Genomic DNA, 227,017 nt, shown 5'->3' on the forward strand with positions numbered 1-227,017 from the left:
CTGGTAAGCCCGGCGGTTTGAAGCTCTTCTGATGCTTGCAATGTATCAAATGCAACCTAGCCCATAGCGGATCCTCCTGTACTAAGCCAAGTGTAAGCGATCTGACCGCCAATCTGCAAAATTTTACCCGTTAGCCCTCTGATAACCACATCCGTTTAACTATGGAGAAATCGTTATGTCTAACTTAGTTGTCATTGAAAATACCGTCGTCCGTCAGGATGCTTTCGGGCGTTACTGCCTGAATGATTTACATCGCGCAGCCGTTGCACAAGGTAAAGCGACAGGATCGCAACGACCTTCAAATTTTTTACGTACTGAAGGGATCGCGGCATTTGTTCAATCTTTGAGCAATGCTCAAAAAAGAGCTTCGGTTAATGTCATTAAAGGTGGCCTTGAGTCAGGAACATGGGCAGATGAATTAGTGGCCATCCGCTATGCGGCATGGATAGAACCTGAATTTGAGGTTCAGGTATATGAGCAATTCCGTGATTCTGTAAAGTCCAGCAATGGCGTACTGGTAGAAAAAGTCCAAGCGGGATTGGCCTTGCTCGCTTTCTACAAGCAAGAGCTGCGCATAGCGCCTTCCGCAATGCTGGGAGCAATGAAAAAGCTGCAATCTTCCCTCGGCATGCCGGATATCCTGCCTGCCTACGCTGTAGATGCCCCGGAGGGCAGCGTAACCGGGTCAAGTGAAGTCACGCATTCCTTGACTGAATTGCTAATGCTGCACGGCAAGCCCTACACCGCACAGTCTGGTTTCAAGCGCCTGCAATTGCTCGGACTCACTGAGCGCAAGTCACGTCCCAGCAGCAAGCATCCCGACAAAGAGAAACTGTTCTGGTCGCTAACAGAGAAAGGCTTGCAGTTCGGAAAGAACCTGACCGACCCGAATAACCCGCGCCAGACACAGCCACACTTCTACGACAGCCTGTTTCCACGTCTCTTAGGCGTCATGATGAACGGTGTAGCGGCATAAACAACCTCGGAGAGACTTAATGTACAAAATAACGGCAACGATCAAAAAGCCCGGCGGGATGGATGTTCAGTGGCTACGGTTCTCTGAGGTGGAACTCACCATGTCAGAATGCGAAAAACTGCTCTTTAAGCCTAAGGAGGCAGGTAAGTCGTTCGGCGATAAGGTGAAACTGGAGGATTTCCGCTGCGTCAGGGTGAAAAACAGGGATACGTGGTAAATAGCACAATAAACCATCCCATTGACGCAAGGAGAACCCATGCGCTCGAAAAATGGCAACAGGCGAACGTTAACCAGTTCCTGCAACGCCACTAATCACTAATCCCGCCCCGGGATCGCGCCGGGGTTCTACAACGGTTTTTACTGACATATTTCGGTACAATAGTCACCCGAGAAAAGCGACACAGGTAAACACCATGAAGCATATTCAACCAAAACTGGCATGGAAAAACCGCATGATTACCTATTATTCAACAAAGCCTTTACAAATCTGAAAGGAAACCCCTTTAACTGGTCAGTAATTGATCTCTTGGGAATGTATAACAGTGCTAATGAACAAATTATACCCGACTTGGTTATTCCTGTGCTGAAAAAACAGTTGAAGGAGCAAGAAGGGTCTTAACGGGTGGTCATATGAGAGTGGGAATTACGGGCTTTCAACCCGAGAGACTTACCCAAATCAGGGAAGCTCGTGGGTTATCAAAAATCAACCTTGGTCGCCTGGTTGAGCGTTCCCCTTCAACAATAACAAAGTGGGAGAATGGTAACCATGCTCCTGATGCTGAAGCTTTGTCTATTTTAGCGGCTGCACTAAATTGCCCTATCAGTTGGTTTGTTAAGCCGACCATTCTAAAAGAAGAGACTCCTGTTTTTTTTAGAACATTGGCCAATACTGCCAAGGATTTATGCAGTGCATCAGAAGTTTACATGGGATGGCTACAGGAAATTTCATTGCAATTACAACAATATCTTGATTTTCCAAGTGTAAATCTCCCCCATTTGGATGTGACAGATTATCGGGCTATAGATGATTCAGTTATTGAAATTATGGCATCAAAATGCCGCAAGGCTTGGGGGCTAGGTATTGCTCCTGTATCAGACTTGCTTTTAGTAATAGAAAATGCGGGTGTCATATGCTCTAGATTTGAGCAAGGCAGTGTCATGATGGACGGTTATTCTCAATGGAGTAATAAAGAAAATAGACCGTACATAATATTAGCGACAGATAAAAATAATTATTACCGTAGTCGATTTGATGCCGCGCATGAACTAGGTCATATTGTATTGCACCGTTATATCAATCGGTTGGATGTTGTTAATTTTAAAGTTATCGAAGAACAGGCAAATAAGTTTGCTGCATATTTTATGTTACCAGAAGAAGCATTTTCAACAGAATTACCCCCTTTCCCGACGCTTGAGAACTTCGTTTCCTTAAAGGCTCGATGGGGCATGTCTGCTCAAGCAATGATATTAAGGGCAAGAGATTTGGAAGTCATTTCTCCATTAGAGTATCAGCGTCTGTATAAAAGTATATCTGCACGTGGATGGAGAAAAGGGGAACCATTGGATGATTTAAAATTACCCGAAGTTGTGAGACTTTTCCCTCGTTGTGTAAAACTGCTCTTTGAGTCATCAACGCTTACAAAGGCGAGTTTGCTTGAAATTCTTGGTCTTTCAAAAACTGACGCTGAAGACCTGTGTTCTTTACCTCGGGGTTATTTATCCGAAGGTTCCGTTCTTAATTTTGAATCAAGAATTAAATTGAAAAAAAGCCCAGCAGATGATGATTTCAGGATTTCTGAAAATGTTATTAATTTGTTTGGAATGAATAAAGCTATTATTGAATAATAGGTGATCATGCTGTTATGACACGCCTGTTTGGGATTAAAATGCTGATCGCTCCGGGATGCATCACCACGCTCTGGATTTAACATACTGATTTTACGTCAAGGGAATCCGCAGCCTTTATGGCTACGCAGCATAATATCTATTTATTCAACAAAGCCATTTGAGGTATCATATGCGTTTTAACACCCCACTTCGCTATCCTGGCGGCAAAGGCAAGCTTTCAAATTTCATGCTTCGGATTATTGAAGATAATAAGCTTTCGCCTATACATTATGCAGAGCCATATGCTGGAGGGGCTGGTTTAGCGCTGAAGCTTTTACATTTAAATGTAGCTGAAAAAATCATTCTTAATGATATTAATATTTCTGTTTATGCCTTTTGGCACAGTGTATTAAATAATGCAGACCACCTGTGTGCTTTAATTGAAGGAACTGAAGTCACAATGAATGAGTGGTTCAAACAGAAAGAAATAATTAATAATCCCAAAGGCCATGATATGCTAACAATTGGTTTTTCTTACTTTTTTCTTAATAGAACAAATCGTTCTGGAATATTAAAAGGCGGTGTGATTGGTGGTAAAAATCAAGAAGGGCAATGGAAGCTTGATGCTCGCTATAACAAAAGTGAGTTAATTTCCCGGATAAAGAAAATATCAAAAAACCGTGAAAGAATAGACTTGTATAACATGGATGCAATTGATTTCATAAAAAAATAGTTGTTCAATTGCCGAAGAAATCATTAACATATTTAGACCCGCCATATTACATAAAAGGTAAGGGATTATATATCAACCATTATGAACATGGTGACCATGTTAATGTTGCAAAAGTAGTACAGAATGATATTAAAACACCATGGATTGTTTCTTACGATAATACTCCTGAGATCCAAGGTATGTATAAGGCATCATCATTAGTGTATGGAATAAACTACAGTGCTCAAGATCGATATAAGGGCTCAGAAGTGATGTTCTTCAGTAAACGATTGAAGGTCTTTAAAACCGATGATCCAACTAAGGTAAAAGCACCTGCCATTAAAAATGCTATGAGCTAGACGACTACACCCGGACAGAGGAAGCGCCGTAAAAGAGCCGCAGTATATTCACTTTTTAATAAATTATTTATAATCAATAAGATAAAAAATTTCGGTCGCAGGTTCGAATCCTGCACAACCCACCATAAACCACCTCTTCAGAGCGTGATCCAGTGGGGGGCATTCATCATGACGGCGGCTTTGTTGAATAATAGGGAATAATGCTGTTGTGACACGCCAGTTTTGGTAGAAAATGCTTGTCCCCTCAGGTGTACAGTTTTCTCATGAGGCCTAACTGCATGATTTTGCGTTGCGAGGATCCGTCGTTTCACTGGACTGCCAGCATAAAATCTATTTATTCAACAAAGCCCCATTAACCACTAATCCCGCCCCGGTAACGTGCCGGGGTTCCATTATCGTTTTAACCAACGAGGTATATCTGTATGCAAAATTTGACCATTGCACAAACAGTAACCATGTCCAGCCGTGAGATTGCGGAGCTGACCGATAAGAAACATTTCCACGTATTGAGAGACATCGAGTCAATGCTCGTTGACCTGGGCGAAGACCCGGAGGGGTATGCCCATTTTTGGATACACCCCCAAAACGGCCAACAATACCGGGAATTCTTACTCGATCGCGACCATACCGAATGCCTGCTTACCGGCTATAGCGCTGTTCACCGTATGCGCGTTATCAAACGCTGGCATGACCTAGAAAAACTGGCGGCTACACCTGCCTTGCCGGAAAACTACATCTCTGCGCTGGAAGCCCTGCTGGAATCGAAAAGGAGTGAAGCTGCACTGGCATTGGTCAACAAAGAGCAGGAAGCAGAACTCCACGACCTCAAGAGCCTGTTCAAGGAGGGCATGACCCCGACCCAGTTCTGTAAAATGCTCAATGGTGTTAACACCCAGAAAGTGAACCACTGGTTAGCAGACCGTAACTGGCTCTACAACGAAAGCCAATCCGGTACCCGTTGGCGGGCAACATCCTACGCTCGCGACAGATACCTGACTGAGCACCAGCATCTGATTGGCGTTCACGGTGCCAACGACTTCATTAAATACCAGCCAGTATTGCTGCATAAAGGTGCTGAACGCCTCTACGTCCTTTACCGCCGTGGCAAAGTGCCCATGAAACTCAACTGGAACGGCGATTTTACCCACCAGAAGCACGTCAGCCTTGCATCGTGAGAGGAGCAACGAATGAAACCTAAAATACCTAACAGGATAAAGGAGCGGGAGAAGCTATTTAAACGCTTATACCGTGAAGGACTTATTCATGCAAGACGCATACGACGAACCGGTTATTTATCAATGCGGCTTTCTCACTACTGGCGCATGTTATCCAAAGATAACGGTCAGAGTTGGAAAACCATGAGTCACGCGACATACGACACCCAAATAGCAATATAAAAACAGGAGCACCCCATGAATTATGCATTCGCGGGTCATGCTGCCCTCATGGGGAGCTATCACCCGCAAGAAACCCACCTGGATAAATGGGTTAAATGGCTGCGAAACGGATACCGAAAGCTTATCGCTATCCTCGAACAGCAAGGCAAGCCTCTACGACCTGCCCCAGCACCTTAATCAAGGCTGTTACAGCCTGAAATCCCCTTCACCCCCGCATTTCTTCGATTGGTCATTCCCCCGCCTGCCCGCCGTCATGACGAACGGCGCAGTGGCTTAATTTTAGCAGAGGTCAATTATGGCATACATCACCTTATCCGAGTGGAATCGGCGGCAACCCCGCCCGCGTTGTATGGAAACCGTCAGGCGATTGGTCAGGAGCGGAATGATTTTTCCCGCACCGATACGAGATGGGCGCGAGTATCTGGTTGAGGAAAACGCCTGCAAGCTCACCCAGAACAAAAACATTGGCCCATCCAGCGCCCTTCACCCCACCCTGTTATCGAGGATAAGACATGGCACGCCGGAGAAACCATAAGAACCGCGATTTGCCGCCAAACCTGCAACCGCCCAATGGCGGCTATTTTTGCTACCGTGACCCGCGCACCGGAAAAGAATATGGCCTGGGCCGCCATCGACAGGAGGCCATTACACAAGCCATCGCCGCTAATATGGCGATTTATGGCTCATCAAAACCGTCACCGCTCGTTGACCGCATCAACGGCACACAGGCGACCACAGTTAGCGAATGGACTGAACGCTATCTGACGATACTCGAAGGACGGAAACTCAAGCCGACAACGATGAGCGAGTACCATAAATACCTGAAGGCCGTTAATGCCCATTTAGGGGAATTTGCTCTTCAGAAAGTAGAAACCAAAGACATTGCCTCGTTCCTTAATCAGTGGGTAAACGCAGGAAAACCGACAATGGCAAACCGCATCAGAACATTGCTGCTTGACTTGTTTCGTGAGGCCATTGCTGAAGGGGTCACCAAAAGCAATCCGGCCGAAGCTACGCGCAACCAGCGTGTAGACATTCGACGCGAGCGCATAACGTTGGACGATTGGAAGGCTATCCGTAAAGCAGCAGATAAATTACCCGCATGGGTTGGCCCCTGCCTTGACCTGGCTCTACTCACAGGACAACGCCTAAGCGATGTTCAGGGCATGTGCTGGAGTGATTACCGGGATGGACGTCTTTACGTCAGACAAGAAAAAACAGGCATGATGTTGGCCATCGCGGAAACAACCCGCCTTGAATGTCTGAATCTTTCCCTTTTAGATGTGCTTCAGCAATTAAGAATATTAAATAATGGTAAATCTCACATTGTGGCGGATGAAAAACACAGTGTTCTCGCTAAGAGAACATTATCTGAAGCATTTATGAAAGCGCGTCGTGGATCAGGTTTGAAATGGGAAGGCACTGCTCCCTCTTTTCATGAAATCAGAAGTTTGTCAGCTCGCTTATATACTGAAGAGAAAGGGAAAGACTACGCACAAAAACTATTAGGGCATAAATCAGCAACCATGACCGACAAGTACCGGGATGTACGTGGCTCAGAGTGGACAGAGGTGTAATTATTTCGATCGAATTTCGAGTAATTTCGATCGATTAATTGTAACGAACTGAATAAAAAGGATAATATTTCTCCGCCGATGTTGGCGCAACAGACGATTGAAACGCGCATGCCGGTGAACGCGGTTTACTACCGCAACACCAAGCTGACGGCGCGTATCAGCTGTTTTCTCGATTTTCTCAGCGAGAAGATGGCGCACCAGCTGCTTTAGGTAGCGTTCAGGCGAATACGCGGGTCAAATGTTCGCGGTATTCAGCCAGATAGCGATCCACCTCTGGTTGCTTGATCACATCATTGCAGATAAAGGTCGGCAGCGGTGACAGACCGATAAACTGGTTGGCTTTGTGGAACGGCAGGTAAACGCCATCAACACCAACACCGTGAAAGAACTGATCGGGATCGGTAAAGGCTTCCAACGGCGCGTTCCAGGTCAGGGACAGAATATAATTCCACCCTTGCAGCAGACCGCCGGAGCCGTATTTTTTGCTGGCGTCTGAGCGGGTGCGGCCATCGCTGGCATACAGCGAGCCGTGACCGTGAGTAAACACTTCATCGACGTATTTCTTCAGGATCCACGGCACGTCCATCCACCATCTCGGCATTTGATAAATGACGGTGTCTGCCCACAAAAAGCGCTGTACCTCTTCGTCCAAGTTGTAGCCCTGATCGACGTTGGTCACCTGTACGTTATGGCCCTGTTCGCTGAGCAAGGTGGCGGCAAAATCCGCGAGCGTGTTGTTCAATTGGCCCTTGGAGTGACCAAAGGATTTGCTGGCGTTGATCAGCAGAATGTTTTGCATGGTGACGATGATCCTGATTGCTTAAAGTAAGGCAGTGTAGTGCGCAGGCTTAGGATGAAAAACGGGGGTAATGACACAACACTCTTGACTGGTAGTCAATAAAACAGGGGTTTTATGCGTCGAGGGTCGAGCAACCAATAAGTAAAAAAGGCAGGAAAACCAATGTATCAGCTTTCCTGCCCTGAAGAGGCGTGTTCGATGTTTATCTCATTTCACGCAATAAACGTAACGATTAGAAATCCACGCTCACGCCCAGTTGGAAGGTGCGTCCCGGTGCAATCGACAGCTGCTGATCGTAATAGTGTGCGTTATTGGGGTCGGCATTGGTCGGGGCTTCAATGTTGCGGCTGTTTTGGTAATCCCAATATTTACGGTCAGTCAGGTTGTAAATACCGCCGTTGACGCGCACGTTTTTGGTAATACGGTAGTACGCGGTCAAATCCACCAAACCATAGCCCGGCACGCGCATAAAGGTGTAATTGTCGGAGCCAAGCACATTACCGTTGCCCACGCGTTTACGGCCTGCGGCGTAATCAGCGGTTTTTCCTTTGGTAAAGGTGGTGATCAACGCAGCGCCATATGTGTTGCTCGGATCGTCATAGGCCAGCCCAACCACGGCTTTTTGTGGCGTGACGGTATCGAGATTGACGTAGCGGTCACCGGAGGCGCCGGATTTCGAGGCACCTTGGGTATAGCCGTAAGCCAGACGGGCGCTGAACCCTTTGGCCTGTTCAAACCAGGTGCCCAGTTCGAAACGTGCACTCAGCTCGCCACCGTAGATATAGGCTTTATTGCGGTTTTCGGTGAGATAGAGGGTACTGATGGTGTTTGGCAGATTGACAAACAGGTCGGGATTTCTTGCACGGCGATAGTAGCCATTGGCGATAAAGTTTTTGTAATCGTTATAGAACGCGGCTGCGCTAAGCGTTACCCCGTCTACAATACGGCCTTTCAGCCCCAGCTCATAGTTATCGCTAGTTTCGGTTTTCAGATTAGGATCGCCGATCGTGGCATAATAGCTTGAGGTGCCCATATAACCCAAGGACCAGGCACCATACAGTTGCCCGGCGTTCGGGAACTGAGCGCCGCGCTTATACTGAACATAGGCCAGCAGATCCTGTTTCAGATTGTACTGGAAGGTCAGCGCAGGCAAGATCTGGCTGTCAGGGTTGGTGCCGTACATATTGGCAGTGTTATTTGCCGTTACGTTGCCATTAGTATTGGTAAACAGGTTATCGGTATTTTCTGGCTTGGCGTGTTGCCAAGCGAAACGCACCGCAGGGATCACTGAGAAATCGCGCCCAGCCACATCCCAAGTCATCTTATCCTGCACAAAAGCACCAGCATTAATGATTTTGCTGTCTGCTTGAGGGCGGCCCAATTGAATAGGTAGCCCATCTGCCACAATGTTTTGTGCTGTCAGCGGTCTTTCGGATTCAGACTGGCGAATGTTTACACCATAGCTAAGTCGATGATTACGAGACTCTTTGGTCGCTTTGCTTTCCAGCCCAAGGGTGTTGGTATCGTAGCCGCTCCACACCTGAGTCGGTGACGCAGCATTGCTGATGGTGTAGTCGTGGGCTTCGGTTTTGCTAAAGAACAGTTTGCTGTTCAGGCTGTCGAACAGCAACCCGTCAGCTGGCGTATACAGATCGGCAACGCTCACGCCCCAACGGCGCGTTTTGCTGTCCTGAAATGAGGTGCTGCCATCACGAGAAGAACTGCCAGAGGCGCTGACATTCCAGGTGGGAAAGTTGCTGTGATTAAACTTCTCGTAATACTTCACCGTGCCGGTTAGCTGGTGCAGGTCGGTTGCCTGCCAGATTCCAGAGGCCAGCACGGCGTTGGAGTGCCAGTTGGCCGGATTGCTGTCGATGGTAGCATCACGGTGGTTTTCGGTTTCATTACCGTCGCGGCGGCTGTAGACCACCACGCCGCGCAGGGTGTCGTCACCGCCAGCGGCGGTAATCCCGTTGTGGAAACTGCGATCTGCGGAGTCATACCCGGCCTGATAGCCAAAATAGCTGTGTTTATCGCTGCTGAGGAAGTTATCCGGCGATTTGGGCATAAATGAAACCGAGCCGCCCAAGGCATTATTGCTGTTAGACACGTCGGTAGCGCCGGAGGCGATATCAACCGAGCCGTACAGGTAGGGATCGAGGTAATCACCGCGGCCGATGCCGGTGCTGCCTGCCTGCACGCGACCGCTCGGCGTGGAAGTACCGCGATCGGTTCCTGCGGGAAGTTCAACGCCATCGATATCGATAGAAACGCGGTTGTTTTCCAGCCCGCGAATGTTGTAGCCGCTGTAGCCACCACGATCGTAGCTGCTTTTGCCTGCGGTAGCCCCGGCGCTGACGCCCGGTGCGCTCACTAGCGGCTGATAGCGCATGATATTGCTGAAGGTATTACCACCTTCTTTCAAGAGGTCGTTGGCTGTCAGGGTGGTTTTCGTGCCCGCTTCTCGCTCCACGCGGGGAGAAAGTACCGTCATGGTGTCTTGGGACTCTTTCTGGGCAGTATCCGATTTGCCCTGCGCGCTTTGCGCCGCATTGGCACCAAATGCCAAGCCGGACAGGACGCCGGTCAGCAAAATGTTATTCATATTCTTATGATTTAACATGATAGAGCTCTTGGGTTCGCGATGGTTTGGGTTCGTAAAAATGGCGGTGCCGATATTGTCATCGGTGCGGTAGGATGCCGTGTATAGCTAAATGACAATCATTAGCAGATAGCAAATATAATCATTATCATCACGATTGCGGAATTAAGATTTCTTAATGCCGGAACTCAACGACGATTGATGAAGTGTTAAGGGAGGAAGACACCTGAGGTTTGTGACAGTGGCTGGCAAGATGCTGTACTATCTGCGCATACATTACCGCGTGCGTTGCGGGAATTAAGCCTTTTTAGATGACCTGTTTTAGCATGATTATTGAGTCACCGCGTAAGGATTATCGATGAGTGAGATAACTCATGACGGCGCAGAACGTCTTGCGCTGCACACGTTTACAGAAAATGCGTACCTGAACTACTCCATGTACGTCATCATGGACAGGGCGCTGCCTTTTATTGGTGACGGCCTTAAGCCGGTGCAACGCCGCATCGTGTATGCGATGTCGGAACTGGGATTGAGCGCCAGCGCCAAGTTTAAAAAATCCGCCCGTACCGTGGGGGACGTGCTCGGGAAATACCATCCGCACGGTGACAGCGCCTGCTATGAAGCAATGGTGCTAATGGCGCAGCCTTTCTCTTACCGCTATCCGCTGGTGGACGGCCAAGGGAACTGGGGGGCTCCGGACGATCCGAAATCCTTTGCGGCGATGCGTTATACCGAATCGCGCCTTTCCAAATACGCCGAAGTGCTGCTGGGCGAGTTGGGGCAAGGCACTGTCGAGTACCAGCCCAACTTTGACGGCACCTTGCAGGAGCCGAAAATGTTGCCTGCGCGTTTGCCCAACATTTTACTTAACGGCACCACTGGCATCGCGGTCGGGATGGCGACGGATATCCCACCGCATAACGTGCGTGAAGTGGCGGCTGCCGCCGTTGCGCTGTTGGAAAAACCGGAATCATCGCTCGACGATCTGTTGCTGTTCGTCCAGGGGCCGGATTTCCCTACGGAAGCTGAAATCATCACGCCGCGTGATGAGCTGCGGCGCGTCTATGAGCAGGGGCGTGGTTCCGTGCGGATGCGTGCTCTGTGGAAGAAAGAAGACGGCGAAGTGGTGATCACCGCGCTGCCGCATCAGGTCTCGGGGGCGAAAGTGTTAGAGCAGATCGCCAGCCAAATGCGGGCGAAAAAGCTGCCGATGATCGATGATTTACGCGATGAATCGGATCATGAAAATCTGACGCGTCTGGTGCTGGTGCCGCGATCTAATCGGATCGACCTCGATCAGGTAATGAATCACCTGTTTGCCACCACCGATCTGGAAAAAAGCTACCGCATCAACATGAACATGATCGGTCTGGATAACCGTCCCGCTGTGAAAGGGCTGGTGGAGATCCTGAGCAAATGGCTGGTGTTCCGCCGTGATACGGTGCGCCGCCGCCTGAACTACCGTCTTGAAAAAGTGCTCAAGCGTTTGCACATTCTGGAAGGTTTGTTGATTGCGTTCCTGAACATTGATGACGTTATCCATATCATCCGCACCGAGGATGAGCCCAAAGCGGAACTGATGTGCCGCTATGGCCTGAGTGATACCCAGGCTGAAGCCATTCTGGAATTAAAATTGCGGCATTTGGCGCGCCTGGAAGAGATGAAAATCCGTGGCGAGCAACACGATTTGGAAAAAGAGCGCGATCAGCTTCAGGCGCTGCTGGCATCAGAACGTAACCTTAACAATCTGCTGAAAAAAGAGATTCAGTCGGATGCTGAATTGTATGGCGACGATCGCTGTTCGCCGCTGCATGAGCGTGCGGAAGCCAAGGCCATGAGTGAGCACGATTTCGTACCGTCTGAACCGGTCACAATCGTATTGTCAGAAATGGGCTGGGTGCGTAGCGCGAAAGGGCATGATATCGATCCTTCCGGGTTGAGCTTTAAAGCGGGCGATAGCTTCCGCGCCGCCGCGCGCGGCAAGAGTAACCAGCCGGTGGTGTTTATCGACTCCACGGGACGTAGCTATGCGCTCGATCCGATCACGTTGCCGTCGGCGCGCGGTCAGGGTGAACCGCTGACGGGCAAACTGACACCGCCGCCGGGTGCCAGTATTGAGCATGTGCTGATGGCCGCGGATGAACAACGCCTGTTGATGGCGTCCGATGCTGGCTACGGGTTTGTTTGTACGTTCAACGATCTGGTGGCGCGCAACCGTGCCGGTAAGGCGATGATCACGCTGCCGGACAACGCCAAAGCGCTGGTACCGATCGTGATAGAGCGTGAAGATGACCTGCTGATGGCGGTCACTGCTGCGGGTCGCGTGTTGGTGTTCCCGCTGTCCGATCTGCCCCAGCTGTCGAAAGGCAAAGGCAACAAGATCATCTCCATCTCCTCGGCGGATTTCGCGGAAGGCAAGGATCGCTTGGCTCTCCTGTTGGTGGTGTGGCCGCAAGCGACGGTGAAACTGTATTCCGGTAAGCGCAAAATTGTGGTGCGTGCAAGCGAACATCACGGTGAGCGGGGCCGTAAGGGCACCTTGTTGCGTGGGCTGCAACACATTGACCGCATTGAGGTTGATGCGCCTCCAGCGCCAAAGGATGACAGCGAGGAGTAATGCGTTGCCTGATATCACCCGATGGCGGTATCAGGCATCTCCCCCTTTGTTACCTAGCCGATGGTGCGGGTACCACGGCAAAGGATTACCCGTGTGTTTTATGCCGAAGTCGCTATACTAGCGGCGGCGGTTGGCTTATGAGGTCGTTATGTTATTCATTATCCGTTTTGTGGTAGTGGTGATTTTTTCCATTCTGATTTGCCTGTTCGGTACAATTTACTGCCTGTTTAGCCCGAAGAATCCGCGCCACGTGGCGACCTTTGGTCATGCATTTGGGCGGCTCTCTACCCTGTTTGGTCTAAAAGTAGAAGTCAGAGTGCCTGCGGATGTGGGAAACTATGGCAACTGCATTTACATTGCCAACCATCAGAACAACTACGATATGGTGACGGCGGCAAATGCGGTGCAGCCTGGCACGGTTACGGTCGGTAAAAAAAGCCTGGTGTGGATCCCGTTCTTTGGTCCGCTCTACTGGCTGGCAGGTAACTTGCTGATTGACAGAGAAAACTGTGCCAAGGCGCACGGCACTATTGCGCAAGTCGTTCAACACATCAAAGAGCGCAATATTTCTGTCTGGATGTTTCCAGAAGGCACGCGCAGCCGTGGTCGTGGGCTAATGCCGTTCAAGACCGGAGCGTTCCATGCCGCGATTAGTGCAGGCGTACCGATTGTGCCGATTTGTGTGACCGATACGCATAATAAAGTCAAACTGAACCGGTGGAATAACGGTCATGTTATCGTTGAAATGCTCCCACCGATTGATGCCTCTGCATACGGTAAAGAGCAGGTGCGAGAGCTGGCCGCGCATTGTCATGATGTGATGGCAGCGCGTTTGGTTGAACTGAATGCTGAAGTGGCTGAGCGGGAGAAAGCGGCGAAGCGTTAATGTTTTTTACGCCCTCTGCGTTGGCGGGCGTACACGGTTGGTTAGCAAGATTACGGAGTTTTTATGTCACTTAGCCGCCGTCAGTTTATTCAGGCATCGGGGCTTATGGCGTGTGCAAGCGGACTACCTGCGACGGCGCAGACAAAGGGTAAGCAAAATGCGCTACCCATCCCGCCGCTGTTGGAATCTCGCCGTGGGCAGCCGCTTTTTTTGACCATGCAACGCGCGCACTGGGCGTTTTCCGGTGACCGTAAAACCTCGGTGTGGGGCGTTAACGGACGCTACCTCGGCCCGACGGTAAAAGTGTTCAGCGGCGATGATGTCAAACTGATCTACGGCAACCGCCTGAATGAACCGGTCTCCATAACCGTCAGCGGCTTGCAGGTGCCAGGCCCGTTGATGGGCGGCGCTGGGCGAATGATCTCCCCGGCGACCGACTGGGCTCCCGTGCTGCCGATTTGGCAGGCAGCGGCTACCTGCTGGTATCACGCCAATACGCCGAATCGTATGGCACCGCACGTTTATCAGGGACTGGCCGGACTTTGGCTGGTAGAAGACAGCACCAGCAAGAGCCTGCCTATTCCGAATCACTACGGCGTGGATGATTTTCCTCTGATTATTCAGGATAAACGCTTGGATAACTTTGGCGTTCCGGTCTACAACCCGCCCAGTAGCGGAGGCTTCGTTGGTGATACGTTGCTGGTAAACGGTGTGCAAGAACCGTTTGTCGAAGTCTCACGCGGTTGGGTGCGTCTGCGTTTGCTGAATGCGTCGAATGCGCGCCGTTACGTGATGCGACTGAGCGACGGCCGTCCGATGTACCTTATCGCCAGCGATTTGGGTTTTTTACCGCTGCCGTTGGCGCTGAATCAGGTTTCCCTTGCGCCGGGTGAACGTCGTGAAATTCTGATTGATATGTCCCAGGGCGGTGAAGTGACCTTGACGGCAGGCGATGCGGCAACGTTGATGGAACGACTGCGTGGCTTGTTTGAGCCCTCCAGCATCCTGGTGTCAACGCAGATACTGACGTTAAAACCCACCGGTTTGCTGCCACTGGTGACGAACAATCTTCCCGCCCGTTTGCTGACGGATATTGTGCTGCCTGCCAATATTAGTCGGACGCAGGAGTTCCGTCTGGGTGATAGCCTGCCGGGGATTAACGGTGCGATGTGGGATATGACGCACACGGATGTTCAAACGCAGGAAGGAGGCTGTGAACGCTGGATCGTTCACGCCGGTTCACCACAGCCGTTCCACATTCAGGGCGCGATGTTTTTGGTGCGCAGCATCAACGGGGCGGCTCCTGCTGCCGATCAAAGTGGCTGGAAAGACACGGTGTGGGTGGACGGCGATGCTGAACTGTTGGTTTATTTCACCCAATCGTCATCGGCATCATTCCCGTTCCTCTACTACAGCCACACGCTGGAGATGGCGGATCGTGGTTCCACCGGACAGTTGGTGGTGCAGTAAAATGGCACTATAAGGGGGCGTAGACCCCTGCGGTTGCTGACAAACAGCCCAATGCTCACCGTCATTCCCGCGCAGACGAAACACGTTTCTTCTCACAGAGATCCCCGGCTTTCGCCGAGGATGACGAGGGGGAAAGTGACTTTGCCAGTCGTCTAAGGCATAGGTATAGCCAAGCGACATTATTTTGATAACAATTAGCTGTATTTTTTTGCCACATATCAGGGCATTAGCTGTAATCATTTTTAAGTCGGTTGGCTATATTTATGCGCATAGACGGCAAAGGAGCCGGTGACCGGTTACATATAGAGCATTTCACCAATTGAGCGCATGATAAAGAAAACGAATATCCCGGCGACGATATAGGCCAGCAGCACAGAAGGGCCAGCCCACTTCAATGCTCTCGCCGCGCCCATAAACAACCCAACACCAATCGTTCCACCAAGCGCGATCAACTCAATATGTCGCGCCTCAAGCCCACGGTGGAGCTTGCCTTGCGTTTCCTCGTTTGCCATAGATCCTCAGTCTTAAATGTTGTGTTTTGCTCCCGGTTTCATACCGGGTTTTATCGTGCCCATCCCGCTATTGAGCGGGTTCGCACATTTTAGGCAGCATATCCTTCTGCATTTTTACCTGATTAGCAAATAGTCATTTAAAATCAAATGAGAATAACAATTTTGTTTTAAGAGCCAATCGTCATAACCAATACCGATGGCTCAGCAGAGGGTCACACCGTTACAGGCGCCCGCTGAAGTAGTAAGCGAGGAATTTTAATAGCTTAATCTGACGCGTAATCCGGCTGGGTTGGCTCAACAACCGGTAGAGCCACTCCAACCCCATATGCTGCCACGCCAGAGGCGCGCGTTTTACGTGCCCGGTGAAGACGTCATAAGTGCCACCCACGCCCATATAAAGCGCCTGCGGATGGCAACGGCGGCAATCACGCATCAATATCTCCTGGCGAGGGGAACCCATCGCCACCGTAACGATGCGCGCCCCGCTGGCGCGCACCCGTTCAAACACCTCATCGCGCTGTTCCGGTGGGAAATAACCATCCTGACTGCCAACAATATTCACCTGCCATTGGGTCCGCAGTTTCTCTTCCGTTTGATGCAGTATCGCCGGTTTTCCGCCCAACAAAAAAACCGGGGTGCCTTCCGCACCGGCTTTTTGCATCAGCGCTTCCCACAAATCAGCACCGGCGACACGCGTCACCTGCGCCTGAGGATATTTACGCCTGATGGCGCGCACAATACTGATGCCATCGGCATACTTGTATTCGGCCTCGGCAATCAAATCCCACAGCGGCTTATCCTGCTCGGCCGCCAACACTTTCTCGGCGTTGATTGCCACTAACGTGCCAGTTTTTACCTCTCCCTCAGCGAAAAGGTACGCCAGACAGGCAGCATGGTCCGAAAATCCGTGCAGCGGGATATTGCGAATGCGATAAAGCGGGACAGAAGCGGGATTTTCCATGAGGGTTCCTTATGGCGTATCCGGAGTGTGGGGGGGCAAGGTCACTGATGCCGTATGCGAACGCGTCCAACGCTGACGAATCAGGCCCGCACGTTCAAACAGCCAATACAGCAGCTTCGACACCAGCACGCACAGCCCAAACACCAGGATAAAAAACACCACGCGCGACACAAAAGCATCGCCGCCTTCTCGCACCAACACTATCAGGTTAAAGATGGCCCCAAAGCAGAAACTTTGCAGCACCGCTGCGCTGTAGCGATTCTGGCTGAGACGACCCGATTCATACAGGGCATCAAACCGCTTGACGATGAGGCCGACCACTATGGCACCGAGCGGAATAAACAATACGCCACCCATCACCACCAGCGATCCCAGCAACGTAGGCGAAATCGCCAACCCGGAGTGATTATTGAGCACTTCCCAAGTGAAGTAATTAGCGCTATTAAGCACCAGATTGGGACGAGCGGGCCACAGCCAGGACGGAATAAAGACATAAAAATCACGCACGATGGGAGCTAGCCCCTGAAATTCGATGTCACCATAGTGTTGCCACAGCAGCGCCAAATTTTCCCACGGCGAGAAGGTATCGCGTGTCAGATAAAGGAAGGTGTAAAACGCTTCCGCACCACTTACGTCCAGACTGTAGCGTTTTAATGCCAGCCAGAACATGGCGGTCACGCCCACCGCCCCCGCCGCGACCAGCATCCATAGAGTGATCCAACCGCGCTGGATGCCGATAAACAAGAACAAGGCAAAAGCGATAATGATATTCGCCCGCGTACCACCGACAATCAGGTAGGTCAGTATTCCGAACCCGACGGTGCCCACCAGAAACAGCAGCCAGGCACGGCGCGTTTGGTGCAGAAAATAGACCACCAGCATGGCGGGGATAAAAAAATAGAAGAAGCGCTTCAGGGCAACGCCCGAGACCTCACTGGAAAAAATCTGACTATAGGTGCGCAGTTTGAATAGCAAAAAACCATTATTGATAAAGAAGATAGCCACTGTCACCACGGCCACCAGCGCCAGCAATAGCCATGTCAGGTGCGTTTCGACACGATTCATCATGAGCCAGGGTTCGCCGGGCGGTCGGCGTTGCGCCCGCAGACGGGTTTTATAAGCCACGTAATAGATGGCGTAAAACGCGGTTGCCGACAGCAGCGCCTGAAGTAAATAGGTCGCGGGCACCACTGCTACATTGAATCTGAACGCCAGCAGGCATGTAAAGGGAAAACCGAAATAGAATGTCAGCAGAAACAGTATTGAGAACAGTACGTTAAAGTTAAATCGTACTCGGCGAAACTCCTGCCAGGTCAAAAAAATAATAAAACTGACGGCAAACAGATACACCACGACCAAGCCGCCGAACTCACCCTGTGTCATGGTTTCGTCTCCGCCGCCAACGTCAAGGCATCGAGCCATCCTCGCTGGTAGTTAGGCTGGAAGAACGCGATGCGGCGCTGATCCACGCTGGAGATCTGACGTTGCACTTCACGCACCACAGCTTCCGTCAACGTATCGCCGTAAAACAGCACAGGTAAATGCTGCTCGGCCAGATCCTGCCAGAAGGGATTCTTCCGGCTGATGACAAAGGGCACCCCGCACTGAATCAGCAGGCAAAGCGTACCTATGCCTTGCTGGCGCGGGAAGATAAATACGCCGAGATCGCAACTGCGCAACAGGTTCAGGTAATCATCGAACGCCAGCTGTTCACGCAGCAACTGAAACTGCTTCGTGCCAAACAGCGTTTCACCTTCCTGCGCCACCTGATTGATGTAGTCTTCATTGTTTGCGGGATATCCCATGGGGACAATCACCCGCACCTGCGGCCCCAGTTGCTGATGAATAGCACGCAGCATTTCGATATGCCGATTGCTCTTATCACCGGAATTACCCACCAGCACCGTCATCGGTCCAGCCAGCGGTTTGGTCACGGTCTCTTCCGTCAGCGCCGGGTTCATTTTGGTGGGGAAATAAAGTAAGGAGGCAGGTACATCCGCATGCCGCTGCCGATAAAAATCCAGATCGCCACGCGTAGCAAAGACATGACCGATACGCCCCTGTGCCATGCGACGCAGCAGGTAAAACAGGCGATGCTTCCACTGCGTGGCCTCTTCATACAAATCCGCGCCCCACACGTGCCAATAGGCCTGTGCCGGTTTGATACGCCGACCCAACAGCGCCAGCCAAATCCACGGATTAAACTGTCCGTGGAAAAAGAACCGCGTCTGTCGGTCGGCCCGCGCCCGCGTCACCACCGCCTGCGCCAGCGCACGTTTATCGGCATAGCAGGTTAACGTCAACCCAGGAAAAGCCTGCTGCAAGCCCTCATCACCAGATACCACCATAAAATGCGTGACCACGGGCACAGGGAGTTGTGTTGCCAGCACGTCATGGAAGAAGCGCAGCAGCGTCTGGTTATGATGTGGGATATCCGATCCCAGCACGTGAATCAGTGTCGTCATGGTCGCCTACGGTAAATAAGAAAAACACAACAGCACAGGAAAAAGTAAACCACATAGGTCAACATATAGGCTTGCGTGGCCCCCAATGCGCCGTGGCGCGGAATCAAGCACTGGGAGAAACCACTCAGCAACAGAAACTGGCTCAATTCCGCCAGCAGATAAAAGCGCAGCGCCGCTTTGGCAATCACCAGATAACCAAAGACATAGGCCCCCACTTTCATCACATCGCCCACCAGTTGCCAGGCGAAGAGATCGCGCATCGGCACAAACTGCGGGGAAAACAGCAGCCAGATAGCCACATCGCGCAGTGACCAAATAGCGAGACTGACAGCAGCCACCGCAGGGATAACAAACCGCAACGCACGGCCGATCTCTCGCGCAATCGCCGGTTTTTCCTGCAATCGCGCCAGCGTCGGCAGCAAATAAACCGAAAACGCGGCGGTGATAAATTGCAGGTAAGCATCGGATATCGAGCTCACTCCCTGCCACAAGCCGACCGCATCCCACCCGGCATGCGCCGCGAGCACGTTACGCATCATGATATAGGCAACGGGTACCATTACCGCCGTCATCACCGCCATCAGGGTAAATTTCCCTAACTGCGTGGCGAACGCACGATCCCATACCGGACGCAAATGCTGCCAACGCAAAGGGGTACGCCGCCACAGCAACACACCGGCGGGCAGCGCGATCAATGCCGGTACCAGCGCCAACCCCACCAGCGCACCGGCGTAGCCCCCCAGCAAAAAGCAGGCAACAAACGCCACCAACCCAATCAGGCTGCCCCCGACAATCGCCAGCGCATTGCCCTGTGCGTCCCGATACCCTTTCAGGATAGCCAAAAAGAAGTTGGCACAGGCAATGCCCATTTGCAGCAACGCCAGCAGACGAATCACGTCACGATAGCGATCGTCGCCAAACAACACCGTGGCTATCGGCCCGGCTGCCAGCACAAAGAGGAGCGCTAACGCCGATGAAAAGAGCGCAATAAGTGTCGCTGACGTCCCCAACACCTGTTGCAACGGCTCAGGCTGCTGCTGGTGCGCCACCAGCATGATCACACCATTAAATATTCCCGCGCCTGACAGCACGCCCAACACTGTGATCAGTTGGCGGTAATTCCCCGCCAGCCCCACGCCGCTCGGGCCGAAGGCCACTGCCAGCAATTTGATAACCACCAGGCCAATGGCGATTTTGACCAGCGTCGAACCCGCCGTCCATAAGGACGCTTTTGCCAATGACATATAGCCAAGCGACATTATTTTGATAACAATTAGCTGTATTTTTTTGCCACATATCATGGCATTGGCTGTAATCATTTTTAAGTCGGTTGGCTATATCAGGAAAAGAAGCTCAGGATGGTGTTGATCACCGTACGCTGATTCACATCTGAGAGATTATAAAACAGCGGCAACCGGACGAGTCGCTCGCTTTCCCGTGTGGTATAACGATCTTCACCGGAAAAACGCCCGAAGCGCAGCCCCGCAGGCGAAGTATGCAGCGGAATATAGTGAAACACTGTCAGGATGTCTGCATCCTTCATGTCGTGAATAAACGTGGCGCGATCGTCAATATCGCGCAGCTTGAGGTAAAACAGGTGCGCATTGTGCTGGCAGTGTGCCGGCAGCATGGGCAGCGTGACGCGCCCGGCCTCTGCCAACGGGCGGAAGGCATCATAATAGTTATGCCACAGGCGCAAACGTCGTTCGTTGATGCGCCCGGCTGCTTCCAACTGCCCCCACAGGTAGGCAGCCTGAATATCTGCCATCAGGTAGCTAGAACCAATATCGCGCCAGGTATATTTATCGGCCTGACCGCGAAAGAACTGGCTGCGGTTGGTGCCTTTCTCGCGGATGATTTCCGCACGCTCAACCAACGCGGGGTCGTTGATCAGTGTGGCACCGCCTTCTCCGCCGGACGTGTAGTTTTTGGTTTCGTGAAAACTGAAGCAGCCAATATGACCCATCGCCCCCAACGGACGCCCTTTGTAGCGCGCCATCACCCCTTGCGCGGCATCCTCCACCACCCATAGATCGTACTTTTCCGCCAGCGCCATAATGGCGTCCATCTCGCACGCCACACCGGCATAGTGCACTGGCACGATGGCACGGGTTTTGTCGGTAATCGCCGCTTCAATTTTGCTTTCATCGATGTTCAGCGTATCCGGGCGTACATCGACATACACGATGGTTGCTCCACGCAACACAAAGGCATTGGCGGTAGAAACGAAAGTGTAACTGGGCATGATCACTTCATCCCCCGGCTGAATATCCAGCAGGATGGCCGCCATTTCCAGCGATGCGGTACAGGAGGGGGTCAATAACACCTTCTTGCTGCCAGAATAGTGCTCCAGCCATTTCTGGCAGCGGCGAGTAAAACCGCCGTCACCACACAGCTTGCCGCTGCTCATGGTGGCCTGCATATAGTCCAGTTCGGTACCCACAACCGGGGGAGCATTAAAGGGAATCATGCGGTCTCCTGTAAAACCAATGCGCCGTGTCATGAATCTGCGCGCCAGCGTGTTGATAAAGGCGCAGCGCGCACGTATTACCCAACTGCGTAGCCACCCACAAGTGCGCCACGTGCTGCTGTTGGCACCAGTGCCTTGCCAGTGCCATAAGCAGCACGCCCACCCCACCAGAAGTGCCCGGCCACGCGGCCAGAAGGCCGATGCGCGCCTGGTCCGTCTGCGTTTGGCGCAGTGTCACCCAACCAAGCGGCGCGCCCTGCGCGTCGTGTGCAATCAGGCAAACATCGTCAAAGGTGCCACGTACCGCGTTTTCCACCCATTGCGCATAAAAACGCCCGCTGTCTGCAGCGTGATACCAAGGTGTGCGAAACCGATTCTGCGAAAAAACGCGCGAAGCGGCATCACGCAGCAGCGCAATATCTGCGGTATCCGCCACGCGCCAGGCCGGAAGCACCACCTCGACAGAATCGATGGGCAGGCAAAAATCCACTTCGCTCTCTGCCAGTTGGAAACCTCCGACAGAGAGCGCATCGATCGTCGCCAGATCGCTGGCAGCGACCTTGGCTTGCACCACGGCATACGCGGTCAACGCCTCAGATGTTAGCACTGGCGCATCATCACTGAACGACAGGCGCGCGCTGGGGAGGGCGAAAAAATCGCTTTCCCACACTAACGGCATCAGATGCGCGCGGATCGTGGCTGTCATCGCCTCTCCTATAATGGCCTGCACGCAGCTGTTACTGACACACGGGCACGACAAACGTGTCGATTATGCGTCCAGCCCCAACCGTTCTCCGGTATAGGATCCATCCTGCACACTGCGCCACCAGGCTTCGTTATTCAGATACCACAACACCGTTTTACGCATGCCGGTTTCAAACGTTTCCTGTGGTTTCCACCCCAGCTCCCGCGCCATTTTGCTGGCATCGATGGCATAACGCATGTCATGTCCGGGTCGATCAGTCACGTAAGTAATTAAATCGCGATAATGGGTTACACCCGCCGGTTTTTGCGGTGCCAGTTCTTCCAGCAGATCGCACAGGGTATGCACCACGTCGAGGTTTTTACGCTCGTTATGGCCGCCGATATTGTAGGTTTCCCCGATTTCACCCGCCGTCACCACGCGGTAAAGCGCACGCGCATGATCTTCAACAAACAGCCAGTCACGGATCTGCGCACCGTTGCCATACACGGGCAGCGGCTTACCGGATACTGCGTTGAGGATCATCAGCGGAATCAATTTTTCCGGGAAGTGGTAAGGACCGTAGTTATTGGAGCAGTTGGTGATGATCGTCGGCAGCCCATAGGTGCGCATCCAAGCACTCACCAGATGGTCGCTGGAGGCTTTGGATGCGGAATAAGGGCTGCTGGGCGCATACGGCGTTGTTTCAGTAAACAGATCGTCCGTACCATGCAGATCGCCAAACACCTCATCGGTGGAAATATGATGGAAACGGAAAGCCGCTTTTTTCTCACCATCCAGCGCGTTCCAGTAGTGGCGCGCCGCTTCCAGCATCTGATAGGTACCGACGATATTGGTTTCAATAAACGCCGCCGGACCATCAATCGAGCGGTCAACGTGACTTTCCGCCGCCAGATGCATCACCAAATCCGGCTGATACGTGGCAAATACCTGATCCAACGCGGGACGATCACAGATATCAACCTGCTCGAACGCAAAACGATCGCTGGCTGCCACCGGCGCCAATGATGCCAGATTACCGGCATATGTCAGCTTATCGACCACCACGACGCTGTCTTGCGTTTCCGTTACCAGATAGCGTACCAGCGCGGAGCCAATAAACCCTGCACCGCCTGTCACCAAAATACGTTTCAACACCATACTCCTTTCGTGTCTACAATCCACTGTTGTTTTATCTTTTCAGGTTCTATCGCGCGGAATGCACGGTGATCGACCAGCATCACCACCACATCCGCCTCACGCAACGCCGTCGGCAATTCCGTCAACGTAACCAACCCGGTCAAACGTGGCGGCAACGCAGTCACATTCGGCTCCACGGCAAGTGTCGTGCCGCTGTGCCACTGCGCAATCATTTCGGTAATCCCGACCGCCGGGCTTTCGCGCAAATCGTCAATATCCTGCTTAAACGCCAGCCCAAAACAGGCGATGGTCACGTCACTGGCGCGTTTGCCGCTCTGCACCAGACAATCCGCTACTGCCATTTTAACGCGATCGACCACCCACAACGGCTTACCGTCGTTCACCAACCGCGCCGTGTGTATCAAACGCGCCTGCTGCGGATTTTGCGCCACGATAAACCACGGATCTACCGCGATGCAATGACCGCCAACGCCGGGGCCGGGCTGAAGGATATTCACACGCGGGTGACGATTCGCCAGACGAATCAATTCCCATACGTTGATACCCTGTTCAGCGCAAATCAGTGACAGCTCGTTGGCAAAGGCGATATTCACGTCACGGAAGCTGTTTTCCGTCAGTTTACACATCTCAGCCGTGCGCGCGTCGGTTTCAACGCACTCACCTTCGAGAAAAATCTTGTACAACGCGCTGGCGTGCACGGCACAGGCTGGCGTCATGCCGCCAATCACCCGGTCATTTTTCACAAGTTCCATCACGACCTGCCCAGGCAATACCCGCTCCGGGCAGTAAGCGATGTGAATATCGGCATCGTCCCCGGCGTGCTGAGGGAAGGTCAGATCGGGCCGGGTGTCAGCCAGCCACGCCGCCATCTGCTCCGTCGCGCCAACGGGACAGGTGGATTCAAGCACCACCAGCGCGCCGGGTTGCAGCACCGGTGCAATCGCCGCTGCCGCAGCCTGTACATAGCTCAAATCCGGTTCGTGCCCCTCTTTAAACGGCGTCGGCACAGCGATCAGAAAGGCATCGGCCGCCTCGGGTTTGTGCGTTGCCGTCAAATAACCGTTTTCCATAGCGGCCTTAACCATGGCCCCCAGATCGGGTTCAACGATATGAATCTCACCACGATTGATGGTTTCCACCGCGTGGCGATTAACGTCCACGCCAATCACCTGTTTTTTCCGTGAAGCAAACGCGGCGGCGGTCGGAAGACCGATATAGCCCAGCCCAACCACCACTATTTTATTGATTGTCATTGCGTTAGTTGTCATGGTGTTGCTCATTGTCGTGTAACTAAAGGGTTCTTCAGTGCAGCAATAATACGCTGACAGGCGGTGCCGTCACCGAACGGGTTATGCGCCCGGCTCATGGCCTGATACGCTGCATTGTCGGTCAGCAGTTGCGACACCGCGTCCAGAATCGTCACCACCTCTGTGCCAACCAACCGCACCGTTCCCGCGTCCACGGCCTCTGGCCGCTCTGTTGTCTCACGCATCACCAGCACGGGCACGCCCAGCGAAGGGGCCTCCTCCTGAATACCGCCAGAATCGGTTAAAATCAGGTACGACCGGTTCATCAGGTAAACAAACGGCAAGTACTCCTGCGGCGCGATCAGAAACACGTTATCAATGCCGCTTAAAATACGATTTACCGGCTCACGCACATTCGGGTTCAGGTGCACGGGATACAGAATCTGCGCCTCCGGGTGGCGACGGGCAATGCTCGCCAACGCCGTGCAAATACGCTCGAAACCACCGCCAAAGTTTTCACGGCGATGCCCAGTGACCAGAATCAGTTTTTTATTCGCATCCAGAAAACCGTAGTGGGTATCTAGGGAGTGGCGCAATGTTTCATCGCCAAGAATACGATCGCGCATCCAGAACAGCGCATCGATAACCGTATTTCCCGTCACCAGGATCTGTCGGTCGCCGAGGTTTTCCCGCAGCAGGTTATCACGCGCCCGCTCGGTTGGCGCAAAGTGATACATCGCCAAATGGCCGGTCAGCTTACGATTGGCCTCTTCAGGCCATGGCGAATAGAGATTACCCGTGCGCAACCCGGCCTCCACATGAGCGACGGGAATACGCTGATACAGCGCCGCAAGGCTGGCGGCCAGCGTGGTGGTAGTATCACCATGCACCAGCACCAGATCGGGTTTGAACGCCATCAATACCGGTTCCAGTCCTTCCAGAATGCGGTAAGTGACCTCACTCAGCCCCTGGCCCGGCTGCATAATGTTCAAATCATAATCCGGCGTAATAGCAAATAAACGCAGCACTTGATCCAGCATCTCCCGGTGCTGGGCTGTTACGCATATTTTCGATTCAAAGGCTTCATCTTGAGCCAGGGCATAAACCAGAGGGGCCATTTTGATAGCTTCTGGACGGGTGCCGAAAATAGTCAACACTTTCACTATGAATCTCTTTCATCAGGTTAGGGGCTGCCCTTTCAGGCGGCATAAACGGTCAATCCATCCGCCGCTGAGGTTTACAGCGAACCAATGCAATGCCCACCCCGGTTAATGCACCGATAGCGCCCCACATCACCATCAAGAACAGGCGACGCGGACTGTCTCGCTTCACCGGCTCCTCCGGCGTGCGCAGATAACGGTAGGTCTGCAATGCCGCATCAAGTGTTGGCTCAACGCTTAACGTCGCCAACATGGCGCGATTTTGGTTATAATCGATGTCGAAGCGCGGCCCACTGGCCTGCAAGGATTCCAATTGCGCCTGCAACATCGGACTCCCCAACAGGAAAAGTTCTGAAGGCGGCAATTCTTCCTCGGGGGTATCGGTCTGGCTGCGGCTTATCCCCTGCTGTTGCGCAATTTTTAGCGCCATCTTCACGCTATTCAGGTCGCGATCGAAAATCGCCTGCGCGACCGCTTCCTGACGCTGAATCTGCGACTGTAAAAAGACCTTACGTGCCGCCCAGGCGCCTTTCAGCTCACCGTTAAGGTGCAGTGCGGCGCGCAGACTGGCAAATTCGATATAGTCGCGCAACAGGCGATTGGCGGCAGGCGCGTTGTCCACCGTCAAGCGCACGCTGTCGAAGGTCTTTTTACCGTCATCACGCGGGGTAAACTGGATGTCGGCGATCAGATCGTCCAGCAAGGCCGCATCCGCTTTGGCATCACCTTCCTGATGCGATTTATAGTAGTCGCTCTGTAGCCAGAAATCGCGCCGGGTATCATACGCGGCAACCTGCATGACAAACTCGTCGTAAACCTTGGCTGACACCGACAGCGCTTCGGGCGGCAGCGACGCAAACGCTTTGGCATCCAGATTACGTAAGAACTGCTGTTGCGGATAATAACCGCCCAGCCGCGTAACGCCAGGCCGGTCCGTTATTGCCATGGCGCTCCACTCTTGGCGAGCAAGATAGGAATACCCTAACGCCACCAGCGCGAAAGCCAGCGCTACGCCGGCAATCCAGAATTTTCCTCTCCACAACGCACCACACAGGCCACGAATGTCCAGTTCATTCTCAATACCTGCCCTCCCCGTCGTCACGCGGTAATGTGCTTCGCCAGAGGTTCCGTTAGTAGGGTTTTCGTGTTTCATTACTTCCCCAAAGTGGTGTGGTTTCAAGTTGAGTGTCGATGATTGTCGTTACGGTGCGCTCGACGCTTGATGCGTTTCAGAAAGCGCGCCACGCGCCATGCCCGTTTCAGGCAATAGTCACAAAGCCCAAAGGCCAGTAAAAACAGCACCAACATGGCCCATTCAGGAATGAAAGAGAAATACTCTCCGGCCATGCCGATACCCGCCAACAGTACCGCGGCCATGGTGATCAACACAAAAGCCTGATGCGGTGTAAATCCGGCGCGCATCAATATAGCTAAACGACTTAATTTTGATTACATTATTTAAATGAGCTATTCAATTGATTTTAGACGTAAAGTGATATCTACACGGGAAGAAGAAGGGTTGAGTATCCGAGAAACAGCGAAGCAATTTCGGATTGGCCCTGCCTCTGTATAGCCAAGCGACATTATTTTGATAACAATTAGCTGTATTTTTTGCCACATATCAGGGCATTGGCTGTAATCATTTTTAAGTCGGTTGGCTATATCGCGTTGGATTAATCAAATAGCGTCAAAAGCATCGACCACGCGTCAGCGAAAGATCGATAAATCCGAGTTGATAAAAGATGTTGAACCATATCCAGATGCTTACCAAAAAGAACGTGCAGAGCGTTTTGGCGTTTGTCAGAAGGCCATTTGGCCAGCTCTTAAAAAGCTGGGATTGACCTATAAAAAAACGCTACGTCATCCGAAAGCCGACGAAAGCGCCCGGCAAGCATTTCAACAAAAAATACAACAGTATGAAAAAAAAGGCAAACCTATTGTTTTTATTGATGAAAGTGGTTTTCCACACGATACCCCACGGACTCACGCCTATTCCCCAAAAGGTCAACGGTGTTTTGGCCTGAAGAACGGGTGAGCCAAGGGAAGAACAAATGTTATCGGCGCTTTATTAGGCACCACGCTGTTTGCTATCGGATTATTTGATATCAATATTAACAGCGATGTTTTCTATTCCTGGGTCACACAAGTCCTTATCCCAGTACTCCCTAAAAACAGGGTAATCGTGATGGACAATGCAACTTTTCACAAAAAACATAATATTCAACAAGTCATCATCGATGCAGGGTATATGGTGGAGTATTTGCCTACATATTCGCCAGATCTTAACCCCATTGAGCATAAATGGGCACAAGCAAAAAGCAAAAAAAGAGAGAGTGGTTGCGATACAGAGATTTTGTTCTCAGTCCATATGGTGTAATCAAAATTAAGTCGCTTGGCTATGACGCGCAACCTGCTGGTGTGGGTAAGAAGGAGGTTGCACAGTCTGCTGTGGAAACAGTGGAAGAAAGGGCGGACTCGTTATAGCCAAGCGACATTATTTTGATAACAATTAGCTGTATTTTTTTGCCACATATCAGGGCATTGGCTGTAATCATTTTTAAGTCGTTTAGCTATAAGCCACGAACACCAGTACCAGCGTCAGGCCATTGTTATCCGCTTCGTAAAACTGCTTGCAGCGATCCGCTGAGTAGAGATCGGCTAACTGCAATCCCGTCTCTTCTTTCGCTTCACGTCGCGCCGTTTGCCACGTGCTCTCACCGGCTTCAATACCACCAGCTATTTGGCACCACTGCCCTAGCTGGGTGTGGCCGTTGCGGCGCAGCAGCAGGACTTGATAGCCAGCCTGCGCCGGGCGCAGTACATAAAGCGCTATGGAAAAGCAGCGGATCGGAATCTCATGTCGCATAACGCACTCTCTTCCCTGTTTTGTTTAGCGCTGCGCTTCGCCGCCCAACGCCTCAACCAGATTGGTCGTTAGCGCGGAAAGCTCGCTGGTCATCAGAATAAAATCGGCATCAAAGCGTTGAGCCACATCGTCCCTGTCGATATCGTCGTTCTGCTCACGCAGCGTGTCGGCGAACTTCAGCCGTTTCAGCGTGCCATCTTCTGCCAGTATCAGTTGGATGCGCTCCTGCCAGTCGAGGGCAAGTTTGGTTACTACTTTACCTTTTTCGATATGCACGGCGATTTCATCACTTACCAGATCTTGCTTCTTACAGCGGATCACACCGCTGTCTTCCAAAATCGCTTTCAATTCGGCTTCGTCTTGCAGGGTGAAACCGGCTGGCACATCGCCAGAGCGCACCCATTCGGTCAGGGTAAGTTCAATAGGGTTTTCCAGCGCCAAGGGCACCACGGGCAGTGAGCCCAAGGTTTTGCGCAACAGTGCCAGCGTATCTTCGGCTTTCTTAGCGCTGGCAGCATCAAGCATAATCAACTGATTAACGGTATCAATCCATAGCCACACCTGGCTGAAACGGCTGAAGGCGCGCGGCAGCAGCGTATGCAGCACTTCATCCTTCAGGGTGTCTTTTTCGGTTTTTTTCAGTTTGCGGTGTTGTTCGGCTTCCAGTTTGTCGATTTTGGCCTGGAACGCCTGCTTGATCACCGGAGACGGCAACATCTTTTCTTCTTTGCGTGCGCAGAGCAGCAATTGGCCGTTAACTCTGTGGGTCAGTGCATCACTGTGTGCGCCCATCGGGGATACCCAACCGGTGCGAGAGAGATCCTGGCTCCCACAGGGGGTAAAGGCGAACTCACCTAACTGTTTTTCTAACGCATCAGTAGAAAGGGTGATATCGCGGTTCAGGCGATAAATAATAACATTTTTAAACCACAACATGGTGTTATCCTTGGCGGTGCGTGCGCGGCACGCGGATGAAAAGGGGAGGGACGCATCATAGCGGATTTGGCGTGCAAGTGCAGCGCGTAATGGTGGTTACGTATACACTGGAATAAAGTTATAGCCAACCGACTTAAAAATGATTACAGCCAATGCCCTGATATGTGGCAAAAAAATACAGCTAATTGTTATCAAAATAATGTCGCTTGGCTATACCTTGTGCTAGGTGAGTGAAAATTTTGATATTTATTCATGCATTATGGGAATTTTCTGAGGAGGCGCTGCGCGTATTGGAATTGATTTGGGTGGAACCAAAACGGAGGTCATCGCACTGGGGGATCGCGGCGAAACGCTGTTCCGCCATCGTCTGCCGACGCCCCGTGATGACTTCAGGGAACGTTGAACATCATTGCTACGCTGGTTAACGAAGCCGAAAAGGCAACGGGCATGACTGGGAGCGTCGGCGTGGGGATTCTAGGCACCCTGTCACCGCTGTCCCACCACGTAAAAAACGCCAATTCGGTGTGGTTGAACGATCAGCCGTTGGATAACGATCTCTCCGCACTGTTGCAGCGTCCGGTGCGCCTCGCCAATGACGCCAACTGTCTGGCGGTGTCTGAAGCGGTGGACGGTGCCGGACTTGATGTCGTGTTTGCCATTATTATCGGTACCGGCTGTGGTGCGGGCATTGCGCTCAACGGACGAGCGCATGCCGGACGCAACGGCATCGCTGGCGAATGGGGGCATAACCCATTGCCTTGGCAAAATGAGCAAGAACGCCAGTTTGCGCAGGCTGTGCCTTGCTATTGTGGTCAACGCGGATGCATTGAAACCTTTATTTCCGGCACCGGTTTCGCTGCCGACTATCGCCATGTCACGAGCCATGCCTGTAACGGGGAAACCATTGTTTCATTGGCACGTCAGGGAGATAGCGCCGCAGAACAAGCACTGCAACGCTATGAGTAACGTCTGGCCAAATCCATCGCACACGTGATCAATTTAGTGGATCCGGACGTCGTGGTGTTGGGGGCGGGATGAGCAATGTCCCGCATTTTTATAGCCAAGCGACATTATTTTGATAACAATTAGCTGTATTTTTTTGCCACATATCAGGGCATTGGCTGTAATCATTTTTAAGTCGGTTGGCTATAGCTGCTTTCACTGAAGGTCGGATCCCACTGGCTTTGCAGCACCTGCATCACTGCCTGCTGGATGAACCTGTCCATTACCGTCGGGATTCCCAGTTGTCGGGTTCCTCCCCCGGGTTTCGGTATGTCCACCCTGCGGACGGGCTGAGGTTTGTATCTGCCAGCCAGCAGGTTACTCCGCAGTTCCGGCCACTGGCGTTTCAGATGGTCGGGGAGTTCGCTCACGCTTATTCCGTCCACACCCGGCGCGCCTTTGTTGGCTTTTACTCTTTTCAGCGCCTGCTTCAGATTTTCTTGGTTGAGGATAACCTCCATGAGACTATCCCCGGACGACGGGCTTTCCCGCTCCGGTTATGTCTGGACGGTTTCAGCCCCTGATGGGGCAGGAGTCGGGGCTTCACCCCTTCTGCTCTCATCGGGGTCGCATTGCGTTTTCTGCTGCATGACCGTTCAGAACCTCCGGCGATACTCGCCACTCATCACTGTTCGGGCCTTCAGGTTTCCCCTACGCCCTCTGCTGACTTCTGCATAGCGATCAGCGCACCTCACGATGAGCTCAGTCCTGAATGCAGGACGCTATGCAGACCTCCCGGGGTAAGCCCGACCCCCTTCACCACACACCTGCCTGATTTACTCACTCGACCCTTGATGGTTATGGCCTTCGCGATCATATGCTCGCTCTGCCGATCGGATGAGCCTTGTATCAGGTTTCTGTTCGTCAGGTCATGGCTTTGCTCCACGCTTCCTTCAGACCCCACCTCGCGATGACGCCCTTGCACTTCGCTAGTCCTTCGCCACCATCAGGCTGTACAGGGGACTTTCACCCCCAAGCTGTCGGGCATGCCCGGCACACACAAAAAAGGGCACCCGTAGGTGCCCTCTTGAAAAGGAATGCAACCAGCAGCGCGTTATTTGCTGCTCTTGTCCTGCAACTGTTCCACGCTTTCCATTTGCGGCAAGCCTGTCGTCGCAGAGGAGGACAGCAACCCTGTTTCGACGTAGTTGAACAGTTTTTCTCGCGTATCAATGAGATCTAGGTTACGCATCGTCAACTGACCAATACGGTCATCCGGTGAGAACACCGAGTCGCCTTTTTCCATCGTCAGACGTTCCGGCTTGTAGGTCAGGTTATCCGACACTGTATTCAGGATGGAATAGTCATTACCGCGACGCAGTTCCAGCGTCACTTCACCGGTAACCGCACTGGCCACCCAGCGTTGCAACCCATCACGCAGCATCAGTGCTTGCGGATCGAACCAACGCCCCTGATACAGCAGACGGCCCAGCTGACGACCGTGCGCATGGTATTGCTCAATGGTATCTTCATTATGAATACCGGTAACCAAACGCTCGTAGGCAATGTGCAGCAGCGCCATGCCGGGGGCTTCATAGATGCCACGGCTCTTCGCTTCGATAATACGGTTTTCAATCTGATCGCTCATGCCTAAACCGTGACGACCACCAATGCGGTTGGCTTCCAGCATCAGTTCCACATCATCGGCAAAAGTTTTGCCATTCAGCGCCACCGGATAGCCGCGTTCAAAACGTACCGTGATTTCTTCTGCCGCAATCTTGACGTTCTCATCCCAGAACTTGACGCCTATGATCGGGTTAACGATCTTCACGCTGGAGTTCAGGAATTCCAAATCTTTCGCTTCGTGCGTTGCGCCCAGCATGTTGGAGTCGGTCGAGTAGGCCTTTTCTGCGGACATCTTATAGTTGAAGCCAGACTGCACCATAAACTCGGACATCTCCTGACGGCCGCCCAGTTCATCAATAAAATCCGTATCCAGCCACGGCTTATAGATTTTCAGTTCAGCATTGGTCAGCAGACCGTAGCGGTAGAAACGCTCGATATCGTTACCTTTATAAGTACTGCCGTCACCCCAGATATTCACGCCATCTTCTTTCATGGCCGCGACCAGCATGGTGCCGGTTACCGCACGGCCCAGAGGGGTAGTGTTAAAGTAGGTCAGGCCACCCGTGGTGTTATGGAAAGCACCGCACTGAATCGCGGCAATGCCTTCCGCAACCAGCTGCTTGCGGCAGTCAATAAGACGGGCATTTTCTGCGCCATACTCCATTGCGCGACGAGGGATCTCTTCATAGTCATCCTCATCCGGTTGTCCCAGGTTTGCGGTGTAAGCATAAGGAACCGCCCCTTTTTTACGCATCCACAGCAACGCTGCACTGGTATCCAGGCCTCCGGAGAACGCAATGCCAATACGCTGACCTGCCGGAAGGTGCTTGAGAATCGTCGTCATAAAATAAATCCCTGCTCGATAGACTTATGGAGAGAAGCTTAACAGCCACACCACGATATGTTACGCCATGCATTGATGAGAAAAAATCAGATCGTTATACGCGTGGCGGCACGAGCATGTACCGATACTGTTTGCCACCCAACATGTGAATATTTATGCAAAATAAATGAGTTATAATTTAAGCATCTTTTTGCCGCGACAGGAAGAGCCCAGTGATGATTTCTGCAAAAAACCGGCTTTGTTGAATAAACATATTTTATGCTGCACCCCCGGTGAAATGACAGATCCTCGCAACGCAAAATCATGCAGTTAGGCCTCATAAGAAAACTGTAAACCTGAGGTGACAAGCATTTTCTATCAAAACTGGCTGGCAAAACAGCATGACTCACTATTATTCAACAAAGCCCAAAAAACCGTCAATGTCGCTAAGGCACCTTTGGGTGTAACGGTATCTATGGATTTCTAGCACAGAGAATATGCAATGAAGAACAGCTCAGAGAGGAAACAAACTCAGCAGGCAATTATACCTCCATTTCACTGTCAATCCAGCGGCTAAAATCGATTTACGCGACGGGGAAAAAATAATAAAATAGTGTTTCATTTAAAGGACAACTCTTTGTTATTCTCGGCGAACTATGGTTTCCCTTGCCTATAGCCAAGCGACTTAATTTTGATTACACCATATGGACTGAGAACAAAATCTCTGTATCGCAACCACTCTCTTTTTTTGCTTGTGCCCATTTATGCTCAATGGGGTTAAGATCTGGCGAATATGTAGGCAAATACTCCACCATATACCCTGCATCGATGATGACTTGTTGAATATTATGTTTTTTGTGAAAAGTTGCATTGTCCATCACGATTACCCTGTTTTTAGGGAGTACTGGGATAAGGACTTGTGTGACCCAGGAATAGAAAACATCGCTGTTAATATTGATATCAAATAATCCGATAGCAAACAGCGTTGTGCCTAATAACGCGCCGATAACATTTGTTCTTCCCTTGGCTCCCCAGTTCTTCAGCCCAAAACACCGTTGACCTTTTGGGGAATAGCCGTGAGTCCGTGGGGTATCATCTGGAAAACCACTTTCATCAATAAAAACAATAGGTTTACCTTCTTTTTCATACTGTTGTTTTTTTTGTTGAAATGCTTGCCGGGCGAGTTATGCTCATTTCTGGTGTACGGGGTTTCGGGGAGGGTGGCCTATCCTGCTGATTGATTTCGTGGATGATTTCAACAACAGAAAGATGATACCCCATGAAAAAGTCTACCCTACAGGTCTTCGCAGAACCAGATATTGCCGGTGATCCCTTGCATGAACTCATTCGTAATGGTGCTAGGCAACTGATAGCTGCCGCCGTTGAGGTTGAGCTCGAAGCCATGCTGCAACAACATGGACATGGACGACGGGCGTCATGCTGTCGTTCGTAACGGCTATTTGCCACAACGAACCATACAGACGGGTATTGGGGATGTTGAAATTAAAGTGCCTAAGGTCATAGGTATCTACACATCTTTTGCAATATCTGCTATTACGTTGCTGCATGATCTCAACTTATCCATTGGCGGGATTGATGCCCGCCTTAACCGGCGTTATCAGCGTCTGGTTAAGCAACACATGACTCCCCCAGCACCATTGGCGTCAGCCGTTAAAGACCTTGCCTGCGCGCAGAAAACAACATTCGCCACTACTCAGGCCGGTTGGCGTTTTTTTAATAATGAACGTATTAGCTTCACTCAGCTCAATGAACCGATTATTTCGCTGGCTCTCCGGCAGGTTGCACTTAGCCCGCATCCATACGCTCTCGTCGTTCACGACTGGTCTCATTTACAGTTTCGTACCCACAATAGGAAAGAAGAACGTTTGAAAATGACGCATGGTGGCGACGTCGGTTATGAACTACAAACCCGCCTACTGCTTGATGCTGCAAATGGTTTACCAATAGCGCCCCTGTCCCAAACTCTATAGCCAAGCGACATTATTTTGATAATAATTAGCTGTATTTTTTTGCCACATATCAGGGCATTGGCTGTAATCATTTTTAAGTCGGTTGGCTATAACCGATAGGGCGGGTTGTCGTTCAACGCTAACCGAGGGCTTGTCTGAGAGTCTGACTCATATGGATGCTTTGACGGCTGATATCGCCCGCGTTGAGTCTCTTGCTACCGGGAAGAAGTTAGTTCATCTCATTGACCGTGAAGGTGACTCTATCGGGCATATGCGCACATTAAGCTCCCAGGGAATATGTTGGATTATCCGGGGAAAGGAAGGGCATCGGGCCGAGTGGGGCGGTGACACCCGTAAAATTGGTGAAATTGCAGAAGATCTGCCATTTATCGCAAACGGACAGGTTGGCTGGAAAGGGAAAAAAGCCAATATGGAGATCGGGGAAACATCCGTGATCATAACGCGAACAACAAAACCGAAGCGGAAAGACAAGAACACCGGACGGCGAGTGAAAGTTCAGCCAGGCGTAGCTCTGACACTCAGATTAGTTGTGGTTCGCCTTACCGATACTCACGGTAAATTTATCGGACGCTGGACGCTGCTCACAAACGTTAGCAACGAGATCACCAGCGCGGAAGTCGCTCGCTGGTATTACTGGCGCTGGGGTATTGAATCCTTTTTTAAGCTGCTGAAAGGTGCCGGTCATGATGTAGAAAAATGGCTTCAGCGCAGTGCTGGTGCCCTGCTACGCAGGTTATTGATAGCTAGCATGGCATGTGTGCTGGTATGGCGGCTGCAACGCGCTGAAGGAGACGACAATGCGGCAGCCCGTCAGTTAATTTGCCGATTATCCGGACAACAACAAAAACGAGGGCGTAAAGAAAGCGCCCCAGCGCTGCTTGCCGGACTATCCATCCTGCTAAATACCTTGACGTTATTAGCAGACTATACCCAATAAACCTCAAGATGCAGGTTTGAGCACCTGAAAACAATCGTGAATTCTGGACGTCAGCGAGTCCGCTATTTCTGGTAGCGTATTGGTGAAAAAATTGAATATTGCATCCCGAAAATCGCGGGTGTTTTCAAAATAGCGATTATTCCGTGTATGCTCATTCATCACTTTCCACAGGCGTTCTATCGCGTTCAGATTCGGACTGTAAGGCGGTAAATAGTGAAGCTCTATGTTCACGACAAAGGCCCAATCCTTAATCAATTGGGTTCGGTGATAACCCGCACCGTCCAGTATTACATGGATTCTCTGTCGGTAATCAGGGTAACGTTTGCGTATCTCAATGAAAAAACGAGCAATGTTGTAGTCATTAATTGTTTTGTAATCGTGAATAACCGTACCGCCGATATCGCTCAGATTCAGCGCACCCAGTATATTCAGACGGGTTCGACTTCCCGTTGTTTTAACTGACTTTTTATGCCCTTTTCGTATCCATCCATAACTGAGCTTTGTGGCTTGTGTCGGATGAACCGCATCGATAAACAGAATCGCCTCATTGCCGGCTGTTTTCTTTAAATTCTCATAATATTCAATGAAATGCTTCTGATTTTCTTCACTGAATTTATGGGGTACGCCCGCCGGTTTTTTGTAGGAGAAACCATGACGGTGCAACCACTTGTTCATGCCGGGAATACTGAATCGGATAGCCCAGCGATGTTCGACATAAGCCACGATGTCGTGGGTATGATGGAAGAGATGTTGAGATAACTAGCTGATTAAGAGCGCAGTCTTTTCAGCACAAAGCCGACTTGCAGACCCACCGTTTTCAGGTTTAAGTTTGCGAGTGTTGACGTAATCGTTGATATGTTGGTTTACCGTCGTTTCGTGCAGACGCAGAGCTTGCGCAATCATCGCAGAGCTCCAGCCTTCGGAGGCCAGCAGGACGGCTTTGATGCGATCACAAACACGCTTATCACGACTGGTGTTATGAAGGTGTTCGAGTTCGGCTTTTTGCTTGTCGGTAATAAATATCTTCATAGTGGGTGAGCATGATCTTCTTACCGCGTAAAATCAAGCATCTTCAATGATCACGGGTATATACCCCGGAAGAACTTGCCCACTTCGCTATGGTGGTTTTTAACCCTTTATGATGTGTAGATACCTATGGCTTCAGGCGCTGGAGACGTTCGGTGGGACATGGGATCACCGCTATCCGCAGATAAGCCGGAGCTGGCAGTCAAACTGGGCCAACCTGTCGACATTCTTCTCGTACCCGCAGGAACTTCGCAAGGTAATCTACACGACGAACGCTATAGAATCACTGAACAGCGTGCTCCGGCATGCAATCAAGAAACGCAAGGTGTTCCCGACTGATGACTCGGTGAAGAAGGTCGTATGGCTGGCAATCCAGGCGGCATCACAGAAATGGACGATGCCCTTACAGGACTGCCGTAGGCAATGAGTCGCTTTATTATCGAGTTCGGTGACCGCCTTGACGGTCACTTCTGAGGAAAGGCATTTACACAAAATCTTAAACAGGCTCGCTCCTATCCCTATTCGGAGAAGTAACAACCAGGCACATTACTGTGCCGGTGTTGCCTGTGCCGCCTCCTCCGATGGCGCGGCTCAAGCAGCCTCCACCGCGACAGGAGGTGTCATGATTTTACTGTACACCTCATATAACGCCTTGGTGTTTACTTCCGGCTCACCCTTTTGCTGTTTGAGCATCAGCGTGGTTTCCTGAGAAAGCTGCTGGTGCAGTTCCTGATTCAGCAAAGGTAGCGTCAGTTCAGAGAGATAGACCTGACGCAACTTCTGATATTGTTCCGGTGCAATATCCACCACGCCGTTACGCTGTGAGCGCAAGCGCTGCTGCATCAACACATCGGTACTGGTGCGGGCGTAGGTCGCAAACAGTTTGCTGAGCTCGTCGCTCTTACGCGCGATCAGCGCATCAAACTCTTGCTGCGTTAACCCCTTGTCACGCAAGCTCATCAGCTCTTTTGCCAGGAAGGTCAACGTGGCCTCGGCGTTCTCGCTGTTGGGACTGTCCAGATGGATGCCACACTGCGCACGGGTATAGTATACATCGCAGTTAACGCGCACGCTGGTTTCTTTAAGCCCACTCTTTTCCAATGCCTGCTGCACATGCCAGAACAGCGCTTCGCGCGCTAAATCACTGTGCCAGTAGTGGGTAAGCGCCTGCGATTCGTGGATAGGATGCCAAGACATATCCCAGATCAGCGAGAGCGTATCGCGCTTCGCCTTATCAAGCATAAAACCAATCGGCTCCGCAGGCAGCGGCGAGAGCGTCGGCATCGGAGCCGGCGCGGCGCGTTTACCTTCCAGCGAGACAAACGCTTTACTGATAAGCTCGTTTATCTGGCGAGTTTCTACATGCCCCACCACGTACAGCGTCATCGCATCAGGGGTATACCAAGCTTTGTAAAACTGCGACATCATTTCAGCCGTTGGACGCGCTTTGACATTCTGTGCCGGATCGTGTGCCAGCAGAGACGATCCTTTCAAGCGATAACGCCACGTGGGATCCTGCTGATCGGCGGGAACACTCACCACCTGATCGGGGATGCGTAACGCGTTAGCGATACTGCCATCATCAATCTTGATGCTCCCTGCCGTTTCTGCCAGCCAATTCAGTGCATCTTTAAGCAATTCAGGCCGATTATTGGGCAAACTGAGGTTGTAGGAGGTGTAGTCATACGAGACAAACGCGGGCGGCAGCGGCTTCGCGCCGTTAGTCTCCGGTATCAGCAACGAGGGAAGCTGTACGACAGGTAAATTATCGCCCGGCGTCAGCGCCAAACGAGAAATAAGGTGCGCAAAGCCCGGCTGCTGAGCACTCTCAGCGAGAGAACCTGCGTTAACCACTAAACGTAATTCAATCCGATCCCCAGGACGCTGCGGTGTGGTCAGTAACTGCCACGTAAAACCATTATCCAGCTTTCCCTGCTGCCAAGCAGGATCGGGTTGTAGTGTTTCAGCTTGCACGCTGCCACCAGCCAACGCCAGCAACACTCCACCAACTAAGAACCCTATTTTGGTGCCCTGCATGTGAACCCCGACTTAACTGACTATCCAACACAGTAAAAGATGATTGTGACAATAAGGCCTGTACACTCTCTCACCGCCCAATACGCCTATCCCTTTCAGGATGCGCCAGCGGAGGTATTACGGGGAAATCAGAGCGATCTGTTTACCCTTACGTTAGACCGCACACTTTTGCCTATGTCACTCAATACGATGAAATAATTTTGGAAATAAAGAGACGAAATGATGACCAATAAGCGGTTTTTGATCGTTATTCCCCCGATACAGACCGTGCACAACGCGATTGCCTAGCCGCAACCTTATGAAAAATTCCCCGTGATGGCAAGGCGCAATCACGGGGAATCATGAGAAGCGAGGACGGGGATAGCCCGTTATCACTGCGCCAACGGGAGTTGGCGCAGGGTAAAACCCATTTATGAAAGTACGGTTGGTGCAGACGTATCGTCTTTTTTATGCCCAGAGAGCTCGCTTTCCAGCTGCTTCTCATCCAGCTCACCCACCCACTTGGCAACCACGATCGTCGCGACACCGTTGCCGACCAAGTTGGTCAGGGCACGCGCTTCTGACATAAAGCGGTCAATACCTAGGATCAACGCCAAACCAGCCACCGGCAGATGCCCCACCGTAGAAATGGTCGCTGCCAGCACGATAAACCCACTACCGGTGACGCCAGCGGCACCTTTCGAGGAGAGCAACAACACCACCAGCAACGTAATCTGGTGCCAGATATCCATATGACTATTGGTAGCCTGCGCAATAAACACCGCCGCCATGGTCAAGTAGATGGAGGTGCCATCCAAGTTGAAGGAGTAGCCGGTAGGAATCACCAGACCCACCACCGATTTTTTACACCCCACTTTTTCTATCTTGTTCAGCATGCGCGGCAGCACGGATTCTGACGAGGAGGTCCCCAGCACAATCAGCAGCTCTTCACGGATGTAGCGGATAAATTTGAAAATGCTGAATCCGGTAGAGCGGGCGATGCTGCCCAGCACTAGAAAAACAAACAGCAGGCACGTGATATAGAAGCAGATGATCAACTGTCCCAACTGCACCAGTGAGCCAACACCGTATTTACCAATGGTGAACGCCATCGCGCCGAATGCGCCGATCGGTGCCAAACGCATGATCATATTGATCACGCCAAAAATGGTGTGTGAGAAGCTGTCAATCACGTTGAAAATGACGCGTCCTTTCTCACCCAAGCGATGCAGTGCGAAGCCAAACATCACCGCAAACAGCAACACCTGCAAAATGTTACCACTGGCGAAAGCACCCACCACGCTTGCAGGAATCACATCCATCAGAAACGCGACCACACCCTGCTGTTGCGCCTGTTGGGTGTAGACCGCCACCGCAGAGGCATCCAGTGTGGAGGCATCGACATTCATGCCCGCACCCGGTTGCATGATATTCACCACCAGCAGACCGATAATCAGTGCCACAGTGCTGACAATTTCAAAGTAAAGCAGCGCGACAGCGCCAGTACGGCCTACCGACCTCATACTTTCCATACCGGCAATACCGGTCACTACGGTACAGAAGATGACGGGGGCAATCACCATCTTGATCAGTTTAACAAATCCATCGCCCAGTGGTTTCATTTGCGCACCCAGATCTGGGTAGAAATGTGCTAGTAGGATTCCTATCGTAATCGCTGTAAGAACCTGAAAATAAAGGTTTTTAAAAATAGACACTTTCATATACTTATCCTATGGTAGGGAAACACATAGGGTCGCAAACGACGCCTCTGTGACTGCGGCGAAAAGTAACATCGCGGTAACAGAGTGGAAATGTTTTATAACTTTAGTTTGTGAACATCAGGTTAAAAATAAGAGCTGAATCACATCAACTAGAATGCAAAAAACAAACATGCAAGCAATTTTTTTGAAACATATAACGATAATGCAATCAGTCAATTCTGGGTAAATATTGAAAAAAACCAATAAGATACAATGAAATATTAAAATACCTTTAATTTATAAGGTTAATTTTTAGTGTTATCAGATGGTAACAGGAATGAGCGCGACTATCGCTACGGTTTGGGGGGCGGTGTCATAGCATCCGCGTTAGATTGCGTGGCGTCATCCGCTATCTGCTGCGCTAACCGCTGCTGATTGAGGTTATAGCTGGCTTTGTTGAATAATAGTGAGTCATGCTGTTTTGCCAGCCAGTTCTGGTAGAAAATGCTTGTCACCTCAGGTTTACAGTTTTCTTATGAGGCCTAACTGCATGATTTTGCGTTGCGAGGATCTGTCGTTTCACCGGGGGTGCAGCATAAAATATGTTTATTCAACAAAGCCGTTATAGCTGCGCACCAACGCCCCCAGTTCATCATCCTGATGATGTTTTGGCGGCGTCAGACGATGTTGCAATATAACCAAGCGACTTAATTTTGATTACACCATATGGACTGAGAACAAAATCTCTGTATCGCAACCACTCTCTCTTTTTTTGCTTGTGCCCATTTATGCTCAATTGGGTTAAGATCTAGCGAATATGTAGGCAAATACTCCACCATATACCCTGCATCGATGATGACTTGTTGAATATTATGTTTTTTGTGAAAAGTTGCATTGTCCATCACGATTACCCTGTTTTTAGGGAGTACTGGGATAAGGACTTGTGTGACCCAAGAATAGAAAACATCGCTGTTAATATTGATATCAAATAATCCGATAGCAAACAGCGTTGTGCCTAATAAAGGAGCCTGTTTAAGATTTTGTGTAAATGCCTTTCCTCAGAAGTGACCGTCAAGGCGGTCACCGAACTCGATAATAACGCGACTCATTGCCATACGCCAGTCCTGTAAGGGCATCGTCCATTTCTGTGATGCCCCTTGGATTGCCAGCCATACAACCTTCTTCACCGAGTCATCAGTCGGGAACACCTTGCGTTTCTTGATTGCATGCCGGAGCACGCTGTTCAGTGATTCTATAGCGTTCGTCGTGTAGATTACCTTGCGAAGTTCCTGCGGGTACGAGAAGAATGTCGACAGGTTGGCCCAGTTTGACTGCCAGCTCCGGCTTATCTGCGGATAGCGGTGATCCCATGTCCCACCGAACGTCTCCAGCGCCTGAAGCGAGGCCTCTTCGCTTGGAGCCTGATACACTGCTTTGAGGTCGCGTCTTACCGCCTTATCGTCCTTCCAGGAAACGAAGCGCAGACTGTTGCGCACCATGTGCACGATGCACAGCTGGATGCGGGCTTCCGGGTAGATCGTGTTAATGGCATCCGGGAACCCTTTCAGGCCGTCCACACAGGCAATGAGGATGTCGGTCAGGCCACGGTTTTTCAGTTCTGTCAGCACGTTCAGCCAGAACTTTGCGCCTTCATTTTCGGCCAGCCACATCCCCAGTAGCTCTTTCTGGCCTTCGATATTGATACCCAGCGCCAGGAACACAGACTTATTGATAACGCGGCTGTCCTGCCGGACTTTCAGAATGATACAGTCAAGGTAAACAATGGGATAAACCGCATCCAGGGGGCGATTTTGCCATTCAACAACCTGCTCCATAACGGCATCGGTGACCTTCGATACCAGGGCGGGTGAGACATCCGCGTCATACAGTTCTTTGAACGCAGCGGCAATTTCGCGGGTGGTCATCCCTTTGGCATACAACGATAAAATCTGGTTATCCATCCGGGTGAGCCGGGTCTGGTTCTTCTTCACCAGCTGCGGTTCAAAGGAACCATCACGATCACGTGGTGTACGCAGTTCTAGCGGACCATCGCCGGTGGTAACAGTCTTTGTGGAGTAGCCATTGCGCGTGTTAGTTCCAGATTTGGACTGGGGCTTCTCATGCCCGAGGTGATGGGTCATTTCAGCATTAAGGGCAGCTTCAACGCAGATCTTTTTCAGCAGGCGATCAAACTGGTTGAGAGCGTCAGGGGTTTTGAGATTTTTGGCCAGCTCGTTAGCCAGAGCCTGTAACTGTTTTTCGTCCATAAAGTAACCTGCTTTTGATGTTGGATTGAACATATCAAAATCAGGCAATTACATTACACAATCTCGTGTACAGGCTCTAATAACGCCGATAACATTTGTTCTTCCCTTGGCTCCCCAGTTCTTCAGGTCAAAACACCGTTGACCTTTTGGGGAATAGTCATGAGTCCGTGGGGTATCGTGTGGAAAACCACTTTCATCAATAAAAACAATAGGTTTACCTTCTTTTTCATACTGTTGTATTTTTTGTTGAAATGCTTGCCGGGCGCTTTCGTCGGCTTTCGGATGACGTAGAGCTTTTTTTATAGGTCAATCCCAGCTTTTTAAGAGCTTGCCAAATGGCCTTCTGACAAACGCCAAAATGCTCTGCACGTTCTTTTTGGTAAGCATCTGGATATGGTTCAACATCTTTTATCAACTCGGATTTATCGATCTTTCGCTGAGGCGTGGTCGATGCTTTTGACGCTATAGCCAACCGACTTAAAAATGATTACAGCCAATGCCCTGATATGTGGCAAAAAAATACAGCTAATTGTTATCAAAATAATGTCGCTTGGCTATATTTGATTAATCCAACGCGATACAGAGGCAGGGCCAATCCGAAATTGCTTCGCTGTTTCTCGGATACTCAACCCTTCTTCTTCTTCACGTGTAGATATCACTTTACGTCTAAAATCAATTGAATAGCTCATTTAAATAATGCAATCAAAATTAAGTCGTTTAGCTATATCGGGTTTAAGAATTCCGGTGCTGGTCAAAGTTTTTAGGGTTCAGTAACATGCTCCCTAAATCTTTCATTTCATTTGTAGCGAAACGACAGTGGCACAACGAGATTACGTCAGCCGTGGGCGCTCAGGCGCACGACGAAAAAAGACAACCATTCGAAGAGGTGGCTCTTCGTCGGGCGTCTCTAACTTCATGATAATGCTGGCCGTTGCCGTTCTGGTGACCTTCGCGGGCGGACTCTATTTTATCGCCAACAACAAGCCTGCTGAGTCGCCCGTGCTACCGCGCAGCGCCACCAACAACGGCAATGGTCTGCCACCGAAGCCGGAAGAGCGCTGGCGTTATATTAAAGAACTGGAGAATCGTCAGCTGGGCGTTCCTGAGCCAACGGCACCCAATTCCGGTGGAGAAATCAAATCACCGGTCCAACTCACGCAAGAACAACGCCAACTGCTAGAACAGATGCAGGCGGATATGCGCCGTGCGCCGACGCAGCTGTCAGAAGTGCCTTATAACGATCAAACGCCGGTGCCTCGCTCCCAGGTCACCATCACTGCGCCTAAAACCGTGGTGGTACCGCCGGTAGCAACCACACCGACGGTGACGCAGACGCCCGTGAGTACACGTGCGCCCGTCACTGCCCCCGCGACACAAACTGCTACACCTAAGCAGGAAACGCCAAAACAGGTGGAAATTGCGAAGCAGCCGGAAGCGCCCAAACCAGAAAAAGCACAGCGCTGGATGGTACAGTGTGGTTCGTTTAAAACGCTGGAACCGGCAGAATCAGTGCGCGCACAGTTGGCTTTTGCCGGTATCGAAAGCCGCATCGCCAGCAGTGGCGGCTGGAATCGCATCACGTTAGGGCCGTATAAAGATCGTGCCACCGCCGACAAAATGTTATCGCGCCTGAAAGACGCTGGCGCAGCAAACTGCATTCCTCTCGCTGCCGGGGGTTGAAAACTCCTAAGCGCTCCCCCATCTACAACATTAATATGCCCCACAGCACTGTGGGGTTCTTTTTCCTTATCTAGCGGGGATCGACGCGTGACAACTATAGTAAGTGTACGTCGCAACGGCCACGTGGTGATTGGCGGCGACGGCCAAGCCACATTGGGAAACACGGTCATGAAGGGCAACGTGCTCAAAGTACGTCGCCTGTACAACGACAACGTGATCGCGGGCTTTGCGGGCGGCACCGCTGACGCCTTTACGCTGTTCGAGCTGTTTGAACGCAAGCTGGAACTGCATCAAGGCCACCTGGTCAAGGCCGCCGTGGAATTGGCAAAAGACTGGCGCACCGACCGTATGCTACGCCGTCTGGAGGCACTGCTGGCCGTCGCAGACGAAAACGCGTCGCTTATCATCACCGGTAACGGCGATGTAATTCAACCGGAAAACGATTTGATTGCTATCGGTTCTGGCGGCCCGTATGCGCAAGCCGCAGCCAGAGCGCTGCTGGAGAACACCGAGCTCAGCGCGCGCGAGATTGTTGAAAAATCGCTGGGTATCGCAGGCGATATCTGCATCTACACCAATCAGTTCCACACGATTGAAGAATTAGCCTCCAAGGCGTAAGGAATGACATCATGTCTGAAATGACCCCGCGCGAAATCGTTAGCGAGCTCGACAGCTACATCATCGGTCAGCACAAGGCCAAACGTGCGGTGGCAATCGCATTGCGTAACCGCTGGCGCCGTATGCAGCTTTCCGACGCGTTACGCCATGAAGTGACCCCCAAGAACATCCTGATGATCGGGCCGACCGGCGTCGGTAAAACTGAGATTGCCCGTCGTCTGTCCAAACTGGCCAACGCCCCATTTATCAAAGTGGAAGCCACTAAATTCACTGAAGTCGGCTATGTTGGTAAAGAAGTGGACTCCATCATCCGCGATCTGACGGATGCGGCCATCAAAATGATGCGCCAGCAATCGCTGGAAAAAAACCGCTTCCGCGCTGAAGAGATGGCCGAAGAACGCATTCTGGATGCGCTGATTCCCCCGGCAAAAAATAACTGGGGTCAACCGGAAGAGCCGCAAGAACCATCCGCGGCGCGTCAGGCTTTCCGCAAAAAATTGCGTGAAGGGCAGTTATATGACAAAGAAATTGAAATCAATCTGGCAGCAACCCCGATGGGCGTTGAAATCATGGCCCCTCCTGGCATGGAAGAGATGACCAATCAGTTGCAGTCCATGTTCCAGAATCTGGCGGGTCAAAAGCAGAAAGCGCATAAGATGAAAATCAAAGATGCCTTCAAGCTGCTGATTGAAGAAGAAGCCGCCAAACTGGTAAACCCAGAAGAGCTGAAACAGCAGGCTATCGAGTCCGTTGAGCAACACGGTATCGTGTTTATCGATGAGATCGATAAAATCTGCAAACGCGGGGAAACCTCCGGCCCGGACGTCTCTCGTGAAGGGGTACAGCGCGATCTGCTGCCGCTGGTGGAAGGCTGTACGGTCTCCACCAAACACGGCATGGTGAAAACCGATCACATCCTGTTTATCGCCTCCGGTGCGTTCCAGGTCTCCAGCCCGTCGGATCTGATCCCCGAGCTGCAAGGGCGTTTACCTATCCGCGTTGAGCTGCAAGCGCTGACCACGGAAGATTTCGAACGTATCCTGACGGAACCAAGCGCATCACTGACGGAACAGTACAAAGCGTTGCTGGCGACGGAAGGTGTGGATATCGTCTTCAGGACGGACGGCATTCGCCGGATTGCCGAAGCGGCTTGGCAGGTCAACGAGCGCACCGAGAACATCGGCGCACGTCGTCTGCACACTGTTTTGGAGCGTTTGATCGAAGAGATCTCTTACGATGCCAGCGAGATGAGCGGACAAACTGTTACCGTGGACGCAGAATACGTGCGTAGTCATCTTGACGAGCTCGTAGCAGATGAAGATCTGAGCCGTTTTATCTTATAATCCCTACAATTCGGATTGTCCTGTTGCGCAAACGCTCTGTTTGGCAAATGATGGGAGGCTGATGCCTCCCATTTGCGTTTCTGGCCAGCGCTCATGGACTGGACTTCTCATTAACACATGCATGCGACAGACATTGCATTGAAAAAACGAAACGTATCATGACCTTATCAACCCAAAGCAGCAAAACCAAAGCCTGGCTGGACAGCTTGCGTCCGAAAACGCTTCCATTGGCGTTTGCGTCCATTGTGACGGGCTCCGCCATTACCAGCTGGCATAACAATTTTAAACCTAGTATCGCTCTGCTGGCGCTACTGACCGCCGGACTGCTGCAAATCCTCTCCAATCTGGCGAACGATTACGGTGATGCGGTAAAAGGCAGTGATACCGAAACCCGTATTGGGCCTTTGCGCGGCATCCAAACTGGCGTTATCTCGCCGTCGCAGCTGCGCATGGCACTGATCGTCACCGTGGCGCTGACCATCGTATCTGGGCTGTCGCTGGTCATCATGGCGTGCGAAAAACCGTCGGATATCATCGGCTTTCTGATCCTCGGGGTGCTGGCGATGGTCGCCGCCATTACCTATACCGTGGGCAACAAACCCTACGGTTATATGGGACTGGGGGACATATCTGTCATGGTTTTCTTTGGCTGGCTCAGCGTCGCAGGCTCCTATTACCTGCAAACCGGCCATTTTGACAGCATCGTTATGCTGCCCGCCACCGCCTGTGGCCTGCTCGCTACTGCGGTGCTGAACATCAACAATTTGCGCGATATCGACAACGATCGTCTCAGCGGTAAAAACACGCTGGCCGTTCGCCTCGGAGCGCAGCGTGCCCGGTGCTACCATTCCCTGCTGTTGCTGACCGCGCCGCTGTGCTTGGCCCTGTTTGCCATGTTTTATCTGCACACGCTGGCTGGCTGGCTGTTTATCCTGACCCTGCCGCTACTGCTCAAGCAGGCAGCCTATGTGCGCCGTGAAATCAGTCCGTTCAGCATGCGCCCCATGCTGGAAAAAACCGTCAAGGGCGCGCTGCTGACCAATTTGCTGTTTGCCGTGGGTGTGATGCTCAGCTAAGCGGCGAGTATTTACTGATACGCATCAAGTTAACATTTGATGATTTTGCCAACACTTGCCTTTAAGGCATATACTCAGGATCCCGGCGGCAAACTGGCGTAAATCCGATGAAATACGATACTTCCGAGCTGTGCGATATCTATCACGAAGAGGTGAACGTTGTTGAACCTCTGTTTTCCAACTTTGGAGGGCGCACTTCCTTTGGTGGCAAAATCACCACGGTGAAATGCTTTGAGGATAACGGCATCCTCTACGATGTGCTGGAAGAGAGCGGCGTAGGTCGTGTACTTCTGGTGGATGGCGGCGGTTCTGTGCGTCGTGCGTTAATCGATGCTGAACTGGCCCGTCTGGCGACACAAAACGCTTGGGAAGGCATCGTGGTCTACGGTGCGGTGCGCCAGGTGGACGATCTGGAAGAGTTGGATATCGGCATTCAGGCCATGGCCGCTATTCCGGTGGGTGCCGCCAGCGAAGGAGTTGGCGAAAGCGATATTCGCGTCAATTTCGGCGGCGTGACCTTTTTCTCCGGCGATCATCTGTATGCCGACAATACCGGCATTATCCTGTCGGAAGATCCACTGGATATCGAATAGTTCGGCAGTAACATATTGATAAAAAAGGGCGCACTGCGCCCTTTTTTGACTTTTGCATTTCTCGCTTAGACTTCTTCCATCTTGCCCAACAGCGCGCGCAGGCGTTCCTGCCAGACAATCTGTTCTTCTTTCAAGTGTTCGTTTTCACGCACCAGCGTTTCACGGGACTCAGCGGCCTGTTGCACTTCCTGGCTCAGCTGACCGTTCTTTTCCTTCAGCTCTTCGATTTCCATTTGCAATAATGTAATGGTATCAATCGCTTGCTGAACTTTGGCTTCCAGTTTCTCAAACACTTCAAATGACATTCTTCAACCCCTTTTAATTGCAAGGCACCAATGAGGCGTACTATCTCCCCTTCCCATGCCAATCCCGCTTCACATACGCTCACTATCACGCTTGCGTTGAGGATGGCACTCCACCAGCACGTCTCTTTCGTTCAGTGTATCGGTAAATTGTATGGGGCTGTCAGGGCGCTGTCTAGCAGCCATCCACTCTGATGGGAGTCTTGATCGTTTTTTTAACCGCAACAATCAATGCAAACTGAAATTACGTGCTTTCTTGCGTAATAATTTGCACGCTACCCTTCTGTCCACTCGCGCTCATGTTAACAACGTTAACGCCGTCATTAACATAAAACGGGCGTAAGTAACCGTACAGCAGCGCTTTGATAGGCGAATACGCTCATTTTTATGACGAACAACACACATTTTGATTTCGATATTTCTCGTTTTCGAATACTAACGATAAATTCACATCCTCCACACATTTATACAGGGTCGCTCTATGTCAGCGGCCTGAACATTACTCTGTAGCCCCGTAAACAGGAAACCATTATGAGTCAATCGAGAGTGCCAACCTTAAAAGGGCAATGTATCGCCGAGTTTCTCGGCACCGGTCTGCTAATCTTCTTTGGAGTAGGTTGCGTGGCAGCATTAAAACTTGCCGGTGCCAGCTTCGGTCAATGGGAAATCAGCGCCGTCTGGGGTTTAGGCGTCGCCATGGCGGTCTACCTGACTGCTGCTATTTCCGGTGCCCACCTTAACCCTGCAGTTACCATCGCCCTGTGGCTGTTTGCCTGCTTCGACGCACGCAAGGTGATTCCTTACATCATTGCGCAGGTAGCAGGTGCCTTCTGCGCCGCCGCGTTGGTGTACGGTCTTTATCACAATTTGTTCGCAGATTTTGAACAGACTCACAACATCGTGCGCGGTAGTGTGGAAAGTTTAAATCTGGCGGGCACGTTCTCGACATATCCACACCCGCAGATTTCCGTATTCCAGGCCTTTGTGGTGGAAATGGTCATCACCGCCGTACTGATGTGTTTGATTCTGGCGCTCACCGACGATGGCAACGGCGTGCCACGCGGTCCGTTAGCGCCGCTGCTGATCGGTATCCTGATCGCAGTAATTGGTGCCTCCATGGGTCCGTTGACTGGGTTTGCGTTAAACCCCGCACGTGACTTCGGTCCGAAGCTGTTTGCCTATCTGGCAGGCTGGGGACAAGTGGCCTTCACCGGCGCGCGTGATATTCCGTATTTCCTCGTGCCGATTTTCGGACCAATCATTGGGGCATGCTTGGGCGCTTTCGGCTACCACGCCCTGATTGGCCGTAATTTGCCTTGCGATGTCTGCGAAGTAGAAGACAAAGAAACGCAGCGCACTGAAGCACGCTAAGCGACGCCCACGGCATACGCTTTTTTACCCACTACACAACAGGATTAGAACCTATGACACCAGAAAAAAAATACATTGTCGCGCTGGATCAGGGTACTACCAGCTCCCGCGCCGTCATACTCGATCATGATGCCAACATCATCGCCATCTCCCAGCGCGAATTCCCCCAGATTTACCCCAAAGCAGGCTGGGTTGAACACGACCCAATGGAAATCTGGGCAACGCAAAGCGCCACGCTGGTTGAAGTGCTGGCCAAAGCCGATATCAGCTCTGATGAAGTCGCCGGTATCGGTATCACCAACCAGCGTGAAACCACGGTGGTGTGGGAAAAAGAGACGGGCAAACCGGTTTACAACGCGATCGTATGGCAGTGTCGCCGTACCGCTGATATTTGTGAAACCCTGAAAAAACAAGGCCTGGAAGATTATATCCGTACCAACACCGGTCTGGTGGTTGACCCTTACTTCTCCGGCACCAAGGTGAAGTGGATTCTGGACAACGTGGAAGGGGCTCGCGAGCGCGCCAAACGTGGTGAACTGCTGTTCGGCACGATTGATACCTGGCTGATTTGGAAAATGACACAAGGCCGCGTACAAGTCACCGATTACACCAACGCCTCGCGTACCATGCTGTTCAATATCAAGACGCTGGACTGGGACGACCGCATGCTGGAAGCGCTGGATATTCCACGCGTTATGCTGCCGCAAGTGCGTCCTTCTTCCGAAGTCTACGGTCAAACCAACATCGGCGGTAAAGGCGGCACGCGTATTCCTATCGCCGGTATTGCAGGCGACCAGCAAGCAGCGCTTTACGGCCAGCTTTGCGTTCAGCCGGGTATGGCGAAAAACACCTACGGTACTGGTTGCTTCCTGCTGATGAACACCGGTAAAGAGCCGGTGAAATCTCAGCATGGCCTGCTGACCACCATCGCCTGTGGCCCACGTGGCGAAGTGAACTATGCGCTGGAAGGTTCGGTGTTCGTGGGTGGAGCCTCTATTCAATGGCTGCGTGATGAGCTGAAACTGATCGGTGAATCCATGGACTCAGAATACTTCGCCACCAAGGTGAAAGATTCCAACGGCGTCTACGTGGTTCCTGCCTTTACCGGGCTGGGCGCACCGTATTGGGACCCGTACGCCCGTGGTGCCATCTTCGGCCTGACGCGCGGCGTGAACTCCAACCACATCATCCGCGCTACGCTGGAATCCATTGCGTATCAAACGCGTGACGTACTGGATGCCATGCAGGCGGATTCAGGCACACGTCTGCAATCACTGTGCGTTGACGGCGGTGCGGTTGCCAACAACTTCCTGATGCAGTTCCAGTCAGATATCCTCGGCATCCGCGTAGAACGCCCTGAAGTGCGCGAATCTACCGCACTGGGTGCCGCGTTCTTGGCAGGTCTGGCTACCGGGTTCTGGAATGATTTGGATGAAGTGGAGAGCAAGGCAACGATTGAACGTGAATTCCGCCCCAGCATTGAAACCGTGGAGCGTAACTATCGTTACAGCGGCTGGAAGAAAGCCGTGGCACGTGCTCAAGCGTGGGAAGATCACGAATAATTCCCGTAGGGAAAACTGCAAGGGCACAGCGATAGCGGCGCCCTTTTTTATTAACCGGCAACGGGTAATCGCTCAGGCGTCAGCGTATTGATGCAGCGCTGTATAGCCAACCGACTTAAAAATGATTACAGCCAATGCCCTGATATGTGGCAAAAAAATACAGCTAATTGTTATCAAAATAATGTCGCTTGGCTATAAAAAACTCTACGTCATCCGAAAGCCGACGAAAGCGCCCGGCAAGCATTTCAACAAAAAATACAACAGTATGAAAAAGAAGGTAAACCTATTGTTTTTATTGATGAAAGTGGTTTTCCACACGATACCCCACGGACTCATGACTATTCCCCAAAAGGTCAACGGTGTTTTGACCTGAAGAACTGGGGAGCCAAGGGAAGAACAAATGTTATCGGCGTTATTAGAGCCTGTACACGAGATTGTGTAATTGCCTGATTTTGATATGTTCAATCCAACATCAAAAGCAGGTTACTTTATGGACGAAAAACAGTTACAGGCTCTGGCTAACGAGCTGGCCAAAAATCTCAAAACCCCTGACGCTCTCAACCAGTTTGATCGCCTGCTGAAAAAGATCTGCGTTGAAGCTGCCCTTAATGCTGAAATGACCCATCACCTCGGGCATGAGAAGCACAGTCCAAATCTGGAACTAACACGCGCAATGGCTACTCCACAAAGACTGTTACCACCGGCGATGGTCCGCTGGAACTGCGTACACCACGTGATCGTGATGGTTCCTTTGAACCGCAGCTGGTGAAGAAGAACCAGACCCGGCTCACCGGGATGGATAACCAGATTTTATCGTTGTATGCCAAAGGGATGACCACCCGCGAAATTGCCGCTGCGTTCAAAGAACTGTATGACACGGATGTCTCACCCGCCCTGGTATCGAAGGTCACCGATGCCGTTATGGAGCAGGTTGTTGAATGGCAAAATCGCCCCCTGTATGCGGTTTATCCCATTGTTTACCTTGACTGTATCGTTCTGAAAGTCCGGCAGGACAACCGCGTTATCAATAAGTCTGTGTTCCTGGCGCTGGGTATCAATATCGAAGGCCAGAAAGAGCTACTGGGGATGTGGCTGGCCGAAAATGAAGGCGCAAAGTTCTGGCTGAACGTGCTGACAGAACTGAAAAACCGTGGCCTGACCGACATCCTCATTGCCTGTGTGGACGGCCTGAAAGGGTTCCCGGATGCCATCAACACGGTCTACCCGGAAGCCCGCATCCAGTTGTGCATCATGCACATGGTGCGCAACAGTCTGCGCTTCGTTGCCTGGAAGGACTATAAGGCGGTAAACACGCGACCTCAAAGCAGTGTATCAGACTCCAACCGAAGAGGCCGCGCTTCAGGCCATAGGTATCTACACATCTTTTGCAATATCTGCTATTACGTTGCTGCATGATCTCAACTTATCCATCGGCGGGATTGATGCCCGCCTTAACCGGCGTTATCAGCGTCTGGTTAAGCAACACATGACTCCCGCAGCACCATTGGTGTCAGCCGTTAAAGACCTTGCCTGCGCGCAGAAAACAACATTCGCCACTACTCAGGCCGGTTGGCGTTTTTTTAATAATGAACGTATTAGCTTCAGTCAGCTCAATGAACCGATTATTTCGCTGGCTCTCCGGCAGGTTGCACTTAGCCCGCATCCATACGCTCCCGTCGTTCACGACTGGTCTCATTTACAGTTTCGTACCCACAATGGGAAAGAAGAACGTTTGAAAATGACGCATGGTGGCGACGTCGGTTATGAACTACAAACCCGCCTACTGCTTGATGCTGCAAATGGTTTACCAATAGCGCCCCTGTCTCAAACTCTAACCGATAGGGCGAGTTGTCGTTCAACGCTAACCGAGGACTTGTCTGAGAGTCTGACTCATATGGATGCTTTGACGGCTGATATCGCCCGCGTTGAGTCTCTTGATACCGGGAAGAAGTTAGTTCATCTCATTGACCGTGAAGGTGACTCTATCGGGCATATGCGCACATTAAGCTCCCAGGGAATATGTTGGCTTATCCGGGGAAAGGAAGGGCATCGGGCCGAGTGGGGCGGTGACACCCGTAAAATTGGTGAAATTGCAGACGATCTGCCATTTATCGCAAACGGACAGGTTGGCTGGAAAGGGAAAAAAGCCAATATGGAGATCGGGGAAACATCCGTGATCGTAACGCGAACAGCAAAACCGAAGCGGAAAGACAAGAGCACCGGACGGCGAGTGAAAGTTCAGCCAGGCGCAGCTCTGACACTCAGATTAGTTGTGGTTCGCCTTACCGATACTCACGGTAAATTTATCGGACGCTGGACGCTGCTCACAAAAGTTAGCAACGAGATCACCAGCGCGGAAGTCGCTCGCTGGTATTACTGGCGCTGGGGTATTGAATCCTTTTTTAAGCTGCTGAAAGGTGCCGGTCATGATGTAGAAAAATGGCTTGAGCGCAGTGCTGGTGCCCTGCTACGCAGGTTATTGATAGCTAGCATGGCATGTGTGCTGGTATGGCGGCTGCAACGCGCTGAAGGAGACGACAATGCGGCAGCCCGTCAGTTAATTTGCTGATTATCCGGACAACAACAAAAACGAGGGCGTAAAGAAAGCGCCCCAGCGCTGCTTGCCGGACTATCCATCCAGCTAAATACCTTGACGTTATTAGCAGACTATACCCCGGAAGAACTTGCCCACTTAGCTATGGTGGTTTTTAACCCTTTATGATGTGTAGATACCTATGGCTTCAGGCGCTGGAGACGTTCGGTGGGACATGGGATCACCACTATCCGCAGATAAGCCGGAGCTGGCAGTCAAACTGGGCCAACCTGTCGACATTCTTCTCGTACCCCCAAGAACTTCGCAAGGTAATCTACACGACGAACGCTATAGAATCACTGAACAGCGTGCTCCGGCATGCAATCAAGAAACGCAAGGTGTTCCCGACTGATGACTCGGTGAAGAAGGTCGTATGGCTGGCAATCCAGGCGGCATCACAGAAATGGACGATGCCCTTACAGGACTGCCGTAGGCAATGAGTCGCTTTATTATCGAGTTCGGTGACCGCCTTGACGGTCACTTCTGAGGAAAGGCATTTACACAAAATCTTAAACAGGCTCGCGATGTTTTCTATTCTTGGGTCACACAAGTCCTTATCCCAGTACTCCCTAAAAACAGGGTAATCGTGATGGACAATGCAACTTTTCACAAAAAACATAATATTCAACAAGTCATCATCGATGCAGGGTATATGGTGGAGTATTTGCCTACATATAGCCAACCGACTTAAAAATGATTACAGCCAATGCCCTGATATGTGGCAAAAAATATAGTTAATTGTTATCAAAATAATGTCGCTTGGCTATATTCGCCAGATCTTAACCCAATTGAGCATAAATGGGCACAAGCAAAAAGCAAAAAAAGAGAGTGGTTGCGATACAGAGATTTTGTTCTCAGTCCATATGGTGTAATCAAAATTAAGTCGCTTGGCTATAATAAACGGCATCAAAGTGCACTGTCGGCAATTCCAGATCGGGTGAGAACTCGTTGACCATCACCATCGGCGGCAGGTTGTGCTGCTCCTCTTTGCTGGCGCTAAACGGCAGATTGGCCCCGAGCAGCAACATGCCATCAATCTGCTTGGTGATAATCAAATCCACGAAGGACTTTTCTTTGTGATGCTGGTGAGCGCAATCGCCAATCAGTACCAGATAACCTTGTTTTGCGGCGGTTTCTTCGATACCACGCGGGACATCGGTAAAAAAGGGATCGGAAATATCTGGCACAATCGCGAGCAGCGTGCGTGACTCGCTGCGTTTTACGTGACGGGCAAGCGCATGCGGCGCGTAACCAGCGGTGAGCACGGCTTGTTCAACCCGCTTACGCGTTTGGCTCGAGACCTTCTCCGGGTTCATTAACGTTCGGGAAACCGTGGCGGTCGATACACCCGCGACCTCTGCCACGTCTTTCATCGTCGCCGGCGTGGTGTCATTTTTATAGTCCAACGCGGTTCTCCTTGCATCGTATGCGATTGGCAAACAGGACGGCGGCACGCTCGCCGCCCGATTTTTTTGCCCGACAGGCTTATACCACCCATTTTGCTAAGGATACTGTTTCTCTGCCTACGCTTAACAGATGGCGCGCAAGTTTTGCTGCTCAGATTGCATAAAAGATGTGACGGATGTCGTTTTTTCGGCACCGTTCGCATTTTTTCGCGGTGCGTTAACGACGGCGATCAGTTATCGGTGGGGTCGACATCCAACACCCATTTCACTTTTCGCGCTTCGGGCAGTAGCGGGATAAGCGGCAGTGAGGCTTTAACAACACGCTGAAGCGTGGCGCGGGAAGGGTGCTGCAACAGCAATTGCCAGCGAAAGCGCCCGGCGCGTTTGGGTTGCAATGCGGGAAACGGGCCGAGCAGCCAGAGCGCGTCATCCTTGAGCGGGCTGCTTTCCAACAGGTTGCGCAGTTGCTGGAGGAAAAGCGGCGCATGCTGATTATCGTGATCGTCGGCGCGGAACAGAATGTGGCTGGTGTAGGGGGGTAGAAACACGCTCTGGCGTTCTTTCAGCGTCTGACTGGCGAAGGCGTCGTAGCCCTTTTGTAGCAGCAATTGCAGTAACGGATGGTCAGGGTGATGGGTTTGCAGCACCACTTCACCGCTCTTCCCAGCGCGTCCGGCACGTCCGGAAACCTGCGTATAGAGCTGGGCAAAACGTTCTGTTGCACGAAAATCGGCAGAAAACAGCGAGCTATCGACATCCAGCAGCGCCACCAGCGTGACATCCGGGAAATGGTGCCCTTTTGCCAGCATCTGCGTTCCGATAAGAATGCGCGCATCTCCTTGACGCACCTGCGCCAGCTGCTGTTCCAGCATGCCTTTGCGGCTGGTGGTGTCGCGATCGATACGGGTAATTGGCACATCGGTGAACAGGGAGGTCAGCGATGCCTCCAGCTGCTCGGTGCCCAAACCAACTGGCACCAGATGCGTTGAACCGCAGTGCAGACACTGCTGCGGCACCGGACGCTGGCTGTCACAATGGTGGCAACGGAGCTGACGCTGCTGCTGGTGATAGGTGTAATAGTGCTCGCAGCGCTGGCATTCCGCGATCCAACCGCATTCGTGGCACATCAGCACCGGCGAAAAACCCCGGCGATTAAGAAACAGGATAACCTGATTGTTGTGTTCCAAATGGTGGCGAATGCGGGTAATCAGCGGCTGTGACAGGCCGCTGGTGAGCGGTAATCCTTTGACATCGAGGATATGCTGGCGCGCAGATTGTGCATTGCCCGCACGCTTGCGTAGCGTGAGCTGACGGTATTTGCCGTTCTGCACGTTATAGAGCGTTTCCAGCGCCGGCGTGGCGGAGCCGAGCACGATGGGAATATTTTCCTCTCTGGCGCGGAACACCGCCAAATCACGCGCGTGATAGCGCCATCCTTCGTGCTGTTTATATGAGCCGTCGTGCTCTTCATCGATGATGATCATTCCCAGGCGAGCAAACGGGGTAAACAGCGCAGAGCGGGTGCCGATAACAATCGCGGATTCTCCGCTGCGTGCGCGCAGCCAAACCGCCAGACGTTCGCTGTCGTTCAGTCCCGAGTGCAGAACATCCACTGGCGCGATGAAGCGTGCGCGGAAACGGGCAATGGTCTGTGGCGTCAAGCCGATCTCGGGCACCAGCATCAGTGCCTGATTGCCTTGTGATAACACGTTTTCCAGCGCGCTCAGGTACACCTCGGTTTTTCCGGAGCCAGTGATCCCGGCCAGTAGCCAGGCGGTAAAATGGCTGTCTTCGCTGCGAATAGCGCCCACTGCGGTCGCCTGCTCGGTATTGAGGCGCAGTCGTTCATCATGGGTGATGGGCTGATGATGCCAGTCTTGCACCTCAGCGTCGATGGCCTTGAGATCGCACAACCCTTTGGTGCGCAGTGCCTGCAATGCGGTCTCCGTCAGACCGGATTCATTCACCTGATGGCGGTACAGCGCACCTTGTATCAGGGCTGCCAGCGCCTGCTGCTGTTTGCGGGCTCGCGCCAGCGTGGCGAGCGGTGTGGCTTTACCTTGTTCGGTGGCGAACCATTGCCAGAGCGGAGCGCGATGGGCCGGTTTGCCCTGTCGCAGCAAAATCGGTAAGGCGTGGAACAGTACCTCACCTATAGGATAGTGATAGTAGCCCACGGCCCAGAGAAGAATGCGCCACAGGCTGTCAGGGAAAAGAGGCTGCGCATCGAGCACGTCGTGAATGGATTTGAGCTGTTCTACCGGAAGTTCGCTGCGATCGCTGCACGCAACGACAATACCAATTGCCTTGCGGTTGCCAAAAGGCACGCTGACGCGCACGCCCGGCAATGGCGTCATGCCTGCGGGCAGCAGGTAATCGAATGTGCGTGCCAGCGGCACGGGCAATGCGACCTGAACGATGGGCATGCTTTCTCCGGCTGATAACTCTGGCGCTCTGCTGTTTTCCCTGCACAGCGCAGCCCGACGGTACGATGTGTTACCGCTCCGCGGACGTCATGGGGGCTTGCGCCGCCAGTGTACAGGTTGCAGACTAAAATGTGTTACCTGATTGCATCGGCTTGCTAATTTCTGTATGATTCGCCACCTTATATACGACTTTGCTATGCGTGGTGTAATGACCGGCGCGATGGCGAAGCGTATACTGATCGTAGAAAGTCAATGTACAGTACTGTGCTTACAGTGCTTAACTTCGTGTGGTGTCTGGCGAAACAGGGCTGGATAGCGACACGGCCTTAACAGAGGTTTGCCATGAAAAAAGGTATTCACCCGAATTATGTAGCGATTACTGCAACGTGTTCTTGCGGTAACGTTATCAAAACCCATTCTACCGTGGGTCACGATCTGAACCTGGACGTTTGTGGCGAATGCCACCCGTTCTATACCGGTAAACAACGCGTTGTTGACACCGGTGGTCGTGTTGAGCGCTTCAACAAGCGTTTCAGCGTGCCGGGCAGCAAAAAATAAGCGTCTGTGCGTAAACAACAAAGGCACCCTCGGGTGCCTTTATTGTTTCTATCGCCAGAGCGGTATACCACCCGATCAACAGATCAATATTCCCACGTATCCGGGTCAATCCCCATCTCACGCATGATCGCCTTGGCCACCTCAGGGATTTCATCGCTGCGCTCTTTACGCAAATCGTGGTCATCCGGTAGTGGCTGGCCGGTAAATGCGTGCAGAAACGCTTCGCACAATAATTCACTGTTGGTTGCATGGCGCAGGTTATTGACCTGACGTCGGGTGCGCTCATCAGTCAGGATTTTCAGCACGTTAAGCGGAATCGAGACCGTGATCTTTTTAACTTGCTCGCTCTTTTTACCGTGTTCAGCGTAAGGGCTGACATACTCGCCGTTCCACTCAGCCATGGAATACCTTAAAAATATAGTCGTCAGGAAGATAAAACCGTCATGATATGAGGGTAATTCTAACGGGATTTTCGTCAATGCTCAATCTATACGCAAAGAAGTCTAGATGTATTGACGTCCGTTGAGCTTGGGATTATAGCCAAGCGACTTAATTTTGATTACACCATATGGACTGAGAACAAAATCTCTGTATCGCAACGGCTTTTTTAATAATAGTGAGTCATGCTGTTTTGCCAGCCAGTTTTGGTAGAAAATGCTTGCAACCTCAGGTTTACAGTTTTCTTATGAGGCCTAACTGCATGATTTTGCGTTGCGAGGATCTGTCGTTTCACCGGGGGTGCAGCATAAAATATGTTTATTCAACAAAGCCTATCGCAACCACTCTCTCTTTTTTTGCTTTTTGCTTGTGCCCATTTATGCTCAATGGGGTTAAGATCTGGCGAATATGTAGGCAAATACTCCACCATATACCCTGCATCGATGATGACTTGTTGAATATTATGTTTTTTGTGAAAAGTTGCATTGTCCATCACGATTACCCTGTTTTTAGGGAGTACTGGGATAAGGACTTGTGTGACCCAGGAATAGAAAACATCGCTGTTAATATTGATATCAAATAATCCGATAGCAAACAGCGTTGTGCCTAATAAAGCGCCGATAACATTTGTTCTTCCCTTGGCTCCCCCGTTCTTCAGGCCAAAACACCGTTGACCTTTTGGGGAATAGCCGTGAGTCCGTGGGGTATCGTGTGGAAAACCACTTTCATCAATAAAAACAATGGGTTTACCTTCTTTTTCATACTGTTGTATTTTTTGTTGAAATGCTTGCCGGGCGCTTTCGTCGGCTTTCGGATGACGTAGCGTTTTTTTATAGGTCAATCCCAGCTTTTTAAGAGCTTGCCAAATGGCCTTCTGACAAACGCCAAAACGCTCTGCACGTTCTTTTTGGTAAGCATCTGGATATGGTTCAACATCTTTTATCAACTCGGATTTATCGCTCTTTCGCTGACGCGTGGTCGATGCTTTTGACGCTATTTGATTAATCCAACGCGATACAGAGGCAGGGCCAATCCGAAATTGCTTCGCTGTTTCTCGGATACTCAACCCTTCTTCTTCCCGTGTAGATATCACTTTACGTCTAAAATCAATTGAATAGCTCATTTAAATAATGTAATCAAAATTAAGTTGTTTAGCTATACTCTTGAGAGCCTATACCCTGCCGCCAGTTAGGAAAATGACCATGACGCGTAAACAAGCAACGATCGCTGTTCGTAGCGGACTTAATGATGATGAACAATACGGCTGTGTAGTTCCGCCGATTCATCTCTCCAGCACCTACAACCTCACCGGTTTCAACCAGCCAAGAGCCCATGATTACTCGCGTCGCGATAACCCGACGCATGATGTGGTGCAGCGTGCGTTGACGGAATTGGAAGGCGGGGCTGGATCAGTAATGACCAGCAGCGGCATGTCAGCCATTTTGCTGGTGTGCACTGTGTTTCTGCGTCCGGGTGATTTGTTGGTTGCGCCTCATGATTGTTATGGCGGTAGCTACCGTTTGTTTGACAGCCTCAGTAAGCGCGGTGCATTTCGCGTAAAATTTGTCGATCAGGGGGATTCGGCCGCGCTGGCAGCGGCACTGGAAGAGAAACCCAAACTGGTGCTGGTGGAAAGCCCCAGCAACCCGTTGCTGCGTGTGGTGGATATCGCCACCATTTGTCAGGCAGCGCGTGATGCGGGTGCGGTCAGCGTGGTGGACAACACCTTCCTGAGCCCGGCGTTGCAATGTCCGTTGGCATTGGGGGCGGATTTGCTGGTTCACTCCTGCACCAAGTATAGCCAAGCGACGTTATTTTGATAACAATTAGCTGTATTTTTTTGCCACATATCAGGGCATTGGCTGTAATCATTTTTAAGTCGGTTGGCTATATCTCAATGGCCACTCCGATGTGGTGGCTGGCACGGTGATTGCCAACGATCCGGCGGTGGTGACGGAACTTGCTTGGTGGGCGAACAATATTGGTGTGACGGGGGCGGCGTTTGACAGTTATAGCCAACCGACTTAAAAATGATTACAGCCAATGCCCTGATATGTGGCAAAAAAATACAGCTAATTGTTATCAAAATAACGTCGCTTGGCTATATCTGCTGCTGTGCGGATTGCATACCTTGGGCCCTCGTATGGCCGCTGCGCAGAAAAATGCGCTGCAACTGATTGATTACCTGAAAACGCAGCCGCTGGTGAAAAAGCTTTATCACCCTTCGCTGCCGAACAATCCCGGTCATGAGATTGCACGTCGTCAGCAGTCCGGTTTCGGTACCATGTTGAGCTTTGAACTGAACGGTGATGAAGACACCCTGCGCCGTTTCCTAGGGGAGTTGGAACTGTTTACACTGGCAGAATCGCTGGGCGGCATGGAAAGCCTGATTTCTCATGCAGCCACCATGACCCATGCGTGCATGGCACCGGAAGCGCGTGCGGCAGCAGGTATCTCCGAAACTCTGCTGCGTATTTCGGTCGGCATTGAAGACGGTGACGATCTGGTTGCAGATCTGGATCGAGCATTTCGGGTGGCAACTGAGGGAGCAGCATGAGTGCGTTAGGCGTATCAGCTGCGGTTTCTGGCCGCCAACTGCATAAATTTGGCGGCAGCAGTCTGGCAGATGTGAAGTGTTATCAACGTGTCGCGGGGATTATGGCCGAGTATAGCAGCCCCGGCGATTTGATGGTGGTGTCAGCCGCTGGCGGCACAACCAACCAACTGATTAGCTGGTTGAAACTGAGCCAGAGTGATCGTCTGTCTGCCCATCAGGTGCAGCAGGCGCTGCGTCGTTACCAAAGCGATTTGATTGCCGGTTTGCTGCCTGCGGATGCCGCAGAGCGGTTGACCACTCTTTTTATCCGCGATCTGGAGCGTCTGTCGGCGCTGCTAGATGGTGGCGTGACCGATGCGGTTTATGCCGAAGTAGTGGGGCACGGTGAAATTTGGTCTGCGCACCTGATGGCGGCGGTACTGAACTTGAGCAACATCGATGCCAACTGGCTGGACGCCCGCGACTTTTTACGCGCTGAACGGGCTGCACAGCCGCAGGTGGACGAAGGTCGCTCCTGGCCGCTGCTGCAACAGTTGTTGACGCAGCATGCGGGGCAAAGGCTGGTGGTGACCGGTTTTATCAGCCGCAACGAAGCCGGTGAAACGGTCTTGCTGGGGCGCAACGGCAGTGACTATTCGGCGACGCAAATTGGTGCGCTGGCGGGCGTGGAGCGTGTGACCATTTGGAGCGATGTGGCCGGTGTTTACAGTGCCGATCCCCGTAAGGTGAAAGATGCCTGTTTGCTGCCTCTGCTGCGCCTTGATGAGGCCAGCGAACTGGCGCGTCTGGCAGCGCCGGTGCTGCATGCACGCACCTTGCAGCCAGTGTCAGCAAGCGATATCGATCTGCAATTACGTTGCAGTTACAACCCGGAACAAGGCTCTACGCGCATTGAACGCGTGTTAGCGTCGGGCACGGGGGCGAAGATTGTCACCAGCCACGATGACGTTTGTCTGATCGACGTGCAGATACCTACACAGCATGATTTTGCGCGCGTGCACAAAGAGATCGAACAATACGTTAGCCGTGCGCAAGTGCGTCCTCTAGCGATTGGCGTGCACGCCGATCGCAATCTGGTGCAGTTGTGTTACACCTCGGAAGTGGTGGACAGCGCCTGGCATGCATTGGAACAGGCCGGATTGCCCGTGACGTTCACGCTGCGTGAAGGATCAGCGCTGGTGGCCATGGTTGGGGCCGGCGTGTGCCGTAACCCGCTGCACAGCCACCGTTTTTATCAGCAGTTAAAAGATCAGCCCATCGAGTTTTTTTGGCAGTCCGACGATGGCATTAGCCTGGTAGCGGTACTGCGCGTGGGCCCGACGGAGCATTTGATTCGTGGTTTGCATCAGTCGTTATTCCGTGCAGAAAAACGAATCGGGTTGGTACTGTTCGGCAAGGGCAATATTGGCTCCCGCTGGCTGGAGCTGTTTGCGCACGAGCAGGCGCTGATTTCGGCGCGTACCGGCTTTGAGTTTGTGCTGGCGGGCGTAGTAGACAGCACGCGTAGCCTGCTGAACTACGACGGTCTGGAAGCCACTCGCGTGCTGGCCTTCTTTGATGATGAAGCGCAGGAGCGTGATGGGGAAGATCTCTTCCTGTGGATGCGTGCTCATCCCTACGATGACCTAGTGGTGTTGGATGTGACCGCCAGTGAAGCGGTATCAGATCTCTATCTCGATTTCGCCAGCTACGGTTTTCACGTGATCAGCGCCAATAAGATTGTGGGGGCATCCAGTGGCGATCGTTATCGCCAGATCCGCGATGCCTTTGCCAAAACCGGACGTCACTGGCTGTATAACGCTACGGTGGGTGCAGGGCTGCCGGTGAACTATGCGGTGCACGATCTGCGCGACAGCGGTGACAGCATTTTAGCCATCAGCGGCATCTTCTCCGGCACTTTGTCGTGGCTGTTCCTGCAATTTGATGGCAGCGTACCGTTCACCGAACTGGTGGATCAGGCCTGGCAACAGGGGCTGACGGAGCCGGACCCGCGCGTCGATCTTTCCGGGCAGGACGTAATGCGCAAACTGGTGATTTTAGTGCGCGAAGCGGGTTATGACATCGAACCCAATCAGGTGCGGGTGGAATCACTGGCGCCTGCGGGCAGTGAAGCGGGGTCGATCGATCAGTTTTTTGAAAATGGCGATTCGCTCAACGAGCAGATGGTACAGCGTCTGGAAGCGGCGCAGGAAATGGGGTTGGTGCTGCGTCACGTAGCGCGTTTCGATGTTAGCGGCAAAGCGCGTGTGGGCGTGGAAGCGGTGCGACCGGATCATCCGCTGGCTTCCCTGCTGCCGTGTGACAACGTCTTCGCGATCGAAAGCCGATGGTATCGCGACAACCCGCTGGTGATTCGCGGGCCGGGTGCCGGGCGCGATGTAACGGCCGGGGCGATTCAGTCGGATCTCAACCGATTGGCGCAATTGCTGTAGTAAACGCCTCTGAAACAGGGCGGCCTTTGGCCGCTCAGATTGATGACAAAACCATGTTGCCCCTCATCATCCTCGGCGAAAGCCGGGGATCTCTGTGAGAAGAAACGCGTTTCACCTGCAAGAGATTCCTGTCTGCGCGGAAATGACCGTTTTAGATATGTTTATTAGCTATAGCCAAGCGACATTATTTTGATAACAATTAGCTGTATTTTTTTGCCACATATTAGGGCATTGGCTGTAATCATTTTTAAGTCGGTTGTCTATACCTCAGTGGCCCTCTCCGCTGAGGTGCTTTACTTGTCACTGAAATGTCATGGCGTTAACACGTCGTTGACATCATTACCCCGGACAATCGCCTGCATCGAAAGGTTTGTTTGGGGGCACAGGTGTGCAAAATAGAAGGTCTTCTTCCGCTGCGCTATAGCCAAGCGACTTAATTTTGATTACACCATATGGACTGAGAACAAAATCTCTGTATCGCAACCACTCTCTCTTTTTTTGCTTTTTGCTTGTGCCCATTTATGCTCAATGGGGTTAAGATCTGGCGAATATGTAGGCAAATACTCCACCATATATAGCCAACCGACTTAAAAATGATTACAGCCAATGCCCTAATATGTGGCAAAAAAATACAGCTAATTGTTATCAAAATAATGTCGCTTGGCTATATTTAAGCTGCTCCAGTCTGCTCAGAAAAGCTGGAACCGACTAAGAGGATTTGACCTGCTGACCCTAGTTGTAAGCAACGTCCAATTTAAGGATGGAGAACAGATTCACGAAGCATCGGAGCGGAACGTAGCCTGATCGCCATACACCAGATTTGCTAATAACTCTTTCTATTCCTAGGTCACACAAGTCCTTATCCCAGTACTCCCTAAAAACAGGGTAATCGTGATGGACAATGCAACTTTTCACAAAAAACATAATATTCAACAAGTCATCATCGATGCAGGGTATATGCTGGAGTATTTGCCTACATATTCGCCAGATCTTAACCCCATTGAGCATAAATGGGCACAAGCAAAAAGCAAAAAAAGAGAGAGTGGTTGCGATACAGAGATTTTGTTCTCAGTCCATATGGTGTAATCAAAATTAAGTCGCTTTGCTATATCATCCACATGCGCTCAGGCGTGTGCGTCATACACCCCTGCAACAGCACCTGTGCGCCTCTGAGCGGCGCTACAACCTGCGTCATGTGTTTGCTTGCGACCAGGATCTCTCTGGGCTGCGGGTGGCGCTGGTGGATAACGTGGTGACCACCGGCAATACGGTGACAGAGATCTGCCGCGTTTTACAGGCACAGGGGGTCGCGCATATTCAGGTGTGGTGCCTGTACCGCACGCTGCTCGATGCGTGAGCGCCTTTGTTGCCATAAATGGCATTTACCGTGAATGAATTGGAGTTATAGCAAACCGACTTAAAAATGATTACAACAGATACCCTGATATGCGGCAAAAAAGCATAGCTGGCTGTTATCAAAATAATGTCGGTTGGCTATAACGCCACGATGGGCGTATTATGACCGATAAGCGTAGTCAACTATTGAGTTAACCCACTATGATCCGTATTACCGACTCTGCACAAGACCACTTTGTCAAACTGCTGGTAAAACAAGAAGAAGGCACACAAATTCGCGTCTTCGTTATCAATCCGGGCACGCCTAACGCTGAGTGTGGCGTTTCCTATTGTCCGCCGGATGCGGTGGAAGCTTCCGACACTGAACTGAAGTTCGAGAAACTTTCCGCCTACGTGGATGAACTGAGTGCACCTTACTTGGAAGATGCTGAAATCGACTTCGTTACCGATCAGTTGGGCTCTCAACTGACGCTGAAAGCGCCTAACGCAAAAATGCGCAAAGTGGGTGACGATGCGCCGTTGATGGAACGCGTGGAGTATGTGCTGCAATCCCAGATCAACCCTCAGTTGGCCGGGCACGGTGGTAGTATAACGCTGATGGAAATCACCGATGATGGCTTGGCTATCCTGCAATTCGGCGGCGGTTGCAACGGCTGTTCAATGGTCGATTACACGCTGAAAGAAGGGATAGAGAAAGAGCTGCTAGAGAAATTCCCTGAGCTGAAAGGCGTGCGCGATTTGACAGAGCACCAGCGCGGCGAACATTCATACTATTGATCCACTGATCGCCATACTCCCCACGTCCCCGTGGGGAGCAAACCTCAACCCATCAACGCTCACTGGCTCCACTCGCCGTTTCAGGCGGCAACGCCAAACCACGTCGTAGATCGAGATCGCGAATCAAACGTTCTAGGTGACGATCGCTGAATATTGATGTCACCGTTCTGCTTATAGCTAAACGACTTAATTTTGATTACATTATTTAAATGAGCTATTCAATTGATTTTAGACGTAAAGTGATATCTACACGGGAAGAAGAAGGGTTGAGTATCCGAGAAACAGCGAAGCAATTTCGGATTAGCCCTGCCTCTGTATCGCGTTGGATTAATCAAATAGCGTCAAAAGCATCGACCACGCGTCAGCGAAAGAGCGATAAATCCGAGTTGATAAAAGATGTTGAACCATATCCAGATGCTTACCAAAAAGAACGTGCAGAGCGTTTTGGCGTTTGTCAGAAGGCCATTTGGCAAGCTCTTAAAAAGCTGGAATTGACCTATATAGCCAACCGACTTAAAAATGATTACAGCCAATGCCCTGATATGTGGCAAAAAAATACAGCTAATTGTTATCAAAATAATGTCGCTTGGCTATAAAAAAACTCTACATCATCCGAAAACCGACGAAAGCGCCCGGCAAGCATTTCAACAAAAAATACAACAGTATGAAAAAGAAGGTAAACCCATTGTTTTTATTGATGAAAGTGGTTTTCCACACGATACCCCACGGACTCACGGCTATTCCCCAAAAGGTCAACGGTGTTTTGGCCTGAAGAACTGGGGAGCCAAGGGAAAAACAAATGTTATCGGCGCGTTATTAGGCACAACGCTGTTTGCTATCGGATTATTTGATATCAATATTAACAGCGATGTTTTCTATTCCTGGGTCACACAAGTCCTTATCCCAGTACTCCCTAAAAACAGGGTAATCGTGATGGACAATGCAACTTTTCACAAAAAACATAATATTCAACAAGTCATCATCGATGCAGGGTATATGGTGGAGTATTTGCCTACATATTCGCCAGATCTTAACCCAATTGAGCATAAATGGGCACAAGCAAAAAGCAAAAAAAGAGAGAGTGGTTGCGATACAGAGATTTTGTTCTCAGTCCATATGGTGTAATCAAAATTAAGTCGGTTGGCTATATAACATTCTCGGGAACGTTTGCAGATTGTTCGCCAAAGCACCGATAAGTGTCAATAAGCCCTCCGAGGCTTTTAACCGGTTATGTGATGAACATCCCTAGTTGGGCAGAAAAGCAGGAAAGCGTAATGCGAAAATAACACGATGAAAGATGGGTAAAATCAACACGTTCAGTGCTAATGGCGCAGGTTGCAACACGAAAAAAACCCGGCCGCGCCTAGCGCTCCGGGTTTGTAACGGTGAGGACACGCCTCACGGGCATACGCCGAAAATCAATGGCAACCGCAGCCGCCATGACCACCGCAGCCGCCTTTACCGTGTCCGTGTTCGTGACCACCACAGCAACCTTCACCGTGCTCATGATGATGATCGTGCTCGCCGTGTACGTGACCGTGTGCGATCTCTTCTTCCGTGGCTTCACGGATAGCAACCACTTCGACGTTGAACTTCAGGTTTTGACCTGCCAGCATGTGGTTACCGTCAACCACTACGTGGTCATCTTCCACTTCAGTGATTTCAACCGGTACCTGACCCTGATCGGTATCAGCCAGGAAACGCATGCCCACTTGCAGCTCATCAACACCCATGAAGACGTCTTTCAGTACGCGCTGCACCAGGTTTTCATCGTATTCGCCGTAGGAGTCGTTAGAGCCGACAGCAACGTCAAACTTGTCACCCACTTCGCGGCCTTCAAGCGCTTTTTCTAGGCCAGAAATCAGGGAACCGTGACCGTGCAGGTAGTCCAACGTCGCGCTCACCGGAGACTCATCAACCAATACACCATCTTCTGTACGTACCTGGTAGGCCAAGCTGACCACCAGATTTTTTGCAACTTTCATGACATCTCCTACCGTTGGAAATCAAAACTGGCGCAAATTGTAGCTGAAAAAAATCCCCATGTACCGTCTGGGATAAAAAAATGACCCACCAATCAATCAGGATGAAAAATGCCGATGATATGCTCGCCCTGCCGCTCTGGCGCAGCTGGAGGCGGATCTGACTGGCTCTGACGATAGCCACACTTGACGCAGGTGACCACATCTACATGATCTTCCTGCCCTACGGCCAGCGTATCCTGTGCCTGACACTGAGGACACACGGCACCCGCGATAAACCGTTTACGTTGCATCTTGCCTTCCTCGCTGCATGCGACACATGCTATTCGTACTCATCCCAGTCATCCAGACGACGGCGCTCGTGCTGCATTTCGCGTTGGAAAATGTCTTCCAACTCCCGCCGCGCTTCTTTGACGCGCGAAACCTGCGCCACATCGGCATCCCCCTGACGTATCGGCATCAATTCACGCAGCATGCGCATATCCAAGCGCCGAAAATGCTGCTGTGCCCGATAAGCCTGATGAGGATGCATCCCCACCGACGTCAACGTTTTACGCCCCAGTTCCAGCGCACTCGAAAAGGTTTCACGCGCGAAATGTTTGACACCAGACTGCAATAATTCATGGGCTTCAACACGTCCGCGCGCGCGCGCCAGAATTTCCAGATTGGGAAAATGCTTTTGGCACAGGTGCACGATGGCCATGGTGTCTTCCGGCTCATTACAGGTGATCACAATCGCGCTCGCCTGTTCAGCACCGGCCGCCCGCAGCAGTTCCAATTCAGTGGCATCACCGTAGTACACTTTGTAACCATAGCTGCGCATCAGGCTGACGGCGCTGATATCACGTTCCAATACCGTGATGCGCATTTTGTTCGCCATCAGCAAACGCCCGATCACCTGCCCAAAACGCCCAAACCCGACAATGATCACCTGCGGCTCGTCATCTTGCACATAATGCTTTTCGTCATGCTCCTTCGTAGCGTTATAACGATGCGCCAGAATGCGGTCTATCCCCTGCATCAGCAGCGGCTTGGTCATCATGGAGAGGGTTACCGTGACCAGTAGCAACGGAAGCTGTTCACCCTGTAGCACCTTGTGCGCCGCTGCCGCAGAAAACAGCACAAACGCAAACTCCCCGCCCTGACTCAGCACCCCGGCGAACTGAAGCCGTTCAGAGCGCCGCATCCGGTTCACGCGCGCCAATACGTACAGCACGATGCCCTTCACCGTGACCAGAAGGAATACGCCCAGCAACACTTCGTCGATGTGGGTAAACAACACCCCCAGATCGAGTGCCATGCCCACGGAGATAAAAAACAGTCCGAGCAGCAATCCCTTAAAAGGCTCGATGGAAATTTCCAGCTCGTGGCGATACTCACTTTCCGCCAACAACACGCCTGCGATAAAGGTGCCCAACGCCATGGAGAAACCCAACGCATCCATAAAGACCGCAGATCCAAGCACCAGCAGCAGCGCCGCGGCGGTAAACACTTCACGCACGCCGGAGGCGGCTATAAACCGGAATAGCGGACGCACCAGATAGCGTCCACCTATCAACATGCCGATAAAGGCCGCGACCTTGATGGCAACGTCTTTCCAGTCGGTCACTTCGCCCTGCACTCCGGCCAGCACTGGCACCAACGCCAGAGCGGGGATGACCGCCAAGTCCTGAAACAGCAGTACCGCGAACCCCAACTGGCCGGATTCGCTGCGGTTCATTCCCTTCTCGCGCATCAGCTGCAGCGCCATCGCGGTGGAAGACATCGCCAACCCAACGCCACCAATCAGCGCTGATTGCCAGGAAAAGCAGGTCAGGTAAAGTAAGCCGCCAAGGACCGCCGCGCTGAACCCAACCTGAGCGGCACCAATCCCGAAGATGGATCGCCGTAATGTCCATAACTTTTGCGGATTCAGCTCCAGCCCAATGATAAACATCAGGAACACCACGCCAAGCTCAGAGAAATGCAGGATAGCGTCAACGTCGCGGATAAAGCCCAGCCCCCAAGGACCAATGGCGATACCTGCAATCAAATACCCCAATACCGCACCAATGCCCAATCGGCTAGCGATAGGTACCATCAGTACAGCGACAAACAGAAACAGAATGCCCGCACTCAGCAGGGGGGAACTCTCCATCACTCACCCTCCATTTTGGGTAACGGGGAAGCCAGCCATTCGCTATACGCCTCGGCGTAGCTTGCCAGCACATCGACGGGCAACCTGCGCGCCCAATAAACCATCAGCGGCGGTAGCCAATGCATACGACACATGGCCGCCGTCATTTCAAACGGACGCAGCACCTCTTCCATACTGAAGCGGTTATTACCTTCCAAGTGATAGCTCTCTTCCGACTCACCCGTGGTGATTACCGAACGCCAATATTTGCCCGCCAATGCATTACCACCGATACCATTGGCAAACCCACGCGACAGCACGCGGTCAAACCACTCCTTTAGCAGCGCCGGGCAACTGTAAGTATAGAGTGGGTGCTGAAACACAATCACCTGATGTTCGCGTAGCAGCTGTTGCTCGTAGTGAATATCAACAAAAAAGTCCGGATAGTGAGCGTACAGATCGTGTACGGTAACATGGGCTAACTGGTGCGCCGGTTGTAGCAAAACCCGGTTGGCTATCGAGTCTTGCGATTCTGGATGGGCATACAGCAGCAAAATCTTCGGTGGCTGCGACATCATTCCCCTCCAAAGCGTCGTCATGAGCGCGGTTTTCCGCTACCATGCTGCGCGATAACGATACGACAAACAGGACGTTCGCGGTCCCAAGATAACCGTGATAATTTAACATACTCTGAACATGTGACGCTTTATGATTGTTTTCTCCACTTTGCAAATTCGGCGCGGCGTGCGTGTCTTGCTTGATAACGCCACCGCCACCATCAATCCAGGCCAGAAGGTTGGATTGGTCGGTAAAAACGGCTGCGGCAAGTCCACGCTACTCTCGTTGCTAAAAGGCGAGATCGGTGCCGATGGCGGCAGCGCCACGTTTCCGAGTAACTGGGCACTGGCTTGGGTCAATCAGGAAACGCCCGCGCTGGATGTGCCCACCATTGACTATGTTATTGACGGCGATCGTGAATTTCGCCAGTTAGAAGCTGAACTTCAACACGCCAACGACATTAAAGATGGTAACGCCATCGCCCGTGCACACGGCAAACTGGATGCGATTCAAGCTTGGAGTATTCCGGCGCGCGCCGCCAGCCTGCTCGATGGCCTTGGCTTTACCCAGGCCCAATTGCAGCAGCCAGTACGTGATTTTTCCGGCGGATGGCGTATGCGCCTTAATCTGGCCCAGGCGCTGATTTGCCGCTCCGACCTGTTACTGCTCGACGAACCGACCAACCACCTCGATCTGGACGCGGTGATCTGGCTGGAGAAATGGCTGAAAAGCTATCCGGGAACACTGGTGCTGATCTCCCACGATCGCGACTTCCTCGATCCTATCGTCAACAAGATCCTGCACATCGAGCAGGAGACGCTGTTCGAATACACCGGGAACTACTCCTCGTTCGAACGCCAGCGCGCTACGTGTTTAGCGCAGCAGCAGGCGTTGTATGAGCATCAGCAAGAGCGCGTGGCGCACTTGCAACACTATATCGATCGCTTTCGCGCACAGGCTACCAAAGCCAAGCAGGCTCAAAGCCGGATTAAAATGCTGGAGCGCATGGAGCTTATTGCCCCGGCACACGTCGATAACCCGTTCCGTTTCAGTTTCCGTGCGCCAGAGTCGCTGCCGAACCCGTTGCTACGCATGGAGAAGGTGAGCGCAGGCTACGGTGACAAACTGATTCTGGAATCCATCAAGCTCAATCTGGTGCCGGGTTCACGCATTGGCCTGCTGGGGCACAATGGTGCCGGTAAATCGACGCTGATCAAGTTGCTAACGGGCGAACTGGCCCCGTTGCACGGCGAAATCGGGCTGGCGAAGGGCGTTAAGCTCGGCTATTTCGCCCAGCATCAGCTTGAGTTTCTGCGTGCTGATGAATCCCCGCTGCAACATCTGGTCCGTTTGGCGGAGCGGGAAACCGAGCAGCAGCTGCGCGATTACCTAGGCGGCTTCGGTTTTCAGGGCGACAAAGTGACGGAAGTGACCGAGCGTTTCTCAGGCGGTGAAAAAGCCCGTTTGGTGCTGGCATTGATCGTGTGGGAGCGCCCTAACCTGCTGTTGCTCGATGAACCGACCAACCATCTCGATCTGGACATGCGTCAGGCACTGACAGAAGCGTTGATCGATTTCGAAGGCGCGCTGGTGGTGATCTCCCACTATCGACATCTGATCCGATCCACCACGGACGATCTCTATCTGGTACACGATCGCAAAGTGGAGCCGTTTGATGGCGACCTAGAGGATTACCAGCAATGGCTAACGGACGTGCAGCGCCAAAACAGCGCCGCTGAATCCGTCGAGAAACCCGCCTCAACCAACAACGCACAGGCACGTAAAGATCAAAAGCGGCGCGAAGCGGAGCTGCGCACCCAAACCCAACCGCTGCGTAAAAAGATTACTCAGTATGAGCAGCAGATGGAGAAACTCTCCGATGCGTTGGCAAAAGTCGAAGCGCGTTTATCGGACAGCGAACTGTACGACCAAAGTCGCAAAGCCGAACTGACGGAATGCCTGCAACAGCAGGCCAAACTCAAAAGCGAACAGGAAGAGGCAGAGATGGCTTGGCTGGACGCGCAAGAGCAGCTAGAACAGATGCTGAATGAGGGGTAGTCAGGCCCCTGAAAGGGGATATCTGTTAGCACAGTGCATATTTCGTGCGCGTTAACAGGCTCTGATTCCTGCTACCTCTGTAACCGCGCCCGACACGAGGCGCTCAATCGCCGCCACCTCGTGGCTCCAGGCTTTACGCGAGGAATCACGCCGCTACGCGGTCTCTTCGGCGTTCGTATCCGCATCTCGGACCACCAGCGACGCGCTCCCGGCGCGGCGCTGGTTTTCGCAGCATCCATGCCGCTCATCCGGCGGACACGCCCACCTCAGCGCGATTTTTTACGCGATTAACGACAAAAACTAAAAGACAAAATCAGATCATCAGTGCCAGATCAGCAGTACACAGGCCGCGGTAAGCACGCCCATCGAGACGTTAAAAATCACCCATGCTTTGCGGCTACGCAATAAACGGCCAATCGCCGTGCCGAAACCCAGCCAGATAACGCCTGAAACCAGATTAACCAACACAATGCCAAAACTTATCAGCAGCACCGAATGGTTATAGCCGCTGCCCGCCAGACTGAAACTTGCGACTGAACACAGCGCCATTAGCCAGGCTTTGGGATTTAGAAACTGAAGCAGCCAGCCTTGATACAGTCGCAGCGGCTGCTGCGGCGGCGGTGCACTGGCCTCCAGCCGTTCGTAGGCCGCCGTGGCAATTTTCCACGCCAGCCACAGCAGGTAGAGACTGCCGAGTACTTTAAGTATTAGGTGCAACGAGTGATATAGCAGGATCATGCCGCCCACGCCAAATGCCACCAGCAGTAAAATGCTCTGCATGCCGAGCATGATACCCACCATCAGCCACAGCGATCGCATAAAGCCGAAGTTGGCACCGGAGGTCGTCAGCAGCATGTTATAGCCAAGCGACATTATTTTGATAACAATTAGCTGTATTTTTTTTCCACATATCAGGGCATTGGTTGTAATCATTTTTAAGTCGTTTTGCTATATTCGGGCTAGGCGTGATCACCGCCACCCAGAGAAAAGTCAACATCGATAAAAATAAGCCCTGTTCCACGTTTTGACTGCCCCTTGTCCCCACCGTTACGGTATGATTTATTGACCTGACTGAACGTTAGCCTGCCTGTTACACTGCAATGCTCGCCGAGCGGCGCAAGCAGGTTAGCGCAGTGTGATGAATATCGCACAATTATTTCCCGAGGTCGTTTCGATTCCCATGTTGTCCTCAACATTTCGCCCGTTACGCGGGGCTGATAACCCGCATATACAAACGCTGTTGCCGCGCTTGATTCGCCGCCGTGCCCGTTTGCAGCCGGTGTGGCAACAACTCGATCTGCCTGACGGCGATTTTGTTGATCTGGCCTGGAGCGAAGCGCCTCAAGGCGCGCGCTATAAACCCCGCGTGGTGCTATTTCACGGTCGGGAAGACAGCTTTCACAGTCCCTATGCGCACGGTTTGTTACAAGCGTGCCGTGAGCAAGGCTGGCTGACGGTGATCATGCATTTTCGCGGCTGTAGCGGCCGCCCCAACCGTCTGAATCGTATCTATAGCCAAACGACTTAAAAATGATTACAACCAATGCCCTGATATGTGGAAAAAAAATACAGCTAATTGTTATCAAAATAATGTCGCTTTGCTATACCATTCTGGTGAAACCGATGATGGCAGCTATCTGCTGCGCTGGATGCAGGATACTCTAGGCGAAGCACCGACTGCTGCCATCGGCATTTCTCTGGGCGGCAATATGCTGGCTTGCCTGCTGGCTAAACGGGAAGAAGCCCGGTTGCTCTCAGCTGCGGCGATAGTCTCCTCACCGTTTCATCTCGACGCCTGTAGCCGCAGGATAGAAAAGGGATTTTCCCTTATTTATCAGCGCCATCTTGTCGGACAGTTAAAGCAGAATGCCCTGCGTAAGCTGGCATGCTACCCGGGTTCGTTACCGATTATCCCGGCACAGTTGCGACGTATAAAGGGATTGCGTGAGTTTGATGATGCGATCACTGCCCGTATTCATGGTTTTCAGGATGCTGCCGACTACTACCATCAGTACAGTGCACTGGCGTTGCTGCCCACCATTCGCACGCCGACGCTGATCATCCATGCGCAGGACGATCCTTTTATGACACCCGAGGTGATCCCGGACATCAGCCACCTGCCCGACACCATCGAATACCAGCTGACAGCGCACGGCGGGCACGTCGGGTTTGTCGGTGGTACATTACTGAAACCGGAAATGTGGCTGGAACAACGCATTCCGACCTAGTTCACGCGCTTTCTATCGGCGGACACCGCAGAGGCAACAGCATGATGATTCCCTGGCAGCAGCTTGATAGCGATACGCTGCAAAATATTATTGAATCTTTTGTATTACGTGAAGGCACTGATTACGGCGAGCAGGAGCGTTCACTGGAGGAAAAAGTCAGGGATATTCGTCGCCAGCTTGCCTCGGGCGACGTGGTGCTGGTGTGGTCAGAGCTGCATGAAACGCTGAATATCATGCCGCGCACCCAGCTAAACGAAAATACGCCGTAACGTGATAAATAGTCGTTTCCTGACGTGCGGGGGGTCGTCTTGCGTCACCGGGTCTGTTATACAGTGAGAGCAATGTTAGTCAAACGCCTAATCCGACGGAGTGCAACCGCATGTCGCAACAACACCCGATCATTGCCGTTACCGACTCCAGTGGAGCAGGCACCACCACGACCAGCCTCGAGTTCAGGAAGATCTTCCAGCAGTTGCAGATAAAAGCCGCTTCACTGGAAGGCGATAGCTTTCACCGTTATACCCGGCCAGAAATGGACATGGCGATTCGCAAAGCGAAAGATTTGGGCCGCCATATCAGCTATTTCGGCCCAGAGGCCAACGATTTCAGCCTGCTTGAACAGGCGTTTATCGAATATGGCCGCAACGGTACCGGAAAAACACGCAAATACCTGCACACTTACGATGAGGCGATCCCCTACAATCAAGTGCCCGGCACCTTTACGCCGTGGGAGCCGATGCAGCATCCTACCGATATGCTGTTTTATGAGGGTCTGCACGGCGCGGTGGTCACCGACCAGTACGATGTTGCCCAGCACGTTGACCTACTGGTCGGCGTGGTCCCCATCGTCAATCTGGAATGGATTCAAAAGCTGGTTCGCGATATCAATGAACGCGGTCACTCACGTGAAGCCGTGATGGATTCGGTGGTGCGTTCCATGGAGGATTACATCACCTATATCACGCCGCAGTTTTCTCGCACCCATATCAACTTCCAGCGCGTACCGACGATCGATACCTCAAACCCCTTTGCAGCCAAGGCGATCCCTTCGTTGGACGAGAGCTTTGTGGTGATCCATTTCCAGGGCGTCGAGCATATTGACTATCCCTACCTACTGGCCATGCTGCAAGGCTCGTTTATTTCACACATCAATACGCTGGTGGTACCGGGGGGAAAATGGGACTCGCCATGGAACTGATCATGGCACCGTTGGTAAAACGGCTGGCAGAAGGGCGTAGCGCGGGCTGAGATAAAACACACAGCCCGCCAGAAAACTATGCGACAGCGATACCGCCCGTTCAACCACTTTATCCGTCAACCCCACGCCCGTGACGACAAAATGCAGGTTAATATGGGTAAACAGACGCGGCGCTTCTTCACGACGCGTCGAGGATAATTTGACTTCACACCCGGTAATCGTATTGCGACCCTTTTGCAAAATGGACACCACATCAATGGCGCTACAGCCTCCTGCCGCCATCAACACCATCTCCATCGGACTGGCAGCTTTATCACCAGCATTGCCATCCATTAGGATCTGATGCCCGGATGACGACTCACCGAGAAAGGTCAGATCTTCTGACCCATTTTACGCGCGCTTGCATCCACAACTCCTCAAATTTATAGCTAAGCGACATTATTTTGATAACAGCCAGCTATGCTTTTTTTGCTGCATATCAGGGCATTGGCTGTAATCATTTTTAAGTCGGTTGGCTATATTTGAAAATTACTCACTGTTATATATAAAAACCGCCGATAACTAGAGCTTAATCATGCTGAAGCGAGACAACACGAGACAGGCTCGTCAAGCTGTGTTACAAACAGGAATAGAATCCGTTCCTTCAGTTTTATACTGACGGTAAGAACGGTTCGTGACGTCACCATACAGAGGCCAGTATATTCCCTGATGTCAGTCCGCCAACACGGAATTTTTACTACTAGCACGTTAATACGCCGTACAGGGAACTCTGAACCCTGTAATTTGCGCAGTGAATTACAACAGAGGATAACAGCGAATGGTTCTCGGCAAACCGCAGACAGACCTGACTCTTGAATGGTTCCTTTCTCATTGTCATATTCACAAGTATCCATCAAAGAGCACGCTGATTCACCAAGGTGAAAAGGCAGAAACGCTTTACTACATCGTGAAAGGCTCAGTGGCTGTGCTGATCAAGGATGAAGAAGGCAAGGAAATGATCCTCTCCTACCTCAACCAAGGGGATTTTATTGGGGAACTGGGCCTGTTCGAAGAGGGCCAAGAACGCAGTGCATGGGTACGGGCAAAAACTGCCTGTGAAGTCGCTGAAATCTCCTATAAAAAATTCCGTCAGTTGATCCAAGTCAACCCGGATATTCTGATGCGTCTTTCCTCACAGATGGCGCGTCGCCTCCAGGTGACCTCTCAGAAAGTGGGCAACCTGGCCTTCTTGGATGTCACGGGCCGCATTGCGCAGACGCTGTTGAACCTGGCGAAGCAACCCGATGCCATGACGCACCCAGATGGGATGCAAATCAAGATCACGCGTCAGGAAATTGGTCAGATTGTTGGCTGTTCTCGCGAAACGGTAGGCCGTATTCTGAAAATGCTGGAAGATCAGAATCTGATCTCTGCACACGGCAAAACCATCGTGGTGTACGGCACACGCTGATATCACCAGCGCCGTTTAGACAAAAGCACGTTGCGCAGCGTGCTTTTTGACCCGGCGAGCTACGCCGCTTTTACTACCGCTTCCACCGCCCGCGCGAACCGCGCCATGCCCTGATCGATATCTTCCAGATCAATCACCAGCGACGGCACAAAACGCATCACGTTAGGTCCCGCGACCAGCACCATCACGCCTTGCTCTGCGGCAGCGGCAAGGAACTTGCCCGCCTGACCGTGCCATTTTGGCTTCAGTTCTGCACCAATCAGCAGGCCCATACCGCGAATCTGCTCAAAAATACCGTGCTCTTCATTAATTGCCTGAAGAATCGAAACGAAACGCTCGTGGCGCGCTTGTACACCGGAAAGCACCTGCGGAGTGTTGATGGTGTCCAATGCTGCTTCAGCCACCGCACAAGCCAGCGGGTTACCGCCGTAAGTAGTGCCGTGTACACCGACGGTCATCACAGAGGCGACTTCTTCAGTGGTCAGCATGGCGCTGATGGGAAAACCGCCGCCCAACGCTTTCGCCGTAGTGAGAATATCCGGCGCCACGCCATAGTGCATGTAGGTAAACAACTTGCCAGAACGCCCCATGCCGCTTTGCACTTCATCAAACACCAGCAGAGCGTGATGCTGATCGCACAGCTCACGCACGCCTTTGAGGAATTCCGGCGTGGCCGGTGTAATGCCACCCTCGCCCTGAATCGGCTCCAGCACCACGGCGCAGGTGTGGTCATCCATCACCGCTTTTACTGCGGCCAGATCGTTGAACGGCACGTGTACGATATCGGCCGGTTTTGGTCCGAGGCCATCGGCGTATTTCGCCTGCCCACTTACAGAAACAGTGAACAAAGTACGGCCGTGAAACGCATTGTAGAACGCAATGATTTTGGTTTTATACGGGCTGTGGCGTTTAATCGCATAGTGACGAGCCAGCTTGAAAGCCGCTTCGTTAGCTTCCGCACCAGAGTTAACAAAGAACACGCGCTCGGCAAAGGTGGCGTCGATCAGTTTGCTGGCCAGACGCAACGCTGGCTCATTGGTGAAGATATTGCTGGTGTGCCACAGCGTTTCACCCTGCTGCTTTAACGCCGCCACCAGCGCCGGGTGGCAATGACCCAATGCCGTTACCGCAACCCCACCGGCAAAGTCGATATACTCGCGCCCCTGCTGATCCCATACGCGGCTACCTTTGCCTTTAACCGGCACAAATTGCGCCGGTGCGTATACGGGTAGAATCACTTTGTCATGCGTCGCCCGCGTTACCGCCTTTGAATCTGTTGTCATTTGCTTCCGTCCACACTGCTTAAAGTGAAAACACAATCATAAAATATGCATAAAAAATCAATACACAAGGTTATAAAATAGCGCGTTATGACAGTCCGTTTTATCGCAACCGATGCTGATATAGCCAACCGACTTAAAAATGATTACAGCCAATGCCCTGATATGCGGCAAAAAAGCATAGCTGGCTGTTATCAAAATAATGTCGGTTGGCTATAACCTCAGGTATTAAGGAAGTTCTGCAACAATTGATGCCCCTGCTCACTCAGAATACTCTCAGGATGAAACTGCACCCCTTCTAACGGCAAGGTACGGTGGCGTATTCCCATGATTTCATCACGCTCACCTTCACGCTCTGTCCAGGCCGTGACGTCAAACTCGACGGGCAAAGAAGCGGGATCGATCACCAGAGAGTGGTAGCGCGTCACCGTTAATGGCAGCGCCAACCCGCTAAAAACGCCGCTCCCGGTGTGCTGTATTACGGAGGTTTTTCCATGCATCACCTGGCGCGCCCGCACCACGCGCGCACCAAATGCCTGCCCCATCGCCTGATGGCCGAGACACACACCCAGAATGGGCAGTTTGCCTGCAAAATGGCGAATCGCTGCCAGAGAAATACCCGCGTCATCCGGTGCGCAAGGACCGGGGGAGATCACCAGATGCGTAGGGGCCAGCGCTTCAATGTCCGCCAACGTCAGGGCGTCGTTGCGTTTAACCAACACCTCTGCGCCCAGCTCACAAAAGTACTGGTAGAGGTTGTAGGTGAAGGAGTCGTAGTTGTCGATAAGTAGTAGCATGGGGCAAGCTTACGCGAAAAAGAGATGCTGTAGGCTACTGTGCTTGTAGGTGCTTAGGCAATGAATAACTTTTTATTATTATTTTTCAAAGTATTATATAAAAAACAAAAAAAGGACACCTCAGTGTCCGGTTTGCAAGTGTAGTGTGAAATGCGATGTTCTAAACCATCGGCCTGACATATAGATAAACGACTTAATTTTGATCACATTATTTAAATGAGCTATTCAATTGATTTTAGACGTAAAGTGATATCTACACGGGAAGAAGAAGGGTTGAGTATCCGAGAAACAGCGAAGCAATTTCGGATTGGCCCTGCCTCTGTATCGCGTTGGATTAATCAAATAGCGTCAAAAGCATCGACCACGCGTCAGCGAAAGAGCGATAAATCCGAGTTGATAAAAGATGTTGAACCATATCCAGATGCTTACCAAAAAGAACGTGCAGAGCGTTTTGGCGTTTGTCAGAAGGCCATTTGGCAAGCTCTTAAAAAGCTGGGATTGACCTATAAAAAAACGCTACGTCATCCGAAAGCCGACGAAAGCGCCCGGCAAGCATTTCAACAAAAAATACAACAGTATGAAAAAGAAGGCAAACCTATTGTTTTTATTGATGAAAGTGGTTTTCCACACGATACCCCACGGACTCACGGCTATTCCCCAAAAGGTCAACGGTGTTTTGGCCTGAAGAACGGGGGAGCCAAGGGAAGAACAAATGTTATCGGCGCTTTATTAGGCACAACGCTGTTTGCTATCGGATTATTTGATATCAATATTAACAGCGATGTTTTCTATTCCTGGGTCACACAAGTCCTTATCCCAGTACTCCCTAAAAACAGGGTAATCGTGATGGACAATGCAACTTTTCACAAAAAACATAATATTCAACAAGTCATCATCGATGCAGGGTATATGGAGGAGTATTTGCCTACATATTCGCCAGATTTTAACCCCATTGAGCATAAATGGGCACAAGCAAAAAGCAAAAAAAGAGAGAGTGGTTGCGATACAGAGATTTTGTTCTCAGTCCATATGGTGTAATCAAAATTAAGTCGCTTGGCTATATCTACACATCATAAAGGGTTAAAAACCACCATAGCGAAGTGGGCAAGTTCTTCCGGGGTATAGTCTGCTAATAACGTCAAGGTATTTAGCAGGATGGATAGTCCGGCAAGCAGCGCTGGGGCGCTTTCTTTACGCCCTCGTTTTTGTTGTCGTCCGGATAATCGGCAAATTAACTGACGGGCTGCCGCATTGTCGTCTCCTTCAGCGCGTTGCAGCCGCCATACCAGCACACATGCCATGCTAGCTATCAATAACCTGCGTAGCAGGGCACCAGCACTGCGCTGAAGCCATTTTTCTACATCATGACCGGCACCTTTCAGCAGCTTAAAAAAGGATTCAATACCCCAGCGCCAGTAATACCAGCGAGCGACTTCCGCGCTGGTGATCTCGTTGCTAACGTTTGTGAGCAGCGTCCAGCGTCCGATAAATTGTATTAGTCGCGACTAGATCTGACACTGGACCTTGAAAGGTTGAGAGTTACCGGTTTTGATATGGGTGTCTAATCCTTAAACAAAACGCGAGGTAACTCTCATGCTTCATACTAACAATCCCATTATCAAACACAAAGCCGGCCTGCTCAATCTCGCCGAAGAACTCGGTAACGTATCAAAAGCCTGCAAGAGCATGGGCGTGTCACGCGATACATTTTACCGTTATCAGGAACTGGCTGCTGAAGGCGCCATTGATGCGCTGGTTAACCAGAACCGCCGGGTTCCGAACCTGAAGAACCGCGCCGACGAAGCCACTGAACGCACGGTTGTTGATTATGCTATTGAGTTCCCGCCCCATGGGCAGCACCGGACCTGTAATGAGCTGTGTAAAAAAGGCGTGTTTATCTCCGGCAGCGGCGTGCGCTCCATCTGGCAACGACACGACCTGGAGAACTTCCGTAAACGCCTGAAGGCGCTTGAGGAAAAGGTCGCCAGAGAAGGCATTGTCCTTACCGACGCTCAAATCGCAGCCCTGGAGAAGAAGGCGCACGATGATGAGGCCTGCGGTGAAATCGAGACGGCACATCCCGGGTATCTGGGCTCACAGGACACCTTCTACGTGGGCAATCTGAAGGGGGTGGGCCGTATCTACCAGCAGACGTTCGTGGATACGTACTCGAAAGTGGCACACTGCAAGCTGTATACGAATAAAACACCGCTCACCGCCGCCGACCTGCTCAATGATCGCGTACTCCCGTTCTACGAGGCTCAGGGACTGCCGGTGCTGAGAATACTGACCGACAGGGATACGGAGTACTGTGGTAAAGTGGAGCAGCATGATTATCAGCTTTATCTGGCTATCAACGATATCGAGCATACGAAAACGAAGGCGATGTCTCCGCAGACGAACGGCATCTGCGAGCGCTTCCATAAAACCATTTTGCAGGATTTTTATCAGGTTACGTTCCGCAAGAAGTTATATGGAGACCTGGAAAGCCTGCAGGTAGATCTGGACAACTGGTTGTGGCATTACAATGTAGATCTGGACAACTGGTTGTGGCATTACAATAATGAGCGAACTCATCAGGGAAAAATGTGCTGCGGGCGTACGCCGATGGCCACTTTACTCGATGGAAAACGGATCTGGGCAGAAAAGAATCTGAACCAGATGTAATCTGACAGACACCCACCTGTATAAATAATCGGTAACTGTCGGATCTGGTCTGAGCTAGTACACTTTATGGCAGGAGATAGGCATGTTGAACGCGCTTAAAACACGGACGCTGCGTAATGCGGCAGTTCTGGTGGCGCTGACGTTGGCGTATCAGGCTAACGCCAACGCGGTGACCGAGATCCCTTTCTGGCATTCGATGGAAGGCGAACTGGGAAAAACGGTGGATTCACTGGCAACGCGTTTTAACCAATCGCACCCCGATCTCAAAATTGTGCCGGTTTACAAAGGCAACTATGAGCAGAGCCTAGCGGCAGGGATTGCGGCTTACCGCACCGGTAACGCGCCCGCCATCCTTCAGGTGTATGAAGTGGGTACCGCCACGATGATGGCGAGCAAGGCGATAAAACCGGTGTATCAGGTATTTAAAGATGCTGGGATCGACTTTGATGAGAGCGTGTTTGTGCCGACCATCTCCGGTTACTACGCCGACGCGAAAACGGGACACCCGCTATCACAACCGTTCAACAGCTCAACCCCGCTGCTTTACTACAACAAAGATGCCTTCAAAAAAGCCGGGCTGGACCCTGAACAATCACCGAAAACCTGGCAGCAAATGGCAGAGTATACGGCCAAGCTGCGCGCGGCAGGCATGAAGTGCGGCTACGCCAGCGGTTGGCAGGGTTGGATCCAGATTGAAAACTTCAGCGCTTGGCATGCTTTGTCGATTGCCAGCAAAAATAACGGCTTCGACGGCACGGATGCGGTACTGGAATTCAACAAGCCGACGCAAATCAAGCATATCCAACTGTTGCAGGACATGAACAAAAAAGGGGACTTCACTTACTACGGCCGCAAGGATGAGTCGACCGAGAAGTTCTACAACGGCGATTGTGCCATTACCACCGCGTCTTCCGGTTCGTTGGCTAACATCCACGCTCACGCCAACTTCAACTATGGCGTAGGAATGATGCCGCATGACGCTGAGGTGCCGAATGCGCCACAGAACGCCATTATCGGCGGTGCCAGCCTGTGGGTGATGGGCGGTAAAGACGATGCCACTTACAAAGGCGTTGCACAGTTTATGCAATTCCTGACGCAGCCGGAAATGGCCGCCGAATGGCACCAGAAAACCGGCTATCTGCCGATCACCACCGCCGCGTATGAGTTGACCAAGCAGCAGGGTTTCTATGAGAAGAACCCCGCTGCGGACATTGCGACGCGTCAGATGCTGAACAAGCCGCCGTTGGCTTTCACCAAAGGGCTGCGTTTAGGCAATATGCCGCAGATCCGTACCGTCGTGGATGAAGAGCTGGAAAGTGTCTGGACCGGTAAGAAAACGCCGCAGCAAGCGTTGGATACGGCGGTTGAGCGCGGCAACGTGTTGTTGCGTCGCTTCGAGCAGTCCACTAAGTAAGGTTACAGGCACTTTCTTGTCATTCCAGCCTGCGCGGGAATGACGGAGGGCGACAGATGTCGCTTTGTTTTCCCCTTCTTTGATTGAGTATGTGGCATGACCTCATCCCGCCCTGTCTTTGGCCGTAGCTGGTTACCTTATGCGTTAGTGTTTCCCCAACTGGCTATCACGGTGATTTTCTTTATCTGGCCCGCTGGTCAGGCATTGTTGTATTCCACGCAGCGTATTGATCCCTTTGGTCTCTCCAGCGAGTTTGTCGGTCTGGAAAACTTCCGCCATCTGATGAGCGACAGTTACTATCTGGACGCGTTCTATACCACCATGGTGTTCAGTTCGTTGGTAACCGTGTGCGGTATGGGCGTGTCGTTACTGCTGGCGGCGTTGGTGGATTATGTGTTGCGCTGCCGCCGCCTTTACCAAACCCTGTTTATTCTGCCTTACGCGGTGGCTCCGGTGGTGGCAGCAGCTCTGTGGATGTTTTTATTCAGCCCCGGCGGATTAATCACGTATGGCTTAAGCCTGTGGGGTTATGACTGGAATCACGCCACCCACAGTGGCCAGGCGATGTTTCTGGTGGTGCTGGCGTCCATCTGGAAGCAGATAAGCTATAACTTTCTGTTTTTCTTGGCCGCGTTGCAGTCCATTTCTCGCTCTCTGGTGGAGGCCGCGGCCATTGACGGTGCAGGTCCAGTGCGCCGTTTCTTCAATTTGGTGCTGCCGCTGATTTCTCCGGTTAGCTTCTTTCTGCTGGTAGTCAATCTGGTTTATGCCTTTTTCGACACCTTTCCCATTATCGATGCCGCCACGGCGGGCGGGCCGATGCAGGCTACGACCACCCTGATCTTCAAAATTTACCGTGAAGGGTTTGCCGGTCTGGATCTTTCCAGCTCTGCGGCGCAGTCGGTGGTGTTGATGCTGCTGGTGGTTGGCTTGACGGTCCTTCAGTTCCGCTTTGTGGAACGCAAGGTCAATTACTAAGGGGCGCACCGATGATCGAAAATCGTCGCGGGCTGGATATCTTCAGCCATTTGATGCTGATAGTCGGCGTACTCGCCATTCTGTTTCCGCTCTATGTCGCCGTGGTGGCTGCAACGCTAGACAATCAGGCGGTATTTCAAACGCCGATGACGCTGCTCCCCGGTACCCAACTGTGGGATAACTTGGTGTATGTCTGGCACCACGGTGCTGGTTCGAACAACGCGCCGTTCGGCAAGATGCTGTTCAATAGCGCCGTGATGGCGTTAGCCATTACCTTCGGCAAAATTACCGTATCCATTCTCTCTGCTTACGCCATTGTCTACTTTCGTTTCCCGTGCCGCTCGCTGTTCTTCTGGATGATTTTTTTGACGCTGATGCTGCCCGTGGAAGTGCGTATCTTCCCGACGGTGGAAGTGATTGCCCATTTGAACATGACGGACAGCATGACCGGTTTGACGCTGCCGCTGATGGCCTCGGCTACCGCCACCTTTCTGTTTCGGCAGTTTTTTATGACGCTGCCGGATGAACTGATGGAGGCAGCGCGCATTGATGGTGCCAGCCCGATGCGTTTCTTTTTCGATATGGTGTTGCCGCTCTCGCGTACCAATCTGGCGGCGCTGTTTGTGATTACCTTTATTTACGGCTGGAACCAGTATCTCTGGCCGCTGCTGATCGTCAACGACGTCAACCTTGGCACCGCGGTGGCTGGGTTGAAAAGCATGATCGCCTCTGGCGATGTCGCCACCAAGTGGAACCACGTGATGGCGGCGATGTTGATGACGTTGTTGCCGCCGCTGTTGGTGGTGCTGTTGATGCAGCGCTGGTTTGTGCGTGGTCTGGTGGATAGTGAGAAATAAGACGATATGGCAGGTTTAAAACTTCAGGCCGTCACCAAATCCTATGACGGTAAAACACAGGTAATTCAGCCCATCGATCTGGATGTGGCGGACGGTGAGTTTGTGGTAATGGTGGGGCCTTCTGGCTGTGGTAAATCTACCCTGCTGCGCATGGTGGCCGGATTGGAACGCACTACCAGCGGGGATATTTATATCGATGGCGAACGGGTGACCGAGCGGGAACCGAAAGATCGTGGTATCGCCATGGTGTTCCAGAACTATGCGCTGTACCCGCACATGAGCGTCTATGAAAACATGGCTTATGGACTGAAAATCCGCGGCTTTGGTAAAGCGCAAATCCGCCAGCGTGTTGAAGATGCTGCGCGTATTCTCGAACTTCTGCCGCTGTTGCAGCGTAAACCGCGCGAGCTTTCCGGCGGGCAGCGTCAGCGTGTCGCCATGGGCCGTGCTATCGTGCGCGAGCCCGCGGTATTTTTGTTCGATGAGCCGCTCTCCAACCTGGATGCTAAACTGCGTGTGCAGATGCGTCTTGAGCTCCAGCAACTGCATCAGCGGTTACGCACCACCAGCCTGTATGTCACGCACGATCAGGTGGAAGCCATGACGCTGGCAGAGCGCGTGATTGTGATGAACAAAGGGATTGCCGAACAGATTGGGCCGCCGACGGAAATTTATCGCCGTCCTGCCTCGCTGTTCGTCGCCAGTTTCATCGGCTCCCCTGCCATGAATCTGTGGGCCGGGCGCATCAGCGATGACGGCACACAGTTTATGTTCAGCGCGGAGTTCGTCTTACCGCTACCAGTGGCAAAACCCGCATGGGGCGGTCGGGCATTGACGTTGGGCGTCAGACCGGAGCATATTCAGTTGACCACGCGTGAGGCGGGTGGCATACCGCTATTGCTGACCACCCTTGAACTGCTGGGCGCGGATAACCTGGCGCACGGTGCATGGAGGGAACAGCGGGTAGTGGTGCGCCTTTCCCACGAACAGTGTCCGGAACGCGGCGACACCTTGTGGCTGACTCTGCCAGCGCAGGCGTGGCATTTCTTTGATACTGAAAGCGGATTGCGGGTGGAATAATGGAAAAACAGTGGCCTTATCCGGCAATTGTCGCCCATCGCGGCGGCGGCTCATTGGCACCGGAAAATACGCTGGCCGCCATTGATGTGGGGGCGCAGCACGGGCATAAAATGATCGAGTTTGATGCCAAGCTCTCTCAGGATGGCGAAATCTTTTTGCTACATGATTATACGCTGGAGAGAACCACGAACGGCTGGGGCGTGGCGGGTGATTTGCCCTGGGATAAACTGGTGGGTTTGGATGCGGGTGGGTGGTACAACCAACAATTTGTTGGTGAGCGCTTACCCCTGTTATCTGACGTGGCGGCGCGCTGCAAGCAGTATGACTTAGCGGCCAACATCGAGATCAAACCGAGTACCGGACAAGAAACCCTCACCGGTCGCATCGTCGCGCAGGCGGTGGCACAGCTTTGGCGCGATCACCCGATTGAGCCGCTGCTCTCTTCTTTCTCTGTTGAAGCACTGGCTGCCGCACAGCAGGCGGTGCCAGCGCTGCCGCGCGGGCTGTTGCTGGATGAGTGGGAAGAGGACTGGCTGCGTCTGACGCGCGATCTCGGCTGCGTCTCCATTCACCTCAACCATGAACTGCTGGATGCGCAACGGGTGGCGCTGCTGAAAGCGTCTGGGCTACGCATTTTGGTTTATACCGTGAACGCACCAGCGCGTGCGCGTGATTTGCTGGCCTGGGGCGTTGACTGCATCTGTACAGACCGGATAGATTTAATCGGCGCGGAGTTTTTCGCCGGCTAAATCCGCCCATATCCCCTGAGCGATGCTCAGGGGAAATAATAATTCGTCTAACAAGCCGGTGATTGCGCGCCTTTCCGTATGTGCGAGATTGCCTGATGTGTTCAGACTTGTTAGTGGGCGCTTACATTATTCAGGCTATCTAGCGCTGCTGAGTGAGGCATTGAAGGATTACCCTATGCCCCCTTTGTACTCTCCTTTTGGCACTAGGTGGTGATTTCACTACCGCTGTTTGTATTGATTATTCTTGGCTACAGCCTGATCCGGTTTGCCAAATGGCCTACCGCGTTCACCGATGGCGTCAGCCGCTTTGTCTTCTCTGTCGCCCTGCCTGCCATGCTGTTCCGCATGATGAGTGATTTCTCCAAACGACCCCCGGTGGATGCCCGATTGCTGATCACGTTTTTCGGCAGTTGCCTGATCGTGTTCGTGATTGGCCGTATCGTTGCCCGCAAGGTGTTTGATTTAGACGGCGTCTCCGGCTCGGTCTTTACGCTGAGCGGTATAGCTAAGCGACTTAATTTTGATTACACCATATGGACTGAGAACAAAATCTCTGTATCGCAACCACTCTCTCTTTTTTTGCTTTTTGCTTGTGCCCATTTATGCTCAATGGGGTTAAGATCTGGCGAATATGTAGGCAAATACTTCAGCATATGCCCTGCATCGATGATGACTTGTTGAATATTATGTTTTTTGTGAAAAGTTGCATTGTCCATCACGATTACCCTGTTTTTAGGGGGTACTGGGATAAGGACTTGTGTGACCCAGGAATAGAAAACATCGCTGTTAATATTGATATCAAATAATCCGATAGCAAACAGCGTTGTGCCTAATAAAGCGCCGATAACATTTGTTCTTCCCTTGGCTCCCCCGTTCTTCAGCCCAAAACACCGTTGACCTTTTGGGGAATAGCCGTGAGTCCGTGGGGTATCGTGTGGAAAACCACTTTCATCAATAAAAACAATAGGTTTACCTTCTTTTTCATACTGTTGTATTTTTTGTTGAAATGCTTGCCGGGCGCTTTCGTCGGCTTTCGGATGACGTAGCGTTTTTTTATAGGTCAATCCCAACTTTTTAAGAGCTTGCCAAATGGCCTTCTGACAAACGCCAAAACGCTCTGCACGTTCTTTTTGGTGAGCATCTGGATATGGTTCAACATCTTTTATCAACTCGGATTTATCGCTCTTTCGCTGACGCGTGGTCGATGCTTTTGACTCTATTTGGCTTTGTTGAATAAATAGATTTTATGCTGGCAGCCCAGCGAAACGACGGATCCTCGCAACGTAAAATCATGCAGTTAGGCCTCATGAGAAAAGTGTACACCTGAAATGACAAGCATTTTCAACCAAAACTGGCATGGAAAAACAGCATGATTACCTATTATTCAACAAAGCCACTCTATTTGATTAATCCAACGCGATACAGAGGCAGGGCCAATCCGAAATTGCTTCGCTGTGTCTCGGATACTCAACCCTTCTTCTTCCCGTGTAGATATCACTTTACGTCTAAAATCAATTGAATAGCTCATTTAAATAATGTAATCAAAATTAAGTCGTTTAGCTATACAGGGGGCGGGGGCGAGAGTTCGCCTTTGGCAAAGTGAGGGGCACCTATAGGCAGTGGCCGTGGTGTGTCTGGTGCGGCCTGCGCTATCCAAGAGCTCCCTAACAACAGGGCAAGCAAAAGAGTAGGGTGCGGGCGCGTCATATTCATAAAATACCTTTCTCGCTGACTGAGTGTAAGCCCTATCAAAGCTGCTCTTGCTGGAGGCGCGCAATGTGTTTTACCCAGTTTTATGCTGCGATAACACTTCACTTACACTCCTGTCATTTTGCGATCGTCTGGCAATGAGAGGCGCATAAGCCTTTTCCCGAGCCTTTTCCTGAGCCTTTTCCTGTGTCATTGAGAACCCTGTGCTGTGGCGTTATACTGCGCGCCTCAAAGAAGCCGTGAACAGGCTGCGAATAAGCCGCGTAGCGCTGTGGTGTCGCCCTTTTTTAAAACGAGTGATGTGTATGATGAAACATACTGTGGACGTCATGATTGCCGAAGCGAACGTTCGCGCGCGCGTGAGCGCATTAGGTCAGGAAATCAGCCAGCACTATCGTGGCAGTGACAGCGATCTGGTGTTAGTCGGGCTGCTGTGCGGTTCGTTTATTTTCATGGCCGATTTATGCCGGGCTATCGATGTCTCCCACGAAGTGGACTTTATGACGGCATCCAGTTACGGCAGCGGTACCAGTTCTACGCGAGACGTCAAGATCCTCAAAGATCTGGATGAAGACATCCGTGGTAAACACGTGCTGATCGTGGAAGACATCATCGATTCCGGAAACACCCTGAGCAAAGTACGCGAAATTCTGCATCTGCGTGAGCCTGCGTCGCTGGCTATCTGTACGCTGCTGGATAAGCCGGAGCGCCGGGAAGTTGACGTGAAAGTGGAGTGGGTCGGTTTTTCTATTCCTGACGAATTTGTGGTGGGATACGGCATCGACTACGCACAGCACTATCGGCATTTGCCTTATATTGGCAAGGTGATTCCGCAGGAATAAGATCCTATCCCATTAGGGCTATTTTACTTGCCATTTTGGTCCTAGGCAGTGCTCGAAATCCTCACGTACTCCGTGTACGCTCCGGTTTCTGCACGCTGTCCGTGACTAAACTGGCTGCGCCAATTTCGCCTACTGGGATAGGCTCTACGTGGTCGCGCCAGATAGAGGGGCACATAAGGTGCCCCTGTAAAATTAGATCAGGGAAGAGATGGCGCGGCGATAGCGCTGTTCCAGCGTTTCGCGGCTAGTAGCGGTAACTTCCAGATCGCTTAACAAACCGTCCTTGATGCCATACACCCAGCCGTGAATCGTGACCTTTTGGCCTCGCTTCCAGGCGGATTGCATGATGGTGGAATGGCCTAGGTTGTAGACTTGTTCTACCACATTGATTTCACACAGTTTGTTAAAGCGTTCTTCGGGCGGCAATTCTCCCAACAGCGAGCTATGCTTGTACCACAAATCACGGATGTGCAGCAGCCAGTTGTTGATAAGCCCCAATTCAGGGTTTTCTACCGCCGCCTGCACGCCGCCGCAACCGTAATGCCCACAAATGATGATGTGTTCGACTTCGAGCACTTCAACGGCATACTGCACTACGGAAAGGCAGTTTAAATCGGTATGGATAACCAGGTTTGCCACATTGCGGTGAACGAACACTTTGCCGGGCGCAAGGCTGGTCAGGCTTTCAGCAGGTACGCGACTGTCAGAGCAGCCAATCCACAAAAAACGGGGTTTTTGTGCCAACGCCAGACGTTCAAAGTAACCCGGATCTTCTTCAACCATGGTGTTGGACCAACGCTGGTTGTTGGCGATGAGCGTTTCAATATCTTTCATGAAAGTAAATGGCCTGTGACAAAAAAAGGGCAGTGAAAGGTAATATAAGGCAAGCGTGAATGTTTTAAAATCGAAACTGAGTCACTCATTGATAATAGGGCTAGGCTGTGTCCCTTAATTGCGTAACCGGCGGTAAAACAAGCGGATGCAGCCCAGTTTCACCATTGCTAGATAGTTTCTTGCCATTTTTTCATAACGTGTGGCAATCCGTCGATATTCCTTTAAACGGCCAAAACACCTTTCCACAACGTTGCGACGGCGATAAGCATCACGATCAAGTTGCGAGCGTCCATCTGAAGCCCGTTTTTCATTTGATTTTCGGGGAATAACCATTTTTATCCCTCTTTTTTCAAGTTGTTACGTAGTGCATTCCCAGAGTAGGCTTTGTCAGCCAGTACTGCATGGCCACGACGCTTCATGCTGCCGTTCTGGCGTTGCACGCCAATTCCGTCCAGGAGTCGTAACGCAAACAGGCTTTCGTGACCCTGCCCAGCACTCAGTACGATGTTTAGCGGGATGCCGCTTCCGTCAGTCGCCATGTGGATTTTGGTGCCATAACCACCTCGTGAGGAGTTATGCTCATTTCTGGTGTACGGGGTTTCGGGGAGGCTGGCGTATCCTGCTGATTGATTTCGTGGATGATTTCAACAAGAGAGAGATGATATAGCTAAACGACTTAATTTTGATTATATTATTTAAATGAGCTATTCAATTGATTTTAGACGTAAAGTGATATCTACACGGGAAGAAGAAGGGTTGAGTATCCGAGAAACAGCGAAGCAATTTCGGATTGGCCCTGCCTCTGTATCGCGTTGGATTAATCAAATAGAGTGGCTTTGTTGAATAATAGGTAATCATGCTGTTTTTCCATGCCAGTTTTGGTTGAAAATGCTTGTCATCTCAGGTGTACACTTTTCTCATGAGGCCTAACTGCATGATTTTACGTTGCGAGGATCCGTCGTTTCGCTGGGCTGCCAGCATAAAATCTATTTATTCAACAAAGCCAAATAGAGTCAAAAGCATCGACCACGCGTCAGCGAAAGAGCGATAAATCCGAGTTGATAAAAGATGTTGAACCATATCCAGATGCTCACCAAAAAGAACGTGCAGAGCGTTTTGGCGTTTGTCAGAAGGCCATTTGGCAAGCTCTTAAAAAGCTGGGATTGACCTATAAAAAAACGCTACGTCATCCGAAAGTCGACGAAAGCGCCCGGCAAGCATTTCAACAAAAAATACAACAGTATGAAAAAGAAGGTAAACCTATTGTTTTTATTGATGAAAGTGGTTTTCCACACGATACCCCACGGACTCACGGCTATTCCCCAAAAGGTCAACGGTGTTTTTGCCTGAAGAACTGGCGAAAATGAAATCCAGCGCCATTCTGATCAACATCGGTCGCGGTGCGGGGTGGATGAGGCCGCATTAGTCGAGGCCCTCAGCAACGGTACTATCCATGCTGCCGGCCTAGATGTGTTTGTTCAGGAACCGTTGCCGGTTGACTCCCCACTGCTGAAGCTACCCAATGTCGTTGCGTTGCCGCATATCGGTTCTGCCACTCACGAAACTCGTTACGGCATGGCCGCCTGCGCGGTTGATAATCTGATCGCAGCGCTCACTGGCGACGTTAAAGAAAACTGCGTCAATCCGCAGGTGCTTAAATAGCCTGTTACGCGCCAACCCAGTTCTGTTGGCGCGCTTATTACCCTTTAAGGTACTGTTTCACCGAGCCCACGGCCCGGCAGTGTCTTGCAAAAGTTACCGTTGACTGGCGGTGCCGCCGTCGGGAAAACATCATCAGGCGTCACGTATACCCGGCTGGTCGCGACAAAGCCGTCCTTGAACGTCGCTTCCACAAAGGTCGCCTGCCAGCCAGTATGCTGTGAATTCAACGCCAGGTTTACCGGCCCGTTACTGGGAAGCGTCACCGTGGTGCCCTGGTAGTGAACATCACAGGCATAGCGGAAATCCCGTGCTTCAGGGTTATTTGCCGTCCAGCGTTTCACTGTGACAGGTTTTTCAGAAAAAGTGACACTCAGCGCATCGTCTTTGAGTGTGGCAGTGAGTTGCGGCAACGGCTTATTTTTCAGAAACCGATTTACAAAGGTAATCAAGGTGCGCTCAACGTATTTTAAAATACCGTTATGGTTGGTATTGGGAACCACACGCAGAGATTTCTCTCCCGGCAGCGCGTCATAATAAAAGCGTGCGTTATCAGTGGCATAAAAATCATCACCGCTGGCATTGACGATATATTTTGCTTTATTGAATTGTGCAGACTGGCCCGCTGCTAAATATTGCATTGGATCTTCAATTTTCATCAACGCCTGAAATTCCGGGGTATTGATGGTTTTGTCTACGCCCTGCTGATAGTAGGGATAAAAAGCGATGGGCCAATTGCCACCGTAAGAGCGATACATATGCGTTAGCGCAGTGCGCGTATCCAGCAGGTCGATAACAAACGGCACGACAGCATCAACATCAGGATCAGTAATAAAGGTCAACCAGGATGTCCAACCCCGTTTGGATGCGCCAGTCACAATAAACCGAGTAATACCCTGTGCTTTTAATTCTTGCTTCGCCACTCTAATCGCCTGTGACACCGCAGTCGCCATAGGAATATGCACGGAAGCCCGCGTTCTTAGCGACGGATTATCCATGAATAATGACCAACTGCGTGCAACATTATCATCCTCTTTCAACGGCTTATTATCCGCACCGTAAGTAAGATATTGATTCGGTATATTGCTTACAGAGATAACAACCGCTTTGGTTGTGCGGGCAATAGAGGCCAGCATATCCGGGCTGAATTCGTTATGCACATTGGCTTTGATAATACCGTTTGGGTAATTGATGTCGTTGTTAACAACCATCAGCGCATGCTGTGATTTAATCGGGTGGGCAGGGAGATAGATATCAACGTTGTGTTGCCATTGCGCAGGTTGCACCAATCCGCCGGGTGACCAAGATTGAGAAATCATGCGGTATTTCTTCACTCTGACGTCAGCCTGAATATCATCACCCTCGTAATGATAATCCATCGGCATAGCCGCCAAATCTTCACGATAACACGAGATGACCCGCGTTAAATCGGTGTCCTTATCATCATGGCATCCCATTTCCAATGCGTTGGCTTGAGATAAAAACCCCATAAAAAATAAGAAAAAAATAAAAGTGAGGTTATCAATCTTCATGTATTTTCCTTATTAAGGAACTGAGGCTTGATAGTGTATCCGTACGATATTAAATGAACGAGTAAGTAGAATGCGTATTTTTAATTTCCAGCAGTTTACTTCACCTTTGTATACCCAATAAACCTCAAGATGCAGGTTTGAGCACCTGAAAACAATCGTGAATTCTGGACGTCAGCGAGTCCGCTATTTCTGGTAGCGTATTGGTGAAAAAATTGAATATTGCATCCCGAAAATCGCGGGTGTTTTCAAAATAGCGATTATTCCGTGTATGCTCATTCATCACTTTCCACAGGCGTTCTATCGCGTTCAGATTCGGACTGTAAGGCGGTAAATAGTGAAGCTCTATGTTCACGACAAAGGCCCAATCCTTAATCAATTGGGCTCGGTGATAACCCGCACCGTCCAGTATTACATGGATTCTCTGTCGGTAATCAGGGTAACGTTTGCGTATCTCAATGAAAAAACGAGCAATGTTGTAGTCATTAATTGTTTTGTAATCGTGAATAACCGTACCGCCGATATCGCTCAGATTCAGCGCACCCAGTATATTCAGACGGGTTCGACTTCCCGTTGTTTTAACTGACTTTTTATGCCCTTTTCGTATCCATCCATAACTGAGCTTTGTGGCTTGTGTCGGATGAACCGCATCGATAAACAGAATCGGCTCATTGCCGGCTGTTTTCTTTAAATTCTCATAATATTCAATGAAATGCTTCTGATTTTCTTCACTGAATTTATGGGGGACGCCCGCCGGTTTTTTGTAGGAGAAACCATGACGGTGCAACCACTTGTTCATGCCGGGAATACTGAATCGGATAGCCCAGCGATGTTCGACATAAGCCACGATGTCGTGGGTATGATGGAAGAGATGTTGAGATAAATAGCTGATTAAGAGCGCAGTTTTTTCAGCACAAAGCCGACTTGCAGACCCACCGTTTTCAGGTTTAAGTTTGCGAGTGTTGACGTAATCGTTGATATGTTGGTTTACCGTCGTTTCGTGCAGACGCAGAGCTTGCGCAATCATCGCAGAGCTCCAGCCTTCGGAGGCCAGCAGGACGGCTTTGATGCGATCACAAACACGCTTATCACGACTGGTGTCATGAAGGTGTTCGAGTTCGGCTTTTTGGTTGTCGGTAATAAATATCTTCATAGTGGATGAGCATGATCTTCTTACCGCGTAAAATCAAGCATCTTCAATGATCACGGGTATATTTAAACTATTAAATCGATTTAGTAAGTAAAATAACGATCATTCAACTGCCGTTTACTCTATTTGTTCTAGGTTAATCATACGATTTGATGGGGCGAGAAAAATACCCTGACCAATTGTTTTCTCGCCTTTTTTTCTGCTGCTGATGTATCCGCTTTACAAAATATCCTTATTACCGAATTAGAATGACAATCAAGAGAATAAGATATTGGTAGTCGGGGTGATGAAGGAAGAATAACGAAACACCGCTCCTCCGCACTGCATTGGGTGGAAAAAACGAATTCCGTTTTAATCTTCTAGCGTGGTGTTTTTGTATCTGCAAACAATAGCAGGTTAGTTAAGCTCCTCATCATTATCAGTATAGCTAAACGACTTAATTTTGATTACATTATTTAAATGAGCTATTCAATTGATTTTAGACGTAAAGTGATATCTACACGGGAAGAAGGAGGGTTGAGTATCCGAGAAACAGCGAAGCAATTTCGGATTGGCCCTGCCTCTGTATCGCGTTGGATTAATCAAATATAGCCAACCGACTTAAAAATGATTATAGCCAATGCCCTGATATGTGGCAAAAAAATACAGATAATTGTTATCAAAATAATGTCGCTTGGCTATAGAGTCAAAAGCATCGACCACGCGTCAGCGAAAGATCGATGAATCCGAGTTGATAAAAGATGTTGAACAATATCCAGATGCTGGCTTTGTTGAATAAACATATTTTATGCTGCACCCCCGGTGGAACGACAGATCCTCGCAACGCAAAATCATGCAGTTAGGCCTCATAAGAAAACTGTAAACCTGAGGTGACAAGAATTTTCTACCAAAACTGGCTGGCAAAACAGCATGACTCACTATTATTTAACAAAGCCCCAGATGCTTACCAAAAAGAACGTGCAGAGCGTTTTGGCGTTTGTCAGAAGGCCATTTGGCAAGCTCTTAAAAAGCTGGGATTGACCTATAAAAAAAACTCTATGTCATCCGAAAGCCGACGAAAGCGCCCGGCAAGCATTTCAACAAAAAATGCAACAGTATGAAAAAAAGCAAACCTATTGTTTTTATTGATGAAAGTGGTTTTCCACACGATACCCCACGGACTCACGGCTATTCCCCAAAAGGTCAACGGTGTTTTGGCCTGAAGAACGGGGGAGCCAAGGGAAGAACAAATGTTATCGGCGCGTTATTAGGCACAATGCTGTTTGCTATCGGATTATTTGATATCAATATTAACAGCGATGTTTTCTATTCCTGGGTCACACAAGTCCTTATCGCAGTACTCCCTAAAAACAGGGTAATCGTGATGGACAATGCAACTTTTCACAAAAAACATAATATTCAACAAGTCATCATCGATGCAGGGTATATGGTGGAGTATTTGCCTACATATTCGCCAGATCTTAACCCCATTGAGCATAAATGGGCACAAGCAAAAAAAGAGAGAGTGGTTGCGATACAGAGATTTTGTTCTCAGTCCATATGGTGTAATCAAAATTAAGTCGCTTGGCTATATCAGCGCCATGTATGCCATCTTTGTTTCCATTGCTTTGGCGGCAAGCGTACCGCCGATGCTGACCGTGCTGGCGTTTGGTATCTTCAGTAACCTGTTCATGTCCACCACACACTACTCAAGCGGTCCGGCACCGATCCTGTTTGGATGTGGTTATATGCCGCTGTCAACTTGGTGGAAAATTGGCTTCTTTATCGGTCGTGATTCCTATCTGGTTGGGTATTGGCGGCATGTGGTGGAAGGTATTGGGATTCTGGTAATCCCCATCAGACTGCGATTTTTGTTGCCCCGTAACGCGGGGCAATAACGCAGGACGATAAATACGGAAAAACAGGTTAAGATAACGATATCCAAGGTGATTCCGGAGCAAGACATGAGCAGGACAAAAGCACCGATGAAGCTGGGAACATCCGTTTTTCTGATGGTCTCTGTCGTGCTGGGCGCAGTGTTGCTGGTGGTCTATGCTCTGCTGTTTTTCCGCATTAACCAACTCTCCGAAGACAGCCTGCGCGACAAGGCGTTTGCCATTGCGCGCACCTTTGCCGCTTCCCCGGTAGTGATTGATGAGCTGCAAGGATTGGGTAACCCCGAAGCGCTGCAGCGTGCCGCCGAGACCATCACGCACCGCAATCAGCTGCTGTTTGTCACCGTGACCGACATGGACACGGTGCGACATACCCACCCGGAACGGGAGCGTATTGGTGAACATTTTGCCGGGCGCGACATTTATCCTGCGCTGTTTGGGCTAGAAAATACCTCGATTAACCGTGGTACGCTGGACCCGGCGCTGCGGGTGTTTACACCGGTTTTTAATAATGATGGCAAGCAGGTCGGCGTTGTGGCGCTAGGCATTGCGCTGACCAGCGTGCAGAAAGTGATCAGTGAAAACCGCTGGATGATCCCTTGGGCGCTGCTGGCCGGGGCGTTGGTTGGCGGACTCGGCACGCTGGTGCTGGTGAAAATCCACGAGCGCATCATGCTTGGGTTTGAACCCTATGAGATTTCCAATCTGTTTGAGCAGCGCAACGCCATGCTGAAACAGATCAAGGAAGGGGTGATTGCCGTGGATGACAGCGGCCGTATTACGGTGATTAACGATGAAGCGCGCAGGCTGTTCCGACAAGGCAATATGGCGGCCAATGCGTCGGCAGAAACCATCAGCGAGCAGTGGATGGAGCACCTTCGACTCAGACAAGTGCTGGAAAGTGGTATCGCTCATCGTGATGAAGAGATCAATATCAACGGCAATTTGCTGCTGACCAATACCGTGCCAGTGACGGTGAAAGGTAACGTGATTGGTGCTATCGCCACGTTCCGCGACAAGACTGAAATTGGCCTGTTGTTGCAGCGCTTGACGGGGATGTCCTATTACGCCGATGCGCTACGGGCACAGTCCCACGAGTTTATGAACAAGCTGCATGTGATTTTGGGCATGCTCCATTTGAAATACTACTCGCAGCTGGAAGACTATATTTTAAAAACGGCGAACAACTATCAGGCAGAAATTGGCTCGATTATTCGCAAGGTGAAATCACCGGTGATTGCCGGGTTCTTACTGGGTAAAATCAACCGGGCGCGCGATCTTGGCATACAACTGTCGATAACCGAAGAGAGCTTGTTGCCCGAAACCGACGATATGGATGCCACCAATGAGTTGATCACCGTTTTGGGTAACCTGATTGAGAATGCCATGGATGCAATGAGTAACATGGAAAACGGAGAAATCAGCGTGAGTTTCCATCATCAGGATGGGCGCTTGCACTGCATCGTGGGCGATGATGGCCCCGGTATTACGCTGGAAAATCAGCACCGTATTTATGAACAAGGATTCTCCACCAAGGGGTCCGGGCGCGGAATCGGTCTTTACCTGACCAAGCAGAGCATGGAAAAAGTGGGCGGTAGTATCGATTTTGAGTCGGAACCTGAGGTGTATACCCTGTTTTTCGTGAATATCCCTTATCAAGCCAAGGCTGTTTAACCATGATAAATGTACTGATTGTTGATGACGATGCCATGGTTGCAGAACTTAACCGTTCCTATCTGAGCCAGGTGCCCGGTTTCAACTGTTATGCAACGGTGCCAACCTTACAGCAGGCGCGAAATTTACTGATGCAACCCGATTCCGAGATCGATCTGGTGCTGCTCGATATCTATATGCAGCAGGATAACGGGTTGGATCTGCTGCCGACCATTCGTGAGTTCAGCGAACAAACGGATGTGATTATCATCTCCTCCGCCAGTGATGTGTATACCATTAAGAAAGCACTGCATTACGGCGTGGTCGATTACCTGATCAAACCGTTCCAGTTCTCTCGCTTTGAACAGGCGCTGACCGCCTATCGCGAAGAAGCGAACCTGCTGAAACATCGAGAATTTGTTGCTCAGTCGGACATTGATAGCCTGATTCGTCGCACCAGCGGCGGTGTGGCCGGTGAGCGTAAAAAACTGCCGAAAGGGCTGACCAGTCTGACGCTACGCACCGTCTGTGAATGGATTGAAGGCAACCAAGGGGCTGAGTTTTCCACGGAAATGCTGGCAAACGCGATTGGCATCTCTCGCGTATCTTGCCGTAAGTATCTGACATATCTCGCTGATACTAATATTCTTGCCACCAATATCCTTTACGGATCGACTGGTCGCCCTGTGTACCTTTACCGCCTGCTACCCGAGAAACAAGACGCACTGCGCCAGTATTGCGAGTAGTATGCTGTTTCTCTCCTCGCGCTATCGTATAGGCGATAGCGCGATGTTGTTATAGCCAAACGACTTAAAAATGATTACATCTAATGCCATGATATGCGGCAAAAAAAGCATAGCTGGCTGTTATCAAAATAATGTCGGTTGGCTATACCATCATGTTCTTTCTATTTGATGCGCGCATTGTCATCGGTTTGGTCTTGGTATCTCCATACCGTCTTCTCCCCTTTTTCGTATTTCAATCAATACTCAATAAAGAAGTATTTTCTATAAATAATCACCGGTGATGCTATAGCCAAGCGACTTAATTTTGATTACACCATATGGACTGAGAACAAAATCTCTGTATCGCAACCACTCTCTCTTTTTTTGCTTGTGCCCATTTATGCTCAATGGGGTTAAGATCTGGCGAATATGTAGGCAAATACTCCACCATATACCCTGCATCGATGATGACTTGTTGAATATTATGTTTTTTGTGAAAAGTTGCATTGTCCATCACGATTACCCTGTTTTTAGGGAGTACTGGGATAAGGACTTGTGTGACCCAGGAATAGAAAACATCGCTGTTAATATTGATATCAAATAATCCGATAGCAAACAGCGTTGTGCCTAATAAAGCGCCGATAACATTTGTTCTTCCCTTAAAAACAATAGGTTTACCTTCTTTTTCATACTGTTGTTTTTTTGTTGAAATGCTTGCCGGGCGCTTTCGTCGGCTTTCGGATGAGGTAGCGTTTTTTTATAGGTCAATCCCAGCTTTTTAAGAGCTTGCCAAATGGCCTTCTGACAAACGCCAAAACGCTCTGCACGTTCTTTTTGGTAAGCATCTGGGGCTTTGTTGAATAATAGTGAGTCATGCTGTTTTGCCAGCCAGTTTTGGTAGAAAATGCTTGCAACATCAGGTTTACAGTTTTCTTATGAGGCCTAACTGCATGATTTTTCGTTGCGAGGATCTGTCGTTTCACCGGGGGTGCAGCATAAAATATGTTTATTCAACAAAGCCAGCATCTGAATATTGTTCAACATCTTTTATCAACTCGGATTCATCGATCTTTCGCGGACGCGTGGTCGATGCTTTTGACTCTATAGCCAAGCGACATTATTTTGATAACAATTATCTGTATTTTTTTGCCACATATCAGGGCATTGGCTATAATCATTTTTAAGTCGGTTGGCTATATTTGATTAATCCAACGCGATACAGAGGCAGGGCCAATCCGAAATTGCTTCGCTGTTTCTCGGATACTCAACCCTCCTTCTTCCCGTGTAGATATCACTTTACGTCTAAAATCAATTGAATAGCTCATTTAAATAATGTAATCAAAATTAAGTCGTTTAGCTATATACCAACCCGTTGGTGTTTATTGCGGCAGTATGCCTGATGATCCTGTTCAAAGCGGCAGCACTGAGCGCACCTTTGCCCGGATTTTCGTTTATCTCCCGCCATTCTCTGGCTATTTATGGCTTCCATGCCCTGATTATTCATTTTATTCGTACTCGCGATCTGGCCCTGAAAGGGTGGCCGATACTGGATATCTTTTACGTTTTTTTCTGCGCGGTGATATGCAGCATACTGCTTTCCCTGTTGGTGCAGCGATGCGACATCCGGCGTTGAGTTAGTTAATGGATATCGTTCATCAATGGGCGCAACTGCTGGTAGAGCATACGAAACGTTTCTCGTTGCTGCGCATAGCGGGCGTGCTGTGCGGCATCGGGCTGGTGAATCTGTTCCAGAGGCAGCGGTGGCAACAGGTCGGCCAGAGAGATAGCGGGATTCACGGCGCTTTGTGCCAGCCGCGCCGCCCCCAGAGCGGGGCCGACATCGCCGCCAGTGCGGTACTCCAGCGTCTGTCCGCTGATATCCGCCAGCATTTGACGCCAGTACGCGCTGCGTGCACCACCGCCAATCAACGTGATACTGGAGGGGCGCAGCCCGGTCATGTGCAGCACGTCCATGCCATCGGCAAGCGCGAACCCAACGCCTTCCAACACGGCGCGAGCCAGTTCTGCCCGGCCGTGCTGGTAGGTTAATCCCCAAAAAGCTCCTTTTGCCTGCGGATTATTGTGCGGGGTACGCTCGCCTGAAAGGTAGGGGAGGAAGCAGACCGGCGGTACGCTGGTGCTGAAAGTGGCCTGTGCCACTTCTTCCAGTAATTGCGATACGCTTTCGGCATGGGTCAATCGAGCTACCCACTCCAGACACGATGCCGCGCTCAACATCACCGACATCAAATGCCAAGTGCCCGGTAAGGCATGGCAGAAGCTGTGCACCGCATGCTGCGGGTTGCTGAGAAAACCATCGCTGACCGCAAAGTAGACGCCGGATGTTCCCAGTGACAGCATGGCTTGCCCCGCTTGCCACAGGCCTACCCCAACGGCACCCGCTGAATTATCGCCGCCACCGGCGACCACTAGGACGCTATTCATGTTCCAGTGCTGTGCCAGTGCATCAGAAAGGTAACCGGTTATCTGATTGCCTTCAAACAAGTCAGGCATTGCCTCGCGATCGAGCGAACAGGCAGCGAGCAGAGTATCACTCCAGTCCCGTTTACCGACATCCAACCACATCGTACCGGCGGCATCCGACATGTCGCTGGCAAATTCGCCCGTCATACACCAGCGCAGGTAGTCTTTGGGTAACAGAACCTTATCAATCTGCCGAAAGCATGTGGGCTCATGTTCCTGAACCCATTTCAGTTTAGGAGCCGTGAAGCCCGGCATCATCAGATTACCCGTAATCTGGCGAGAATCCGGCACCTGTTGTTCCAACGTGTGGCATTGGGCGGCACTACGGCCATCGTTCCACAGCATCGCGGGGCGTAACACCCGATGCTGTTTGTCGAGCAAGGTAGCACCATGCATTTGCCCTGTCAGGCCGATAGCCTTAACGGCATGTAAATCGTGCTGTGTTGCCAGCGCTTGTACCGTGGCATCGGTTGCTATCCACCACGCCTCGGGAGATTGCTCAGACCAGAGTGGATGGGGGCGGGATACCGTTAACGGTGCGCTTTGTGCGGCAATGAGGCAGCCTTCCTCATTCAACAGAAGGGTCTTTACGCCCGACGTGCCGAGATCGATACCCATATACATAATGTGAGATCCTTGTTTAGACCTGCCGATACCGCTGTAATTCCCACCGCGTTATTCCCACGGATAAGTCGCAACATCCGTGAGAATAGGCGACTTTTAACCCTTACTGATATAGCCAAGAGACTTAATTTTGATTACACCATATGGACTGAGAACAAAATCTCTGTATCGCAACCACTCTCTCTTTTTTTGCTTTTTGCTTGTGCCCATTTATGCTCAATGGGGTTAAGATCTGGCGAATATGTAGGCAAATACTCCACCATATACCCTGCATCGATGATGACTTGTTGAATATTATGTTTTTTGTGAAAAGTTGCATTGTCCATCACGATTACCCTGTTTTTAGGGAGTACTGGGATAAGGACTTGTGTGACCCAGGAATAGAAAACATCGCTGTTAATATTGATATCAAATAATCCGATAGCAAACAGCGTTGTGCCTAATAAAGCGCCGATAACATTTGTTCTTCCCTTGGCTCCCCCGTTCTTCAGGCCAAAACACCGTTGACCTTTTGGGGAATAGCCGTGAGTCCGTGGGGTATCGTGTGGAAAACCACTTTCATCAATAAAAACAATAGGTTTACCTTCTTTTTCATACTGTTGTATTTTTTGTTGAAATGCTTGCCGGGCGATTTCGTCGGCTTTCGGATGACGTAGAGTTTTTTATAGGTCAATCCCAGCTTTTTAAGAGCTTGCCAAATGGCCTTCTGACAAACGCCAAAACGCTCTGCACGTTCTTTTTGGTAAGCATCTGGATATGGTTCAACATCTTTTATCAACTCGGATTTATCGCTCTTTCGCTGACGCGTGGTCGATGCTTTTGACGCTATTTGATTAATCCAACGCGATACAGAGGCAGGGCCAATCCGAAATTGCTTCGCTGTTTCCCGGATACTCAACCCTTTCTTCTTCCTGTGTAGATATCACTTTACGTCTAAAATCAATTGAATAGCTCATTTAAATAATGTAATCAAAATTAAGTTGTTTGGCTATATAGGTAGTTGTTGATCAAATTCTCCAACATTTCCTGATGCCCGCTTTGGTGTTTCGGTGCGAGTTGTTTTGCGTGGACGTATTTTGCCAACTGTTCGAGGGAAAGTTTACCTTGCAGGATTTGCTGCCCAAGTTCGCCGTTCCAGCCCGCATAGCGTTTAGCAACCCATTGGTTCAACTTGTCATCTTCCAGCATCCGGGCTGCGACTTTTAGCGACAACGCCAGCGTATCCATGGCACCTATATGGGCATGGAACAGATCGTAGCGATCGGTGCTTTGGCGACGCACTTTGGCGTCAAAATTTAGTCCACCGGTTGTGAAGCCACCTGCTTTGAGGATCTCATACATGATTAAGGCATTCTCTTCCACGCTGTTCGGGAACTGATCGGTATCCCAGCCCAACTGCGGGTCGCCACGGTTGGCATCAACCGAACCAAAAATCCCCAGCGCGATGGCAGTGGCGATTTCATGGTGGAACGTGTGTCCTGCCAGCGTAGCGTGGTTTGCTTCAATATTAACCTTGATCTCTTTTTCTAAACCGAACTGTTTCAGGAAACCATAAACGGTTGCCACATCGTAATCGTACTGATGCTTGGTCGGCTCCTGCGGTTTCGGTTCGATAAGCAGCGTGCCCTGAAAACCGATTTTATGCTTATGCTCTACCACCATCTGCATAAAGCGGCCAATCTGTTCCAGTTCCTGACGCAAATCGGTATTTAGCAAGGTTTCATAGCCTTCGCGCCCGCCCCACAGTACGTAGTTTTCTCCTCCGAGCTTCTGAGTGGCGTTCATGGCAGAAAAGACCTGTGTCGCTGCCCAGGCAAAAATTTCCGGATCTGGGTTGGTGGCAGCACCGGCAGCATAACGAGGGTGTGTAAAGCAGTTGGCGGTTCCCCAGAGCAGTTTTACCCCTGTTTGCTGCTGCTTTTCGGCAAATTTGTCGACAATGGTTTGGAAATTATACATATAGTCATTCAATGAACTGCCTTCCGGTGCGATATCCACGTCGTGGAAGCAGTAGTAAGGCACGTTCAATTTTTGGAAAAACTCAAAGGCAATATCGGCTTTTTGTTTTGCCAATTCCAAGGGCTCCCCTGCCGCTTGCCAGGGTCGTTCAAAGGAGCCAACGCCAAACATATCGGCACCGTTCCAACAGAAGGTGTGCCAGTATGCGACGGCGAAACGCAAATGCTCTGACATCCGTTTCCCCAAAATTTCCTGTTCGGGATTGTAATGGCGGAAAGCGAAGGGATTTGTGGTGCCGCGGCCTTCATAACGAACACGTTCAATTTGTTCAAAATAGGTTGGCATGGAGAACTCCTTAAGAAAAGCGGGTAAGCGGTCATTGTTATTCATCTTCGGAGGGGATCGACGTTTGCTCAATTATGTTATTTCACACTTGTGTTCAGATAATTATTAAGTGTGCAGCCGATCGCAAAAAATAACGGAGAGAAATATTCTGAATGCACATTCATGAATAATGAGGGATGGTTGAGGGCGATAACAATAAAATATGACCTACTTCATGAAATTACTATTAAACCAAAAAACATAATTGCTTGGTGAAAATCTGTAATTGAAGCCGCTCCAGTTACCGGCAACACTTTTTCTGCTTGGTAGCGTTTCTTTCCTGCACGTTAAACGTTTAAAAAGAAAGGTACTCATGATGAAAGTTAAACACTTTTTACTGTCAGCCTGTGCCGTACTTGCGTTAATAAGCCATGCTGGATTTGCCAAAGAGGTAAAAATTGGTATGGCAATCGATGACTTGCGTTTGGAACGCTGGCAGAAAGATAGCGATCTCTTTGTTGCCAAGGCGCAAGCGCAGGGGGCGACGGTGTTCGTTCAGTCTTCGAACGGCAATGAGGAAAACCAGATTTCTCAAATAGAAAACATGATAAATCGCGGCGTCGATGTCCTGGTTATTATTCCTTATAACGGCCAGGTGCTTAGCAATGTGATTGCAGAAGCAAAACGCGAAGGTATCAAGGTGTTAGCCTATGACCGCATGATCAATAACGCGGATGTGGATTTTTATATCTCGTTTGATAATGAAAAGGTGGGAGAGCTACAAGCGAAATATTTGATTGACAAAGTGCCACAAGGTAATTATTTCCTGATGGGTGGTTCGCCGGTGGACAATAATGCAAAACTGTTCCGTAAGGGCCAGATGAACGTATTAAAACCCTTGATTGACTTTGGAAAAATAAAAGTTGTTGGCGATCAATGGGTCGATGCGTGGTTGCCAGAAAATGCCTTGAAAATTATGGAGAATGCACTAACGGCAAACAATAACAATATTCAGGCTGTCGTCGCCTCCAATGATGCCACAGCGGGCGGTGCGATTCAGGCTTTGGCCGCGCAAGGCTTGGCGGGCAAGGTGGCGATTTCCGGGCAGGATGCGGATTTGGCGGCGATAAAACGCATTATCGCTGGCACGCAAACTATGACGGTGTACAAACCGATCAGCAAGCTGGCAACGGAAGCTGCTGATATTGCCGTTGCGTTAGGGGCGGGAAAAGCCCCCAAGTCCAACGCCTCGCTGGAGAATGGATTAAAAGCGGTACCATCGTATCTGTTAGCGCCGGTGCCAGTTGATAAATCCAACATTGAAACCACCGTGATTGCCGATGGCTTCCATAAAGCCGCCGATCTCAAGTGAGTAACTGGCCCCGAGTGTCCTCTGACACCGGGGCTTAGGTTGTCTGCGTTACCGGGTGTGCGGCGGATGAACGATGGAGGCGAGAATGCCGTTCTTGTTGGAAATGAAAAACATCACCAAGGTGTTTGGCAGCGTAAAGGCGGTGGATAATGTCAGCCTGGCGCTGGAAGCCGGACAAGTATTATCGCTGTGCGGTGAGAATGGTTCGGGTAAATCGACGCTGATGAAAGTGCTTTGCGCCATTTATCCTTTCGGCAGCTATGGCGGGGATATCCTCTTCACTGGCAATCCGCTGCACACCAGCCATATTCGTGATACTGAGCAGAAGGGTATCGCCATCATTCATCAGGAACTGGCGCTGGTCAAAGAGATGAGCGTATTGGAGAACATTTTCCTAGGTAATGAGTGGATGGCACGCGGCATATTGGACAGTGATTCGATGTATTTGCGCTGCCAGACCATGCTGGCGCGCGTCAAGCTTGAGGTCGATCCTCATACCCGAGTTGGTGAACTGGGTCTGGGCCAACAGCAACTGGTGGAGATTGCCAAGGCACTTAACAAGCAGGTGCGGCTGTTGGTATTGGACGAACCGACTGCCTCACTGACTGAGCGGGAAACCGCGATTTTGCTGGATATCATTCGTGATTTGCGCAATCACGGTATCGCCTGTATCTACATTTCCCACAAGCTAAATGAAGTCAAAGCCATTTCGGACGTCATCTGTGTGATTCGCGATGGCAAGCATATCGGTACCCATCCTGCCGACTCGCTTAGTGAAGAGCAGATCATCGCCATGATGGTGGGGCGGGAGCTAACCGAGCTTTACCCCTCTGAAGCGCATGACATTGGCGAGGAGATCCTGCGCGTCGAACACCTGACGGCGTGGCATCCGGTTAACCGCCATATTCGTCGCGTCAATGATGTTTCCTTCGCGCTGCGTCGGGGGGAAATTCTGGGCGTCGCGGGGCTGGTTGGCTCCGGCCGGACCGAAACGGTGCAATGTCTGTTTGGTGCTTACCGTGGACGCTGGCAGGGCAATATTGTGCTCAAGGGGCAGCCTGTAGCGATTAACGATTGCCAGCAGGCGATGGCGCTGGGTATCGCGATGGTGCCGGAAGACCGCAAAAAGGATGGCATTGTTCCGGTGATGAGCGTGGCGCAAAACATTACGCTGGCGGCACTCGACCGCTTTTCCGGGCTGTTTTCTTCGCTGGATGACGCGCGCGAACAGGATGTGATTCGCCAGTCGATTGCCCATCTTAAGGTGAAAACGGCCAGTCAGGATTTAGCCATTGCCCGCCTGAGCGGCGGGAACCAGCAAAAAGTGGTGTTGGCAAAATGCCTGTTGTTAAACCCCGATATTTTGATCCTCGATGAGCCTACGCGCGGCATCGATATCGGCGCAAAATATGAAATATATAAACTTATTAATCAGTTAGCCAAAGAAGGGATGGCGATCATCGTCATTTCATCCGAGCTGCCGGAGGTGCTGGGACTGAGCGATCGTGTCCTGGTGATGCATGAAGGGCGTGTAAAAGCGGATTTGGTTAATCACGATTTGACACAAGAGCAGGTTATGGAAGCCGCGCTGAGGAGTGAACAACATGTTGAAAACGCCACCGTCTAATGCCTCTGCCGATACCCTGGCACCCAAACAACCGGCACCCGCGGGCGAGGCCGTGCGCTGGTTCAGGCAGGTAAATCTTCAGGTGTTTGTCATGATTGCCGCCATTATCGCGATTATGCTGTTTTTCACCTTGATGACCGATGGCTCCTATCTCAGCGCGCGTAATGTGTCTAACCTGCTGCGCCAGACGGCCATCACCGGCATTTTGGCGGTGGGGATGGTGTTTGTCATCGTCTCTGCCGAAATTGATCTCTCGGTAGGCTCCATGATGGGGTTACTGGGCGGATTGGCCGCCATCTTTGACGTGTGGTTAGGGTGGCCGCTGCCGTTGACAATCGTGGTGACGCTGCTTCTGGGGCTGTTATTGGGTGCCTGGAACGGCTGGTGGGTAGCGTACCGTAAAGTGCCCTCATTTATTGTTACCTTGTCGGGAATGCTGGCTTTTCGCGGTATTCTCATCGGCATTACTAACGGTACCACCGTCTCTCCGACCAGTAGCGCCATGGCACAGATCGGCCAAAGCTATCTGCCTGCGGGTGTCGGATTTACGCTTGGGGTGGCGGGGTTACTGACATTTATTGCCTGGCAATGGCGTCGGCGGCAAAAACGGGCCAGTCTGGGGCTCAGCGTAACACGTCCGGTCAGTGACATTGGGCGGCAGGCCGTTATGGCGGTGTTGGTGCTGGGCGCGATTTACCTGCTGAATGACTATCGTGGTGTGCCTACGCCTGTGCTGATTTTGACGCTGCTAATGCTGGGCGGGATTTTTATGGCAACGCGCACGGCGTTTGGGCGTCGCATTTATGCCATTGGTGGCAATATCGAGGCGGCCCGCTTGTCGGGTATCAACGTTGCACGCAGCAAGTTGGCGGTTTTTGCCATTAACGGGCTGATGGTGGCGGTTGCAGGGTTGATTTTAAGTTCGCGTTTGGGGGCAGGTTCACCTTCTGCGGGCAACATTGCCGAGTTGGATGGCATCGCCGCGTGCGTAATCGGTGGCACCAGTTTGGCCGGTGGTGTTGGCAGCGTAGCTGGGGCGGTCATGGGGGCGTTTATCATGGCCTCGTTAGATAATGGAATGAGCATGTTGGATGTTCCGACTTTTTGGCAGTACATCGTCAAAGGCGGCATTTTGCTGTTGGCGGTGTGGATGGATACGGCCACCAAGCGCAAAGGCTGACCGTCTCTGATGACATGATGTCAGCGGGTTTCAGGAAACAGGCTGCGGCTCGCATTAATCAGCAAAATATTTTTGCTCACCGTGGAGGTGTGCTATTGAGAAGAGCATCTCCACGGCTGGAGCAGTGAATATGTTTGAAAAACGCTATCGTATTACGCTGTTGTTTAATGCCAATAAAGTCTACGACCGACAAGTGGTGGAGGGCGTGGGCGAGTACTTGCAGGCCTCTCAATGCGGTTGGGATATTTTTATTGAAGAGGATTTCCGCTGCCGTATTGATAATGTGAAAGACTGGCTGGGCGATGGCGTGATTGCTGATTTTGACGATCGGGAAATTGTTCAGTCGTTGCATAATGTGGGCGTGCCATTGGTGGGCGTTGGCGGCTCTTATCACGATCCTGATGACTATCCTCCTGTGCATTACATCGCGACCGATAATCATGCCTTGGTGCAATGTGCGTTTATGCATCTGAAAGAGAAAGGGCTTAATCGCTTTGCCTTTTATGGATTACCGCCTTCGGGTGGCAAAGGGTGGGCGCAGGAGCGCGAGTACGCTTTTCGTCAACTGGTCGCATCGGAGCAATATCAGGGCGTGGTGTATCAGGGGATGGAAACCGCGCCGGACAACTGGCAATACGCACAAAATCGCCTTGCAGACTGGGTGCAAACCTTACCGCCACAAACCGGCATTATCGCCGTTACGGATGCTCGAGCCCGCCATTTGTTGCAGGTGTGCGAATATTTGAACATCGCGGTACCGGAAAAACTCTGTGTCATCGGTATCGATAATGAAGAGCTGACACGTTATCTGTCTCGGGTGGCGCTCTCATCTGTTGCGCAGGGTACACGGCAGATGGGCTATCGCGCCGCCAAATTGCTGCATCAGTTGTTACACCATCCGGTAGCACTACCGCTTCAGCGCATTTTGGTTCCTCCCGTGCGGGTGATACGACGCAGTTCCACCGATTACCGTTCGGTGCACGACCCGGCAGTGATTCAGGCCATGCACTATATTCGCTGCTATGCCTGTAAAGGTATTAAAGTCGAGCAGGTGCTGGATGCCGTCGGCATGTCGCGCTCCAATCTGGAAAAGCGCTTTAAAGATGAAATGGGGCAGACCATTCACGGTGTCATTCACGCAGAAAAACTGGAGCGCGCGCGCAATCTACTGGTGTCAACTTCACTGTCGATCAACGAGATCTCGGTGATGTGTGGTTACCCGTCGCTGCCCTATTTTTATGCGGTGTTCAGGAAAGAGTATGATTTGACGCCGAAAGAGTATCGCGATCGTTTCGGTGAAGATATGAATCGGTGAAATGCCCGCCCTCGTTCACGATAGCCGGGCTATCGGTTTTTTAGGCCGGTACACGCCAGTGATCGTAATATAGCCAAGCGACTTAATTTTGATTACACCATATGGACTGAGAACAAAATCTCTGTATCGCAACCACTCTCTCTTTTTTTGCTTTTTGCTTGTGCCCATTTATGCTCAATGGGGTTAAGATCTGGCGAATATGTAGGCAAATACTTCACCATATACCCTGCATCGATGATGACTTGTTGAATATTATGTTTTTTGTGAAAAGTTGCATTGTCCATCACGATTACCCTGTTTTTAGGGAGTACTGGGATAAGGACTTGTGTGACCCAGGAATAGAAAACATCGCTGTTAATATTGATATCAAATAATCCGATAGCAAACAGCGTTGTGCCTAATAAAGCGCCGATAACATTTGTTCTTCCCTTGGCTCCCCCGTTCTTCAGGCCAAAACACCGTTGACCTTTTGGGGAATAGCCGTGAGTCCGTGGGGTATCATGTGGAAAACCACTTTCATCAATAAAAACAATAGGTTTTCCTTCTTTTTCATACTGTTGTTTTTTTGTTGAAATGCTTGCCGGGCGCTTTCGGATGACGTAGAGTTTTTTTATAGGTCAATCCCAGCTTTTTAAGAGCTTGCCAAATGGCCTTCTGACAAACGCCAAAACGCTCTGCACGTTCTTTTTGGTAAGCATCTGGATATGGTTCAACATCTTTTATCAACTCGGATTTATCGCTCTTTCGCTGACGCGTGGTCGATGCTTTTGACGCTATTTGATTAATCCAACGCGATACAGAGGCAGGGCCAATCCGAAATTGCTTCGCTGTTTCTCGGATACTCAACCCTTCTTCTTCCCGTGTAGATATCACTTTACGTCTAAAATCAATTGAATAACTCATTTAAATAACGTAATCAAAATTAAGTCGTTTAGCTATAATGTGTTGGCTTCACACCCCAAAACCATGCAACCGAAAGTTAAGGCTGAGCTGCGGGAGGTTTGGCTAGCAGAGAGCCGCGATGCCGCTAATGAAGCCTTTGATGTTTTGTTGGCAAGGTTTTCAGCGAAGTATCCTGCAGCGATGAAGAAGCTGGAGAAAGCTCGAGAAGAACTGCTGGCATTCTACGACTTCCCGTCAGAGCACTGGGCGTCAATAAGAACGACAAATCCGATTGAATCGGCTTTTGCGACTGTGAGGCTACGAAGCAGACGCGCGAAGAACAGTGGTTCGAGAGAAACAACCCTGTCAATGGTATTTAAGCTGCTCCAGTCTGCACAGAAAAGCTGGAACCGACTAAGAGGATTTGACCTGCTGACCCTGGTTGTAAGCAACGTCCAATTTAAGGATGGAGAACAGATTCACGAAGCATCAGAGCGGAACGTAGCCTGATCGCCATACACCAGATTTGCTAATAACTCATATAAAAAATTAAACGACTTTTATTTCATGTATATGATGGCTTTGTTGAATAAATCAGAACTTGTAACGACTGCGCCCCATACGGGTCGATTGTTACGTGATGCGAATACTGTTCGGCATTCCTAATAGCGTGATCAGGTTAAGCGCTTTGACCATGGCTTCACCCACCTGACCATCGTAGTCTCTCAGACTTAGATGACCACCCAGAAGCCTTTTGAACCGGAACATGGCCGTTTCAGCCACTGAGCGCCGGTGATAGCCCACTTTCTTTTTCCAGATAGCGTTACTACCGCTAATGCGCTGATTTGCAACAGCGTGGTTACGCTCGTGGTAGTGATCTTGCCAATATTGCGCCCCCCTTCGTGGCGGGATAAGCGGCCTTATTTTCTTCCTCACCAGAGCATCATAGCAGTAAACTGTATCCTAAGCGCCGTCAGCCGATGCCTCTCTGATTTTCCGGTGGGTCTGGTTTATCAGCACCGGTAGAGCTTGGGCATCAGTCGTACCACTGAGCGACAAATCCGCACAGATAATCTCATGCGTCACACTGTCTACTGCCAGGTGCAGCTTACGCCATACCCTGCGTCTGTCGGCACCATGCTGCCGGACTTTCCATTCGCCTTCGCCAAAGACCTTCAGGCCGGTTCCATCAATGACCAGATGTGAGATTTCACCACGGGTTGGCGTTTTTATGCTGATGTTCACTGTCTTTGCTCGCTTGCTGAGCAGCGAATAGTCTGGACAATGGAGCGACAATTTAATCAGTTTAAAAATCGAGTCACCAAAGCCCTGTAAAGCCCTCAATGAAAGGCCAAACACGCGTTTCATCATCAGGACTGTGGTGATGGCCATATTTGAGTAGTGGAGCGGTCGTCCACGCCGTTCAGTAGTGTTTTTTTCCGTCCATGCAGCAATGGCTGATTCATCTAGCCATACGGTTAGAGAACCGCGCTGCTTGAGGGCCTTGTTATAAGAGGGCCAGTTGGTGATTTTAAAATTTTGTTTTGCCATGGAGACCTGATTTTGAAACAACTGTGTTGATCTGCTCCGATGATTACCCAAAAGTTCTATTTATTCAACAAAGCCGTATATGATGTCAAAAACGCATGGTGAGTATTTTCATTTAAAGCAAGAATAACATTCAATAACAACAGAAACCGTATTATTTATACCTCAGGAAATAAAGTGTATTAGTCGCGACTAGATCTGACACTGGACCTTGAAAGGTTGAGAGTTACCGGTTTTGATATGGGTGTCTAATCCTTAAACAAAACGAGAGGTAACTCTCATGCTTCATACTAACAATCCCATTATCAAACACAAAGCCGGCCTGCTCAATCTCGCCGAAGAACTCGGTAACGTATCAAAAGCCTGCAAGAGCATGGGCGTGTCACGCGATAGATTTTACCGTTATCAGGAACTGGCTGCTGAAGGCGCCATTGATGCGCTGGTTAACCAGAACCGCCGGGTTCCGAACCTGAAGAACCGCGCCGACGAAGCCACTGAACGCACGGTTGTTGATTATGCTATTGAGTTCCCGCCCCATGGGCAGCACCGGACCAATAATGAGCTGTGTAAAAAAGGCGTGTTTATCTCCGGCAGCGGCGTGCGCTCCATCTGGCAACGACACGACCTGGAGAACTTCCGTAAACGCCTGAAGGCGCTTGAGGAAAAGGTCGCCAGAGAAGGCATTGTCCTTACCGACGCTCAAATCGCAGCCCTGGAGAAGAAGGCGCACGATGATGAGGCCTGCGGTGAAATCGAGACGGCACATCCCGGGTATCTGGGCTCGCAGGACACCTTCTACGTGGGCAATCTGAAGGGGGTGGGCCGTATCTACCAGCAGATGTTCGTGGATACGTACTCGAAAGTGGCGCACTGCAAGCTGTATACGAATAAAACACCGCTCACCGCTGCCGACCTGCTCAATGATCGCGTACTCCCGTTCTACGAGGCTCAGGGACTGCCGGTGCTGAGAATACTGACCGACAGGGGTACGGAGTACTGTGGTAAAGTGGAGCAGCATGATTATCAGCTTTATCTGGCTATCAACGATATCGAGCATACGAAAACGAAGGCGATGTCTCCGCAGACGAACGGCACCTGTGAGCGCTTCCATAAAACCATTTTGCAGGATTTTTATCAGGTTACGTTCGGCAAGAAGTTATATGGAGACCTGGAAAGCCTGCAGGTAGATCTGGACAACTGGTTGTGGCATTACAATAATGAGCGAACTCATCAGGGAAAAATGTGCTGCAGGCGTACGCCGATGGCCACTTTACTCGATGGAAAACGGAGCTGGGCAGAAAAGAATCTGAACCAGATGTAATCTGACAGACACCTGTATAAATAATCGGTAACTGTCAGCTCAGGTCTGAGCTAGTACAAATAAAGGATGAAATCACATCTTACTCTGACTAATATTCTCTCTACTTATCCTTCAATATGCGCGACAAAAAGGCCAACATACGTTGGCCTTTTCACTATCTGAAATAAATACTATTGCATCAAGCCTCAATCGCCGCCCGCAGTTTTTTCATGGCATTTTTCTCTAACTGACGCACACGTTCTGCGGACACGCCGTATTGATCGGCCAGTTCCTGCAAGGTGGATTTGTTATCGTCATCCAACCAGCGCGCCCGGATAATATGCTGGCTGCGTTCATCCAGCCCTTCCAACGCGTAAGCAAGCTTGTCCGCTGCGTGGTTATCCCAGTTATCTTCTTCGATGCCAGCGGAAAAATCAGAAGATTTATCCTGAAGATAGAGCATGGGTGCCATCGCTTGGCCATCGTGCGATTCGTCATCCGGCGTGGGATCGAACGTCATATCTTGCGCGGCCATACGCGATTCCATCTCGCGCACATCTTTGCTGGTGACACCCAATTCACAGGCCACCAGTTCTACTTCGTCCTGATTAAACCAGCCCAGACGCTGTTTAGTCTTACGCAGGTTAAAGAACAGCTTGCGCTGCGCTTTGGTGGTCGCAACCTTGACGATACGCCAGTTACGCAACACATATTCGTGAATTTCGGCTTTGATCCAGTGCACAGCAAAGGACACCAGACGCACACCCATTTCCGGGTTGAAGCGGCGCACCGCTTTCATCAGGCCGATATTGCCTTCTTGAATCAGGTCTGCTTGGGGCAATCCGTAACCAGCATAAGTACGGGCTACGTGAATCACAAAGCGCAGATGCGACAGGATCAACGCTTTCGCCGATTCCAGATCGCCCTCGTAATGCAGCCGTTCAGCCAGTGCCCGCTCTTCCTCCGCAGTCAGCATCGGATAGGCGTTGGCGGCACGAATATACCCTTCCAGACTGCCCTGGGGAACTAAGGTGAAAGTTTGCATATCTTTGGTCATTCGACCCCTCTTCAATTAGCGTGAGTGAATAAAATACAACGTTAAGCCTCACATTATGTACAACAAAACCGATGCACCTTACTGCCGCTCCGGCACAGAACCTTTGATTATGTCGTATGCCAAGAGTTCATTCTATTCATCGACTGACCCTATTTTATCGCCTGACGGCGACAGATCAAGGCGAACCTGTCGATGATTTTACCCCACCCTCAGCGCGCCAAGGCACCAGAAAATCCTACCAGAAAAAACTCATTCTGGTGTAAAGCGACGTAAATGTTGCACGGTTGCCAGCCATGCTGCCAGCCAGCCAATCATCCCAGCAATCAACAGCAGCAGCAGTGATTCATCCCAGGTGAGTCCGGTCACGGCAAAGCGCGTACCAAATACCGTAGCAACCTGATCGACCACGGCAGAGAGCTTCCAGACCAACGCCTGCGACAGAATCAACGACAGCAACGCGCCACCACCGCCCAACAATGCACCACCGTTGAGGAAGGGACGTAAAATAAAGCCGTCCGTCGCCCCAATCAGCTCCATGACATTGATGGTTTCACGGCGGCTGAAAATACTCAGACGCACGCTATTACCGATGACCAGGAACACGGCAACAATCATCAGGATACCGATGGTAGTGGCCACCTGACCCACCAGTGAGGTCAGCGCCACCAGGCGCGCAAACCAGCTATCGTCCATACGGACTTCACTCACACCGTACACCGCCGCCACGCGATCGCGCAGCGAGGTCAGCGTCTGTGAGCTTTGGAAGTTCAGCTTTGGCGTAATGATGGCAACGGCAGGCAGCGGATTCTCTTCCAGCATGTCCAGCGCCCCACTGAAACCGGACCAGTTGCGAAACTCATCCATCGCTTCATCACGGGACAGGTAGTTGACCTTCTCCACCCCGTCCTCTGCCTGAAGCGTGTTAATCACGCCCTGCGCCGCATCATTGTCCAACGCCTTATCCAGATAGACCGTCAGCTGCGGCGTGGGATACCACTGCGCGGCTGCCTGACTGACGTTTTTCCACACCAGATAACAGATACTTGGCAAGGTCAGCGAGATGGCAATCACCATCACGGTCAGCAGCGTCGCCAGCGGCTGGCGCAACATATCCGCCAGCGTATTGTCCCAGGCATAACGCCACTGTTCTTGCCAACCACCGCGCAGTGCCTTTTCCTTATTTACGCGGGGTTTCGGGTTACGGGAATTAGTCGCCATAAACGCCTCCCAGCATACGTCCTTGCGACAGCGTCAGTACGCGATACTGACGGCTGGCAATCAGCGTCGTGTCGTGCGTTGCCATCAACACCGTGACGCCAACGCGGTTAAATTCTTCGAACAAACGCAAAATATCCTGAGACAGCGCGTTATCCAAGTTACCGGTCGGCTCATCTGCCAGCAGTACCGTCGGTTTGTTCACCACCGCGCGGGCAATGCCCACACGCTGCTGTTCACCGCCAGACAATTGAATCGGGTAGCTCTTGGCTTTGTCCAGCAAGCCCACTTTATCGAGAGCGGCCGAAACACGGCGGCGGATATCTTCACTGCTCGCCCCGGCAATAATCAGCGGCATCGCCACGTTATCGTAGACAGTACGATCCATTAGCAGATGGTGATCCTGAAAGATCATGCCGATCTGGCGGCGCAAGAAGGGCACCTCACGCTTTTTCAAGCGGCTGATATTGTGCCCGCTGAACAAAATCTGGCCCGCGCTCGGGCGCTCTATGCCACAAATCAGTTTCAGCAGGGTACTTTTCCCGGCACCAGAATGGCCCGTCAGAAACGCCATCTCCCTAGGAAGCAGATGGAAATCCACCCCCTGCAACGCCTGACGTCCACCGAGATAAGCCTTACTGACTTGTTCAAAGCGAATCATCCGTTTTCATCCTCTCGGGAAAGCTGTTTATCCTCACGAGACATCAATCTTCGCGGGCAAAAAGCGCCTCAATAAAATCGTCAGCCTTAAAGGGACGCAAATCATCAATACCTTCCCCTACCCCAATATAGCGGATAGGAATCCCAAACTGATCGGCGATGGCGAAGATCACCCCGCCTTTCGCGGTGCCGTCCAGCTTGGTCAGGGTAATGCCGGTCAAGCCGACGGCATCGTTAAACAGTTTCGCCTGGCTGACGGCGTTTTGTCCGGTGCTGGCGTCCAACGTCAGCATGATTTCATGCGGCGCAGACTCATCGAGTTTTTTCATCACGCGGACAATTTTCTTCAATTCTTCCATCAGGTGCGCTTTGTTCTGCAAGCGTCCTGCGGTATCAGCGATCAGCACATCAGCACCGCGCGCTTTTGCCGCCTGAATGGCATCAAAAATCACCGAGGCAGAATCCGCCCCCGTGTGCTGCGCGACTACGGCCACGTTGTTGCGCTGGCCCCATACTTGCAACTGCTCTACGGCGGCGGCACGGAAGGTATCCCCGGCAGCCAGCATCACCGATTTACCCTGCGCCTGGAACTGGCGCGCCAATTTACCGATGGTGGTGGTTTTCCCGACGCCGTTAACGCCCACCATTAGGATTACGTAAGGGGTTTTTCCGTCGATGTTAAGCGGCTCGTCCACCTTATTAAGGATAGCGCCCATCTCTTCTTTCAGTTTCACCAACAGCGCATCGGCATCTTTCAGTTGTTTACGGCTGGCGTGCTCTGTCAGGTCGGCAATAATCTTGCACGTGGTTTCCACACCGACATCAGCAATCAATAATTGCTCTTCCAGTTCCTCAAACAGATCGTCGTCGATTTTCTTACCGCGAAGCAATCCGATAAATCCGGAACCGAGGTTTTCTCGGGTTTTTACCAGACTGTGTTTTAGCCGGGCGAAAAAACCCTCTTTGGTCGGCCTTTCCTGCTCCTGTGCCACAGGCACAGGCTCAACAACGTGTTCTGCAACTTCCGTTATCGCTTGCTCATCGGCACTGTCCTGTGATGGCAGAACATCTTGTGATAGCAAAGTATCCTGCGCTTCAGGACTCGCCTGCGCTTCTGCACGATCTACCGTCTCAGCGGTTTCAATGACATCAACAACGCGCGGCGACTCTGGCTGCGCGGCGGCCGGTTCTTCAGGCACCTGTGCACTGTGAACCTCAGTCTGCACCTCAGGCTCATCGTTTGGCGTTTCGGCGTGAACCTCCAATACCACAGGCACATCATTGTCCTGAGACTGTGCCATATCCTGCTGCTGTTCTGCTGCTTGCGGTTGCCCAGTCTGTTCCTCTTCCTGACACCCTAATCCCAGCCAGGAAAAGAAACCGCGTTTTTTCTCTTTTGTCATATCGCAATCGCGCCCCATGCTGCTGCTCACAGCAGCGCTTAAATAATTGAAGTCAATAGCCCGGTCAGAGTCGAGCCCAGAGTCTATCACTTTCCGCCCGCCAGCAACACGCACCATGGCAGGGCAGGGCAGGTGGAGACAATCTCGGTAACGAAGTATGTCATCTCGATAACCGGGTAGGCCAAAACCACGCGTCACCGCAGAGAAACATGATATTAACATTCCTTCCCCTCCTAACCCTCGCTAAAATAGCCCCTACCTAATTACCGATAGCGAATCTCAGCACCCGGCAACCCGGAGTTCTACAGTAAACAGACGATGGCAAAAAAAAATGCACCTGCACAGGCAGGCCAAATCCGCATTATCGGCGGCCAGTGGCGTGGGCGAAAACTTCCCGTGCCAGAAAGCCCGGGGTTGCGCCCCACCACCGATCGCGTTCGTGAAACGCTGTTTAACTGGCTGGCGCCGGTCATTCAGCAGGCCCGTTGCCTAGATGGCTTCGCAGGCAGTGGAGCACTGGGGTTTGAAGCGCTGTCACGCTATGCGGCACATGTCACCCTGCTGGAAAACGAACGCAGCATCGCCCGGCAACTGGAACAGAATGCGGTACTGTTGAAGGCGAACAACGCCCGCATCATCAATACCAATACGTTGAACTGGCTGGCGCAGGCCGGTGAGCCCTATGACGTGGTGTTTCTCGATCCCCCCTTTCGCCGGGACTTATTAAACCAGGCGCTCCGTTTGCTGGAACAGCAGGGCTGGCTGGCACCCGAGGCGTGGATTTATTTGGAAACCGAGGCCGAGAATGGAGAGCTAGAGATTCCGGTTACTTGGTCGCTACACCGCGAAAAAGTGGCAGGACAAGTGGCATACCGGCTGTATATCCGCTAGGCTACGCCCACACAGCATGACGAGGCAGACGATGATTTGGATTAACTTGGGTCGGATATTGATGATCGGTGTGTGGGGCTTTTTGATTACCAACACGATTGCGCCCTTTCCCCGCCCACTGAACATCTTCATGATGGTCGCAATGGGGTTTACGCTGTTGATGCACGGTTTTCAGGTGCTGTTGTTACGTGCCAGCCATGGTAAAGAACAGGGGCCATTGAGCCGCGCGCTGGAAGCACGTATTTTCCTGTTCGGGGTGTTTGAACTGCTGGCGTGGCAGAAAAAGATGAAGGGTGTTCAACCCACTATCGGGACAAAAAAATAGCCCTATGCCGATTCGAAGGACACAAAACGTGAGCCCTAGACCTGCAATCTGCCCGTCATACCCAACGCCAGCGCCCGATATTGGGTCTCGCTCAGGTGGCAGGTGAGGTTTTTCCCCTGCGGGCAATAGCATAAACGTCGCCTCATAGCGCTCGGGAAGATCGGGATTCATCGGTTGCGCGCGCGTGGGGCGCGCCAACGGTATGGCGCGCAGCGCGGCGATCTCGGCCTCTACCGTGCGTAGCGGTGCAGCATCGTCCTCCACGCGCTGGCGTCGTTGCCGCAGAAACTGTCGCCACCCCAGAAACAGGATCAGGCTGACAATCAAAGACCACCAATGGGACATTTCCCACGACATCAGGGCTTTTTCCCAGAAAGAAAAGGGAACGCGGTGACATTGTCGCCCAGTTCGGAAATACGGGCCGCCCCTTTCTCCGTCACGGCATCAATGCGGATCACCGCTTGCAGCGGAATAAAGCTGCGATTTACGCCGGAAAATTCCGTTTTCAGCTTCTCGGTAGAAGGGTCCACCAGCAGGGTAGAGGGACCGTCAAAAACGAAATCCGCAATCTCGATAAACCCAAAAAGACTGCTTTGCACCAACTCTCGTACGTAAAGCTGATAATTTTTGCCGTTATTCATAAATTGAATCCGGTAGAGCGCTGACTCATTGCTCATGCAAAAACCGTCCCCCTTCAGTGGTATCGCGAAGATATATATACAAAAAAACGATCATTATTGCCGCCAACATAACATGAAGCGCGTGACTTCGCACTTGTCACACTGCGTGTTGTTCATCCCGCGAGCGATCTCCTACACTCAATGATGAAAAATCCAATAAGGTGATAAGGATACCCTATGCTCTGGTCGTTTATTGCCGTTCTCTTTTCAGGCTGGCTCTACGTCGATGCCAGCTATCGTGGGCCTAGCTGGCAACGCTGGCTGTTCAAACCCATTACCATCGCGCTGCAGCTAGCGCTGGCTTGGCAAACGCCGCTGATGAGCGTCACCGGTTACTTTATCGTGCTCGGCCTGTTGGCAACGTTAGCCGCGGATATCCTGCTGTTGCTGCCAATACAGCGCATGCTGTTCGCCATAGGTGCCTATTCCGCCTGCCATCTGCTCTACACCATCGGGTTTCTGGTGGCGAAAGCGTCACTCACGTTTTTCTGGCCGCTGCCACTGTTGCTGCTGGTGATTATTGCGGTTCTGCTTGCCATCCTGTGGTCACGACTCGACACCCTGTGCTGGCCGGTCGTGGCATTTATCGCAATGAATGCAGTCATGGTGTGGGTTGCCGGGGAACAGTACTTTGCGCTTGGCAGCAGTAATAATCTCTCCTGTTTTACGGGCAGCGTGCTGCTGTTTACCGCCCACGGCGTCTGGCTGATTCACCATTATCGCTTTCCGTTTCGTGCCCATCAGGCGATGGTGGCTGCCAGCTATTTCGCGGGCCATTTTTTAATCGTAAGAGCGCTCTATTTTTAATCAGTGCTGAATATCAAAAGCGCTGTGCAGCTACTGGCAGCAGTGATAAAGTCGTGGATGATAACCAACATAACAAAACGACTTAAAAATGATTACAGCCAATGCCCTGATATGTGGCAAAAAATACAGCTAATTGTTATCAAAATAATGTCGCTTGGCTATATCATCAAACAGGAGAGCATGATGCATTCTCATCACCACACTCACCACGATCATGGTGCCAACGCTTGCTGCCAGCGCCATGCGCAGCACGGCAGCCATGCCGATCGCAGCTGCTGCGCGGTGAAACACAACACCACAACCCACTCTGCATGCGGCACCACACTAGGTGCGGAACACAGCGCGTCTGACGGCGGAGAGAGCAGCGACCCCGACGGCAGCGACAGTGACACCCCACCCGCTTTCGGCGTGCGCTTCAGCTGGATCATCCGTGGGATGGATTGTCCCAGTTGCGCCAAAAAGATCGAAAACGCTATCACCCCGCTTCCCGGCGTTATTCAAGCAAGCGTTCGCTTCGCCACTGAAAAACTCATTGTTGATGCACAATCCGATATTCGTACACAGATTCAACGCGCCATAGCGCTCGCTGGGTTTACCTGGCAAGATACGTCCCCTGGCGCAACAGTCCCAACATCATCCACCCCTGCCGAAACGCCTTTACGCCGTATCCTGCGTGAACACGGTTTTCTCATTCTGTTTGCGGTGTTGACCGCAGCCAGCGGGATACTTTCGCTGTTTTCGCCCAGCGCTTCAGAGATAGCCTTTATCGCCACCACACTGCTGGGGCTGATGCCGCTGCTCTCACAGGCGATTAAACTGATTCGCAGCGGCACGCCCTTTGCCATCGAAACGCTGATGAGCGTCGCCGCGCTGGGTGCCTTGTTGATTGATGCTACCAGCGAAGCCACCATGGTGATTTTGCTGTTTATGCTGGGAGAGCTCTTGGAAGCCTACGCCGCACAGCGCGCCCGTCGCGGTGTCAGCGCGTTGATGGCGTTGATGCCAGAAACCGCAACGGTGATCCGTGCTGGTCAGCGTACTCAGGTCAGCATTGCCGCAGTGCAACCCAGCGATGTGATCGAAGTGGCACCGGGCAGCCGATTGCCCGCCGATGGCGAACTGCTGGTTTCCCATGCCAGCTTTGATGAAAGCGCATTGACCGGGGAATCCCTGCCGGTAGAGCGTGAGCAGGGTGACAAGGTCTCAGCAGGCAGCCTGAGCGTCGATCGCCTGATACAGTTGCGCGTGATATCCGAACTGGGCAACAGTGCCATCGACCGTATTTTGCATTTGATTGAAGAAGCCGAGAGCCACCGTGCGCCGATAGAGCGTTTTCTCGATCGCTTTAGCCGCTATTACACCCCGGCCATCATGCTGCTTGCCGCGGCGACCATCGTGGTGCCGCCACTGCTATTTGGTGCGCCGTGGCAGGAGTGGATTTATCGCGGTCTGACGCTGTTGCTGATTGGCTGCCCCTGTGCATTGGTGATTTCCACCCCGGCGGCCATCACATCCGGCTTAGCAGCCGCTGCCCGGCGCGGCGCGCTAATCAAAGGCGGCGCGGCGCTGGAGATTCTGGGCACCATCAATACCATCGCTTTCGACAAAACCGGCACCCTGACACAGGGCAAACCCCAGGTGACAGATGCGATACCCGCGCAGGGCGTGAGCAAGGCTGCGTTGCTGGCACGCGCGGCGGCGATCGAGGCGGGTTCACACCACCCGCTGGCGAAAGCAATTGTCCAGCATGCCCGCACGGTTGCCCCGATGCTGCCGGTGGCAACGGCACAGCGTGCGCTGGCTGGCGTGGGGGTTGAGGGCCTTATCGCAGGCAAAACCATCAGCATCAAAGCACCCGCTAAAATCGCACCCGAGGCACTCGACGCAGACTGGCGCAATCAGATTCACCCCCTGGAAAGCGACGGAAAAACCGTGGTGGTGGTACAGGAAGAAACGCACATCATTGGCTTGCTGGCGCTGCGTGACACATTGAGGGCGGATACGCCGCAAGCGATTGAAGCACTACGCACGTTGGGAATTCGCTGCACCATGCTCACCGGTGATAATCCGCGTTCGGCGGCAGCCATCGCGGCGACGCTGGGCATTGACTATAAAGCGGGTCTACTGCCCGCCGACAAAGTCGATGCCGTGCGCGAAATGAACCAGATCCATCCGACGGCGATGGTGGGCGATGGCATTAACGATGCGCCAGCGATGAAATCGGCAGCTATCGGCATTGCCATGGGTGGGGGCAGCGACGTTGCGCTGGAAACCGCCGATGCGGCGCTCACGCATAATCGGCTAAGCGAACTGGCGGGCATGATTCGGCTTTCGCGCGCCACGCGCAACAATATCCGGCAAAATATCACGCTGGCGCTGGGGCTGAAAGCCATCTTTCTGGTGACCAGCCTGTTGGGGATCACCGGATTGTGGCTCGCCGTGCTGGCTGATTCCGGTGCCACGGCGCTGGTAACCGCCAATGCACTGCGCTTATTGCGCCGCGAAAAACGATAAGACGCCGGATAACGGTAAAAAGCTACTTCTTGCGCAGGAGATAGCGATAGGGCAGTGATGCCATCTCCTGTGCCAGAAGCTCGTGCTCCATATAGACACAAAAGCCCGGTATATCGCGCGTGGTTGCCGGGTCATCCGCCAGAATAAGTAGCGTCTGCCCCGTCTCCATCTGACGCACGGTTTTACGCACCATCATCACCGGTTCCGGGCAGCGCAGCCCCTGTGCATCGAGGGTTTTATCCGGGTTGGTGAAGGTGTCGGTCATCATTATTCTCGGTAATGGCATAAGGGCATAGATAACGACCGCCCAGTGTGGCAGCCATCAAAACCGCCCTAGTTTACGCCGCAGATTTTCCTGCGCAACCTACGATATCGATTGCGCATAAACTCACCATTACAATCCCCACCTATAGCCAACCGACTTAAAAATGATTACAGCCAATGCCCTGATATGTGGCAAAAAATACAGCTAATTGTTATCAAAATAATGTCGCTTGGCTATAACAGCGTATCATGCCGCGCGCTGCTCCTTGTGTCAGTCGCATTGAATAAGCAGCATGAATTACGTGCCATAATATCATTGTTAACGGTACCACTTGGGTTCCCTCACCCCAATCACTAAAAAGGTCACATTGACATGTTTCATTTTACCGCCCAGCAGCGGCTTAGCCCGCTTGTCTGGCTGTCGTTGTTTCACATTCTGATCATTACCTCCAGTAATTATCTGGTGCAGCTGCCGATCTCCATCTTCGGGTTCCATACCACCTGGGGCGCATTCACCTTCCCGTTTATCTTTCTGGCTACCGATCTGACCGTACGTATCTTTGGCGCACCGTTGGCGCACCGGATTATTCTGACGGTGATGGTGCCAGCGCTGGTGATTTCCTATGTGGTATCCGCGCTGTTTTATCAGGGAGAGTGGCAAGGGGTCAGTGCGCTGGCTAGCGTCAATATCGTGGTTGCACGTATCGCGTGCGCCAGCTTTATGGCCTACGTGCTGGGGCAAATTCTGGATGTGCATGTGTTTAACCGCCTGCGCCAACGCAAGGCGTGGTGGGTCGCCCCCACGGTCTCCACGTTGTTTGGTAATTTAAGCGATACGCTGGCCTTCTTCTTCATCGCTTTCTATCGCAGCACCGATGCTTTTATGGCGGCAAACTGGGTGGAAATCGCGTTGGTCGATTACACCTTCAAATTGCTGATTAGTTTGTTGTTCTTCTTACCGATGTACGGAGTGATGCTCAATATGCTTCTCAAGCGTTTGAGCGAATCCCACAGTCATCCCGCATTGCGCGAGCCGCCGTCGGCTGAACAATTGCGCTGATGACTGACAAACCTACTTAAAACAGCGACACCCACCGCTGTCATTCTCGCCCGCCTCCGTCATTCCCGCGAAGGCGGGAATCTCGCACAGGAGAAACGCATTCTTTCTGGCAGAAATCCCCGGCTTTCGCCGAGGATGACAAAGAGTAAAGTGGCGGTGTCTCAGGAACCGTCCTAAATAGGTTTTGTGACAACAAAACGCTTGAGTTTCCCCGGTGAATAGGGTGCGATATAGTGGTTTACCCGTGCATGCCTGATAAAAGAGAAGGACGCTTATGCCGAATCTAGTGAAATATCTTGGAATTACGTTGCTTGCCGCACTATTGGCCGCCTGCAACGATAAGAAAGACGACAATACGAGCCACGCAGGACACGATGTCCCGGCCGCGCAGGCCGCCAGTCAAACCATCTCGCTGCTGTCTGGCAACATCACGTTCACGCTGCCTGAGGATATGCATGATCAAAGTGGAAAAGTGGGTTCGCAGTCCAACAACATGCATGTCTACGCCAACGATAATGGCCAGCGCGCAGTGATTGTCATCCTGGGCGATAGCAGCAACGAAACCCTGCCAGTATTAACGCAGCGCCTTGAAGATCAGCAACGCGCCCGCGATGCCAACTTGCAGGTTGTGACCAATAAAGCCATTGAGGTTAACGGCCATGCGCTGCAACAGCTCGACAGCATCTCCAACAGTGGCAGCGGCAAGCAGGTTTACTCTTCCGTGCTGCTGGGGAACGTGGCGAACCAGCTGTTGACGCTGCAAATCACGCTGCCTGCCGATAATCAACAAGCGGCGCAAACCGAAGCAGAAAGCATCATTCGCACGCTGACGTTGAAGTAATCATAATGAGGTCGCTGACGCGGCCTCTCTACTCTCAGCTCGCCTTTACCACGTTTTTCCCGGCAATACGCCCAAACACGGTGCAATCCGTCATGGCAACACTCCCCAGACGCACCGCGCCGTGCACCCCGCCTGCGGCTTCCCCGGCGGCATACAGCCCCACAATCGGCTTCAAATCAAAACCAATCACCTGTGCATCTTTATTGATCGCCAGTCCCCCATGGTGTGGTGAACGCGCGGCCAGAGGCGCGCCACATAGTAAGGCGGCGTGATATTGGGCGAAGCATCTTTGAAAATCATATAGCCAAGCGACATTATTTTGATAATAATTAGCTGTATTTTTTTGCCACATATCAGGGCATTGGTTGTAATCATTTTTAAGTCGGTTGGCTATACAGCCTAGGTAAGGGTCGTTTTCCTGATGCTGCTCCACGTAGCCGTTCCAGCGTTTCACCTGTTCAACAAAAGCCGCCGCCTGCATGCCGTAAGCCTGCGCCACTTCTTCCAGCGTGTTGGTTTTGTCCGCGATAATCAACGCCGGATGCCCCAGTTGAATAATGGCATCAGCACGCTCTTTACGGTTGCCAGTTTCTTTAAAGAAGCGCTTGCCGTTGGCAGGGTCGACCATCAGGCCATAACCCACCACTCGTTCAACAAACTGCGGGATATAGCCGAAACCCTGCTCATCCTGGCTGCTCCAGGGGCCGAATTGGATCCAATCCATCTGCGTCGCCAAAGCACCAATCATGCTGGCTGCCATCAGCGCTTCTCCTGTCGCACCCGGTTGGTTGGTGGAGGTGAACGCATCCGTCAGGCGTGGGTCGTACATTTGCCGTAACGCCACCCCTTGAGAGAAGCCGCCGGATGCCAGCACCACCCCTTTTGTTGCACGGATAAACGCGATGGAGCCGGAAGCATCGTCTGGGAACTTATAGCCACGCCGCACTTCCGCCCCGAGCACCCGTCCCTGGCTGTCAATAATCAACCGCTCCAGCTTGGTACACTGCTCAATGACCACACCCAACGCTTTGGCCTTCTGGTACTGTTTCACCACCAGTCCGGAACCGGAGCGCTGCTTTAGCTGGTGAGCGCGTTTCACTGCATGGCCGCCATGATATAGCCAAGCGATATTATTTTGATAACAATTAGCTGTATTTTTTTGCCACATATCAGGGCATTGGCTGTAATCATTTTTAAGTCGGTTGGCTATAATTCACCCGGTCAAACTCAGCCCCGAGGCTTTTGGCCCACTCCAGCGCCTCCACCGAATGATCGGCAACGGTGCGCGCCAGTTCGGGGTAGTTCAGCCAGTTGCCCGCTTTCATCATGTCCTGATACATCAGTTCTGGGGAGTCCTTGATGCCTAGTGCCTGCTGCATGCTGCATGCTGGAGCCTGCCGCTGACAGATCGCCACCGTTGAGTATCGAGTTTCCGCCAAACAGCGGCATTTTCTCGATAATCAGCACATCCGCTTTGGCATTATAGATAAACGACTTAATTTTGATTACATTATTTAAATGAGCTATTCAATTGATTTTAGACGTAAAGTGATATCTACACGGGGAGAAGAAGGGTTGAGTATCCGAGAAACAGCGAAGCAATTTCGGATTGGCCCTGCCTCTGTATCGTGTTGGATTAATCAAATAGCGTCAAAAGCATCGACCACGCGTCAGCGAAAGAGCGATAAATCCGAGTTGATAAAAGATGTTGAACCATATCCAGATGCTTACCAAAAAGAACGTGCAGAGCGTTTTGGCGTTTGTCAGAAGGCCATTTGGCAAGCTCTTAAAAAGCTGGGATTAACCTATAAAAAAACTCTACGTCATCCGAAAGCCGACGAAAGCGCCCGGCAAGCATTTCAACAAAAAATACAACAGTATGAAAAAGAAGGTAAGCCTATTGTTTTTATTGATGAAAGTGGTTTTCCACACGATACCCCACGGACTCACGGCTATTCCCCAAAAGGTCAACGGTGTTTTGGCCTGAAGAACGGGGGAGCCAAGGGAAGAACAAATGTTATCGGCGCGTTATTAGGCACAACGCTGTTTGCTATCGGATTATTTGATATCAATATTAACAGCGATGTTTTCTATTCCTGGGTCACACAAGTCCTTATCCCAGTACTCCCTAAAAACAGGGTAATCGTGATGGACAATGCAACTTTTCACAAAAAACATAATATTCAACAAGTCATCATCGATGCAGGGTATATGGTGGAGTATTTGCCTACATATTCGCCAGATCTTAACCCCATTGAGCATAAATGGGCACAAGCAAAAAGCAAAAAAAGAGAGAGTGGTTGCGATACAGAGATTTTGTTCTCAGTCCATATGGTGTAATCAAAATTAAGTCGCTTGGCTATAGCGCCAACCAAACAGACCTCAAGCGGTCTTTAACGAGTATAAACAAGCGTCAACACTCTTTCATCGTAAATGTGCGCCATATAATCACCTAAGTTATTATTTAGTGAAAAATCTTTTACAGACTCAATTATGGCACAGGTCATCCTGATTTTTTTCTTTGCGCGCGTTTATCCTCCAGCTTGCACATCAGACATGCCAAAGACACAAAGAACGCCTTCCTCTGCCGATTGTTGGTTATAATCAATCCATCGCTGTACGACGTTTGCGGTTAAATTTATTTATATAACCCGTTGATTGCAGGCGTCGGCTTTTCATTGAACAGGAGGAAACGGATGCCCGCACCGGTCGATCCTCATCGTTCAACATCCACCGCTTCATCAGCACAGAAGGCAGCATCTTCATGGCTTTCCCGATGTAAGCGTATTGCACAACGTGTTCAGGCTATTCCCAGCATTGCACACCTGATCCGTGCCGGGGAGCGTTTCAACGATCGCATGGGAAACCAGTTTGGCGCAGCCATCACCTATTTTTCCTTTCTGTCGTTGATCCCGATTTTGATGGTCTCCTTCGCTACCGTCGGTTTCGTACTTGCCTCCAACCCCGATATGCTGACGCAGTTGATTGACCGCATCGTCAACAGCATCAGCGACCCCAATCTGGCGCTGACGTTAAAAAATACGCTAAAGACCGCCGTTGAACAGCGCACCACCGTCGGTGTCACCGGACTGCTGATCGCGCTCTATTCCGGTATTAGTTGGATGGGCAATTTACGTGAAGCGATCCGCGCCCAATCCCGTGACGTATGGGAACACAAGCCGCACGAAGAAGAAAAAATCTATTTTCAGTACGTGCGGGATTTCCTCTCCCTGATAGGGCTGTTGATCGCGCTGACCATTACGATGTTTCTCACTTCGGCGGCGGGTACGGCACAAAGCGCTATCGTTTCTGCTCTCGGGCTAGAGGGTATCGAATGGCTGCGGCCCCTGCTCCGCGTGATAACACTCACCATCTCCATTTCCGCTAACCATTTGGTTTTTCTTTGGATTTTTATGATATTGCCGCACCATAAGCCATAGGTATCTACACATCATAAAGGGTTAAAAACCACCATAGCGAAGTGGGCAAGTTCTTCCGGGGTATAGTCTGCTAATAACGTCAAGGTATTTAGCAGGATGGATAGTCCGGCAAGCAGCGCTGGGGCGCTTTCTTTACGCCCTCGTTTTTGTTGTCGTCCGGATAATCGGCAAATTAACTGACGGGCTGCCGCATTGTCGTCTCCTTCAGCGCGTTGCAGCCGCCATACCAGCACACATGCCATGCTAGCTATCAATAACCTGCGTAGCAGGGCACCAGCACTGCGCTGAAGCCATTTTTCTACATCATGACCGGCACCTTTCAGCAGCTTAAAAAAGGATTCAATACCCCAGCGCCAGTAATACCAGCGAGCGACTTCCGCGCTGGTGATCTCGTTGCTAACGTTTGTGAGCAGCGTCCAGCGTCCGATAAATTTACCGTGAGTATCGGTAAGGCGAACCACAACTAATCTGAGTGTCAGAGCTACGCCTGGCTGAACTTTCACTCGCCGTCCGGTGTTCTTGTCTTTCCGCTTCGCTTTTGCTGTTCGCGTTATGATCACGGATGTTTCCCCGATCTCCATATTGGCTTTTTTCCCTTTCCAGCCAACCTGTCCGTTTGCGATAAATGGCAGATCGTCTGTAATTTCACCAATTTTACGGGTGTCACCGCCCCACTCGGCCCGATGCCCTTCCTTTCCCCGGATAAGCCAACATATTCCCTGGGAGCTTAATGTGCGCATATGCCCGATAGAGTCACCTTCACGGTCAATGAGATGAACTAACTTCTTCCCGGTATCAAGAGACTCAACGCGGGCGATATCAGCCGTCAAAGCATCCATATGAGTCAGACTCTCAGACAAGCCCTCGGTTAGCGTTGAACGACAACCCGCCCTATCGGTTAGAGTTTGAGACAGGGGCGCTATTGGTAAACCATTTGCAGCATCAAGCAGTAGTCTGGTTTGTAGTTCATAACCGACGTCGCCACCATGCGTCATTTTCAAACGTTCTTCTTTCCCATTGTGGGTACGAAACTGTAAATGAGACCAGTCGTGAACGACGGGAGCGTATGGATGCGGGCTAAGTGCAACCTGCCGGAGAGCCAGCGAAATAATCGGTTCATTGAGCTGACTGAAGCTAATACGTTCATTATTAAAAAAACGCCAAACGGCCTGAGTAGTGGCGAATGTTGTTTTCTGCGCGCAGGCAAGGTCTTTAACGGCTGACGCCAATGGTGCTGGGGGAGTCATGTGTTGCTTAACCAGACGCTGATAACGCCGGTTAAGGCGGGCATCAATCCCGCCGATGGATAAGTTGAGATTATGCAGCAACGTAATAGCAGATATTGCAAAAGATGTGTAGATACCTATGGCCATAAGCCGAAGCACAAAGCGCTGCTGCGCGGCACGCTGCTTGCCGCCGTGGGGTTTGAGGCCATCAAATTCGCCATGACGGTCGCGTTGCCAAAACTCGCCAGCACCTCGTCCGGTGCCGCTTTTGGCTCGGTGATTGGCTTAATGGCCTTCTTCTACTTTTTTGCTCGCCTTACGCTGTTTCGTGCGGCATGGATTGCAACGGCGAACTATAAAGGCGATAAATCAACAGATGACACATCACGCTAACCAATAACGGGAGATCCTATGTCATTTGTTATAGCCAAGCGACATTATTTTGATAACAATTAGCTGTATTTTTTTCCACATATCAGGGCATTGGCTGTAATCATTTTTAAGTCGTTTTGTTATAACATCAAAATTACGCGCGATGGCGCCACCACAGAGCAAAAACACCAGTTGATTGCGGGCGTTACCCAATTGCTGGTCGACGTCATGGGTAAAAATCCGGCCACCACTACCGTTATCATTGATGAAGTGGATACCGACAACTGGGGGTTGGGCGGTGAAAGCGTCACCGAATTGCGCAAGCCGAAGTCCTGATATAGCAAACCGACTTAAAAATGATTACAGCCAATGCCCTGATATGCGGCAAAAAAGCATAGCTGGCTGTTATCAAAATAATGTCGGTTGGCTATATTTCGTGCGCTGAGCGCCATAAGGATCGGGAGTGGTCAATTTTCCCGATATAGGTCATGAAAAAATAAAACATCGTTTTAAGACTATTGACTCAATGCCTGCGAACGTTGAGACTGGACCCCATTGCTCTCTTTTTTGATGACCTTTTTCTTCACTTTTTCGAACGGGCCAGCTTCTGATGACCACTAAAAACATTGCCGTGATTGGCGAATGCATGATTGAACTGTCGCAAAAGGGTGAGGACCTGAACCGCGGCTTTGGTGGCGATACCCTGAACACCGCCATGTATGTCGCTCGCCAGGTGAATACCGACGCTCTGGGCGTCCACTACGTGACCGCACTGGGCACGGACAGCTTCAGCACGGAAATGATGACGGCCTGGGAAAAAGAGAAGGTTGGCACCTCGCTGATCCAGCGTCTGGACAACAAGCTGCCAGGCCTGTACTTCATTGAAACCGACGATACCGGTGAGCGTACCTTCTACTACTGGCGTAATGATGCCGCCGCGCGTTTCTGGCTGGACGGCAAAGATGCCGATGCGATCTGCGCGCGTTTGGCCACCTTTGACTATCTCTATCTGAGCGGTATCAGCGTGGCGATCCTTAACCCTGCCAGCCGCCAGCGTTTGCTAACGTTGCTGCGTGCCTGCCGTGCTAACGGTGGCAAGGTTATTTTTGACAACAACTACCGTCCACGCCTGTGGCAAAGCAAAGAAGAGACACAGCAAGCCTACAGTGACATCCTAGCGTGCACCGATATCGCCTTCCTGACACTGGATGACGAAGACATACTGTGGGGCGAACAGCCGGTGGATGCCGTGCTGGCACGCACACACGGTTTCGGTGTGTCTGAAGTGGTAATTAAACGCGGCGCAAACTCCTGCCTGATTTCTGAAAACGGTCAGCCGTTAGTGGATGTTCCGGCGGTGAAATTGCCGAAAGAGCGCGTAGTGGATACCACTGCGGCGGGTGACTCCTTCAGCGCAGGCTATCTGTCAGTGCGCCTGTGCGGCGGCTCGACGGAAGCGGCGGCCAAGCGCGGCCACCTGACTGCCAGCACGGTGATTCAGTACCGTGGCGCCATCATCCCGCAAGACGCCATGCCTGCCTGATAACACAGCGCCAGAGTGAAAAAAAGGGAAGCCAGATGGCTTCCCTTTTTATGTGTGCCGGGCATGCCCGACAGCTTGGGGGTGAAAGTCCCCTGTACAGCCTGATGGTGGCGAAGGACTAGCGAAGTGCAAGGGCGTCATCGCGAGGTGGGGTCTGAAGGAAGCGCGGAGCAAAGCCATGACCTGACTAACAGAAACCTGATATAGCCAAGCGACTTAATTTTGATTACACCATATGGACTGAGAACAAAATCTCTGTATCGCAACCACTCTCTCTTTTTTTGCTTTTTGCTTGTGCCCATTTATGCTCAATGGGGTTAAGATCTGGCGAATATGTAGGCAAATACTCCACCATATACCCTGCATCGATGATGACTTGTTGAATATTATGTTTTTTGTGAAAAGTTGCATTGTCCATCACGATTACCCTGTTTTTAGGGAGTACTGGGATAAGGACTTGTGTGACCCAGGAATAGAAAACATCGCTGTTAATATTGATATCAAATAATCCGATAGCAAACAGCGTTGTGCCTAATAACGCGCCGATAACATTTGTTCTTCCCTTGGCTCCCCAGTTCTTCAGCCCAAAACACCGTTGACCTTTTGGGGAATAGCCGTGAGTCCGTGGGGTATCATCTGGAAAACCACTTTCATCAATAAAAACAATAGGTTTACCTTCTTTTTCATACTGTTGTATTTTTTGTTGAAATGCTTGCCGGGCGCTTCCGTCGACTTTCGGATGACATAGAGTTTTTTTATAGGTCAATCCCAGCTTTTTAAGAGCTTGCCAAATAGCCTTCTGACAAACGCCAAAACGCTCTGCACGTTCTTTTTGGTGAGCATCTGGATATGGTTCAACATCTTTTATCAACTCGGATTTATCGCTCTTTCGCTGACGCGTGGTCGATGCTTTTGACGCTATTTGATTAATCCAACGCGATACAGAGGCAGGGCCAATCCGAAATTGCTTCGCTGTTTCTCGGATACTCAACCCTTCTTCTTCCCGTGTAGATATCACTTTACGTCTAAAATCAATTGAATAGCTCATTTAAATAATGTAATCAAAATTAAGTCGTTTAGCTATACGATAATCAAACCAGATAAACGCATCGCTGTTGGGGACGAGTGAATAACCATCCGGGGTTTTGATGTAAAAGCTCAAGCCTCGGTGAGGGTGTGAGGTGTTGTTTTTGAAGGTGGCAAGCACCGCGAAATCCTCTGAGGTCGAGTGTGCCAGCGCCAGATTATTCACACCCGGTTGCAGCGGCACCAGACTCAAACCCGTGGGATTCGAAACCGCTGCACTCTGACAGGCGGCTATCGTCGTACCGCTGTAAAACAGCAGGGCGGCGATGATGCGCCGAGCGTTGGTAAGCAAAAACATAGCGGTGATTATCCCTTTCATGCCCACGCTGGGCGAAACCGGTCAGTAACCATCTCATTTCATCAAGTAAGTACGGATGCCATCGAGGAACATCTGGGTCGAAAGCATGACCAGAATCAGCCCCATCAGTCGCTCCAGCGCGGCAACGCCTTTCTCACCCAGTAAGCGCAAAAAGAGATCGGACATCAACAGGATGATAAATGAAATCCCCCAAGCGATGCAGAGTGCGAGCGTTAAATGCGGCAACTGATCTGGATATTGATGTGATAACAGCATCAGCGCGGCCAGAATAGACGGTCCGGCGACCAGTGGAATTGCCATCGGTACCAGAAAGGGTTCTTCCCCAGTGGGCAACCCGCTGCTGTTGCTTTCCTGCGACGGGAATATCATGCGGATAGCGATTAAAAACAGCACAATGCCGCCCGAAATAGACACGGTTTCGGTACGCAGATTGAGAAACGCCAGAATACGTTCGCCCGCAAACAGAAAAATCAGCATCAGCCCAAGGGCGATCACCATCTCACGAATCAGCACCACCCGTCGGCGTTTCGGGTCCAGATGTTTTAGTACCGACATAAAAATGGGCAAATTGCCCAACGGATCCATAATTAACAGCAACAGAATGGTTGCTGAGATCATTTCGCTCATGGTGGTGGACTCCTGTTATCCCTTTAATGATGGCACCGCATTAGCCACATTGCTGAAAAAGCCGGTGTCATCGAATAAATTCACTTGTGGCTTCTGGTACATTTTGTAAGGTTGATATATCCGTCATACTTCAAGTTGCATGTGCGTTGGCTGCGTTCAGTCACCCGAATCACTTACCTGAGTAAGCTCATCGGGACTCCTTCTCTTGCCGCCTTCCCGTAACTCGAATTATTTAGGGTATAGTCATCACTTTATGTAATATTTGCTGAGTTTGGTGATAAACCGATTTTTATTACCCCTCGCTCTGCCGTCATGATAGTCCTGCCGCCACGGTTTGCGCGCATTTGCGTGTGGTAAACCTATTGTTCTGCAAGACATTCACCTGACGAGAACAGGGTAACAGAGTGTGTGTCGGCCGTCAGTACTGCCTGTGTGGCAGTCCAAATTCTTTGTGTCATCCCAAGGCAGGATTGTTACCATGAAAAATGTTGGTTTTATCGGCTGGCGCGGTATGGTGGGTTCCGTTCTGATGCAGCGTATGCAGGAAGAGCGTGATTTTGACCTGATTCGTCCGGTGTTCTTTTCCACGTCACAACACGGTCAGGCTGCTCCGGTACTGGGTGGACAGCAGGGCATGTTGCAAGACGCCTACAATCTGGATGCACTGCGCGCGCTGGATATCATCATCACCTGCCAAGGCGGTGATTACACCAATGAGGTTTACCCCAAGCTGCGTGAAAGCGGCTGGCAGGGGTATTGGATCGATGCGGCCTCCTCGCTGCGTATGCGCGATGACGCCATCATCATCATCGATCCGGTCAACCATGCTGTGATCAAACAGGGTCTGGACAACAGCATTAAAACGTTTGTTGGCGGCAACTGTACCGTCAGCCTGATGCTGATGTCGCTGGGTGGCCTGTTTGCGCACGATCTGGTGGAATGGGCCTCTGTGGCGACCTATCAGGCGGCATCTGGCGGCGGTGCGCGCCATATGCGCGAATTGCTGGTTCAGATGGGTCTGCTACACAATGATGTGGCGAAAGAGTTGCAGGACCCTGCCTCTGCCATCTTGGATATCGAACGCAAAGTCACCGCGCTGACGCGCAGTGGCACGTTGCCGACCGACAATTTCGGTGTACCGTTGGCAGGCAGCCTGATCCCGTGGATCGACAAACAGCTGGATAATGGCCAGAGCCGCGAAGAGTGGAAAGGTCAGGCAGAAACCAACAAAATTCTCGGCACCCAGTCCGTAATCCCGGTGGATGGTTTGTGCGTCCGCATCGGGGCGCTGCGTTGCCACAGCCAGGCGTTCACTCTGAAACTGAAGAAAGATGTTCCGGTGTCTGAAATCGAACAACTGCTGGCAACCCATAACGATTGGGTGAAAGTGGTGCCAAACGATCGCGAGCTCTCCATGCGTGAATTGACGCCAGCTGCGGTAACCGGCACGCTTTCCACACCAGTGGGGCGTCTGCGTAAACTGAACATGGGGCCGCAGTATCTCTCCGCCTTTACAGTGGGTGACCAACTGTTGTGGGGCGCGGCAGAACCGCTGCGCCGTATGCTGCGCATCCTGCTGTAGTCCCCTCTGGATTGAATGCCCCGCGTTATGCAGGGCATGTTCTCTCTCACTTCCTGCCGTTGCTTTCTTTGTTCTACTATCGCTTGCCATGCTCTCTACCTTTTTAACGGCATGCAGCATCAATACCGTTGATCTTTTCAGTGACATTTTCCCTGAGCAGGTTTTCGATACGTTGGGCAAAGGTATTTAGTGTCAGCCACTGTCGTGTGAGCGCCTGGCGATTTCCTGCCATGAGCTGTATGCGTAGTGCCTCTTCTTCTTGTGTCAGCCGGGAGGCATGTTCAAGCAGGGAGGAGGCGAAGCCACAGTCGGAAAAATAAGCGATCGTCTCGTTCCGGTTAGCGGGATAATGGAGGCTTTGCCATTGCTGCAAGGGGCGGAGACAGCCGTGATCGGCCAGCTTTACCATAAGGCTTAATTGGTAATGTGCGCGCTGACCATAGCATCCGCTCACCAGATAGCCGCGTGCAACCTGGCGGATGGTATAGAGATTATTCAAAATGGCGTTCACGTTGTCTGACGGGCCGCCAGTCTGTGCAAAACAGGAGGGTCCAGCGAGGTGGCGAGTGCCGTTGAGCAAACCATAGCGGCGAAATGTGGGGTATTGTCGGATATTGTTGAGGCTATAGACGGAGAGCGAGAGTTTTTCGAAGCGGTGCTGTGTGCGTCGCACCTGCTCCAACGTGGGATGGTCGACATTGTCGAACACCGCCATAAGGTTAATATCCGAATCCGGTCTCATATCGCCGTGTGCAGCGCTGCCATAGAGATAAAGCGATAGCAGACGGTCAGCGAAGGCGGCGTTGAGTGCACCGACGATCGGTGCCGTCATGGCGTGAATCGTTGCAGGCGCGGTTTCAGCACGTTGGGCGATCACGTGCTGTGTGTCTGGGTAGCCTGCGGCAATGTGTTGGACATAGCACTCTACGATGGCGCTCAGCCGTGCGGCGGCGGCGCGAAAAGTATTCGCGTTTTCCAACAGTGAGCGTTCAAAGGGCTGCCAATGGTTGTTGGTGTAGGTTAACCAGCGTAGGTCTTCTTTATTCATTCCCGCGACTGACAGCGGGCTATGGTGACGTGTTTCCAACTGCCCCAGCAATTTGCTGAGTCCCTGCTCTGCATAGCGCATCGCCCAGCCCAATTGGCGCACGCCCCAGGTATGGGTCTTTGCGGGTAAATCACGCAAATAATAGAGGCGAGCAATATGGGTTGTGGCGAAAGTCGCCTGCCGCAGTGCGTCCGGGTAATCGGGTTCGCATGCGGAGAGTGCGCGTTCTGTCGATGCGCTACGGTAGGGCCAGGGACAGGTATGGAACGGCCAGCGGCCATGAGCAGGATAGTCGGCCAATTCTCTTTCTGTAAGGTAATTCAGTGACAGCTCGGGAAACTCAGCGTGCAGATACTGTGCTGCAAATGCCATTTTTTCCCCACCGTCTTCGTGCACGATCAAATAATAATGACCGACAGCACGTGATGAATAATCAGGCTGTCGTAAAAAGGCGTCTGTTTCTGCAATGCCGGACAGGTTATCGCCTAACAGATATTTGGCAGTGGTGCAAAAATGCTGTGTACGGGCATCTGTTTTTTTATTCATGATGACTATAGATCCATGTGTTTTATGTTATTGACTAAAAAGAGGAGTGCAGTATTTACCTCAACGATGTTTTTCATTCTCAGTAAATACATGCTTAATCCTGTTTTCAATTTTGCGTCTCAATAATAATTGATGTCAGAACGTTCTGATGGTCTTCTGTGTATTTCAAAAAAATGGTTTTTATGGTAATTAGCTTGAATCGTTGAGTGTCGTTTTTTTATAAAATAAGTGGATGTATGCTTCAGTGATGACAATAAATGGCTGTTCATGCGACGTACTGTAAAAGGTTGTAATCATATTTTTCGGGTATCTCTATTAAATGGGGCTGGTGTGTCTGAAATGCTTTTTCGAGCGCATCAGGAAAATCAGCGATATCCAAAATTTTTGTCGCTGATACACCATTGGCGTTAGCCAGCAGGGTGAAATCGACCGGGCCGACTTCGGTCAGATGACGTTGTGGTTCAGAACTATTGCGATTCTGGTAATACTTGATAAGGCCAAACGCGGAATCCGACAGAACAACGATAACCACCGGTAGCGAATACCGGACAAGGGTTTCCAGCTCCTGGCTGGTGGAGTGAAATCCGCCGTCGCCGCAAAAGGCAATAACGCGCGTTTCGGCATGGCATATCTGTGCCGCCATCGCTGCGGGAAGCGCAAAGCCGAAACTGCCGCAGATGTTGAAACATAAAAAGTGGTTTGAGCGGTACGTGGTGGCCAGCAGTCCGGCATACTGTTTATGCAGCCCGACGTCGCTACAGAATATACCGTCACGCCCCAGCGCAGTACTCACGGCAGCCACAATGCGTGGAATATCGGTGACGGCGTCAGGATGTGCTTCGGGCTGGCGCTGGTCAAAAAAACGCTTCAATCGCTGGTGAGCCGCCAGCCATTCTTGCTGGGGCAATGCGTGGTGGGAAAGTTGGTCAAGACTGCGTGTGATATTGCCCAGGCAGAGAATATCGGGCTGGAAAATATCACCCATGTGGACATCTACGCTGTTTATCACGAGTGTGGGTTTATCGTTACCCCACAATGCCGGTTTCAGATCTTCACCGAAATCGTAGCCGATCAAAATCATCAAATCGACGCCTTCAAACAGCGAATGCAGTACGGGAGTGTGGTATACGCTATCCAGATATTTGTTGGCGGCAGTGAGAAACTGTGGGTGATCGTCGGGTACAGCACCCTTGGCCGCAAGGGAGCAGATAATTGGCGCATTGATCTGTTGGGCGAAGCGGCACACGCTCGCCTGTGCGTTGTCGCGGATAACCTGATTACCAATGACAATCATCGGGTGCGTTGCATTGGTAATGCACTGGGCAGCGCGGATAATATCGGCGCGCGCTGGCTTGATTTTCTTCCTCCGGGTGAGTGGCTGCACGGCTTGCAAGATGTCCAGAGCCTCCCTATCCGGCACCTCGGTTTTCAGCAGATCCAGCGGGATACTGAGATAGGCGGGGCCGGGCAAGCCATCCAGCGGGCGCTGCAATGCGGTCTGGACGTGAGAAACCAGCTCTTCCACTTTTTCGAGTTGCAGGCTGGATTTAGTGATGCTTGCCATCAATCCGACGTTATCAATACATTGGTGCGTCAGGTTAAACCTGATCTGTGATCGTGGAATTTGCGCGGAGCAGGCGAGCATGGGCGAGCGGTCCAACATGGCGGAACACACGCCCGTAGCCATATTGGTTAACCCAGGGCCAACCGTGGCCCAACACATATGGGGCATTCCGGTGAGCCGTCCCACGACGCCTGCCATAATGCCTGCCGCAAATTCATGTCTCGTTAAATAAAAATGAATACCAAATGCTTTATCAAAGTTTATCGCTTCCGCTTCACCGCCAATAATGCCGAAACATTTTTTTAAACCCATGCTGGACATCGCCTTAAGAAAAATTTCATCAAATTGCATGTTCATCTCCTGTCCGTGAGGTTCTGTCAATAATTACGGTCCCGGATGTGTTAAATATATGAAATAACCATGTGGAATGATTTTTTATCAGGTGCTGTTTTTTTATCTTTTTATTTATAAAAGCCACAAGTTGTAATCTCTGTGAATGGCAGTAAGTAAAAGCGCAACGCTTGATGATACGGAGTATAAAGCTTGTACATCAATAGAAAATAAACGTCAGGTGAAAAGAAAATAGTCGATGGTAACGGCAGGATGGGGTTTCAGTCTTATTATTACTTCGGTTGTTACTATGCTACTTTAGCGAATTTATTGATTTTCTACATTAAATATATTCGACGTGGTGATGTTATTCAATGGGTGCGTATGTTCAACAAATATGAAATTCACACGTTTCTCTCTGCAACTGAAGAAGAAAGATATCACTTAAGTCAACATCCTATTATAATGCTTTCATTATTAGTCCCAAAATGGGTTTTTCGAAACGAGAGCAACATGCAACGACTGACCATCTCTATGGATGGGCTTTGTTGAATAAACATATTTTATGCTGCACCCCCGGTGAAACGACAGATCCTCGCAACGCAAAATCATGCAGTCAGGCCTCATAAGAAAACTGTAAACCTGAGGTTACAAGCATTTTCTACCAAAACTGGCTGGCAAAACAGCATGACTCACTATTATTCAACAAAGCCCTATGGATAACGAACTGGCACAGGACCTTGACGAGCTGATGCGTCGCAAAGGGTATGCCAACCGCTCTGAGGCGTTTCGCGATATGTTGCGGCGTGAGCTCGGCGAAATGACGCTGGAACAGGATAAGCAAGGCCCGTGCGTGGCGATATTGAGCTATAGCCAAGCGACATTATTTTGATAACAATTAGCTGTATTTTTTTGCCACATATCAGGGCATTGGCTGTAATCATTTTTAAGTCGGTTGGCTATATATTTACGACCATCATGAACGTCAGCTTTCCAGCCGTCTGGCGGAGATGCAGCACGACCACCACGGGTTGACCGTGTCAACCATGCATGCTCACCTCAGCCATGATGAGTGCGTGGAAACCTTGATTCTGCGTGGCACCACGGCTCAGATAGAAGTGTTTGCCGAATCGGTGATGGCGCAAACGGGCGTGAGACACGGACGACTCAACCTGATACCGTGCTGATATTCGTTCGCTAATGTGGGCAGGAATTAAGTAAGATCAAAGAAGTATGATTTTTTTTAAAAACCTCATACTCTGCGGTTAAACTGCCTGCATCAATCTGCTATAAATCGCCTCACAATAATAGCCTCTTCCCCTTTGGGCTCGGTGCTCCAAGCACGCTAGGCTGTGTCCCTTAATTGCTTGATTGCTTGATTGCTTGAGCTATAGTATCCATCTGTTTCTACGACACTTTTTATTATGGCTCTCTACGATCTTTCTGATGAAGCATGGGCAATCATTGAGCCCTTGTTGCCAACCGTTTTGACATCTCCGCGGGCCGGCCGTGGGCAGAACATCGAAAAATCTTCAACGGCATGTTCTGGATACTGTGTTCAGGCGCACCATGGCGTGATTTACCTGAACGTTACGGCCCATGGAAAACCGTTTATAACCGTTTCAATAGATGGTCAAGGTCTTGAATCATTAACATTGTTTTCAATAAGTTACTTTCATTTCTTGATGCTCATAGACTTGTTGACTGGTCAGCCACTGCGCTGGATGGCAGTAATATAGCCAAGCGACTTAATTTTGATTACACCATATGGACTGAGAACAAAATCTCTGTATCGCAACCACTCTCTCTTTTTTTGCTTTTTGCTTGTGCCCATTTATGCTCAATGGGGTTAAGATCTGGCGAATATGTAGGCAAATACTCCACCATATACCCTGCATCGATGATGACTTGTTGAATATTATGTTTTTTGTGAAAAGTTGCATTGTCCATCACGATTACCCTGTTTTTAGGGAGTACTGGGATAAGGACTTGTGTGACCCAGGAATAGAAAACATTGCTGTTAATATTGATATCAAATAATCCGATAGCAAACAGCGTTGTGCCTAATAACGCGCCGATAACATTTGTTCTTCCCTTGGCTCCCCCGTTCTTCAGGCCAAAACACCGTTGACCTTTTGGGGAATAGCCGTGAGTCTGTGGGGTATCGTGTGGAAAAGCACTTTCATCAATAAAAACAATGGGTTTACCTTCTTTTTCATACTGTTGTATTTTTTGTTGAAATGCTTACCGGGCGCTTTCGTCGGCTTTCGGATGACGTAGCGTTTTTTTATAGGTCAATCCCAGCTTTTTAAGAGCTTGCCAAATGGCCTTCTGACAAACGCCAAAACGCTCTGCACGTTCTTTTTGGTAAGCATCTGGATATGGTTCAACATCTTTTATCAACTCGGATTTATCGCTCTTTCGCTGACGCGTGGTCGATGCTTTTGACGCTATTTGATTAATCCAACGCGATACAGAGGCAGGGCCAATCCGAAATTGCTTCGCTGTTTCTCGGATACTCAACCCTTCTTCTTCCCGTGTAGATATCACTTTACGTCTAAAATCAATTGAATAGCTCATTTAAATAATGTAATCAAAATTAAGTCGTTTATCTATATCCGTGCGCTCAAATGTGCGGCTGGCGCTCAAAAAAACATCTCGATATTACCAACGATAATAGCTTGGGTCGCTCACGAGGTGGTTATGGCACAAAATCCACATGGCGACTGACGGAAGCGGCATCCCGCTAAACATCGTACTGAGTGCTGGGCAGGGTCACGAAAGCCTGTTTGCGTTACGACTCCTGGACGGAATTGGCGTGCAACGCCAGAACGGCAGCATGAAGCGTCGTGGCCATGCAGTACTGGCTGACAAAGCCTACTCTGGGAATGCACTACGTAACGAGTTGAAAAAAAGAGGGATAAAAACGGTTATTCCCCGGAAATCAAATGAAAAACTGGCTTCAGATGGACGCTCGCAACTTGATCGTGATGCTTATCGCCGCCGCAACGTTGTGGAAAGGTGTTTTGGCCGTTTAAAGGAATATCGACGGATCGCCACACGTTATGAAAAAATGGCAAGAAACTATAGCCAACCGACTTAAAATGATTACAGCCAATGCCCTGATATGTGGAAAAAAATACAGCTAATTGTTATCAAAATAATGTTGCTTGGCTATAGCAATGGTGAAACTGGATTGCATCCGCTTGTTTTACCGCCGGTTACGCAATTAAGGGACACAGCCTAGTCGACATCGTGTTGCCGCATTCTGCTTGAATGGCATTGAACAGGAATCACCGAGTGAGCTCGATACTTGCTGAAAATAATGACCTTGTCGTTAATGAAAACACCGCATTAAATCAGGACGTCCAGCGCTATTGGACGCACCGCGCCGCAGAGTATAGCCATATCAATGCCACCGAACTGGCGAATGCCAAGCGTGCCCGTTGGCTGAAAAAAATCATGGAGTATGCCCCTGATGCACCTTTGCTGCGCGTGTTGGATATTGGCACCGGTCCCGGCTTTTTTGCCGTGGCGCTGGCCGGGCATCGGGTTACCGCTGTGGATATGACGGAAGCGATGCTCACCGAGGCTCGAGCCAATGCCGCACATTACGCTGTTCACGTCGATTTTGTCTCCGCTGATGTACATGCGATGCCACTGGCGGACAACCAGTTCGACCTGATCGTCACGCGCAACGTGACCTGGAATCTGGCTGAACCGCTGCGCGCCTACAGGGAGTGGCGCCGTCTGCTGGCCCCCGGCGGTCGCCTGCTTAATTTCGATGCCAACTGGTATCTGCAACTGTTTGATGAATCCTCACGTCTCGGCTATCTGGACGATCGCGCCAATGCTCGCTATCTCGGGCTGGAGGATCACTACGTGAATACCGATATAACCAACCGACTTAAAAATGATTACAACAGATGCCCTGATATGCGGCAAAAAAGCATAGCTGGCTGTTATCAAAATAATGTCGGTTGGCTATACGGCTGGGACAAAATGTCCGGCAAAGATATCAAAGGCGAGAAAATCTGGTTCCAGCCGCAAGATTCGCGTTTCTTCGAATACCACTCAACCGGTGCGGGTGCAGAAAAAAATGACGGACGGCGTCAGCTCACCGTAGAGCAGACCGCAGAATACACTAAGGACAAGGTTCTAGCGGGCTGGACACTCACCGCACCTTGACAGGACATTCCACACTCCTCGCTCGGCGAGGAGTGTGGCTAAAGCATCAGATAGCCGCTTCGTCTTCTTCGCCAGTACGGATACGCACCACGCGTGCCACATCAAACACGAAAATCTTGCCGTCACCAATTTTGCCGGTCTGGGCAGTCTGAATGATGGTTTCGACACAGGTATCGACGATGTCATCGGCAACCACCAACTCGATTTTTACCTTGGGCAGAAAATCGACCATATATTCTGCACCGCGATACAGTTCGGTATGGCCCTTCTGGCGCCCGAATCCTTTTACTTCCGTGACAGTCATGCCGGTGATACCCACTTCGGCTAACGCTTCACGTACGTCGTCCAATTTGAACGGTTTGATAATCGCATCTATTTTTTTCATGAAATAACCTTTGTGAACCTGTTTCTCTTCGACCGCAGTCGGGCATCAGTAACAAACATTCAGTGAAATGATAACGTCAGGTGTAACAACGTCAAACGCGTTGTCACTCTTTAAAATCGTTGGCATCCAATGCGTGACGTCCAAGCAATTTATAGAATTCGGTGCGATTACGCCCCGCCATTCTGGCCGCCTGCGTCACGTTGCCTCTGGCAATTTGCAGCAACTTACGTAAATAGTTCAGCTCAAACTGGTGACGTGCCTCCACAAAGGTCGGCAACGCGGTATTCTCGCCTTCTAACGCTTGTTCTACCAGCGCATCGTTAATCACTGGCGCACTGGTCAACGCCACGCAGCGTTCAATCACATTCGCCAATTGACGCACATTACCGGGCCAACTCGCCGTCATCAAGCGTTTCATTGCATCACTGGAAAAACTGCGAACGAACGGATTATGCCGATTGGCCGCTTCACGCAGCAGATGATTTGCCAGCAGCGGAATATCCTCGGCCCGTTCATGCAGTGCGGGCAATTTCATGGTCACGACATTTAAACGATAGTAGAGATCTTCACGAAATTCGCCTTTTTCCATGGCGACCGGCAAATCGCGGTGCGTGGCGGAAAGAATGCGCACATTGATATCGATATCCCGATTGCTGCCCAATGGACGCACCTTACGTTCCTGCAATACACGCAGCAGTTTGACCTGTAAAGACAGCGGCATATCGCCGATTTCGTCAAGAAACAACGTGCCCCCTTCAGCCGCCTGAAACAACCCCTCGCGGCTGCTGACCGCACCGGTAAACGCGCCTTTGGCATGACCAAACAGTTCAGACTCCAGCAACGGTTCCGGCAGTGCGCCACAGTTAATAGCGATAAACGCGTTTTTTGCGCGTGGACTGGCACTGTGGATTGCCCGCGCCAGCACTTCTTTACCGGTTCCGCTCTGGCCGTTAATCAGCACGCTAACGTCAGATTGCGCCACCAGTTTAGCTTGTTCCAGCAAACGCAGCATCACCGGGCTACGCGTCACGATGGTTTCTCGCCAGTGAGGTTCTCCGGCTGGGGCGCTGAGCGCCAGCGCATCATCGATCGCCTTATAGAGCGCATCGCGATCCACCGGTTTGGTCAAAAAGCCAAATACCCCTTGCTGCGTCGCGGCCACAGCGTCCGGAATCGATCCGTGAGCGGTAAGAATAATCACCGGCAGTCCTGGTTGCTGCTTCTGTATTTCAGAAAATAGCGCCAAGCCATCCATTTCATCCATGCGCAAATCGCTGATGACCAAGTCAATGCTATCGCGTGACAGCACGCGCAGCGCTTCCGCTCCGCTTTCAGCCGTCACGACATGAAACCCTTCGCTGGTCAAACGCATTCCCAGCAGTTTTAGCAAACTGGGATCGTCATCGACCAGCAGCAAATCAGCCGTTTTTGGAATTGTCATGGGCGTGTAGGCTCCTATTTTGACGCCGCAGGCGCACCGTGGCGTTCAACCGCGCCAGACTCATGCGAAGCCGCAGGCTCCGGAAGTTCACTGCTCATCGCCTTGCGGGTAGAAAGTTGACGCTCAATATCCGTCAGGTTTTCCAGTTTGCGCGTCGTCACATCCAGTTGATATTGCAAATTGCTCTGTTGACCCCGCATCGCTTCGAGCTGTTTGTCGTTGGCCTCTTGCAAACGCTGAGTGCGTATGCGCTCATCCGTCAACGCCAGCCAGAACGTTTGCTTGTCCTGCCAGGTTTGCAGCAGCGGACGCAGCGCCGCGGGAAAGTCCGTTTGAAACCCATTCAGCCGATCGAGCGCCTGACGTCGTTCCGCCGGGGTGATTTTGACTTGATCGAGTAAAATGCTCTGCTTGAATGCCTGATCCCAGGTCGTGCTCCCCAGCGTTTGCGCCACCTCACGTGCCTGTTGCGGGGTTAATCGCTCAGCACAATCCATCGCCCGCAACCAATAAAGGGCGTTATTCACCGCGTCGCGATCGTCAATATGCCACAGGCTATCGCACTGCGTCAGACGGTAGTCGCTCACTTGTTCCCTCGGCGTGACATTTTCAACATCACGTATCGCAATACGGTGATGGGTAGTGTCAACGCAGCCCGCGAGCAGCGCCAGGAGCGCCAGGAGCGCCAATACCGCACCGCGAACCCTGCCGTCAGAGCACCTTGCTTTCATTTGTTATTCATTCTCAGCGGTTAAGGGCAATTCAATACGAAAACAGACGTCAGCATAATCCACCGGTATCAGGCTCAGTTCCCCCCGCATACGACGAATACAATCGCGCGCGATGCTCAACCCAAGACCGCTGCCTTTCAGCGCACCTTTACGCTGGTGGCTTCCCTGATAAAAGGGCTCAAAAATCATGCCTTGTTCTGCTTCAGGGATCGGTGCGCCATCGTTGGCGACGTCGATTTGAACCCGGTGCCCATGCTGGCGACTCCGAATCCAAATGTTACCGGATTCCTTGCCGTAGTGCACCGCATTGGAATAGAGATTATCGATAACGCGCATCAGTAATGTGGTCTCGGCCCAGCACTGGGTAATATCAAGTCGCGTTTCGGTGTGGATCGCCTTGGTGCGCGCAGGCAAACTGTGCGAAGACATCACGATATCCACCACCTCATCAATGTCGACAGGCTCCATCTCCGTTGGGGTATCCGCCAGCTTGCGGTTGTAATCCAGCAACTGATCGATAAGTTCCAACAGGTGCCGGCTGGTGTTATCCAGAATAGCCACCACGTCTTTTTGATCCGACGTCAATGGTCCGACAACTTCGTCGGCCAATAGCGAGGTGCCTTCGCGCAGGCTCGCCAACGGGGTTTTCAGCTCATGGGAGATATGACGCAGAAATTCATGCCGCTGCGATTCCAACCAGGAAAGTCGCTCACTCAGCCAGATAATACGTTGTGCCAGCGTACGAATCTCTCTTGGCCCCTTAAAGGTGCTGGTATTACCGAGCGATCGCCCTTCTCCCAAGCGTTTGATCATACGCTCCACACCCTTAACCGGTCCGATGATCATACGGGTAAACAGCATCACTAACAGCAAACTGACCATAAACAGTACCAGCGACTGCCAGCCGAAAAACTTGCCGCGCTCGGCGATGCCCTGTTGCAATTGCTGCCCGCGAGAAAACACCACTTCACGCGTCATTTGCAGCAGTTGCGCATTGGCCTGAGCAAACTGCGTCAGCTGCTCCTGGGCCGCGTTAGTCGGCGTGCTATTGGAACAATCCAAGGTCGCCAGCGCGGCAAGGTGCTGGCTTAGCTGTTGATAAGTGCGGGGATCGGGCAGGACATTTCTGTGCGCTTCCAGCATCTGCGCATACTGTTTGTGTTGGCTTTGGTAGAGGGTAGCCAGCGTGCTGTCATCCAGCACGCAGTATTGGCGATAGCTTCGCTCCATCGCCAATGCGGTGCCACTCATGGCTTCACTGCGGCGCGCGTCCACCAGCATGGATTTGTTAATGTCCGCCGCTTGTTCGCTCAGCGTATCCAGACTGTCATACGCCTGATAGGCGAGTACCAACAGCGGCAAAAGGACCAGCAGGAACGCCATAATCACTAATTGGCGCAAAGAGCGCGGAAACAGACGCCAACGTTTCAAGGAAATCATCTCGTTATTTATTCATCCGTCATGATGCTAACGAAGTGGCATAAAAGCGCAATGTTTTTCCCTTGAGTAAGCGGGGGTGATAAACCCATCAAGAGGTACAGAAAAGAGAGTCAGTCGCTGCCCGGTTGCGTATGCGCTAACTGGGCAACTGAATAGGTGGTGCCTCACTCAACGTGTCGCCCGATGTTTGATAAAGCTGCATAGCAGACTGTTATCGGTGTAGTGGACGATAGGCACCCTTTCTTGTGGCGTCATTCGGAGTGTTATGAGCGCAAAGCGACGTCATCAACAGCGCAATCATAGCGAGGTGAATGAGCAACGCGTGATATTATGCAGTATTCATGCCAGTTCACAATATTTACTTTAACTAACTGATAAATAATAACTTAAATTTACACCAGTCGGTTAAAGGACGGTAAGGTGCCTTGATTCACGTCATACTACGCCGCCAATGGCTAAAATCTGTCGTCAAAAAAAGACGATTTATATCACTTAATGTATAGACTCAATAAAATCAATTAATTAAATGTCTCCAAAAAGAGACATCAATAGAGCAAATTGTCGCTGTATTGCGACAGACTACCTAAAGCCGTCATTCCTCCCTCCGTCATTCCTGAGAAGGCGAGAATCTGTTGCAGAAGAGACGCGTTTCTTCTTACAGAGATCCCAGCTTTCGCCGAGGATGACTAGTAGGTAACGTTGCGTTGTCATCAGATTAAAAAGAGGCTATTCGCCCCTTTTATAGTCAATGTCCAGCTACCCCTTAGCCAAGCTGATGACGCGCGTTGCGGAACATGCGCATCCACGGGCTGTCTTCACCCCAGGTTTCCGGATGCCAAGGATTGCTCACGGTACGGAAAACGCGTTCCGGGTGCGGCATCATCACTGTAGCGCGACCGTTGGTGCTGGTGACTGCCGTGATACCGTTCGGAGAACCGTTCGGGTTCGCCGGATAGTTCTCGGTTACCTGTCCAAAGTTGTTCACGAAGCGCAGTGCGACCAGATGCTCATGCTCCAACGCCGCCAAGTGGGCAGCATCGCGCACTTCAACGTACCCTTCACCGTGAGAAACAGCGATTGGCATACGCGATCCCAGCATGTCATTCATAAACAATGACGGGCTTTTGGTGACTTCAACCAGGCTGAAGCGCGCTTCAAAGCGGTCAGACAGGTTGCGCACAAAGCGCGGCCAGTGGTCTGCGCCCGGGATCAGTTCGCGCAGATTGGACATCATCTGGCAACCGTTGCACACGCCGAGTGCCAGCGTTTGCGGACGTTGGAAGAAAGCGGCAAACTCATCGCGCACCCGCGGGTTAAACAGAATGGATTTCGCCCAGCCCTCACCGGCACCCAACACATCGCCGTAAGAGAAGCCACCGCATGCGACCAGCGCCTGGATGTCTTGCAGATTGCGACGGCCTGCCAGCAAATCACTCATGTGCACATCGATGGCATCAAAACCGGCGCGATGGAACGCAGCCGCCATTTCAACGTGAGAGTTAACACCCTGCTCACGCAACACCGCCACTTTAGGACGAACACCTTTGGCGATAAAGGGCGCTGCAATATCCTGTGCTGGATCGAACGTCAGTGAGACATTCAGGCCCGGATCGGTCTCATCCTGTTTAGCAGCATGTTCCTGATCGGCACAGTGCGGGTTGTCACGCAGGCGCTGCATTTGCCAGGTGGTTTCCGCCCACCAGGTGCGTAGCGTGGTACGGCTCTCCTGATACACCACATCGTTGCCATGCGTAATCACAAAGCGGTTGCCCTGAGCGGCATGACCCAAACGATGAACAATATCACCCAAACCGTGATCGGCCATTACCTGCTCAACGTACGCCAGACGATCGGCGGACACTTGAATCACAGCACCCAGTTCTTCAGTAAACAATGAGGCCAGCGGATCGTTACCCAAGGCCGCGATATCAACCTCGATGCCGCAGTGACCGGTAAACGCCATTTCGGCCAGCGTCACCAACAGGCCTCCATCAGAACGGTCGTGATAGGCCAGCAGCGCATCATCCGCCACCAGCGTTTGGATAGCATTAAAGAAGCCAGCCAACTGTTGCGGATTACGCACATCCGCAGTATGGCGGCCCAGCTGACGGTAGACCTGTGCTAACGCTGTAGCGCCCAGCGTATGGTGCCCGGCACCCAAGTCGATAAGCAGCAGCACGTTATCACGATCGGTGCGCAGCTGCGGCGTGACGGTTTTACGCACATCTTCTACGCGGGCGAATGCTGTGATTACCAGTGAAAGCGGAGAGGTGACGCTGCGCTCTTGATCGCCATCTTGCCAGCGGGTTTTCATCGACATGGAGTCTTTACCCACCGGAATGGTCAACCCCAATGCCGGACAGAGTTCTTCGCCGATGGCTTTTACCGCTTCGTAAAGTCCTGCGTCTTCACCGGGGTGTCCTGCTGCCGACATCCAATTTGCGGAGAGCTTCACGCGCGTTAACGCGCCAATCTGGGTCGCGGCAATGTTGGTTAATGCTTCCCCTACCGCCAGACGCGCGGAGGCACCAAAGTCACGCAACGCCACAGGTGCACGTTCGCCAATAGACATCGCTTCACCGTGGTAGCTGTCGAGGCTTGCAGTAGTGACGGCACAGTTTGCCACCGGGATCTGCCACGGTCCGACCATCTGATCGCGAGCCACCATACCGGTCACGGAACGATCACCAATGGTGATCAGGAAAGTTTTCTCTGCCACCACCGGCAGGTGCATCACACGCTCTACCGCTTCGGCCAAGAAGATGCCTTCGCGGTTCAGCAAGGTGCCCTCGCTAACCAGGCGTTTGACGTCGCGCAGCATTTTCGGTGTTTTGCCGAGCAGCACGTCGAGCGGCAGATCGATCGGCTGATTATTGAAGTGGCGATCGTTCAAGGTTAAATGCTGCTCTTCCGTCGCTTCACCAATCACGGCGTAAGGGGCGCGCTCACGGCGGCACAGTTCATCAAACAGCGCCAGTTTTTCCGGTGCAACCGCCAGTACATAGCGCTCTTGTGATTCGTTACACCACACTTCCAGCGGGCTCATGCCTGGCTCATCGTTGAGAATGTCGCGCAGTTCAAAGCGGCCGCCGCGCCCGCCATCACTTACCAGCTCCGGCATGGCGTTGGACAGACCGCCCGCCCCCAGGTCGTGGATAAACAGGATCGGGTTCTCTTCACCCAGTTGCCAGCAGCGGTCGATCACTTCCTGACAACGACGCTCCATTTCCGGGTTATCGCGCTGTACGGAGGCGAAATCCAGATCGGCGTCTGATTGGCCTGAGGCCATGGAGGAGGCTGCACTGCCGCCCAGACCGATATTCATGGAGGGGCCACCCAATACAATCAGCTTGGCACCTACCGTGATCTCGCCTTTTTTCACGTGATCGGCACGGATGTTACCAATACCGCCCGCCAGCATCACCGGCTTGTGATAACCGCGCAACTCGCTGCCGTTATGGCTGTCAACCTGCTCCTCATAGGTACGGAAGTAACCGGTCAGCGCAGGGCGACCAAACTCGTTATTAAAGGCCGCGCCGCCCAGCGGGCCATCAATCATAATGTCCAACGCGCTGACGATGCGATCCGGCTTACCGAAATCTTCTTCCCACGGCTGTTCAAAGTTAGGAATACGCAGGTTAGAGACCGAGAACCCGACCAGACCCGCTTTAGGTTTGGCACCGCGCCCCGTCGCCCCTTCATCGCGAATTTCGCCACCGGAACCGGTCGCCGCACCCTGCCAGGGAGAAATGGCCGTCGGATGGTTATGGGTTTCCACTTTCATCAGAATGTGTGTCGGCTCCTGATGGTAGGCATAGTGCCCTTGCGGATCGGCAAAGAAACGCCCCGCTTCGGAGCCTTCCATCACCGCCGCGTTATCTTTATAAGCAGACAACACGTGTTCTGGCGTGTGCTCGAAGGTGTTCTTGATCATTTTGAACAGCGACTTGGGCTGTGCTTCACCGTCAATCACCCAGTCGGCGTTAAAAATTTTGTGCCGGCAGTGCTCAGAGTTGGCCTGAGCAAACATATAGAGTTCAATGTCGGTCGGATTGCGGCCCAAATGGGTAAAGGCATCCAACAGGTAGTCGATTTCATCTTCCGCCAGCGCCAGTCCCAGACGCACGTTGGCCTGTTCCAACGCCTTACGCCCTTCCAGCAGAGCGTCTACCCGTTTCAACGGGGCGGGCTGATGCTCGGCAAACAGCTGTTCCGCCTGCGCCATCTCGGTGAATACCGTTTCCATCATGCGGTCATGCAGCAACGCGCCCAGTTGCTGCCACTGTTCATCGCTCAGCGTCGGCGCATGAATATAGAAGGCTAATCCGCGCTCCAGACGAATCACCTTATCCAAGGCGCAGTTGCGCGCAATATCGGTAGCTTTGGAAGACCAGGGAGAAATGGTGCCGGGACGCTGTGTGACCAACAGTAAGCGCCCACTTGGCTCATGCTCCGCGAGAGAGGGGCCATATTTTAACAGTCGTGTCAGTTTGACCTGCTCATCGCTGTTCAGTGGTGCACGCACGGCAGCGAAGTGAACGTACTCCGCATAGATGTCACTAATTGGCAAAAAGTGCTCTTTGCAACGCGTCAGCAACTTATTTACACGGAAGGCCGATAGGGCAGGTGAACCACGCAGTATTTCCATCATCTAAAAAATCTCTCGTCTTCGATGTACTGAGTTTCAGTACGTCAGTGGGCGCTACTTCGTCGCGCAGCCAAGGGGAGGAACGCGCGTCATTATAGAGAATTGTGACGCCAGACGAAACCGTTTGCGCAGAGTTTGTTGCACATCTTATTTTCGTCATGGTCAAACTTTAACCTGATGGATAACTGTTGCACACTGGCTGTTTGTTAAGCAAAATGCCCCCACTCTGGGAGAGTGTAGACAAAAAAACTGCCGTTACAGACAGAAAGGCCACACGGGCACCGAGAGATAACTATTTGAAGCGTTTAACATTAAACTATTTTTTCATCGGGGTTATTACGTTACTGCTGATGTTGGCGCTCTGGCCCAACATCCCTTGGCGCAGTGGCTAGGATACACAGCTCAATCAGATCCTTTCTCGGGGCGAGCTGCGTATCAGCACGCTCAATTCGCCGCTGACCTATACCCTCAGTAACGGAACCCCCTCAGGGCTCGATCATGAACTGGCTAAACGATTCGCCGATTACCTTGGCGTGAAGCTGGTGGTATCGGCACGCCCAAATCTTGACGCCTTGTTCGATGATCTGGACAGTGATAATGCCGATCTGCTTACCGCCGGGCTGATCTACAACCATGAGCGATTGGATCGCTTTCGCGCTGGGCCAACCTACTATTCCGTCTCGCAGCAACTGGTTTACCGCATGAGTGCCACGCGCCCTAAAAATCTGGAGAAACTGAGTGGTCGGTTAGCGGTCACATCGGGCTCAGCCCATATCGCCACGTTACGCGATTTGAAAAACAATAAATATCCAGCGTTAAGCTGGGAAGCCGCTTCAGACCTGAGCACGCAGGATTTGCTTAAACAGGTGGCGCAAGGCGCGTTGGATTACACGCTGGCAGATTCCGTCACCATCGCTTTGATGCAGCGCATTCACCCACAGCTTTCCGTGGCGTTCGATCTGAGCGACGAAGAGCCGGTCACCTGGTATATGCGCCGTACCCAAGACGACAGCCTGTACGCCGCCCTGTTGGACTTTTTCAGTCAAACTGTGGAAGACGGCACGCTGGCGCGCCAGGAAGAGAAATACCTCGGCCATGTGGGTGAATTTGATTATGTCGATACCCGCACCTTCCTGAGCGCCATCGATAACACCTTGCCCGATCTGCAACCGTTGTTTACCAAATATGCCAGCGACATTGACTGGAAATTGCTGGCGGCTATTTCTTATCAGGAATCACACTGGAACCCATTGGCGACCTCAGCGACCGGCGTGCGCGGGTTGATGATGCTGACGCGCAATACCGCAGAGAGCCTGGATGTGACCGACAGACTCGATCCGGAACAGAGCATTCGCGGTGGTGCGCGCTATCTGGCGCACATGATGGAAAAAATGCCGGAAAGCATTCCCGAAGATGAGAAGATTTGGTTTGCACTGGCCTCCTACAATATGGGCTATGCCCATCTGCTGGATGCGCGCAAACTGACGGAAAAACAGAAGGGTAACCCCGATAGCTGGGCGGATGTGAAGGTTCGCCTGCCGATGCTCAGCCAGAAACGCTACTATACCCAGACCACCTACGGCTATGCACGCGGCCACGAAGCCTATAACTACGTTGAAAATATCCGCCGCTATATGCTGAGTCTGGAAGGATATCTGACCGAGAAAGCCAATAAAATCCAGCAGCAGGAACTGTTAGCAAGCGCTTACCCTGCCGTACCGCCAGAAAAACTCGGCAAATAAGGTATCAGGCAGCCCCGTCAGCCTTTTCCTGAGCACGTCGTGCTTTATGCTGCGCGCGGCGTATACGGAAAAAATCGCTGAGGGTATGAGCGCATTCGGCAGCCAGCACGCCAGACGTGATCGTTATCTGATGATTCATGCTAGGATGGCGCAGGATGTCGACCAATGATCCTGCTGCTCCGGTTTTTTCATCGTTGGCACCATACACCAGTCGACCAATACGGCTGTGAACCATCGCCCCGGCGCACATCACGCAAGGCTCAAGCGTTACATACAGCGTCGCATTGATTAAGCGATAGTTCTGCAAGACTTTTCCCCCCTGACGCAGCGCCATGATTTCGGCATGCGCCGTCGGATCATGATGACCGATGGGGCGATTCCAGCCCTCACCAATCACCTGATTATCCAGAACCAGAACGGCACCGACGGGCACCTCCTCCTGCGCCCGTTGGGCCAGAGTCAGGGCATGACGCATCCAATATTCATCAGACGTGTCATGGCCATCAAGGGTGTCATTCATGGTGTCTCCTGGGTATTCATCGCGCTTTTTTGGTCGCGCGCATTATACAGGGTGTGAAGAAAAAGCAGAGTGCTTATTGCCTTGCTGACACCGTTATAGCCAAGCGACGTTATTTTGATAACAATTAGCTGTATTTTTTGCCACATATCAGGGCATTGGATGTAATCATTTTTAAGTCGGTTGGCTATATTGGTAAACCATTTGCAGCATCAAGCAGTAGGCTGGTTTGTAGTTCATAACCGACGTCGCCACCATGCGTCATTTTCAAACGTTCTTCTTTCCCATTGTGGGTACGAAACTGTAAATGAGACCAGTCGTGAACGACGGGAGCGTATGGATGCGGGCTAAGTGCAACCTGCCGGAGAGCCAGCGAAATAATCGGTTCATTGAGCTGACTGAAGCTAATACGTTCATTATTAAAAAAACGCCAAACGGCCTGAGTAGTGGCGAATGTTGTTTTCTGCGCACAGGCAAGGTCTTTAACGGCTGACGCCAATAGTGCTGGGGGAGTCATGTGTTGCTTAACCAGACGCTGATAACGCCGGTTAAGGCGGGCATCAATCCCGCCGATGGATAAGTTGAGATCATGCAGCAACGTAATAGCAGATATTGCAAAAGATGTGTATACCTATGCTCAACGAGCTGGGGCGTCTGTTAGTGCCTCTGCGCGAACTGCTCGAGTTCTGACTTATGCCAGCGGGTCAGCGTATCGGTGAGTATGAAAGCGTTGCTCTGGCTGGCTTCAACCTTACCGTGGCTTTGTTGAATAAATCAGAACTTGTAACGACTGCGCCCCATACGGGTCGATTGTTACGTGATGCGAATACTGTTCGGCATTCCTAATAGCGTGATCAGGTTAAGCGCTTTGACCATGACCATGGCTTCACCCACCTGACCATCGTAGTCTCTCAGACTTAGATGACCACCCAGAAGCCTTTTGAACCGGAACATGGCCGTTTCAGCCACTGAGCGCCGGTGATAGCCCACTTTCTTTTTCCAGATATCGTTACTACCGCTAATGCGCTGATTTGAAACAGCGGGGTTACGCTCGTGGTAGCGATCTTGCCAATATTGCGACCCCCTTCGTGGCGGGATAAGCGGTCTTATTTTCTTCCTCAGCAGAGCATCATAGCAGTAAACTGTATCCTAAGCGCCGTCAGCCGATGCCTCTCTGATTTTCCGGTGGGTCTGGTTTATCAGCGCCGGTAGAGCTTGGGCATCGGTCGTACCACTGAGCGACAAATCCACACAGATAATCTCATGCGTCACACTGTCTACTGCCAGGTGCAGCTTACGCCATACCCTGCGTCTGTCGGCACCATGCTGCCGGACTTTCCATTCGCCTTCGCCAAAGACCTTCAGGCCGGTTCCATCAATGACCAGATGTGAGATTTCACCACGGGTTGGCGTTTTTATGCTGATGTTCACTGTCTTTGCTCGCTTGCTGAGCAGCGAATAGTCTGGACAATGGAGCGACAATTTAATCAGTTTAAAAATCGAGTCACCAAAACCCTGTAAAGCCCTCAATGAAAGGCCAAACACGCGTTTCATCATCAGGACTGTGGTGATGGCCATATTTGAGTAGTGGAGCGGTCGTCCACGCCGTTCAGTAGTGTTTTTTTCCGTCCATGCAGCAATGGCTGATTCATCTAGCCATACGGTTAGAGAACCGCGCTGCTTGAGGGCCTTGTTATAAGAGGGCCAGCTGGTGATTTTAAAATTTTGTTTTGCCATGGAGACCTGATTTTGAAACAACTGTGTTGATCTGCTCCGATGATTACCCAAAAGTTCTATTTATTCAACAAAGCCCCTTACCGTTGCTACAATATCTCCCCGGCTTTGTTGAATAAACAGATTTTATACTGCCAGCCCAGTGAAACGACTGAACCCATAAAAGGCATCCCGTTAGCTTTTTGAAGTCAAAAATGTCATTCTAGACTCAACCTGCAACTATTTGATTAATAAGTGCGTAAAAAGATGTGTATAAGGAGATGCATAAAAGGGCACTTCGAAAAACCTCATGCTAGGCTGTGTCCCTTAATTGCGTAACCGGCGGTAAAACAAGCGGATGCAGCCCAGTTTCACCATTGCTAGATAGTTTCTTGCCATTTTTTCATAACGTGTGGCGATCCGTCGATATTCCTTTAAACGGCCAAAACACCTTTCCACAACGTTGCGACGGCGATAAGCATCACGATCAAGTTGCGAGCGTCCATCTGAAACCAGTTTTTCATTTGATTTTCGGGGAATAACCGTTTTTATCCCTCTTTTTTCAACTCGTTTAGCTATATAAACGGTTTTCCATGGGCCGTAACGTTCAGGTAAATCACGCCATGGTGCGCCTGAACACAGTATCCAGAACATGCCGTTGAAGATTTTTCGATGTTCTGCCCACGGCCGGCCGGCCCGCGGAGATCTCAAAACGGTTGGCAACAAGGGCTCAATGATTGCCCATGCTTCATCAGAAAGATCGTAGCGAGCCATAATAAAAAGTGTCGTAGAAACAGATGGATACTATAGCTCAAGCAATTAAGGGACACAGCCTAGGGAAATCTCGGCGATAAATTAGATGTACTAGCTCAGACCAGATCTGACAGTTACCGATTATTTATACAGGTGTCTGTCAGATTACATCTGCTTCAGATTCTTTTCTGCCCAGATCCGTTTTCCATCGAGTAAAGTGGCCATCGGCGTACGCCCGCAGCACATTTTTCCCTGATGAGTTCGCTCATTATTGTAATGCCACAACCAGTTGTCCAGATCTACCTGCAGGCTTTCCAGGTCTCCATATAACTTCTTGCCGAACGTAACCTGATAAAAATCCTGCAAAATGGTTTTATGGAAGCGTTCGCAGATGCCGTTCGTCTGCGGAGACATCGCCTTCGTTTTCGTATGCTCGATATCGTTGATAGCCAGATAAAGCTGATAATCATGCTGCTCCACTTTACCACAGTACTCCGTACCCCTGTCGGTCAGTATTCTCAGCACCGGCAGTCCCTGAGCCTCGTAGAACGGGAGTACGCGATCATTGAGCAGGTCGGCGGCGGTGAGCGGTGTTTTATTCGTATACAGCTTGCAGTGCGCCACTTTCGAGTACGTATCCACGAACGTCTGCTGGTAGATACGGCCCACCCCCTTCAGATTGCCCACGTAGAAGGTGTCCTGCGAGCCCAGATACCCGGGATGTGCCGTCTCGATTTCACCGCAGGCCTCATCATCGTGCGCCTTCTTCTCCAGGGCTGCGATTTGAGCGTCGGTAAGGACAATGCCTTCTCTGGCGACCTTTTCCTCAAGCGCCTTCAGGCGTTTACGGAAGTTCTCCAGGTCGTGTCGTTGCCAGATGGAGCGCACGCCGCTGCCGGAGATAAACACGCCTTTTTTACACAGCTCATTATTGGTCCGGTGCTGCCCATGGGGCGGGAACTCAATAGCATAATCAACAACCGTGCGTTCAGTGGCTTCGTCGGCGCGGTTCTTCAGGTTCGGAACCCGGCGGTTCTGGTTAACCAGCGCATCAATGGCGCCTTCAGCAGCCAGTTCCTGATAACGGTAAAATCTATCGCGTGACACGCCCATGCTCTTGCAGGCTTTTGATACGTTACCGAGTTCTTCGGCGAGATTGAGCAGGCCGGCTTTGTGTTTGATAATGGGATTGTTAGTATGAAGCATGAGAGTTACCTCTCGTTTTGTTTAAGGATTAGACACCCATATCAAAACCGGTAACTCTCAACCTTTCAAGGTCCAGTGTCAGATCTAGTCGCGACTAATACAAATTAGAGCAAAACCAAAAGAGTTTGGTTGTTTTTTTGTACTTTATGTGGGCTTTGTTGAATAATAGGTAATCATGCTGTTTTTCCATGCCAGTTTTGGTTGAAAATGTGGCTTTGTTGAATAAATAGATTTTATGCTGCAAAGCCCTTTATGTGCTCAAAAAACACCCAAATTTAGCAATAAAAAAGAGTTTTTAAAAATAAAAAATGAAGGCGTCTAGGTTTTTCGAGGTGCCCTAATGTAACCATCAATCATACAGGATTTCCGTAGAAGTCACAGTGAGGTGTTGATGATAATGGAGCCTTCTCCATTTCGATAAACCATACGTTTCTCTCCTGACCTGACTTTATTTTTATATTTAATTTTCTTGCATGCTTCACTTCAAGCAGGCTGTCTGGGGGAATTATCCCTTCGAATTCATCAACGGAAGATATTTTTGATATTGATTTAACGCCACCTGCTAACTTATACACAATGCAGTTATTCTCAACATCTCCCTGAATAGTATCACCAGCAAAAGCCCTTAAAGAGTAAGGGTTGTTGGTGAATGATAAAAATGTATTATTTATCATTATTGTACCCGTATCTATTAACCCTTCTTTCAGTTTGTAAATAAGAGGTTCAAAAAAACATCTGCCATCTGTTCTAACGGCCCTGTAGAAATCAATCTCTGAAAGCGGCATTTTATTTACTACATTAGTCAAGATTTTTTTCCGTTCCAAATGATGAATAGAACAAGAGGGATTATTTTCTGCTAGAAATTTATTTATATACTCCCAGGAGTCTGCAACGTAAGAATCAAGTGCATCACCCTCCTCATTGGAAATACAATGATTTGATGTGACATAATCGTCAATAGACGATGATAATCGTATTCCATATTCAGGATAAGCATCAAAAGAAAGAATTTTTTGCCAAAAATCCTGATGTTCACTATTAGATGTTCCTTTCCTAATATAAAGGTCATCAAAGGATGTTTTTCTCGGTATGATTTTCAACTAGTTGCCTCCTCAATAAGAATTGTGAACACATCAGGGCGAGATCTATACTCAACGTACTTCAAGATGCATCTGCCTATCCAGTAGAAGGGGTGGGCAGTGAGTCTTTCTCGCTGCCTTGCCGTGTATCTTGACGTTTATTGAGTATAACTGCTTTTGTATGGTTATTATGGATAAAAAACACACAAAATGAGGATAAAAAGCAATCTTTATATTGGTGACACCTTCTTTTGTAAGGATTATTCATTGGGTATATCTTTCAAAAATCGATTGCTGTGCAATTTTTAAGCAAAGTGGAATCCCGCCCTAGTGAACACATACCGACAGTATCATATTGTTGAGTAGCATAAAGAAGAAAAGTGAGTAAATCCTGATGAAATTACTCAGTTATAGCCAACAGACTTAAAAATGATTACAGCCAATGCCCTGATATGTGGTAAAAAAATACAGCTAATTGTTATCAAAATAATGTCGCTTGGCTATAGTGATTCGGATGCATGAGCGTTGCGAACACTGATGTGGTATCAGGTATAGTTTCCTGCCACCATGATCATAGGTATCTACACATCTTTTGCAATATCTGCTATTACGTTGCTGCATGATCTCAACTTATCCATCGGCGGGATTGATGCCCGCCTTAACCGGCGTTATCAGCGTCTGGTTAACCAACACATGACTCCCGCAGCACCATTGGCGTCAGCCGTTAAAGACCTTGCCTGCGCGCAGAAAACAACATTCGCCACTACTCAGGCCGGTTGGCGTTTTTTTAATAATGAACGTATTAGCTTCAGTCAGCTCAATGAACCGATTATTTCGCTGGCTCTCCGGCAGGTTGCACTTAGCCCGCATCCATACGCTCCCGTCGTTCACGACTGGTCTCATTTACAGTTTCGTACCCACAATGGGAAAGAAGAACGTTTGAAAATGACGCATGGTGGCGACGTCGGTTATGAACTACAAACCCGCCTACTGCTTGATGCTGCAAATGGTTTACCAATAGCGCCCCTGTCTCAAACTCTAACCGATAGGGCGGGTCGTCGTTCAACGCTAACCGAGGGCTTGTCTGAGAGTCTGACTCATATGGATGCTTTGACGGCTGATATCGCCCGCGTTGAGTCTCTTGATAGCGGGAAGAAGTTAGTTCATCTCATTGACCGTGAAGGTGACTCTATCGGGCATATGCGCACATTAAGCTCCCAGGGAATATGTTGGCTTATCCGGGGAAAGGAAGGGCATCGGGCCGAGTGGGGCGGTGACACCCGTAAAATTGGTGAAATTGCAGACGATCTGCCATTTATCGCAAACGGACAGGTTGGCTGGAAAGGGAAAAAAGCCAATATGGAGATCGGGGAAACATCCGTGATCATAACGCGAACAGCAAAAGCGAAGCGGAAAGACAAGAACACCGGACGGCGAGTGAAAGTTCAGCCAGGCGTAGCTCTGACACTCAGATTATAGCCAAGCGACATTATTTTGATAACAATTAGCTGTATTTTTTTGCTACATATCAGGGCATTGGCTGTAATCATTTTTAAGTCGGTTGGCTATAGTTGTGGTTCGCCTTACCGATACTCACGGTAAATTTATCGGACGCTGGACGCTGCTCACAAACGTTAGCAACGAGATCACCAGCGAGGAAGTCGCTCGCTGGTATTACTGGCGCTGGGGTATTGAATCCTTTTTTAAGCTGCTGAAAGGTGCCGGTCATGATGTAGAAAAATGGCTTCAGCGCAGTGCTGGTGCCCTGCTACGCTAGCATGGCATGTGTGCTGGTATGGCGGCTGCAACGCGCTGAAGGAGACGACAATGCGGCAGCCCATCAGTTAATTTGCCGATTATCCGGACGACAACAAAAACGAGGGCGTAAAGAAAGCGCCCCAGCGCTGCTTGCCGGACTATCCATCCTGCTAAATACCTTGACGTTATTAGCAGACTATACCCCGGAAGAACTTGCCCACTTCGCTATGGTGGTTTTTAACCCTTTATGATGTGTAGATACCTATGGCCCATGATCGGGGAAGACCCATAAATGAACACTACTACGCGACTTATTGTTTTCCTGTTAGCGCTGGCGGCCATCGTTGGCGCGGGTGCTTGGCTGCGCGCGACTACCAACCCACCATTGATAACCTCAATAATCTGCTGACAGCATGCAAAATGGAGAAACGCCAGCAGAATGAGGCGATATAGCCAAGCGACATTATTTTGATAACAATTAGCTGTATTTTTTTACCACATATCAGGGCATTGGCTGTAATCATTTTTAAGTCGGTTGGCTATATCAAAATCAGGCAATTACACAATATCGTGTACAGGCTCTCCACGCACAGCAAAAAGGGCTGTCCTCTCGGACAGCCCCTTCGCTATATTTAAAGCCTGGCAGTTCCCTACTCTCACATGGGGAAGCCCCACACTACCATCGGCGCTACGGCGTTTCACTTCTGAGTTCGGCATGGGGTCAGGTGGGACCACCGCGCTATCGCCGCCAGGCATATTCTGTTTTATCTTACCCGTCCTCACGGACCAGCAAGACCAATCTGTCTACAAGCTGAACTTCACGAGTTCTGATTCTCTACACCAACACCAAAACACCTTCGGCGTTGTAAGGTTAAGCCTCACAGGTCATTAGTACTGGTTAGCTCAATGCATCGCTGCACTTACACACCCAGCCTATCTACGTCGTCGTCTTCAACGGCCTTTCAGCGTCCTCTAGGGACAAGGGAGAACTCATCTCGGGGCAAGTTTCGTGCTTAGATGCTTTCAGCACTTATCTCTTCCGCACGTAGCTACCGGGCAATGCCATTGGCATGACAACCCGAACACCAGTGGTGCGTTCACTCCGGTCCTCTCGTACTAGGAGCAACCCCCCCCAATTCTCCAACGCCCACGGCAGATAGGGACCGAACTGTCTCACGACGTTCTAAACCCAGCTCGCGTACCACTTTAAATGGCGAACAGCCATACCCTTGGGACCTACTTCAGCCCCAGGATGTGATGAGCCGACATCGAGGTGCCAAACACCGCCGTCGATATGAACTCTTGGGCGGTATCAGCCTGTTATCCCCGGAGTACCTTTTATCCGTTGAGCGATGGCCCTTCCATTCAGAACCACCGGATCACTAAGACCTACTTTCGTACCTGCTCGAGCCGTCACTCTCGCAGTCAAGCTAGCTTATGCCTTTGCACTAACCTCCTGATGTCCGACCAGGATTAGCTAACCTTCGTGCTCCTCCGTTACTCTTTGGGAGGAGACCGCCCCAGTCAAACTACCCACCAGACACTGTCCCCAGTCCGGATTACGGACCCAGGTTAGAACATCAAACATTAAAGGGTGGTATTTCAAGGTTGGCTCCATGCAGACTGGCGTCCACACTTCAAAGCCTCCCACCTATCCTACACATCAAGGCTCAAGGTTCAGTGTCAAGCTATAGTAAAGGTTCACGGGGTCTTTCCGTCTTGCCGCGGGTACACTGCATCTTCACAGCGAGTTCAATTTCACTGAGTCTCGGGTGGAGACAGCCTGGCCATCATTACGCCATTCGTGCAGGTCGGAACTTACCCGACAAGGAATTTCGCTACCTTAGGACCGTTATAGTTACGGCCGCCGTTTACTGGGGCTTCGATCAAGAGCTTCTCCTTGCGGATAACCCCATCAATTAACCTTCCAGCACCGGGCAGGCGTCACACCGTATACGTCCACTTTCGTGTTTGCACAGTGCTGTGTTTTTATTAAACAGTTGCAGCCAGCTGGTATCTGCGACTGCGCAAAGCTTCAGGAGCAAGTCCCTACACCTCGCACAGCGTGCCTTCTCCCGAAGTTACGGCACCATTTTGCCTAGTTCCTTCACCCGAGTTCTCTCAAGCGCCTTGGTATTCTCTACCTGACCACCTGTGTCGGTTTGGGGTACGATCCAATGTTACCTGATGCTTAGAGGCTTTTCCTGGAAGCTGGGCATCTGTCACTTCAGTACCGTAGTACCTCGTCATCACGCCTCAGTGTTTAATAGCAACCCGGATTTACCAAAGTCACCCACCTACACGCTTAAACCGGGACAACCGTCGCCCGGATGACATAGCCTTCTCCGTCCCCCCTTCGCAGTAACACCAAGTACAGGAATATTAACCTGTTTCCCATCGACTACGCCTTTCGGCCTCGCCTTAGGGGTCGACTCACCCTGCCCCGATTAACGTTGGACAGGAACCCTTGGTCTTCCGGCGAGCGGGCTTTTCACCCGCTTTATCGTTACTTATGTCAGCATTCGCACTTCTGATACCTTCAGCAAACCTCACAGTTCACCTTCAACGGCTTACAGAACGCTCCCCTACCCAACAACACTAAGTGTCGCTGCCGCAGCTTCGGTGCATGGTTTAGCCCCGTTACATCTTCCGCGCAGGCCGACTCGACCAGTGAGCTATTACGCTTTCTTTAAATGATGGCTGCTTCTAAGCCAACATCCTGGCTGTCTATGCCTTCCCACATCGTTTCCCACTTAACCATGACTTTGGGACCTTAGCTGGCGGTCTGGGTTGTTTCCCTCTTCACGACGAACGTTAGCACCCGCCGTGTGTCTCCCGTGATAACATTCTTCGGTATTCGTAGTTTGCATCGGGTTGGTAAGTCGGGATGACCCCCTAGCCGAAACAGTGCTCTACCCCCGAAGATGAATTCACGAGGCGCTACCTAAATAGCTTTCGGGGAGAACCAGCTATCTCCCGGTTTGATTGGCCTTTCACCCCCAGCCACAAGTCATCCGCTAATTTTTCAACATTAGTCGGTTCGGTCCTCCAGTTAGTGTTACCCAACCTTCAACCTGCCCATGGCTAGATCACCGGGTTTCGGGTCTATACCCTGCAACTTAACGCCCAGTTAAGACTCGGTTTCCCTGCGGCTCCCCTATGCGGTTAACCTTGCTACAGAATATAAGTCGCTGACCCATTATACAAAAGGTACGCAGTCACACCCCGAAGGATGCTCCCACTGCTTGTACGTACACAGTTTCAGGTTCTGTTTCACTCCCCTCGCCGGGGTTCTTTTCGCCTTTCCCTCACGGTACTGGTTCACTATCGGTCAGTCAGGAGTATTTAGCCTTGGAGGATGGTCCCCCCATATTCAGACAGGATAACACGTGTCCCGCCCTACTCATCGAGCTCACAACCTGTGCGTCTTCGTGTACGGGACTATCACCCTTTACTGTGCGACTTTCCAGACGCTTCCACTGACACACAAGCTGATTCAGACTCTGGGCTCTTCCCCGTTCGCTCGCCGCTACTGGGGGAATCTCGGTTGATTTCTTTTCCTCGGGGTACTAAGATGTTTCAGTTCCCCCGGTTCGCCTCATGCCACTATGTATTCATGACATGATAGTGCAACGAATTGCACTGGGTTTCCCCATTCGGGTATCGTCGGTTATAACGCTTCATATCAGCTTGCCGACGCTTTTCGCAGATTAGCACGCCCTTCATCGCCTCTGACTGCCTAGGCATCCACCGTGTACGCTTATTCACTTAACCTCACAACCCGAAAATGTCTCGGGTGTGAAAGCTTGAGAGAATCACAATATTGGTAGTGAGCCAATATTGCTCGTTTCAATTTTCAGCTTGTTCCAGATTGTTAAAGAGCAAATATCGTAAACACGACTCGTAAGTCATCTTTACGTTATTGTCGGTTGCGCAGAACCGGTGATAATGTCTTTCACTCATTATCGGTTGGCGTCCCCAAGGGGATTCGAACCCCTGTTACAGCCGTGAAAGGGCAGTGTCCTAGGCCTCTAGACGATGGGGACACGAAAACCCGATTAACTCAACTGCTCTAATCGGTTCGTATCAGCATGAATCAGAGACTCATTCATCAACAGGTGCTTTTTGCTCAGCATTTTCATCAGACAATCTGTGTGGACACTTCACAGAATCAGTACCATCAGGTAAGGAGGTGATCCAACCGCAGGTTCCCCTACGGTTACCTTGTTACGACTTCACCCCAGTCATGAATCACAAAGTGGTAAGCGCCCTCCCGAAGGTTAAGCTACCTACTTCTTTTGCAACCCACTCCCATGGTGTGACGGGCGGTGTGTACAAGGCCCGGGAACGTATTCACCGTAGCATTCTGATCTACGATTACTAGCGATTCCGACTTCATGGAGTCGAGTTGCAGACTCCAATCCGGACTACGACGTACTTTATGAGGTCCGCTTACTCTCGCGAGGTCGCTTCTCTTTGTATACGCCATTGTAGCACGTGTGTAGCCCTACTCGTAAGGGCCATGATGACTTGACGTCATCCCCACCTTCCTCCAGTTTATCACTGGCAGTCTCCTTTGAGTTCCCGACCGAATCGCTGGCAACAAAGGATAAGGGTTGCGCTCGTTGCGGGACTTAACCCAACATTTCACAACACGAGCTGACGACAGCCATGCAGCACCTGTCTCAGAGTTCCCGAAGGCACCTTCGTATCTCTACAAAGTTCTCTGGATGTCAAGAGTAGGTAAGGTTCTTCGCGTTGCATCGAATTAAACCACATGCTCCACCGCTTGTGCGGGCCCCCGTCAATTCATTTGAGTTTTAACCTTGCGGCCGTACTCCCCAGGCGGTCGATTTAACGCGTTAGCTCCGGAAGCCACGCCTCAAGGGCACAACCTCCAAATCGACATCGTTTACAGCGTGGACTACCAGGGTATCTAATCCTGTTTGCTCCCCACGCTTTCGCACCTGAGCGTCAGTCTTCGTCCAGGGGGCCGCCTTCGCCACCGGTATTCCTCCAGATCTCTACGCATTTCACCGCTACACCTGGAATTCTACCCCCCTCTACGAGACTCTAGCTTGCCAGTTTTGAATGCAGTTCCCAGGTTAAGCCCGGGGATTTCACATCCAACTTAACAAACCGCCTGCGTGCGCTTTACGCCCAGTCATTCCGATTAACGCTTGCACCCTCCGTATTACCGCGGCTGCTGGCACGGAGTTAGCCGGTGCTTCTTCTGCGAGTCACGTCAATCAGCAAGGTTATTAACCTTGCTGCCTTCCTCCTCGCTGAAAGTGCTTTACAACCCGAAGGCCTTCTTCACACACGCGGCATGGCTGCATCAGGCTTGCGCCCATTGTGCAATATTCCCCACTGCTGCCTCCCGTAGGAGTCTGGACCGTGTCTCAGTTCCAGTGTGGCTGGTCATCCTCTCAGACCAGCTAGGGATCGTCGCCTAGGTGAGCCATTACCTCACCTACTAGCTAATCCCATCTGGGCACATCTGATGGCGTGAGGCCCGAAAGTCCCCCACTTTGGTCTTGCGACGTTATGCGGTATTAGCTACCGTTTCCAGTAGTTATCCCCCTCCATCAGGCAGTTTCCCAGACATTACTCACCCGTCCGCCGCTCGTCACCCAGAGAGCAAGCTCTCTTGTGCTACCGCTCGACTTGCATGTGTTAGGCCTGCCGCCAGCGTTCAATCTGAGCCATGATCAAACTCTTCAATTTAAAGTTTGATTTGCTTCTACTCGAGAAGCGATGCTCAAAGAATTATTACTGTCAGTTCGTAATGAATTAACTGTTGTTCACTCTTCAAGACTTTTATTTTTTTAAGCCCGAAGGCTTTACGATAAAGTCCTGTGAGTGCCCACACAGATTGTCTGATTAATTGTTAAAGAGCGTTGCGACTCGGCTTGCAGCCTGCTGTCGCGAGGTGGCGTATAGTACGCTTTCCTCTTTAAGAGTCAACGATTATTTTCATTTGAAAGTGAATCGTTTTTCTCTTGCTGACCTCGCCTTGAATCGCTTCGTGTCAACGGAGGCGCATTATAGGGATCCCAATAATTTACACAACCCCTTTTTTCATCTTTTTTTCCGTTTGTTCAAATTCCGCCCGATAAGCCCGATTTTACTCATTTACGCTGTTCGATAACGCGCGGCAAATCGGCCAGACTATCAATCACAATATCAGCCAGCGCTTCGCCTTGCTCGGTAATCGGCTTGCCCGTACGCACCAGCACTTTTGTCCCGACACCCGCCGCAATGGCAGCCTGCATGTCTTCTTCTTTATCACCGACCATATAAGAAGCGGCCATATCAATATTGAGGAAGCTCTGCGCTGAGAGAAACATGCCCGGCTTGGGTTTACGGCAGTCACACTCCTGATGATATTCCCCTTGCCCCTGTTCTGCGTGGTGGGGACAGAAATAGATGCCGTCCAAATCGACTCCGCGATCGGCCAGCGACCAATCCATCCACTCGGTCAGGTGCATGAAATCGTCTTCACTGAACATGCCGCGCGCAATACCGGATTGGTTAGTCACCAGCACCAGCGCAAATCCTTTCTTCTTCAGCTCACTCATCGCGTCGATAACGCCATCAATAAACTCAAACTGATCGATCTCATGAACGTAAGCATGATCGACATTAATCGTGCCGTCGCGATCAAGAAAAACGGCTGGAATCGGTTGTGCCACTGCTATGTGCTCCTGATGGCGTTATTTGCGCGTTAGTATCGCATGTTTTTGTACTTTGCGAGAATGCGTCATAACGACAAAGTAAATTGACTTAGACGTCTAGACACCCTAACATCCGTACAATATTCTGCATACAGCAGACGTTGATCTATCCCGCGATAGGCACTTACAATAAATAAAGATGATTAAACTTTCTAACATTACAAAAATTTTCCAGCAGAAAGGCCGGACCATCACAGCACTGGACAATGTCAGTCTGTATGTCCCTGCTGGGCAGATCTATGGGGTTATCGGCGCATCCGGCGCAGGTAAAAGTACGTTGATCCGCTGTGTAAATCTGCTGGAGTGCCCGACACACGGTGAGGTATTGGTTGGTGACCAGGATTTGATGGCGCTGTCCGAAGCGCAGTTAACCAAAGCACGCCGCCAGATTGGCATGATCTTCCAGCACTTTAATCTTTTGGCGTCTCGTACCGTGTTTGGTAACGTGGCCCTGCCTCTTGAGCTGGACACCACGCCAAAAAACGAAATTACCCGCCGCGTCAACGAACTGCTCGAACTGGTGGGGCTATCGGACAAGCACGATGCTTACCCGGCAAATCTGTCCGGCGGGCAAAAGCAGCGCGTTGCGATTGCTCGCGCGCTGGCCAGCAATCCCAAGGTACTGCTGTGTGACGAGGCAACCAGTGCGCTCGATCCGGCCTCTACGCGTTCCATTCTCGAATTTCTCAAAGACATTAATCGCCGTTTAGGGATAACCATCCTGTTGATCACCCATGAAATGGATGTGGTAAAACGCATCTGCGATCAGGTAGCCGTGATCAGTGGCGGTCAATTGATTGAGCAGGACACGGTCAGTGAAGTGTTCTCTCACCCTAAAACACCTCTGGCACAAACCTTTATTCAGTCTACGCTACACTTGGATATCCCCGAGGATTACCAATCCCGTCTTATCGCCGCACCGCACAACGACCAGAACACCCCGCTGCTACGGCTGGAATTTACCGGTCAATCCGTCGATGCGCCGTTACTTTCAACGATCGCGCGCCGCTTTAACGTCAATAACAATATCATCGGTGCGCAGATGGATTACGCAGGTGGCGTCAAATTCGGCATCATGTTGGCCGAGATGCACGGCGAAGAACAGGACACGGTGGCCGCCATCGCGTTTTTACAGGAACACCATGTGAAAGTTGAGGTGCTGGGCTATGTCTGAAGCAATGATGTGGTTGATGGCGAAAGGCGTTTGGGAAACTGTTGTGATGACGTTTGTTTCTGGCTTCTTTGGCTTTGTGCTGGGATTGCCGGTTGGCCTAATGCTTTATATTACCCGTCCAGGTCAGATCGTTGCCAACCCGCCGCTGTATCGCACACTGTCAGCGTTGGTGAATATTTTCCGTTCTATTCCGTTCATTATTTTGCTGGTGTGGATGATTCCGTTCACACGCGCCATCGTCGGCACCTCTATCGGGTTGAAGTCAGCCATTGTGCCATTGACCGTAGGCGCAGCACCGTTTATCGCGCGTATGGTAGAAAACGCCCTGCTGGAAATCTCCAGCGGATTGATCGAGGCCGCGCGCGCTATGGGAGCCACGCCGTTACAAATTATTCGTAAGATTCTGCTGCCAGAAGCACTTCCCAGTCTGATCAATGCCGCCACCATCACACTTATCACCCTGGTAGGCTATTCTGCAATGGGGGGGGCAGTCGCTGCCGGTGGGTTAGGTCAAATTGGTTATCAGTATGGATACATTGGTTATAACGCCACAGTCATGAATACGGTATTAATATTACTGGTTGTTCTGGTCTACCTGATCCAATTCGTAGGCGATCGCACGGTACGGGCAGTAACTCATAAATAAGTTGTATTAGTTGCGACTAGATCTGACACTGGACCTTGAAAGGTTGAGAGTTACCGGTTTTGATATGGGTGTCTAATCCTTAAACAAAACGAGAGGTAACTCTCATGCTTCATACTAACAATCCCATTATCAAACACAAAGCCGGCCTGCTCAATCTCGCCGAAGAACTCGGTAACGTATCAAAAGCCTGCAAGAGCATGGGCGTGTCACGCGATACATTTTACCGTTATCAGGAACTGGCTGCTGAAGGCGCCATTGATGCGCTGGTTAACCAGAACCGCCGGGTTCCGAACCTGAAGAACCGCGCCGACGAAGCCACTGAACGCGCGGTTGTTGATTATGCTATTGAGTTCCCGCCCCATGGGCAGCACCGGACCAATAATGAGCTGTGTAAAAAAGGCGTGTTTATCTCCGGCAGCGGCGTGCGCTCCATCTGGCAACGACACGACCTGGAGAACTTCCGTAAACGCCTGAAGGCGCTTGAGGAAAAGGTCGCCAGAGAAGGCATTGTCCTTACCGACGCTCAAATCGCAGCCCTGGAGAAGAAGGCGCACGATGATGAGGCCTGCGGTGAAATCGAGACGGCACATCCCGGGTATCTGGGCTCGCAGGACACCTTCTACGTGGGCAATCTGAAGGGGGTGGGCCGTATCTACCAGCAGACGTTCGTGGATACGTACTCGAAAGTGGCGCACTGCAAGCTGTATACGAATAAAACACCGCTCACCGCCGCCGACCTGCTCAATGATCGCGTACTCCCGTTCTACGAGGCTCAGGGACTGCCGGTGCTGAGAATACTGACCGACAGGGGTACGGAGTACTGTGGTAAAGTGGAGCAGCATGATTATCAGCTTTATCTGGCTATCAACGATATCGAGCATACGAAAACGAAGGCGATGTCTCCGCAGACGAACGGCATCTGCGAACGCTTCCATAAAACCATTTTGCAGGATTTTTATCAGGTTACGTTCCGCAAGAAGTTATATGGAGACCTGGAAAGCCTGCAGGTAGATCTGGACAACTGGTTGTGGCATTACAATAATGAGCGAACTCATCAGGGAAAAATGTGCTGCGGGCGTACGCCGATGGCCACTTTACTCGATGGAAAACGGATCTGGGCAGAAAAGAATCTGAACCAGATGTAATCTGATAGACACCTGTATAAATAATCGGTAACTGTCAGATCAGGTCTGAGCTAGTACAAATAAGTTTTACTACACGTCGGACTATGCCGCTGTCGGCAAGCCGCAACACGTTAAATATGCAGAGGTTAAGGAAATGACAATCAAATTTAAAACCGTCGCCGCACTGGGTACGCTACTGGGTGCACTGGCGCTGGCAGGCTGCGGACAAGAAGAAAAAGACCCAAACCACATCAAAGTCGGTGTTATTGTGGATGCTGAGCAACAAATTGCTGAAGTTGCACAGAAAGTGGCTAAAGACAAATATGGCCTGACCGTGGAACTGGTGTCCTTTAACGATTATGTGCTGCCGAACGAAGCGCTGAGCAAAGGGGATATCGACCTGAATGCCTTCCAGCACAAACCTTATCTGGACCAACAGATCAAAGACCGTGGCTACAAACTGGTTGCTGTCGGCAATAGCTTTGTCTACCCGATCGCTGGCTACTCTAAAAAAATTAAATCATTAGACGAGCTGCAAAACGGGGCGCAAATTGCACTGCCTAACGATCCGACCAACCTTGGTCGCTCTCTGCTGCTGCTGCAAAAGCAGGGTCTGGTCAAACTGAAAGATAACGTTGGCCTGCTGCCGACCGTGCTGGACGTGGTTGAAAACCCGAAAAACCTGAAACTGGTCGAATTGGAAGCACCGCAACTGCCACGCTCTCTGGATGACGATCAAATCGCACTGGCTATCATCAACACCACCTATGCCAGCCAGATTAACCTGACACCGACCAAAGACGGTCTGTTCGTGGAAGAGAAAGACTCTCCGTACGTAAACCTGATTGTGTCACGTGAAGACAACAAAGACGCGGCCAATGTGAAAAAATTCGTTCAGGCTTACCAGTCAGACGAAGTTTATGAAGCGGCCAACAAGATTTTCAACGGCGGCGCGGTGAAAGGCTGGTAATATCACCCGATACGCGAGTGACAATTATTTCAAGACGGGCCTCGGTGCCCGTCTTGTTATTTGTGTCGTAGCTTGCTTCAATAAGCGCACTTCAAAAGAAGAATAGTAGAGAGGAAATGCTATGCGTGCTATACCGCTCGTGTTTTTAGCGCTGTCATTAACAGGATGTTCCCTGCTGCAACCCAAAACGGCACACACACCGCAACCAGTTATCGAACCTACTGTCGAAGCGCCGGCCAAAGCGAAACAGGCTCCGCGTCCGGCAACCGCCGTGTTGTATAACAATGCGGAAGAGTTGGTGGGTAAACCGTTCCGCGATATGGGCGAAGTGTCCGGCTCTGTGTGCCAGGCTAGCATGCAAGATACCCCCGCGACGGTTGCAAATACCCGCCGCCGTCTGCAAACGCGTGCAACAGCGATGCGCGCCAATGCTGTTCTGATGCACAACTGTCAGGTCGTCAGTGGCGTTGCAGGCTGCTATCGGCAGGCCATTTGTGAAGGCACTGCACTGAAAATTTCTTCTCAATAAAGCCGGGCAATGACCACCTATCATTTCGATCAGATTGGCGTTATCCGTTCGCCTTATAAAGAAAAATTCGCCGTGCCACGGCAACCCGGCCTGATTGAAGATGGCGACGGAGAACTGCATCTTCTGCCACCTTACCACCAGCCAGAAGCGGTGCGTGGGCTGGACGAGTTATTAGCAAATCTGGTGTATGGCGATCAGGCTACGTTCCGCTCTGATGCTTCGTGGATCTGTTCTCCATCCTTAAATTGGACGTTGCTTACAACCAGGGTCAGCAGGTCAAATCCTCTTAGTTGATTCCAGCTTTTCTGAGCAGACTGGAGCAGCTTAAATACCATTGACAGGGTTGTTTCTCTCGAACCACCGTTCTTCGCGCCTCTGCTTCGTAGCCTCACAGTCGCAAAAGCCGATTCAATCGGATTTGTCGTTCTTATTGACGCCCAGTGCTCTGACGGGAAGTCGTAGAATGCCAGCAGTTCTTCTCGAGCTTTCTCTAGCTTCTTCATCGCTGCAGGATACTTCGCTGAAAACCTCGCCAACAAACATCAAAGGCTTCATTAGCGGCATCGCGGCTCTCTGCTAGACAAACCTCCCGCAGCTCAGCCTTAACTTTCGGTTGCATGGCTTTGGGGAGTGAAGCCAACACATTATAGCCAACCGACATTATTTTGATAACAGCCAGCTATGCTTTTTTTGCCGCATATCAGGGCGTTGGCTGTAATCATTTTTAAGTCGGTTAGTTATATGTTCAATCCAACATCAAAAGTAGGTTACTTTAATGGACGAAAAACAGTTACAGGCTCTGGCTAACGAGCTGGCCAAAAATCTCAAAACCCCTGACGCTCTCAACCCGTTTGATCGCCTGCTGAAAAAGATCAGCGTTGAAGCTGCCCTTAATGCTGAAATGACCCATCACCTAGGGCATGAGAAGCACCAGTCCAAATCTGGAACTAACACGCGCAATGGCTATTCCACAAAGACTGTTATAGCAAAGCGACATTATTTTGATAACAATTAGCTGTATTTTTCTGCCACATATCAGGGCATTGGCTGTAATCATTTTTAAGTCGGTTGGCTATATCAAGAGACTCAACGCGGGCGATATCAGCCGTCAAAGCATCCATATGAGTCAGACTCTCAGACAAGCCCTCGCTTAGCGTTGAACGACAACCCGCCCTATCGGTTAGAGTTTGAGACAGGGGCGCTATTGGTAAACCATTTGCAGCATCAACCAGTAGGCTGGTTTGTAGTTCATAACCGACGTCGCCACCATGCATCATTTTCAAACGTTCTTCTTTCCCATTGTGGGTACGAAACTGTAAATGAGACCAGTCGTGAACGACGAGAGCGTATGGATGCGGGCTAGGTGCAACCTGCCGGAGAGCCAGCGAAATAATCGGTTCATTGAGCTGACTGAAGCTAATATAGCTAAAAGACTTAATTTTGATTACACCATATGGACTGAGAACAAAATCTCTGTATCGCAACCACTCTCTCTTTTTTTGCTTTTTGCTTGTGCCCATTTATGCTCAATGGGGTTAAGATCTGGCGAATATGTAGGCAAATACTTCACCATATACCCTGCATCGATGATGACTTGTTGAATATTATGTTTTTTGTGAAAAGTTGCATTGTCCATCACGATTACCCTGTTTTTAGGGAGTACTGGGATAAAGACTTGTGTGACCCAGGAATAGAAAACATCGCTGTTAATATTGATATCAAATAATCCGATAGCAAACAGCGTTGTGCCTAATAAAGCGCCGATAACATTTGTTCTTCCCTTGGCTCCCCCGTTCTTCAGGCCAAAACACCGTTGACCTTTTGGGGAATAGCCGTGAGTCCGTGGGGTATCGTGTGGAAAACCATTTTTATCAATAAAAACAATAGGTTTGCCTTCTTTTTCATACTGTTGTATTTTTTGTTGAAATGCTTGCCGGGCGCTTCCGTCGGCTTTCGGATGACGTAGAGTTTTTTTTATAGGTCAATCCCAGCTTTTTAAGAGCTTGCCAAATGGCCTTCTGACAAACGCCAAAACGCTCTGCACGTTCTTTTTGGTAAGCATCTGGATATGGTTCAACATCTTTTATCAACTCGGATTTATCGATCTTTCGCTGACGCGTGGTTGATGCTTTTGACGCTATTTGATTAATCCAACGCGATACAGAGGCAGGGCCAATCCGAAATTGCTTCGCTGTTTCTCGGATACTCAACCCTTCTTCTTCCCGTGTAGATATCACTTTACATCTAAAATCAATTGAATAGCTCATTTAAATAATGTAATCAAAATTAAGTCGTTTAGCTATACGTTCATTATTAAAAAAACGCCAAACGGCCTGAGTAGTGGCGAATGTTGTTTTCTGCGTGCAGGCAAGGTCTTTAACGGCTGACGCCAATGGTGCTGCGGGAGTCATGTGTTGCTTAATCAGACGCTGATAACGCCGGTTAAGGCGGGCATCAATCCCGCCGATGAATAAGTTGAGATCATGCAGCAACGTAATAGCAGATATGGCTTTGTTGAATAAACATATTTTATGCTGCACCCCCAGTGAAACGACAGATCCTCGCAACGCAAAATCATGCAGTTAGGCCTCATAAGAAAACTGTAAACCTGAGGTGACAAGCATTTTCTACCAAAACTGATTGGAAAAACAGCATGACTCACTATTATTCAACAAAGCCAGCAGATATTGCAAAAGATGTGTAGATACCTATGCCTTCAGGCGCTGGAGACGTTCGGTGGGACATGGGATCAGCGCTATCCGCAGATAAGCCGGAGCTGGCAGTCAAACTGGTTGAGAGCGTCAGGGGTTTTGAGATTTTTGGCCAGCTCGTTAGCCAGAGCCTGTAACTGTTTTTCGTCCATAAAGTAACCTGCTTTTGATGTTGGATTGAACATATCAAAATCAGGCAATTACACAATCTCGTGTACAGGCTCACGTTCAACGAACCCCAGTACAGCCATAAAGTGAGAGGGCAGTTCTGGCCTCTACCCTGTTTGCCTTTGCGGCAGTAGCTGCCTTTACCTTTCTTGTTCTTCTCAATGCGTTGTCGGAACAAGGGGTCATGCAACAATGCTTCCAGCGCATTGTCTTGGATCTTGCCTTTCTTGTGCTGATAAGTGCTCATCACATCTCTCTTGGTTACATTGTTAATCCGATTTATCGCCACGCGCCAACGCTTGCCACGTTAGCCTATTTTTCGGGCGCTATTCTTTCACCAGAAAACGTACTGTGCAAGCGATCGGCATATTCACCGTGTAAAAAATCGGTACTCATCCCTTTCTGTTGCAGGTTAAGTTCCAGCATGTGTAGCCGACAACACAGGTTTTCATGCGCTTCCGATTCAGGGAGCGTATTGGCGAGCAGGTCGCGTAGCGTCAGGGCATCTTTACGCAATGCCAATTCCGGCGGCAGATACCCCGCATTCTTCAGTAAACGGTATCCCGTGCGCAGATCTTCGGGTACAGCGCTATCATCGTCAAGTTGCAGGGGCTTTCCCGCACCGGGAAGATTATCGAACTCACCCGCTTGCTGTGCCGTCTGGATATGACGCTCGCACATCGCATCAATCCACCACATGTTCCCTCCTTCAAAAACGTCTCAAGCAAACGGTGCTCTTGGCAAACGTGATACGTTAACAAAACCGCCATTTGCTAAACAATAGACGTAAAAAAACCGGGTTTCCCCGGTTTTTTTAACCCACCGTTGATGATTACTCAGCAGCAGTGGTTTCTTCTGCTTGTGCAGCTGAACGATCAACCAGCTCGATGTAAGCCATCGGCGCGTTGTCGCCTGCACGGAAGCCACACTTCAGAATGCGAGTGTAACCACCGGCACGGCTCGCGAAACGCGGGCCCAGTTCATTAAACAGTTTTGCCACGATCTCATTATCACGAGTACGGGCGAATGCCAGACGACGATTAGCAACGCTGTCGGTCTTGGCAAGAGTAATCAGCGGTTCAACAACACGGCGCAGCTCTTTTGCTTTTGGCAGGGTCGTCTTGATGATCTCATGACGAACCAAAGAACCAGCCATGTTACGGAACATAGCCTGACGATGGCTGCTGTTACGGTTCAGTTGACGACCACTCTTACGATGGCGCATGACCTTATCCTTCTCAGTAAAACCTTAACCTGTGACCGGATTATTCATCAGTAATGCTTGCCGGCGGCCAGTTTTCCAAGCGCATGCCCAGAGAAAGACCACGTGAGGCGAGCACATCTTTAATCTCGGTAAGAGATTTTTTACCCAAGTTAGGCGTTTTCAGCAATTCAACCTCGGTACGCTGTACCAGATCACCGATGTAGTGGATAGCTTCTGCCTTGAGGCAGTTAGCAGAGCGGACAGTCAATTCCAGATCGTCAACAGGGCGCAGCAGGATCGGATCGAATTCTGGTTTCTCTTCTTTCACTTCTGGCTGATGTACATCACGTAAATCAACAAAAGCTTCCAGTTGTTCAGCCAGAATGGTTGCCGCACGGCGGATCGCCTCTTCAGGATCGATCGTGCCATTGGTTTCCATTTCGATGACCAGCTTGTCCAAGTCGGTACGTTGTTCAACACGAGCTGCTTCAACATTGTAGGCAATACGCTCTACCGGGCTGTAGCAAGCATCGACCAACAAACGGCCAATCGGGCGCTCATCTTCTTCCGTATGAATACGGGCAGAAGCCGGCACATAACCACGACCACGTTGAACTTTGATACGCATGCTGATAGCTGCGTTTTCATCGGTCAGATGGCAGATCACGTGCTGCGGCTTGACGATTTCGACATCACCATCATGGGTGATGTCTGCTGCAGTCACAGGGCCAATGCCAGATTTATTCAGGGAAAGGATAACTTCATCTTTACCTTGAACTTTCACCGCCAGCCCTTTCAGGTTGAGCAGGATTTCCAGGATATCTTCCTGTACGCCTTCTTTGGTGCTGTACTCGTGCAGTACACCATCAATCTCAACCTCGGTCACCGCGCAACCTGGCATGGATGAAAGCAGAATACGGCGCAGTGCGTTGCCAAGCGTATGGCCGAAACCACGCTCTAACGGCTCAAGGGTCACCTTGGCGTGCGTCGAACTTACTTGCTCGATATCGACTAGGCGCGGTTTTAGAAACTCTGTCACAGAACCCTGCATTGTGTCCTCTCTTTGGTACTAAGCTTTACTTGGAGTAAAGCTCGACGATCAGGTGTTCATTAATGTCCGCAGACAGATCGGTACGTTCAGGAATACGTTTGAACACACCTTCCATCTTGGCAGCATCAACTTCCAGCCAAGTCGGCTTTTCACGCTGTTCAGCAAGCTCCAATGCTGCTTTCACGCGAGATTGCTTTTTAGCTTTCTCACGGATGCTGACGACATCATTCGGTGATACCTGATAAGAAGCGATGCTGACAACGCGACCGTTTACCATAACAGCTTTGTGGCTTACCAGCTGACGCGCTTCTGCACGAGTGGCGCCGAAGCCCATACGATAAACCACGTTATCCAGACGTCCTTCCAGCAGTTGCAGCAGGTTTGCACCTGTGTTGCCTTTCAGACGAGCAGCTTCTTTATAGTAGTTACGGAATTGACGCTCCAGAACACCATAGATACGGCGAACTTTTTGTTTCTCACGCAACTGCACGCCATAATCAGACAGACGCGGTTTACGCGCACCGTGCTGACCAGGGCCTTGTTCGATCTTACACTTGGAATCGATCGCACGAACACCGGACTTAAGAAACAGGTCGGTGCCTTCACGACGGCTCAGCTTGAGCTTAGGACCCAAATATCTAGCCATTTTCTTTCTCCAACTATCCTAAAAGCGGCGTTATACGCGACGCTTTTTCGGCGGACGACAACCGTTATGGGGGATCGGAGTCACATCAGTAATATTAGTGATGCGGAAACCAGCCGCGTTCAGAGCGCGGATAGTAGACTCACGACCCGGACCAGGTCCCTTAACCATAACTTCCAAGTTCTTGATACCGTATTCTTTCACGGCTTCAGCGCAACGTTCAGCAGCTACCTGAGCGGCGAACGGCGTAGATTTACGAGAACCACGGAAACCGGAACCACCGGCTGTTGCCCAACCCAGCGCGTTACCCTGACGATCGGTAATGGTCACGATGGTGTTGTTAAAAGAAGCATGGATATGAGCCACACCGTCAGAAACTTGTTTTCTTACACGCTTACGTGCACGAATAGGTGCTTTTGCCATTATTCAATCACCCCGATTATTTCTTGATCGGTTTGCGCGGACCCTTACGGGTACGTGCGTTGGTCTTAGTACGCTGACCGCGCACTGGCAGACCACGACGATGACGCAAACCGCGATAGCAACCAAGGTCCATCAGGCGCTTGATGCTCATACTGATTTCACGGCGCAGATCACCTTCGACAACGAATTTGGCAACTTCTACACGCAGCGTTTCGATTTGCTCTTCAGACAGCTCACTGATCTTAACATCTTCAGCAATACCCGCCGCCGCACAAATGGCCTTGGAACGAGTCTTACCGACGCCATAGATCGAGGTTAACGCGATCACGGCATGTTTCTGATCAGGAATGTTAATGCCTGCTATACGGGCCACTATGCACTCCTATTATTCAATATGTACGCTCCATGCTGAAAAGCCCGTTTTCAGGATACTCAAATGGAAACGCACAGACATACAAAAGATTGGCTGGCTAATCTAGCCAGCTCAATCCAACTTTGCAAGAAAAATATGCGAGATAATCAGCCTTGGCGCTGTTTATGCTTCGGCTCGGCGCTGCAAATCACACGAACGACACCGTTACGCTTAACGATTTTGCAGTTACGACATAATTTCTTGACGGAAGCACGAACTTTCATTTTTACTCTCCGTAACTTCTCAAGCAACCCAATTAGCGGTTATAGCCTTTCAGATTTGCTTTCTTCAATGCAGACTCATACTGACTTGACATCATCAGAGTTTGCACTTGAGCCATAAAGTCCATGATAACCACGACGACGATCAACAGGGATGTACCCCCAAAATAGAAGGGGACCTTCATCGCATCACGCATGAACTCCGGGATCAGGCAGATAAAGGTAATGTACATTGCGCCGACCAGAGTCAGGCGGGTCATCACCTTATCGATGTATTTCGCCGTTTGCTCTCCCGGACGAATTCCTGGCATGAATGCACCGGACTTCTTCAGGTTATCTGCTGTTTCGCGCGGGTTGAAAACCAACGCCGTGTAGAAGAAACAGAAGAAGATGATTGCAGTCGCATAGAGTAGCACATAAAGCGGTTGTCCGGGCTGCAAATACATCGAAATAGTTGTCAGCCAGTTCCAACCGGTACCGCCCCCAAACCACGATGCAATCGTCGCAGGGAACAGGATGATGCTGGAGGCGAAAATTGCCGGGATAACCCCTGCCATGTTCACTTTCAGCGGTAAGTGCGTACTCTGTGCTGCATAAACCCGACGACCTTGCTGACGCTTTGCGTAGTTAACGACGATACGACGCTGGCCACGCTCAATGAAAACAACGAAGAAGGTTACTGCAAACACTAAAACTGCAACCAACAGCAGCACGAGGAAGTGCAGGTCGCCTTGCCGAGCTTGCTCGATAGTGTGGGCAATTGCCGGCGGTAAGCCCGCAACGATACCCGCAAAGATCAAGATAGAGATACCGTTACCGATACCGCGCTCAGTAATCTGTTCGCCCAGCCACATCAGGAACATGGTCCCGGTCACCAGACTTACAACAGCCGTAAAGTAAAATGCAAAGCCCGGATTAATCACTAGGCCCTGCATTCCTGGCATATTCGGTAAACCGGTAGCAATACCGATTGACTGGAATATGGCCAGTACTAACGTACCGTAACGGGTGTACTGGCTAATCTTGCGACGGCCAGCCTCCCCTTCTTTCTTGATTTCCGCCAACGTGGGGTGAACCACCGTCAGCAGCTGGATAATAATGGAGGCCGAAATGTACGGCATAATACCCAGCGCAAAGATAGAAGCACGGCTGAGAGCACCACCAGAGAACATGTTGAACATTTCAATGATGGTGCCACGCTGTTGTTCGAGCAATTTGGCAAGCACAGTGGCATCAATACCAGGGATCGGAATAAAAGAGCCGATACGGAAAACGATAAGCGCGCCGATTACAAACAGCAGTCTGTGTTTCAGCTCGCCAACGCCACCCTTAGCACTTTGAAAATCTAATCCTGGTTGCTTAGCCATCTGCTACTTATTCCTCAATTTTACCGCCAGCAGCTTCGATAGCAGCACGCGCGCCTTTGGTCACACGCAGACCACGAATCGTTAGCGGACGGGAAACTTCACCAGACAGGATCACTTTCGCGAACTCGATCTGAACGCCGATAACGTTAGCAGCCTTCAGCGTGTTCAGGTCAACGACGTCGCCATCTACGCGAGCCAGATCGGACAGACGGATTTCCGCTGTGAGCATCGCTTTGCGAGAGGTAAAGCCGAATTTCGGCAGACGACGATACAACGGCATCTGACCACCTTCGAACCCACGACGTACGCCACCGCCAGAACGAGACTTCTGACCTTTGTGACCACGACCGCCGGTTTTACCGAGGCCAGAACCGATACCACGCCCTAAACGCTTCGGCGCGTGCTTCGCGCCTTCGGCCGGAGACAGAGTATTCAAACGCATCTGTTACTCCTCCACTTTAACCATGTAGTAAACCGCGTTGACCATACCGCGTACAGCAGGCGTATCTTCACGCTCAACGGTATGACCAATACGACGCAGACCCAAGCCAAGCAGCGTTGCCTTATGTTTCGGCAGACGACCGATTGCACTACGGGTTTGAGTAATTTTAATAGTCTTAGCCATGGTCAATTATCCCAGAATGTCGTCAACGGATTTGCCACGCTTGGCAGCAACCATTTCCGGGGAATTCATATTAGCCAAGCCATCGATAGTTGCACGAACCACGTTAATCGGGTTGGTGGAACCATAGGCTTTAGCCAATACGTTATGAACCCCAGCAACTTCCAGAACGGCGCGCATTGCACCGCCGGCGATGATACCGGTACCTTCGGAAGCCGGCTGCATGAATACGCGAGACCCAGTGTGAGCACCTTTAACCGGGTGCTGCAGGGTGCCGCCATTCAGCGCGACATTCAACATGTTGCGACGGGCTTTTTCCATCGCTTTCTGGATTGCTGCCGGAACTTCACGCGCTTTCCCGTAACCAAAACCAACGCGACCGTTGCCATCACCCACTACAGTCAGTGCGGTGAAGCTGAAAATACGACCACCTTTAACGGTTTTAGATACGCGATTTACCGCGATCAGCTTTTCCTGCAGTTCGCCAGCTTGTTTTTCGATGTGTGCCATCTTACACCTCTACCTTAGAACTGAAGGCCAGCTTCACGAGCAGCATCTGCCAGTGCCTGGACGCGACCATGATATTGGAACCCTGAACGGTCAAAGGACACATCTTTAATGCCTTTTTCCAATGCGCGCTCAGCGACTGCTTTACCTACAGCAGCAGCGGCATCTTTGTTGCCAGTGTACTTCAGTTGTTCTGCGATAGCTTTTTCTACAGTAGAAGCGGCTACCAAGATTTCAGAACCGTTCGGTGCGATAACCTGCGCATAAATATGGCGAGGGGTACGATGTACCACCAAGCGAGTCGCTCCCAATTCCTGGAGTTTGCGACGTGCGCGGGTTGCACGACGGATACGAGCTGATTTCTTATCCATAGTGTTACCTTACTTCTTCTTAGCCTCTTTGATACGCACGACTTCGTCGGCGTAACGGACACCCTTGCCTTTGTAAGGCTCAGGACGACGGTAAGCGCGCAGATCAGCTGCAACCTGACCGATAACCTGCTTATCAGCACCTTTCAGTACGATTTCAGTTTGAGTCGGGCATTCAGCTGTGATACCAGCCGGCAGCGCGTGGTCAATCGGGTGTGAATACCCCAGAGACAAATTCACGACATTGCCTTTAACTGCGGCACGGTAACCTACGCCAACCAGTTGAAGCTTCTTGGTGAAGCCTTCGGTAACACCGATAACGACTGCGTTCAGCAGTGCACGCGCGGTGCCTGCCTGTGCCCAACCGTCTGAAAAACCTTCGCGCGGTGCGAAAGTCAGAGCGTTGTCAGCCACAGTAACTTCAACAGCATCGTTGATGGTACGAGTCAGCTCGCCGTTTTTACCCTTGATCGAAATAACCTGACCGTTAAGTTTTACCTCTACGCCGGCAGGAATGACGACGGGTGCTTTTGCAACACGAGACATTCTTTCCTCCGATTAAGCTACGTAGCAGATAATCTCGCCACCAAGACCAGCCTGGCGCGCTGCACGATCAGTCATAACACCTTTAGAGGTAGAAACAACCGCGATTCCTAAACCAGCCATAACTTTCGGCAGCTCATCTTTTTTCTTATAGATGCGCAGACTTGGACGGCTGATACGCTGAATGCTTTCTACCACTGCCTTGCCTTGGAAGTATTTCAGAGAAATTTCCAGTTCAGGCTTGGTGTCGCCTTCGATTTTGTAATCTTGAATATAACCTTCTTCCTTAAGCACTTTGGCAATTGCCACTTTCAGCTTGGAGGAAGGCATGGTGATCGCAACTTTGTTCGCGGCCTGACCGTTGCGTATACGGGTCAGCATGTCCGCGATCGGATCTTGCATGCTCATCTGTCTTTACTCCCGTGATTCAATTGGTGACAATTACCAGCTAGCCTTTTTCAGACCCGGAATTTCACCGCGCATGGCGGCTTCACGGACCTTGATACGGCTCAACCCGAACTTCCGCAGGAAAGCGTGCGGACGACCTGTCTGGCGGCAGCGGTTACGCTGACGGGACGGGCTGGAATCACGCGGCAGAGTCTGCAGCTTGAGAACAGCATCCCAACGATCTTCGTCGGATGAGTTCACATTGGAGATGATAGCTTTCAATTCAGTGCGCTTAGCAAAGAATTTATTAGCCAATTTCACGCGTTTGACTTCGCGTGCTTTCATGGATTGCTTAGCCATTAGTAACCCTACCTTACTTGCGGAACGGGAAGTTAAAGGCGGCCAGCAGCGCGCGGCCTTCATCATCGGATTTCGCAGTGGTGGTAATGGTAATGTCCAAACCACGAACGCGATCGACTTTGTCATAGTCAATTTCCGGGAAGATGATCTGCTCACGCACGCCCATGCTGTAGTTGCCACGGCCATCGAAGGACTTGGCAGACAGACCGCGGAAGTCACGAATACGCGGTACAGCAATGGAAATCAGGCGCTCAAGGAACTCCCACATGCGTTCGCCACGCAGAGTTACTTTACAGCCGATCGGATAGCCCTGGCGGATTTTGAAGCCTGCAACAGATTTGCGTGCTTTGGTGATCAGCGGTTTTTGACCGGAGATAGCTGCCAGATCGGCTGCGGCGTTATCCAGCAGCTTCTTGTCAGCGATCGCTTCACCAACACCCATATTCAGGGTGATCTTCTCGACCCGAGGGACTTGCATGACAGAATTGTAGCTAAACTGAGTCATCAGTTTGCTAACCACTTCGTCTTTGTAGTAATCATGCAGTTTCGCCATCGTACTACTCCAAATTACTTGATAGTTTCGCTAGTAGATTTAAAGAAACGGACTTTTTTGCCGTCTTCGAATCTAAAGCCTACACGGTCAGCCTTGCCAGCTGCCGCATTGAACAGTGCAACGTTGGAAAGCTGGATTGCAGCTTCTTTTTCAACGATGCCACCCGGTTGGTTCAGGGCCGGAACCGGCTTCTGATGTTTCTTAACTAGGTTGATACCTTCAACAACGATCTTGCTGGAAGACAGAACATTCTTAACTTTACCGCGCTTACCTTTATCTTTGCCGGTCAGCACGATAACTTCGTCATCACGACGGATTTTCGCTGCCATGGTTCGCTCCTTAGAGTACTTCTGGTGCCAGAGAGATAATTTTCATGAACTTTTCAGAACGCAGTTCACGAGTTACCGGCCCAAAAATACGCGTACCGATAGGCTGCTCACTGTTATTGTTCAGAATAACGCATGCATTGCCATCGAAGCGAATGACAGAACCGTCCGGGCGACGAACACCCTTCTTGGTGCGCACCACAACCGCCTTCAGAACATCGCCTTTCTTCACCTTACCGCGAGGAATTGCTTCCTTGATGGTAATTTTGATGATATCGCCGACGCCTGCGTAGCGACGGTGCGAGCCACCTAGAACCTTGATACACATTACGCGACGTGCACCGGAGTTATCGGCCACGTTCAGCATAGTCTGTTCTTGGATCATTTTAGTGCTCCGCTAATGTCAACTACTACTTTTCAAACCCTTACGGGTCATTAATACCCCAGAATCGAGGGCGCAGTATTGTAACACCGCTTTTCGACCAAGGGTAGAAAAATAAACGGCCCTTTGCAGAGCCGTTTATCGTTTTCAAGAAGAGCAATACTGTATTACAGAATCGCTTTCTCTACAACGCGAACCAACGTCCAAGACTTAGTTTTGGACAGCGGACGGCATTCGCTGATTTCAACCACGTCACCGATACCGCATTCGTTGTTCTCATCATGTACGTGCAGTTTGGTCGTACGTTTGATGAATTTCCCATACAGCGGGTGTTTCACAAAACGTTCGATTGCAACAACCATGGATTTCTCCATTTTGTCGCTCACAACACGACCTTGCAGAGTACGGATATTATCGCTCATTACGCACCCGCCTTCTGAGTCAGTAAAGTCTTAACACGTGCAATATTGCGACGCACTTGTTTTACCAGGTGAGTCTGTTGCAACTGACCACTGGCCGCTTGCATACGCAAGTTAAATTGCTCGCGCAGCAGTTCGAGCAGCTCGGTGTTCAGCTCTTCAACGCTCTTTTCACGCAGCTCATTTGCTTTCATTACATCACCGTCTTAGTTACAAAGGTGGTTTTGATCGGCAGTTTCGCTGCTGCCAGTTGGAATGCCTCACGGGCTAATTCTTCCTGCACACCGTCCATTTCGTACAGGACTTTACCTGGCTGAATCAAGGCAACCCAATATTCCACGTTACCTTTACCTTTACCCATACGTACTTCAAGCGGTTTCTCGGTAATTGGTTTGTCCGGGAATACTCGGATCCAAATTTTACCTTGACGCTTAACAGCACGGGTCATGGCACGACGTGCAGCTTCGATTTGGCGAGCGGTCAGGCGACCACGACCAACAGCTTTCAGACCGAAAGTACCGAAGCTGACATCCGTACCGGCAGCCAGACCGCGGTTACGGCCTTTGTGCATCTTACGGAATTTTGTACGCTTTGGTTGTAACATCAGCGACTCTCCTTACTTGCGGCCTTTACGCTGCTGCTTTTTAGGTTGAGCAGCCGGTTTTTCCGGTTGTTCAACGGCAGCCATACCACCCAGGATCTCACCTTTGAAGATCCACACTTTCACACCGATAACACCGTAAGTGGTGTGTGCTTCGGACGTGTTGTAGTCGATATCCGCACGCAGCGTGTGCAACGGAACGCGACCTTCGCGGTACCATTCGGTACGTGCGATTTCAGCACCACCTAGGCGGCCACTGACTTCAACTTTAATGCCCTTGGCACCCAGACGCATGGCGTTCTGAACGGCACGCTTCATCGCACGGCGGAACATCACACGACGTTCCAGCTGAGAAGTGATGCTGTCAGCAACCAGTTTCGCGTCCAGTTCCGGCTTGCGAACTTCCGCGATATTGATCTGTGCAGGGACGCCAGCGATATCCGCTACGACTTTGCGCAGTTTTTCAACATCTTCACCTTTTTTACCGATAACGATGCCCGGACGAGCGGTGTGAATGGTTACACGGATGCTCTTGGCCGGACGTTCGATAACGATACGAGAGACGGAGGCTTTCTCCAGTTCTTTCGTCAGGTATTTACGAACTTTAAAATCGCTGTCCAGGTTGTCAGCGAATTCTTTGGTATTCGCATACCAAGTAGAGTTCCAAGGTTTGACAATACCCAGGCGAATACCATTAGGATGTACTTTCTGACCCATTGCTAGTCTCCAGAGTCTCAGCGATCGGACACAACCACAGAAATGTGGCTGGTACGCTTCAGGATGCGATCCGCACGACCTTTAGCACGAGGCATAATGCGCTTCATGCTTGGGCCTTCGTCTACGAAGATTTTCGCAACTTTCAGATCATCAATGTCAGCGCCATCGTTGTGCTCTGCGTTGGCAATGGCAGACTCCAGTACTTTTTTAACCAGACCAGCAGCTTTCTTGTTGGTGTAGGTCAGAATTTCCAGAGCTTGCGACACTTTCTTACCGCGAATCAGGTCAGCCACCAGGCGAACCTTTTGAGCAGAAGAACGAGCATGAAGATGTTTAGCTATAGTTTCCATCTCTTCCTCCTACTTTATTTTTTCTTGGCTTTTTTATCAGCCGCGTGGCCGCGATAAGTACGAGTCGGCGCGAATTCACCCAGTTTGTGACCGACCATTTCATCGGAAACAAACACTGGAACGTGCTGACGACCATTATGGACAGCGATGGTCAAACCGATCATAGTTGGAAAGATCGTTGAACGACGGGACCAAGTGCGCAGAGGCTTCTTGTCACCGCTTTCCACCGCTTTCTCTACCTTCTTCAGCAAGTGCAGGTCAATAAAAGGACCTTTCTTGAGAGAACGTGGCATGGTTTATCCTCTAATATTATTTAGTACGGCGACGTACGATGAATTTATCAGTACGCTTGTTGCTGCGAGTCTTCTTACCTTTGGTCTGAATGCCCCACGGTGAAACCGGGTGCTTACCAAAGTTACGACCTTCACCACCACCGTGCGGGTGGTCGACTGGGTTCATTGCCGTACCGCGAACGGTAGGACGAACACCACGCCAGCGTGCAGCACCAGCTTTACCCAGAACGCGCAGCATATGCTCAGCGTTACCTACTTCGCCCAGCGTAGCGCGGCAGTCAGATTCGACTTTACGCATTTCGCCAGAACGCAGACGCAGGGTCACGTACGCGCCGTCACGTGCAACGATCTGCACGTAAGCACCAGCAGAACGCGCCAGCTGACCGCCTTTACCCGGCTTCATTTCCACGTTGTGAACGGTGGAACCGACCGGAATATTGCGCATCGGCAACGTGTTGCCAGCTTTGATAGCAGCATCAACGCCAGACTGGATCTGATCACCGGCTTTCAGGCCTTTCGGCGCCAGGATGTAACGGCGTTCGCCGTCTTTGTACAGAACCAGAGCGATGTTGGCGGAACGGTTAGGATCATATTCCAAACGTTCTACAACAGCAGGGATACCATCTTTGTTACGCTTGAAGTCAACAATACGGTATTGCTGTTTGTGGCCACCACCGATATGACGGGTAGTGATGCGGCCATTGTTGTTACGGCCACCGGATTTGCTGTTTTTTTCCAGCAACGGAGCATAAGGTTTGCCCTTGTGCAGCTCAGGGTTAACCACTTTAACAACGTGGCGACGACCCGGACATGTCGGTTTACATTTAACAATTGCCATTGTTCTTTACTCCTCCGAACTCCTCCGACTTACTCTGCGCCGCCGATGAAGTCCAGATTCTGGCCTTCTTTCAGGGTGACGTAAGCTTTTTTCCAGTCGCTACGACGACCGATACGCTGTCCATGACGTTTCGTTTTCCCTTTAACCAGCAGGGTACGAACTTCATTGACTTCGACTTCAAACAGTTTCTGCACAGCAGCTTTGATTTCTGCTTTGGTCGCGTCTTTAGCAACTTTGAGCACGATGGTGTTGTGTTTTTCCATCGCAGTAGACGCTTTTTCAGAAACGTGAGGTGCAGTCAACACCTTAAGCAGACGTTCTTCACGGATCATGCCAGCATCTCCTCAACTTGCTTAACAGCGTCAGCCGTCATTACGACTTTGTCGAAGGCGATCAGGCTAACCGGATCGATACCTGCTACATCACGTACGTCAACCTTGTACAGGTTGCGTGCAGCCAAGAACAGATTTTCATCAAGTTCACCGGTGATGATCAGCACGTCGTCCAGCGCCAAGTCTTTCAGTTTCTGTGCCAGCAGCTTGGTTTTCGGTGCTTCAACAGAGAACTGCTCGACAACGATCAAACGATCCTGACGTACCAGCTCGGACAGAATGCTTTTCAGCGCGCCGCGGTACATCTTTTTGTTTACTTTTTGACTGTGGTCCTGAGGCTTGGCAGCAAAGGTCACACCACCGGAACGCCAGATCGGGCTCTTGATAGAACCTGAACGCGCCCGGCCAGTACCTTTCTGACGCCACGGTTTTTTACCGGAACCAGTTACTTCAGCACGGGTCTTCTGAGCACGAGTCCCTTGACGGGCACCAGCTGCATAAGCAACAACAACCTGGTGTACCAGCGCTTCGTTGAAATCACGACCGAAGGTAGTTTCGGAAACAGTCAGCGCGCTTTGCGCGTCTTTCAATACTAATTCCATTGCTATCCCCTTACGCCTTCACAGCCGGTTTAACGATCAGGTCGCTACCGGTTGCACCCGGGACAGCACCTTTCACCAGCAGCAGGTTGCGCTCAGCGTCAACGCGTACTACGTCCAGACTCTGAACGGTTACACGCTCGTTGCCCAGCTGACCAGCCATTTTCTTGCCTTTGAACACTTTGCCCGGAGTCTGGTTCTGACCGATAGAACCCGGAACGCGGTGAGACAAGGAGTTACCGTGGGTAGCATCCTGAGTACGGAAGTTCCAGCGTTTAACAGTACCCGCGAAACCTTTACCTTTGGACGTACCAGTAACGTCAACTTTTTTCACGTCAGCGAAAATTTCAACGCTGATGCTTTGGCCTACGGTGAACTCTTCGCCTTCAGACAGACGGAATTCACGCAGGACGCGGCCAGCTTCAACACCCGCTTTAGCAAAATGACCTGCTTCCGGCTTGGTAACACGGTTTGCTTTTTTAGCACCGGTAGTTACCTGTACAGCCTGGTAGCCATCATTAGCCAAGTCTTTAACCTGAGTAACGCGGTTTGCTTCAATTTCGATAACGGTTACAGGGATAGAAACGCCGTCTTCAGTGAAGATGCGGGTCATGCCCACTTTTTTACCGACTAAACCAATCATTGTATCAACCTCTCAATCGCTTGATGACCTGATTAACCCAGGCTGATCTGCACGTCTACACCGGCAGCCAGGTCCAGACGCATCAGAGCATCAACGGTTTTCTCGGTTGGCTCAACGATGTCAACCAGACGCTTGTGAGTGCGAATTTCGTACTGATCGCGCGCGTCTTTGTTGACGTGCGGGGAGATCAGAACGGTAAAGCGCTCTTTGCGGGTCGGCAGCGGGATCGGACCACGTACTTGCGCACCAGTGCGCTTGGCCGTCTCAACGATTTCCGCGGTTGCTTGATCGATCAGGCGATGATCAAACGCTTTCAGGCGGATACGGATTCTTTGGTTCTGCATGAGACCAGAGCTCCAATTATTTATAAACGTAAATGATTACTCCTCAAACCCATTTCGATTGATGGGGAGTGTAATCGTTCGGCCATAACTCCCAAATCGGGAGCATTGTTGACCCATGCCTATTGCATGGCGTCTCTGTTCGTAAACGTACTGCATATACATGCAGTACGTTTAACGTAACAGGCCCGACTTAATTCATACGGGCCCGCGCATTATACGTAAATCTGTTCAGGAAGCAACCGCGTTTTACAGAATCATGCCTCTTTTTTTAGCTGCGCTTGCAGATAATTAGGCAACCCGAGGCGCGCTATCAGGTCAAGTTCCGTCTCAATCCAGTCGATGTGTCCTTCTTCATCGGCCAAGATTTCAATCAGCAAATCGCGGCTGACATAATCGCGCACCGAATCCATATACGCGATCCCTTCGCGCAAATCCTTGGCGCCATCCAACTCCAGTTTCAGGTCAGAACGCAGTATCTCTTCAACATCTTCGCCAATATTGAGTTTTCCGAGATCTTGCAGAGTTATGCTCATTTCTGGTGTACGGGGTTTCGGGGAGGGGGGCGTATCCTGCTGATTGATTTCGTGGATGATTTCAACAACAGAGAGATGATACCCCATGAAAAAGTCTACCCTACAGGTCTCCGCAGAACCAGATATTGCCGGTGATCCCTTGCATGAACTCATTCGTAATGGTGCCAGGCAACTGATAGCTGCCGCCGTTGAGGTTGAGCTCGAAGCCATGCTGCAACAACATGCTGAACGCCTCCTTGACGATGGGCGTCATGCTGTCGTTCGTAACGGCTATTTGCCACAACGAACCATACAGACGGGTATTGGGGATGTTGAAATTAAAGTGCCTAAGGTCAGGGATCGCAGCGGCAACGGAATATGCTTCAACAGCGCGTTGTTGCCGCCTTATCTGAAACGTGCAAAAAGCGTCAAAGAGTTGCTATAGCCAAGCGACTTAATTTTGATTACACCATATGGACTGAGAACAAAATCTCTGTATCGCAACCACTCTCTCTTTTTTTGCTTTTTGCTTGTGCCCATTTATGCTCAATTGAGTTAAGATCTGGCGAATATGTAGGCAAATACTCCACCATATACCCTGTATCGATGATGACTTGTTGAATATTATGTTTTTCGTGAAAAGTTGCATTGTCCATCACGATTACCCTGTTTTTAGGGAGTACTGGGATAAGGACTTGTGTGACCCAGGAATAGAAAACATCGCTGTTAATATTGATATCAAATAATCCGATAGCAAACAGCGTTGTGCCTAATAAAGCGCCGATAACATTTGTTCTTCCCTTGGCTCCCCAGTTCTTCAGCCCAAAACACCGTTGACCTTTTGGGGAATAGCCGTGAGTCCGTGGGGTATCGTGTGGAAAACCACTTTCATCAATAAAAACAATAGATTTGACTTCTTTTTCATACTGTTGTATTTTTTGTTGAAATGCTTACCGGGCGCTTTCGTCGGCTTTCGGATGACGTAGCGTTTTTTTATAGGTCAATCCCAGCCTTTTAAGAGCATAGGTATCTACACATCATAAAGGGTTAAAAACCACCATAGCTAAGTGGGCAAGTTCTTCCGGGGTATAGTCTGCTAATAACGTCAAGGTATTTAGCAGGATGGATAGTCCGGCAAGCAGCGCTGGGGCGCTTTCTTTACGCCCTCGTTTTTGTTGTCGTCCGGATAATCGGCAAATTAACTGACGGGCTGCCACATTGTCGTCTCCTTCAGCGCGTTGCAGCCGCCATACCAGCACACATGCCATGCTAGCTATCAATAACCTGCGTAGCAGTGCACCAGCACTGCGCTGAAGCCATTTTTCTACATCATGACCGGCACCTTTCAGCAGCTTAAAAAAGGATTCAATACCCTAGCGCCAGTAATACCAGCGAGCGACTTCCGCGCTGGTGATCTCGTTGCTAACGTTTGTGAGCAGCGTCCAGCGTCCGATAAATTTACCGTAAGTATCGGTAAGGCGAACCACAACTAATCTGAGTGTCAGAGCTACGCCTGGCTGAACTTTCACTCGCCGTCCGGTGTTCTTGTCTTTCCGCTTCGGTTTTGCTGTTCGCGTTATGATCACGGATGTTTCCCCGATCTCCATATTGGCTTTTTTCCCTTTCCAGCCAACCTGTCCGTTTGCGATAAATGGCAGATCGTCTGCAATTTCACCAATTTTACGGGTGTCACCGCCCCACTCGGCCTGATGCCCTTCCTTTCCCCGGATAAGCCAACATATTCCCTGGGAGCTTAATGTGCGCATATGCCCGATAGAGTCACCTTCACGGTCAATGAGATGAACTATAGCCAAACGACTTAAAAATGATTACAGCCAATGCCCTGATATGTGGCAAAAAATACAGCTAATTGTTATCAAAATAATGTCGCTTTGCTATAACTTCTTCCCGGTATCAAGAGACTCAACGCGGGCGATATCAGCCGTCAAAGCATCCATATGAGTCAGACTCTCAGACAAGCCCTCGGTTAGCGTTGAACGACAACCCGCCCTATCGGTTAGAATTTGAGACAGGGGCGCTATTGGTAAACCATTTGCAGCATCAAGCAGTAGGCGGGTTTGTAGTTCATAACCGACGTCGCCACCATGCGTCATTTTCAAACGTTCTTCTTTCCCATTGTGGGTACGAAACTGTAAATGAGACCAGTCGTGAACGACGGGAGCGTATGGATGCGGGCTAAGTGCAACCTGCCGGAGAGCCAGCGAAATAATCGGTTCATTGAGCTGACTGAAGCTAATACGTTCATTATTAAAAAAACGCCAAACGGCCTGAGTAGTGGCGAATGTTGTTTTCTGCGCGCAGGCAAGGTCTTTAACGGCTGACACCAATGGTGCTGCGGGAGTCATGTGTTGCTTAACCAGACGCTGATAACGCCGGTTAAGGCGGGCATCAATCCCGCCGATGGATAAGTTGAGATCATGCAGCAACGTAATAGCAGATATTGCAAAAGATGTGTAGATACCTATGGTTCAAGGGCTTGGCTGAGGCGTGTTATACGATCGGCCAAAGAGGGTGATTGAAGCATAAGAGATCCGTTTTTACTCTGATGTCGCAAAACAGGGTGGCAAGCGATAAAGTCATCAACGATGATGCAATAATATACGGCAGATCACAGATTTTTTTTAATCGTATCTGCATCGATTATTGCCATCTTTGGCTATGTTAATCAATAAACCAGTTTATTTCTGGATGTTTCGATACAGCGTGAAGGGATGGTTTTTTGCATGAATATATGCATACTGTGCGCTTTCGGGCTAAGTCTACGAAAAACGCGTTGCTCTCTACGCCGTGAAAACAGCGGAAGTCGCAAAGTGAAAACAACAGAAGATAGGCGCTATGAGCTCAGAGCATAAGCAATCGCTTCCTGCCATTACCTTGGCAGCTATTGGCGTGGTGTACGGGGATATCGGCACCAGCCCACTTTATACATTAAGGGAATGCCTTTCCGGACAGTTTGGGTTTGGCGTCGAGCAGCATTCAGTATTTGGCTTCCTCTCGCTGATTTTCTGGCTGCTGGTACTGGTGGTGTCGATCAAGTATCTCTCCTATGTGATGCGAGCCGACAATGCCGGAGAAGGGGGTATTTTGACCCTGATGTCACTGGCAGGACGCCACACCAGCGATCGCATGACATCCATCGTGGTGATCATGGGGCTGATTGGCGGAGGGTTTTTTTATGGCGAAGTGGTGATCACCCCGGCGATGTCGGTGCTTTCAGCAATGGAAGGGATTGAGATTGCTGCCCCCGAGTTGGACAGCTACATCGTGCCGCTGTCGGTGATTGTGCTGACCTTGCTGTTTGCCATTCAGAAACACGGCACCAGTAGCGTGGGTAAGCTGTTTGCGCCGGTGATGCTGATTTGGTTTTTGACGCTGGCGGTGCTAGGAGTGCGCAGCGTGATGGAAACGCCGCAGGTGTTTCAGGCATTGAACCCGGTTTACGCCGTGCGTTTCTTTATGGAATACAAGTTTATCTCTTTCTTCGCGCTGGGGGCTGTGGTACTGGCGATCACCGGGGTGGAGGCGCTGTATGCAGATATGGGGCACTTTGGTAAATTCCCTATTCGCTTGGCGTGGTTTACCGTGGTATTGCCGTCGTTGGTGCTCAACTATTTTGGTCAGGGGGCGTTGCTGCTGCGTAATCCGGAAGCCATCAAAAATCCCTTCTTTTTACTGGCTCCCGACTGGGCGTTGATTCCGCTGCTGATCCTGGCAACGCTGGCGACTATCATCGCTTCTCAGGCCGTTATCTCCGGCGTATTCTCGCTGACGCGTCAGGCAGTACGTCTGGGGTATTTGCCGCCAATGCGTATTGTGCATACGTCAGACATGGAATCCGGGCAGATTTATATTCCGGCGATAAACTGGCTGCTGTATACGGCGGTGGTGATTGTCATCGTCAGCTTCGAGCATTCTGGCAATTTAGCGGCAGCTTACGGTATCGCGGTGACCGGAACCATGGTACTGACCAGCATTCTTTCCGCGACCGTGGCGGTAAAAAACTGGCACTGGCATCGCTATCTGGTGTGGCTATTGCTGGTGGCGATGTTGTTGATTGATATCCCACTGTTTCTTGCCAACGTGGTTAAAATCCTTTCCGGCGGCTGGTTGCCGCTGGCGCTGGGATTGATCATGTTTACCACTATGACGACCTGGAAGAGCGAGCGTTTCCGTTTACTGCGTCGTTTGCATGAGCATGGTAATTCACTGGATGCGATGATTGCCTCACTCGAGAAAAACCAGCCGGTACGGGTGCCGGGTACGGCAGTCTATCTGTCGCGCGCGACGCACGTCATCCCGTTTGCATTACTGCATAATCTCAAACACAACAAAGTATTGCACGAAAGGGTGGTGCTGCTGACCATGCGCACAGAAGCGGTTCCCTATGTGCATAATGTGCAGCGCGTTACGGTTGAACAGCTTTCCCCGACCTTTTGGCGTGTGATTGCCAACTACGGTTGGCGAGAAACGCCCAACGTGGAAGAGGTGTTTCACCGCTGTTGGCAGGAGGGATTAGCTTGCCAAATGATGGAAACATCGTTTTTCATGTCTAATGAGTCGCTAACCATGGGCAAACGGCACTGGTATCTGCGCGTGTGCGGCAAGGTGTTTATGATGCTGAATCGCAATGCGTTGCGGGCGGCCGATCAGTTTGATATACCGCCAAACAGGCTGATAGAGCTGGGGATTCAGGTAGAGATTTAGTGTATGACGTCCTCGAAATAGAGGGCGTCATTTTTGGTGATTATTTACCGTTCGATTTTAAGGTTTCCCCTTCCTTCAGGGCCATAGGTATCTACACATCATAAAGGGTTAAAAACCACCATAGCTAAGTGGGCAAGTTCTTCCGGGGTATAGTCTGCTAATAACGTCAAGGTATTTAGCAGGATGGATAGTCCGGCAAGCAGCGCTGGGGCGCTTTCTTTACGCCCTCGTTTTTGTTGTCGTCCGGATAATCGGCAAATTAACTGACGGGCTGCCACATTGTCGTCTCCTTCAGCGCGTTGCAGCCGCCATACCAGCACACATGCCATGCTAGCTATCAATAACCTGCGTAGCAGTGCACCAGCACTGCGCTGAAGCCATTTTTCTACATCATGACCGGCACCTTTCAGCAGCTTAAAAAAGGATTCAATACCCCAGCGCCAGTAATACCAGCGAGCGACTTCCGCGCTGGTGATCTCGTTGCTAACGTTTGTGAGCAGCGTCCAGCGTCCGATAAATTTACCGTAAGTATCGGTAAGGCGAACCACAACTAATCTGAGTGTCAGAGCTACGCCTGGCTGAACTTTCACTCGCCGTCCGGTGTTCTTGTCTTTCCGCTTCGCTTTTGCTGTTCGCGTTATGATCACGGATGTTTCCCCGATCTCCATATTGGCTTTTTTCCCTTTCCAGCCAACCTGTCCGTTTGCGATAAATGGCAGATCGTCTGCAATTTCACCAATTTTACGGGTGTCACCGCCCCACTCGGCCCGATGCCCTTCCTTTCCCCGGATAAGCCAACATATTCCCTGGGAGCTTAATGTGCGCATATGCCCGATAGAGTCACCTTCACGGTCAATGAGATGAACTAACTTCTTTCCGGTATCAAGAGACTCAACGCGGGTGATATCAGCCGTCAAAGCATCCATATGAGTCAGACTCTCAGACAAGCCCTCGGTTAGCGTTGAACGACAACCCGCCCTATCGGTTAGAGTTTGAGACAGGGGCGCTATTGGTAAACCATTTGCAGCATCAACCAGTAGGCTGGTTTGTAGTTCATAACCGACGTCGCCAGCATGCGTCATTTTCAAACGTTCTTCTTTCCCATTGTGGGTACGAAACTGTAAATGAGACCAGTCGTGAACGACGGGAGCGTATGGATGCGGGCTAAGTGCAACCTGCCGGAGAGCCAGCGAAATAATCGGTTCATTGAGCTGACTGAAGCTAATACGTTCATTATTAAAAAAACGCCAAACGGCCTGAGTAGTGGCGAATGTTGTTTTCTGCGCGCAGGCAAGGTCTTTAACGGCTGATGCCAATGGTGCTGCGGGAGTCATATGTTGCTTAAGCAGACGCTGATAACGCCGGTTAAGGCGGGCATCAATCCCGCCGATGGATAAGTTGAGATCATGCAGCAACGTAATAGCAGATATTGCAAAAGATGTGTAGATACCTATGCCTTATATATCCGGCAGGCCCATTTCTCTGAACAGTCTATTTGGTAGGGCTATGCACAGCGCTGGTGACAGACTGATCCGCCATTGCTTGTGACAGCTGCCCACTGTCTGGGCTGCAAGGTCCTTACCGACCCCTCTAACCCTGAGCTCGCTATAACGAGTCCGCCCTTTCTTCCACTCTTTCCACAGCAGACTGCGCAACCTCCTTCTTACCCACCCCAGCAGGTTGCGCGTCAGTGACGGTAACTCGTTCAGACTGTAGTAGTTCCGCCATCCCGTCAGATATACCCTGAGTTTGCCGATAACCTGTTCCAGACTGCGGCCTTTGCTGCGCCCGGTTATCTCTCTCAGACGGGATTTAGCCCGTCTTATCGACTCCGGGGCAATGAGGATCCACGCTCTCCCTTTGCCGGAGCTGATGCTGTAACCCAGGAACTTACGTTCGCACGGTGGCGACACCGCTCTTTTCCGCTCATTAACCTTCAGTTTCAGTCTCTTCTCCAGCCAGTGGGTGATGCTTTCCTTCACACATTTACCGGCTCTTTCGCTTCTGACGTAGATATAGCCAAGCGACTTAATTTTGATTACACCATATGGACTGAGAACAAAATCTCTGTATCGCAACCACTCTCTTTTTTTTGCTTTTTGCTTGTGCCCATTTAGCTCAATTGGGTTAAGATCTGGCCAATATGTAGGCAAATACTCCACCATATCTACTCCGGTAGCGGCGGTGGGGGCATCGTGCAGAAAAACACCGCGTCGCACGGTGTCGGTAGCATGCTCTCTGCGGTCGTCAGCAACGGGTCGTGTTTAGACGCGCCTAATCATTCATCCGGTAGGCGCGGCCTTCCATCAAGATAGGTGTGGCGAGTCGGGTTGAAAAGCACGCATCGTAGTACTGTTTGATATCGCGTTCGCGCTGCTGACTTTCGCGCATTTTTACCAGCATCAGCGCCAGATTGGCAACCAGTACTACCGAGAGCACCAGCATCAATAACCCAGTGCCGAAATAGCGCCACAGCGTGATGGCGTCAGGATCGCTGCGTAAATTGATGTGCTGCATTCCGTTGGCATCGGTGGAGAGTTGCGTGATAAACCCTTTGGCGCCAAAGGGCGTGTGCAGCAGCATGGCGGAAAGCCGTTGCAACTCTTGCCATTGCTCTGTTGCATGATATTCATTAAACGGCTTGGGCGGCAGCGGGTAGTTTACGAGTTGGCGGCCTTCGTCGCTGCGGATAAGAAAGCCGCTGTGTGGCGGGCTGTTCAGCGAGTCGGTGGCCGCGTTAATCTCTTGGTAGAAAAAAGACTCCGTGGCGCTGACCACCAACGATTCCAGCGATTCAGCATTAACGGAACGCAGCAAAACGTTCATCCCCTTAAGCGATCCTGATTTTGCGCGTCTGACCAAGGCATCCCAGGTTTTCACATTGCCCAGATTGACCAGCGCATTTTTCAGCCGCGTGCAATCCTCTTCACGAGTACACAGATCCTGAGTTTTCAGCACGATATCAGAGAAATTGTTGAGCAGCACCATACCTGATTTCTGAATGGCGGACGTGAGCTGCGTGCTAACTTTACCTTCATCGTTGGTCACGGGATGCAACTGTGCGTTCACCACGGATAGTAGCGCCGACGCTTTTTCGATTACGTCCGACTTAGGTAGCGGTAACGACCCGGCCTTGTTCCAGTAGATGGCAGAGCAATCAAACGGGGTAAAAGCAGAGGGCTTTACGTTACTCGGATAGCGGTTGCCCGCAGGCACATCGCACATGCCAGTGCTTTGAATATCCAACTTATCGCCGATTTTTAGGTGGGCGTTTTGCAATTCGTCAACCTGTACCACTTTGATATTCTGTGCGCCGTGCAGCCAGCTCATGCTCAGGTTGAGCGGTAATTCCAACGGCAAGAAGCTGAGCAGCAAGATAAGGTGCAGTAGCGCACCCGCAGAGAGAATCAGGTTTTTTCCAAAGCGCTGAAGGGGGAAACGGCTGACTTCCTCGTGGAGCGAGAGAAATTCGCCTTGGCGAACGACCTGACGATTCAGATAGATGTCGACTTGGGTTTTCTGCGCCAGATCGTAGGCGATATAAGGCTGCCAATGGGGGGGATAGATAAGATCGATATTGCCCAGCGAAATATTGCCAATCTGCTCCTGGTTCGATTCGCCAAACAGGCCGAGGCACTGTGGCGTGCCATTCAGGCAATGTACCTCTTGCAGTTCACGCTCGGAGGGGGCGCGAAACAGCTGCCAGCAGCTCCATGTCGCCAGCAGCACGGCGGCAGCGGCAAGCCAGGGCATCACCGCCAACGGCGTCATCAGGCTGATAAACAACAGCAGAAAAGCCAATGAAATCAAAAGCGATTCCCGAATGCCCGAGGCGTGATGTACGGCGTATTCTTCTCGTGTTTCCTTGCGAACGGCAACCAGCTCGGCGCGTTCATTCCCCTCTTCTCGAATCGAGGCATTACGTTCAGGTATTACCGGCGGCGGTAAAATGTTCTGATCGCTGTGCTCAACGCATTCACTCAAGGAATGTCCGTTGAGCGCAACGACCAGCGGAATTGAGCGGGTGTTAATCAGCTCAATATGGTTGTTCTCGGTGATGTACTGTTCCCAGTCAGCAGGCAGGTGTATCTCTTGTGTATCAATAAAATAACGCCATTTGTTCGCCGTGTTGGTAGTGAGGCCATAACGCGTAATGCTGTGGGTGAGCACATAGACGCGCGGATCTTGGCGAGTACGCTGTAACACTGGCAACGTGCTGGGCGCTGACAGTTGCAGATTGGCGAGTGTCAAATAGCGCTCGATGGTGGCACGCTCATCGTGCGTTAATGTGTGTTCTCGCACGTGCATGACGGCGAAGGACGGTTTTGTAAAAGGCAAATGGCGACGCATACGGTATCCAGTGTAACTTCTGATGACGATAAGACAGGCAAACAATAGAGATAAAAGAACAACTATTGTGCTCATGCCATCCTCATTCCAACGCTGATAATTCGGATACTAGCAAACTTATCCCGAGAGTGATAATCCGTATGTCATTGTTAATCAGCTTGAATCACTCATTAACGCAATAAATTTTTCCTATATTTCTTCGATCTTACCAAGAGAAAATCAGAAAAAAACATGGGGAAAATCTGAATTTATTGTGATGTGTTGAGTTTTATTTTTTTCGGGGAAAAGCCGTAATGTTTGTTATTTGTTGCGATTACGTAAATTGAGTCTTTTCAGAGTTGCGGTAAGATGGCCTGTTAACGCACAATGTGAGCAATATCAAAAAAGAAAATTAACGTTTTTTTTGCATTCTGCGGCGTTCCCGTTACGGAAAAAGAGGTGCCGATTCCTCGCCTTTTTTTGACGGACATCAGTTTTTTGTTGTCGCAGGAATGCCTCGTAGGGCGAATATATTTATGGATAACAATCTGAAAAAACCGAAAATTCTGAACGTGGAGACGGTAGCTCGCTCGCGCCTGTTTAACGTGGAATCGGTTGATCTTGAGTTCAGCAACGGCGTGCGCCGCGTGTATGAACGGATGCGCCCTTCGGGGCGAGAAGCGGTGATGATTGTGCCGATTATCGACAATCAACTGGTGCTGGTGCGCGAATACGCCGTCGGTATCGAGCAGTATGAATTGGGGTTCCCCAAAGGGCTCATCGATCCGGGGGAAACCGTTTTTGAAGCGGCGAATCGTGAATTGATGGAAGAAGCGGGATTCGGCGCACACCAGATGTCGCTGCTGGCGACGCTGACGTTGGCGCCTTCCTATTTATCCAGCCGCATGAATATCGTGGTTGCGCGTGACCTTTATCCGCAGACGCGAGAAGGGGATGAGCCTGAGCCGCTGATTCCAGTGCGCTGGCCATTGGATAATTTGCTGGGCCTGTTGCAGAAGCCGGATTTTCGCGAAGCGCGTAACGTCAGTGCGCTGTTTTTAACGCGCGAGTGGTTGGCAGGACAGACACCTTCATCGTCCCCGGCCTAGGCCATAGGTATCTACACATCTTTTGCAATATCTGCTATTACGTTGCTGCATGATCTCAACTTATCCATCGGCGGGATTGATGCCCGCCTTAACCGGCGTTATCAGCGTCTGGTTAACCAACACATGACTCCCCCAGCACCATTGGCGTCAGCCGTTAAAGACCTTGCCTGCGCGCAGAAAACAACATTCGCCACTACTCAGGCCGTTTGGCGTTTTTTTAATAATGAACGTATTAGCTTCAGTCAGCTCAATGAACCGATTATTTCGCTGGCTCTCCGGCAGGTTGCACTTAGCCCGCATCCATACGCTCCCGTCGTTCACGACTGGTCTCATTTACAGTTTCGTACCCACAATGGGAAAGAAGAACGTTTGAAAATGACGCATGGTGGCGACGTCGGTTATGAACTACAAACCAGCCTACTGCTTGATGCTGCAAATGGTTTACCAATAGCGCCCCTGTCTCAAACTCTAACCGATAGGGCGGGTTGTCGTTCAACGCTAACCGAGGGCTTGTCTGAGAGTCTGACTCATATGGATGCTTTGACGGCTGATATCGCCCGCGTTGAGTCTCTTGATACCGGGAAGAAGTTAGTTCATCTCATTGACCGTGAAGGTGACTCTATCGGGCATATGCGCACATTAAGCTCCCAGGGAATATGTTGGCTTATCCGGGGAAAGGAAGGGCATCGGGCCGAGTGGGGCGGTGACACCCGTAAAATTGGTGAAATTGCAGACGATCTGCCATTTATCGCAAACGGACAGGTTGGCTGGAAAGGGCAAAAAGCCAATATGGAGATCGGGGAAACATCCGTGATTATAACGCGAACAGCAAAACCGAAGCGGAAAGACAAGAGCACCGGACGGCAAGTGAAAGTTCAGCCAGGCGTAGCTCTGACACTCAGATTAGTTGTGGTTCGCCTTACCGATACTCACGGTAAATTTATCGGACGCTGGACACTGCTCACAAACGTTAGCAACGAGATCACCAGCGCGGAAGTCGCTCGCTGGTATAGATAAACGACTTAATTTTGATTACATTATTTAAATGAGCTATTCAATTGATTTTAGACGTAAAGTGATATCTACACGGGAAGAAGAAGGGTTGAGTATCCGAGAAACAGCGAAGCAATTTCGGATTGGCCCTGCCTCTGTATCGCGTTGGATTAATCAAATAGCGTCAAAAGCATCGACCACGCGTCAGCGAAAGAGCGATAAATCCGAGTTGATAAAAGATGTTGAACAATATCCAGATGCTTACCAAAAAGAACGTGCAGAGCGTTTTGGCGTTTGTCAGAAGGCCATTTGGCAAGCTCTTAAAAAGCTGGGATTGACCTATAAAAAAACGCTACGTCATCCGAAAGCCGACGAAAGCGCCCGGCAAGCATTTCAACAAAAAATACAACAGTATGAAAAAGAAGGTAAACCTATTGTTTTTATTGATGAAAGTGGTTTTCCACACGATACCCCACGGACTCACGGCTATTCCCCAATAAGGTCAACGGTGTTTTGGCCTGAAGAAGGGGGGAGCCAAGGGAAGAACAAATGTTATCGGCGCTTTATTAGGCACAACGCTGTTTGCTATCGGATTATTTGATATCAATATTAACAGCGATGTTTTCTATTCCTGGGTCACACAAGTCTTTATCCCAGTACTCCCTAAAAACAGGGTAATCGTGATGGACAATGCAACTTTTCACAAAAAACATAATATTCAACAAGTCATCATCGATGCAGGGTATATGGTGGAGTATTTGCCTACATATTCGCCAGATCTTAACCCCATTGAGCATAAATGGGCACAAGCAAAAAGCAAAAAAAGAGAGAGTGGTTGCGATACAGATATTTTGTTCTCAGTCCATATGGTGTAATCAAAATTAAGTCGCTTGGCTATACCTATGGGCCTAGGCCGGGGAACGCTTGCAGAAATAATCCGTTTGGTTTGTAAGCGATTCCCGCCTGCGCGGGAATGACGGGAAGGTGCTCGTCCGTGGCGAAGCGTTAAAACAGCTCTTCGCTCTGACCGTTTTCCATCAAGGTGGTGCCTGCCTCGTGGACTTCAAACTCCGTAGGCTGCGTGCCATCGATAAAATATTCCGCACGGCTGTTGCTACCGCCGCTGGAGAGTTTACCGGTGTAGCGATCGATGGTGACGGTAACAACGCCCGGCGGCGGCGTCAGCGGCTGCTCTGCCACGCCTTGCAAAGCGACTTTCATATAGTCATCCCACGCGGGTTGGGCGCTCTTTGCGCCGCCCTCATAACCCGATATCTGATCTTTAATTGCACCAGAAACCGTGCTGCGGCCCAGATCGCGGCGATGGTCATCAAAACCAATCCACACCGAGGTGACAAGGTTGGGTCCGTAGCCGGAGAACCAGGCATCTTTGGAACTGTTGGTGGTGCCGGTTTTGCCGCCGATGTCATGGCGCTGCAAATCTTTACCAGCACGCCAGCCTGTTCCCATCCAGCCGGGTTCGCCAAAGACGTTACTGTTGAGTGCACTCTTCATCAGAAACGACAACGGCGTACTGATGACATGCGGTGCATACGGCAGCGTACTTACCTGCGCTTCGGTTGGTGTGACGGCATCAATCTGTGGTTGAGGCACAGTGCCCTGCTGCTCTTTAGAAGTGGCGACGTTCTCCATGCTGTCCGTTGAGAGTACGGCTGAGCGCGGTGTTTCACCATAAACCAGCGGCAGATTGCAGGTGTCGCACACGGTTTTTGGCGTTGCGTTGAACAGCGTGTTACCAGCGTCATTCTCGATACGGGAAATGAAGTAAGGGTCAACCAGGTAACCCCCGTTGGCCATCACGGCATAGCCTCTGACTACTTGGAGCGGCGTGAAGGAGGCAGCACCCAGCGCCAGCGATTCGGTACGCACAATGTTTTGCTGCGGGAAACCGAAACGCTGTAGGTAATCAGCTGCATAATCAACGCCCATGGCACGCATCGTGCGCACCATCACCACGTTTTTAGACTGACCCAGCCCTTGACGTAAGCGAATCGGACCGTCGTAGGTTGCCGGAGAGTTCTTCGGACTCCAGTCTGAGCCAGCGCCCGCATCCCAACGGGTGATCGGTACGTCGTTAAGGATGGTAGCCAGCGTCAGCCCCTTATCCATGGCGGCGGTGTAGAGGAACGGTTTGATATTGGAACCAATCTGACGCAGCGCCTGCGTGGCGCGGTTGAACTTGCTCTGATTGAAATCAAAGCCGCCCACCAGCGCTTCAATGGCACCGTTGGTCGGGTTCATGGACACCAGCGCGGAGTTGACGTCCGGCGCTTGTCCCAGCCAGCAGTCGTTGCCCACTTTACGCACCCACACCTGCTGGCCGGTTTGCACCACATCGGTGACGCGGCGCGGCATCGCCCCTTGCAGTACGTCGGATTTAAATGGACGCGACCATTTCATACCGGCCAGTGGCAGCACAACGCTGCTGCCATCGGCCATCAGCGCGGTGGCTTTGTCGGCATCGCTTTGGGTAATAACCGCGGGATTTAGCGGACCGTAGTTAGGCGTGTTTTTCAGTTCATTGATAATGCGCGTTTGATCCCAAGCGCTTTCACCCACTTTCCACAGCACTTTTTCCGGGCCGCGATAACCATGGCGCATATCATAGGCCATAACGTTATTGCGTAGCGCCTCTTCTGCGGCGAGCTGACGTTTTTTGGTGATGGTGGTGTAGACCTTGTAGCCATCGTTATAGGCGTCTTCACCGTAGCGTTTCACCATCTCCTGACGCACCATTTCGGCCAGATATGACGCGGAGAAAGCAATCTCCGGTGCGTGGTAGTCGGCCACCAGCTTCTCACTACGCGCCTGATCGTACTGGGCCTGCGTGATATAATTTTCATCTCGCATACGGGCCAGCACTACATTGCGGCGCGCCACGGCGCGATCGTAGGAGTAGAGCGGGTTAAAGGTGGACGGTGCTTTAGGTAAACCGGCGATGGTGGCCATTTGGCTCAGCGTCAGCTGGTCAGCTGAGCGGCCAAAGTAGACGTGCGCAGCAGCACCCACCCCGTAGGCGCGATATCCGAGATAAATCTTGTTGAGATAAAGCTCCAGGATCTCGTCTTTGGTCAGCAACTGTTCAATGCTGATCGCCAAAAACACTTCTTTGATCTTACGGATCAACGTGCGTTCAGGGCTCAAAAAGAAGTTGCGCGCCAACTGCTGCGTGATGGTACTCGCCCCCTGCGATGCGTGCCCGGAGGTCAACGCAATAGTGGCGGCGCGCACAATCCCTACCGGATCGACACCGTGATGCTCGTAGAAGCGGCTGTCTTCGGTAGCGATAAACGCGTGGACCATTTCAGGCGGAATCTGACCCAACTTCAGCGGAATGCGACGCTTCTCACCGAACTGGGCAATCAGCTCACCGTCGGCGCTGAGCACCTGCATTGGCGTTTGTAACCGGACATCTTTCAACGTTGCTACATCGGGCAACTGAGGCTCGATATAACGATATAGCCCATATATCGACGCTGCTCCAAGCAGAATGCAAGTCACTGCAAGGATGAATAAATACTTTACGAACTTCACCGGGAATTTTCCATTCAGTAGCGTGTGGACAATTTCTAAACAATTGCCCGCTAGTATAAAGGTAAGCCTGCACTGTGGATACGTTCTTTTATTCAGCACACGTTTTCAGCAACGCGTGCCCTTCTCAAGGACCATAGGTATCTACAATCCGGACGACAACAAAAACGAGGGCGTAAAGAAAGCGCCCCAGCGCTGCTTGCCGGACTATCCATCCTGCTAAATACCGGCTTTGTTGAATAAATAGAACTTTTGGGTAATCATCGGAGCAGATCAACACAGTTGTTTCAAAATCAGGTCTCCATGGCAAAACAAAATTTTAAAATCACCAACTGGCCCTATTATAACAAGGCCCTCAAGCAGCGCGGTTCTCTAACCGTATGGCTAGATGAATCAGCCATTGCTGCATGGACGGAAAAAAACACTACTGAACGGCGTGGACGACCGCTCCACTACTCAGATATGGCCATCACCACAGTCCTGATGATGAAACGCGTGTTTGGCCTTTCATTGAGGGCTTTACAGGGCTTTGGTGACTCGATTTTTAAACTGATTAAATTGTCGCTCCATTGTCCAGACTATTCGCTGCTCAGCAAGCGAGTAAAGACAGTGAACATCAGCATAAAAACGCCAACCCGTGGTGAAATCTCACATCTGGTCATTGATGGAACCGGCCTGAAGGTCTTTGGCGAAGGCGAATGGAAAGTCCGGCAGCATGGTGCCGACAGACGCAGGTTATGGCGTAAGCTGCACCTGGCAGTAGACAGTGTGACGCATGAGATTATCTGTGCGGATTTGTCGCTCAGTGGTACGACTGATGCCCAAGCTCTACCGGCGCTGATAAACCAGACCCACCGGAAAATCAGAGAGGCATCGGCTGACGGCGCTTAGGATACAGTTTACTGCTATGATGCTCTGGTGAGGAAGAAAATAAGGCCGCTTATCCCGCCACGAAGGGGGGCGCAATATTGGCAAGATCGCTACCACGAGCGTAACCACGCTGTTGCAAATCAGCGCATTAGCGGTAGTAACGATATCTGGAAAAAGAAAGTGGGCTATCACCGGCGCTCAGTGGCTGAAACGGCCATGTTCCGGTTCAAAAGGCTTCTGGGTGGTCATCTAAGTCTGAGAGACTACGATGGTCAGGTGGGTGAAGCCATGGCCATGGTCAAAGCACTTAACCTGATCACGCTATTAGGAATGCCGAACAGTATTCGCATCACGTAACAATCGACCCGTATGGGGTGCAGTCGTTACAAGTTCTGATTTATTCAACAAAGCCCGATAAAGGATGCGTTAACGCGCGGCGCTTTAATAAAGACGTAGTGCCGAAGGAAGATGCTACATTATTTTTCAGCACCCAGACACGGCCATAATGGTTGTAATACCCGGCGGCATGACCGGCTTCATGCCCAATCCCCTGATAGATATCAAAATGCTGGCCTTTGATGGCTCCCCCCACGTCAAGCGCCACCATCATGCGCATCTCGTAACGGCCGGTGAATTTCCCTTCGTTGTTAAGCAAGGGGACTTCTGCCAGCAAGGCCGTGCCCGGTGGGATCAGCGAGCGATCGGACGCTACAGAGGCTTTGGCAATCAACGGCACAGCGCTCGCACCCTTCACTGGTGCGGATGACATCGGTTTAAAGAAAACAAAAGAAGGATTCTGCTCCAGCAGTTCACACACAGCATACTCGGAGTGTGTCTCGCCCCAGTGGCGGATCGCCTGCATCGACATCTCTTCTTTAGACACTTCGCCTGTGTCGATCAACACTTTGCCAATACTGCGATAAGCATGCCCATTCTTGCCGCCATAGGCAAAGAAGGTCAGCGGTCGGCCATCACCGAAATCCACATAGCCACTCCCCTGTACTTCCATCAAAAAGTTGTCCATCAGCGAGTTGGTCCATGTAAGGACATTGCGTTCGCCCAACGCACCGGCATAAATACCCGCGCGATCGGGTAAGCGACGACTCTTTCTGTTGGGGGCTGGCATACCATAAAGCGGGTGTTGGAATTCACCCTGACGGGTGTAACGCGCCTGCACGACCGGCGTGTAATACCCGGTGAATTGCACGTTACCAAAATTATCCACGCCCTCCATTTGCCAAGCATTAAGCCCAAACAGGCTCAGGTTACGCGTATCGGCACCGGCCTGCATCCAACGTTGAATGGCCTGAAAGATGTCCTGATTACGGGCATACAGCGTGGGGGAGGCATTCTTAATCTCTGTCACCTGGTCAACGAAATCGCCTGCATTAACCGGCTTTCCGGTGGCGTTAGGTTCATTAACGAGCGCAAGCGGCTGCTCAAGTCGCCCATCTTTATACTGCTGCCCACGGTCGGTCGGCCTGGACTGACACCCGGCCAGAATGGCGATCACCACCCCGGTCAGCACATATTTACCCCAACATCCTCTCATTTTCTCTTTCGCTCTCATTACAGCCTGCCAAATCAGTGCCCGCACAATAACAAAGGCACATCTATAAGAAAACGCGCCAATCTTCATAAGTGAATGAAGGTGAATAAAAATCAATCAAAGTGCAGATAAAACCGTCAGACGTGCAGGTAACTGCCACTTTTTTTCAAATAGGGGTTGCATACCCGGCAATGGAGAGTATAGTGCGCATCCATGGACGCGGGGTGGAGCAGCTTGGTAGCTCGTCGGGCTCATAACCCGAAGGTCGTCGGTTCAAATCCGGCCCCCGCAACCAACTTCTTGATTCAAGAAGCTTACCAATAATAAACACCCTGACGGGTGTTTATTTGTTTTTAGCCAATCAATACTGTAAACGCCTCACTTACGATTGCCCACGCTGGCAAAGTACGCCTTAATCCCCGCCAGAATAGATTCCGCAATTTGCTGCTGAAAGCGGCTGGTGCGCAATTTACGCTCTTCTTCCAGATTGCTGATAAACGCCGTTTCTACCAGAATCGAGGGAATATCGGGCGCTTTTAACACCGCAAACCCGGCCTGATCGACTTTGTTCTTGTGCAACTTATTCACTTTGCCAAGCCGCTTAAGGATTTCGCCGCCAAATTTCAGACTATCGCTGATGGTCGCGGTCTGTACCAAATCAAACAGCGTATGGTCGAGGTAACGATCGCCACTCATGCCCACGCCACCAATCAGATCGGATTCGTTTTGCGTTTCCGCCAAAAAACGCGCTGCAGTGCTGGTTGCACCTTTCTTTGACAGCGCAAACACCGAAGAACCGCGCGCCGCACGGTTAGTGAAAGCATCCGCATGAATCGAAACAAACAGATCGGCACGCTGCTTACGTGCTTTCGCCACCCGCACGCGCAAAGGGATAAACACATCCTCATTGCGCGTCATATACGCCTTCATATTGGGTTCACGTTCAATCAGGCTGCGTAACCGCCGCGCAATCTGTAGCACAATATCTTTCTCGCGCGTGCAGTTTTTACCGATGGCTCCAGGATCTTCACCGCCATGCCCGGGATCGAGCATGATAACCAACGGACGATCGCACCCTGCTTTACCCGCCAACGGCGCTTCTGGCGGTAATTTACTCTCCAGATCGCCCTTGTTGTAATCTTCCAGCAGCGCCAGAAGCGGATCGTCGGCATTGTCATGGTGCCCTACCGCTAGGTAGAGATCCAACACCAAGCGGTGTTTAAACTCTGCAATAGGGTCGAGGGTAAAGACTTTCGGATTGGTGGCTTTCTTCAGCTCTAAAACCAGACGCACCGTTTTGGGATCAAACTGTCCAATGCGGGCTTCTTTGATCAGCGGGTCGTCAGACTGAAACTGCTGCGAAACCGTTTTCAACACACTGTTGAGTTGGATATCTTCGATATCCACAACCAGCCTGTTGGGGTCGGTTAACATAAACTGCTTGTATTTTAGCGTGCGGTTAGACTCTAACGTGACGCGGGTATAGGCTGAAGAAGGCCAGACGCGAACGGCGATCACCTGGGCGGCCGCAGCCCATCCGGCGCCGCTGACGCTCAATAACCAGGTTGCCGCCGCGCCTTGCAAGAGGCGGCGGCGAGTCTGATTGTGATTCGAATAAGACATGCCACTCCAATTCGTTATGCTGTAGTCATTGTGATGCTGTCGCATGCAGGCACTGGCGCGCATGCTCAAACGGTGATATCAGGCAAAAAACACAGACCAACAGGTAATTTGCTGCGATATTACGCGAAAAAGATAAAGTCAGTATTAACAATGTGAAAACTTTAACGAATCTTCCCACCTCTGTCATGTAAAAATCGGCGTATAAACGGCCGGAGAGCAAGTCAGTCATTCAGAACGGAAATCAACACAGCACTGAGAAAGAGGGTAATAGCGCTGAACACGACCGAATTGTGAGACTTACTCCTTGCCTTTTCGTTCAATTGGAATAAAAATACATAAATTACGAATAAAAATTCACTCAGAGAGGCTCGCAGTGAAGGAACGTAGTACAGAACTGGTCCAAGGCTTCCGCCATTCGGTTCCTTATATCAACGTGCATCGCGGCAAAACCTTTGTCATCATGCTGGGCGGTGAAGCTATTGAACATGAAAACTTCGCCAACATCGTCAACGATATTGGTCTGCTGCATAGCCTCGGCATCAAGCTGGTGGTGGTCTATGGTGCCCGCCCGCAGATTGATGCCAGCCTGACCACACACCATTTCGAGCTGCGTTATAGCCAAGCGACATTATTTTGATAACAATTAGCTGTATTTTTTGCCACATATCAGGGCATTGGCTGTAATCATTTTTAAGTCGGTTGGCTATATCATAAGCATACCCGTGTCACCGACAGCAACACGCTGGACCTGGTGAAACAGGCCGCAGACATGCTGCAACTGGATATCACCGCGCGTCTTTCCATGAGTTTGAATAACACGCCGCTACAGAGCGCGCACATCAACGTGGTGAGCGGTAACTTTATTATCGCCCAGCCGTTAGGGGTCGATGATGGCGTGGACTACTGCCACAGCGCTCGCATCCGGCGTATTGATGAAGCGGCGATACATCACCAGTTAGACAGCGGCGCCATTGTGCTGCTCGGCCCGGTAGCTGTATCTGTCACAGGCGAGAGTTTCAATCTGACGTCTGAGGAAGTGGCGACCCAGTTAGCTATCAAATTGAAAGCCGAGACAATGATTGGCTTCTGTTCGTCTCAAGGGGTTACCACGCAGGATGGCACCATCATTTCTGAACTGTTTCCCGACGACGCCCAGCGCTGCATCGAAGAGCGTGAAGCCGATGGAGATTATATAGCCAAGCGACTTAATTTTGATTACACCATATAGACTGAGAACAAAATCTCTGTATCGCAACCACTCTCTCTTTTTTTGCTTTTTGCTTGTGCCCATTTATGCTCAATGGGGTTAAGGTCTGGCGAATATGTAGGCAGATACTTCACCATATACCCTGCATCGATGATGACTTGTTGAATATTATGTTTTTTGTGAAAAGTTGCATTGTCCATCACGATTACCCTGTTTTTAGGGAGTACTGCGATAAGGACTTGTGTGACCCAGGAATAGAAAACATCGCTGTTAATATTGATATCAAATAATCCGATAGCAAACAGCGTTGTGCCTAATAACGCGCCGATAACATTTGTTCTTCCCTTGGCTCCCCCGTTCTTCAGGCCAAAACACCGTTGACCTTTTGGGGAATAGCCGTGAGTCCGTGGGGTATCGTGTGGAAAACCACTTTCATCAATAAAAACAATAGGTTTACCTTCTTTTTTATACTGTTGTATTTTTTGTTGAAATGCTTGCCGGGCGCTTCCGTCGGCTTTCGGATGACGTAGAGTTTTTTTTATAGGTCAATCCCGGCTTTGTTGAATAATAGTGAGTCGTGCTGTTTTGTCAGCCAGTTTTGGTATAAAATGCTTGTCACATCAGATTTACAGTTTTCTTATGAGGCCTAACTGCATGATTTTGCGTTGCGAGGATCTGTCGTTCCACCGGGGGTGCAGCATAAAATATGTTTGTTCAACAAAGCCGTCAATCCCAGCTTTTTAAGAGCTTGCCAAATGGCCTTCTGACAAACGCCAAAACGCTCTGCACGTTCTTTTTGGTAAGCATCTGGATATGGTTCAACATCTTTTATCAACTCGGATTTATCGCTCTTTCGCTGACGCGTGGTCGATGCTTTTGACGCTATTTGATTAATCCAACGCGATACAGAGGCAGGGCCAATCCGAAATTGCTTCGCTGTTTCTCGGATACTCAACCCTTCTTCTTCCCGTGTAGATATCACTTTACGTCTAAAATCAATTGAATAGCTCATTTAAATAATGTAATCAAAATTAAGTTGTTTAGCTATAGAGCACTGGACGTTTCTCCTGTGCGGCTATATCACGCGGCGTAGCGATAAAGACACGGTACTGAAGCTGGCGAGTGCTTTCCATATCGTACTGCTCAATGCTGAAGTAGTGCTTGGCGTTTTCAGAGAGCGTGGCGACAGGGGGCTGTGCCCGTGCAGGCAAAAGGCTGGAGGCGATCAGAGTAATAAGCACAACGGGCAAATAGCGCATAACGACCTGTTAAGGTTCTGATGAACGAATAAAAGATGATAATAAAACCCATTATCATTACCAGCGTTTTTTCTGTTCTTGTGCGCAGTATTACGCCGCAAAGAGATTTAGCCGTTGACACATCTGAGCGGGTTGCATATTATTCGGGCCGTTCACACAGACAATCGGTGTCACTGTCTGATGTAATGGGGCTATAGCTCAGCTGGGAGAGCGCTTGCATGGCATGCAAGAGGTCAGCGGTTCGATCCCGCTTAGCTCCACCACTCCTTCTTGTTTTTATTTCCCCAGTTTTGTCCCCAAGACCACCGCCATGGCGTAGTCGATTCTCATATAGAGCTCAGTTCGCAAGCGGTTTGCATTGCTGTGGCGCGGCTTGCGAACCGATGGCATTACTGATCTGCTGAACCCGGTAGCCATGGCATCCAATCAATTGGCGACTGCCCCTGCTGTATCAGGAATTGATTCGTCTTGGAAAAGTGGCGACAGCCCAGAAAGCCACGTTGTGCAGACAACGGTGACGGGTGCGGGGATTTCAGCACATGATGGCGTTGCGTGTCGATAATGCTGCCTTTTCTCTGTGCGTGTGCTCCCCACAGCAGAAACACGATGCCATCACGCTTTTCATTCAATGCGCTAATCACGCGATCGGTAAAGGTTTCCCAGCCGAGGTTGGCGTGGGAATGCGCCTGACCTGCCTCCACCGTTAACACGGTGTTTAACAGCAGCACGCCTTGCTCCGCCCAGCTTTGCAGGCAACCATGCTGAGGGATCGTAAAACCGGGAATATCGTTCGCCAGTTCTTTGTACATATTCATTAATGACCGCGGTGCGAGAATGCCCGGGCGGACCGAGAATGACAGGCCGTGCGCTTGATTCGGCCCGTGATAGGGGTCTTGTCCCAGGATCACCACCTTGACCTGATTGAACTCCGTATAGCGAAAGGCGTTAAACACATCTTTCTGCGGGGGATAAATTACCTTTCCTTCGGCGCGGGCATTGCCGATAAACGTTAACGTTTGCACAAAATAAGGCTGCTCTTTTTCCTGTGCCAAAACGTCATGCCACGTTAGTTCGGTTGTCATCCTGTCCTCGATGCGTGTGTTGTGAAAGAGGGCTGTAGCTTACCGATCTCTGCTCTCAAGGTAAAACACTGTGGCGGGAAAGTTGATGGTAATGAAGTGAAAATTATAAAAAAGTTGAAAATTTACAAAAAAATTGCATCACATCTTTTGGTTAAAATTGACGTAAAACAATTAATTGCTGTTGGGGCTGATTTTTACACTCTGAATTAATTGATTTAAATCAAAGATTTGTGGCTAAGGTACTGGTATGTAACTACACAAGGTAAGTGAATTTCATTTTGTGGTTATAGCCAAACGACTTAATTTTGATTACATTATTTAAATGAGCTATTCAATTGATTTTAGACGTAAAGTGATATCTACACGGGAAGAAGAAGGGTTGAGTATCCGAGAAACAGCGAAGCAATTTCGGATTGGCCCTGCCTCTGTATCGCGTTGGATTAATCAAATAGCGTCAAAAGCATCGACCACGCGTCAGCGAAAGAGCGATAAATCCGAGTTGATAAAAGATGTTGAACCATATCCAGATGCTTACCAAAAAGAACGTGCAGAGCGTTTTGGCGTTTGTCAGAAGGCCATTTGGCAAGCTCTTAAAAAGCTGGGATTGACGGCTTTGTTGAACAAACATATTTTATGCTGCACCCCCGGTGGAACGACAGATCCTCGCAACGCAAAATCATGCAGTTAGGCCTCATAAGAAAACTGTAAATCTGATGTGACAAGCATTTTATACCAAAACTGGCTGACAAAACAGCACGACTCACTATTATTCAACAAAGCCGGGATTGACCTATAAAAAAAACTCTACGTCATCCGAAAGCCGACGGAAGCGCCCGGCAAGCATTTCAACAAAAAATACAACAGTATAAAAAAGAAGGTAAACCTATTGTTTTTATTGATGAAAGTGGTTTTCCACACGATATAAGCCGTGTTTCAGCGTCCAATGAATAGCACTGCAAGAGGATGGGAAGATTTTTGCGCATGACGTAGTCCTTTAAATACAAATTCCGGGTACAGCGTGGTTAACACAAGAAACGCATTACCTAACCTGAATGCCGTAACCCGTGGCCGTGGCACTTTTGTGCTTATCAATGTGCCTTAAGCCTGCGATGATTTTGGTGCTAAAGCATTGCAGCTTTTACGCGTAAGTAAACATTTTATCACTAATCTGTAAGTAATATGTTTACTGAATGGTGCAAGGCGTGACTGAATAGGTTAATGAATGTTAATAATAAAGACGTGTACATACTTATGGACAGGTGAAAAAAACTGCTGTCGATCGGATCCCCAATGAGAAAGTGTCTGTTTGCCACAGGGAGCGCAATGCTGCTTGTACTGGTTATCTGGTACACCTCACCCCAGTGGCTGGCTGCTGTGGCGAGAAGCGTATTGCCTGAAGGCGCATCCTTTATCTTAAAATCCCGCCCTGTCTGGCACCAAGGCGTGAACACGGCGGGCGTGCGCATTGCGGTGGGTGACTGTGTGCTACTTGATGTCGATAATATCCAACTCGCGCGCGCGCAGCAGCGCTGGCGTGTGGATATTGATCACTTAACGCTGGACACCGCCTGCCTGCCAGAGTCCTCCGATGACGCCGAGCCGGCGTTACTGGCACAGTGGCAGGCGCGGCTGTTCGCTGCTGACATCAACATCGGCCGTCTGGCTGTTTTGCCGTGGGACAGCTATGCCGGGAAGGTACAGCTAGTGATTGAGCGCCAGCAGCAATCCCTACGTTACCAAAGTGAACTGTTATCGCTGACTGCCAAAGTGGAAGGTGCGCATTTTACATTGGAGAGCGCGGAGTTCTCTGCACCGGATGTCGCCTCTCGTCTGGTGCTACGCGGTGAGGCCGATCTGGCGGAGAGTATGTCACAGCCGCCGTTGCGTGGCATGTTGCAAGGGCGCATGGAAAGCGGCAGTATCCTCGATCCGCTCACGCTGGCGCTGAACTGGCAAGGACCTCAAGGGGTTCTGCGTTTGGAGGCGCAACATGACAGTACGCCATTAGTGTCGCTGCCGTGGAAAATGAGCCCAGACCGTATCGATATTGAAAACGGTGTTTGGCGTTGGCCATACGCCGGACAACCCTTATCTGGTAATGTCTCAATGACGCTGCACGACTGGCGTGAGGGCTGGCAGCAAACGCGCATTGATGCGCGTCTGAACATGTTGACGCAAGGGCATAACGGCAGGGCCAATGCCGTGCTGGTGCTGGGACCAGGTCGAGTGGGGCTGATTGACAGCGCATTACGCTTTCAGCTTACTGGGCAGGCCAATCTGGCTGACATTTCGTTGAGTGCCACCATTCCCGGCGAGATCCGCGGTTCTGTTATCAATCCAACGCTGGCGCTGTTGCCGGGATCGCTACTGCGTGCCTGGGGGCGACCTTCGGCGCAGACAGTGCTGGAGGATGCGCGCTGGCCGCTGGCCGGTGTGAGCTTGAATGCCAACGGCGTGAATGGTCGGTTACAGGCGATAGTCCGCGCTCAGGATCGCTACTGGGGACGCATCGCGCTGCACCTAGATGGGCAGGCGCAAGATTTCTGGCCTAACAAGGGCTGCTGGCAGTGGCACTATTGGGGCGAAGGGCGGTTGCCGCCGCTCGGGAGCCAGTGGGATGTCGCCGGACATGGACGTTGGGAAGATGCGCTTATTACGGTTGAGCAACTCTCCAGTGGGTTGGATCAGCTGCGCTATGGCCGCGTGCTGGCGCACCAACCGCGTTTAACCCTGACTGCGCCATTGCAGTGGCAACGTAATGTTGGGGAGGAACATTTCAGCGGAGCATTGCGCCTGACCTCGCAGCGGGTTGACCTGGGGGAAGGCGGATACCTTCCCCCCTCACAGCTGCTGTTTAGCGTCGAGGGACGTAGCCCATCCCATTTTCAATGGCAGGGCGATCTCAATGCGGAAGCGATCGGTCCGGTAGCGCTGCGTGGCCGCTGGGATGGTGAACGTCTGCGTGGTATGGGGTGGTGGGCGGCGCAGCCGTTAACTGTGTTTCAGCCACTGATATCGCCGAAACTGAACATCAACGTCCGTTCGGGGGAATTTTATGCGCAGGTGGCCTTTTCAGCAGCTCGCAAGCAGGGCTTCAGTGCAGGTGGACACTGGGTGGTGAAAAATGGCAGCGCCTGGTTGCCTGATGGGGAAGTGCGCGGCGTTAATTTTGTTTTACCGTATCGTTTTGCACAGCACCGCTGGGAATTTGGTGTCAAGCACCCCGTCACGCTGCATATCGACAAACTGGCCAGCGTCTTCACCATGCAGGATATCCATCTGGCATTTCAGGGCGCTTATCCCTTCAGTGAGCGCAATCCTCTGATTTTGTCGCAGGCGGAGATGGGGGGGTTCGGGGGGAAAGTCAGTCTCTCTGCACTGCGTTGGCCGTTACGCGATCCGGTGTTGTTCACCGTTGAGGGCGTTGACCTGAGTGAACTGGTGACTGCGCTCAAGATAAAGCAATTTGCTCTTTCAGGAAAAATGAGTGGTGTACTGCCGCTCGATTTCAATAACCCGAACAAGATGATCACACGCGGACAGCTGCGTAACGACAAATCACTTACGCTGCGTCTTGACCAACAGCTGGCCGATGAACTGGCGCAACGTAACATGGCGCAAGGTGCCGTGGTGAACTGGCTACGTTATCTGGAAATCAGCCGTGCCTATGCCTCTGTGGACATGACGCCGCAAGGTGAAATGTCGCTGCTGGCGCATATTGAAGGCAAGAACTCGACGCGTAGCAGGCAAAAACTGGTCATACTTAACTACCACCACGGGCAGGATCTGAGCCAGCTTTGGCAAAGCCTGCGCTTTGGCGGCACCGTGCAGGACACACTAGAGCAACGAGCCAATGAACGAGAATAAATTAAGGAAATTAGACAGTGAGCGCACGCGGCGTCGTTCTGTCCGCGCACCATGCGTGGCTGCAAGTCTGCTGACGGTGCTGCTGGCAGGCTGTGTACCGCGCATTGAGGTGGCGGCACCGACCACACCGATCACCATCAACATGAACGTCCGAGTTGAGCACGATATCACTATTCATGCTGATAAGGATGCCACGCGATTGCTGGAATCCGGTAATAACGCGGGGGCGGAGGCTGTGAGTGAAAGCGAAAGTCGAGTGGAAACCACAACCCGAGAACAGACGCGTGCGCAAACGGTAGTCACGCCTGCGGCGACGGTTCAGGGACGCTGAAGCAAAAAAAGCGCGTCGAAAGACGCGCAGTGACTAACCAAACACACAATATTGAGACAGGATAGTAATGATGAATCTGGGGCCTAATGGCGCATATGCCATCAGGTAACGGCAAGCCGGGATTACGCTGCCGCCAGTGAAGAGAGCTGTGCTTTTGCCGTTTCGGTCGCTTTCTGAGCAACATCCGGGCCGTAGCCGTAACCTTCTGCAAACACAAATTCCACGTTGGTAATGCCGATAAAGCCCAGGAACAGACGCAGGTACGGTTCTAGCAGATCAGACGGAGTACCTTTGTGGATACCGCCACGGCTGGTCAGTACGATAGCGCGTTTGCCTTTCACCAGACCTTCCGGACCTTGTTCAGTGTAGCGGAACGTCACACCGGCAGGGGCAACCAGGTCAAAGTAGTTCTTCAACTGGGTCGGGATATTGAAGTTGTACATCGGTGCGGCCAGTACCACCACGTCATGCGCCTGTAGTTCGGCAATCAGGGTATCAGACAGTGCCAGTGCTTCTTGTTGACGCGGTGTCAGCGGTGCATCGGAAGGACGCAGTGTGCCTACCAGTTCACCATCCAGCACCGGAATCGGGTTGGCTGCAAGGTCACGCACGGTCAGAGTATCGTTCGGATGCGCGGCTTGCCATTCGGCGACGAAGTGATCCGCCAGTTGGTTTGACTGGGAATACCCTGCCAGAATGCTGGATTTCAGAACTAGTATAGCCAAGCGACATTATTTTGATAACAATTAGCTGTATTTTTTTGCCACATACTCAGGGCATTGTCTGTAATCACTTTTAAGTCGTTTGTCTATATTACGTAGCCAACGCTGGTGACCGATGAGGCGGATGGCTGAGCCTTACGTGATGCGCAGAAATTTTGCTTCATCCCACTGAAACAGGTCCAGCAACGCAGGCGTATGCAGTGCGGCGCGGCGCGCGGGCTAAAATCATCTTCATCGGTAAGCTGGGAAAAACGGTTCTAGGGGCAAATCAGTTGGCAATCATCACAGCCGTAAATACGGTTGCCCATCAGCGGACGCAATGCTTCGGGAATGGCACCTTCCAGTTCAATGGTCAGGTAGGAGATACAGCGTCGGGCATCCACGGTGTAAGGCGCAACGATGGCCTCGGTAGGGCAGGTTGTCATGCATGCGACACAGCGTCCGCACTGCTCTTCCAACGGTTGATCGACGGGTAACGGCAGGTCGATCAGCAGTTCCCCAAGGAAAAACCAGGAGCCAGCTTCCCGATTGAGGATCAGCGAGTGTTTACCCACCCAACCTAACCCGGCCTTGGCCACCAGCGGGCGCTCCATAATCGATGAAGGGGCGGAATTGTAGGTTGCCACAATGTTCCTGTATCCGGTCACCCAACTTTTTCAGCCGCTGACGCAACAGCTTGTGGTAATCACGCCCCAGCGCGTAACGGCTAACATAACCGAGCGTCGGGTTATTCAGGGTTTTGGCGAAGGCCGCTTTAACGGGCAAATAGTTCATACGCACGCTGATAACGCGCAGCGTGCCGGGCAACAGTTCATGCGAGCGGGCACGCAGCATATCGTGGCGCGCCATCCACTCCATTTCACCGTGATACTGCTTATCCAGCCACGCCTGAAGCCGTGGCTCTTCATGGGAAAGGTCGGTATCGCAGATCCCTACCTGCTGAAAGCCCAATTCGTATCCCCACTGTTTGATGCTCTGGGCTAGTTGGTTAAGGTCGTAGGGATAAGCCATGAGGAACCATTTGGGAGAAATAAACGTTCTCATTTTATCACATCGTCTGACGGACGTCTGTGTGCTGAAGGCACCGTCGCCATGCGACATTTACCTTGATAGGTTTCTGGCAGCCGGTTTCAAACCTTGCTAAGTTGAGACATAAAGATAACCATGCGTTATCCGTTTTTGCTACAAACGCTTATGTTGCCCGGGAGGAACTCATGCCCCATACCGTACCTGCTCATCAGCGAAGGCTACCAGACTGCGTTTATCCACCCGACTGGCTGCGCCGCGAAGAGCCTGACGCCGCGCGGCAAACGGGAATCACGCTTTATGCGTTGATGCAACGTGCCGGAGAAGCGGCTTACCAACATGCCCGTTGCTGCTACCCCAATGCGCGCCGTTGGCTGGTGCTGTGCGGGCATGGCAACAACGGTGGCGATGGCTATGTGGTGGCTACGCTTGCGCGTGCCGCAGGGATTGAAACCACCGTGGTCTCGTGCAAGGCTGCACGCCCTCTGCCAGAGGAAGCACAGTGTGCCTACGCGACATGGCAGAAAGCGGGGGATGTAGCATTGACGCCCGACGCCCCCTGGCCTGATGGAATTGATTTGATTATCGACGGCCTGCTGGGGACTGGGTTATCCTCCGTGCCGCGTGCTCCCTATGATGCGCTGATCGCGCGCGCTAACGCCTACGCAGCGCCAGTGCTGGCGCTGGATATTCCCTCCGGGTTGAATGCGCAAACCGGCGCCTGTGCAGGAGAGGCGATCGTCGCTGCCTGTACCGTTACCTTTATTGCGCTAAAGCCGGGGCTGCTGACGGGCAGGGCGCGCGCTTGTATCGGCGCGTTACACTGTGCGGATTTGGGGCTTTCAGGCTGGTTGCAGCAGCATCCCGCGCCGATGTGGCGTTTATCCCGTGAACATATACCAGGCTGGCTGACGCCTCGTTCGCCGCTGGCGCACAAAGGCGATCATGGCCGATTGCTGTTGGTGGGAGGTAATGCCGGAATGGGGGGCGCTATTGCGATGGCGGGAGAAGCTGCATTGCGCAGTGGCGCTGGGTTGGTGCGAGTGCTCACTCACATGCAATACGAGGCGGCGTTGCTGATGGCACGCCCGGAACTGATGGTGCAAGCCCTGAGTGATGCCACCCTCCGCGAAGGGCTTGACTGGGCCGACGTGGTGGTGATTGGGCCGGGCCTGGGGCAAGATGGCTGGGCGAAAAGCGCACTGCGCACCGTGGAAAATTGTAACAAACCCATGCTGTGGGACGCAGATGCGCTAAACCTGCTGGCAATGAGCCCTTTTAAACGTCAAAATCGTATTTTAACCCCACATCCGGGGGAAGCTGCCCGCCTGCTGAATTGTCAAGTGGCGGAGATTGAAAGTGATCGCTTACTTGCTGCCCAGAAACTGGTACAACGCTATGGCGGCACGGTCGTGCTAAAAGGGGCGGGTACCGTGATTGCCGATGAGTCTGATGCGTTGGCTCTGGTTGATGTCGGCAATCCTGGCATGGCGAGCGGCGGCATGGGCGACGTGTTATCTGGTATTATCGGCGCATTGCTTGGACAAAAATTGTCACGCTACGCAGCGGCTTGCGCTGGCTGTGTGGTGCACGGCGCAGCGGCCGATGCGCTGGCCGAGCAGCGCAGCACGCGAGGGATGTTGGCTACCGATCTGATGCCAGTATTGTCCCGCTATGTTAATCCTGAGTGGATACCCTTAGAAAAGACAGAATGAAAAAAGTAGATTTTCCGCTGCCGGATGAGGCAGCTACCATCGCATTAGGAGCATCGTTAGCGCAGGCCTGCGCCAGCGCATGCAGTATTTATCTTTTTGGCGATCTGGGCGCAGGTAAAACCACGTTCAGCCGCGGCTTCCTCCAAGCGCGTGGCCATCAGGGCAACGTGAAAAGCCCTACGTATACGCTGGTGGAGCCTTACGCGCTGTCACCGCTGGCGGTGTATCATTTTGACCTTTACCGCCTTGCCGATCCAGAAGAGCTGGAATTTATGGGGATCCGCGACTACGTGACGCAGGATGCCATCTGTCTGATTGAGTGGCCGCAGCAGGGGGAAGGCATTCTCCCTAGCGCCGATCTTGAAGTGCATCTGAACTATGAAGCGCAAGGGCGGCACGCGCAGTTGATCGCTATATCGGCTCTGGGTGAGCGTATTTTGGCGCAGATATCTCCCCTGCCGGAGACTGAAACGCCATGATGAAACGCATGCTCGCTCTGGTGATGTGGGCTGGGCTGCTGCTGGCCAGTATGGGTTGGGCCGTCAACCTCTCTGATATCAAGGTGGAAAACGGTGATCATCAGGCGACGGTCAGCCTGAATTTCAGCGGACAACCGATCTATGCCTTTTTCCCGCTTAACAGCTCGGATAGGGTGGTGATCGACATCCGGCAGACGGGGGTGATTCAAGGGCTGCCGTTGGAGTTTAGTGGGCAAAACATTATCAAACGCATTCGTACCAGTCAGGCGAAGGATGCACAGAGCCTGCGACTGGTGCTGGATTTGACCCAGCCCGCCAAAACACGCGCCGCGACACAGAAAGCTGGCGCAGGGTTTAACGTGGTGTTTACCGTTGCTGGGCAGCAGAAAGCGAAGGCGACAAAAGCAGCGCCAGCGACTGCCGTTACGCGCGAAACCCGTAACACGGCACCGGTTGAATCGGGTGGCAATCCGTTTAACAACAAACCTACCGTGGTGGTGAACAGCAATGCCTCCGCTCGTGCAGCAACGTCGCGCTCTGGCGGTGCCAGCGAACCGATTATCGTTGCCATTGATGCCGGACACGGTGGGCAGGACCCCGGTGCTATTGGGCCTTCTGGCTTGCGCGAGAAAAACGTGACGCTGGCGATTGGGCACAAATTGCATACTTTGCTTAATAGCGATCCTAATTTTAAAGGCGTGATGACGCGTGACGGTGATTACTTCATCTCTGTCATGGGGCGCTCCGATGTGGCACGTAAGCAAGGCGCCAATCTGCTGGTTTCTATTCACGCGGATGCCGCGCCAAACCGTGGGGCTTCCGGTGCTTCCGTATGGGTGCTCTCCAATCGGCGTGCTAATAGTGAAATGGCCAGCTGGCTGGAACAGCACGAGAAGCAGTCGGAGCTGTTGGGGGGCGCAGGGGATCTGCTGGCAAACAACAGTGCCGATCCTTACCTAAGTCAGGCGGTGCTGGATTTGCAGTTTGGTCACTCTCAGCGCGTCGGTTATGACGTGGCGATCAAAGTGTTGCAGGAAATGCAGCGCGTCGGGTCGTTGCACAAACGCCGTCCGGAACACGCCAGCCTGGGCGTACTGCGTTCACCGGATATTCCCTCGTTGTTGGTGGAGACGGGCTTTATCAGCAACCTGACCGAAGAGCGTCTGCTGGGAAGCAGCGATTATCAGGATAAAATCGCCACGGCGATCTACCGGGGGTTGCGCAGCTATTTCCATGCGCATCCAGTACAATCCGTCCCAAAGCAGGAAAACCGACCGGTCGTGCAGCCGGTCAACCGTAAGGCTACAACGCCCACGACCACGGCATCCAGTAGTACAGCGACCACGCGCCATACCGTAGCGCGCGGTGAGTCTCTTTCAGGTATCGCGGCGCGTTACGGCGTCAGTATGGCGGCGTTGCGCAGTGAGAACAATCTGAAAAAAGATGGCGTCTGGGTGGGGCAGAAATTGCGTATTCCTGCGGGGGCTCGCACTTCGACTGCATCGGCTCCGGTGCCGCGTACCGCCGTTCCGGTCAAACATAAAGTGGTAAAAGGAGATAGCCTGAGTGCCATCGCCATGCGATATGGTGTAAGTATGAAGGAGATCCAACGTGCCAATGACATGATGTCCGGCACGGTACAACTTGGGCAGACACTGATTATCCCGTCTGCCTGATGCCGTTCGCGACGCGCATGCGTCAATAACAGAGGAACTCGCATGCCGATTCAGGTTTTGCCTCCCCAGCTGGCTAACCAGATTGCCGCCGGAGAAGTGGTGGAACGCCCCGCTTCAGTGGTGAAAGAACTGGTGGAGAACAGTCTCGATGCCGGGGCGACCCGAATTGATATCGATATCGATCGCGGCGGGGCAAAACGTATTCGGATTCGTGATAACGGCACTGGAATTGGCAAAGACGATCTGGCCTTAGCGCTGGCGCGTCATGCAACCAGCAAAATTGCCACGCTGGACGATCTCGAAGCGATTATCAGCCTTGGTTTTCGCGGTGAGGCGCTGGCGAGTATCAGTTCAGTTTCGCGCTTAACGCTGACGTCCCGTACGGCGGAGCAGAATGAAGCATGGCAGGCCTATGCGGAAGGCCGTGATATGGCGGTGACAGTAAAACCGGCGGCACATCCGGTTGGCACCACGCTGGAAGTGCTCGATCTGTTCTACAACACCCCCGCGCGGCGCAAATTCATGCGCACAGAAAAGACAGAATTCACGCATATTGATGAAGTGGTGCGCCGCATCGCGCTGGCGCGCTTCGATGTGACGTTTACCCTGAACCATAATGGTAAAACGATCCGCCAATACCGCGCCGCGCCGGACGCCTCACAGCATGAACGCCGTGTTGGCAGTATTTGTGGGCCGCTGTTTTTGCAACACGCGCTGCGTATTTCGTGGCAGCACGGCGATTTGTCCATCCACGGTTGGGGGGTCGATCCCGAGGGCGCAAAGCAGCTGACCGACATGCAGTATTGCTATGTCAATCAACGCATGATGCGCGATCGGCTGATTAATCACGCTATCCGCCAAGCTTACCAAGACAGTTTGCACGGTGAGCAGCAGCCTGCCTACCTGCTGTTTCTTGAGGTGGATCCACACCAGGTTGACGTCAACGTGCACCCGGCGAAGCACGAAGTGCGTTTCCATGAGTCGCGTTTGGTGCACGATTTTATCTATCAGGCGGTGGTGAGCGTATTACAGCAGGCGTCTGAGTTGCCGTTGGCGGCTGTGGCCTCCGATGTGGCAGGCGAAGCCATTGCGTGGCAGCCGGAAAACCGCATCGCCGCAGGGGAAAACCAGTTTGCGCAGCCTGCACGTCCGGTGGAGCACGCGCCGCCGAAAGTGGCAGACGTTCCGGCACACCAGATGAAGGAGAGTGCCCCGGCCTATCAGCCACGCGCTTCTCAAACACAAGGGCGAGGGCCGATGCCCCTCGCTGGCGCACCCTACCAGAAAAAACAGGGTGAGCTTTACCAGACTTTATTGAAACCCGCGCCGATAGCGGAGGCGGTTCAAGAACCCCTCGACACCGCCGTGTCAGCGTCTGTGCCAGATTTGGAACCGGTCAGCGTGGCACAAGGTTTCGGCCGTCTGTTAACCGTGTTTCCGCCCAGTTTTGCACTGGTTGAGTATCAGCACGGGTTGGCGATGGTGTCACTGACGCACGCTGAGCGCTACCTCAAGCGTGCGCAGTTGTTGCCGCAGGAACAAGGATTACGTCCCCAGCCATTATTGATTCCACAACGTTTGACTGTGGAAAAAAATGAACGCGAAGCGCTGCTGCATCATCAGGCGCTATTGGCGCAGTTTGGTATTGATATCGCGCTGGAGTCTCAGAGGGCGCTACTGCGTGCTGTACCTTTACCATTGCGCCAACAAAATTTACAAAACTTGATCTCTGAACTGTTAGGCTATCTTGCATTGCAACGTGCGTGCACGCCTGAGCAACTGGCGACTTGGTTGTCGGAACAGCTGCACAGTGACCACGAACGTTGGAGCCAGGCGCAGGCGATACAACTGTTGACGGAAATAGAGCGACTTTGTCCGGAACTGCCGAAACAGCCGCCCGAGTCGCTGTTGCAGCGGGTTAGCGTGGAAGATGCCATTAAGGCTTTGAACGTATGAGTGAATTATCGAGTGCAATCCTTCCTTCAGCGATTTTTATCATGGGGCCGACAGCGTCAGGAAAAACCGCGCTGGCGATGGCGTTGCGACAATCGTTGCCCGTTGAGTTGATTAGTGTGGACTCCGCCCTTATCTATAAAGGAATGGATATCGGCAGCGCCAAACCCAGCGCTGAGGAACTGGCTCAGGCTCCACACCGTTTGATCAATATTCTCGATCCGACGCAGGCGTATTCCGCCGCGGATTTTCGCCGCGATGCGTTGCGGGAGACGGCGGATATTACCGCTGCTGGGCGTATTCCCTTGCTGGTCGGGGGAACCATGCTGTACTTCAAGGCGCTGCTGGAGGGGTTGTCACCTCTGCCGTCAGCCGATATGGCCGTGCGCCAGCGCATCGAAGCGCGGGCGCGTGAGCAGGGGTGGGAAGCGCTTCACCGCCAATTGTGTGAGATTGATCCCGTTGCAGCGGCTCGGATTCATCCAAATGATCCGCAGAGACTGTGCCGGGCACTGGAAGTTTTTTTCGTTTCAGGTAACACTTTAACAGAGCTGACAAAAACAGCGGGTGAGGCGTTGCCTTACCGTGTGCATCAGTTTGCCATTGCACCGGTAACGCGCGAGCTGTTGCACGAACGCATCGCTCTGCGTTTTCAGCAGATGCTGGCGGCAGGATTTGAGACGGAAGTCCGTTCGCTCTTTGCCCGGGGCGATTTACATCAGGATTTACCGTCTGTTCGTTGCGTTGGTTATCGCCAGATGTGGTCATATTTATCCGGCGAGTGTGATTACGATGAGATGGTGTTCCGTGGTATCTGCGCGACACGTCAGTTGGCGAAACGTCAAATGACTTGGCTGCGCGGGTGGGACAGCGTTCATTGGTTGGACAGTGAAAAACCGCAAGATGCGTTTGAACGTGTGATGGCGGTGGTACAGGCACCTTGATATGCGGGTTTATTATACGCGCATAGTTAGTGCATAGGGTGGCCGATTGTGTACAATTGGCGAGTCTCAGCGCACAATTTTTTTACATCATTATTTTAGAGCCTTGGGGTTCTTTGTTACAAACAACAAGCAAATAAGGAAAATATAGAATGGCTAAGGGGCAATCTTTGCAAGACCCGTTCCTGAACGCGCTGCGTCGCGAACGTGTTCCGGTTTCTATTTATTTGGTGAATGGTATCAAGTTGCAGGGCCAGATCGAGTCTTTCGATCAGTTCGTTATCTTGTTGAAAAACACGGTTAGCCAGATGGTGTATAAGCATGCTATCTCCACCGTGGTGCCGTCTCGTCCGGTTTCTCATCACAGCAATAACCCTGGCACCAGCAACTACCATGGTGGTTCGTCTGCAAATCAGCAGTCGTCGGCGCAGGAAAGTGATGACGCGGAATAACGCGTATTGCGCTTTCACCCCGGTGGGGAGCCTGTACACATCGCTAGCGCTCGCCACTAGGGTGATTTTCGTTCGTTTGAGAGGTTGCACGTTTGTTTGACCGTTATGAAGCTGGTGAACGGGCCATATTGGTTCATATTTATTTTTCGCAAGACAAAGATACGGACGATTTGCTGGAGTTTGAATCTCTGGTTTCCTCCGCCGGTATCGAGTCATTGCAGCTGATCACCGGTAGCCGCAAGGCAGCGCACTCCAAATATTTTGTGGGTGAAGGCAAGGCGGAAGAAATTGCACAGGCGGTGAAAGCTACCGATGCCTTTGTTGTGTTGTTCAACCATGCATTGACGCCTGCTCAGGAGCGTAACCTTGAGCGTTTGTGCGAATGCCGTGTTATCGACAGAACCGGATTGATTCTGGATATTTTTGCACAGCGTGCGCGTACTCACGAGGGGAAATTGCAGGTTGAACTGGCGCAGTTGCGTCACCTTGCCACGCGTCTGGTAAGGGGATGGACGCACCTCGAGCGCCAGAAAGGGGGGATTGGCCTGCGTGGGCCAGGTGAAACCCAGCTCGAAACCGACCGTCGCTTGTTGCGTAACCGTATCAGCCAAATCCTCTCTCGCCTTGAGCGCGTGGAGAAGCAGCGTGAACAAGGGCGTCGAGCCAGAACACGTGCGGACGTGCCTACGGTTGCGTTGGTGGGCTACACCAACGCCGGAAAATCCACCCTGTTTAACGAAATGACAGCGGCAGGCGTTTATGCTGCCGATCAGCTGTTTGCCACACTGGACCCTACGCTGCGACGGATTAATGTTGTGAATGTTGGGGACACGGTGTTGGCTGATACCGTGGGATTTATTCGTCACTTGCCGCACGATTTGGTGGCGGCGTTTAAAGCGACATTGCAGGAAACACGTCAGGCGTCGTTGTTGTTACACTTGGTGGATGCTGCCGATCCTCGTATCGACGAGAATATTGCAGCGGTAAACGAAGTGCTGGCAGAAATCGAGGCTGATGAAATTCCTGTGCTGCTCGTGATGAACAAAATCGACATGCTGGACGGTTTCGTTCGGCGTATCGATCGCAACGAAGAGAATGTGCCGGTCAGGGTATGGCTTTCTGCCCAGACGGGTGACGGTATTTCCTTGTTATTTCAGGCATTGACGGAGCGGCTATCAGGGGACATCGCACATTATTCTCTGAGCCTTCCTCCGCAGGCAGGACGCCTTCGTAGTCGTTTTTACCAGCTTCAGGCAATAGAAAAAGAATGGATTGAGGAAGACGGTCGTGTGGGTCTTATCGTGCGTATGCCGATGGTGGACTGGTGTCGTCTTTGCAAACAAGAGCAAGAACTCGCAGATTACATGGTTTGAGACGGA

General features: G+C 51.1%; 228 protein-coding genes, 3 tRNA genes, 3 rRNA genes and 47 pseudogenes (1 of these 281 cut by a window edge). 126 read left to right on the forward strand and 155 right to left on the reverse strand.

What is annotated here, in order from left to right:
- Positions 1-41 carry the beginning of a hypothetical protein gene (locus tag ACD630_RS18450; protein WP_430360225.1) on the reverse strand. It extends 352 nt beyond the left edge of the window, so 41 of the gene's 393 nt are visible here — the first part of the coding sequence; it begins with the start codon at positions 39-41; the stop codon falls past the left edge of the window.
- 134 nt (positions 42-175) lie between these two features.
- Here ACD630_RS18450 and ACD630_RS18455 point away from each other — a divergent pair, with 134 nt between their 5' ends.
- The 11 genes and pseudogenes from ACD630_RS18455 to ACD630_RS18505 form a co-directional block, all read left to right on the forward strand.
- Positions 176-976 carry a KilA-N domain-containing protein gene (locus ACD630_RS18455; protein WP_430360226.1) on the forward strand — a complete coding sequence of 267 codons (801 nt, stop codon included), beginning with the start codon at positions 176-178 and terminating at the stop codon, positions 974-976.
- Positions 977-995: 19 nt separating this feature from the next.
- On the forward strand, positions 996-1,193 hold the full coding sequence (locus tag ACD630_RS18460) for a DUF1187 family protein (protein WP_430360227.1): 198 nt from the start codon (positions 996-998) through the stop codon (positions 1,191-1,193).
- Positions 1,194-1,415: 222 nt separating this feature from the next.
- Positions 1,416-1,595 carry a hypothetical protein gene (locus ACD630_RS18465; RefSeq protein ID WP_291970025.1) on the forward strand — a complete coding sequence of 60 codons (180 nt, stop codon included), beginning with the start codon at positions 1,416-1,418 and terminating at the stop codon, positions 1,593-1,595.
- Positions 1,596-1,606: 11 nt separating this feature from the next.
- Complete coding sequence (locus tag ACD630_RS18470) at positions 1,607-2,821, forward strand: helix-turn-helix domain-containing protein (RefSeq protein WP_430360228.1); 1,215 nt, start codon at positions 1,607-1,609, stop codon at positions 2,819-2,821.
- Between the two features lie 172 nt (positions 2,822-2,993).
- A pseudogene (locus ACD630_RS18475) lies at positions 2,994-3,874 on the forward strand (DNA adenine methylase).
- 422 nt (positions 3,875-4,296) lie between these two features.
- Positions 4,297-5,049: a Rha family transcriptional regulator gene (locus ACD630_RS18480; RefSeq protein ID WP_430360229.1), complete on the forward strand. Its 753-nt coding sequence runs from the start codon at positions 4,297-4,299 to the stop codon at positions 5,047-5,049.
- Positions 5,050-5,061: 12 nt separating this feature from the next.
- Complete coding sequence (locus tag ACD630_RS18485) at positions 5,062-5,271, forward strand: hypothetical protein (protein WP_430357731.1); 210 nt, start codon at positions 5,062-5,064, stop codon at positions 5,269-5,271.
- A gap of 15 nt (positions 5,272-5,286) precedes the next feature.
- Positions 5,287-5,448, forward strand: coding sequence for a protease FtsH-inhibitory lysogeny factor CIII (locus tag ACD630_RS18490; protein WP_430357732.1), 162 nt, complete (start codon positions 5,287-5,289; stop codon positions 5,446-5,448).
- A 172-nt stretch (positions 5,449-5,620) separates the two neighbouring features.
- Positions 5,621-5,806, forward strand: coding sequence for an excisionase (locus ACD630_RS18495; RefSeq protein ID WP_252120483.1), 186 nt, complete (start codon positions 5,621-5,623; stop codon positions 5,804-5,806).
- Positions 5,784-6,848 carry a phage integrase Arm DNA-binding domain-containing protein gene (locus ACD630_RS18500; protein ID WP_430360230.1) on the forward strand — a complete coding sequence of 355 codons (1,065 nt, stop codon included), beginning with the start codon at positions 5,784-5,786 and terminating at the stop codon, positions 6,846-6,848. Before ACD630_RS18495 ends, ACD630_RS18500 begins: the two co-directional genes overlap by 23 nt.
- 78 nt (positions 6,849-6,926) lie before the next feature.
- Positions 6,927-7,058, forward strand: a pseudogene (locus tag ACD630_RS18505) (LysR family transcriptional regulator); the annotation flags it as partial.
- A gap of 7 nt (positions 7,059-7,065) precedes the next feature.
- Here the strand turns inward: ACD630_RS18505 and ACD630_RS18510 are convergent.
- Positions 7,066-7,647, reverse strand: coding sequence for an NAD(P)H-dependent oxidoreductase (locus ACD630_RS18510; RefSeq protein WP_430360231.1), 582 nt, complete (start codon positions 7,645-7,647; stop codon positions 7,066-7,068).
- A 232-nt stretch (positions 7,648-7,879) separates the two neighbouring features.
- On the reverse strand, positions 7,880-10,270 hold the full coding sequence (locus tag ACD630_RS18515) for a TonB-dependent receptor domain-containing protein (RefSeq protein ID WP_430360232.1): 2,391 nt from the start codon (positions 10,268-10,270) through the stop codon (positions 7,880-7,882).
- 337 nt (positions 10,271-10,607) lie between these two features.
- Here ACD630_RS18515 and parC point away from each other — a divergent pair, with 337 nt between their 5' ends.
- The 3 genes from parC to ftsP all read left to right on the forward strand — a co-directional run bounded on the left by parC (position 10,608) and on the right by ftsP (position 15,222).
- Complete coding sequence (parC, locus tag ACD630_RS18520; RefSeq protein WP_430360234.1) at positions 10,608-12,866, forward strand: DNA topoisomerase IV subunit A; 2,259 nt, start codon at positions 10,608-10,610, stop codon at positions 12,864-12,866.
- A gap of 148 nt (positions 12,867-13,014) precedes the next feature.
- A complete protein-coding gene (locus tag ACD630_RS18525; protein WP_430361178.1) occupies positions 13,015-13,752 on the forward strand; it encodes a 1-acylglycerol-3-phosphate O-acyltransferase in 738 nt (245 codons plus the stop codon).
- A 63-nt stretch (positions 13,753-13,815) separates the two neighbouring features.
- Entirely contained in the window at positions 13,816-15,222 is a 1,407-nt protein-coding gene (ftsP, locus tag ACD630_RS18530) for a cell division protein FtsP (RefSeq protein WP_430360235.1), read from the forward strand.
- Here the strand turns inward: ftsP and ACD630_RS18535 are convergent.
- From ACD630_RS18535 to ACD630_RS18595, 13 genes and pseudogenes are all read right to left on the reverse strand, one after another.
- Positions 15,145-15,462 carry a hypothetical protein gene (locus ACD630_RS18535; RefSeq protein WP_430360236.1) on the reverse strand — a complete coding sequence of 106 codons (318 nt, stop codon included), beginning with the start codon at positions 15,460-15,462 and terminating at the stop codon, positions 15,145-15,147. The two genes, ftsP and ACD630_RS18535, sit on opposite strands and share 78 nt — an antisense overlap.
- 59 nt (positions 15,463-15,521) lie before the next feature.
- Positions 15,522-15,734 (reverse strand): annotated as a pseudogene (locus ACD630_RS18540) (amino acid permease); the annotation flags it as partial.
- Between the two features lie 220 nt (positions 15,735-15,954).
- The gene (gene wecG / locus ACD630_RS18545) at positions 15,955-16,695 is read right to left on the reverse strand and encodes a lipopolysaccharide N-acetylmannosaminouronosyltransferase (RefSeq protein WP_430360237.1); all 741 of its coding nucleotides are present in this window, start codon (positions 16,693-16,695) and stop codon (positions 15,955-15,957) included.
- Between the two features lie 9 nt (positions 16,696-16,704).
- Entirely contained in the window at positions 16,705-18,078 is a 1,374-nt protein-coding gene (wzyE, locus tag ACD630_RS18550) for an ECA oligosaccharide polymerase (protein WP_430361179.1), read from the reverse strand.
- Positions 18,075-19,160 carry a TDP-N-acetylfucosamine:lipid II N-acetylfucosaminyltransferase gene (locus tag ACD630_RS18555; protein ID WP_430360238.1) on the reverse strand — a complete coding sequence of 362 codons (1,086 nt, stop codon included), beginning with the start codon at positions 19,158-19,160 and terminating at the stop codon, positions 18,075-18,077. Before ACD630_RS18555 ends, wzyE begins: the two co-directional genes overlap by 4 nt.
- Entirely contained in the window at positions 19,157-20,404 is a 1,248-nt protein-coding gene (wzxE, locus tag ACD630_RS18560; RefSeq protein ID WP_430361180.1) for a lipid III flippase WzxE, read from the reverse strand. Before wzxE ends, ACD630_RS18555 begins: the two co-directional genes overlap by 4 nt.
- Positions 20,405-20,499: 95 nt before the next feature.
- Positions 20,500-21,630 (reverse strand): dTDP-4-amino-4,6-dideoxygalactose transaminase, encoded by a 1,131-nt coding sequence (rffA, locus tag ACD630_RS18565; protein WP_430360239.1) that lies wholly within the window; start codon positions 21,628-21,630, stop codon positions 20,500-20,502.
- Entirely contained in the window at positions 21,617-22,336 is a 720-nt protein-coding gene (gene rffC, locus ACD630_RS18570) for a dTDP-4-amino-4,6-dideoxy-D-galactose acyltransferase (protein WP_430360240.1), read from the reverse strand. The genes rffA and rffC overlap by 14 nt, the downstream gene beginning before the upstream one ends.
- A gap of 63 nt (positions 22,337-22,399) precedes the next feature.
- A complete protein-coding gene (rffG, locus tag ACD630_RS18575; RefSeq protein ID WP_430360241.1) occupies positions 22,400-23,473 on the reverse strand; it encodes a dTDP-glucose 4,6-dehydratase in 1,074 nt (357 codons plus the stop codon).
- A complete protein-coding gene (gene wecC / locus ACD630_RS18580; RefSeq protein ID WP_430361181.1) occupies positions 23,464-24,726 on the reverse strand; it encodes a UDP-N-acetyl-D-mannosamine dehydrogenase in 1,263 nt (420 codons plus the stop codon). Before wecC ends, rffG begins: the two co-directional genes overlap by 10 nt.
- Before the next feature lie 23 nt (positions 24,727-24,749).
- Positions 24,750-25,883, reverse strand: coding sequence for a non-hydrolyzing UDP-N-acetylglucosamine 2-epimerase (wecB, locus tag ACD630_RS18585; protein ID WP_430360242.1), 1,134 nt, complete (start codon positions 25,881-25,883; stop codon positions 24,750-24,752).
- A 52-nt stretch (positions 25,884-25,935) separates the two neighbouring features.
- The gene (wzzE, locus tag ACD630_RS18590) at positions 25,936-27,033 is read right to left on the reverse strand and encodes an ECA polysaccharide chain length modulation protein (RefSeq protein WP_430360243.1); all 1,098 of its coding nucleotides are present in this window, start codon (positions 27,031-27,033) and stop codon (positions 25,936-25,938) included.
- Positions 27,034-27,056: 23 nt separating this feature from the next.
- Positions 27,057-27,308 (reverse strand): annotated as a pseudogene (locus ACD630_RS18595) (UDP-N-acetylglucosamine--undecaprenyl-phosphate N-acetylglucosaminephosphotransferase); the annotation flags it as partial.
- A 226-nt stretch (positions 27,309-27,534) separates the two neighbouring features.
- Here ACD630_RS18595 and ACD630_RS18600 point away from each other — a divergent pair.
- Entirely contained in the window at positions 27,535-27,915 is a 381-nt protein-coding gene (locus ACD630_RS18600; RefSeq protein ID WP_430360244.1) for an IS630 transposase-related protein, read from the forward strand.
- A 15-nt stretch (positions 27,916-27,930) separates the two neighbouring features.
- Positions 27,931-28,257: pseudogene (locus ACD630_RS18605) on the forward strand (transposase); the annotation flags it as partial.
- A gap of 19 nt (positions 28,258-28,276) precedes the next feature.
- Here the strand turns inward: ACD630_RS18605 and ACD630_RS18610 are convergent.
- The 3 genes from ACD630_RS18610 to rdgC are packed head-to-tail and all read right to left on the reverse strand — an operon-like array spanning position 28,277 to position 29,682.
- Entirely contained in the window at positions 28,277-28,435 is a 159-nt protein-coding gene (locus ACD630_RS18610; RefSeq protein WP_430360245.1) for a hypothetical protein, read from the reverse strand.
- Positions 28,436-28,446: 11 nt separating this feature from the next.
- Positions 28,447-28,746 (reverse strand): NUDIX domain-containing protein, encoded by a 300-nt coding sequence (locus ACD630_RS18615; RefSeq protein WP_430360246.1) that lies wholly within the window; start codon positions 28,744-28,746, stop codon positions 28,447-28,449.
- 24 nt (positions 28,747-28,770) lie between these two features.
- Positions 28,771-29,682 carry a recombination-associated protein RdgC gene (gene rdgC, locus ACD630_RS18620; RefSeq protein ID WP_430360247.1) on the reverse strand — a complete coding sequence of 304 codons (912 nt, stop codon included), beginning with the start codon at positions 29,680-29,682 and terminating at the stop codon, positions 28,771-28,773.
- A gap of 289 nt (positions 29,683-29,971) precedes the next feature.
- On the opposite strand from rdgC, the pseudogene ACD630_RS18625 reads away from it, so the two are divergent.
- Positions 29,972-30,740: pseudogene (locus tag ACD630_RS18625) on the forward strand (ROK family protein); the annotation flags it as partial.
- A gap of 75 nt (positions 30,741-30,815) precedes the next feature.
- On the opposite strand, the gene ACD630_RS18630 reads toward ACD630_RS18625, so the two are convergent.
- On the reverse strand, positions 30,816-31,145 hold the full coding sequence (locus tag ACD630_RS18630) for a reverse transcriptase domain-containing protein (RefSeq protein ID WP_430360248.1): 330 nt from the start codon (positions 31,143-31,145) through the stop codon (positions 30,816-30,818).
- A gap of 593 nt (positions 31,146-31,738) precedes the next feature.
- Positions 31,739-33,094, reverse strand: coding sequence for an argininosuccinate synthase (gene argG / locus ACD630_RS18635; protein ID WP_430360249.1), 1,356 nt, complete (start codon positions 33,092-33,094; stop codon positions 31,739-31,741).
- A 166-nt stretch (positions 33,095-33,260) separates the two neighbouring features.
- On the opposite strand from argG, the gene ACD630_RS18640 reads away from it, so the two are divergent.
- Complete coding sequence (locus ACD630_RS18640) at positions 33,261-33,407, forward strand: hypothetical protein (RefSeq protein ID WP_430360250.1); 147 nt, start codon at positions 33,261-33,263, stop codon at positions 33,405-33,407.
- 463 nt (positions 33,408-33,870) lie between these two features.
- Here the strand turns inward: ACD630_RS18640 and ACD630_RS18645 are convergent.
- Positions 33,871-34,200 (reverse strand): annotated as a pseudogene (locus tag ACD630_RS18645) (IS630 family transposase); the annotation flags it as partial.
- A gap of 152 nt (positions 34,201-34,352) precedes the next feature.
- Between ACD630_RS18645 and ACD630_RS18650 the strand changes: the two are divergent.
- The 3 genes and pseudogenes from ACD630_RS18650 to ACD630_RS18660 form a co-directional block, all read left to right on the forward strand.
- Positions 34,353-34,593 (forward strand): annotated as a pseudogene (locus tag ACD630_RS18650) (transposase); the annotation flags it as partial.
- Positions 34,594-34,632: 39 nt separating this feature from the next.
- The gene (locus ACD630_RS18655; protein ID WP_430361312.1) at positions 34,633-35,064 is read left to right on the forward strand and encodes a hypothetical protein; all 432 of its coding nucleotides are present in this window, start codon (positions 34,633-34,635) and stop codon (positions 35,062-35,064) included.
- Positions 35,065-35,146: 82 nt separating this feature from the next.
- Complete coding sequence (locus ACD630_RS18660) at positions 35,147-36,001, forward strand: transposase (RefSeq protein ID WP_430360251.1); 855 nt, start codon at positions 35,147-35,149, stop codon at positions 35,999-36,001.
- A 3-nt stretch (positions 36,002-36,004) separates the two neighbouring features.
- On the opposite strand, the pseudogene ACD630_RS18665 reads toward ACD630_RS18660, so the two are convergent.
- A pseudogene (locus tag ACD630_RS18665) lies at positions 36,005-37,030 on the reverse strand (IS630 family transposase).
- 130 nt (positions 37,031-37,160) lie between these two features.
- Here ACD630_RS18665 and ACD630_RS18670 point away from each other — a divergent pair.
- Positions 37,161-37,501 (forward strand): annotated as a pseudogene (locus ACD630_RS18670) (transposase); the annotation flags it as partial.
- A 117-nt stretch (positions 37,502-37,618) separates the two neighbouring features.
- On the opposite strand, the gene ACD630_RS18675 reads toward ACD630_RS18670, so the two are convergent.
- The 8 genes and pseudogenes from ACD630_RS18675 to ACD630_RS18710 all read right to left on the reverse strand — a co-directional run bounded on the left by ACD630_RS18675 (position 37,619) and on the right by ACD630_RS18710 (position 43,699).
- Entirely contained in the window at positions 37,619-39,064 is a 1,446-nt protein-coding gene (locus tag ACD630_RS18675) for an insulinase family protein (protein ID WP_430360252.1), read from the reverse strand.
- Positions 39,065-39,474: 410 nt separating this feature from the next.
- Positions 39,475-40,764 (reverse strand): dicarboxylate/amino acid:cation symporter, encoded by a 1,290-nt coding sequence (locus ACD630_RS18680; RefSeq protein ID WP_430360254.1) that lies wholly within the window; start codon positions 40,762-40,764, stop codon positions 39,475-39,477.
- Between the two features lie 631 nt (positions 40,765-41,395).
- Positions 41,396-41,539, reverse strand: coding sequence for a hypothetical protein (locus ACD630_RS18685; RefSeq protein WP_430360255.1), 144 nt, complete (start codon positions 41,537-41,539; stop codon positions 41,396-41,398).
- 28 nt (positions 41,540-41,567) lie between these two features.
- A pseudogene (locus ACD630_RS18690) lies at positions 41,568-41,750 on the reverse strand (transposase); the annotation flags it as partial.
- A gap of 51 nt (positions 41,751-41,801) precedes the next feature.
- Positions 41,802-43,010, reverse strand: coding sequence for an IS256 family transposase (locus ACD630_RS18695; RefSeq protein WP_430361182.1), 1,209 nt, complete (start codon positions 43,008-43,010; stop codon positions 41,802-41,804).
- Positions 43,011-43,058: 48 nt separating this feature from the next.
- Positions 43,059-43,313 (reverse strand): transposase, encoded by a 255-nt coding sequence (locus tag ACD630_RS18700; protein WP_430361183.1) that lies wholly within the window; start codon positions 43,311-43,313, stop codon positions 43,059-43,061.
- Positions 43,237-43,482 carry an IS630 transposase-related protein gene (locus ACD630_RS18705; protein WP_430360256.1) on the reverse strand — a complete coding sequence of 82 codons (246 nt, stop codon included), beginning with the start codon at positions 43,480-43,482 and terminating at the stop codon, positions 43,237-43,239. Before ACD630_RS18705 ends, ACD630_RS18700 begins: the two co-directional genes overlap by 77 nt.
- A gap of 82 nt (positions 43,483-43,564) precedes the next feature.
- Positions 43,565-43,699 (reverse strand): IS630 transposase-related protein, encoded by a 135-nt coding sequence (locus ACD630_RS18710; RefSeq protein ID WP_430360257.1) that lies wholly within the window; start codon positions 43,697-43,699, stop codon positions 43,565-43,567.
- Between the two features lie 127 nt (positions 43,700-43,826).
- Between ACD630_RS18710 and ftsN the strand changes: the two genes are divergently transcribed.
- The 5 genes from ftsN (at position 43,827) to rraA (ending at position 48,320) form a co-directional block, all read left to right on the forward strand.
- The gene (ftsN, locus tag ACD630_RS18715) at positions 43,827-44,690 is read left to right on the forward strand and encodes a cell division protein FtsN (protein WP_430360258.1); all 864 of its coding nucleotides are present in this window, start codon (positions 43,827-43,829) and stop codon (positions 44,688-44,690) included.
- 87 nt (positions 44,691-44,777) lie between these two features.
- Complete coding sequence (hslV, locus tag ACD630_RS18720; protein ID WP_291970413.1) at positions 44,778-45,308, forward strand: ATP-dependent protease subunit HslV; 531 nt, start codon at positions 44,778-44,780, stop codon at positions 45,306-45,308.
- Positions 45,309-45,319: 11 nt separating this feature from the next.
- Complete coding sequence (hslU, locus tag ACD630_RS18725) at positions 45,320-46,651, forward strand: HslU--HslV peptidase ATPase subunit (protein ID WP_430360259.1); 1,332 nt, start codon at positions 45,320-45,322, stop codon at positions 46,649-46,651.
- A gap of 158 nt (positions 46,652-46,809) precedes the next feature.
- Positions 46,810-47,727: a 1,4-dihydroxy-2-naphthoate polyprenyltransferase gene (locus ACD630_RS18730; RefSeq protein WP_430360260.1), complete on the forward strand. Its 918-nt coding sequence runs from the start codon at positions 46,810-46,812 to the stop codon at positions 47,725-47,727.
- A 107-nt stretch (positions 47,728-47,834) separates the two neighbouring features.
- On the forward strand, positions 47,835-48,320 hold the full coding sequence (rraA, locus tag ACD630_RS18735; protein ID WP_291970419.1) for a ribonuclease E activity regulator RraA: 486 nt from the start codon (positions 47,835-47,837) through the stop codon (positions 48,318-48,320).
- A 65-nt stretch (positions 48,321-48,385) separates the two neighbouring features.
- On the opposite strand, the gene zapB is transcribed toward rraA, so the two are convergent.
- Entirely contained in the window at positions 48,386-48,625 is a 240-nt protein-coding gene (zapB, locus tag ACD630_RS18740) for a septal ring assembly protein ZapB (protein ID WP_430360261.1), read from the reverse strand.
- A 528-nt stretch (positions 48,626-49,153) separates the two neighbouring features.
- On the opposite strand from zapB, the gene ACD630_RS18745 reads away from it, so the two are divergent.
- From ACD630_RS18745 to ACD630_RS18780, 8 genes and pseudogenes are all read left to right on the forward strand, one after another.
- The gene (locus tag ACD630_RS18745) at positions 49,154-49,993 is read left to right on the forward strand and encodes an MIP/aquaporin family protein (protein WP_430360262.1); all 840 of its coding nucleotides are present in this window, start codon (positions 49,154-49,156) and stop codon (positions 49,991-49,993) included.
- 53 nt (positions 49,994-50,046) lie between these two features.
- Positions 50,047-51,555, forward strand: a complete 1,509-nt coding sequence (glpK, locus tag ACD630_RS18750; RefSeq protein WP_430360263.1) for a glycerol kinase GlpK — start codon at positions 50,047-50,049, stop codon at positions 51,553-51,555.
- Positions 51,556-51,849: 294 nt separating this feature from the next.
- The gene (locus tag ACD630_RS18755; protein WP_430361184.1) at positions 51,850-52,005 is read left to right on the forward strand and encodes a hypothetical protein; all 156 of its coding nucleotides are present in this window, start codon (positions 51,850-51,852) and stop codon (positions 52,003-52,005) included.
- A gap of 40 nt (positions 52,006-52,045) precedes the next feature.
- Positions 52,046-52,939, forward strand: a pseudogene (locus ACD630_RS18760) (IS256 family transposase); the annotation flags it as partial.
- 21 nt (positions 52,940-52,960) lie between these two features.
- Positions 52,961-54,124, forward strand: a complete 1,164-nt coding sequence (locus ACD630_RS18765; protein ID WP_430361185.1) for a transposase — start codon at positions 52,961-52,963, stop codon at positions 54,122-54,124.
- A 170-nt stretch (positions 54,125-54,294) separates the two neighbouring features.
- Positions 54,295-54,635: pseudogene (locus ACD630_RS18770) on the forward strand (transposase); the annotation flags it as partial.
- 45 nt (positions 54,636-54,680) lie between these two features.
- Positions 54,681-54,839, forward strand: a pseudogene (locus tag ACD630_RS18775) (transposase); the annotation flags it as partial.
- A gap of 27 nt (positions 54,840-54,866) precedes the next feature.
- On the forward strand, positions 54,867-55,100 hold the full coding sequence (locus ACD630_RS18780) for a hypothetical protein (protein ID WP_430360264.1): 234 nt from the start codon (positions 54,867-54,869) through the stop codon (positions 55,098-55,100).
- On the opposite strand, the pseudogene ACD630_RS18785 reads toward ACD630_RS18780, so the two are convergent.
- Positions 55,054-55,521: pseudogene (locus tag ACD630_RS18785) on the reverse strand (LacI family DNA-binding transcriptional regulator); the annotation flags it as partial. The gene ACD630_RS18780 and the pseudogene ACD630_RS18785 overlap by 47 nt on opposite strands.
- 263 nt (positions 55,522-55,784) lie before the next feature.
- Positions 55,785-57,980, reverse strand: coding sequence for a primosomal protein N' (priA, locus tag ACD630_RS18790; RefSeq protein ID WP_430360265.1), 2,196 nt, complete (start codon positions 57,978-57,980; stop codon positions 55,785-55,787).
- Positions 57,981-58,322: 342 nt separating this feature from the next.
- Here priA and rpmE point away from each other — a divergent pair, with 342 nt between their 5' ends.
- A complete protein-coding gene (gene rpmE, locus ACD630_RS18795) occupies positions 58,323-58,538 on the forward strand; it encodes a 50S ribosomal protein L31 (RefSeq protein WP_195313079.1) in 216 nt (71 codons plus the stop codon).
- Positions 58,539-58,621: 83 nt separating this feature from the next.
- Here rpmE and metJ read toward each other — a convergent pair whose 3' ends face one another.
- Both metJ and ACD630_RS18805 read right to left on the reverse strand, forming a co-directional pair.
- Entirely contained in the window at positions 58,622-58,939 is a 318-nt protein-coding gene (metJ, locus tag ACD630_RS18800; protein WP_430360266.1) for a met regulon transcriptional regulator MetJ, read from the reverse strand.
- A gap of 359 nt (positions 58,940-59,298) precedes the next feature.
- A complete protein-coding gene (locus tag ACD630_RS18805) occupies positions 59,299-60,099 on the reverse strand; it encodes an IS630 family transposase (protein ID WP_430360267.1) in 801 nt (266 codons plus the stop codon).
- A gap of 79 nt (positions 60,100-60,178) precedes the next feature.
- Here ACD630_RS18805 and ACD630_RS18810 point away from each other — a divergent pair.
- A pseudogene (locus tag ACD630_RS18810) lies at positions 60,179-61,533 on the forward strand (aminotransferase class I/II-fold pyridoxal phosphate-dependent enzyme).
- Positions 61,530-63,965, forward strand: a complete 2,436-nt coding sequence (locus ACD630_RS18815) for a bifunctional aspartate kinase/homoserine dehydrogenase II (protein ID WP_430360269.1) — start codon at positions 61,530-61,532, stop codon at positions 63,963-63,965. Before ACD630_RS18810 ends, ACD630_RS18815 begins: the two are co-directional and overlap by 4 nt.
- A 443-nt stretch (positions 63,966-64,408) precedes the next feature.
- Here ACD630_RS18815 and ACD630_RS18820 read toward each other — a convergent pair whose 3' ends face one another.
- On the reverse strand, positions 64,409-64,537 hold the full coding sequence (locus ACD630_RS18820; RefSeq protein WP_430359511.1) for a transposase: 129 nt from the start codon (positions 64,535-64,537) through the stop codon (positions 64,409-64,411).
- Positions 64,538-64,631: 94 nt separating this feature from the next.
- On the opposite strand from ACD630_RS18820, the pseudogene ACD630_RS18825 reads away from it, so the two are divergent.
- From ACD630_RS18825 to ACD630_RS18835, 3 genes and pseudogenes are all read left to right on the forward strand, one after another.
- Positions 64,632-64,769 (forward strand): annotated as a pseudogene (locus ACD630_RS18825) (IS256 family transposase); the annotation flags it as partial.
- A gap of 90 nt (positions 64,770-64,859) precedes the next feature.
- Positions 64,860-65,051 (forward strand): transposase, encoded by a 192-nt coding sequence (locus ACD630_RS18830; protein ID WP_430360270.1) that lies wholly within the window; start codon positions 64,860-64,862, stop codon positions 65,049-65,051.
- On the forward strand, positions 64,976-65,221 hold the full coding sequence (locus ACD630_RS18835) for a hypothetical protein (protein WP_430360271.1): 246 nt from the start codon (positions 64,976-64,978) through the stop codon (positions 65,219-65,221). Before ACD630_RS18830 ends, ACD630_RS18835 begins: the two co-directional genes overlap by 76 nt.
- Positions 65,222-65,282: 61 nt before the next feature.
- On the opposite strand, the gene ACD630_RS18840 is transcribed toward ACD630_RS18835, so the two are convergent.
- Complete coding sequence (locus ACD630_RS18840; RefSeq protein WP_430360272.1) at positions 65,283-65,444, reverse strand: hypothetical protein; 162 nt, start codon at positions 65,442-65,444, stop codon at positions 65,283-65,285.
- Between the two features lie 78 nt (positions 65,445-65,522).
- Here ACD630_RS18840 and nfuA point away from each other — a divergent pair, with 78 nt between their 5' ends.
- The 3 genes from nfuA to ACD630_RS18855 all read left to right on the forward strand — a co-directional run bounded on the left by nfuA (position 65,523) and on the right by ACD630_RS18855 (position 67,223).
- Positions 65,523-66,098 (forward strand): Fe-S biogenesis protein NfuA, encoded by a 576-nt coding sequence (nfuA, locus tag ACD630_RS18845; protein WP_430360273.1) that lies wholly within the window; start codon positions 65,523-65,525, stop codon positions 66,096-66,098.
- A gap of 209 nt (positions 66,099-66,307) precedes the next feature.
- Positions 66,308-66,694 (forward strand): IS630 transposase-related protein, encoded by a 387-nt coding sequence (locus ACD630_RS18850; protein WP_430360274.1) that lies wholly within the window; start codon positions 66,308-66,310, stop codon positions 66,692-66,694.
- Positions 66,618-67,223, forward strand: coding sequence for an IS630 family transposase (locus ACD630_RS18855; protein WP_430360275.1), 606 nt, complete (start codon positions 66,618-66,620; stop codon positions 67,221-67,223). Before ACD630_RS18850 ends, ACD630_RS18855 begins: the two co-directional genes overlap by 77 nt.
- Before the next feature lie 293 nt (positions 67,224-67,516).
- Here ACD630_RS18855 and slyD read toward each other — a convergent pair whose 3' ends face one another.
- The 4 genes from slyD to kefG form a co-directional block, all read right to left on the reverse strand.
- Complete coding sequence (slyD, locus tag ACD630_RS18860; protein ID WP_430360276.1) at positions 67,517-68,083, reverse strand: peptidylprolyl isomerase; 567 nt, start codon at positions 68,081-68,083, stop codon at positions 67,517-67,519.
- Between the two features lie 92 nt (positions 68,084-68,175).
- Positions 68,176-68,373: a YheV family putative zinc ribbon protein gene (locus ACD630_RS18865; RefSeq protein ID WP_430360277.1), complete on the reverse strand. Its 198-nt coding sequence runs from the start codon at positions 68,371-68,373 to the stop codon at positions 68,176-68,178.
- Positions 68,374-68,402: 29 nt separating this feature from the next.
- Positions 68,403-70,217, reverse strand: a complete 1,815-nt coding sequence (gene kefB, locus ACD630_RS18870) for a glutathione-regulated potassium-efflux system protein KefB (RefSeq protein ID WP_430361186.1) — start codon at positions 70,215-70,217, stop codon at positions 68,403-68,405.
- The gene (gene kefG, locus ACD630_RS18875) at positions 70,217-70,771 is read right to left on the reverse strand and encodes a glutathione-regulated potassium-efflux system ancillary protein KefG (protein ID WP_430361187.1); all 555 of its coding nucleotides are present in this window, start codon (positions 70,769-70,771) and stop codon (positions 70,217-70,219) included. Before kefG ends, kefB begins: the two co-directional genes overlap by 1 nt.
- 133 nt (positions 70,772-70,904) lie before the next feature.
- On the opposite strand from kefG, the gene ACD630_RS18880 reads away from it, so the two are divergent.
- Positions 70,905-72,812: an ABC transporter ATP-binding protein gene (locus ACD630_RS18880; RefSeq protein ID WP_430360278.1), complete on the forward strand. Its 1,908-nt coding sequence runs from the start codon at positions 70,905-70,907 to the stop codon at positions 72,810-72,812.
- 321 nt (positions 72,813-73,133) lie between these two features.
- On the opposite strand, the pseudogene ACD630_RS18885 reads toward ACD630_RS18880, so the two are convergent.
- Positions 73,134-73,833 (reverse strand): annotated as a pseudogene (locus ACD630_RS18885) (LysE family translocator).
- Positions 73,834-73,995: 162 nt separating this feature from the next.
- Here ACD630_RS18885 and ACD630_RS18890 point away from each other — a divergent pair.
- The 3 genes and pseudogenes from ACD630_RS18890 (at position 73,996) to ACD630_RS18900 (ending at position 76,288) form a co-directional block, all read left to right on the forward strand.
- A pseudogene (locus ACD630_RS18890) lies at positions 73,996-75,040 on the forward strand (hydrolase).
- Positions 75,041-75,081: 41 nt separating this feature from the next.
- Positions 75,082-75,309, forward strand: a complete 228-nt coding sequence (locus tag ACD630_RS18895; protein ID WP_196908059.1) for a YheU family protein — start codon at positions 75,082-75,084, stop codon at positions 75,307-75,309.
- Positions 75,310-75,419: 110 nt separating this feature from the next.
- A pseudogene (locus tag ACD630_RS18900) lies at positions 75,420-76,288 on the forward strand (phosphoribulokinase).
- A gap of 31 nt (positions 76,289-76,319) precedes the next feature.
- On the opposite strand, the pseudogene ACD630_RS18905 reads toward ACD630_RS18900, so the two are convergent.
- Positions 76,320-76,644, reverse strand: a pseudogene (locus tag ACD630_RS18905) (OsmC family protein); the annotation flags it as partial.
- A 411-nt stretch (positions 76,645-77,055) separates the two neighbouring features.
- On the opposite strand from ACD630_RS18905, the gene crp reads away from it, so the two are divergent.
- Positions 77,056-77,688, forward strand: coding sequence for a cAMP-activated global transcriptional regulator CRP (gene crp, locus ACD630_RS18910; protein WP_430360279.1), 633 nt, complete (start codon positions 77,056-77,058; stop codon positions 77,686-77,688).
- Positions 77,689-77,747: 59 nt separating this feature from the next.
- On the opposite strand, the gene argD is transcribed toward crp, so the two are convergent.
- Complete coding sequence (gene argD, locus ACD630_RS18915) at positions 77,748-78,971, reverse strand: bifunctional acetylornithine/succinyldiaminopimelate transaminase (protein WP_430360280.1); 1,224 nt, start codon at positions 78,969-78,971, stop codon at positions 77,748-77,750.
- 87 nt (positions 78,972-79,058) lie between these two features.
- Between argD and ACD630_RS18920 the strand changes: the two genes are divergently transcribed.
- Positions 79,059-79,187, forward strand: coding sequence for a hypothetical protein (locus tag ACD630_RS18920; protein WP_430360281.1), 129 nt, complete (start codon positions 79,059-79,061; stop codon positions 79,185-79,187).
- Positions 79,188-79,189: 2 nt separating this feature from the next.
- Here the strand turns inward: ACD630_RS18920 and ACD630_RS18925 are convergent, their stop codons facing one another.
- On the reverse strand, positions 79,190-79,765 hold the full coding sequence (locus tag ACD630_RS18925; protein WP_430360282.1) for an aminodeoxychorismate synthase component II: 576 nt from the start codon (positions 79,763-79,765) through the stop codon (positions 79,190-79,192).
- Between the two features lie 216 nt (positions 79,766-79,981).
- Between ACD630_RS18925 and ACD630_RS18930 the strand changes: the two genes are divergently transcribed.
- The gene (locus ACD630_RS18930; RefSeq protein ID WP_430360283.1) at positions 79,982-80,803 is read left to right on the forward strand and encodes an IS630 family transposase; all 822 of its coding nucleotides are present in this window, start codon (positions 79,982-79,984) and stop codon (positions 80,801-80,803) included.
- 32 nt (positions 80,804-80,835) lie between these two features.
- On the opposite strand, the gene ACD630_RS18935 is transcribed toward ACD630_RS18930, so the two are convergent.
- Positions 80,836-81,066: a hypothetical protein gene (locus ACD630_RS18935; protein WP_430358522.1), complete on the reverse strand. Its 231-nt coding sequence runs from the start codon at positions 81,064-81,066 to the stop codon at positions 80,836-80,838.
- 292 nt (positions 81,067-81,358) lie between these two features.
- Here ACD630_RS18935 and ACD630_RS18940 point away from each other — a divergent pair, with 292 nt between their 5' ends.
- From ACD630_RS18940 to ACD630_RS18970, 7 genes and pseudogenes are all read left to right on the forward strand, one after another.
- Positions 81,359-82,432: an IS481 family transposase gene (locus ACD630_RS18940; protein ID WP_430360284.1), complete on the forward strand. Its 1,074-nt coding sequence runs from the start codon at positions 81,359-81,361 to the stop codon at positions 82,430-82,432.
- Positions 82,433-82,514: 82 nt separating this feature from the next.
- Positions 82,515-83,846, forward strand: coding sequence for a sn-glycerol-3-phosphate ABC transporter substrate-binding protein UgpB (ugpB, locus tag ACD630_RS18945; protein WP_430360285.1), 1,332 nt, complete (start codon positions 82,515-82,517; stop codon positions 83,844-83,846).
- A gap of 96 nt (positions 83,847-83,942) precedes the next feature.
- Positions 83,943-84,824, forward strand: coding sequence for a sn-glycerol-3-phosphate ABC transporter permease UgpA (gene ugpA, locus ACD630_RS18950; protein WP_430360286.1), 882 nt, complete (start codon positions 83,943-83,945; stop codon positions 84,822-84,824).
- Between the two features lie 11 nt (positions 84,825-84,835).
- Complete coding sequence (ugpE, locus tag ACD630_RS18955) at positions 84,836-85,681, forward strand: sn-glycerol-3-phosphate ABC transporter permease UgpE (protein ID WP_430360287.1); 846 nt, start codon at positions 84,836-84,838, stop codon at positions 85,679-85,681.
- 6 nt (positions 85,682-85,687) lie between these two features.
- A complete protein-coding gene (locus ACD630_RS18960) occupies positions 85,688-86,761 on the forward strand; it encodes a sn-glycerol-3-phosphate import ATP-binding protein UgpC (RefSeq protein WP_430360288.1) in 1,074 nt (357 codons plus the stop codon).
- Positions 86,761-87,510: a glycerophosphodiester phosphodiesterase gene (ugpQ, locus tag ACD630_RS18965; RefSeq protein WP_430360289.1), complete on the forward strand. Its 750-nt coding sequence runs from the start codon at positions 86,761-86,763 to the stop codon at positions 87,508-87,510. Before ACD630_RS18960 ends, ugpQ begins: the two co-directional genes overlap by 1 nt.
- Before the next feature lie 207 nt (positions 87,511-87,717).
- A pseudogene (locus ACD630_RS18970) lies at positions 87,718-88,014 on the forward strand (AEC family transporter); the annotation flags it as partial.
- A gap of 20 nt (positions 88,015-88,034) precedes the next feature.
- Here the strand turns inward: ACD630_RS18970 and ACD630_RS18975 are convergent.
- Both ACD630_RS18975 and ACD630_RS18980 read right to left on the reverse strand, forming a co-directional pair.
- Positions 88,035-88,745 (reverse strand): IS630 family transposase, encoded by a 711-nt coding sequence (locus ACD630_RS18975; protein ID WP_430361188.1) that lies wholly within the window; start codon positions 88,743-88,745, stop codon positions 88,035-88,037.
- Between the two features lie 149 nt (positions 88,746-88,894).
- Positions 88,895-89,038 carry an IS630 transposase-related protein gene (locus tag ACD630_RS18980; protein WP_430360290.1) on the reverse strand — a complete coding sequence of 48 codons (144 nt, stop codon included), beginning with the start codon at positions 89,036-89,038 and terminating at the stop codon, positions 88,895-88,897.
- A gap of 487 nt (positions 89,039-89,525) precedes the next feature.
- On the opposite strand from ACD630_RS18980, the gene hpt reads away from it, so the two are divergent.
- Positions 89,526-90,062 (forward strand): hypoxanthine phosphoribosyltransferase, encoded by a 537-nt coding sequence (gene hpt, locus ACD630_RS18985; protein WP_430360291.1) that lies wholly within the window; start codon positions 89,526-89,528, stop codon positions 90,060-90,062.
- Positions 90,063-90,254: 192 nt separating this feature from the next.
- Here hpt and can read toward each other — a convergent pair whose 3' ends face one another.
- Positions 90,255-90,896 carry a carbonate dehydratase gene (can, locus tag ACD630_RS18990; protein ID WP_430360292.1) on the reverse strand — a complete coding sequence of 214 codons (642 nt, stop codon included), beginning with the start codon at positions 90,894-90,896 and terminating at the stop codon, positions 90,255-90,257.
- A 114-nt stretch (positions 90,897-91,010) separates the two neighbouring features.
- Positions 91,011-91,465, reverse strand: a pseudogene (locus ACD630_RS18995) (IS5 family transposase); the annotation flags it as partial.
- Between the two features lie 130 nt (positions 91,466-91,595).
- On the opposite strand from ACD630_RS18995, the gene ACD630_RS19000 reads away from it, so the two are divergent.
- From ACD630_RS19000 to ACD630_RS19010, 3 genes and pseudogenes are all read left to right on the forward strand, one after another.
- Complete coding sequence (locus ACD630_RS19000; protein ID WP_430360293.1) at positions 91,596-91,739, forward strand: IS630 transposase-related protein; 144 nt, start codon at positions 91,596-91,598, stop codon at positions 91,737-91,739.
- A gap of 164 nt (positions 91,740-91,903) precedes the next feature.
- Complete coding sequence (locus tag ACD630_RS19005) at positions 91,904-92,263, forward strand: IS630 transposase-related protein (RefSeq protein WP_430361189.1); 360 nt, start codon at positions 91,904-91,906, stop codon at positions 92,261-92,263.
- Positions 92,245-92,558, forward strand: a pseudogene (locus ACD630_RS19010) (NAD(P)-dependent oxidoreductase); the annotation flags it as partial. The gene ACD630_RS19005 and the pseudogene ACD630_RS19010, both read left to right, overlap by 19 nt.
- Positions 92,559-92,602: 44 nt before the next feature.
- On the opposite strand, the gene ACD630_RS19015 reads toward ACD630_RS19010, so the two are convergent.
- Together ACD630_RS19015 and ACD630_RS19020 are read right to left on the reverse strand one after the other, a co-directional pair.
- Positions 92,603-94,087: a PhoPQ-activated pathogenicity-related family protein gene (locus ACD630_RS19015; protein WP_430360294.1), complete on the reverse strand. Its 1,485-nt coding sequence runs from the start codon at positions 94,085-94,087 to the stop codon at positions 92,603-92,605.
- Between the two features lie 124 nt (positions 94,088-94,211).
- Positions 94,212-95,237, reverse strand: a complete 1,026-nt coding sequence (locus tag ACD630_RS19020) for an IS630 family transposase (RefSeq protein ID WP_430360295.1) — start codon at positions 95,235-95,237, stop codon at positions 94,212-94,214.
- Between the two features lie 456 nt (positions 95,238-95,693).
- Here ACD630_RS19020 and ACD630_RS19025 point away from each other — a divergent pair, with 456 nt between their 5' ends.
- From ACD630_RS19025 to dcuR, 7 genes and pseudogenes are all read left to right on the forward strand, one after another.
- Positions 95,694-95,825 carry an IS630 transposase-related protein gene (locus ACD630_RS19025; RefSeq protein ID WP_430360296.1) on the forward strand — a complete coding sequence of 44 codons (132 nt, stop codon included), beginning with the start codon at positions 95,694-95,696 and terminating at the stop codon, positions 95,823-95,825.
- Between the two features lie 82 nt (positions 95,826-95,907).
- Complete coding sequence (locus tag ACD630_RS19030; RefSeq protein WP_430360297.1) at positions 95,908-96,012, forward strand: IS630 transposase-related protein; 105 nt, start codon at positions 95,908-95,910, stop codon at positions 96,010-96,012.
- A gap of 91 nt (positions 96,013-96,103) precedes the next feature.
- On the forward strand, positions 96,104-96,334 hold the full coding sequence (locus tag ACD630_RS19035) for an IS630 transposase-related protein (protein WP_430360298.1): 231 nt from the start codon (positions 96,104-96,106) through the stop codon (positions 96,332-96,334).
- Positions 96,331-96,792: an IS630 family transposase gene (locus ACD630_RS19040; protein WP_430360299.1), complete on the forward strand. Its 462-nt coding sequence runs from the start codon at positions 96,331-96,333 to the stop codon at positions 96,790-96,792. The genes ACD630_RS19035 and ACD630_RS19040 overlap by 4 nt, the downstream gene beginning before the upstream one ends.
- Before the next feature lie 10 nt (positions 96,793-96,802).
- A pseudogene (locus ACD630_RS19045) lies at positions 96,803-97,064 on the forward strand (anion permease); the annotation flags it as partial.
- Between the two features lie 113 nt (positions 97,065-97,177).
- Positions 97,178-98,782 (forward strand): sensor histidine kinase, encoded by a 1,605-nt coding sequence (locus ACD630_RS19050; RefSeq protein WP_430360300.1) that lies wholly within the window; start codon positions 97,178-97,180, stop codon positions 98,780-98,782.
- Between the two features lie 2 nt (positions 98,783-98,784).
- On the forward strand, positions 98,785-99,507 hold the full coding sequence (dcuR, locus tag ACD630_RS19055; protein WP_430360301.1) for a two-component system response regulator DcuR: 723 nt from the start codon (positions 98,785-98,787) through the stop codon (positions 99,505-99,507).
- A gap of 261 nt (positions 99,508-99,768) precedes the next feature.
- Here dcuR and ACD630_RS19060 read toward each other — a convergent pair whose 3' ends face one another.
- The 4 genes and pseudogenes from ACD630_RS19060 to ACD630_RS19075 form a co-directional block, all read right to left on the reverse strand.
- The gene (locus ACD630_RS19060; RefSeq protein ID WP_430360302.1) at positions 99,769-99,894 is read right to left on the reverse strand and encodes a hypothetical protein; all 126 of its coding nucleotides are present in this window, start codon (positions 99,892-99,894) and stop codon (positions 99,769-99,771) included.
- 28 nt (positions 99,895-99,922) lie between these two features.
- Positions 99,923-100,198: pseudogene (locus tag ACD630_RS19065) on the reverse strand (transposase); the annotation flags it as partial.
- Positions 100,114-100,392 carry an IS630 transposase-related protein gene (locus ACD630_RS19070; protein ID WP_430361190.1) on the reverse strand — a complete coding sequence of 93 codons (279 nt, stop codon included), beginning with the start codon at positions 100,390-100,392 and terminating at the stop codon, positions 100,114-100,116. The gene ACD630_RS19070 and the pseudogene ACD630_RS19065, both read right to left, overlap by 85 nt.
- Positions 100,393-100,679: 287 nt before the next feature.
- The gene (locus ACD630_RS19075) at positions 100,680-100,811 is read right to left on the reverse strand and encodes an IS630 transposase-related protein (RefSeq protein ID WP_430360296.1); all 132 of its coding nucleotides are present in this window, start codon (positions 100,809-100,811) and stop codon (positions 100,680-100,682) included.
- 47 nt (positions 100,812-100,858) lie between these two features.
- Here ACD630_RS19075 and ACD630_RS19080 point away from each other — a divergent pair, with 47 nt between their 5' ends.
- The gene (locus ACD630_RS19080) at positions 100,859-101,119 is read left to right on the forward strand and encodes a hypothetical protein (RefSeq protein WP_430360303.1); all 261 of its coding nucleotides are present in this window, start codon (positions 100,859-100,861) and stop codon (positions 101,117-101,119) included.
- Positions 101,120-101,124: 5 nt separating this feature from the next.
- Here the strand turns inward: ACD630_RS19080 and xylB are convergent, their stop codons facing one another.
- The 5 genes and pseudogenes from xylB to xylA form a co-directional block, all read right to left on the reverse strand.
- Entirely contained in the window at positions 101,125-102,594 is a 1,470-nt protein-coding gene (gene xylB / locus ACD630_RS19085) for a xylulokinase (RefSeq protein WP_430360304.1), read from the reverse strand.
- Between the two features lie 242 nt (positions 102,595-102,836).
- Positions 102,837-103,199: pseudogene (locus ACD630_RS19090) on the reverse strand (IS630 family transposase); the annotation flags it as partial.
- On the reverse strand, positions 103,082-103,486 hold the full coding sequence (locus ACD630_RS19095; protein WP_430361191.1) for an IS630 transposase-related protein: 405 nt from the start codon (positions 103,484-103,486) through the stop codon (positions 103,082-103,084). The pseudogene ACD630_RS19090 and the gene ACD630_RS19095, both read right to left, overlap by 118 nt.
- On the reverse strand, positions 103,428-103,550 hold the full coding sequence (locus tag ACD630_RS19100; RefSeq protein WP_430360305.1) for a hypothetical protein: 123 nt from the start codon (positions 103,548-103,550) through the stop codon (positions 103,428-103,430). The genes ACD630_RS19095 and ACD630_RS19100 overlap by 59 nt, the downstream gene beginning before the upstream one ends.
- Positions 103,551-103,569: 19 nt before the next feature.
- Positions 103,570-104,898, reverse strand: coding sequence for a xylose isomerase (xylA, locus tag ACD630_RS19105; RefSeq protein WP_430361192.1), 1,329 nt, complete (start codon positions 104,896-104,898; stop codon positions 103,570-103,572).
- 355 nt (positions 104,899-105,253) lie between these two features.
- Between xylA and xylF the strand changes: the two genes are divergently transcribed.
- The 4 genes from xylF (at position 105,254) to xylR (ending at position 110,371) form a co-directional block, all read left to right on the forward strand.
- Positions 105,254-106,249, forward strand: coding sequence for a D-xylose ABC transporter substrate-binding protein (gene xylF / locus ACD630_RS19110; protein ID WP_430361193.1), 996 nt, complete (start codon positions 105,254-105,256; stop codon positions 106,247-106,249).
- Between the two features lie 85 nt (positions 106,250-106,334).
- Positions 106,335-107,876 carry a xylose ABC transporter ATP-binding protein gene (locus ACD630_RS19115; protein WP_430361194.1) on the forward strand — a complete coding sequence of 514 codons (1,542 nt, stop codon included), beginning with the start codon at positions 106,335-106,337 and terminating at the stop codon, positions 107,874-107,876.
- Positions 107,854-109,056 (forward strand): xylose ABC transporter permease XylH, encoded by a 1,203-nt coding sequence (gene xylH, locus ACD630_RS19120; protein ID WP_430360306.1) that lies wholly within the window; start codon positions 107,854-107,856, stop codon positions 109,054-109,056. The genes ACD630_RS19115 and xylH overlap by 23 nt, the downstream gene beginning before the upstream one ends.
- 130 nt (positions 109,057-109,186) lie before the next feature.
- On the forward strand, positions 109,187-110,371 hold the full coding sequence (xylR, locus tag ACD630_RS19125; RefSeq protein ID WP_430361195.1) for a D-xylose utilization transcriptional activator XylR: 1,185 nt from the start codon (positions 109,187-109,189) through the stop codon (positions 110,369-110,371).
- A 15-nt stretch (positions 110,372-110,386) separates the two neighbouring features.
- On the opposite strand, the gene ACD630_RS19130 is transcribed toward xylR, so the two are convergent.
- From ACD630_RS19130 to ACD630_RS19140, 3 genes and pseudogenes are all read right to left on the reverse strand, one after another.
- Positions 110,387-110,539, reverse strand: coding sequence for a hypothetical protein (locus ACD630_RS19130; protein ID WP_430360307.1), 153 nt, complete (start codon positions 110,537-110,539; stop codon positions 110,387-110,389).
- Positions 110,540-110,571: 32 nt separating this feature from the next.
- Positions 110,572-110,985, reverse strand: a pseudogene (locus ACD630_RS19135) (IS630 family transposase); the annotation flags it as partial.
- Positions 110,921-111,274, reverse strand: a complete 354-nt coding sequence (locus tag ACD630_RS19140; RefSeq protein WP_430360308.1) for an IS630 transposase-related protein — start codon at positions 111,272-111,274, stop codon at positions 110,921-110,923. The gene ACD630_RS19140 and the pseudogene ACD630_RS19135, both read right to left, overlap by 65 nt.
- Positions 111,275-111,310: 36 nt before the next feature.
- Between ACD630_RS19140 and ACD630_RS19145 the strand changes: the two are divergent.
- Positions 111,311-111,763: pseudogene (locus ACD630_RS19145) on the forward strand (transposase); the annotation flags it as partial.
- Between the two features lie 123 nt (positions 111,764-111,886).
- Here the strand turns inward: ACD630_RS19145 and ACD630_RS19150 are convergent.
- A pseudogene (locus ACD630_RS19150) lies at positions 111,887-112,804 on the reverse strand (IS5 family transposase).
- A gap of 277 nt (positions 112,805-113,081) precedes the next feature.
- Here ACD630_RS19150 and ACD630_RS19155 point away from each other — a divergent pair.
- Positions 113,082-114,122, forward strand: a complete 1,041-nt coding sequence (locus ACD630_RS19155; protein ID WP_430360309.1) for an IS481 family transposase — start codon at positions 113,082-113,084, stop codon at positions 114,120-114,122.
- A 178-nt stretch (positions 114,123-114,300) separates the two neighbouring features.
- Here ACD630_RS19155 and rpoH read toward each other — a convergent pair whose 3' ends face one another.
- The 4 genes from rpoH to ftsY all read right to left on the reverse strand — a co-directional run bounded on the left by rpoH (position 114,301) and on the right by ftsY (position 118,436).
- Complete coding sequence (gene rpoH, locus ACD630_RS19160) at positions 114,301-115,158, reverse strand: RNA polymerase sigma factor RpoH (RefSeq protein WP_430360310.1); 858 nt, start codon at positions 115,156-115,158, stop codon at positions 114,301-114,303.
- Positions 115,159-115,407: 249 nt separating this feature from the next.
- On the reverse strand, positions 115,408-116,376 hold the full coding sequence (ftsX, locus tag ACD630_RS19165) for a permease-like cell division protein FtsX (protein WP_430360311.1): 969 nt from the start codon (positions 116,374-116,376) through the stop codon (positions 115,408-115,410).
- The gene (gene ftsE / locus ACD630_RS19170; RefSeq protein ID WP_430360312.1) at positions 116,366-117,034 is read right to left on the reverse strand and encodes a cell division ATP-binding protein FtsE; all 669 of its coding nucleotides are present in this window, start codon (positions 117,032-117,034) and stop codon (positions 116,366-116,368) included. The genes ftsX and ftsE overlap by 11 nt, the downstream gene beginning before the upstream one ends.
- Before the next feature lie 43 nt (positions 117,035-117,077).
- Positions 117,078-118,436 (reverse strand): signal recognition particle-docking protein FtsY, encoded by a 1,359-nt coding sequence (gene ftsY, locus ACD630_RS19175; protein ID WP_430361196.1) that lies wholly within the window; start codon positions 118,434-118,436, stop codon positions 117,078-117,080.
- Between the two features lie 318 nt (positions 118,437-118,754).
- Here ftsY and rsmD point away from each other — a divergent pair, with 318 nt between their 5' ends.
- Together rsmD and ACD630_RS19185 are read left to right on the forward strand one after the other, a co-directional pair.
- On the forward strand, positions 118,755-119,327 hold the full coding sequence (rsmD, locus tag ACD630_RS19180; protein ID WP_430360313.1) for a 16S rRNA (guanine(966)-N(2))-methyltransferase: 573 nt from the start codon (positions 118,755-118,757) through the stop codon (positions 119,325-119,327).
- 31 nt (positions 119,328-119,358) lie between these two features.
- The gene (locus tag ACD630_RS19185; RefSeq protein WP_430360314.1) at positions 119,359-119,652 is read left to right on the forward strand and encodes a DUF1145 family protein; all 294 of its coding nucleotides are present in this window, start codon (positions 119,359-119,361) and stop codon (positions 119,650-119,652) included.
- 356 nt (positions 119,653-120,008) lie between these two features.
- Here the strand turns inward: ACD630_RS19185 and ACD630_RS19190 are convergent, their stop codons facing one another.
- The gene (locus ACD630_RS19190) at positions 120,009-120,329 is read right to left on the reverse strand and encodes a DUF1820 family protein (RefSeq protein ID WP_430360315.1); all 321 of its coding nucleotides are present in this window, start codon (positions 120,327-120,329) and stop codon (positions 120,009-120,011) included.
- 180 nt (positions 120,330-120,509) lie between these two features.
- On the opposite strand from ACD630_RS19190, the gene ACD630_RS19195 reads away from it, so the two are divergent.
- Complete coding sequence (locus tag ACD630_RS19195) at positions 120,510-121,139, forward strand: lysoplasmalogenase (protein ID WP_430360316.1); 630 nt, start codon at positions 120,510-120,512, stop codon at positions 121,137-121,139.
- Between the two features lie 183 nt (positions 121,140-121,322).
- Complete coding sequence (locus ACD630_RS19200; protein WP_430361197.1) at positions 121,323-123,653, forward strand: zinc/cadmium/mercury/lead-transporting ATPase; 2,331 nt, start codon at positions 121,323-121,325, stop codon at positions 123,651-123,653.
- A gap of 22 nt (positions 123,654-123,675) precedes the next feature.
- Here the strand turns inward: ACD630_RS19200 and tusA are convergent, their stop codons facing one another.
- Positions 123,676-123,918 carry a sulfurtransferase TusA gene (gene tusA, locus ACD630_RS19205; RefSeq protein WP_430360317.1) on the reverse strand — a complete coding sequence of 81 codons (243 nt, stop codon included), beginning with the start codon at positions 123,916-123,918 and terminating at the stop codon, positions 123,676-123,678.
- Positions 123,919-124,029: 111 nt separating this feature from the next.
- Here tusA and ACD630_RS19210 point away from each other — a divergent pair, with 111 nt between their 5' ends.
- From ACD630_RS19210 to ACD630_RS19220, 3 genes are all read left to right on the forward strand, one after another.
- Positions 124,030-124,275, forward strand: a complete 246-nt coding sequence (locus ACD630_RS19210; RefSeq protein ID WP_430360318.1) for a hypothetical protein — start codon at positions 124,030-124,032, stop codon at positions 124,273-124,275.
- Positions 124,276-124,290: 15 nt separating this feature from the next.
- Positions 124,291-124,977, forward strand: a complete 687-nt coding sequence (locus ACD630_RS19215) for a 7-cyano-7-deazaguanine/7-aminomethyl-7-deazaguanine transporter (protein WP_430360319.1) — start codon at positions 124,291-124,293, stop codon at positions 124,975-124,977.
- Positions 124,978-125,251: 274 nt separating this feature from the next.
- Positions 125,252-125,818: a DcrB family lipoprotein gene (locus tag ACD630_RS19220; protein WP_430360320.1), complete on the forward strand. Its 567-nt coding sequence runs from the start codon at positions 125,252-125,254 to the stop codon at positions 125,816-125,818.
- Between the two features lie 34 nt (positions 125,819-125,852).
- Here ACD630_RS19220 and ACD630_RS19225 read toward each other — a convergent pair whose 3' ends face one another.
- On the reverse strand, positions 125,853-126,917 hold the full coding sequence (locus ACD630_RS19225) for an FAD-binding protein (RefSeq protein WP_430360322.1): 1,065 nt from the start codon (positions 126,915-126,917) through the stop codon (positions 125,853-125,855).
- A gap of 94 nt (positions 126,918-127,011) precedes the next feature.
- On the reverse strand, positions 127,012-127,197 hold the full coding sequence (locus tag ACD630_RS19230; protein WP_430360324.1) for an FAD-binding protein: 186 nt from the start codon (positions 127,195-127,197) through the stop codon (positions 127,012-127,014).
- A gap of 139 nt (positions 127,198-127,336) precedes the next feature.
- Here ACD630_RS19230 and ACD630_RS19235 point away from each other — a divergent pair, with 139 nt between their 5' ends.
- From ACD630_RS19235 to yhjD, 3 genes and pseudogenes are all read left to right on the forward strand, one after another.
- Positions 127,337-128,158, forward strand: coding sequence for an IS630 family transposase (locus ACD630_RS19235; protein ID WP_430360325.1), 822 nt, complete (start codon positions 127,337-127,339; stop codon positions 128,156-128,158).
- On the forward strand, positions 128,083-128,274 hold the full coding sequence (locus ACD630_RS19240) for a hypothetical protein (RefSeq protein ID WP_430360326.1): 192 nt from the start codon (positions 128,083-128,085) through the stop codon (positions 128,272-128,274). Before ACD630_RS19235 ends, ACD630_RS19240 begins: the two co-directional genes overlap by 76 nt.
- Before the next feature lie 240 nt (positions 128,275-128,514).
- Positions 128,515-129,255: pseudogene (yhjD, locus tag ACD630_RS19245) on the forward strand (inner membrane protein YhjD); the annotation flags it as partial.
- A 14-nt stretch (positions 129,256-129,269) separates the two neighbouring features.
- Here the strand turns inward: yhjD and ACD630_RS19250 are convergent.
- Positions 129,270-130,586, reverse strand: coding sequence for a transposase (locus tag ACD630_RS19250; RefSeq protein WP_430360327.1), 1,317 nt, complete (start codon positions 130,584-130,586; stop codon positions 129,270-129,272).
- Positions 130,587-130,628: 42 nt separating this feature from the next.
- Between ACD630_RS19250 and ACD630_RS19255 the strand changes: the two are divergent.
- Positions 130,629-130,877 (forward strand): annotated as a pseudogene (locus ACD630_RS19255) (YhjD/YihY/BrkB family envelope integrity protein); the annotation flags it as partial.
- Positions 130,878-130,898: 21 nt separating this feature from the next.
- Here the strand turns inward: ACD630_RS19255 and ACD630_RS19260 are convergent.
- Positions 130,899-131,039 (reverse strand): hypothetical protein, encoded by a 141-nt coding sequence (locus ACD630_RS19260; protein WP_430361313.1) that lies wholly within the window; start codon positions 131,037-131,039, stop codon positions 130,899-130,901.
- Here ACD630_RS19260 and ACD630_RS19265 point away from each other — a divergent pair.
- Entirely contained in the window at positions 130,980-131,192 is a 213-nt protein-coding gene (locus ACD630_RS19265) for a 2-hydroxymuconate tautomerase family protein (RefSeq protein WP_430361198.1), read from the forward strand. The genes ACD630_RS19260 and ACD630_RS19265 overlap by 60 nt on opposite strands.
- Positions 131,193-131,466: 274 nt before the next feature.
- Entirely contained in the window at positions 131,467-132,399 is a 933-nt protein-coding gene (locus ACD630_RS19270) for a sugar kinase (RefSeq protein WP_430360328.1), read from the forward strand.
- A 137-nt stretch (positions 132,400-132,536) separates the two neighbouring features.
- Here ACD630_RS19270 and ACD630_RS19275 read toward each other — a convergent pair whose 3' ends face one another.
- Genes ACD630_RS19275 through ACD630_RS19290 form a run of 4 tightly spaced genes read right to left on the reverse strand, consistent with a single transcriptional unit; the run spans position 132,537 to position 134,431 of the window.
- Entirely contained in the window at positions 132,537-132,701 is a 165-nt protein-coding gene (locus ACD630_RS19275; RefSeq protein ID WP_430360329.1) for a hypothetical protein, read from the reverse strand.
- On the reverse strand, positions 132,626-133,447 hold the full coding sequence (locus ACD630_RS19280; RefSeq protein ID WP_430360330.1) for an IS630 family transposase: 822 nt from the start codon (positions 133,445-133,447) through the stop codon (positions 132,626-132,628). Before ACD630_RS19280 ends, ACD630_RS19275 begins: the two co-directional genes overlap by 76 nt.
- Positions 133,448-133,804: a carbapenem self-resistance protein CarG family protein gene (locus ACD630_RS19285; protein ID WP_430361199.1), complete on the reverse strand. Its 357-nt coding sequence runs from the start codon at positions 133,802-133,804 to the stop codon at positions 133,448-133,450.
- 33 nt (positions 133,805-133,837) lie between these two features.
- On the reverse strand, positions 133,838-134,431 hold the full coding sequence (locus ACD630_RS19290) for a YhgN family NAAT transporter (RefSeq protein WP_430360331.1): 594 nt from the start codon (positions 134,429-134,431) through the stop codon (positions 133,838-133,840).
- A gap of 478 nt (positions 134,432-134,909) precedes the next feature.
- On the opposite strand from ACD630_RS19290, the gene asd reads away from it, so the two are divergent.
- Positions 134,910-136,013 (forward strand): aspartate-semialdehyde dehydrogenase, encoded by a 1,104-nt coding sequence (asd, locus tag ACD630_RS19295; protein ID WP_430360332.1) that lies wholly within the window; start codon positions 134,910-134,912, stop codon positions 136,011-136,013.
- A gap of 103 nt (positions 136,014-136,116) precedes the next feature.
- Here the strand turns inward: asd and ACD630_RS19300 are convergent, their stop codons facing one another.
- Entirely contained in the window at positions 136,117-137,607 is a 1,491-nt protein-coding gene (locus ACD630_RS19300) for a nucleotidyltransferase domain-containing protein (protein WP_430360333.1), read from the reverse strand.
- A gap of 265 nt (positions 137,608-137,872) precedes the next feature.
- Complete coding sequence (locus tag ACD630_RS19305) at positions 137,873-139,522, reverse strand: thiamine pyrophosphate-binding protein (protein WP_430360334.1); 1,650 nt, start codon at positions 139,520-139,522, stop codon at positions 137,873-137,875.
- A 694-nt stretch (positions 139,523-140,216) separates the two neighbouring features.
- Between ACD630_RS19305 and nikR the strand changes: the two are divergent.
- Together nikR and ACD630_RS19315 are read left to right on the forward strand one after the other, a co-directional pair.
- Positions 140,217-140,688, forward strand: a pseudogene (nikR, locus tag ACD630_RS19310) (nickel-responsive transcriptional regulator NikR).
- A 237-nt stretch (positions 140,689-140,925) separates the two neighbouring features.
- Positions 140,926-141,239 (forward strand): annotated as a pseudogene (locus ACD630_RS19315) (IS5 family transposase); the annotation flags it as partial.
- Between the two features lie 20 nt (positions 141,240-141,259).
- Here the strand turns inward: ACD630_RS19315 and ACD630_RS19320 are convergent.
- Complete coding sequence (locus ACD630_RS19320) at positions 141,260-141,730, reverse strand: IS630 family transposase (RefSeq protein WP_430361200.1); 471 nt, start codon at positions 141,728-141,730, stop codon at positions 141,260-141,262.
- 15 nt (positions 141,731-141,745) lie between these two features.
- Entirely contained in the window at positions 141,746-142,081 is a 336-nt protein-coding gene (locus ACD630_RS19325; protein ID WP_430360335.1) for an IS630 transposase-related protein, read from the reverse strand.
- A gap of 36 nt (positions 142,082-142,117) precedes the next feature.
- Between ACD630_RS19325 and ACD630_RS19330 the strand changes: the two are divergent.
- Positions 142,118-142,604 (forward strand): annotated as a pseudogene (locus tag ACD630_RS19330) (IS5 family transposase); the annotation flags it as partial.
- A gap of 197 nt (positions 142,605-142,801) precedes the next feature.
- Complete coding sequence (locus ACD630_RS19335; RefSeq protein ID WP_430360336.1) at positions 142,802-143,689, forward strand: methyltransferase domain-containing protein; 888 nt, start codon at positions 142,802-142,804, stop codon at positions 143,687-143,689.
- A 46-nt stretch (positions 143,690-143,735) separates the two neighbouring features.
- On the opposite strand, the gene glnB is transcribed toward ACD630_RS19335, so the two are convergent.
- From glnB to purL, 5 genes are all read right to left on the reverse strand, one after another.
- Positions 143,736-144,074 carry a nitrogen regulatory protein P-II gene (gene glnB, locus ACD630_RS19340; protein WP_195315181.1) on the reverse strand — a complete coding sequence of 113 codons (339 nt, stop codon included), beginning with the start codon at positions 144,072-144,074 and terminating at the stop codon, positions 143,736-143,738.
- A 103-nt stretch (positions 144,075-144,177) separates the two neighbouring features.
- Positions 144,178-145,515: a two-component system response regulator GlrR gene (glrR, locus tag ACD630_RS19345; protein ID WP_430360337.1), complete on the reverse strand. Its 1,338-nt coding sequence runs from the start codon at positions 145,513-145,515 to the stop codon at positions 144,178-144,180.
- Between the two features lie 14 nt (positions 145,516-145,529).
- Entirely contained in the window at positions 145,530-146,246 is a 717-nt protein-coding gene (gene qseG / locus ACD630_RS19350) for a two-component system QseEF-associated lipoprotein QseG (protein WP_430360338.1), read from the reverse strand.
- Between the two features lie 3 nt (positions 146,247-146,249).
- Complete coding sequence (locus tag ACD630_RS19355) at positions 146,250-147,686, reverse strand: sensor histidine kinase (RefSeq protein ID WP_430360339.1); 1,437 nt, start codon at positions 147,684-147,686, stop codon at positions 146,250-146,252.
- 763 nt (positions 147,687-148,449) lie between these two features.
- Complete coding sequence (gene purL / locus ACD630_RS19360) at positions 148,450-152,334, reverse strand: phosphoribosylformylglycinamidine synthase (RefSeq protein WP_430361201.1); 3,885 nt, start codon at positions 152,332-152,334, stop codon at positions 148,450-148,452.
- Positions 152,335-152,549: 215 nt separating this feature from the next.
- Between purL and mltF the strand changes: the two are divergent.
- Positions 152,550-154,076: pseudogene (mltF, locus tag ACD630_RS19365) on the forward strand (membrane-bound lytic murein transglycosylase MltF).
- A 4-nt stretch (positions 154,077-154,080) separates the two neighbouring features.
- On the opposite strand, the gene tadA reads toward mltF, so the two are convergent.
- The 7 genes and pseudogenes from tadA to ACD630_RS19400 form a co-directional block, all read right to left on the reverse strand.
- Entirely contained in the window at positions 154,081-154,596 is a 516-nt protein-coding gene (tadA, locus tag ACD630_RS19370) for a tRNA adenosine(34) deaminase TadA (protein WP_430360340.1), read from the reverse strand.
- Positions 154,593-154,742, reverse strand: coding sequence for a hypothetical protein (locus tag ACD630_RS19375; RefSeq protein ID WP_430360341.1), 150 nt, complete (start codon positions 154,740-154,742; stop codon positions 154,593-154,595). Before ACD630_RS19375 ends, tadA begins: the two co-directional genes overlap by 4 nt.
- 38 nt (positions 154,743-154,780) lie before the next feature.
- On the reverse strand, positions 154,781-155,191 hold the full coding sequence (locus tag ACD630_RS19380) for a hypothetical protein (protein WP_430360342.1): 411 nt from the start codon (positions 155,189-155,191) through the stop codon (positions 154,781-154,783).
- Between the two features lie 215 nt (positions 155,192-155,406).
- A pseudogene (locus ACD630_RS19385) lies at positions 155,407-156,330 on the reverse strand (IS5 family transposase).
- Positions 156,331-156,633: 303 nt separating this feature from the next.
- Complete coding sequence (locus ACD630_RS19390; protein WP_430360343.1) at positions 156,634-157,080, reverse strand: transposase; 447 nt, start codon at positions 157,078-157,080, stop codon at positions 156,634-156,636.
- A gap of 144 nt (positions 157,081-157,224) precedes the next feature.
- Positions 157,225-158,265 carry an IS481 family transposase gene (locus ACD630_RS19395; RefSeq protein WP_430360344.1) on the reverse strand — a complete coding sequence of 347 codons (1,041 nt, stop codon included), beginning with the start codon at positions 158,263-158,265 and terminating at the stop codon, positions 157,225-157,227.
- Positions 158,266-158,618: 353 nt separating this feature from the next.
- Positions 158,619-159,365 carry an ADP-ribosyltransferase gene (locus tag ACD630_RS19400; protein WP_430360345.1) on the reverse strand — a complete coding sequence of 249 codons (747 nt, stop codon included), beginning with the start codon at positions 159,363-159,365 and terminating at the stop codon, positions 158,619-158,621.
- Between the two features lie 591 nt (positions 159,366-159,956).
- Here ACD630_RS19400 and ACD630_RS19405 point away from each other — a divergent pair.
- The 3 genes from ACD630_RS19405 to ACD630_RS19415 all read left to right on the forward strand — a co-directional run bounded on the left by ACD630_RS19405 (position 159,957) and on the right by ACD630_RS19415 (position 161,353).
- A complete protein-coding gene (locus tag ACD630_RS19405) occupies positions 159,957-160,823 on the forward strand; it encodes a hypothetical protein (RefSeq protein ID WP_430360346.1) in 867 nt (288 codons plus the stop codon).
- A gap of 82 nt (positions 160,824-160,905) precedes the next feature.
- Positions 160,906-161,121 (forward strand): hypothetical protein, encoded by a 216-nt coding sequence (locus tag ACD630_RS19410; protein WP_430358886.1) that lies wholly within the window; start codon positions 160,906-160,908, stop codon positions 161,119-161,121.
- Between the two features lies 1 nt (position 161,122).
- Positions 161,123-161,353 (forward strand): hypothetical protein, encoded by a 231-nt coding sequence (locus ACD630_RS19415; protein WP_430358885.1) that lies wholly within the window; start codon positions 161,123-161,125, stop codon positions 161,351-161,353.
- A 120-nt stretch (positions 161,354-161,473) separates the two neighbouring features.
- Here ACD630_RS19415 and ACD630_RS19420 read toward each other — a convergent pair whose 3' ends face one another.
- The 6 genes from ACD630_RS19420 to gmhB form a co-directional block, all read right to left on the reverse strand.
- Positions 161,474-161,626, reverse strand: a complete 153-nt coding sequence (locus tag ACD630_RS19420) for a hypothetical protein (protein ID WP_430360347.1) — start codon at positions 161,624-161,626, stop codon at positions 161,474-161,476.
- A 113-nt stretch (positions 161,627-161,739) separates the two neighbouring features.
- A 5S ribosomal RNA gene (rrf, locus tag ACD630_RS19425) occupies positions 161,740-161,855 on the reverse strand.
- Between the two features lie 114 nt (positions 161,856-161,969).
- Positions 161,970-164,876 (reverse strand): 23S ribosomal RNA (locus ACD630_RS19430).
- Positions 164,877-165,072: 196 nt separating this feature from the next.
- Positions 165,073-165,148 (reverse strand) — tRNA-Glu (locus tag ACD630_RS19435).
- Positions 165,149-165,287: 139 nt separating this feature from the next.
- A 16S ribosomal RNA gene (locus ACD630_RS19440) occupies positions 165,288-166,829 on the reverse strand.
- Together the 16S, 23S and 5S rRNA genes with 1 tRNA gene alongside form the textbook arrangement of a ribosomal RNA operon.
- Positions 166,830-167,233: 404 nt before the next feature.
- Entirely contained in the window at positions 167,234-167,797 is a 564-nt protein-coding gene (gene gmhB, locus ACD630_RS19445) for a D-glycero-beta-D-manno-heptose 1,7-bisphosphate 7-phosphatase (RefSeq protein WP_430360348.1), read from the reverse strand.
- Positions 167,798-167,978: 181 nt separating this feature from the next.
- Here gmhB and metN point away from each other — a divergent pair, with 181 nt between their 5' ends.
- The 6 genes and pseudogenes from metN to ACD630_RS19475 form a co-directional block, all read left to right on the forward strand.
- Positions 167,979-169,013: a methionine ABC transporter ATP-binding protein MetN gene (gene metN, locus ACD630_RS19450; RefSeq protein ID WP_430360349.1), complete on the forward strand. Its 1,035-nt coding sequence runs from the start codon at positions 167,979-167,981 to the stop codon at positions 169,011-169,013.
- Positions 169,006-169,659 (forward strand): methionine ABC transporter permease MetI, encoded by a 654-nt coding sequence (locus ACD630_RS19455; RefSeq protein ID WP_430360350.1) that lies wholly within the window; start codon positions 169,006-169,008, stop codon positions 169,657-169,659. Before metN ends, ACD630_RS19455 begins: the two co-directional genes overlap by 8 nt.
- Before the next feature lie 104 nt (positions 169,660-169,763).
- A complete protein-coding gene (locus ACD630_RS19460) occupies positions 169,764-170,804 on the forward strand; it encodes an IS481 family transposase (protein WP_430360351.1) in 1,041 nt (346 codons plus the stop codon).
- Between the two features lie 133 nt (positions 170,805-170,937).
- Complete coding sequence (locus ACD630_RS19465) at positions 170,938-171,753, forward strand: MetQ/NlpA family lipoprotein (protein WP_430360352.1); 816 nt, start codon at positions 170,938-170,940, stop codon at positions 171,751-171,753.
- Between the two features lie 121 nt (positions 171,754-171,874).
- On the forward strand, positions 171,875-172,282 hold the full coding sequence (gene rcsF / locus ACD630_RS19470) for an Rcs stress response system protein RcsF (RefSeq protein WP_430360353.1): 408 nt from the start codon (positions 171,875-171,877) through the stop codon (positions 172,280-172,282).
- A 9-nt stretch (positions 172,283-172,291) separates the two neighbouring features.
- Positions 172,292-172,450, forward strand: a pseudogene (locus ACD630_RS19475) (tRNA (N6-threonylcarbamoyladenosine(37)-N6)-methyltransferase TrmO); the annotation flags it as partial.
- A gap of 26 nt (positions 172,451-172,476) precedes the next feature.
- On the opposite strand, the pseudogene ACD630_RS19480 reads toward ACD630_RS19475, so the two are convergent.
- Positions 172,477-172,928 (reverse strand): annotated as a pseudogene (locus ACD630_RS19480) (transposase); the annotation flags it as partial.
- A 129-nt stretch (positions 172,929-173,057) separates the two neighbouring features.
- Between ACD630_RS19480 and ACD630_RS19485 the strand changes: the two are divergent.
- Positions 173,058-173,267, forward strand: a pseudogene (locus tag ACD630_RS19485) (transposase); the annotation flags it as partial.
- Here ACD630_RS19485 and ACD630_RS19490 read toward each other — a convergent pair.
- The 36 genes and pseudogenes from ACD630_RS19490 to ACD630_RS19665 all read right to left on the reverse strand — a co-directional run.
- A complete protein-coding gene (locus tag ACD630_RS19490; RefSeq protein WP_430360354.1) occupies positions 173,263-173,802 on the reverse strand; it encodes a hypothetical protein in 540 nt (179 codons plus the stop codon). The pseudogene ACD630_RS19485 and the gene ACD630_RS19490 sit on opposite strands and share 5 nt — an antisense overlap.
- A complete protein-coding gene (locus ACD630_RS19495; RefSeq protein ID WP_430361202.1) occupies positions 173,727-174,260 on the reverse strand; it encodes an IS630 family transposase in 534 nt (177 codons plus the stop codon). Before ACD630_RS19495 ends, ACD630_RS19490 begins: the two co-directional genes overlap by 76 nt.
- Positions 174,184-174,549, reverse strand: a complete 366-nt coding sequence (locus ACD630_RS19500; RefSeq protein WP_430360355.1) for an IS630 transposase-related protein — start codon at positions 174,547-174,549, stop codon at positions 174,184-174,186. Before ACD630_RS19500 ends, ACD630_RS19495 begins: the two co-directional genes overlap by 77 nt.
- The gene (locus ACD630_RS19505) at positions 174,550-174,774 is read right to left on the reverse strand and encodes a hypothetical protein (RefSeq protein ID WP_430360356.1); all 225 of its coding nucleotides are present in this window, start codon (positions 174,772-174,774) and stop codon (positions 174,550-174,552) included.
- A gap of 263 nt (positions 174,775-175,037) precedes the next feature.
- Positions 175,038-175,178: a hypothetical protein gene (locus tag ACD630_RS19510; protein WP_430361314.1), complete on the reverse strand. Its 141-nt coding sequence runs from the start codon at positions 175,176-175,178 to the stop codon at positions 175,038-175,040.
- Between the two features lie 80 nt (positions 175,179-175,258).
- Positions 175,259-175,408, reverse strand: a pseudogene (locus ACD630_RS19515) (alternative ribosome-rescue factor A); the annotation flags it as partial.
- A 65-nt stretch (positions 175,409-175,473) separates the two neighbouring features.
- The gene (locus ACD630_RS19520) at positions 175,474-175,860 is read right to left on the reverse strand and encodes a DUF1992 domain-containing protein (RefSeq protein ID WP_430360357.1); all 387 of its coding nucleotides are present in this window, start codon (positions 175,858-175,860) and stop codon (positions 175,474-175,476) included.
- Positions 175,861-175,993: 133 nt separating this feature from the next.
- Entirely contained in the window at positions 175,994-176,386 is a 393-nt protein-coding gene (rplQ, locus tag ACD630_RS19525) for a 50S ribosomal protein L17 (protein WP_430360358.1), read from the reverse strand.
- Positions 176,387-176,426: 40 nt separating this feature from the next.
- Positions 176,427-177,416, reverse strand: coding sequence for a DNA-directed RNA polymerase subunit alpha (locus tag ACD630_RS19530; RefSeq protein ID WP_430360359.1), 990 nt, complete (start codon positions 177,414-177,416; stop codon positions 176,427-176,429).
- Between the two features lie 25 nt (positions 177,417-177,441).
- Positions 177,442-178,062, reverse strand: a complete 621-nt coding sequence (rpsD, locus tag ACD630_RS19535) for a 30S ribosomal protein S4 (RefSeq protein ID WP_195316370.1) — start codon at positions 178,060-178,062, stop codon at positions 177,442-177,444.
- 30 nt (positions 178,063-178,092) lie between these two features.
- Positions 178,093-178,482, reverse strand: a complete 390-nt coding sequence (rpsK, locus tag ACD630_RS19540) for a 30S ribosomal protein S11 (RefSeq protein ID WP_002919257.1) — start codon at positions 178,480-178,482, stop codon at positions 178,093-178,095.
- Between the two features lie 16 nt (positions 178,483-178,498).
- Entirely contained in the window at positions 178,499-178,855 is a 357-nt protein-coding gene (gene rpsM / locus ACD630_RS19545; RefSeq protein WP_222158725.1) for a 30S ribosomal protein S13, read from the reverse strand.
- A gap of 146 nt (positions 178,856-179,001) precedes the next feature.
- Positions 179,002-179,118 carry a 50S ribosomal protein L36 gene (rpmJ, locus tag ACD630_RS19550; protein ID WP_002227352.1) on the reverse strand — a complete coding sequence of 39 codons (117 nt, stop codon included), beginning with the start codon at positions 179,116-179,118 and terminating at the stop codon, positions 179,002-179,004.
- A gap of 32 nt (positions 179,119-179,150) precedes the next feature.
- Positions 179,151-180,482: a preprotein translocase subunit SecY gene (secY, locus tag ACD630_RS19555; RefSeq protein WP_430360360.1), complete on the reverse strand. Its 1,332-nt coding sequence runs from the start codon at positions 180,480-180,482 to the stop codon at positions 179,151-179,153.
- A 7-nt stretch (positions 180,483-180,489) separates the two neighbouring features.
- The gene (gene rplO, locus ACD630_RS19560) at positions 180,490-180,924 is read right to left on the reverse strand and encodes a 50S ribosomal protein L15 (RefSeq protein ID WP_430360361.1); all 435 of its coding nucleotides are present in this window, start codon (positions 180,922-180,924) and stop codon (positions 180,490-180,492) included.
- Positions 180,925-180,927: 3 nt separating this feature from the next.
- Complete coding sequence (gene rpmD, locus ACD630_RS19565) at positions 180,928-181,107, reverse strand: 50S ribosomal protein L30 (protein WP_038016616.1); 180 nt, start codon at positions 181,105-181,107, stop codon at positions 180,928-180,930.
- A gap of 6 nt (positions 181,108-181,113) precedes the next feature.
- Complete coding sequence (gene rpsE, locus ACD630_RS19570) at positions 181,114-181,614, reverse strand: 30S ribosomal protein S5 (protein ID WP_222158728.1); 501 nt, start codon at positions 181,612-181,614, stop codon at positions 181,114-181,116.
- A 14-nt stretch (positions 181,615-181,628) separates the two neighbouring features.
- Positions 181,629-181,982 (reverse strand): 50S ribosomal protein L18, encoded by a 354-nt coding sequence (rplR, locus tag ACD630_RS19575; protein ID WP_080884204.1) that lies wholly within the window; start codon positions 181,980-181,982, stop codon positions 181,629-181,631.
- Between the two features lie 9 nt (positions 181,983-181,991).
- The gene (gene rplF, locus ACD630_RS19580) at positions 181,992-182,525 is read right to left on the reverse strand and encodes a 50S ribosomal protein L6 (protein ID WP_430360362.1); all 534 of its coding nucleotides are present in this window, start codon (positions 182,523-182,525) and stop codon (positions 181,992-181,994) included.
- A 12-nt stretch (positions 182,526-182,537) separates the two neighbouring features.
- Positions 182,538-182,930 (reverse strand): 30S ribosomal protein S8, encoded by a 393-nt coding sequence (gene rpsH, locus ACD630_RS19585; RefSeq protein WP_222158730.1) that lies wholly within the window; start codon positions 182,928-182,930, stop codon positions 182,538-182,540.
- A 33-nt stretch (positions 182,931-182,963) separates the two neighbouring features.
- A complete protein-coding gene (rpsN, locus tag ACD630_RS19590) occupies positions 182,964-183,269 on the reverse strand; it encodes a 30S ribosomal protein S14 (protein WP_196908036.1) in 306 nt (101 codons plus the stop codon).
- A 13-nt stretch (positions 183,270-183,282) separates the two neighbouring features.
- Complete coding sequence (gene rplE, locus ACD630_RS19595; protein WP_222158732.1) at positions 183,283-183,822, reverse strand: 50S ribosomal protein L5; 540 nt, start codon at positions 183,820-183,822, stop codon at positions 183,283-183,285.
- A 14-nt stretch (positions 183,823-183,836) separates the two neighbouring features.
- Complete coding sequence (rplX, locus tag ACD630_RS19600) at positions 183,837-184,151, reverse strand: 50S ribosomal protein L24 (RefSeq protein WP_430360363.1); 315 nt, start codon at positions 184,149-184,151, stop codon at positions 183,837-183,839.
- 10 nt (positions 184,152-184,161) lie between these two features.
- Positions 184,162-184,533 (reverse strand): 50S ribosomal protein L14, encoded by a 372-nt coding sequence (gene rplN, locus ACD630_RS19605; protein WP_023479426.1) that lies wholly within the window; start codon positions 184,531-184,533, stop codon positions 184,162-184,164.
- 164 nt (positions 184,534-184,697) lie between these two features.
- Positions 184,698-184,952, reverse strand: coding sequence for a 30S ribosomal protein S17 (gene rpsQ / locus ACD630_RS19610; RefSeq protein WP_430360364.1), 255 nt, complete (start codon positions 184,950-184,952; stop codon positions 184,698-184,700).
- The gene (rpmC, locus tag ACD630_RS19615; protein ID WP_024107517.1) at positions 184,952-185,143 is read right to left on the reverse strand and encodes a 50S ribosomal protein L29; all 192 of its coding nucleotides are present in this window, start codon (positions 185,141-185,143) and stop codon (positions 184,952-184,954) included. The genes rpsQ and rpmC overlap by 1 nt, the downstream gene beginning before the upstream one ends.
- Positions 185,143-185,553 (reverse strand): 50S ribosomal protein L16, encoded by a 411-nt coding sequence (gene rplP, locus ACD630_RS19620; protein WP_430360365.1) that lies wholly within the window; start codon positions 185,551-185,553, stop codon positions 185,143-185,145. Before rplP ends, rpmC begins: the two co-directional genes overlap by 1 nt.
- Positions 185,554-185,565: 12 nt before the next feature.
- Complete coding sequence (gene rpsC / locus ACD630_RS19625) at positions 185,566-186,267, reverse strand: 30S ribosomal protein S3 (protein WP_005970274.1); 702 nt, start codon at positions 186,265-186,267, stop codon at positions 185,566-185,568.
- 17 nt (positions 186,268-186,284) lie between these two features.
- Positions 186,285-186,617 carry a 50S ribosomal protein L22 gene (rplV, locus tag ACD630_RS19630; RefSeq protein ID WP_196908040.1) on the reverse strand — a complete coding sequence of 111 codons (333 nt, stop codon included), beginning with the start codon at positions 186,615-186,617 and terminating at the stop codon, positions 186,285-186,287.
- A 14-nt stretch (positions 186,618-186,631) separates the two neighbouring features.
- The gene (gene rpsS, locus ACD630_RS19635) at positions 186,632-186,910 is read right to left on the reverse strand and encodes a 30S ribosomal protein S19 (RefSeq protein WP_161133058.1); all 279 of its coding nucleotides are present in this window, start codon (positions 186,908-186,910) and stop codon (positions 186,632-186,634) included.
- 16 nt (positions 186,911-186,926) lie between these two features.
- Positions 186,927-187,748: a 50S ribosomal protein L2 gene (gene rplB / locus ACD630_RS19640; RefSeq protein ID WP_430360366.1), complete on the reverse strand. Its 822-nt coding sequence runs from the start codon at positions 187,746-187,748 to the stop codon at positions 186,927-186,929.
- Positions 187,749-187,777: 29 nt separating this feature from the next.
- The gene (rplW, locus tag ACD630_RS19645; RefSeq protein ID WP_195316357.1) at positions 187,778-188,080 is read right to left on the reverse strand and encodes a 50S ribosomal protein L23; all 303 of its coding nucleotides are present in this window, start codon (positions 188,078-188,080) and stop codon (positions 187,778-187,780) included.
- Positions 188,077-188,682, reverse strand: coding sequence for a 50S ribosomal protein L4 (rplD, locus tag ACD630_RS19650; protein WP_222158736.1), 606 nt, complete (start codon positions 188,680-188,682; stop codon positions 188,077-188,079). Before rplD ends, rplW begins: the two co-directional genes overlap by 4 nt.
- A 10-nt stretch (positions 188,683-188,692) precedes the next feature.
- Positions 188,693-189,322: a 50S ribosomal protein L3 gene (gene rplC, locus ACD630_RS19655; protein WP_195316355.1), complete on the reverse strand. Its 630-nt coding sequence runs from the start codon at positions 189,320-189,322 to the stop codon at positions 188,693-188,695.
- A 32-nt stretch (positions 189,323-189,354) separates the two neighbouring features.
- On the reverse strand, positions 189,355-189,666 hold the full coding sequence (gene rpsJ, locus ACD630_RS19660) for a 30S ribosomal protein S10 (protein ID WP_140554275.1): 312 nt from the start codon (positions 189,664-189,666) through the stop codon (positions 189,355-189,357).
- Positions 189,667-189,920: 254 nt separating this feature from the next.
- Positions 189,921-190,187 (reverse strand): annotated as a pseudogene (locus tag ACD630_RS19665) (ferritin-like domain-containing protein); the annotation flags it as partial.
- 97 nt (positions 190,188-190,284) lie between these two features.
- On the opposite strand from ACD630_RS19665, the pseudogene ACD630_RS19670 reads away from it, so the two are divergent.
- Positions 190,285-190,620, forward strand: a pseudogene (locus ACD630_RS19670) (transposase); the annotation flags it as partial.
- Between the two features lie 22 nt (positions 190,621-190,642).
- Here the strand turns inward: ACD630_RS19670 and ACD630_RS19675 are convergent.
- The 4 genes from ACD630_RS19675 to ACD630_RS19690 all read right to left on the reverse strand — a co-directional run bounded on the left by ACD630_RS19675 (position 190,643) and on the right by ACD630_RS19690 (position 192,625).
- Positions 190,643-191,113: an IS630 family transposase gene (locus ACD630_RS19675; RefSeq protein WP_430361203.1), complete on the reverse strand. Its 471-nt coding sequence runs from the start codon at positions 191,111-191,113 to the stop codon at positions 190,643-190,645.
- A 102-nt stretch (positions 191,114-191,215) separates the two neighbouring features.
- Complete coding sequence (locus ACD630_RS19680; RefSeq protein ID WP_430360367.1) at positions 191,216-191,446, reverse strand: hypothetical protein; 231 nt, start codon at positions 191,444-191,446, stop codon at positions 191,216-191,218.
- Between the two features lie 105 nt (positions 191,447-191,551).
- Positions 191,552-191,992 (reverse strand): hypothetical protein, encoded by a 441-nt coding sequence (locus tag ACD630_RS19685; protein ID WP_430360368.1) that lies wholly within the window; start codon positions 191,990-191,992, stop codon positions 191,552-191,554.
- 81 nt (positions 191,993-192,073) lie between these two features.
- Complete coding sequence (locus ACD630_RS19690; RefSeq protein WP_430360369.1) at positions 192,074-192,625, reverse strand: hypothetical protein; 552 nt, start codon at positions 192,623-192,625, stop codon at positions 192,074-192,076.
- 409 nt (positions 192,626-193,034) lie between these two features.
- Here ACD630_RS19690 and kup point away from each other — a divergent pair, with 409 nt between their 5' ends.
- The gene (kup, locus tag ACD630_RS19695; protein WP_430360370.1) at positions 193,035-194,903 is read left to right on the forward strand and encodes a low affinity potassium transporter Kup; all 1,869 of its coding nucleotides are present in this window, start codon (positions 193,035-193,037) and stop codon (positions 194,901-194,903) included.
- Between the two features lie 98 nt (positions 194,904-195,001).
- Here kup and ACD630_RS19700 read toward each other — a convergent pair whose 3' ends face one another.
- From ACD630_RS19700 to ACD630_RS19710, 3 genes are read right to left on the reverse strand one after another with little or no spacing between them, the layout of a single operon-like run.
- Complete coding sequence (locus tag ACD630_RS19700; RefSeq protein WP_430360371.1) at positions 195,002-196,318, reverse strand: transposase; 1,317 nt, start codon at positions 196,316-196,318, stop codon at positions 195,002-195,004.
- A gap of 42 nt (positions 196,319-196,360) precedes the next feature.
- Positions 196,361-197,122 carry a group II intron maturase-specific domain-containing protein gene (locus tag ACD630_RS19705; protein WP_430360372.1) on the reverse strand — a complete coding sequence of 254 codons (762 nt, stop codon included), beginning with the start codon at positions 197,120-197,122 and terminating at the stop codon, positions 196,361-196,363.
- 55 nt (positions 197,123-197,177) lie between these two features.
- The gene (locus ACD630_RS19710) at positions 197,178-199,328 is read right to left on the reverse strand and encodes an IgaA/UmoB family intracellular growth attenuator (RefSeq protein WP_430360373.1); all 2,151 of its coding nucleotides are present in this window, start codon (positions 199,326-199,328) and stop codon (positions 197,178-197,180) included.
- 440 nt (positions 199,329-199,768) lie between these two features.
- Between ACD630_RS19710 and nudE the strand changes: the two genes are divergently transcribed.
- The 5 genes and pseudogenes from nudE (at position 199,769) to ACD630_RS19735 (ending at position 202,286) form a co-directional block, all read left to right on the forward strand.
- Positions 199,769-200,341: an ADP compounds hydrolase NudE gene (nudE, locus tag ACD630_RS19715; protein WP_430360374.1), complete on the forward strand. Its 573-nt coding sequence runs from the start codon at positions 199,769-199,771 to the stop codon at positions 200,339-200,341.
- A 42-nt stretch (positions 200,342-200,383) separates the two neighbouring features.
- A complete protein-coding gene (locus tag ACD630_RS19720; RefSeq protein WP_430360375.1) occupies positions 200,384-201,358 on the forward strand; it encodes a hypothetical protein in 975 nt (324 codons plus the stop codon).
- Positions 201,359-201,386: 28 nt separating this feature from the next.
- Positions 201,387-201,935, forward strand: coding sequence for an IS630 transposase-related protein (locus tag ACD630_RS19725; protein WP_430360376.1), 549 nt, complete (start codon positions 201,387-201,389; stop codon positions 201,933-201,935).
- Positions 201,889-202,101: pseudogene (locus ACD630_RS19730) on the forward strand (transposase); the annotation flags it as partial. The gene ACD630_RS19725 and the pseudogene ACD630_RS19730, both read left to right, overlap by 47 nt.
- A 32-nt stretch (positions 202,102-202,133) precedes the next feature.
- Complete coding sequence (locus ACD630_RS19735) at positions 202,134-202,286, forward strand: hypothetical protein (protein ID WP_430360377.1); 153 nt, start codon at positions 202,134-202,136, stop codon at positions 202,284-202,286.
- 53 nt (positions 202,287-202,339) lie between these two features.
- Here the strand turns inward: ACD630_RS19735 and mrcA are convergent, their stop codons facing one another.
- Positions 202,340-204,889, reverse strand: coding sequence for a peptidoglycan glycosyltransferase/peptidoglycan DD-transpeptidase MrcA (gene mrcA / locus ACD630_RS19740; protein WP_430360378.1), 2,550 nt, complete (start codon positions 204,887-204,889; stop codon positions 202,340-202,342).
- Between the two features lie 300 nt (positions 204,890-205,189).
- Here mrcA and ACD630_RS19745 point away from each other — a divergent pair.
- Positions 205,190-206,113 (forward strand): annotated as a pseudogene (locus ACD630_RS19745) (IS5 family transposase).
- A gap of 40 nt (positions 206,114-206,153) precedes the next feature.
- Here the strand turns inward: ACD630_RS19745 and mltA are convergent.
- Positions 206,154-207,308, reverse strand: a complete 1,155-nt coding sequence (gene mltA / locus ACD630_RS19750; protein WP_430361204.1) for a murein transglycosylase A — start codon at positions 207,306-207,308, stop codon at positions 206,154-206,156.
- 215 nt (positions 207,309-207,523) lie between these two features.
- Between mltA and ACD630_RS19755 the strand changes: the two genes are divergently transcribed.
- Positions 207,524-207,600 (forward strand) — tRNA-Met (locus tag ACD630_RS19755).
- A gap of 83 nt (positions 207,601-207,683) precedes the next feature.
- Here ACD630_RS19755 and amiC read toward each other — a convergent pair.
- Positions 207,684-208,928, reverse strand: a complete 1,245-nt coding sequence (amiC, locus tag ACD630_RS19760) for an N-acetylmuramoyl-L-alanine amidase AmiC (RefSeq protein WP_430360379.1) — start codon at positions 208,926-208,928, stop codon at positions 207,684-207,686.
- Positions 208,929-209,301: 373 nt separating this feature from the next.
- On the opposite strand from amiC, the pseudogene argA reads away from it, so the two are divergent.
- A pseudogene (argA, locus tag ACD630_RS19765) lies at positions 209,302-210,117 on the forward strand (amino-acid N-acetyltransferase); the annotation flags it as partial.
- A gap of 26 nt (positions 210,118-210,143) precedes the next feature.
- Here argA and ACD630_RS19770 read toward each other — a convergent pair.
- The 3 genes from ACD630_RS19770 to ACD630_RS19780 all read right to left on the reverse strand — a co-directional run bounded on the left by ACD630_RS19770 (position 210,144) and on the right by ACD630_RS19780 (position 211,394).
- Positions 210,144-210,677, reverse strand: a complete 534-nt coding sequence (locus tag ACD630_RS19770) for an IS630 family transposase (protein WP_430361205.1) — start codon at positions 210,675-210,677, stop codon at positions 210,144-210,146.
- Between the two features lie 104 nt (positions 210,678-210,781).
- On the reverse strand, positions 210,782-211,147 hold the full coding sequence (locus ACD630_RS19775; protein WP_430360380.1) for an IS630 transposase-related protein: 366 nt from the start codon (positions 211,145-211,147) through the stop codon (positions 210,782-210,784).
- 28 nt (positions 211,148-211,175) lie between these two features.
- Complete coding sequence (locus tag ACD630_RS19780) at positions 211,176-211,394, reverse strand: hypothetical protein (protein ID WP_430360381.1); 219 nt, start codon at positions 211,392-211,394, stop codon at positions 211,176-211,178.
- A gap of 187 nt (positions 211,395-211,581) precedes the next feature.
- On the opposite strand from ACD630_RS19780, the gene ACD630_RS19785 reads away from it, so the two are divergent.
- Positions 211,582-211,657 (forward strand) — tRNA-Ala (locus tag ACD630_RS19785).
- A 126-nt stretch (positions 211,658-211,783) separates the two neighbouring features.
- Here ACD630_RS19785 and ung read toward each other — a convergent pair.
- Complete coding sequence (gene ung / locus ACD630_RS19790; RefSeq protein ID WP_430360382.1) at positions 211,784-212,476, reverse strand: uracil-DNA glycosylase; 693 nt, start codon at positions 212,474-212,476, stop codon at positions 211,784-211,786.
- Between the two features lie 322 nt (positions 212,477-212,798).
- Between ung and ACD630_RS19795 the strand changes: the two genes are divergently transcribed.
- The 3 genes from ACD630_RS19795 (at position 212,799) to ACD630_RS19805 (ending at position 216,674) form a co-directional block, all read left to right on the forward strand.
- On the forward strand, positions 212,799-213,164 hold the full coding sequence (locus ACD630_RS19795; protein ID WP_430360380.1) for an IS630 transposase-related protein: 366 nt from the start codon (positions 212,799-212,801) through the stop codon (positions 213,162-213,164).
- Between the two features lie 635 nt (positions 213,165-213,799).
- Entirely contained in the window at positions 213,800-216,343 is a 2,544-nt protein-coding gene (locus ACD630_RS19800) for a YdbH family protein (protein WP_430360383.1), read from the forward strand.
- 55 nt (positions 216,344-216,398) lie between these two features.
- On the forward strand, positions 216,399-216,674 hold the full coding sequence (locus ACD630_RS19805; RefSeq protein WP_430360384.1) for a YnbE family lipoprotein: 276 nt from the start codon (positions 216,399-216,401) through the stop codon (positions 216,672-216,674).
- Between the two features lie 122 nt (positions 216,675-216,796).
- On the opposite strand, the gene ACD630_RS19810 is transcribed toward ACD630_RS19805, so the two are convergent.
- Positions 216,797-217,399: an FMN-dependent NADH-azoreductase gene (locus tag ACD630_RS19810; protein WP_430360385.1), complete on the reverse strand. Its 603-nt coding sequence runs from the start codon at positions 217,397-217,399 to the stop codon at positions 216,797-216,799.
- A gap of 135 nt (positions 217,400-217,534) precedes the next feature.
- Positions 217,535-218,407: pseudogene (gene queG / locus ACD630_RS19815) on the reverse strand (tRNA epoxyqueuosine(34) reductase QueG); the annotation flags it as partial.
- Positions 218,408-218,610: 203 nt separating this feature from the next.
- Between queG and nnr the strand changes: the two are divergent.
- The 7 genes from nnr (at position 218,611) to hflX (ending at position 227,011) form a co-directional block, all read left to right on the forward strand.
- Positions 218,611-220,137, forward strand: coding sequence for a bifunctional ADP-dependent NAD(P)H-hydrate dehydratase/NAD(P)H-hydrate epimerase (gene nnr / locus ACD630_RS19820; protein WP_430361206.1), 1,527 nt, complete (start codon positions 218,611-218,613; stop codon positions 220,135-220,137).
- Positions 220,134-220,616, forward strand: a complete 483-nt coding sequence (tsaE, locus tag ACD630_RS19825; RefSeq protein ID WP_430360386.1) for a tRNA (adenosine(37)-N6)-threonylcarbamoyltransferase complex ATPase subunit type 1 TsaE — start codon at positions 220,134-220,136, stop codon at positions 220,614-220,616. Before nnr ends, tsaE begins: the two co-directional genes overlap by 4 nt.
- Entirely contained in the window at positions 220,613-222,292 is a 1,680-nt protein-coding gene (gene amiB / locus ACD630_RS19830) for an N-acetylmuramoyl-L-alanine amidase AmiB (RefSeq protein ID WP_430360387.1), read from the forward strand. The genes tsaE and amiB overlap by 4 nt, the downstream gene beginning before the upstream one ends.
- Before the next feature lie 42 nt (positions 222,293-222,334).
- Complete coding sequence (gene mutL, locus ACD630_RS19835; RefSeq protein WP_430360388.1) at positions 222,335-224,248, forward strand: DNA mismatch repair endonuclease MutL; 1,914 nt, start codon at positions 222,335-222,337, stop codon at positions 224,246-224,248.
- Entirely contained in the window at positions 224,245-225,189 is a 945-nt protein-coding gene (gene miaA, locus ACD630_RS19840) for a tRNA (adenosine(37)-N6)-dimethylallyltransferase MiaA (protein ID WP_430360389.1), read from the forward strand. Before mutL ends, miaA begins: the two co-directional genes overlap by 4 nt.
- Positions 225,190-225,338: 149 nt before the next feature.
- Positions 225,339-225,638, forward strand: coding sequence for an RNA chaperone Hfq (hfq, locus tag ACD630_RS19845; RefSeq protein WP_252321358.1), 300 nt, complete (start codon positions 225,339-225,341; stop codon positions 225,636-225,638).
- 92 nt (positions 225,639-225,730) lie between these two features.
- Positions 225,731-227,011, forward strand: coding sequence for a ribosome rescue GTPase HflX (gene hflX / locus ACD630_RS19850; protein WP_430360390.1), 1,281 nt, complete (start codon positions 225,731-225,733; stop codon positions 227,009-227,011).
- The last annotated feature ends 6 nt before the right edge of the window (positions 227,012-227,017 follow it).

The organism is Symbiopectobacterium sp. RP (assembly GCF_050472005.1).
Classification (GTDB): domain Bacteria; phylum Pseudomonadota; class Gammaproteobacteria; order Enterobacterales; family Enterobacteriaceae; genus Symbiopectobacterium.

Excerpts from the sequence above, each read along its gene's own strand:
- ACD630_RS18680 (WP_430360254.1), bottom strand. The coding sequence starts at position 40,764 with ATGAAAGTGTCTATTTTTAAAAACCTTTATTTTCAGGTTCTTACAGCG.
- ACD630_RS19300 (WP_430360333.1), bottom strand. The coding sequence starts at position 137,607 with ATGAATAAAAAAACAGATGCCCGTACACAGCATTTTTGCACCACTGCC.
- ACD630_RS18675 (WP_430360252.1), bottom strand. The coding sequence starts at position 39,064 with ATGCAGGGCACCAAAATAGGGTTCTTAGTTGGTGGAGTGTTGCTGGCG.
- rplQ (WP_430360358.1), bottom strand. The coding sequence starts at position 176,386 with ATGCGCCATCGTAAGAGTGGTCGTCAACTGAACCGTAACAGCAGCCAT.
- ACD630_RS18805 (WP_430360267.1), bottom strand. The coding sequence starts at position 60,099 with ATGAGCTATTCAATTGATTTTAGACGTAAAGTGATATCTACACGGGAA.
- nnr (WP_430361206.1), top strand. The coding sequence starts at position 218,611 with ATGCCCCATACCGTACCTGCTCATCAGCGAAGGCTACCAGACTGCGTT.
- rpsD (WP_195316370.1), bottom strand. The coding sequence starts at position 178,062 with ATGGCTAGATATTTGGGTCCTAAGCTCAAGCTGAGCCGTCGTGAAGGC.
- xylA (WP_430361192.1), bottom strand. The coding sequence starts at position 104,898 with ATGCCAACCTATTTTGAACAAATTGAACGTGTTCGTTATGAAGGCCGC.
- ACD630_RS19420 (WP_430360347.1), bottom strand. The coding sequence starts at position 161,626 with ATGATTACAGCCAATGCCCTGATATGTGGTAAAAAAATACAGCTAATT.
- ACD630_RS19275 (WP_430360329.1), bottom strand. The coding sequence starts at position 132,701 with ATGGGCACAAGCAAAAAGCAAAAAAAGAGAGAGTGGTTGCGATACAGA.
- rplD (WP_222158736.1), bottom strand. The coding sequence starts at position 188,682 with ATGGAATTAGTATTGAAAGACGCGCAAAGCGCGCTGACTGTTTCCGAA.
- priA (WP_430360265.1), bottom strand. The coding sequence starts at position 57,980 with ATGCCCATCGTTCAGGTCGCATTGCCCGTGCCGCTGGCACGCACATTC.
- kefB (WP_430361186.1), bottom strand. The coding sequence starts at position 70,217 with ATGGAGAGTTCCCCCCTGCTGAGTGCGGGCATTCTGTTTCTGTTTGTC.
- xylH (WP_430360306.1), top strand. The coding sequence starts at position 107,854 with ATGTTGAAAACGCCACCGTCTAATGCCTCTGCCGATACCCTGGCACCC.
- rplV (WP_196908040.1), bottom strand. The coding sequence starts at position 186,617 with ATGGAAACTATAGCTAAACATCTTCATGCTCGTTCTTCTGCTCAAAAG.
- rplW (WP_195316357.1), bottom strand. The coding sequence starts at position 188,080 with ATGATCCGTGAAGAACGTCTGCTTAAGGTGTTGACTGCACCTCACGTT.
- ACD630_RS19325 (WP_430360335.1), bottom strand. The coding sequence starts at position 142,081 with ATGAGCTATTCAATTGATTTTAGACGTAAAGTGATATCTACACGGGAA.
- rplX (WP_430360363.1), bottom strand. The coding sequence starts at position 184,151 with ATGGCAGCGAAAATCCGTCGTGATGACGAAGTTATCGTGCTGACCGGC.
- rpsJ (WP_140554275.1), bottom strand. The coding sequence starts at position 189,666 with ATGCAGAACCAAAGAATCCGTATCCGCCTGAAAGCGTTTGATCATCGC.
- ACD630_RS19075 (WP_430360296.1), bottom strand. The coding sequence starts at position 100,811 with ATGAGCTATTCAATTGATTTTAGACGTAAAGTGATATCTACACGGGAA.
- ACD630_RS19195 (WP_430360316.1), top strand. The coding sequence starts at position 120,510 with ATGCTCTGGTCGTTTATTGCCGTTCTCTTTTCAGGCTGGCTCTACGTC.
- rsmD (WP_430360313.1), top strand. The coding sequence starts at position 118,755 with ATGGCAAAAAAAAATGCACCTGCACAGGCAGGCCAAATCCGCATTATC.
- ACD630_RS18495 (WP_252120483.1), top strand. The coding sequence starts at position 5,621 with ATGGAAACCGTCAGGCGATTGGTCAGGAGCGGAATGATTTTTCCCGCA.
- ACD630_RS18730 (WP_430360260.1), top strand. The coding sequence starts at position 46,810 with ATGACCTTATCAACCCAAAGCAGCAAAACCAAAGCCTGGCTGGACAGC.
- ftsP (WP_430360235.1), top strand. The coding sequence starts at position 13,816 with ATGTCACTTAGCCGCCGTCAGTTTATTCAGGCATCGGGGCTTATGGCG.
- ACD630_RS19530 (WP_430360359.1), bottom strand. The coding sequence starts at position 177,416 with ATGCAGGGTTCTGTGACAGAGTTTCTAAAACCGCGCCTAGTCGATATC.
- metN (WP_430360349.1), top strand. The coding sequence starts at position 167,979 with ATGATTAAACTTTCTAACATTACAAAAATTTTCCAGCAGAAAGGCCGG.
- ACD630_RS18935 (WP_430358522.1), bottom strand. The coding sequence starts at position 81,066 with ATGGCATGTGTGCTGGTATGGCGGCTGCAACGCGCTGAAGGAGACGAC.
- hslU (WP_430360259.1), top strand. The coding sequence starts at position 45,320 with ATGTCTGAAATGACCCCGCGCGAAATCGTTAGCGAGCTCGACAGCTAC.
- ACD630_RS18920 (WP_430360281.1), top strand. The coding sequence starts at position 79,059 with ATGACAGTCCGTTTTATCGCAACCGATGCTGATATAGCCAACCGACTT.
- amiB (WP_430360387.1), top strand. The coding sequence starts at position 220,613 with ATGATGAAACGCATGCTCGCTCTGGTGATGTGGGCTGGGCTGCTGCTG.
- rpsS (WP_161133058.1), bottom strand. The coding sequence starts at position 186,910 with ATGCCACGTTCTCTCAAGAAAGGTCCTTTTATTGACCTGCACTTGCTG.
- nudE (WP_430360374.1), top strand. The coding sequence starts at position 199,769 with ATGGATAACAATCTGAAAAAACCGAAAATTCTGAACGTGGAGACGGTA.
- ACD630_RS18835 (WP_430360271.1), top strand. The coding sequence starts at position 64,976 with ATGGGCACAAGCAAAAAGCAAAAAAAGAGAGAGTGGTTGCGATACAGA.
- ACD630_RS18485 (WP_430357731.1), top strand. The coding sequence starts at position 5,062 with ATGAAACCTAAAATACCTAACAGGATAAAGGAGCGGGAGAAGCTATTT.
- ACD630_RS18815 (WP_430360269.1), top strand. The coding sequence starts at position 61,530 with ATGAGTGCGTTAGGCGTATCAGCTGCGGTTTCTGGCCGCCAACTGCAT.
- ACD630_RS19460 (WP_430360351.1), top strand. The coding sequence starts at position 169,764 with ATGCTTCATACTAACAATCCCATTATCAAACACAAAGCCGGCCTGCTC.
- rplO (WP_430360361.1), bottom strand. The coding sequence starts at position 180,924 with ATGCGTTTGAATACTCTGTCTCCGGCCGAAGGCGCGAAGCACGCGCCG.
- ACD630_RS18880 (WP_430360278.1), top strand. The coding sequence starts at position 70,905 with ATGATTGTTTTCTCCACTTTGCAAATTCGGCGCGGCGTGCGTGTCTTG.
- rpsC (WP_005970274.1), bottom strand. The coding sequence starts at position 186,267 with ATGGGTCAGAAAGTACATCCTAATGGTATTCGCCTGGGTATTGTCAAA.
- ACD630_RS19775 (WP_430360380.1), bottom strand. The coding sequence starts at position 211,147 with ATGAGCTATTCAATTGATTTTAGACGTAAAGTGATATCTACACGGGAA.
- ACD630_RS18830 (WP_430360270.1), top strand. The coding sequence starts at position 64,860 with ATGGACAATGCAACTTTTCACAAAAAACATAATATTCAACAAGTCATC.
- rpsH (WP_222158730.1), bottom strand. The coding sequence starts at position 182,930 with ATGAGCATGCAAGATCCGATCGCGGACATGCTGACCCGTATACGCAAC.
- tadA (WP_430360340.1), bottom strand. The coding sequence starts at position 154,596 with ATGAATGACACCCTTGATGGCCATGACACGTCTGATGAATATTGGATG.
- ACD630_RS19115 (WP_430361194.1), top strand. The coding sequence starts at position 106,335 with ATGCCGTTCTTGTTGGAAATGAAAAACATCACCAAGGTGTTTGGCAGC.
- ACD630_RS19100 (WP_430360305.1), bottom strand. The coding sequence starts at position 103,550 with ATGAGCTATTCAATTGATTTTAGACGTAAAGTGATATCTACACAGGAA.
- ACD630_RS18640 (WP_430360250.1), top strand. The coding sequence starts at position 33,261 with ATGAGTTATAATTTAAGCATCTTTTTGCCGCGACAGGAAGAGCCCAGT.
- xylF (WP_430361193.1), top strand. The coding sequence starts at position 105,254 with ATGAAAGTTAAACACTTTTTACTGTCAGCCTGTGCCGTACTTGCGTTA.
- ACD630_RS19455 (WP_430360350.1), top strand. The coding sequence starts at position 169,006 with ATGTCTGAAGCAATGATGTGGTTGATGGCGAAAGGCGTTTGGGAAACT.
- kefG (WP_430361187.1), bottom strand. The coding sequence starts at position 70,771 with ATGTCGCAGCCACCGAAGATTTTGCTGCTGTATGCCCATCCAGAATCG.
- ACD630_RS19235 (WP_430360325.1), top strand. The coding sequence starts at position 127,337 with ATGAGCTATTCAATTGATTTTAGACGTAAAGTGATATCTACACGGGGA.
- ACD630_RS18710 (WP_430360257.1), bottom strand. The coding sequence starts at position 43,699 with ATGAGCTATTCAATTGATTTTAGACGTAAAGTGATATCTACACGTGAA.
- ACD630_RS19155 (WP_430360309.1), top strand. The coding sequence starts at position 113,082 with ATGCTTCATACTAACAATCCCATTATCAAACACAAAGCCGGCCTGCTC.
- metJ (WP_430360266.1), bottom strand. The coding sequence starts at position 58,939 with ATGGCTGAGTGGAACGGCGAGTATGTCAGCCCTTACGCTGAACACGGT.
- ACD630_RS19215 (WP_430360319.1), top strand. The coding sequence starts at position 124,291 with ATGTTTCATTTTACCGCCCAGCAGCGGCTTAGCCCGCTTGTCTGGCTG.
- ACD630_RS19130 (WP_430360307.1), bottom strand. The coding sequence starts at position 110,539 with ATGGGCACAAGCAAAAAGCAAAAAAAGAGAGAGTGGTTGCGATACAGA.
- ACD630_RS19200 (WP_430361197.1), top strand. The coding sequence starts at position 121,323 with ATGCATTCTCATCACCACACTCACCACGATCATGGTGCCAACGCTTGC.
- rraA (WP_291970419.1), top strand. The coding sequence starts at position 47,835 with ATGAAATACGATACTTCCGAGCTGTGCGATATCTATCACGAAGAGGTG.
- ACD630_RS19050 (WP_430360300.1), top strand. The coding sequence starts at position 97,178 with ATGAGCAGGACAAAAGCACCGATGAAGCTGGGAACATCCGTTTTTCTG.
- ACD630_RS19800 (WP_430360383.1), top strand. The coding sequence starts at position 213,800 with ATGCTGCTTGTACTGGTTATCTGGTACACCTCACCCCAGTGGCTGGCT.
- ACD630_RS18470 (WP_430360228.1), top strand. The coding sequence starts at position 1,607 with ATGAGAGTGGGAATTACGGGCTTTCAACCCGAGAGACTTACCCAAATC.
- ACD630_RS18850 (WP_430360274.1), top strand. The coding sequence starts at position 66,308 with ATGAGCTATTCAATTGATTTTAGACGTAAAGTGATATCTACACGGGAA.
- ACD630_RS18615 (WP_430360246.1), bottom strand. The coding sequence starts at position 28,746 with ATGCGACATGAGATTCCGATCCGCTGCTTTTCCATAGCGCTTTATGTA.
- ACD630_RS18630 (WP_430360248.1), bottom strand. The coding sequence starts at position 31,145 with ATGGAGGTTATCCTCAACCAAGAAAATCTGAAGCAGGCGCTGAAAAGA.
- wecC (WP_430361181.1), bottom strand. The coding sequence starts at position 24,726 with ATGACAATCAATAAAATAGTGGTGGTTGGGCTGGGCTATATCGGTCTT.
- ACD630_RS19185 (WP_430360314.1), top strand. The coding sequence starts at position 119,359 with ATGATTTGGATTAACTTGGGTCGGATATTGATGATCGGTGTGTGGGGC.
- rplC (WP_195316355.1), bottom strand. The coding sequence starts at position 189,322 with ATGATTGGTTTAGTCGGTAAAAAAGTGGGCATGACCCGCATCTTCACT.
- rplR (WP_080884204.1), bottom strand. The coding sequence starts at position 181,982 with ATGGATAAGAAATCAGCTCGTATCCGTCGTGCAACCCGCGCACGTCGC.
- ACD630_RS18695 (WP_430361182.1), bottom strand. The coding sequence starts at position 43,010 with ATGGACGAAAAACAGTTACAGGCTCTGGCTAACGAGCTGGCCAAAAAT.
- ACD630_RS19240 (WP_430360326.1), top strand. The coding sequence starts at position 128,083 with ATGGGCACAAGCAAAAAGCAAAAAAAGAGAGAGTGGTTGCGATACAGA.
- rpsE (WP_222158728.1), bottom strand. The coding sequence starts at position 181,614 with ATGGCACACATCGAAAAACAAGCTGGCGAACTGCAGGAAAAGCTGATC.
- ACD630_RS18510 (WP_430360231.1), bottom strand. The coding sequence starts at position 7,647 with ATGCAAAACATTCTGCTGATCAACGCCAGCAAATCCTTTGGTCACTCC.
- wzzE (WP_430360243.1), bottom strand. The coding sequence starts at position 27,033 with ATGAAACACGAAAACCCTACTAACGGAACCTCTGGCGAAGCACATTAC.
- ACD630_RS19680 (WP_430360367.1), bottom strand. The coding sequence starts at position 191,446 with ATGGCATGTGTGCTGGTATGGCGGCTGCAACGCGCTGAAGGAGACGAC.
- ACD630_RS19305 (WP_430360334.1), bottom strand. The coding sequence starts at position 139,522 with ATGCAATTTGATGAAATTTTTCTTAAGGCGATGTCCAGCATGGGTTTA.
- secY (WP_430360360.1), bottom strand. The coding sequence starts at position 180,482 with ATGGCTAAGCAACCAGGATTAGATTTTCAAAGTGCTAAGGGTGGCGTT.
- qseG (WP_430360338.1), bottom strand. The coding sequence starts at position 146,246 with ATGAAAGCAAGGTGCTCTGACGGCAGGGTTCGCGGTGCGGTATTGGCG.
- ACD630_RS19230 (WP_430360324.1), bottom strand. The coding sequence starts at position 127,197 with ATGCAGCAGGCACTAGGCATCAAGGACTCCCCAGAACTGATGTATCAG.
- ACD630_RS18515 (WP_430360232.1), bottom strand. The coding sequence starts at position 10,270 with ATGTTAAATCATAAGAATATGAATAACATTTTGCTGACCGGCGTCCTG.
- nfuA (WP_430360273.1), top strand. The coding sequence starts at position 65,523 with ATGATCCGTATTACCGACTCTGCACAAGACCACTTTGTCAAACTGCTG.
- ACD630_RS19140 (WP_430360308.1), bottom strand. The coding sequence starts at position 111,274 with ATGAGTTATTCAATTGATTTTAGACGTAAAGTGATATCTACACGGGAA.
- ACD630_RS19490 (WP_430360354.1), bottom strand. The coding sequence starts at position 173,802 with ATGGGCACAAGCAAAAAGCAAAAAAAGAGAGAGTGGTTGCGATACAGA.
- ACD630_RS19390 (WP_430360343.1), bottom strand. The coding sequence starts at position 157,080 with ATGGCTCGCTACGATCTTTCTGATGAAGCATGGGCAATCATTGAGCCC.
- ftsE (WP_430360312.1), bottom strand. The coding sequence starts at position 117,034 with ATGATTCGCTTTGAACAAGTCAGTAAGGCTTATCTCGGTGGACGTCAG.
- zapB (WP_430360261.1), bottom strand. The coding sequence starts at position 48,625 with ATGTCATTTGAAGTGTTTGAGAAACTGGAAGCCAAAGTTCAGCAAGCG.
- ACD630_RS19520 (WP_430360357.1), bottom strand. The coding sequence starts at position 175,860 with ATGTGGTGGATTGATGCGATGTGCGAGCGTCATATCCAGACGGCACAG.
- ugpE (WP_430360287.1), top strand. The coding sequence starts at position 84,836 with ATGATCGAAAATCGTCGCGGGCTGGATATCTTCAGCCATTTGATGCTG.
- hpt (WP_430360291.1), top strand. The coding sequence starts at position 89,526 with ATGATGAAACATACTGTGGACGTCATGATTGCCGAAGCGAACGTTCGC.
- ACD630_RS19040 (WP_430360299.1), top strand. The coding sequence starts at position 96,331 with ATGAAAAAAAGCAAACCTATTGTTTTTATTGATGAAAGTGGTTTTCCA.
- ACD630_RS18460 (WP_430360227.1), top strand. The coding sequence starts at position 996 with ATGTACAAAATAACGGCAACGATCAAAAAGCCCGGCGGGATGGATGTT.
- wecG (WP_430360237.1), bottom strand. The coding sequence starts at position 16,695 with ATGGAAAATCCCGCTTCTGTCCCGCTTTATCGCATTCGCAATATCCCG.
- ACD630_RS18480 (WP_430360229.1), top strand. The coding sequence starts at position 4,297 with ATGCAAAATTTGACCATTGCACAAACAGTAACCATGTCCAGCCGTGAG.
- ACD630_RS19355 (WP_430360339.1), bottom strand. The coding sequence starts at position 147,686 with ATGATTTCCTTGAAACGTTGGCGTCTGTTTCCGCGCTCTTTGCGCCAA.
- ACD630_RS19415 (WP_430358885.1), top strand. The coding sequence starts at position 161,123 with ATGGCATGTGTGCTGGTATGGCGGCTGCAACGCGCTGAAGGAGACGAC.
- slyD (WP_430360276.1), bottom strand. The coding sequence starts at position 68,083 with ATGAAAGTTGCAAAAAATCTGGTGGTCAGCTTGGCCTACCAGGTACGT.
- rffC (WP_430360240.1), bottom strand. The coding sequence starts at position 22,336 with ATGACAGCCACGATCCGCGCGCATCTGATGCCGTTAGTGTGGGAAAGC.
- ACD630_RS18610 (WP_430360245.1), bottom strand. The coding sequence starts at position 28,435 with ATGATTACAGCCAATGCCCTGATATGTGGCAAAAAAATACAGCTAATT.
- ACD630_RS18455 (WP_430360226.1), top strand. The coding sequence starts at position 176 with ATGTCTAACTTAGTTGTCATTGAAAATACCGTCGTCCGTCAGGATGCT.
- ACD630_RS19220 (WP_430360320.1), top strand. The coding sequence starts at position 125,252 with ATGCCGAATCTAGTGAAATATCTTGGAATTACGTTGCTTGCCGCACTA.
- purL (WP_430361201.1), bottom strand. The coding sequence starts at position 152,334 with ATGGAAATACTGCGTGGTTCACCTGCCCTATCGGCCTTCCGTGTAAAT.
- argD (WP_430360280.1), bottom strand. The coding sequence starts at position 78,971 with ATGACAACAGATTCAAAGGCGGTAACGCGGGCGACGCATGACAAAGTG.
- glnB (WP_195315181.1), bottom strand. The coding sequence starts at position 144,074 with ATGAAAAAAATAGATGCGATTATCAAACCGTTCAAATTGGACGACGTA.
- ugpQ (WP_430360289.1), top strand. The coding sequence starts at position 86,761 with ATGGAAAAACAGTGGCCTTATCCGGCAATTGTCGCCCATCGCGGCGGC.
- can (WP_430360292.1), bottom strand. The coding sequence starts at position 90,896 with ATGAAAGATATTGAAACGCTCATCGCCAACAACCAGCGTTGGTCCAAC.
- ACD630_RS19780 (WP_430360381.1), bottom strand. The coding sequence starts at position 211,394 with ATGCGCTATTTGCCCGTTGTGCTTATTACTCTGATCGCCTCCAGCCTT.
- ftsY (WP_430361196.1), bottom strand. The coding sequence starts at position 118,436 with ATGACAAAAGAGAAAAAACGCGGTTTCTTTTCCTGGCTGGGATTAGGG.
- rpmJ (WP_002227352.1), bottom strand. The coding sequence starts at position 179,118 with ATGAAAGTTCGTGCTTCCGTCAAGAAATTATGTCGTAACTGCAAAATC.
- ACD630_RS18820 (WP_430359511.1), bottom strand. The coding sequence starts at position 64,537 with ATGGTGGAGTATTTGCCTACATATTCGCCAGATCTTAACCCCATTGAG.
- tsaE (WP_430360386.1), top strand. The coding sequence starts at position 220,134 with ATGAAAAAAGTAGATTTTCCGCTGCCGGATGAGGCAGCTACCATCGCA.
- rpmE (WP_195313079.1), top strand. The coding sequence starts at position 58,323 with ATGAAAAAAGGTATTCACCCGAATTATGTAGCGATTACTGCAACGTGT.
- glpK (WP_430360263.1), top strand. The coding sequence starts at position 50,047 with ATGACACCAGAAAAAAAATACATTGTCGCGCTGGATCAGGGTACTACC.
- ACD630_RS19285 (WP_430361199.1), bottom strand. The coding sequence starts at position 133,804 with ATGAAAGGGATAATCACCGCTATGTTTTTGCTTACCAACGCTCGGCGC.
- ACD630_RS19000 (WP_430360293.1), top strand. The coding sequence starts at position 91,596 with ATGAGCTATTCAATTGATTTTAGACGTAAAGTGATATCTACACGGGAA.
- ACD630_RS18930 (WP_430360283.1), top strand. The coding sequence starts at position 79,982 with ATGAGCTATTCAATTGATTTTAGACGTAAAGTGATATCTACACGGGAA.
- ACD630_RS18525 (WP_430361178.1), top strand. The coding sequence starts at position 13,015 with ATGTTATTCATTATCCGTTTTGTGGTAGTGGTGATTTTTTCCATTCTG.
- hfq (WP_252321358.1), top strand. The coding sequence starts at position 225,339 with ATGGCTAAGGGGCAATCTTTGCAAGACCCGTTCCTGAACGCGCTGCGT.
- rpsK (WP_002919257.1), bottom strand. The coding sequence starts at position 178,482 with ATGGCAAAAGCACCTATTCGTGCACGTAAGCGTGTAAGAAAACAAGTT.
- ACD630_RS18855 (WP_430360275.1), top strand. The coding sequence starts at position 66,618 with ATGATTACAGCCAATGCCCTGATATGTGGCAAAAAAATACAGCTAATT.
- tusA (WP_430360317.1), bottom strand. The coding sequence starts at position 123,918 with ATGACCGACACCTTCACCAACCCGGATAAAACCCTCGATGCACAGGGG.
- rplF (WP_430360362.1), bottom strand. The coding sequence starts at position 182,525 with ATGTCTCGTGTTGCAAAAGCACCCGTCGTCATTCCTGCCGGCGTAGAG.
- ACD630_RS19020 (WP_430360295.1), bottom strand. The coding sequence starts at position 95,237 with ATGAAGATATTTATTACCGACAACCAAAAAGCCGAACTCGAACACCTT.
- ACD630_RS19280 (WP_430360330.1), bottom strand. The coding sequence starts at position 133,447 with ATGAGCTATTCAATTGATTTTAGACGTAAAGTGATATCTACACGGGAA.
- rcsF (WP_430360353.1), top strand. The coding sequence starts at position 171,875 with ATGCGTGCTATACCGCTCGTGTTTTTAGCGCTGTCATTAACAGGATGT.
- rffA (WP_430360239.1), bottom strand. The coding sequence starts at position 21,630 with ATGATTCCCTTTAATGCTCCCCCGGTTGTGGGTACCGAACTGGACTAT.
- crp (WP_430360279.1), top strand. The coding sequence starts at position 77,056 with ATGGTTCTCGGCAAACCGCAGACAGACCTGACTCTTGAATGGTTCCTT.
- rdgC (WP_430360247.1), bottom strand. The coding sequence starts at position 29,682 with ATGTTGTGGTTTAAAAATGTTATTATTTATCGCCTGAACCGCGATATC.
- rpmD (WP_038016616.1), bottom strand. The coding sequence starts at position 181,107 with ATGGCTAAGACTATTAAAATTACTCAAACCCGTAGTGCAATCGGTCGT.
- xylR (WP_430361195.1), top strand. The coding sequence starts at position 109,187 with ATGTTTGAAAAACGCTATCGTATTACGCTGTTGTTTAATGCCAATAAA.
- rpoH (WP_430360310.1), bottom strand. The coding sequence starts at position 115,158 with ATGACCAAAGATATGCAAACTTTCACCTTAGTTCCCCAGGGCAGTCTG.
- ACD630_RS19725 (WP_430360376.1), top strand. The coding sequence starts at position 201,387 with ATGAGCTATTCAATTGATTTTAGACGTAAAGTGATATCTACACGGGAA.
- rpsQ (WP_430360364.1), bottom strand. The coding sequence starts at position 184,952 with ATGAGCGATAATATCCGTACTCTGCAAGGTCGTGTTGTGAGCGACAAA.
- rpmC (WP_024107517.1), bottom strand. The coding sequence starts at position 185,143 with ATGAAAGCAAATGAGCTGCGTGAAAAGAGCGTTGAAGAGCTGAACACC.
- rplN (WP_023479426.1), bottom strand. The coding sequence starts at position 184,533 with ATGATCCAAGAACAGACTATGCTGAACGTGGCCGATAACTCCGGTGCA.
- wzxE (WP_430361180.1), bottom strand. The coding sequence starts at position 20,404 with ATGTCATTGGCAAAAGCGTCCTTATGGACGGCGGGTTCGACGCTGGTC.
- ACD630_RS19375 (WP_430360341.1), bottom strand. The coding sequence starts at position 154,742 with ATGTGGCAAAAAATACAGCTAATTGTTATCAAAATAACGTCGCTTGGC.
- ACD630_RS19465 (WP_430360352.1), top strand. The coding sequence starts at position 170,938 with ATGACAATCAAATTTAAAACCGTCGCCGCACTGGGTACGCTACTGGGT.
- xylB (WP_430360304.1), bottom strand. The coding sequence starts at position 102,594 with ATGTATATGGGTATCGATCTCGGCACGTCGGGCGTAAAGACCCTTCTG.
- amiC (WP_430360379.1), bottom strand. The coding sequence starts at position 208,928 with ATGTCTTATTCGAATCACAATCAGACTCGCCGCCGCCTCTTGCAAGGC.
- ACD630_RS18940 (WP_430360284.1), top strand. The coding sequence starts at position 81,359 with ATGCTTCATACTAACAATCCCATTATCAAACACAAAGCCGGCCTGCTC.
- asd (WP_430360332.1), top strand. The coding sequence starts at position 134,910 with ATGAAAAATGTTGGTTTTATCGGCTGGCGCGGTATGGTGGGTTCCGTT.
- rplB (WP_430360366.1), bottom strand. The coding sequence starts at position 187,748 with ATGGCAATTGTTAAATGTAAACCGACATGTCCGGGTCGTCGCCACGTT.
- ACD630_RS18865 (WP_430360277.1), bottom strand. The coding sequence starts at position 68,373 with ATGCAACGTAAACGGTTTATCGCGGGTGCCGTGTGTCCTCAGTGTCAG.
- ACD630_RS18490 (WP_430357732.1), top strand. The coding sequence starts at position 5,287 with ATGAATTATGCATTCGCGGGTCATGCTGCCCTCATGGGGAGCTATCAC.
- wzyE (WP_430361179.1), bottom strand. The coding sequence starts at position 18,078 with ATGACACAGGGTGAGTTCGGCGGCTTGGTCGTGGTGTATCTGTTTGCC.
- rplE (WP_222158732.1), bottom strand. The coding sequence starts at position 183,822 with ATGGCGAAACTGCATGATTACTACAAAGACGAAGTGGTTAGCAAACTG.
- parC (WP_430360234.1), top strand. The coding sequence starts at position 10,608 with ATGAGTGAGATAACTCATGACGGCGCAGAACGTCTTGCGCTGCACACG.
- miaA (WP_430360389.1), top strand. The coding sequence starts at position 224,245 with ATGAGTGAATTATCGAGTGCAATCCTTCCTTCAGCGATTTTTATCATG.
- ugpA (WP_430360286.1), top strand. The coding sequence starts at position 83,943 with ATGACCTCATCCCGCCCTGTCTTTGGCCGTAGCTGGTTACCTTATGCG.
- ugpB (WP_430360285.1), top strand. The coding sequence starts at position 82,515 with ATGTTGAACGCGCTTAAAACACGGACGCTGCGTAATGCGGCAGTTCTG.
- ACD630_RS19735 (WP_430360377.1), top strand. The coding sequence starts at position 202,134 with ATGGGCACAAGCAAAAAGCAAAAAAAGAGAGAGTGGTTGCGATACAGA.
- ACD630_RS18960 (WP_430360288.1), top strand. The coding sequence starts at position 85,688 with ATGGCAGGTTTAAAACTTCAGGCCGTCACCAAATCCTATGACGGTAAA.
- ACD630_RS19710 (WP_430360373.1), bottom strand. The coding sequence starts at position 199,328 with ATGAGCACAATAGTTGTTCTTTTATCTCTATTGTTTGCCTGTCTTATC.
- mutL (WP_430360388.1), top strand. The coding sequence starts at position 222,335 with ATGCCGATTCAGGTTTTGCCTCCCCAGCTGGCTAACCAGATTGCCGCC.
- rpsN (WP_196908036.1), bottom strand. The coding sequence starts at position 183,269 with ATGGCTAAGCAATCCATGAAAGCACGCGAAGTCAAACGCGTGAAATTG.
- ACD630_RS18465 (WP_291970025.1), top strand. The coding sequence starts at position 1,416 with ATGGAAAAACCGCATGATTACCTATTATTCAACAAAGCCTTTACAAAT.
- ACD630_RS18980 (WP_430360290.1), bottom strand. The coding sequence starts at position 89,038 with ATGAGCTATTCAATTGATTTTAGACGTAAAGTGATATCTACACGGGAA.
- kup (WP_430360370.1), top strand. The coding sequence starts at position 193,035 with ATGAGCTCAGAGCATAAGCAATCGCTTCCTGCCATTACCTTGGCAGCT.
- rffG (WP_430360241.1), bottom strand. The coding sequence starts at position 23,473 with ATGGTGTTGAAACGTATTTTGGTGACAGGCGGTGCAGGGTTTATTGGC.
- ACD630_RS19500 (WP_430360355.1), bottom strand. The coding sequence starts at position 174,549 with ATGAGCTATTCAATTGATTTTAGATGTAAAGTGATATCTACACGGGAA.
- ACD630_RS19270 (WP_430360328.1), top strand. The coding sequence starts at position 131,467 with ATGACCACTAAAAACATTGCCGTGATTGGCGAATGCATGATTGAACTG.
- ACD630_RS19015 (WP_430360294.1), bottom strand. The coding sequence starts at position 94,087 with ATGAAGATTGATAACCTCACTTTTATTTTTTTCTTATTTTTTATGGGG.
- ACD630_RS19395 (WP_430360344.1), bottom strand. The coding sequence starts at position 158,265 with ATGCTTCATACTAACAATCCCATTATCAAACACAAAGCCGGCCTGCTC.
- ACD630_RS18895 (WP_196908059.1), top strand. The coding sequence starts at position 75,082 with ATGATGATTCCCTGGCAGCAGCTTGATAGCGATACGCTGCAAAATATT.
- ACD630_RS19795 (WP_430360380.1), top strand. The coding sequence starts at position 212,799 with ATGAGCTATTCAATTGATTTTAGACGTAAAGTGATATCTACACGGGAA.
- dcuR (WP_430360301.1), top strand. The coding sequence starts at position 98,785 with ATGATAAATGTACTGATTGTTGATGACGATGCCATGGTTGCAGAACTT.
- argG (WP_430360249.1), bottom strand. The coding sequence starts at position 33,094 with ATGACGACGATTCTCAAGCACCTTCCGGCAGGTCAGCGTATTGGCATT.
- ACD630_RS18535 (WP_430360236.1), bottom strand. The coding sequence starts at position 15,462 with ATGATTACAGCTAATGCCCTGATATGTGGCAAAAAAATACAGCTAATT.
- ung (WP_430360382.1), bottom strand. The coding sequence starts at position 212,476 with ATGACAACCGAACTAACGTGGCATGACGTTTTGGCACAGGAAAAAGAG.
- ACD630_RS18745 (WP_430360262.1), top strand. The coding sequence starts at position 49,154 with ATGAGTCAATCGAGAGTGCCAACCTTAAAAGGGCAATGTATCGCCGAG.
- ACD630_RS19510 (WP_430361314.1), bottom strand. The coding sequence starts at position 175,178 with ATGTTCAATCCAACATCAAAAGCAGGTTACTTTATGGACGAAAAACAG.
- rplP (WP_430360365.1), bottom strand. The coding sequence starts at position 185,553 with ATGTTACAACCAAAGCGTACAAAATTCCGTAAGATGCACAAAGGCCGT.
- ACD630_RS18500 (WP_430360230.1), top strand. The coding sequence starts at position 5,784 with ATGGCACGCCGGAGAAACCATAAGAACCGCGATTTGCCGCCAAACCTG.
- ACD630_RS19290 (WP_430360331.1), bottom strand. The coding sequence starts at position 134,431 with ATGAGCGAAATGATCTCAGCAACCATTCTGTTGCTGTTAATTATGGAT.
- ACD630_RS18925 (WP_430360282.1), bottom strand. The coding sequence starts at position 79,765 with ATGCTACTACTTATCGACAACTACGACTCCTTCACCTACAACCTCTAC.
- ACD630_RS19025 (WP_430360296.1), top strand. The coding sequence starts at position 95,694 with ATGAGCTATTCAATTGATTTTAGACGTAAAGTGATATCTACACGGGAA.
- ACD630_RS18555 (WP_430360238.1), bottom strand. The coding sequence starts at position 19,160 with ATGACGACACTGATTCACGTGCTGGGATCGGATATCCCACATCATAAC.
- ACD630_RS19190 (WP_430360315.1), bottom strand. The coding sequence starts at position 120,329 with ATGAGCAATGAGTCAGCGCTCTACCGGATTCAATTTATGAATAACGGC.
- ftsX (WP_430360311.1), bottom strand. The coding sequence starts at position 116,376 with ATGGCGACTAATTCCCGTAACCCGAAACCCCGCGTAAATAAGGAAAAG.
- mltA (WP_430361204.1), bottom strand. The coding sequence starts at position 207,308 with ATGAGAGGATGTTGGGGTAAATATGTGCTGACCGGGGTGGTGATCGCC.
- glrR (WP_430360337.1), bottom strand. The coding sequence starts at position 145,515 with ATGACAATTCCAAAAACGGCTGATTTGCTGCTGGTCGATGACGATCCC.